We start from the raw sequence: 225,440 nt of genomic DNA on the forward strand, positions 1-225,440 counted from the left end.
GGCGGTCGCGATGAGAATCGGCGCGTGCACGAGGTAAAGGCTGAACGAGATGCGTCCGAGCCAGTGGATCGGCGGCAGTGACAACACGCGCACGGCCGGTGTCCAGCGTGCTGCCACGGTGACGATGCCCGCGGCCCCGATGACGATGAGGGCGGATGACGCGAACGCGACATGTGTGTTCTGCCCGATGCCCGGCTGCAGCAACCAGTGCAGGATGAGCAGGAACAGCGAGGCGACGGCCACCACAAGCCACACGATGTGCCCCCACCACGGCGCGGAACGCTGGGCGAGCTCGGCGGCGTCGGCACTGTCGTCGCGGAGGCTGAACAGCTTGGCGAGCGCTATACCCACGATGAACGCGGGCAGGTAGACCAGCGGCAGTACGGTGTACTCGTAGCCCAGCAGCACGAGGAGAGGGGCGAGGGCGATCGCCGCCCACGCGAGCTTGCGACCGCGCGACGCGATGAGCACGAATACGGGCAACAGCAGCGAGAACAGCACCTCCCAGCGAAGCGACCAGAGCGGGCTGTTGAAGTCGGGGGTGCCGTTGAAGACGTCGGCGGCCTGGATGGCGAACTTCCAGTCGAAGTCCGGATACGTGTAGAACTGCACCCACGCGCTGTCGCTCGCCTCGCGGTCGCGGTGCAGTAACAGCGTCACGATCACGGCGAACACGATCGACGCGAACATCGGCAGATAAAGCCGCACGAGCCGGCGCGGAAAATAGTTTCCCCAGTTGAAGTCGCGCTCGCGCCTCACCTGCAGGGTGAGCACGAGTCCGCTGAGCACGAAGAAGACGATCACGGCCTCGTTGCCGGCGATGAAGATGCGCAGGGGGGAGTGCAGCAGCAGGTCCCAGAACGAACCCGGCTCGGCCGCCTTGTTGTTCACCACTATCTCCGACAGGGTCGGGCTGATCAGCAACGAGTGGTAGGCGACGACCACGATTGCGGCGACGCCGCGGAGGCCGTCGAGCGAGCGAAGACGCTGCAACGGCTGGGTGCGCGGGGGAGAAGGCTGTTGTGACAAGCTTCGAGTGTATCCATTCGTGCGCTGTCTAGGCTGAGGCGATGACCGATCTTTCCGACAAGAACATTCTCGTCATCGGGGCGACCGGGGCCCTCGGCTCGCGCCTCGCTGCCCGTCTGGCTGACCATGGGGCGAACGTCGTGCTCACCGGATCCGACCGAGCCCGCCTCGCCGCGCTCCCTGTGCCCGGCCGCAGGTTCGTCGTTGATCTCGCCACGCAGGCCGACACCGCGGTCGGGTTGGCGGCTGACGCTACGGGCGGGCTGGACGGGGTGGTCGTCGCGGCCGGGGTGGTGGCCTTCGGACCCGCCGCCGACCTCGACGCCGCAACCCTCGCCACGCTGTTCGCCGTGAATGCGACCGGACCGATCGCGCTGATCTCCTCCGCGCTCCCGCTACTCGCCGACTCGGCCGCGGAGGGCCGCGAGCCCTTCGTGCTCACCATCAGCGGGGTCGTCGCGGAATCCCCGACGGCCGGGTTGGCGGCCTACTCCGCGTCGAAGTCTGCGCTCGCGGCCTTCATGGCCGCCACATCGCGAGAGGCCCGTCGCAGCGGCGTCCGACTCATCGATGCCCGACCGGGCCACACCGAGACCGGGCTGGTCACGCGCGCGATCGCCGGGTCGGCGCCGGCCTTTCCCGCGGGGTTCGACCCCGACGTGGTGGTCGACCGGATGATCGCGGCCATCGTCGGCGACGAGAAGGATCTGCCGAGCACCGCCTTCTGACCCGCCGCGGACCTCGAGGCCGGCGTCCGATCGCGACGGCCCGCCGCTAACGCAGTGTGCGCGGCACGTGCGGGGCGTACCGCGGCACGTAGCGCAGCAGAATTCCGGCGCCGACGAGCCCGAGCACGCCCACGGTGCCCGCGGCGACCGCGATCGACGCCACACCGGTGATGAACGCCACGAGCAGCGGGCCACCCGCGTTGCCGAGGTCGCCCGTGAACCGCCACGCGCCGAGGAACGGCGCCGGGTTGCTCTTGTCGGCGAGGTCGGCGCCGAGCGTCATCAGGATGCCGCTGCCCACCCCGTTCGCGAGCGACATGAACATCGCCGCCGAAATGAACCACACCACCGAGTCGGGAAGGTCGTGGGTGAACGCGAGCGCCAGGTGCCCCAGTCCGAGCCCGACCATCGAAGGGACGGCGCTCCACAGCCGCCCGAAGCGGTCCATGATCTGGCCGCTCGCGTAGAACAGGGCGAAGTCGATTCCCGACGCGATGCCGATGATGAGAGCGGTATTGGTCTCGGTGATGCCGATGCTCACCGCCCACAGCGGCAGGATGATGGCCCGGCTCGCTCGCAACGCCCCGATCAGCGCGGCACCGGTACCGAGTTTGGCGAGCACGCCGCGGTTCTCGTAGATGGTGCGGAAGAGCCCGTGCGCCTCCTGCTCGACGAGCGCCTCGCCCTCGTGCAGGGCGGCGCCGGTGCTGCCGCGCACCGTCTTCGCGGCGCCGAACGACGCGCCGGGATCGCGCAGCAGGATGAGCGTGAGCGCCGCCGCGAGGCAGGCGATGATGTGGATCCAGAACGCGGATGCCGCGGTGCCGGTGAGGTGGATGACCGCCGCCGTGATGAACGGTCCGATGAATGCGCCGGCGCGGAAGGTGCCGCCGAGGGTGGACAGGGCCCGTGCCCGGTAGGCGATCGGCACGAAACTGGTCATAAAGGCGTGCCGCGCGAGCGAGAAGACCGCCGTCGCCAGACCGACGAGGAAGATTCCGAATCCGAGCGCGACCGGGTTGGGGGCGAGCACGCAGATGACGAGGCCGATGATCGACAGCAGGGAGGCACCGATCATGGCCGGGCGTTCCCCTACCCGGGCCACGAGCCATCCGCTCGGAATGTCGCCCACGAGCTCGCCGAGCATCAACAAAGCGGCCACGAGACCGGCGATGGCGAGGGTGGCGCCGAGGTTGCCGGCGACGACCGGGATCATCGGGATGATCGCGCCCTCGCCGATGGAGAAGAGCAGCGTCGGCAGCAGGGCCGGGAGTGCGATGGAGCGCCAGCGGAACGGTTGCTCGGCGGTGCTCATTCCTTTCACCCTACGCCTGTCCGGTCGCGGAGCCTGTCGAAGAGCGCTTCGACAGGCTCAGCGACCGATAGGCAGGCGGGTAGACTCGCACCGACATGGACGACCTTGATTTTTCTGTAGAGATTGCTGCCCTTCGATCGACCTTCGACGACATCCGCTCGGTGGTTGGCGTCGACCGGCTCGAGGCCGAGATCGCGGATCTGAGCGAGCAGGCGGGCGTTCCCGACCTCTGGGACGACACCGACAAGGCGCAGAAAGTCACCAGCGACCTCAGCCACCGTCAGGCCGAGCTCGCCAAGATCGTGAGCATCGCCTCGCGCCTGGACGACCTGGAGATTATGGTCGAGTTGGCGAACGACGAATCGGATGTCGCCGCAGCCGACGAGGCGAAGGCCGAACTCAAGGCGATCGAGAAGGTGCTCGGCGACCTCGAAGTGCAGACGCTGCTCGATGGTGAATACGACGCGCGCCCCGCCGTCATCACCATCCGCGCCGGCGCCGGGGGAGTAGACGCGGCCGACTTCGCCGACATGCTCTTCCGGATGTACCTGCGCTGGGCCGAGAAACACGGCTACTCGGCGACCGTCATGGACACGAGCTACGCCGAAGAGGCCGGCATCAAGTCGGCGACCTTCGAGATCGACGCCCCCTACGCTTTCGGAACGCTCGGCGTCGAGGCCGGAACGCACCGCCTCGTGCGCATGTCGCCGTTCGGTGCGGCGGGCAAGCGCCAGACCAGTTTCGCCGCCGTCGAGGTCATCCCGCTGCTCGAAGAGGCCGCGGTCATCGACATCCCCGAGGGTGATATCCGCGTCGACGTCTTCCGCTCCTCCGGCCCCGGCGGCCAGTCGGTCAACACCACCGACTCCGCGGTGCGCCTCACCCACATCCCCACCGGCACCGTCGTGTCGATGCAGAACGAGAAGAGCCAGATCCAGAACCGCGCGGCCGCCATGCGCGTGCTGCAGTCGCGCCTGCTCATCATCCAGAAGGAGCAGGAGGCGGCCACCAAGAAGGAGTTCGCCGGGGTCATCACCGCGAGCTGGGGCGACCAGATGCGCAGCTACGTGCTCGCGCCCTACCAGATGGTGAAAGACCTGCGCACCGAGTACGAAGAGGGCAACCCCTCCAAGGTGTTCGACGGCGACCTCGACGGTTTCATCAACGCCGGCATCAAGTGGCGTAAGCGCGACAAGGACTGAACTGATGCTGGGAACGTGACGTCCGTGGGGTGTCGCGAGAGGCATCCGTCTCTCTCGTGCCTAGGCTCGTCACGAAATGATTCGCTTTGATTCGGTATCCAAGTTGTATTCCGGGAACACCCGGCCGGCCCTTAACAATGTCAGCCTGGAGATTCTCAAGGGGGAATTCGTCTTTCTCGTCGGCGCTTCCGGCTCCGGTAAGTCGAGCTTCCTGCGCCTCGTGCTGAAAGAGGAGAAGCCCTCGCAGGGGCAGATCCACGTGCTCGGGCAACAGCTCGGCACGCTGTCGAGCCGCAAAGTCCCCTACTTCCGCCGCAATCTCGGCGTGGTGTTCCAAGACTTCCGCCTGTTGCCCCAGAAGACCGTGTTCGACAACGTCGCGTTCTCGCTGCAGGTGATCGGCAAGAGCCGCGGCTTCATCCAGGAGGCCGTCCCCGACGTGCTCAAGATGGTGGGCCTGGCCGGCAAGACCAGCCGCTTCCCCCACGAACTCTCGGGCGGTGAGCAGCAGCGCGTCGCCATCGCTCGCGCCATCGTCAACAAGCCGGCGATCCTGCTGGCCGACGAGCCGACCGGAAACCTCGACCCCGTGACGAGCGCCGGCATCATGAACCTGCTGCAGCGCATCAACGTGGGCGGCACCACCGTGATCATGGCGACCCATGACGCCGGCATCGTCGACCAGATGAAGCGCCGCGTCATCGAACTCACCAGCGGTCAGATCGTGCGCGACGAACGTGAGGGCGGGTACCAGACCCAGGCCATCCCGATCCAGGGGTTCGGCCTTTCGAACGGAGCGATCCAGTGAGGCTCGGACTCGTTCTGGGCGAGGCCGCCACCGGTCTCCGCCGCAACGTCTCGATGGTCATCTCCGTCGTTCTCGTGACATTCATCTCGCTCACCTTCGTGGGCGCGGCCATCCTGCTCCAGATGCAGATCGGCGAGATGAAGGGCTACTGGTACGACCGCGCGCAGGTCGCCGTCTACATGTGCACGGCCACCGACTCCACCGGCAACTGTGCGCAACAGGAAGCCACGCAAGACCAGAAGGACCTCGTCGAGGCCCAGCTCGAGTCGACGACCCTCGCCCCGTTCATCAAGAAGTTCGAGTTCGAAACCCACGACCAGGCCCTGGCCAACTTCAAGGACCAGTTCGCCGACAGCCAGCTCACCGCTTTCGTCACAAAAGACATGCTGAACGAGAGCTTCCGGGTGAACCTCAACGACCCGACGCAGGCCGACATCCTCATCGAGAGCCTGTCGTCGAGCGCCGGGGTGCAGGCCGTCGAAGACCAGCGGAGCTACCTCGACCAGATCTTCGCCGTTCTGAACGCCGCCAGTTTCACCGCCATCGGTCTCGCGACACTCATGCTGATCGCGGCCGTGCTGCTGATCGCCACCACGATCAGGCTCAGCGCCTTCTCGAGGAGGCGGGAGCTGGGCATCATGCGCCTCGTCGGAGCGTCCAACCGGTTCATCCAAACCCCCTTCATCCTCGAGGGTGTCTTCGCCGCTCTTATCGGCTCGCTGCTCGCCGGCGGTGCCGTGATAGCGATCGTGCAGTTCTTCGTGAAGGGCTATCTAGCCGAGACGCTCGCGACCACCACGACACTGGTCGGGCTCGACGAGGCGATCATCGTCGTGCCGATCCTCATCGTGGTCGGCGGTATTCTCGCGGCCGGGTCGGCCGGGTTTGCGATCAGTCGCTACCTGAAGGTCTAGCGGCGGGTAAGCTGAAAGGCTGCTTTCATGAGAGAGCCGGCTTACACAGAGAGAACTGACGGATGCCACGCGAAAAGGGCCAGAAGGTCGTTGCCAGTAACAAAAAGGCGCGCCACGACTACCTGATCGAAACCACCTACGAGGCCGGGCTGGTTTTGACCGGTACCGAGGTGAAGTCGCTGCGCGCCGGTCGCGCGACCCTCGTCGACGGCTATGGCTTCATCGAGGGCGGCGAGGCGTGGCTCGACGCCGTGCACATCCCCGAGTTCAACCACGGCTCGTGGAACAACCACCCCGTGCGGCGCAAGCGCAAGATGCTGCTGCACAAGGAGCAGATCCTCAAGATCCACAACAAGATCAAAGACGGCGGCTACACGCTCATCCCGCTGTCGATCTACTTCAGCAACGGAAACGCCAAGGTCGAGATCGCGATCGCCAAGGGTAAAAAAGAGTACGACAAGCGGCAGACCCTGCGCGAGCGCCAGGACAAGCGCGAGTCGGACCGTGCCATGTCGGCACGCCGCAACCTGGGCGACTAGCGCCCCGCTGGCCGAGTAGGCCGCCCGCCCTCCTGCCGGTTAGGTAACCCGCACGCGCTCTTGCCGGTTGAGTAGGCCGCCCGCGGCCGTATCGAAACCCCCGCCGGGATTTCGATACGCGCCGCGAACGGCCCTACCCGACCGACAACGTCACTCGAGCAGCTTGCCCGCCACCGACACCTCGTCGCGCATCAGGTCGCTGATCTCCTGCGGCACCGGCGGGATGCTCTCGCGGGTGACCGTCGCCTGACCCGTCGCCCGGTCGAGCGACCAGACCAGGTTCACCTGCAGCGCCGGATCGATCTCGGGGTAGTCGCTGCGGTTGTGCGCCCCACGGGTCTCGCGTCGCTCGAGGGCCGCCTGCAGTGTCGCCCGGGCGGCGAGCGCGGCGGACTTGAGGTCGAACGCGTGCGCGAGGTCCTGGAAACCGGCGACATCGGGGTGGATGCCCAGCCCATCGAAGCGTGCTTCGATCGCGTCGAGTTCGGCGAGCCCGGCCTTGAGCCCCGCCTCGTCGCGTACCACTCCGACGTGCTCCGTCATGGTGTTGCGGATGGCCCGCTGCAGCGCGCGCACGTTCTCTTCACCGTCGGCCGCGAGCAGCGCTGAGATCTCGGCCCGCGCCTCGTCTACCGCCTCGGCCGAGCGTTCGTGCGAGAGCAGCCCGGCGCTGTATTCGGCCGCGGCCTCGCCCACGATGCGGCCGAACACGAGCAGCTCGATGAGCGAGTTGCCGCCGAGCCGGTTGGCGCCGTGCAGTCCGCTCGAGGCCTCGCCGATCGCGTACAACCCGTTCACATCGGTCGAGTGGTCGTCGGGACGAACCCAGACACCGCCCATCGAGTAGTGCGCGGTCGGCGCGATCTCCATGGGGGTGGTGGTCACGTCGAGCATCTGCAGCTCGAGCATCGTCTGGTAGACGCGGGGGAGCTTCGTCATGATCGTCTCGCGCGGGAGGTGCGACACGTCGAGCAGCACGGCGCCCTTCTCGGTGCCGCGGCCCTCCTTGATCTCGGTATAGGCGGCGAGGGCGACGCGGTCGCGCGTGGACAGCTCCATGCGCTCGGGGTCGTACTTCTCCATGAACCGTTCGCCGAGCGCGTTGTAGAGGTGACCGCCCTCGCCGCGGGCCGCCTCGCTGATCAGGGTGCCGGCCGCGTTCTCCGGCTCGATGATGCCGCTCGGGTGGAACTGGACGAGATCGGGGTCGCGGATGCGGCCTCCCGCGAGCACGGCGAGGCGGAACGAGTCGCCCGTGTTCTCGTCGCGACGGCTGGACGTGCGGCGCCAGATGCGGTTGTGGCCGCCCGCCGCGAGAATCACCGCGTCGGCGTGGATGAGCACGCGGGATCCGTCGTTCAGATCGAATCCGTAGGCCCCGAACACGACGTTGTCTTTCACCAGGATGCGGGTGATGTAGACGGAGTCGAGGATAGGGATCTCGAGCTGCGCGGCCCGATTGACGAGGGTGCGCTGGATTTCGAGGCCGGTGTAGTCGCCGGCGAACGCGGTGCGGCGGTACTTGTGCGCGCCGAAAAAGCGCATGCTGATGCGCCCGTCGTCTTCGCGGGCGAACGGCATGCCGTAGCGCTCGAGGTCTTCGATGCCGCGGCGCGCGCCCTTGGTGACGATCTCGACCGTGTGCGGGTTGGCGAGCAGATAGCTCTCTTTGATGGTGTCGGCGGCGTGCTGCTGCCAGGAGTCTTCTTCGTCCATGGTGCCGAGCGCCGCGTTGATGCCGCCCGCGGCGAGCGACGTGTGAGCGTCGTTCTTCGGACGTTTGCCCACCGCGAGCACGTCGACGCCGCGTTCGGCGAGTTCGATCGATGCCCGGAGGCCGGAGCCGCCAGTTCCGATCACGAGCACCGAGGTGGAGATGCGGCGCTCGGGGATTGTCTGGTTGCTGGATGTCTGCGCTGACACGGCGATTCTCTTCTTTCGGCTGAGGGCGAGGCCCGCGTGGGGTTGAGGCCCGAGGGGGAAGGTCTGGGTGGCCTAAATCCCGACGCTACGCTCGCCTCGCTTCGCCGAGAAGGGACTTAAGTCCCGGGTGGCTGGCAGTTGCCCGTGTGCTGTCGGCGCCGACCTAGGTCAGCCGCCGCCCCAGCGCGAGATTGACCCCGATTCGCGACCGGCCGAGCAGGATGGGAGTTCTGTCGGCGTCGATGAACACCGGCGGGATCAGGTAGGGGCGCCCGCCGACCATCTTCATCTCGTAGTCGGAGTGGTGCAGCATGCGATGGTGGTGCGGACACAGCAGCACCCCGTTGTCGATGTTGGTCGGGCCGTGGTCGCGTTCGTACTCGCGCACGTGGTGACCGTCGGCCCAGGCGGAGGGGGAGTGGCAGCCCGGCCAGACGCACCCTCCGTCGCGCACCGCGAGCGCTTGCATCTGTTGCTCGGTGAAGTAGCGCCGGCCGCGGTAGAGGTAGAGTGGCTCGCCCTTCTCGCCCATGACCACGAGGGACTTGCCGTTGGAGCACACGAGCTGCTCGATGGTCTGGACCGACACCGGCTCGTCGACGCCGTCGAACCAACCCACGCCTGTGCCACGCTCGAGATCGTCGAGCCCGACGACCGCGGTGACCTGGGCGGTCGACCGCACTTCGACCTTGGCGTTGCCGGAGGCCCGGATGCCTACGTTGAGCAATCCGGCGAACACGTCGTACCGGCGCTGATCGCGTGTGCGGTCGTCGACGATCTCGGTCTTCTCTTCGCCGTCGTCGATGATCGTGCGCACGCCGCGTGCCTCGTCGTCTTCGGCCAAGAAGCGCGGCGTATTGCCCGGCTTCTCGGCCTCGTCGATGGCGGATTGCAGTAACGCCGCGTCGACCGGCAGCAGCGTGCCGCGGATGGTGCGCACCCCGTTGCTCTCACGGCCGAACACGAGCGACCGCCTGCGATAGATCTCTTCGTCGCGCGGTTCGGCACCGTCGGGGTCGAGCGCCTCGCGCCACGCCCTCGCCTGCACGGCCACCTCGTCGGCGGTGGCGCTCTCGGCCATCTCGACGAGCGCCTGCTCGGCCACGGCCCGGTTCTCCTCGGCCTCGAGCGACATGCCCGCGTGCTGGGCCGCCTGATCGAGGCAGCGCACGATGATCTCGGCAGCGTCGACGCCGATCGCGCCCGACGACACAGCGGCTGCTACCGCGGCATGGTCCGCGGGAAAAAGAGTGCCGTCGAGCGCCCGCGCCGAACGGATGGACGAACCGAGTCGGATGCGGCGGCCCGCCTCGCGCGGAGACACCCGCGTGAGGGCTTCGACGAGCAGCGCGGCCTTGCCCTGCCCGAGCCGGAAGGCCAGTGAATCGTTGCCCAGCCCGTAGCGCGACCGGTCGGCGAGCTCGGCGGCCGCGCTGACCCGGGCGGCATCGAGCAGGCGGCCGAGACGCTCGACCTCTATCGTCTGCGCGCACAGTTGCTCGTCGGTCAGCCCGTCGAGGGGCGTGCCGGCCAGCAGGGCGAGGAACTCGCCCACGGCCGTCGAAGTCGCCGTCGTTTCATCCATGGCGACATGGTCACCCTAGCCACCGACATTCGCTTTAGACCTGATCAGGAGGCTTATTTGCTGTGGATAAGGTTGGGTTGCAACGCCCTGTGGAGGACAGGACGCGCCGGCTACCGAGCGACGAACCGCGCATCGACGACCGCAGACACCTCGATGTCCTCGGGCTTGAGCGACAGGCTGGGCTCGCTGCCGTCCGCGCCGCCGACTCCGCCCAGCGACTTCGCGCGCATAAACGCGGCCTCGGGGGTCCCGCCGCCGTGCACCTGGTCGCCGAGCATTCCGGGATCGGCGATCGCGACGGCGGTGACGGTGCCGAGCCCGATGCTCTGGGCGTAGACGCTCGCCTTCGACACCGCGTCCTTCACCGCGCGCGACCGCACCTCGGCCGTGACCGCGGTGGTGCGCGCCTCGGTGAGTGCCCAGTCGATCGAGCCGACGCTGACGCTGTCGACGGATGACACGGACTCGATCCACCGCGCGAGTGCGGTGAAATCGCTGAACTTGGCCGTGAAGCCGACGCGCGCGTGGAAGACGGGCGGCAGCTGCTTGCCCTCGTTGTTCCAGGGCTTCTCGTTCCACACCTGCACGTTCTCGCTCGACCACCACGTGATCGGTCCGGCCGTCGAGTCGTGCAGGGCCACGATGTTGTCGCGCACGACGTCGGCCGCCGCGACCGTGGCGTCGAATGCCGGCTGCCGCTTGGAGGCTTCGTGGTGTACCGATACCTCGACCGTCGCGCGTTCCGCGGGATAGAAGGCGGAGAACCTGCCCTGCACGGTGATGGTGGTGTCGGTCATTTTTCCTCCGGCCTGCGCGAACCCCCGCGTTCGTTCTACAATAGAGGGCTGCATCCGATGGATGTGGTGTGATAATTCAACAGCGTGCGATAGTGCCACTCTTCTTCGCAGAAGTGACCATGGGGATGATCGGTTTCGACATTGCCTGCAAAACTGTGAGAAGCGGGTCGAGGATGCAGGCTTATCTCGTAAACGATGTCTGCAAACTATAAGTGCCGATTCCAAGCGCACTGACTTCGCCCTCGCTGCCTAAGCGAGCGCACTAAAGAAGTCCGTCAGTCCGAGGATGCTCTCTACTCGGGTCCTGGCGTAATTTAGAGAGATTGCTGCGTGGTTACGCCTTAGGGCTACGCGGGACTTGAACTATGGCTGGGCTCGTTGACCTAGATGCTCGCAGCAAAGGTCAGAGCCAAGTAGAACGTCTTTGCGAGCTACACCCGTAGAAGGCACAGAATTACAGCAGTGGACCGGGGTTCAATTCCCCGCATCTCCACCATGGGCACTGTCGCGCGCTGTCGAACCGAGGGCCATCCTGATTACAGGGTGGCCCTCGGTGCTTTCGTGCGGTCACTGCCGAAGAGGCTGAGGATCTCAGCGGGCGCGCCGTCGGACGAGCCGAACCAGTGATGCTGGCGGGTATCGAACTCCGCGACCTCGCCCGCGCCCAGCGTCAGGTCGTGGTGGCCGAGAATGAGCCGCAGCCTTCCGGAGAGTACGTACAACCACTCATAGCCCTCGTGCGAGCGGGGTCGGGGAGTCGTTTCGACGGCCGAGATGACGATCTTCCACGCGCGCACACCGCCGGGGTGCGGTGTCAACGGGATGACCGTACGGCCGTTCACCCGCCGCGGCTTGAGCCGCGCTCGGAGATCGCCCACTTCCGGGGCCCCGACGAGGTCGTCGAGCGGCACGCGGTAGGCGAGGGCCAAAGGGAGTAACAGGTCGAGACTCGCCTTACGCTGCCCGGTTTCCAATCTCGAGAGTGTGCTCTTCGAGATGCCGGTCATGGCGGACAACTCGGTCAACGTGACGCCGCGCCGCGAGCGAAGACGGCGCAGACGGGCGCTGACGCCCTCGAGTGCGGCCGCGATGGCCGAAGAATCGTTCATGCTGCCCATTCGACCTCCCCGCTCCCGAATACGGCAACAAAAATTGCTCTCTCGGCAACAGCGCGGGAGCGTGGGTGAACCGCCCCGATCGACGGGCGCCTATTCGACGAGGAGCACCACGCAATGACCATTCAGCCCACGAACCAGACCGCCCCTCCGAGCAAGCACGAGCTTGCCCTCATGATCTGGATCGCGGTGTTTCCGACGCTCACCGTTCTGAACCTCCTGTTGGGCGGTCTGTTGGAAAACCTGCCCATGGTGCTGCGAACGCTCGTCCTCGCGACCATCGCGGTGCCGATCGTCATCTACGGGATAATGCCCCACCTGCACCGCGCGCGGCGCGCGATACTCGCCCGCCGGTGAGATGATCAACACCTGTCTGACCGGGGAATTCTTCGTCCAATGGGTGACACGGTGGCCCTGACATCCGCTGTCACCCGGAGTACCGAAAAAAATGTACCCCCTAATCGGGGTACAACGCGGGTTATGCTTTCAGCCACTCCTCCTCTCTGCAGAGTCTCTCTTCAGGGCGGTGGTTCCCGCATCGACGCGGCCCTCTTCATTTGCCCCTCGATTGCAAAGGAACCGCCATGACCGACGTCATCAGCTCCTCCGCGCCCCGTGCCCACGCGCTCACCAAAGACGAGAACGGCCTGCCCGTATTCGTCAAGCCGGAGAAGACGGCCCGCGCCGCCTCCACCCTGCGCCCCGAGATCCAGGCGTTGCGCGCCGTCGCCGTTCTCGTCGTCGTGGTCTACCACCTGTGGCCGAAGACGCTCACCGGCGGGTTCGTCGGAGTCGACGTGTTCTTCGTCATCTCGGGGTTCCTCATCACGGCGCACCTCATGCGCGAGGCCGACCGCACCGGCCGCATCTCGCTGCCGAAGTTCTGGGCCAAGCGCATCAGGCGCCTGCTGCCGGCGTCGCTCACCGTGCTCGTCGCCTCGGCGATCGGGGTGTACCTGCTCGTGCCGCAGATGTACTGGATGCAGTTCTTCAAGGAGATCGCCGCGAGCGCGCTCTACGTGCAGAACTGGGCGCTCGCATCGAGCAGCATCGACTACCTCGCGGCCGAGAACGTGGCGTCGCCCGTGCAGCACTTCTGGTCGCTCTCGGTGGAAGAGCAGTTCTACCTCGTCTGGCCGATCCTGATCGGACTCGTCGTGCTGTTCGCGCAGCGGCTGAGCGTGGGCGCCCGTAGGTCGCTCGTGTTCGTCGCGCTGGGACTCGTCGCGGCGGCCTCGTTCTACTTCTCGGTGACCTACACGGCGACCAACCCCGGCGAGGCCTACTTCGCGACGACCACGCGGGCGTGGGAGTTCGCGGCCGGTGGCCTGCTCGCCGTGGTCGGCACGGCCGTCAAGGCCTCGCACGGGGTGCGCACCCTCGTCGCCTACGCGGGCTGGGCCGGTATCGCCTACGCGGTGGTCACCTATTCCGGGCAGACCGCCTTCCCCGGTTCGGCCGCCCTGCTGCCCGTTCTCGCGACCGTGGCCGTGATCTGGGCCGGTGACCCCGACTCGGCGGTCTCGCCGAACAAGCTCATGGGCACGCGTCCGGTGCAGTTCATCGGCGGCATCTCGTACTCCGTCTACCTGTGGCACTGGCCGCTCATCGTCTTCGCGACCATCGTCTTCACCGACGTGCAGATCGCCACCAAGATCGCCATCATCATCGCGTCGATCGGGTTGGCGTGGCTGACCACCGTGCTGATCGAGAACCCCGCGCGCGACTGGAAGACACTCGTGCGCCGCCGCCCGCGCTGGACGTTGCTCGCCATGCTCGTGGCCGTCGTGCTGGTCGCCGTGCCGACCGGCGCCGCGTCATGGGCGATGACGCAGCAGGCCACGGCCGAAACCGCCCGCGCCGCCACCGCTGTCGCCTCCGCCGAGGAGTGCTTCGGCGCCTCCGAATTCGCCGTGCCCGAGGGCGCGTGCGACGCGGTCGAGCACGAGACGCTCACCCCGCAGCCGTCCTTCGCGCTGGAAGACGAGGCCGAGGTGTACGACAACGGCTGCTATGCCGACCTCGTCACGCCCGACCTCAACACGTGTATCGTCGGCGATACCGCGTCCGACGTCAACGTCGCCCTCATCGGCGACTCGCACGCGGCCTCCTGGTACCCGGCCATGAAGGCCATCGCCGAGGACAACGGCTGGGCTCTCTCGCCCTACATGAAGTCGTCGTGCCCGATGTCGGCCGCGACCAAGCAGGACGACGAGGCAGACATCGAACGGTCCTGCGCCGCCTGGAACGACACCCTGTCGGAGACGCTGTCGAACCGGCAGCAGCCGCTCGACCTAGTCGTGCTCGCGCACAGCGCCGCCGGCGACAAGTACGGCTCCGACCGCGAGACGGTCGACGGGTTCCGGGAGGCGTGGGCCCCGCTGGTCGAGCAGGGCACGCAGGTCGTCGTCATCCGTGACATCCCGCAGATGACGGCCGGAACCAATCTCTGCATCGCCGAGACCTCGGGCGAAGACCAGGCCTGCGACCGGCCCGAGAACGAGGCGCTCGTCGACGACCTGATGGTCGAGGCCGCGAAGGACCAGCCGGGCGTCACCGTGATCGACATGAACGACTTCTTCTGCCGCGACGGTTCGTGCAGCCCCGTGATCGGCGGCGTAGTCGGCTACCGCGACAGCCACCACATCACGGCGACCTACTCGGCGACCCTCGCGCCCTACCTCGACGAGCGCATCGAGGCGGCCGTTCCCGCCGTGGCCGACGCGGCCTCGACGAAGTAGCGGTCAGCCGACGAGACCCTCTTCGCGTGCGAGGATCGCGGCCTGAAGACGCGAGTCGCAGCCGAGTTTGCCGAGCATGCGCGACACGTGGGTCTTGGCCGTCGCCACCGAGATGGTGAGCCGGTCTGCGATCTGGCGGTTCGAGAGTCCCTCGGCGACCAGAGTCAGGATGTCACGCTCACGCGCCGTCAATACCGCGAGGCGCGCACTCGCCGTCGACGGCTGCGCCCGGTCGCGGTCGAGCAGCACGTACTGGTCGAGGATCCGCCGCGTGACCTCCGGTGCGAGAACGGACTCGCCCGCGGCTAGCCGCCGGACCGCGTCGACGAGCGCCGCGGGCTCGACGGTCTTGAGCAGGAAGCCGCCCGCGCCCGCCCGCAAGGCGCCGAACAGGTAGTCGTCGATGTCAAACGTGGTGAGCACGAGCACCGCGCCGTGGCCCGCCGCCACGATCTGCCGCGTCGCCGCGATTCCGTCGACCCCGGGCATCCGAATGTCCATCAGGACCACGTCGGGTGCGAGCGCCGCGGCCTGCCGCACCGCCGTCGCGCCGTCGCCCGCCTCGCCGACGACCTCGATGCCGCCCGCCGCCTCGAGAATGAGCCGCAGCCCCACCCGGATCGCTCCGTGATCGTCGGCGATGAGCACGCGGACCGCGGTCACGACGCCACCGCCGGCAGCCGCGCCTCGACGACCCATTCGTTGTCGGTCGACTCGACCGTCAGCTCGCCGCCGACGGCCCGCGCGCGTTCCGCCATGGTCAGCAGGCCGACGCCACCGGATGACACGGGCTCCGTCGCGCGTCGCGTGCGTGTCGACCGCACGCGCAGGTGAAGCCCGCCGTCGTCACCCGCGGCCAGGCGAACCTCCACCTCGCCGCCCGGCGCGTGCTGCACGGCGTTCATCACCGCCTCCTGGGCGATGCGGAACGCGGCGTGTTCGATGGCGGGTGGCACCGCTGTCCCGGTGGCGCGATCGTCGCGGAGCCGCACCGCGACCCCCATGGCGTCCGCGCGACGCAGCAGTGCGGGCAGGTCGGCGAGGGTCGCGGAGCCGGGCGCCGGGTCGGGCACCGGCGACCCCGGGGGCGACGACGGCGCCGAGTCGCGCAGCAGGGTGATCATCGACCGCATGTCGGCGTGGGCGGCGAGGGCCGATTCGCGGATCGCCTCGAGCGCGGCCCTGTCGCGCGCGGAGTCGGGCGGGGTGGCGAGTGCGGCGCCCGAGCGGAGGGCGATCGCCGACATGTGCGACGCGACGACGTCGTGCAGGTCGCGCGCCATGGCGGTGCGTTCCTCACCGACGGCCCGCTCGCGGGAGAGGTCGTGGATGCGTCCGAGGTCGGCGGTGCGCTGCGCCGCGAGGTCGAGCAGCTCGTCGCGCCTGCGCACGTCGGACGCCCACCAGAGCGGCGTGGCGAGCAGGGCGAACAGCTGCACCCCGACGAACAGGGCGATGCGCAGGTCGGCCCCGGCCGCCAGCACGGCGACCGCGGGACCTCCGACGGCGACTGCCGCGGCGAGAACGAGAACGCGGCGCAGGCGGGGCGAGGCCGTCAGGGCCACCGCGTACAGCACGTCGTAGAACGCGAGGAGCGTACCCAGGCTGCTGCCGAGGTAGAGATCGGCGAGCAGGGCCGCCGTGGCGATGCCGAGCGCCAGGCGCGGGGTGCGGCGCTTGATGAGCATGGCGACGCAGGCGACGGCGAGCGGCAGCAGGAACCACCAGTCGGAATCGGGCGATCCCGCTCCCACGAAGCCGCCGCTCCACAGGCGGGTGAAGCCGATCGCGACGAGGGCGATGCCGACCGCGAAGGTGACCGCGGCGACCGCGGGGGCCGGCCAACGGACGGTGGAGCGTCCGGCGGGCGTGCCGGAGGGCGGGGCGGCGGCGGGCGTGGAGGTCACGCCCCTATCCCAGCACAGTCGCCGCGCGGCCGGCGTACGCCGAAGGGTGTACGTGGCGGCACCGGTTAGCCCGGGTGGCCGATGGGCCGCGCGGCCGGCTGTTCCTACCGTTGGTGGTATGACCCTCGCACTGGCCGGCATCCTCGTCGTTCTCGCCCTGATCGACTCCACGAGTTTCGGCACCCTCGTTATACCCCTCTGGCTGTTGGCAACGCCGGGACGGCTGCGGGCCGACCGGGTGCTGCTCTTCCTCGCGACGGTCGTGGCGTTCTACTTCGCCGTCGGGGTGGCGATCCTGTGGGGCGCCGGCTGGGCGTTCGAGTCGATCATCGCGGCAGCCGAGTCGCCGCTCGGTTCGGTCGTCGCGCTCGCGGCCGGCGCCGCGCTCATCGTCTGGAGCTTGGCGCTCGAGCGGCAGGCGAAAAAGCAGAAGGCCGAGGGCGTCGTCGTCTCCGGCCGGGTGCGGCGCTGGCGGGAGCGCGCGGTCGGCGGCCGCGGGGGAGCGGGCGCGCTGTTCGCCCTCGCCCTCACCGCGACCACGCTCGAGCTGGGCAGCATGCTGCCCTACCTGGGTGCCATCGGGTCGATCACCGCGAGCGGCATCGACTGGCCGCTGTCGGCCGCCGTGCTCGCCGGCTACTGCGTCGTGATGGTGCTGCCCGCGCTCGTCCTGCTCGTCGCCCGCGTCGCGGCGGCCGGCCGCATCGAACCGGTGCTCGCGCGACTCGAGTCGTGGCTCACCCGCAACGCGAGCGCGACGCTGTCGTGGGTGGTCGGCATCCTGGGTGTGCTGCTCGCGCTGCGGGCCTTCGACGGCGGGGCGGCCGGTCTGCTTTCCTGACGCGCGACGTCGGCCGCGGCATCCGTTCTGCCCCGCTGGTCAGAAAAAGGTTTGACTATCTGCGTTTCGTTGGTATTCTTTTTGTGTTGTAGTGAATTACCACATAAACACAGACAACCCCAACCATCAGCGGAGATGACATGTACGCAACGGAGCGCCAGGAGAGCATCGCCCTCGCCCTCGAGGCCGCCGGCCGGGTGTCGGTCTCCCAACTCGCCGCCGACCTCGACGTCACCGCCGAGACCGTGCGCCGCGACCTCGACGCCCTCGAATACGCCGGACTCCTGCGCCGCGTGCACGGCGGTGCGGTCTCCGCCTCGCGCGGCAGTGTGACCGAGGTGGCCATCGGTGAGCGTCGGTCGGAGAGGCACGCGGCGAAGAGCGCGATCGTCGATGCGGCGATGCGGATGCTGCCGCCGACGTTCCGCGGATCGATACTGCTCGACGCCGGAACCACCACCGCGCTGCTCGCCGAGCGCATCGCCGCGTGGTCGCCGTCGAACGGCCAGCAGCTCACCGTGATCACGAACTCGATGCAGAACCTCGTCGCCCTCGACAAGAACCCGCACCTCGACCTGCACCTGGTCGGCGGCCGGTTGCGCGGGCTCACCGGCGCGCTGGTCGGCACGTCGACGGTCGCGCAGCTGGAGGCGCTGCGTCCCGACATCGCGTTCCTCGGCACGAACGGCATCAGCGCCGGCTTCGGCCTCAGCACCCCCGACGAGCTCGAGGGCGCGGTGAAGGGCGCGATGGTCAAGAGCGCACGCCGCGCGGTGGTGCTCGCGGACGCCGCCAAGCTCGATCAGGAGGCGTTGGTGCGCTTCGCTGCCCTCGACGAGATCGACACCCTCGTCACCGACGAGGTACCCGGACCCGAACTGCTCGAGGCGCTCACGCTCGCCGATGTGGAGGTGCTCTACGCATGATCGTCACTCTCACCGTCAATCCGTCGCTCGACCGCACCGTCGAACTGGCCTCGGCGCTCGAACGCGGCGAGGTGCAGCGCGCCGCGGCCGCGCACCAGGAGCCGGGCGGCAAGGGGATCAACGTGACCCGCGCGCTCGTGGCGTCGGGTCTCGCCACGGTCGCGGTGTTCCCCGGTGCCGAGACCGACCCCATGGTCACGGCGATGCGCGAGTCCCGGCTGCCGTTCGTGAACGTGCCGATCGGGGGCGCCGTGCGCTCGAACGTGACGCTCACTGAGCCCGACGGCACCACGACCAAGGTCAACGAGCCCGGGCCGGCGCTGACCGAGCGGGAACTCGCCGAGCTCACCGAGCGCGTGGTGCTGGCCGCGGAGGGAGCCGCCTGGCTCGTCATCTCCGGGTCGCTGCCGCCGAGCATCGACCAGGGCTACTACGTGCGCCTCGTCGACCACGTGGCCCAGCGCCTCGGCGAGGCGGCGCCGCTGATCGCGGTCGACGGTTCCGGCGAACCGTTGCGCCTGCTGCTCGAGAGCGGCCTGCGCGTCGACCTGATCAAACCCAACGCCGAGGAGCTCGCCGAGCTCACCGGCACCGGAAGCGGGGACCTTTTCGAGGCGCAGCCCGAGCGGGCGGCCGCCGCGGCCGAGCTTTTGCTCGACCGCGGAGTCGGCGCCGCCCTCGTGACCCTGGGCAGTCGCGGCGCCGCGCTCGTCACGCGCGACGCCACCTGGTTTGCCGACGCCCCCGCGATCGAGGCGCGCAGCACCGTCGGCGCGGGCGACTCGTCGCTGGCCGGCTACCTGCTCGCCGACGCCGCGGGCCGCGAACCACACGACTGTCTGGCGCAGGCCGTCGCACACGGCGCCGCCGCGGCATCCCTCCCCGGATCCACCGTCCCCACCCGCCGACAGGCGGACCAGTTCAGCATCACCGTCACGCGAGACGCGAGCAGAGACGCCCGTCACGCACTTTCGAAGGAGAAATAGCATGGCCGACATCATCACGCGGGCGCTCGTCTCGCTCGACACCCCCATCGGAGCCTCCAAAGAAGAGGTCATCCGCTCGCTCGCCGAACGCGTCGTCGCGCAGGGCAGAGCGACGGATGCCACGGACCTGGCGAGGAACGCGCTCGAGCGCGAGGCACAGGCGGCCACGGGAATGCCGGGCGGCATCGCCATCCCGCATTGCCGCTCGAAGGCGGTGACCGAGGCGACCCTCGCGATGGCGCGCCTCAAGCCGACGGTCGACTTCGGCGCGACCGACGGCGGGGCGGACCTGGTCTTCTTCATCGCGGTTCCGGATGGCGCGGACCAGGCGCACCTCGTATTGCTGGCGAAACTCGCCCGCTCCCTGATCAAAGACGAGTTCGTGGCGGCCCTGCGCGCCGCGGAGACGCCCGACGACATCGTGCGTCTCGTCGACGAGGCCGTCGCCGACGAGCCCGCCGCGGCACCGGCGGCGCCCGCGGCTCCCGCGGGCAAGCCCTCGATCGTCGCCGTGACCGCGTGCCCCACCGGCATCGCGCACACCTACATGGCAGCCGACGCCCTCGTGGCGGCGGGCAAGCGCGCCGGGGTCGACGTGCACGTCGAGACCCAGGGGTCGTCGAGCGTCACCCCGCTCGACCCCGCGCTCATCGCCTCGGCCGGTGCCGTGATCTTCGCCGTCGACGTCGACGTGCGCGACAAGGGGCGCTTCGGCGGAAAGCCGCTCGTGCAGGGTCCCGTGAAGCGCGGAGTCGACGAACCCGATGCGATGATCGCCGATGCGATCGCGGCGTCGACCGACCCGAATCCGCGCCGGGTGCCCACCGGCGGGGAGACGGGAGCCGAATCATCCGGAATCGGGGAGAGCATGGGCGCGAAGGTCAAGCGCGTGCTGCTGACCGGCGTCAGTTACATGATCCCGTTCGTCGCGGGCGGAGGGCTGCTGATCGCGCTCGGCTTCCTGTTCGGCGGCTACCGCATCACCGACGACGCGGCGACGATCATCGTGGAGAACAACTTCGGCAACCTGCCGGAGGGCGGCCTGCTCGCCTACCTCGGCGCCGTGTTCTTTATGATCGGGTCCACGTCGATGGGCTTCCTGGTTCCCGCGCTCGCCGGGTACATCGCCTACGCGATCGCCGACCGCCCGGGCATCGCCCCCGGCTTCGTCGCCGGTGCGGTCGCCGGACTGATGGGCGCCGGGTTCATCGGCGGCCTCGTCGGCGGTGTGCTGGCCGGTCTCGCCGCCTACTGGCTCGGTACCCTGAGCGTGCCACGGTGGCTGCGCGGGCTGATGCCGGTCGTGATCATCCCGTTGCTCGGCTCCATCTTCGCGTCGGGACTGCTCATCATGGTGCTCGGCGGACCGATCGCCGCGCTCTCCACCGGTCTGAACGACTGGCTGAACAGCCTTACCGGCGCCTCGGCGATCCTGCTCGGGGTGATCCTCGGCGCGATGATGTCGTTCGACCTCGGCGGCCCGGTGAACAAGGTGGCCTACTCCTTCGCCGTGGCCGGCCTGGGTGCCGGTTCGCTCGAGAACCAGACGCCGTGGATGATCATGGGCGCCGTGATGGCGGCGGGAATGGTGGCCCCGCTGGGCCTCGCGCTCGCTTCCACGGTTCTCGCCCGCGGGCTGTTCACCCCGGTCGAGCGTGAGAACGGCAAGGCCGCGTGGCTGCTCGGCGCCTCGTTCATCAGCGAGGGTGCCATCCCGTTCGCCGCGGTCGACCCGCTGCGGGTCATCCCCTCGGCCATCGTCGGCGGATCGGTGACCGGCGCGCTCTGCATGGCGTTCGGCGTCTACTCGCAGGCGCCCCACGGTGGCGTGTTCGTGTTCTTCGCCATCGGCAACTTCCCCCTGTTCGTACTGTCGATCGTGATCGGTGCCGTCGTGATGGCGCTCACGGTCATCGCGCTCAAGCGCTGGGTGCGCAAGGCGCCGGCGACCGCCGAGACGCCCGAGTCGGCCAAGGTGGCCGTCGCGGTCTAGGTCGCAACGAGAGAGCGCGACGCCGATGGGCGTCGCGCTCTTCCGCGTTTCTACTGCCTGAGCTTTGCCAGCACCGTGTCGTGCAGAACGCCGTTCGTGGCCAGAGCGCTGCCGTGCCACGGTCCCGGTTCGCCGTCCACCGAGGTGAACACGCCGCCGGCCTCCTGCACGATCGGGATGAGGGCGGCCATGTCATACGGCTTGAGGTCGAATTCGCCGACGATGTCGATCGCTCCCTCGGCGAGCAGCATGTACGGCCACATGTCGCCGATGGCACGGGCGCGCCAGACGCTGCGCGAGAGGGCGAGCACCGAGTCGAGCCGGCCGGCGTCGTCCCAGCCGGTGATCGAGTTGTAGCTGAGGGCGGCGTGGTCGAGGGTGTCGATGCCGCTCACCCTGATCTGTGCGGCGTCTTCGCCGTGCGCCTGCGCCCAGGCACCGTGGCCGGTGGCCGCCCACCAGCGCTTGCCGAGCGCGGGGGAGCTGACGACGCCCACGACGGGGACGCCGTCGATGGCGAGAGCGATGAGCGTGCCCCAGATGGGAACGCCGCGCATGAAGTTGGTGGTGCCGTCGATCGGGTCGATGATCCACTGGCGCGAGCCGCTGCCCTCGGTGCCGAATTCTTCGCCGAGGATCGAGTCGTCCGGGCGCGCGGCCAGGATGCCGTTGCGGATGACCCGCTCGACGGCCTGGTCGGCGTCGGTCACCGGCGTGCGGTCGGGCTTCGTCGTGACGACCAGGTCGAGCGCCCTGAAGCGGTCGAGCGAGACGAGATCGGCTTCGCCGGCGAGGGCGAGAGCGAGATTGAGGTCGTCGCTGGGCGTGTAGGTCGTCATGCAGTGCCTCCTAGGCGGCGAGGGTGGTGAGCAGTCGTTGCAGGCTGTCGAGCCGGAGCTTGCCGATCTCGCCGAGCTCGCCGGATTCCGCCCGCTCGACGATGGCGCAGTCGGGCGAGTCGGTGAGGTGGGTGCAGCCCCGAGGGCACTGCAGCGAGATCTCGGCGAGGTCCGTGAACGATTTGAGGATGTTGGCGGGGTCGACGTGACCCAGGCCGAACGACCTGACACCGGGGGTGTCGACGATCCAGCCGCTGCCGATGCGCAGGGAGACGGTGGAGGAGGAGGTGTGCCGTCCGCGACCGGTGACGTCGTTGACGCGGCCGATCGCCCGGTTCGCGTCGGGGACGAGCGCGTTGACGAGCGTCGACTTGCCGACCCCCGAGTGGCCGACGGCGACGGTGGTGTGTCCCTGCAGCGCCTCGGTGATCTCCTCGATGGGGAAGGCGTCGTCGCGGCTCTCGAAGACGCGGAACTCGAGGCCGGCGAAGTTCGCGAGGAAGTCTGCCGGGTCGGCGAGGTCGGTCTTGGTGATGCAGAGGATGGGGGTGATGCCGGCGTCGAACGCGGCCACGAGATACCTGTCCACGAGACGGGTGCGCGGTTCGGGATTGGCCGCGGCCACGACGATGAGCATCTGGTCGGCGTTCGCCACGATGATGCGCTCGACTGCGTCCGTGTCATCCGCGCTTCTGCGCAGCAGGGTCGAGCGTTCCTGGATCCGCACGATGCGCGAGAGGCTGCCCTCGTCGCCCGTCGTGTCTCCGACGAGGTCGACCCAGTCGCCTGTGACGACCGACTTCTTGCCGAGTTCGCGGGCGCGGGTGGCGACCAGCTGGCGTTCCTCCGGCGTGTTCTCGGCGACCCAGACGCCGTAGCGTCCGCGGTCGACGCTGAACACCCGCCCGCTCACCGCGTTCTTGTGCTCGGGGCGGATCTTGCTGCGCGGCTTGTTCGCCTTCGGGTTCGGGCGCACGCGGATCGACGACTCGTCGTATTCCGCGTAGTCGCCGTCGTCTTCGTCGGGGTCGGACATCCAGCTCATGCGGTCACAGCACGATGGTGTCGGTGGTGATGGTCATGATGACCTCGTCGGGATCGCGCACGAGGTCGGCCCAGAGCTGCGGGAACTGGGGGAGGGTCTTCGCGGTCGTCGCGATGTCGTCGACGACGACGCCCTCGACGGCGAGGCCCACGATCGCGCCGGCGGTCGCCATCCGGTGGTCCTCGTAGGCCTTCCACTCTCCGCCGTGCAGGGGGCGCGGGGTGATCGCGAGGCCGTCGTCCAGCTCGGTCACGTCGCCGCCCAGCCCGTTGATCTCGGCAGCGAGGGCCGCGAGGCGGTCGGTCTCGTGGCCACGCAGATGGCCGATGCCGGTGATGCGGCTGGGCCCCGACGCGAGGGCCGCGAGCGCGACGATCGCGGGGGCGAGTTCGCCGCCGATCGAGAGGTCGATGTCGGCGCCCGGCAGTTGGGCGCCGCCGCGGATGCCCTCCCCGCCGTCGACCACGAGGGTGTCGCCGTGCCGGGAGGTGGTCGCGCCGAACAACGGCAGCAGGGTCTCCAGGTGCGCGCCGACCTGCGTCGTCGACCACGGCCAGCCGCCGATCGACACGGTACCGCCGGCGACGAGGGCCGCGACGAGGAAGGGTGCGGCGTTGGAGAGGTCGGGCTCGATGTCGACCTCGATGCCGCGGATCTCGGCGGGCGGAACCACCCAGACGCCCGGCTCGGGGCTCTCGACGACGACGCCGCGGGCGGCGAGCGTGGCGATGGTCATCTCGATGTGCGGCATGCTCGGCAGCGTGTCGCCGGTGTGGCGCAGGGTGAGGCCGCGGGTGAAGCGCGGGGCCGCGAGCAGCAGTCCCGAGACGAACTGGCTCGAGGCAGAGGCGTCGATCGAGAGGTCTCCGCCCTCGACGGTTCCTGTGCCGTACAGGCTGAACGGCAGCACCCCGCGACCGTCGTCGTTCACGTCGACGCCGAGGTCACGCAGTGCCTCGATGGTCGTGCGCATGGGGCGGCGGCGGGCGCTCTCGTCGCCGTCGAACGCGACGGGACCGAGGGCGAGGGCGGCGAGCGGCGGCAGGAAGCGCATGACGGTGCCGGCGAGGCCGCACTCGATCGACGTGCCGCCCAGCAGTTCCTCGGCCGGGGTGATGCGCAGGTCGGAACCGTAGCCGCCCTCGCCCGGCACGTCCTCGATCTCGGTGCCGAGCGAGCGCAGCGCCTCGATCATCAGAGCGGTGTCGCGCGAGTGCAGGGGTGCGCGCAGCAGCGACGGGCCCGTGGCGAGGGCCGAGAGCACGAGCTCACGGTTGGTCAGGCTCTTCGATCCGGGCAGGCGAACGGATGCCGCGAGCTCACGCTCAGCGACGGGGGCCGGCCACGGGCCCGGGTCGCCGCCCGTGACGAGGGTCCCGTCGTCGTAGGGGCTGAACTCTGGCTCGGAATACTTGGATACCAACATCGGTTACCACAGTATCGGCTGTTGAGGCCGAGCGATTGGAGTCACTGGTATGACAGTGCTGTTGGAGAACCCGGAGGCAACGGCCATCGGCGATCTAGAATTGTCCCTGATGACTATCGAGACCCCCGAAGAGCCGACCCCCGTCGAGCCCGCGGCAACCGCGAAGCCGGCTCAGACCGACGACGTGCGCGCCCTGTTCGAAGAGCAGGCGCTGCAGTACATGGACCAGCTCTACGCCGCCGCCATGCGCATGACCAAGAACCCTTCTGACGCGGCCGACCTGGTGCAGGAGACCTTCGTCAAGGCCTACACCGCGTTCGGGCAGTTCCAGCAGGGCACGAACCTGAAGGCCTGGCTGTACCGCATCCAGACCAACACGTTCATCAACAACTACCGCAAGAATCAACGCAACCCGTACCAGGGAACGATCGACGACCTCGAAGACTGGCAGCTCGGCGGCGCCGAGTCGGTCACGCAGCACTCGACGACCCGTTCGGCCGAGGCCGAGGCCATCGACCACCTCCCCGACAGTGCCGTCAAGGACGCGCTCCAGTCGATCCCCGAAGACTTCCGCCTCGCGGTGTACTTCGCAGACGTCGAAGGCTTCTCCTACCAGGAGATCGCCGACATTATGAAAACCCCCGTCGGAACCGTCATGAGCCGCCTCCACCGCGGCCGACGCCTTCTGCGGGGCCTACTTGCTGAATACGCGAGCGACCGAGGAATTGCCGCCGCGCCTGCCACTGGGAGTAAGAAATGACCGATTGCGGTTGCGATAAAGCCAAAGCCGAGCTCGAGGAGTACATCCACAACGAGCTCACCCGCGGCGAGGCCGAAGACATCGCCGAGCACATGGCGAACTGCGAGTCCTGCACGGGCGAACACCTCGTGGGCCTCACCCTCACGAACAAGGTGAAGAGCGCCTGCAACGAGAAGGCGCCGGTCGACCTGCGGGCCGAGGTGCTGGCGAAACTGCGCGAGATCCAGCCGACGGCTTAGCCGTCCACGCGGATCGAGCCTGTCGAAGTCCCTTCCACGTGTCGCACGCGGGGGATGTCGACAGGCTCGATCGGCGAGTCGTTACAGCGTCAGCGCCTTGGCGATCAGCTCGACCTGTTCGCGGCCGGAACGCTTGTTCGACCCCGTCGCCGGCGACGCGGATGCCGGACGCGACGAGACCCGGATGGTGCGCCCCTCGAGGTGCTTCGCCAGTTCGAGCGAGATGAACGGCCACGCGCCCTGATTCTCGGGCTCGTCCTGCGTCCAGACCAGGTCGGCGTTCGGGTACTGGGCGAGGATGCCGTTGATCTCGGAGATCGGCAGCGGGTAGAACTGCTCCATGCGCACGACCGCGATCGACTTCTCTTCGCGCTTGTCGAGCTCGGCGATGATGTCGTAGTAGATCTTGCCCGAAGTCAGCACGACGCGCTTGACGCTCGCCTTGTCGGCCACCCGCGCGTCGTCGATCACCGGCAGGAACTTGCCGCTCGTGAAGTCGGCGATCTCGCTGGTCGCGCCGCGCAGTCGCAGCATGGCCTTCGGCGTGAAGACGATGAGCGGGCGGCGTGGTCGGGCGTAGGCCTGGCGGCGCAGGAGGTGGAAGTACGACGCCGGCGTCGACGGGCGCGCGATCGTCATGTTGTTCTCGGCGCACATCTGCAGGAAGCGCTCCATGCGCGCGGAGGAGTGGTCGGGACCCTGTCCCTCGTAGCCGTGGGGGAGCAGCATTACGACGCTCGAGCGCTGTCCCCACTTCTGCTCGGCCGAGGAGACGAACTCGTCGATGACCGTCTGGGCGCCGTTGGCGAAGTCGCCGAACTGGGCCTCCCAGAGAACGAGGGCGTCGGCGCGTTCGACCGAGTAGCCGTACTCGAAACCGAGTGCGGCGTACTCGCTGAGCAGGGAGTCGTAGATCCAGAAGCGGCCCTGGCCGTCCTTGAGGTTGCCGAGGGGCAGCCACTCCTGGCCGTTCAACCGGTCGTGCAGGATGGCGTGCCGCTGAACGAAGGTTCCGCGGCGCGTGTCCTGGCCGGCCATACGGACCGGGGTTCCCTCGACGAGCAGGGACCCGAGGGCGAGCAGTTCGCCGAAGCCCCAGTCGACCGAGCCGGAGCGACTCATGTCGACGCGCTTCTTGAGCATCGCCTGCAGCTTGGGGTGCACGCTGAACCCGGCGGGCGGGTTGTTGTGGGCGTCACCGATCAGCTGGATGACTTCTTCGCGCACACCGGTGGTCTCCGGCTCGCCCACGAGGTCGTCCTGCTGCGACTCGGGGCGTTCCAGGTCTGCGACGGCGTTGGAATCGCCCGTGACGACCGGAATCGAGCCGGTCTGCGCCGCATGCGTCTCGGCGAACGCCCGCTCGAGGCGGTCCTGGAAGTCCTGGTGGCTCGCCTCGTACTCTTCGGTCGTGATGTCGCCGCGACCGACGAGTCCCTCGACGTAGAGGGTGCGCACACTGCGCTTTGCCTCGATCAGGTTGTACATCAGCGGCTGGGTCATCGAGGGGTCGTCGCCCTCGTTGTGACCCCGTCGCCGGTAGGAGACGAGGTCGATCACTACGTCGCGGTGGAACCGCTGGCGGTACGCGAGCGCGAGCTGGGCCATGCGCACGACGGCCTCGGGGTCGTCGCCGTTCACGTGGAAGATCGGCGCCTGGATGGTCTTGGCGACATCGGTCGAGTAGATCGACGTGCGGCCCTCGCCGGGAGGGGTGGTGAAGCCGACCTGGTTGTTGACCACGATGTGGATGGTGCCACCCGTGCGGTACCCGCGGAGCTGCGACATCTGCAGGATCTCGACCACGATGCCCTGGCCGGCCATCGCGGCGTCCCCGTGCACCATGACCGGGAGCACCGAGTACGAGCCGATCGGGCGGCGGTCCTGCTTGGCGCGCACGATGCCCTCGAGTACTCCGTCGACGGCCTCGAGGTGCGAGGGGTTGGCGGCGAGGTAGACGGGGATGGTGGTGCCGTCGGCCGCGGTGAAGGTTCCCTCGGTGCCGAGGTGGTACTTCACGTCTCCCGAGCCCTGCACGGTGCGCGGGTCTTGTGTGCCCTCGAACTCGCGGAAGATCTGGCCGTAGGTCTTACCCGCGATGTTGGTGAGCACATTGAGGCGGCCGCGGTGGGCCATGCCGATCGCGACCTCTTCGAGACCGTCTTCGGCGGAGCCCTGGAGGATCGCGTCGAGCACGGCGATCGTGGACTCGCTCCCCTCGAGGCTGAAGCGCTTCTGGCCCACGTACTTCGTCTGCAGGAAGGTTTCGAAGGCCTCGGCCTCGTTGAGCTTGCCGAGGATGCGCATCTGCTCGTCGTGACCCGGCTTGGTGTACGGGGTCTCGACGTGGTCCTGCATCCACTTGCGCTGTGCCGGATCCTGGATGTGCATGTACTCGATGCCGACGGTGCGGCAGTAGGAGTCGCGTAGCAGTCCGAGGATGTCGCGCAGCAGGGCCGAACGCTTTCCGCCGAAGCCGCCGGTGACGAACTCGCGGTCGAGGTCCCAGAAGGTGAGGCCGTGGCTCTCGATCTCGAGGTCGGGGTGCGAGCGCTGCACGTACTCGAGCGGGTCGACGTCGGCCATCAGGTGGCCACGCACGCGGTACGAGTTGATCAGCTCCTGCACCCGGGCGGTCTTGTCGACCATCGACGCGAGGTCGACGCTGATGTCGGTGGCCCAGTGGATGGGCGAGTAGGGGATGCGTAGCGCGGCGAAGATCTTCTCGTAGAAGTCGTGTTCGCCGATGAGGCGCTCGTGAATCTTCTTGAGGAACTCGCCCGAGCCGGCGCCCTGGATGACGCGGTGGTCGTAGGTGCTCGTGAGGGTGATCGTCTTGCCGATACCCAGGTTCGAGAGCACCTGTGTCGAAGAGCCCTGGAACTGCGCGGGGTACTCGAGAGCGCCCGCACCGACGATGGTGCCCGCGCCGCGCATGAGGCGGGGAACCGAGTGCTCGGTGCCGATGCCGCCGGGGTTGGTGAGCGAGATGGTGTTGCCCGCGTAGTCGGCCGCGGTGAGCTTGTTGTTGCGTCCGCGGAAGACGACGTCTTCGTAGGCGGCCAGGAACTCGCCGAATTCCATGGTGTCGGCCCGCTTGATGCCGGGGACCACGAGGGAACGCGTGCCGTCGGGCTTCGGGATGTCGATCGCGATGCCGAGGTTGATGTGGGCGGGGGTGACCACGGCCGGCTTGCCGTCGACCTCGTCGTAGAAGACGTTCTGGCTCGGGAATTCTTTCAGGGTCTCGACGATCGCCCATGCGATGAGGTGGGTGAACGACACCTTGCCGCCGCGCGCACGCTTCAGGTGGTTGTTGATCACAATGCGGTTGTCGATCATGAGCTTCGCGGGGATCGTGCGCACGCTCGTGGCCGTGGGAACCGTGAGGCTCGCGTCCATGTTGGAGGCGAGGGCCTTGGATGCGCCCTTGAGGACCGCGGTGACGTTCGCGTCGGCGTCCGCGGCGGTCGCGACCGGGTTGGCTCCCGTGGCGGGAGCCTGGGCGGGGATCGGTTGCGGCTTGGCCTCGATCGACGTGGTGCGGGCGACGGGCTGGTTCGAAGTCGGGGCCGCGGCGGGGGCCGGGGCCGGGGCCGCGTCGGAGATCTCGTCGGGAATCTGCGCCTCGCCTCCGGTCTGCGACTCGGCCGCGGGTGCCGCCGGAGCCTCCGCCGGGGCGCTCGGCGCTTCGGCGGTCGGCGCCTGATCGGCGATCACGGGGATCGTGGTCGTCGGTGTCGGGTCGGTGGGAGCGGAATCGCTGTGCGTTTCGGTGGGCCGGTAGCTTTCCAAGATCGGCCACCACGACTGATCGACCGAATTGCGGTCAACCAGATACCGTTCGTACATTTCGTCTACGAGCCATTCGTTGGCCCCGAACTCGCCAGAAGATCCGTCTTCTGCTGCAAGTCCGGTCACTTGGCTTGACACAGCCGACCGCCCACTCTCAGTTCACTCAGGTTTCGATTCACGGTACGGGCCCAGTAACTGGCGACCAGCACTGCCCGCATTAGTTCTAAGGGTAATCACATTCTTAACCGCGTGCGGGCACACTCGAGGGTCTAACGTGAAATTTATGGAGTTCTACGAGACTGCGCCGAAGCACGACCTCACGTATTCCGACGTTTTCCTGATTCCGAGCGGATCGAACGTCACCAGCAGGCTTGACGTGTCGCTCGCGCCAGGGGACGGCACGGCCGCAACGATCCCGATCGTCTCCGCGAACATGAACTCGGTCACGGGGCCTCGGCTCGCGGCGAGCCTCGCCAGACGCGGCGGCATCGGCATCCTGCCGCAGGACATGCACCTGCAAGACCTGGACGCGGCGATCCGCTGGGTGAAGTCGCAGCCCGTGCGCTGGGACACCCCGCTCGAACTCGCCCCCGACGCCACGGCCGCCACCGCGCTGACCCTCCTGCCGCCCGTCGCGGGACACGGCATCGTCGTGCGCGATGGCGCGGGCCACGACAACGCAGGGGCCGTGCTCGGCGTCATCCCCGCGCTGCGCCTCGCGACGGCGCTGCCCGACGCCCGCCTCGGCGACCTGCTGCACGGCAACCTCGCCTCGCTCGACGCCGACGATCTCGACAGCCCGCGCGCGGCCTTCGACGTCATGGTGGCCGCCGAGCTCGACTTCGCCCCTGTGCTGCACCACGGCAACCTCGTGGGGACACTGAGCCGCACGAGCGCCCTGCGCTCCACCATCTACGACGCCGCGGTCGACGCGAGCGGGCGGCTCCTCGTCGGCGCGGCCATCGGCATCAACGGCGACGTCGCCGCGAAGGCCAAGGCGCTCGTCTCGGCCGGCGTCGACGTGCTCGTCATCGATACCGCGCACGGCCACCAGCGCGGAATGGTCGCGGCGCTCGCCGCGGTGTCGGCGCTGCAGCTCGGCGTGCCGATCGTCGCGGGCAACGTCGTGACGCGCGAGGGGGTGCGCGACCTGGTCAAGGCCGGCGCCGACATCGTCAAGGTGGGTGTCGGTCCCGGCGCGATGTGCACGACGCGGATGATGACCGCGGTCGGCCGCCCGCAGTTCTCCGCGGTGCTCGAGACGGCGCAGGCCGCACGCGAGTTGGGCGCGCACGTGTGGGCGGACGGCGGCGTGCGGTACCCGAGAGACGTCGCCCTCGCCCTGGCCGCTGGCGCAGCATCCGTCATGATCGGTTCCTGGTTCGCCGGCACGATCGAGGCACCCGGATCGCTGGCGACGGATGAAACGGGGCGGCTGTACAAGGAGAGCTGGGGCATGGCCTCGACCAAGGCCGTGCAGCAGAGGTTCGACCGGCTCGACGCCTACGAGCTCGCCCGCAAGACCCTCTTCGCGGAGGGCATCTCGAGCTCGCGCATCTACCTCGACCCGCTTCGCCCCTCGGTCGAGGACCTGCTCGACATGATCACGTCGGGGGTGCGCAGCTCGATGACCTACGCCGGCGCGACCTCGCCGGCCGAGTTCCACCGTCGCGCACTCGTCGGCATCCAATCTGCCGCCGGCTATGAAGAGGGCAAGGCCCTGCCTGTCAGCTGGTAACGCCTATACTCGATGAGATAATGGACGACCCCCCTTCACACTTGCCCGAACCCACCGTGATCATCTCCACCGGCGTGAGCGTCCATGTCTGAGTGGGTGCTCCTCGGCATCGGACTCCTGCTCACCGTGGGAACCGGCCTCTTCGTCGCATCCGAATTCTCCCTCGTCAACCTCGACCGCTCCGACCTCGAAGTCCGGCAGTCGAAGGGTGAAAAGGGACTCGGCATGTCGATCAGCGCGCTCAAGCGCACCTCGACTCATCTCTCCAGCGCCCAGCTGGGCATCACGCTCACGACGCTGCTCACCGGGTACACGATGGAGCCGGCGTTCAGCGTGTTCCTGACCCCGCTGTTCGAGGCCATCGGGCTGCCCGAGGTCGCCATCCCGACCGCGGCCACGATCGTCGCCGTGTTCATCGCCACGCTGCTGTCGATGATCATCGGCGAACTGGTACCGAAGAACTTCGCGCTCGCCCTGCCCCTGCAGACGGCCAAACTCGTCATCCCCTTCCAGATCGGGTTCACCGCGGTGTTCCGTCCGGCGGTCGCCCTGCTGAACAACACGGCGAACGCGATCATCCGTTCGTTCGGCATCGAGCCGAAGGAGGAGCTCTCGGGTGCCCGCACCGCCGAGGAGCTCTCGTCGCTCGTGCGTCGCTCCGCCCGCGAGGGCAGCCTCGAGAACGACACGGCGACGCTGCTCGCCCGCACGCTCGCCTTCTCCGACCTCATCGCCCAGGACGTGATGACCCCGCGCCCGCGCCTGAAGAGCGTCGACCGCACCGATACCGCGTTCGACGTGATCGAGCTGGCGCGCACGACCGGGCTCTCCCGTTTCCCCGTGATCGACGACAGCGTCGACGACGTGGTCGGCATCGTGCACGTCAAGCAGGCGGTCGCGGTTCCGCGCTCCAAGCGAACGGATGTACCGGTGTCTGCCCTGCAGTCGGATGCGTTGCGCGTTCCGGAGACGATGAAGCTGGATTCGCTGCTCGCCGAGCTGCGCGGCCGCGGTTACCAGATGGCCGTCGTCCTCGACGAGTACGGCGGAACCGCCGGTGTCGCGACGCTCGAGGACCTCGTGGAGGAGCTCGTCGGCGAGGTGTCGGACGAGCACGACCGTTCGAAGCCCGACGTCGTGCGCTCGCGCGACTGGTTCACCTTCCCCGGCATCCTGCGGCCCGACGAACTGCTCGAGCGCACCGGAGTCTCGGTGCCCGAGGAGGGCCCGTTCGAGACCGTCGCCGGCTGGCTGATGAGCGAACTCGGCCGGCTTCCCGCCGTGGGCGACGTCGTCGAGGCGGTGGGCGGAACCTTCCGCATCGAACGGCTCGACGGCCGCCGCATCGACCGGGTGCGCTATACGCCGACGGCCCCCGCGACCACCGATCCGGCGAACGACGAGAGCGAGGTGAGTGACCGATGAGCGAGTCGATTCCCGGCATCCTCTGGTTGGTAGTGCTGCTGCTCGTCAACGCCTTCTTCGTCGGAGCCGAGTTCGCCGTGATCTCGGCACGTCGGTCGCAGATCGAACCCAAGGCCGAGGGCGGATCCCGGGCGGCGAAAACGACGCTCTGGGCGATGGAGCACGCGACGCTGATGCTGGCCACGAGCCAGCTCGGCATCACGATCTGCTCGCTCCTGATCCTCAACGTGTCCGAACCCGCCATCCACCACCTGCTCGAGGTGCCGCTGCACTGGACCGGCCTGCCGGAGGAGCTCAGCGGCGTGATCGCGTTCGTGCTCACCCTGCTGTTCGTCTCGTTCCTGCACGTCGTCATCGGCGAGATGGTTCCGAAGAACCTGGCGTTCTCGATGCCCGACCAGGCCGCGCTGCTGCTCGCTCCGCCGCTCGTCTTCGTCGGAAACGTGTTCAAGCCGGTGATCGTAGCCCTCAACGCGACCGCCAACGGCGTCGTGCGGCTGTTCGGTGTCACGCCGAAGTCGGAGGCGACGAGTGTCTTCACTCTCGGCGAGGTCGCGAACATCGTGGCGCAGTCGACGAAGGAGGGTGTGCTCACCGACGCGACGGGTGCGCTCACCGCGGCGTTCGAATTCACCGAGAAGAAGGTGCAGGACATCGCGATCGGCATCGACGACCTCGTCACCCTTCCCGAGGACGCGTCGCCCGCCGACGTGGAGCGCGCGGTCGCCCAGCGCGGCTTCTCGCGGTACATCCTGATCAACGACGAGGGCGAACCGACCGGGTACCTGCACCTGAAGGACGTCATCGACCTCGACGGTGACGAGTTCACCGAGCCGGTGCCGCCGAAGCGCATCCGCCAGCTGATCTCGATCTTCCGCAGCACCGACCTGGAAGACGCCCTCGCGACCATGCGCCGCTCGGGAGTGCACGTGGCGCGTGCGTTCGACGAGAACGGCGCGACCCGCGGTGTGCTCTTCCTCGAGGACATCATCGAGGAGCTCGTCGGCGAAGTGCAGGACGCGACGCGGCGCAACTAATCGACGGTCCCTGAGCCTGTCGAAGGGCCTCCTCGCAGAGGCGCTTCGACAGGCTCAGCGACCGTAACTCCCTAGCGCCAGCGCGCCCTGACATAGGCCTCGGGCCAGTAGTCGACCTCGACGCCCAGCTCGTGGGCCGCGCGCAGCGGGAAGTGCGGGTCGCGCATCATCTCGCGTCCGAGCATGACGGCGTCGGCCTGCCCGGTCGCGACAATCTCTTCGGCCTGCGCGGCGGTGGTGATGAGTCCGACCGCGTTGACGGGCACGCCGGCGGTGGTTCCCACGAAGTCGGCGAAGGGCACCTGGTAGCCGGGGCGCAGCGGGATGGTCACACCCGAGACATTGCCGCCCGTCGAGATGTCGAAGAAGTCGGCGCCTGCCTCCCGCGCCCAGCCGGAGACCGTGGCGGTGTCCTCCTGGTTCCAGCCGCCCTCCGCGTAGTCGGTGGCCGAGAAGCGCACGAACACGGGCATCGCGTCGCCGACGGCCTCGCGCACGGCGCGCACGATCTCGAGCACAAGACGGGCGCGGTTCTCGAGGCTTCCGCCGTACTCGTCGGTGCGCAGGTTCGACAGCGGCGACAGGAACTGGTGGATCAGGTAGCCGTGTGCGGCGTGCACCTCGACGAGGTCGAAGCCGGCGGTGATGGCACGCTTCGCCGCGGCGGCGAACTCGGCGACCACCGCATGGATCTCCTCCACGCTCAGCGTGCGCGGTTCGGCGTAGGCGCCGAACGCGACCGCGGAGGGGCCGACGGTCTGCCAGCCGCCGTCCTCCGCCGAGACGGTGCCGGTCTTCTCGGGCGCCCAGCCGCGGTGGGTCGACGCCTTGCGGCCGGCGTGCGCGAGCTGGATCCCGGCGACGGCGCCGCGCTCGTGCAGGAAGGCGGTGATGCGCGACCAGGCCTCGACCTGGGTCTCGCTCCAGATGCCGGTGTCGTGGGGCGAGATGCGTCCGATCGGCGCGACGGCGGTCGCCTCGCTCATGATGAGCCCGGCGCCGCCCATGGCGAATGCGCCGAGGTGCACGAGGTGCCAGTCAGTGGGGACGCCGTCGCGCTTCTCGACCGAGTACTGGCAGAGTGCCGGCACCCAGAGACGGTTGCGGAAGGTGGTGGAGCGGATGCTGAGCGGGGTGAAGATGCTCGGCGTGGTGGTCGTGGTCACGGATCTCCCGGTGAGGTCGCCGCGCTCAGTTCGCGAGCGCGGTGAGGAACTGGCGAAGACCGGCGACGTGCACGTAGTGGTGCACCGTCGCACCGAGTTCGGCCGCGGCATCCGTATTGATCTTCTTGTTGTCGATAAAGACCATCTGCGCGGGCGTTATTCCCAGCCCGTCGGCAACCTCCAGGTAGATCGCGGGGTCGGGCTTGATGTTGTCCATCTCGGCGCTCACGAACATGCGCTCGAAGAACTCGGCCATGGGGGAGAAGCGGAACGGCCCGGCGAAGTCGAAACCGGCGTTGGAGAGCAGGGCCACGCGGGTGCCTCCGGCGTGCAGTTCGGCGATGAGGTCGATCGTGCCCGGCTCCACGCTGATCCAGCTGGTGAAGTCGCGGGCCCAGAGCCGTTGCACGGTCGAGGCCGACCATTCGGCGCCGACGTCGGCGGCGATCAGCCGCCAGTACTGGGGGACGCTGACGGTCCCGCGGTCGAGTCCGTCGCGGTGACGCCAGTAGCTCGGCCAGAACGCCGCGCCGTCGACCCCGGCGATCGCGACAAGCGCGTCGCGGTCGGCCGCACTCGGTTCGAGCGATATCACCTCGCCGTAGTCGAAGACAACAACCCGGTCGGCGATACGCAGCGTCATGGTTCCAAACTAGCCTGAGCAGCATGGGCGACTTCACAACCTGGAAACCGGATGACGCGGCTCGACTGATCGCGGTGCCGGGCGAGCGCGACGACAAGTACTCCCGCGGTGTGCTCGGCGTGATCACGGGAAGCGACAGGTACCCGGGCGCGGCCGTGCTCGGTGTCGAGGCCGCGCTGCGCACCGGGGTCGGCATGGTGCGCTACCTCGGCGGGGAACGCGTGTCGACGCTGGTGCTGCAGCGCCGCCCCGAGGCGGTGACGGCGGAGGGTCGCGTGCAGGCGTGGCTCGTCGGTTCCGGCATGGATCACGACGGCCGCGACGACCAGACGGTCGCGCTCAGCACCGCGGCGATGACGCAGGCGCTGCCGACCGTGCTCGACGGGGGAGCGCTCGACCTGCACGAGGGTGCGACCGGCCCCGTCGTGATCACACCGCACTACGGCGAGCTCGCGCGGGTGCTCGACGTGGCGAAAGAGCGCATCGTGGCCGATCCGGCCACGTGGGCGCGCACCGCCGCCGACGAGCTCGGCGTCACCGTGCTGCTCAAAGGCCACGCCACCTACGTCGTGGGCGGCGGCCTGGCGCTCGTCGCCTCGAGCGCGCCGACCTGGCTCGCCACGGCGGGGGCGGGCGACGCGCTCGCGGGAATCCTCGGCGCGCTCGTCGCGACGCACACCGACGAGATCGCGGCCGACCCGGCCGTGCTCGCGAAGCTGGCCGCTACCGCGTCGGTCGTGCACGGTCTCGCGGCGATGCGGGCGAGCCGCGGCGGGCCGCTCACGGTGCTCGACCTCGCCCACGAGGTGTCGGGCACGATCGCCGGGCTGCTCGCCTCGTCGTAGTCGCCCGGTACTGTTGGTGGCATGACGGACGCCGCTGATTCGCCGCGGCGCATCACGTCGCCGCTGCGCTCGTTCGCGACGAGCAGGGCCGCCCTGTGGGCCGGGTTCGTGCTGGCGCATTTCTGGCTCGGCCTGCTCAACCTCTACGGACCGGGTTTCCCGCTGGGCGACGTCACGATCACCTACAGGCTGTGGACCGACCAGATCGTCACGGGCGATTACTGGATGGGCATCGACAGCGTGTGGGTGTATCCGATCCTGGCCATCGTGCCGATGCTCGCCGCGTTCGCCCTCGGTCCCGCGCTCTACGCCAGCACCTGGCTCAGCCTGGTCATGCTGCTGAACGCTGTCGCGTTCGCCGCGATCACCGGCTGGGCGCGGTCGCGCGACCGGGCGGCCGTCGGCTGGTGGTGGATCGGCTTCCTGGTGCTGCTCGGCCCGATCGCGGTCGCGCGCATCGACTCGGTCTCGGTGCCGCTCGCCATGGTCGGGGTGCTGCTGCTCGCCACCCGGCCGACCGCCGCCGTCATCGTGCTCACGGTGGCCACCTGGACCAAGGTGTGGCCCGCCGCACTGCTCGCGGCGATCCTGATCGCGTGCCGGGGCCGCGTCCGGCTCGTGGTGACCGCGGTCTCCGTGAGCGCGGCGATCGTCGTCGTCGCCCTGCTCCTCGGCAGCGGCGGCAACGTGTTCAGCTTCATCACGCAGCAGACCGGCCGGGGCATGCAGGCCGAGGCGCCCGTGAGCACCGTGTGGGCCTGGCAGGCCTTCGCCGGTGTGCCGGACACCTACATCTACTACGACCAGGACATCCTGAGTTTCCAGATCGTCGGCCAGGGCGTTGCCACGGCCGCAGCCGTGATGACGCCGATCCTCGCCCTGGTGGCGCTCGCGGTCGCGGCCACCGGCGTGTGGGCGGCGCACCGGGGTGCCGAGCCGACCCGGCTGCTCGCCCCGCTCGCCCTCGCGCTCGTCACGACCCTCATCGTGGTCAACAAGGTGGGCTCGCCCCAGTTCATCTCCTGGCTCGCGGTCCCGCTGGTGCTCGGCCTCGCGGCCAACGCCGCGGGGCACGGACCGTCGTTCCGATTCCCCTCGGTGCTCGCGCTCGTGGTCGCGGTCATGACGCAGGCGCTTTATCCTTATTTCTACGACGAACTGATCTCGCTCAACCCGATCATGCTCACCGTCCTCACCGCGCGGAACGTGCTGCTGTGCGTGTTGTTGGTCTGGGCGGTTCGCGCCGTAGTGCTCGTCGGCCGGCACGCGAAGGCCCCACCGCGCGGCCCCCACCTACCCTAAGGAACTCACATGCTCGTGGCATTCTCCGTCTCGCCGGTCGGAAGCGGTGGCGACGACGGTTCCGTGCACGAGGCGGTCGCGGCCGCCGTGCGCGTCGTGCGCGCTTCCGGTCTCCCCAATCAGACCGACGCCATGTTCACCACGATCGAGGGTGACTGGGACGAGGTCTTCGCCGTCGTCAAGGCCGCGACCGAGGCCGTCGCCGCGTTCGGCCCGCGCGTCTCCCTCGTGCTCAAAGCGGACATCCGCCCCGGCCACACCGGCGAGCTGACCGGCAAGGTCGAGCGCGTCGAGCGCGCCCTCGCCGCCGGTGCCCCCGCCACCGCGTCTGACTCCGAGTGAGCGGCCTCTCGCCCGCACGCGTCCGCCTGGCACTGCTCGCCCTGGCCCTCGGCGGCTTCGGAATCGGCACGACCGAGTTCGTGGTCATGGGGTTGCTCGACAACGTCGCACGCGACCTGCTTCCCGCTCTCTACGCCTCGAGCCACGAGGACGCCGTCGCGCAGACCGGCTGGCTGATCACCGCCTACGCGCTGGGCGTCGTCGTCGGTGCCCCCACCATCGCCGCGCTGTCGGCCCGCTTCCCGCGCAAGCAGCTGCTGTTGTGGCTTCTCGTCGCGTTCACGCTGGCGACCGTGCTCTCTGCGGTGCTGCCCACGTTCGAACTGGTCCTCGTCGCGCGATTCGTCGCCGGGCTGCCGCACGGCGCCTACTTCGGCATCGCCACCCTGGTCGCCGCCTCGCTCATGGGCGAGGGCAAGCGCGGCCGCGGTGTCGCGATCGTGTTGTCGGGCCTCACCATCGCCAACGTCGTCGGCGTGCCGATCATCACCCTCCTCGGCCAGCAGGCCGGATGGCGCGTCGCCTACCTCGCGGTCGCGTCGATCTTCGCGCTCACCTTCGTCGCGGTCGCGCTGGCGGTGCCGCTGCAGCCCGGCGACCCGAAAGCCACGCTCAAGCGCGAGCTGCGCGCGTTCGGCCGCTCGCAGGTGTGGCTGGCGCTGCTCACGGGCGCCATCGGCTTCGGCGGCTTCTTCGCCGTCTACAGCTACGTCAGCCCCGTCGTGACCCAGGTCACCGGGCAGAGCGAGTCGTTCGTGCCGATCGCGCTCGTGGTCATCGGCCTCGGCATGACACTGGGCAACCTCGTCGGTGGCCGCGCCGCCGACCACAACGTGATGGGCACCATCTTCGTCTGCTTCGGACTCTTCGTCGTCGCGCTCGCCTCGTTCGCGCTCACCGCGCACACGACCGCCGGCCTGCTGATCTCGCTGTTCGTCGTCGGCGGCGCAGCATCCGCACTGTCGCCCGCGGTGCAGTCGAGGCTTATGGATGTCGCGGGGGACAGTCAGACCCTCGCGGCGGCCGCGAACCACGCCGCGCTGAACCTCGGCAACAGCCTCGGCGCGTACCTGGGCGGGGTGACGATCGCCGCGGGTCTCGGCTACCTGTCGCCCGCGATCGTGGGACTGCTGCTGTGCGTTCCGGGCATCGGGCTCGCGCTGTTCAGCGTGGTGCTGCAGCGCAGGCGCCCGATTCGCCTCTAGCCGGGGTGAGCCTGTGCGAGTGGTTAGAGCGCTCGCGGCTGGTCGGCCTCGATGAGGATGCCGTCTTCGATGGCGCGCTTGCGCAGGGCGACCTTGGTGCCCACGTCGAAGCCGGCGACGCGGTACTTCTCACGGATGCGCTTGAGGTACGACTTGGCCGTCTCCTCGCTGATGCTGAGCTGGAAGGCCACGGCCTTGACGGGCTCGCCTCCGCCGTAGAGGGCCATCACGCGGCGCTCCTGGGCGCTGAGCTTGGGTGAGCCGCCGACCTCGCCAGCGTTGAGGGCGAGGTCGAGTTCGGCCGAGACGAAGGACTCGCCGATGGCGGCCGCACGGAGCGCCTCGATGATCATGCTGGCGTCCTCGCTCTTGACGAGGTAGCCGAGGGCCCCGGCGGCGAGGGCCTCGCGCACGACGTTCGGCTCGGAGTAGGTGCTCATCAGCACGACCTTGACGGCCATGGTCTTGAGCGTCGAGATCTTCAGCGAGATCGGGATGTTGTCTTTGAGGTCGAGGTCGAGCAACACGACGTCGACCGGGAACGCCGGGTTGGTGAGCAACTCGGGCCAGCTCGCCACGGCGGCGACCATGTCGATGTCCTGAGCGCTGCGGATCCACTCGGTGAGTGCCCCAAGGAGCATCCGGTGATCGTCAACGATGGCGACGCGGATGCGCTTGTCTGGGTCAGTCACGGTAAGTCCCTATCTGTAAAGCGGTTCATGAGCGGCAACGCGCTCGATTCACAAGTCGGCCGGGTTGTCGACGAAACACTCGATTTCCACCCGGAGACTCGCGTTCTGACTTGAGTCACTGTAGCGTCCCACCCGCCGGATGGCGTCCCATGTCGACGGGTCGACACGATTTCGCTGCACGCCCGTCGTGGTGATCACCACGGGCACCTTCAGTTTATGACTCGGCGCCACGGGCGACGTGGCGACGATCGGGCCGATGCTCACCTGCACGGTCCGCACCGCGGTCTTCTTGGCGTGGTCGTTGACCAACAGCCAGACCGCGGCGAGAAGGCCGTCCCGCTGGTTGGCGTCGAGCAGGCCGGCGAGGCTGCCCTTGTCGGTGAGCGTGACCGAGCGGCCGAGCAGCTCGGACTCGGTGATCGCGTGGTAGAGCCACGTCTCGCGGCGGCCCTCGATGAGGTGGAGGCGCAGCTCGGTCGCGAGCGAGGCGGCGACCGACGCGGTCTTCGGGCGGAGGGGGAGGGCGATGCGCCCGGTGGCGACGGAGTCGAGCAGCTCCTCGGCCGCGAGGTCGAGCCGTGCGAGCTCTTCGGACGCGAGCATGCCGACCGCGAACCGCGGCGCCGACACGGTGCTCTGCACGAGCACCCGGTCGAGTTCGACCTGCACCATGCTGCGGAAGCCGCGCACGATCATCACGCCGATCACGACGGGCAGCACCGCGAACGCCAGCGAGGTGAGCTGGGCTGCCGCGTTGTCGGGGGAGAGCTCGGTGTTCACGATCATCACCACGAGCAGCGAGGCACCGATCACGCCGGTCGCGATGAAGATGTCCGAGGGCCGCCGCAGCGTGATCACGAGCAGGAGGGCCGTCGCCGCCGTGAGCGAGGCCGTCGCGTACCGCCCCACGTCGTGCAGGTCCCAGATCGCGAGGATGTCGAGCACGATGACCACGCCGAGCAGCGCGAGGAAGACCGCGAACATCCAGTCGGGCAGTCGGTCGCCGACGACGCTCGCGGTGATGAACGCCAGCACGAGCACCACGACGAGCAGCACCCACGCGCCGATGGCCGCCACCGGGTTCGGGTAGTCAGGCCAGTACGCGACGAACCAACTGAACCCGTAGATCGCGCTGATGGCGCAGACCAGCGCCGCACCGATGCCGATGAAGGCGGTGCCCAGGCTCGCCCGGTGCGGGTTGTCCGGCCGCACGAGACGCCGCGCGCCGCCGACGATGCTGCGGCTGGCCCGCACCTCGGCGAGCAGTCCGAGCGTGTTCTCGCTCGCGGGGGGATAGCTCACCGGGGGACCTCCAGAACTACCGTGGTACCCGATCCGGGCTCCGAGAACAGCCGGGCGTGTCCGCCGACTTCCTTCAGTCGCGCGACGACCGATTCTTTGAAGCCGAGTCGCGCCGAGTCGACGTCGTCGAGGATGAACCCGACCCCGGCATCCGTGATCATGGCGCGCACCGTGGTGGCGTCGTCGACGATGGTGACGTGCGCCTCGCGCACACCCGAGTGCCTGCGCACATTCTCGAGGCACTCTGCGAGGGCGAGCAGGAAGGCGTCGAGCACGTCGCTCGGCAGGAGCACCTGCCCCGTGCCGTGCCAGCTGACCTCGAGGCCCATGCGGCCGAAGCGCTGTTTCACCGACTCCAGGGTGGTACCCAGAACCGTCTCTTCGACCGGCTCGAGGTTGTAGCCGCCCGAGGAGAGCGGGGCGGGGGTGGCGCCGAGCCGCAGTTGGCGCAGCAGCTTGGCGTCGTCGGCGGACTGCTGCTGCAGCGCCGCCGGTGCCACGCCGACGCCGGAGTGGGCGAGCAGGGTGAGCGTCGCCAGCACGGTGTCGTGCAGCAGGCGGGCCGACTGGCGGCGCTGCGCCTCGATCTCGCTGGCCTGGCGCTCGGCACGGTGTGCGCGCCCGATGCTCGCGATGCGCCTCGCCGCCTGGGGCACGCCGGCGCTGATCCAGATTCCGGCGACGGCTGCGATGGCCCAGCCGAGCGTGAGGGTGCCGACGGACTCGAGGGGGGACCGGGAGCCGGCGGTGAGCCACGTGGTCACGACGGTGACCACGACGAAGACGACCGCGAGCACGGCCAGACGCAGCCGGTCGCTGGCGAGCACGAGGGCGACGGACGGGAGGGACGCCGCGGCGAACTGGGACACCGACGACATGGCGGCCGGAGTGAGGCCGTCGGGGTTGAGCGCCGTGATGCTGGCGACGATGCCGAGCACGGCGACCACCTGCGCGAGCACCCACAGGTAGGAGCGGCTGAATCCGATGACGTACTGGGCCGCGGCGAGAAGGAGCACGAGCGGCACGATGGGCAGGTAGGTGGCGGGAACGACGGCGCCGGGAACGACGAGACACAGCGACGCGACGACCGTGAAGCTGAGGCCGTAGATGCGCGCGGTGCGCTGCAAGAGGCGGTCGCGTTCCTTCAGAATCGGATCCACCGAGCTCCCGTCCCCCGCCTTGCGCTGTCCATCGGATTGCTAGTCACCGCACCGCTCCTTCCCGAGCGGATGTGGTATCCACACAGTCTGCCACCACTACTGGGGGTGCAGCGTCTCTCGGCGCTGCGCGGGGCCCGGGGTAACCTCTGACGTAGAGGGACAACAACGGGGGAAGCCGGGGCCGCAGGGAAACCTGCGGCCCCTGCGCGTTAAGGCTCGGCGCGGGAAACCGACCACCGCGCGTGCCCCGTCACGCGGCGAGGAGCCGTGCGAGGTGCGCGCCGACGGCCGCGTCTTCGATGAGGAAGCCGTCGTGGCCGAAGTCGGAGCTGATGACGGTGGCCCGGGTGCCGTCGATGTTTCCCGGCACGTGCTTCGCGATGAGCAACTGTCCGTCGACGGGGAACAGCCGGTCGCTGTCGATGCCGAGCACGAGCGTCTTCGCGGTGATGCGCTGCAGTGCGGCCGTGATTCCGCCGCGGTCGCGGCCGATGTCGTGCGAATTCATGGCCTCGACGAGGGTGATATAGCTGTTCGCGTCGAAGCGGCGCGAGAACTTGTTGCCGTGGAAGTCGAGGTAGCTCTCCACCGCGTACCGGCCGCCGCCGCCGAGCGGACTGAGGCCACTCTGCCAGCTGCGTTCGAAGCGGTCGTTGAGCTCGTGGGGGGAGCGGTAGTTGAGCAGCGCCATACGTCGGGCGAGCGCGAGGCCGCGGTGCGGGCCCTCGCCGTCGGCGGCGTCGTAGTAGTCGCCGTCGGCGAACGTCGGGTCCATACGCACGGCCTCGATCTGCACGAAATTCAGTGCGATCTGGTCGGCCTGGCTCGTCGGCGGTGCGGCGAGGACCGCGACCCGGTCGAGCAGCTCGGGATAGCCGACCGCCCACTCGAGGGCCTGCATTCCCCCCATCGACCCGCCGATCACGACCGCCCAGCGTTCGACGCCGATTGCGGCCGAGAACGCGACCTGCGCCGCCACCTGGTCTCGGATCGTGATGAACGGGAAGTCGGCCGCCCACTCGCGTCCCAGAAGGGAATGCGATGCCGGACCGGTGGAACCCTGACATCCCCCGAGCATGTTCGGCGCGACCACGAACCACTCGTCGGTGTCGATCGCTTTTCCCGGACCGATGTTTCCCGACCACCAGCCGGCGGTGGGGTGCCCGGGGCCGGGGAGCCCGACGACGTGGCTGTCGCCCGTGAGGGCGTGCAGCACGAGCACCGCGTTCGAGCGGTCGGCGTTCAGCGTGCCCCACGATTCGTAGGCGATGCGCACGGAGGGGAGCTGGCCGCCGCGCTCGAGCTGCAGCGCGCCCACGTTCACGAATCGGCGGTCGCCCACCGGGTCGCCCTCCCGCCAGGCACCCGTCGCCGAGGGCTTGCCGATCATAAAACGCCGGTCGGCTTCGGTGATGATCGTCGAGGGCACTGTGTCTTCGGGTGTCTGCCAGTCCATGTTCTAGCCAGTATCGCCAAGATCGGCGACCGCGGACGCTTTGTTACGCGAGGGCGTTCGACGCGGCCGCGGCGGCACGCGCCGCGTCGAAGCCGGCCTGCAGGTCGGCGAGGATGTCGTCGATGTTCTCGATGCCCACCGAGAGCCGAACGAGGCCCGGCGTCACGCCGGCCGTGAGCTGCTGCTCGGGTGTGAGCTGCGAGTGGGTCGTCGAGGCGGGGTGGATGATGAGGCTGCGCACGTCGCCGATGTTCGCGACGTGGCTGAACAAGGTGACGCTGTCCACGAGGGTCCGGCCCGCGTCGACACCGCCCTTGAGTTCGAAGGAGAGCACGCCGCCCACGCCCTTGGGGGCGTACTTGCCGGCGGCTTCGAACCACGGGCTGGTCGGGAGACCCGAGTAGTTCACCGAGGCGACGTCGTCGTGGCGGTCGAGCCACTCCGCGACCGCCTGGGCATTGGCGACGTGACGCTCGACGCGCAGGCTCAGCGTCTCGATGCCCTGGATGAGGCTGAAGGCGCTGTCGGGCGAGATCGAGGAGCCGAAGTCGCGCAGCAGCTGCACCCGCGCCTTGATGATGTATGCGAGCGGGTCGCCGACCGCCGCGGTGAAGCTGGCGCCGTGGTAGCTCGGGTCGGGCTCGGTGAGGCCCGGGAACTTCTCGACGTTCTTGCTCCACTCGAAGGTGCCGCCGTCGACGATGACGCCGCCGATCACCGTGCCGTGGCCGCCGAGGTACTTGGTCGCGGAGTGCACCACGATGTCGGCACCGAACTCGAACGGGCGGATGAGGTACGGCGTGGCGATCGTGTTGTCCACGATGAGCGGCACGCCGTGCTCGTGGGCGACGCTCGCTACGAGGGAGATGTCGAGGATGTTGATCTTCGGGTTGCCGACCGTCTCGGCGTAGAAGAGCTTGGTGTTGGGGCGGACGGCGTCGGCCCACGCCTGCGCGTCGTCCTGGTCCTCGACGAAGGTGGTCTCGATGCCCAGCTTCGCGAGCGTGTACTTGAACAGGTTGTAGGTACCGCCGTAGATCGACGACGACGAGACGATGTGGTCGCCCGCCTGCGCGATGTTCAGCACCGCGAAGGCCTCGGCGGCCTGGCCCGAGGCGACGAGCAGCGCGGCCGTGCCGCCTTCGAGGGCGGCGATGCGCTCTTCGACCACGGCCTGCGTGGGGTTCTGGATGCGCGTGTAGATGTTTCCGAATTCGGCGAGCGCGAAGAGGTTCTTCGCGTGCTCGGAATTGTTGAAGACGTAGGACGTGGTCTTGTAGATCGGTGTCGCGCGGGCGTTGGTGACGGGGTCGGGGGCCGCGCCCGAGTGGATCTGCTTGGTTTCGAACTTCCAGTCGCTCATGGCAGAGAGCCTATGAACGTGCCCGCGGCCGGGCAACGGTGCGAGACACACGGCGTAACCGAAGGGCGATGCCTGAGCCTGTCGAAGGCTTGCAACACGCGACTACTCATGCGAGAGTAGTGCCATGTCCTCCGTGCGCCTCTACATCCTCGGTGCGCTCGCGGTGGAGGGACCCATGCACGGCCACCAGTTGCGTCTCCTGGCCGAGAAGGAGCACGTGCACTACTGGACCGACATCTCCGTCGGCTCCCTGTACGGCGTGATCAAACGGCTCGCCGCCGAGGGTCTCATCACCGAACTGAGGGTCGAGCGCGAGGGCAACTACCCCGAGCGCCAGGTCTACGAGATCTCGGCCGCCGGCCGGGAGGCGCTCGCCGTGCTGCGTCTCGACGGCCTGAGCACGGTCGTGTTCCGGCCCGACCCCTTCGACCTGGCGATGTCCCGCCTCGACCCGGAGAGCATCGACACCGTGGAAGCGACCCTGCGCGGCCGGGTGGAGACACTCGGGGCCATGCTCGCCGAGAGCGAGGCCCAGCGCGCCAGGGCCGACCAGTACCTCACAGCCAACGAGCGCTTCGTGCTGTCCCACAAGTCGGTCAGGCTCCGCGCCGAAATCGACTGGCACAACGCGCTCATCTCCGAACTTCCCCGAATCATCGCCGACGAATCGGCTCGAACGAAAGCCTCCTCATGACCACACTTCCCGCCCAGGCAACGGCCCCGACCATTCCCAAGCGCGCCTGGCAGGCACTCATCGTGCTGCTCGCCGGCATGTTCATCGCGCTGCTCGACACCACCATCGTGAACGTCGCACTCCCGAGCATCCGCACCTCTCTCGACGCTTCCGAGGCGACGCTGTCCTGGATCATCTCCGGCTACGCGCTCTCGTTCGGCCTCGTCCTCATCCCCGCCGGCCGCCTCGGCGACCGCATCGGCCACAAGTGGGTGTTCTTCACCGGCCTCGCCCTCTTCACCGCGGCCAGCGTCGCCTGCGGCCTGGCCCAGAACGACGTGCAGCTCATCGTCGCGCGCGTCGTGCAGGGCTTCGCCGGCGGCATCTTCCTGCCGGCCGTGACCGCGTTCATCCAGCTGCTCTTCCCCGCCCAGTCCCGCGGCAAGGCCTTCGCGATCATGGGCGCCGTCATCGGTGTCTCGACCGCCCTCGGCCCGATCATCGGCGGCCTCATCATCGAGGCGTTCGGCGAGGAGAACGGCTGGCGCCTCGTCTTCGGCGTCAACCTGCCGATCGGCATCGTCGCCCTCATCGCCGCCGCGATCCTGCTTCCGAACGGGGCCGACCTCAAGGCGGCCAAGGGGGCCAAGTCGGGCATCGACGTCATCGGGCTCGTGCTGCTGTCGGCGGCGCTGATCGCGCTGCTCGTGCCGCTGATCGAGGGCGAAGACCAGGGCTGGCCGCTCTGGACGTACCTCACGCTCGTCGCCGGTGTACTGCTCGTCGTCGCCTTCGCCTTCTGGGAGATCTCGTACACGAAGCGCGGCCTCAGCCCGCTCGTGCCGCCGCGGCTGTTCAGCCACCCGGCGTTCACCGGGGGCACGATTCTCGCCCTCGTCTACTTCGCAGCCTTCACCAGCATCTTCTTCGTGATCTCGCTGCTCTGGCAGTCGGGTCTCGGCCACACCGCGCTGGAGTCGGGACTCGTCTCGATCCCGTTCGCGATCGGCTCGATCATCGGGTCGTCGCAGAGCAACCGGCTCACCGCGCGACTCGGTCGCACCGTGCTCGTCATCGGTGTGACGCTCCTCTCCGTCGGACTCATCACGGTCTTCGTGCTCTTGCTCACCGTGCCTGGCGTCGACCTGACCAACTGGATGCTGCTGCTTCCCCTCCTCGTCGCGGGCCTCGGAAACGGGCTGTTCATCGCCCCGAACGCGCAGTTCATCGTGGCCACCGTCGACCGCTCCGAGGCGGGAGGCGCGAGCGGCGTCATCGGCGTGATGCAGCGCATCGGTAGCGCCGTGGGCATCGCGGTGGTCGGCAGCGTGCTGTTCGCCGGTATCGCGAACGCCAACATCACGGGACCCGACGACGTCGCGCAGGCGTTCACCGACGCCGCGGCCTGGGCGATCGGACTGAGCGCCGCCCTCAGTGTCGTGGCGCTCGTACTGGTCTTCGCGCTGCCGAAGTCCGTGTCATCCGGCCACGGCCCGGCGGCGCCACCCGCCGACTAGGGCTCTCGACGAGCGGTGGGGCCGGTGCGCGTCTCGCGCGGCGGCCCCTCGGGCGGTGTGCGGAACGCCGTCTGGTCGGCGAACAACCAGCGCGGCTTCGGCTCGATGATCGGGCGGAAGACCCGCCGCACGATCGGCGCCGACAGCGCGATCGAGATCGCCACGCAGGCGAAGACCACGCTGAGCAGCCAGACCGCCGAGGTGTGCTCGTCCTTGAGGATCCCGGTCTCCCGAAGCGGGTAGAGGATGAAGCTGTGCAGCAGGTAGACGTACATCGTCGAGGTGCCGAAGGCGGTGATCCAGGTCTCGCGCCGCGGGATCAGCGCGAAGACCGCCCCCGTGAGCAGGACCGCCAGCGCGATCAGCGCCAGCCGCACGGCACCGGCCCACCACTCGCCCTCGCCGAGTCCGCTGTACGAGTCGTCGTAGAAGAACCAGAAGCGCAGGTCGATAGCGCGCCACAGGTTGATGTTGCCGCCGACGACAGCGAGCCACGCGCCGAGTACGGCGACGGCGAGCACGCGCATCCACCAGCCGTTCGCTACGCGGCGCCAGCGGTCGACGACGCCCCACTCGTTGAGCTTCCAGCCGAGCACGAAGAAGGGCAGGATGCCGATGGCGCGCGACAGCGAGAAGGTGCTGTCGACGTTGCCGAGGTAGCCGACGCCGACCGACAGGATCACGGCGATGAGCAGCGGGTATTTCAGCAGCGCGAGGTAGGGCAGCACGAGCCGGAAGATGCCGAGCGCGAGCAGAAACCACAGCGTCCAGCTCGGCTGTGTGGGGTTGAACTCGCGCTTGCCCTCGACGAGAAACTGCACGAGGGTCCAGATCGACTCCATGATCACGTAGGGGACGATGATGTCGGTGATGACCCTCGTCATTTGGCGGGCGTTCGGCGAACCGGGACGCGAGAAGTAGCCGCTGATGATAGCGAACGCGGGCATGTGGAACGCGTAGATGAACAGGTAGACGATCAGCGCGTTGTCCGAGTCGGCGGTGAGCCGCTGGATACCGTGACCGACCACCACGAGGGTGACGCAGAGAAAGCGGGCGTTGTCCCAGAACGGCACCCGCTCTTTCGCTGCGCCCGATCGGCCGACGGCGGGCGTGGCAGTCGGCGGCATCGTGGCTGTCATTCGTGCCAGTGTAGCGACGGTACTTTTGGATCATGAATCCTCGACGCGTTGTAGTGACCGGTGCCAGCTCGGGAATCGGAGCCGCCACCGTGCGCCTCTTCCGCGAACACGGTTGGGAGGTCGTGGGGGTCGCCCGTCGTGCCGACCGGCTCGAGGCGCTCGCCGCCGAGACCGGCGCGCGGGTGTTCGTCGCCGACCTCACCGTGCAGGCGGAGGTCGACGCGCTGCGTGACTTCGTCGCCGGCCTCGGGCCGGTGCACGCCCTCGTCAACAACGCCGGCGGCGCCTTCGGCCTGGCCTCGGTCGAGGAGGGCAGCGCTGAGGACTGGATCCGCATGTTCGACGTCAACGTCGTCGCGGTCAAGCGCGTCACGTCGGCCTTCCTGCCGCTGTTGCGCCTTGCGGCCGCGGATGTCGACGGTGTCGACATCGTCACCGTCACGTCGATTGCCGGCCACGTCGCCTACGAGGGCGGAGGCGGGTACAACGCGGCGAAATTCGCCGCCCACGCACTGATGGCGGTGCTGCGCCTCGAGCTCGCGGGCGAGCCGATCCGCGTGATCGAGGTGGCGCCCGGCATGGTGAAGACCGAGGAGTTCTCTCTCGTGCGCTTCGGCGGCGACCAGGCGAAAGCCGACGCGGTCTACGACAACGTGGCCGACCCGCTCGTCGCGGAAGACATCGCCGAGTCGATCGTGCACGCCGTCGAGCTGCCGTCCCACGTGAACCTCGACCTCGTCACGGTCAAACCCGTCGCCCAGGCCGCGCCGCACAAGGTGATCCGGGGCGGGTTGAAGCCGCGGGCCTAGCCGCCGATCGGAGTCACGGGCAGCGCTTCTTCCGCCTCGACGTCGTCGTCGCCGAACGCGAACCTCGGCACGAGGAACAGCAGCACTGCGGCGAGCAGCGCGCCCGCGCCGCAGACGGCGAACACGGTGAGGTAGCCGGCCAGGCTCGAGGCGCTGCTGCCGACCGCCTGCACGGCGCCCGCGGCGAGCAGCACGGCGAAGACGGATGACGCGAAGGAGCCGCCGATCGTCTTGGTGGTGTTGGTGAGCGCGGTCGCGATGCCGGTCTGCCCGCGCGGCGCCGCGGCCGCCGCGGCGGAGGGTAGCGCCGCGACGAGAGCACCCGACCCGATACCCGCGACGACCATGTTCGTGAACACCTGCGCCGCCGTGTCGTGGAACGGCAGGAAGAGGAAATACCCCGCCGCGACCAGGAACGCCGCGACGATGAGCGTGATGCGCGGCGTCGACAGCCGGGCGCCGACCGGAAAGAGCACGGCACCCACGATGAGCGACACGAGGTAGGCGCCGATCAGGTACGAGATGTTCGACGCGTCGAGCGAGAGGCCGAAACCGTTCTCGGCGCGGTCGGTGCCGGCGAAGGTGGAGAGCGGCGCCTGCGCGCCGAGCAGGCTGATGCCGATGAGGCCGGCGGTGAGCTGCACGGGCCACATGCGCGGCTGCGCCATCACCCGCAGGTCGATCGCGGGGTCGCTCTGCCGCAGTTCGAACCGCCCCCACGGCACGAACACGGCGACGCCGGCGACCATCAGCGCGTAGACCCACCACGTCCCGGGCCCGTTGATGCGCAGGAAGGTGAGCCCGGAGGTGATGAGCAGCAGGCCGATGCTGAGCACGCTGAACCCCACCACGTCGAGGGTGCGGCCGGGGAGCGGCTCCGACTCGGGCACGCCGAACAGGATGGCGAAGAACACCAGGGTCACCGCGACCGCCGGGATGATCAACGTCAGCGTCACGTTGCCGCCGAGCGCGGTGAATACCCGGCCACCCGCCAGAGCGCCGACGATCGCGCCGGCCTGCAGGGCCACGACGAGGAATCCGGCGGCCCTGCGCGTGGCCGATGCCGCCGTCGCGGTGCGGCGCCCCCTGTCGAAGATCAACGCGATCTCGAGCGGCAGCCACACCGTGTAGAAGGCCTGCAGCGACCAGGCCACGAGGAAGCTGGTGAAGTCGCCCGTGAACGCGAGCCACCAGGTCGCCCCGGCGGTGAGCACCGTGGAGACCAGCAGGATGCGCTTGTGCCCGAACATGTCGCCGAGCTTCGCGAGAACCGGCACCGACAGGGCCGCCACGAGCAGTTGTGCGGCCTCGAACCAGTTGAAGTCGGCGTCGCGGATGCCGAGGTGTTCGACGAGGTCGGGGATCAGCGGCACGTAGAACCCCTGGAGGATGCCGCTGACCAGTTCGACGAAGAACAGGTAGCCGATGAGACCGAACGTGACCGCACCCGCTCTGCCGCTGAGGATCGTCATGAACGGATGCTAGTGGGTGCGGGGCGGTGCACACCGACCGGGCGGGATAACGTGTTCTCTATGACTTCCCTCGCCTCCGATGTGCCGCCAGCCGCCGAACTCACGCCCGACCGGGAGGTACTCACCTGGGACCAGTTCGGTGTCGCCTCACGCGAGCTGGCGCGCGAGGTTCTGAAGAGCGGATTTGTGCCGGATGTCGTGGTCGCGATCGCCCGCGGAGGCCTGCTTCTCGCCGGGTCGATCGCCTACGCGCTCGGGGCGAAGAGCTGCGGGGCCATGAACATCGAGTTCTACACCGGAGTGGGCGAGCGGCTGCCCGAACCGATCATGCTGCCGCCCATGTTCGACGACTCGACGCTGGACGGGAAGAACGTGTTGCTCGTCGACGACGTCTCCGACTCGGGCCGCACGCTCGCGATGGTCGACCAGCTGCTCAAGGCCAGCGGCGCCACGGTGCGCACCGTCGTGCTGTACACGAAGCCGGGCACGGTACACGTGCCGCACTACACGTGGAAGAACACCGACCGCTGGATCAACTTCCCCTGGTCGGTTCTCCCGGTCGTCGAGGTCGAGGGCCACGTACACACCAGGGGAGCCGACGCGTGAGCATCCATCTGGTGGGCGGGGGCTGGGCCGACGACTACGACGGCGAGGTCTACCGCGAGTTCCTGCTCGAAGCGTCGCAGCGTGCCATCGCGAGCGGCCGCGACGTCGCCCGCATCGGCGTGCTGCTCGTCTGCGAAGACGCCGGAACGGCGGACAAACGCACTGCGCAGTACCGCGAGCAGCTGTTGCGGGTCGCGCTCTGCGAACCGTTCGTCACCGCGATCGTCGAGGGCGAGCTCTTCACCTCGAGCGTGCTCTCGGGCATCGACGCGCTGCTGATCGGCGGGGGACTGCCCCCCGCCTACCTCGACGCGGTGGCGCCGATCGTCGAAGAGATCCGGATGCTCGTCGGTGACTCGCTCCCGTACCTGGGCTATTCGGCGGGCGCCGCCATCGCGGCCGACACCGCCCTCGTCGGCGGCTGGAAGATCGGCGACGTGCAGGTGTGCGCCGAGAGTGCCGGCGAAAACCTCGAAGACGTCACCGTCGCCGAGGGACTCGGCCTCGTCGACCTCGCGATCGAGGTGCACGCCGTCCAGTGGGGCACACTCTCCCGGCTCGTGGCAGCGACCGAGGCGGGTCTCGTCGACGGCGGCATCGCGATCGACGAATTCACCGCGCTGATCGTGGGCGACGACCTGTTGCGGGTGGTCGGCAGCGGGAGCATCTGGCAGGTCGACCGCGGCGACGACGGCGTACTTGTGAGTACCTTGGGGGCATGAGCCGGCACAGCATCGGCGAACTGCTCGACCCCGGCTGGGCCGAGGCGCTCGCCCCCGTCGCGCCAGACATCGCGGCCCTCGGCGACTTCCTGCGCGCCGAGGTGGCCGAGGGCCGCGGCTACCTGCCGGCGGGCCGCGACGTGCTGCGCGCCTTCACGCGCCCGCTCGCCGACGTGCGCGTGCTGATCGTCGGCCAGGACCCGTATCCGACGCCCGGGCACCCCATCGGACTGTCGTTCGCCGTCGACGGCCATGTGCGTCCGCTGCCCCGCAGCCTGAACAACATCTACCGCGAGCTCCGCGACGACCTCGGCGTCGAGCCGCCCGAGCACGGCGACCTGAGCGCGTGGGCCGACCACGGGGTGATGCTGCTCAACCGCGTGCTCACGGTGCGCCCCGGCGCCGCCGCATCGCATCGGGGCAAGGGCTGGGAGCAGGTGACGGATGCCGCGATCCGGGCGCTCGTCGCGCGTGACCATCCCCTCGTCGCCATTCTCTGGGGCCGCGACGCGCAGGCCCTGAAGCCGCTGCTCGGAGCCACCCCCACGATCGAGTCCGCGCATCCGAGCCCGCTGTCGGCGTCGCGCGGCTTCTTCGGATCGCGACCGTTCAGCCGCGCCAATGCCGAGCTGGTGGCGCAGGGGGCGCATCCGATCGACTGGTCGCTCTGAAAGTCTTGTTGAGCACTTCTCCGCCGGAGTAGTTTCGAGCCATGCCTGCCACCGCGACGACGATCGACGTCTCCCACCTGTCCAAGTCGTTTGGACCCGTCGACGCGGTCTCCGACCTGAGCTTCGTCGTCGAGCCGGGCAGCGTCACGGGATTCCTCGGACCGAACGGCGCCGGCAAGACCACGACGCTGCGCATGCTGCTCGGGCTGGTGAACCCGAGCTCGGGTTTGGCGACGTTCGGGGGAGTGGGCTATCGGGACCTGCCGAGCCCGCTCGAGACGGTGGGCACGGCGCTCGAGGCGTCGAGCTTCCACCCGGGCCGCACCGCCCGCAACCACCTGAAGGTCTACACGACCGCCACCGGGATCGACCCCGGCCGTATCGACCGGGTGCTGAAGCAGGTGGGGATCGACGCCTACGCCGACCGTCGCGTCGGGGGCTATTCGCTCGGCATGCGGCAGCGTCTGGGGCTCGCGTTCGCCCTGCTCGGCGACCCGCGGGTGCTCGTGCTCGACGAACCGATCAACGGGCTCGACCCCGAGGGCATCCGCTGGATCCGCGGCTTCCTGCGCGAACTGGCCGCGGAGGGGCGCACTGTACTGGTCTCGTCGCACCTGTTGAGCGAGGTGCAGCAGAGTGTCGACCGGGCGATCATCATCACGCGTGGCCGACTCGTCTACGACGGAACGCTGAGCGGGCTCGAGTTCACGGCCCGCGTCGTGGTCGACGCGCCCGACCGCGCCGCTTTGCACTCGGCCCTGCTCGCCGCGGGCGCCAGGGTGGACGTCTCGGAGGGCGGGCTCGTCGTGAAGGAACTCGACGGCGCCGCGATCGGCGCCATCGCCCACCGCGCCGGCGTACCGCTCAGCCTGCTGGCCGAACAGCAGGAGGGCCTCGAGAGCGCGTTCCTCGAGCTCACCGGAACCGAGCCGGAACCGGCACCCGGCGTCCACAGACACGGCGCGCACGCGGCGCCCGCCGAGGGGGACGCATCATGAGCATCGTCAGGGCCACCAGGGCGGAGCTCGCGAAGGTCTTCACCGTGCGGCTCTGGTGGATTCTCGCCCTCGTTATGGCCGTCTACGTCGGCAGTCTCGCCGGCATCCTCGCGGGCGTGTTCGGCGGGCTCGACCTGTCGGCCGATCCGACCGCTCCCACGGTCGACGTGTCGCAGCTGCACCTCGTCATCTACAGCACGGCCTCGGCGATCGGCTACGTCTTCCCCGTGCTGCTCGGCGCGCTCTCGGCCACCTCCGAGTCGCGCCATCAGACCCTCACCCCGACGTTTCTCGCCAACCCGCGACGCGCCCAGGTGCTGGTCGCCAAGAGCATCGCGATGGCGCTCATCGGCGCGTTCTTCGGGGTCGTGGCGCTCGTCGGGTCCATCGGGACCGGAGCGGTCGTGCTCGCCGCGGTAGGCAAAGACACCGGGCTCGACGATCCCGACACCTGGGTTCTCGTGGGGCGGGTCGTTCTCGCGATGGCGCTCTGGGCGGTGATCGGGGTCGCCCTCGGAAGCCTCGTGCCCAACCAGGTGGCGGCGCTCGTGATCGTGCTCGCCTTCACCCAGTTCGTGGAGCCCATCCTGCGGTCGGTGTCGGCGATCTGGGAGTGGACCGCGCGCGTCGGTCAGTTCCTTCCCGGGGCGGCGAGCGACGCTCTGGTCGGTTGGAGTGTCTTCACGTCGCTCGGGGCGATGACGACCGAGGTCGTCGAACTCGAGTGGTGGCAGGGCGGCCTCGTGCTGTTCGGCATCGCGGCGATCGTGGGCGTCGCCGGCTACTTCGCGGTGTGGAAGCGCGACGTCACCTGAGCGGCGGGTCCGACGCCACGTGACACCCGGCGGCATCTGGTTGACTTGTCGTGAATGGAGGGCTCACGATGCTCGAAGAGGAATACCAGCCGAGACGCGTGCTTCCGCCGCACCTCAAGAAGGCGCCGGAACCGCAGCCGGTCTTCGAGTATTCGATCCGCCCGGCCGTCGCCGAGGACCTCCCGCACATCCGCGAGATCTACAACCACTACGTCATGAACTCCACAGTGACCTTCGACGAGACGCCGATGACGATCGCGGCCCTGCGCAAGAAGTTCGCGGCGGTCGGCAAGCTGGGCTTCCCCTTCATCGTGGCGGTGAGCCCCAACGGCCAGATCCTCGGGTACGCCTACGTCTACCCGTGGAAGGACAAGGCCGCCTACCGCTTCACCGTCGAGAACTCGATCTACCTCGGGCCCGGCGCCACGGGGAAGGGGCTCGGCAAGGTACTCCTCGGCGAGCTCATCACCCGTTCGAAGGCGGCGGGAATCAAAGAGATCATCGCCGTCATCGCCGACAAGGGCGCGGAGTCGTCGATCAAGATCCACAAGGACTTCGGGTTCAAGGACATCGGCCACATGGGCAAGGTCGGCTTCAAGTTCGACCGCTGGCTCGGTACCTACATGATGCAGAAGAGCCTGAAGTAGTCGGCCGCGGTGCTGGCTCGGCCGGTGCCGCCTCAGTCAGCGCTGTGTCAGTTGGCGCTGTAGACGTGCTCGTAGACCTCGCCGGAGATCTCGACAGCGCGCGTGTAGGAGTCGAGGCCGCCGATCGTCGCGATAACCGAGATCCAGCTTTCCCCGCGCAGCACGTTCATGATCGCTGGATCGAGCGTGCGGTCGCCCTGCACGCCGTAGGCGACGGCGTCGTCGGTCGTCTCCTCGTTGAGGCCCTGCTCGGCAAAGCTCGCGACGACGGCGGGGCGGGTGGCGCCGCTGAGCGGCGCGACGGAGATCGTGAAGCTGCTGACCTCGGTGTCGGAGAAGCCCCAGATGCAGCTGATGCCGCCGGCCTGCTCCTCGGGGGTGGCGTCGACGAGGTAGTCGTTGCCGTACCGGCCGCCGGGGCCGCCGAGCAGCACGATGCCCTCGGCCGCGAACTCGTCGACGCGTGACTCGGGGAGAATCGACGCGCAGTCGGTCGGCATCGTGAAGGTGAAGTTGCTGGGGGCCGCGGTGGGCTCGGCGGTCGGAGTCTCGGTGGTCTCGGCCGTCGGAGCGGCCTGTGGTGCCTCGTCCGCGGTGCACCCGGCGAGCACCGCCACGAGGGCGATGGCGAGTGGCAGAACCGCCAGTGCTTTCGATGAGCTCATTGGTGCTCCTTCCCGTTTGACGAACCTAGCAGTAGGCGCGGGGACGCCCGACCACCCCGCGGGCGATCGGGCGTCCGTCGCGTGGACGACAGGATACTCAGTTGCGCGGGGTCGCCTTCTTCAGCACGAAGTAACCCGTCACCGCGGAGATCGCGGTGGGCACGAGCGTCCAGAGGATGACGCCGTTGACCCCCGTCTCGACGAACCACCCGCCGACGGCCGGCCACGAGTCGGTGAAGGTGACCAGGGCGATGAGCGCCACGATCACGAGGGTGATCGCCGCCCACAACGCGATCATTCCGTTCGCGCGCCACCGCACATAGACCGCCGCGAACGCCGCGCCGAGGAAGAAGAAGAACGCGAAGATCGTGAAGAAGAGACCGAAGCGCACGTACCACTCGCCCACCCCGAAGTAGACCGAGGTGAACATGTGGCCGCCCAGGCCCCAGCCGTCCGTAGCGTCTTCGATGAGCGAGAGCACGGTGAGACCGGCCGCGTACATCGCCGCCAGCAGCAGGAACGCGATCGAGGTGCCGAGGTAGAAGTCTTTCCTCGTGACGCTGTAGCCCTGCGCGAACGGGAAGGTGAGGTTGATCGCCTGGATCGCCACGATCGTCATATAGACGAAGATGTAGAACGAGGCGCCGCTCCAGTTGAGACCCTCCTGGGCGTTGGTGCGGGATTCCTCGTCTGCCACGGAGGCGAAGATGATCGCCCAGATGGCGAGGTTCACCAAAAAGATGAACCCCAAGATCATCCAGGGGATCACGATGGTGGTGGCCGGGTTCACGAAGTGCAGGCGCACGATCGCCAGGATGCGGTTGGGCGGTGCCGGGCGTGCGTGTGTGGTGGGCTCGGCGAGGGTTGCGGTGGTCATGATTCCTGGCTCCGATCTGCGTTCGCGGTGGTGACGCGCACCACGAGCTGCTGCAACGACACCGGGGAGAGCTCGAGGCCGGCGGCGGTCGCCGCGGCGCGTTCTGCGGGGGAGAGGCGCCCGACCGTCACGGACGACAGTCCGCCGAGCCGTTCGCTGTGCAGGATGTCCCGGCCGGACGTGAAGGCGTCGACCGCGGCGCGCTTCCCTGCGACGATCGTGGCCGACCCGCGCAGTTCTTCCGCCGGGGCATCCATGATGATCTTTCCGTCGTCGATCACGATCACGTGCTCCAGCAGGTTGCTCACCTCGTCGATGAGGTGGGTGGAGAGCACGACGGTGCGCGGGTGTTCGGCGTAGTCCTCGAGCAGGCGGTCGTAGAAGGTCTGCCTGGCGACCGCGTCGAGTCCGAGGTACGGCTCGTCGAAGAAGGTGAGGGGCGCGCGCGAGGCGAGGCCGACGATCACGCCGATCGCCGAGAGCTGGCCGCGCGACAGCTTCTTGATGCGCCGGTTCAGCGGCAGCCGGAAATCGGCCACGAGCCGCTCGGCGAACCCGGCGTCCCAGTTGGGGAAGAACCACGGCGCGCTCTTCAGCACGTGCTTCGGCTTGAAGTCGTCGGGATACTTCTGGCTCTCCTTGACGAAGCAGACGCGGGAGAGGGCGCGGGAGTTCTCGACCGGGTTCTCGCCGAAGACGCGGATGCTGCCCTCCGACGCGAAGTCCTGGCCGGTGATGAGCTGCATCATGGTGGTCTTGCCCGCGCCGTTGCGGCCGAGCAGGCCGTAGACGCGGTTCTCCTCGATCGAGAACGTCGCGTTGTCGACCGCGGCGAGCTGACCGAACTTCTTTCCGAGGCCCGTGACCTCCACTACGGCACTCACGATGCGCCTTCCTTCCTGATCATGTCGGTCAGCTGCGACGACGAGATGCCGAGTTTGGCGGCTTCCGCGACGAGCGGCCTGACGAACTCCGATTGAAATGTCTCGCGACGAGCCTCCGTCAGACGGTTTCTCGCGCCCTCGGCGACGAACATGCCGATACCCCTTTTCTTGTAGAGGATTCCCGCGTCGACGAGCAGGTTGACGCCCTTGCCGGCGGTGGCGGGGTTGATGCGGTAATAGGTGGCGAACTCGTTGGTCGACGGCACCTGCGTCTCTTCAGCGAGCACACCGGCGAGGATGTCGTTCTCGATCCCCTCCGCGATCTGCACGAAGATCGGCCGGGTCTCATCCACGACGCGCCTTCTTCGTTGGTTCATTACTCATGTAACTAACCAACCAGCCTCGACCGGTCGTGTCAAGACCTAGGCTCGGAGAATGTTCGAACTCCATCACCTCACCGCCCAGGAGCAGGCCGACTGGCTGCGTCGCGGCGACGTTTCGCCCTCGGAACTCGCGACGCACTACCTGGAGCGCATCGCACGCCTCGACGGCGCACTCGGCGCGTTCACCACGGTGACGCCCGAAGCCGCGCTCGCCAGGGCGGCGTACGTCGAGTCGACGGTCTCGCGCGCGGTCGCCCTCTGGGGCCTGCCGCTCGGCGACAAGGACCTCAGCGCCCGCGCGGGCGTGCGCACGACCTACGGCTCGCGGCTGTTCGAGCACTTCGTGCCCGACGAATCGGACGAGATCGTGACCGCGCTCGACGACGCGGGCGCCGTGAGCCTCGGCAAGACGAACGCTCCCGAGTTCGGCATGCCCAGCTACACCGAGTCGCTCGTGGCGCCGCCGGCGCGCAACCCCTACGACACGACGCTCGGTGCGGGCGGCAGCAGCGGGGGAGCGGCCGTCGCGGTCGCCGCCGGCCTGCTGCCGGTCGCGCCCGGCTCGGACGGGGGCGGGTCGATCCGCATCCCCGCGGCGGCGACCGGTCTCGTCGGTGTGAAGCCGTCGCGCGGGCGGGTGCCGGCCAACGCCGGTTTCGGTTCGCTCGGCGGTCTCGTCACGCCCGGCCCGATCGCGCGTACGGTCGCCGACGCCGCGATGCTGCTCGACGCGATGGTCGAGGGCGGCCCCTACCAGTACGCGACGCGGGCGCCGTCGTGGGACGAAGGCGCGCTGCTCAATGCCGCCGTGCGCGGCGAGGGCCGCTTCGAGATCGGCGTGATGACCTCGTCGCCGTGGGACAGCCTGTACGAGATCACCGTCTCGGCCGAGGCCGAATCGGCGCTCGCCACGGCCGCCTACGAGCTGTCGCTGCTCGGCCACGGGCTGCAGGACTACGAACTCGAGCCGGACGACAGCTATGGTCCGGCGTTCCGCACCCTGTGGCAGGCCGGGGCCGCGAACATCCCGGCGGAGGGCGAAGACCTCGAGCTGCTCGAACCGCTCACCCAATGGCTCGTGGCTCGCGGTCGGGAGTTGAGCGCACGCGACCTGGCGACTGCGTTGTCGACACTGACGAGGTTCGAGCGCAGTGTCATCCGTCAGTTCTCCCGCTTCGATGCGGTGATGACGCCGGCCCTCGCGCTCACCCCGCGCCCGGTCGGCTGGTACGACGCGGTCGACGCCGAACGCAACTTCGAGCAGCAGGTGCAGTACACGCCGTTCACGTCGTTCGCGAACGTGAGCGGGCTGCCCGCGATCACACTTCCGGTCGCGGTGACGGATGCGGGCCTACCCATGGGCGTGCAGGTGATCAGTCGCCCGGGCGGCGAGCACACCCTCCTGGCCATCGGAGCCCAGCTCGAGCGCAGGTTCGCGTGGCAGCGCAGGCACCCGCCGCAGTGGTGAGTGCCCGCGCTGTCGATCAGTGCGCCAGTACCGGCTCGGCGTCTGCCGCCGGCTCGGTGTGCAGCGCGAGGCCCTGCCCGCGGCGGCGGAACAGCAGCGCGGCGATGACGGCGCCGGTCGCGAAGATGCCGGCTCCCCACCAGTAGGCGGTGTTGTAGCTCTCGATCGCGGCCCGTGCGGCCACGGCGGCCGTCGCCGGCTGGTTCGCGGCGAGGTAGTCGGTGGCCGCCGTCGCCGCGAGCGTGTTGAGCAGCGCGACTCCGATCGACCCGCCGACCTGCTGGCTCGTGTTCACCATCGCCGAGGCGACACCGGCGAACTCGCGGTCGACGCCGAGCGTCGCGGTCTGCATCGCGGCGGGCATCGTCGAACCCATGCCGAAGCCGAGGATCATCAGCGGTATCAGGATGTCGGGCACGTACTCGCTGCCGAGGTCGAGGCGTGTGAGCAGCACCATTCCCACGGCCGCGATCGTCATGCCGAACGGCACCATGACCTTCGGGCCGAAGCGGGGGAGCAGCAGGTTGGTACCCAACTGCGCGGCCACGACGAGCATGCCGATCATGGGCAGGAACGACAGTCCGGTCTGGATCGGCGTGTAGCCGAGCGACGCCTGCAGGTAGTAGGTCACGAAGAGGAAGATGCCGAACATTCCGGCACCGGCCAGCAGGACCGCGGTGTAGGCGGCCGCGCGGTTGCGGTCGAGCACGATCGACAGGGGGAGCAGCGGGTGCGCCGCGCGTCGCTGCCAGAGCACGAACGCGGTGATCAACACCACGAAGCCGGCGAGCATGCCCCAGGTGAGCGGCGAATCCCAGCCGTCGGTCTCGGCGTTGGAGAGACCGAACACGAGGCCGAAGAGGGCGCCGGACACGAAGATGGTGCCGGGGATGTCGAGCTTCGGCCGCGGCCCGGTGCGCTCGGCGTTGGTCACGAACACGATCGCACCGATCACGGCGATGATCGCGATGACGACGTTGATGTACAGGTTCCAGCGCCAGTCGAGCTTCTCGGTGAGGAAGCCGCCGAGCAGCAGGCCGACGGCACCGCCCGCTCCGGCGATCGCGCCGAAGACGCCGAACGCGCGGGCGCGTTCCTTGGGGATGGTGAAGGTGGTCGTGAGCACCGCGAGGGCGGTGGGGGCGAGCAGCGCCCCGAACACTCCCTGCAGCGCGCGGGCGGCGACGAGGAGGCCGAAGCTGTCGGCCGCGCCGCCGAGCGCGGAGGCTGCTGCGAAACCGATGAGGCCGATGATGAACGTGCGCTTGCGGCCGATGAGATCGGACAGGCGTCCGCCGAGCAGCAGCAGGCTGCCGAAGGCGAGGGAGTAGGCGGTGATGATCCACTGGCGTTCGCCATTGGAGAAACCGAGGTCGGCCTGGGCGGCGGGGAGCGCGATGTTGACCACCGTGGAGTCGAGCACGACCATCAGCTGGGCGAGGCCGACGGTGATCAGCGTCCACCAGCGACGGGACGGGGCCGCGACGGGGGCGGCGACGGGAAGGGTCTGAGTCATGAGCACGACTATATACGGAACTTGACAGTTTCGGAACCAAACAGTTTCGGAATTGCCGAGTTTCGAGAACACAGAGTTCCGGAACCCTTCGTGGCCTACAATAGACGCACCGACAGTTAGGAGTAAAGCCGCAATGACGCAGCTTCACGATCCCGAAACCAAGGCCAAGCTCGGCCGGAAGCGCGACCACACCCGCGATCCCGAGATTCTGGATGCCGCGCTGGAAGTGCTCGCGGAGACCGGGTACGACGGCATGACCATCGACATGGTGGCGGCCCGGGCGAAGGCGGGCAAGGCCACGCTCTACCGTCGCTGGGCCTCGAAGGGCGAGCTCGTCATCGACGCCGTGGCGTGCATGAAGCAGATCGACCCCGACGCGATTCCCGACACGGGGACGCTGCGCGGCGACCTCGTCGCGATGATCAAGCCGCACGCACTGCACGACGCAGACAAGAAGCTGCGCATCATGGGCGCCCTGACCTCGATGCTGGCCCGCGATCCGCAACTCGCCGACGCAGCGTATGCGGCGATCGTCGAGCCGCGCGCATCCGTCAACCGCATGCTGCTGCAGCGCGCGATCGACCGGGGCGAGATCGCGGCGGACACCGACATCGAAATGATCTCGCTCGTCAGCCAGTCGATGGCGACCTACCGAACGATCATGCTGCGCAAGCCGGTCGACCGCGAGTTCCTCATCTCGGTGATCGACGGCGTGCTCATGCCGGCGCTCGGGTTGGCCAAGCCGAAGGATTGAGCCGGTCGCCCTGCGACGACGGGTCGGAGGCGGGCACAAAGCGCGACATCAGCCGACGTCGACGCGCAGGCGCACACGGTCGGCTGTGGCCAGGTCGCTGCCGAAGAACCAGTGGCCGGCCACGAACAGGTAGTTCTCCTCGCCGCTCTCCGTTTCGAGCCGGTAGAGATCGGCGCCGTTGTGATCGCTGCGGACGAACCCTGCCGCCTCGAGCCTCTGCTGCTGATCGAGACATTATCAACTCGCCGTCCGACCGGGGGTTTCGAGTTGGTAACGGCGCTTCGACGGGCTCAGCGGCCGTGGTGGGCTCATCGGCCGTGGTGGGCTCAGCGGCCGTGGTCGGTTCAGCGATCCGCGGCGAGAGCCTCGCGCACGCGTGGCGCCACCTCGGTCGCGAACAGCCGGATCGACTCGAGCACCAGCTCCTGCGGCACGCCCGACCAGTCCATCTGCAGGCCGACCCTGTCCATGCCCAGGTGGCCGTGCACGTAGACGATCTTCGCGGCGACCTCGTCGGGACTTCCGGCGAAGATGGCGCCGCGGCTGTCGACCATGTCCTCGTAGGTCTCCCGGGTCGGCGTGGGGAATCCGCGTTCGGCCGAGATGCGCGCCATCGATTCGATCCAGTACGGGTAGAACGCGTCTTTGGCGGTGCGCGAGTCGGCGCCGACGAATCCGGGCGCTGCGATGGCGGTGCGGAGCGTGGCCGGGTCGTGCCCGTGCTGCGCGGCCGACCGGCGGTACAGGTCGAACAGGGGAGCGAAGCGTTCGGGGTGGCCGCCGATGATCGCATAGCTCACCGGGACGCCGAGAGCGCCGGCCCGGGCGGATGATTCGGGGTTGCCGCCCGTGGCAACCCAGATGTCGAGCTTGCCCGGGTACTCCCCGTGCCTGCTGGGCCGCGGAAGGATCTGCTGGGCCGCGAGGGGCGGGCGGAATCGGCCGCTCCAGGTGATGAACTCGTCATCGTTGAGCGCGAGCAGCAGGTCGAGCTTCTCGGCGTAGAGGGCGTCGTAGTCGTCGAGGCTCGCCCCGAAGATCGGGAACGACTCGATGAACGAGCCGCGGCCGGCGACGATTTCGGCCCGGCCGTGGCTGAGCAGGTCGATCGTGGCGAACTGCTGGAAGACGCGCACCGGGTCCTCCGTGCTGAGCACCGTCACCGCGCTGCCCAGCTTGATGCGGGAGGTGACGGTGGATGCCGCGGCGAGCACGGTGGCGGGTGCCGAGATGGAATAGTCGGGGCGGTGGTGCTCTCCGAGTCCGAAGTAGTCGAGCCCCGTGTCATCCGCGAGTTTAATTCTCTCGATCGTGTCGGCGAGGGCCTCTTCCACGCGGTCCTTATCCTGGACGTCGCCGAAGCTGTAGATTCCGAATTCCATACACTGAGAGTATTCCTACAGGGGGAGCCGACCTGTTGGCATTAGGTAAGGCATGCCTATACTGAGAGCATGACCTTCCTCGACGAGAACGCCGCGTCGGTCGGCTGGAACCCGGCCGCCAGCGACCGCATCCTTCTCGCCGGCGACGAAACGTCGCTTCCCGTCATGCAGACCATCCTCGCCACGCTTCCCGCGAAGGCGCGCGGACAGGTCTTCGTCGAGGTGCAGAGCGAGACCGACATCGTCGTGATCGTCGCTCCCGGCCGCTTCGGCGTGAGCTGGCTCGTGCGCGACCGCGGTCAGGTCCTCCGCCGCTCGGTCGACGCCTGGTTGAGCGAGATGCTGCCGGTCTCTGCGTTCGACGACCACCAGGTCTACGCCTGGATCGCGCACGACGGCGCCGCCCGCACGCTCACCTCGAACTGACGGCCCGTCGACAGGCTCAGGCGCCGGGAACGCGGTCGTACGTCACCCACTTGGTGGCGGTCGCCATCGTGTCGTAGAGACGCCGCGCGGTGGCGTTGTTCTCGTTCGTGATCCAGCGCACCACGCTGAGCTTCTCGGCGTCGGCGATGCGGGCCACCGCGTCGATGAGCGCACGACCCACCCCCGCACCGCGCAGGTCGGGCCGGGTGAACAGGTCGTCGAGCCAGAGGCCGGTCGTGCCCGACGAGGGCCGGGCGAACCGGCGGTAGTGGGCGAGTCCGGCGAGGGTGCCGTGCTCGTCGACGGCCACGAGCGCGTTCGTCTCGTGACCGGCGTCGCCGATCCAGGCCCACACGCGGTCGACCACGTCGGCGTCGGGTTCGAGCGCGTAGAACTCGCGGTACGCGCTGTAGAGGTCGCGCCACTGGTCGGCGTCCGCCGGTGCGACGGCCCGCACGGTGACGCTCACGCCGTCACGCCCACGAGCTGGGCGCTCTTGATCCACAGGCCCGCGGCCAGGTCCTGGTCATCGGCCTGGGCCCTCGTCCGACCGTAGGGCGCGAGCTGGTCGAAGTAGGTGCCGCTCGGGGCAGGAGCGGCCGTGCCAGAGGCGAGCAGCACGAGCGGTTCGGCGCCCTGCTCGACCGAGATGCCGAGGCCGCCGGGGCGCAGCCGGTAGGACAGCTTGATGAAGGTGCTGTCGGCTCCGAACCCCGTAGCGACGTAGCCGGGGTGGAACGAGTACGCGTCGAGGCCGGTGCGGGCGGTGAGTTCGCGGATGAACATGATCGTCTCGAGCTTGCTCGTGCCGTAGGCCTGCCAGCCGCCGAGCCAGGCGCGCTTCTCCCAGTCGAGGTCCTCGAGCCGCACGCGACCCGCGAGGTTCATCAGGCTCGACGTGGACACGACGCGTGCGCCGCTCTCGAGCAACCGCGGCTGGAGCAGCCGGGTGAGCAGGTAGGGCGCGAGGTGGTTGTGCTGGAAGTTGCGTTCGTGCCCGTCGGCCGTGCGACCGCGCTCGCTCGTGAGGCCGCCCGCGTTGTTCACGAGCACGTCGATGCGGTCGTACCGCTCGAGCAGCGCCGCGGCGAGGGCGCGCACGTCGTCGAGGCGGTCGTAGTCGGCGACGAAGGCGGTGCCGCCGACGGATGCCGCGACCGAAGCAGTGCGCTCGGGGTTGCGTCCCACGACGGCGACGTCCCAGCCCTCGACGGCCAGCCGCCGTGCCGCGACGGCTCCGATGCCGCCGCTCGCGCCGGTAATAACGATCGTCTTCGTCATGCGTAGCCACCCTTGTGGAGTCCGGCCTCGATTTCGAAGCGATTGGTTCGCGCGTCGGAACCGGCGGCGATGTACAGCGGGATGAAAGCCAGCCCGTACTTCTTCCACTGTGCACGGTGAACGGCCTCGTGCTCGAGCACGGCGCGCGAGACGGCGTTGTTTGTCAGGTAGACGGCGCCGATCGTGGTTCCGCCGCGCCCGAAGCTCCACCGCGGGCAGCGGCGGGCGACGATGACGCCGCCGGCGCCGCGGATCCGGCCGAGACTCATCGCCGTGCCCCAGACCAGACCGGCTCCGGTGGCGATCCAGAAGCCGGGTCGCGCGACGACCGGGTGCAGGATGACACGCCTGATGGCGGGTACCCGAGCCGCGGCATCCGACACCCGCCTTGTCGCACGCACGACCCAGGGCGCCCGCGCGACCCACGGAGGGTCAACCGGTCGTGCCTCAGACATACTTCGCACAATACAGTGGGCGTATGGCTGGCGACGTGCAACGGGTGGCGATGGTGTCGATGCACACCTCGCCCGCCGCGAACCCCGGAACCGCCGACGCGGGCGGGATGAACGTCGCGATCCTCGGACTCGCGCGCCAGCTCGCCGCGTTCGGCATCGAGGTCGACCTGCTCACCCGGTCGAACGGCCCGGCCGCGGTGACCGAGATCGTGCCGGGAGTGACCCTGCACGAACTCGAGGCGGGCGAGCTCGGCGTCGTGTCGAAAGACCAGCTGTCGACCGTCGCCGACGAATTCGGCGAGGCGGTGGCGCGGCTCGCCGGCAGGCAGTCACGCCCCTACGACATCGTGCACGCGCACTACTGGCTCAGCGGCATCGCGGCGCTGCCCGTGGCCATCGAGCTCGGCATCCCGTTCGTGCAGAGTTTCCATACGCTCGGCCAGATGAAACACCGGGCGATGCCGACGGGCCTGGTGCTGACCGAACCCGAGCGGCGGGTGCGGAGCGAATCGTTCCTCGCGATGCAGGCCGACGCGGTGATCGCGAGTTCGACCGCGGAGGTCGACAACCTCATCGAGCACGTCGGGGCGCAGGTCGACAAGGTCTGGATCATGCCGCCCGGCGTCGACAGCGGGCTGTTCCGTCCGGAGACCGACGCGGGTGACGCGGTGCGGCTCGCCCTCGGGGTGGAGAGCGGCAGGCCGCTGCTGGCCGTCGTCGGCCGGGTACAGGAACTGAAGGGCCAGCGCCTCGCGGTGCGCGCGCTCGCCGAACTGCCCCAACCCCGCCCGCTGCTCGTGATCGCCGGCGAACCGACCCCCGGTTCGGAGCACTACATGGTGGCGCTGCACAAACTCGCGGTCGAACTGGGGGTGGAGGGCGACGTGCGCTTCGTCGGCGCGCTGTCGAGGGAGGCCGTCGCCGAGCTGCTCGCCGCCGCCACCATCACGCTCGTGCCCTCGCACTCCGAGACGTTCGGGCTGGTCGCGCTCGAATCGGCGGCGAGCGGCACGCCGGTCGTCGCGCAGCGGGTCTCCGGCCTCGTCGAGTCGGTGGCGGACGGCGAGTCGGGCGTGCTCGTCGACTCCCGCGACCCCGCCGAGTGGGCGCGGGTGATCTCGGTGCTGCTCGATGACCCGCTACTCTACGAGGAGCTGTCGCTCTCTGCCCGCCAGTTCGCGGAGGGGTTCAGCTGGGCGGCGTCGACGTCGATTCTGCTGGACGTGTACGAGGGCCTCGCCCAGGGTAAGGCCCGCGGCCGAGCCTAGGGCCGGCCGTAGGTCTCGAGCAGGCGCAGCCAGATCTCGTTCATCGTCGGATACGCCGGCACGGCGTGCCAGAGCCGGTCGACGGTCACCTCGCCCACGATCGCGATCGTCGCGGCGTGGATGAGTTCGCTCACGTCCTGCCCGACGAAGGTGACTCCGAGCACGACGCGGCGCTTCTCGTCGACGACCATGCGGGCGCGTCCGACGTAGCCGTCGGCCTGCAGGCTCGCTCCCGCGACGTTACCGAGCTCGTAGTCGACGACGCGGATCTCGTAGCCGGCGTCTGCGGCGGCCGTGCTTGTCAGCCCGACCGAGGCGACCTCGGGGTCGCTGAACGTGACCTGCGGCACCGACCGGTGGTCGGCAGTCGCGGCGTGGGTGCCCCACTCGCCGTCGTGCACCGCCCGGCCGAGGGCCCTCGCCACGATGACATCGCCGGCGGCGCGCGCCTGGTACTTGCCCTGGTGGGTGAGCAACGCCCGGTGGTTCACGTCGCCGGTGGCGTAGAGCCAGCCGTGGTGGTGGTTGGTCTCGCCGCGCACCAGCAGGGTGTCGTCGACGTCGAGCCAGTCACCGGGCTCGAGCCCGACCGTGTCGAGGCCGATGTCGCCCGTGCGCGGCGCGCGGCCGGTGGCCACGAGAACCTCGGCCGCGGTGACGGTGCCGCCATCCGACAGGGTGAGGGTGACCCCGTCGGCGCCGCGCTGCGCCTTCGTGGGGGAGACGCCGAGGCGCAGGGTCGCGCCGAGCTTCTCGAGCGATTCGCCCACGAGCTCGGCCGCGAAGTCTTCTTCTTTACCCAGGAGGCCGCCGCGCGCGATCACGGTCACGGCGCATCCGAAGCTCGCGTAGGCCGTCGCCATCTCGACCGCGACGACTCCGCCGCCGATGATGGCGAGGCTGTCGGGGATGACCTTGGCGCTCGTCGCGTCGCGCGGAGTCCAGGGTTCGGCGTCGGCGAGGCCGTCGACGTCGGGCAGCAGCGGATCGGAGCCGGTGCTCACCACGACGGCGTGCCGGGCGGTGAGGTTCGTGACGGTGCCGTCGGCCGCCTCGACCGACACGGTCTTGACGCCGGTGAGGCGGCCGTGACCGCGCACGAGCGAGATGCCGGCACCCTCGACCCAGTCGACCTGACCCTGGTCGTCCCAGTTGCTGGTGAACGAGTCGCGGCGGCGCAGGGTCGCGGCGACGTCGAGCCCGCCGGTCACCGCCTCCTTCGCGCCCCCGACGTTCTGGGCGGCGCGCAGGGCGATGCCGCTGCGCAGGAGCGCCTTCGAGGGCATACACGCCCAGTACGAGCACTCGCCGCCCACCAGCTCGCTTTCGATGAGGACGGCGGTCAGACCGCCCTGCACGGCGCGGTCGGCGACGTTCTCGGCGACGGCGCCGCCGCCGATAACGATGAGGTCAAACTCGGTTTCGGTCATTGTCCGAGGCTACCGGGAGCGGCCGACCGGGGGCGAGCATCGGATGTCACGGCTGGCGCCGCCCGCCGCGTGCCGCATCTCAGCGCCCGACGAACTCCGCCGGCTGCCGCGACACGAATGCGCGCATACCGATCGCGGCGTCTTCGCTGGCCGCCAGCCGCACGAGCTCGGGCTGCAGCGCCGCTTCGGCCGCGGCATCCGACTCGCGCACCGCGAGCCGCGCGTTGGCGAGCGCCGCCTGCACGGCGAGGGGGGCCTGGGCGGCTATGCGCCGCGCCAGCTCGAGACCGCGGTCGTACTGCTCGCCGTCCGCAACGACCTCCTGCACGAGCCCGATGCGCAGGGCCTCGGCTGCGTCGAACAGGTCGCCGGTCAGCATCCAGCGCATCGCGTTGCCCCAGCCGACGGCGCGCGGGAAACGGATGGTGGCGCCGCCGAACGGCAAGATGCCGCGGGCCACCTCGATCTGGCCGAAACGCGTGGATTCGGCGGCGACCGCGATGTCGGCGGCGAGGATCAGTTCGATGCCGAGCGTGAGGCACGTCCCCTGCACGGCCACGACGACCGGCTTGCTGAGCGCCACGCCCGAGACCCGCCAGGGGTTGATGCCCCCGTCCGCGGTGATGTCGAGCCCGTCCGCCCCGATGCGTGGGCCGACGTCGGCGAGGTCGAGACCGCCCGTGAAGTGGTCGCCGTGGGCGTAGACGAGGCCGACGCGCAGTTCGGGGTCGTTCTCGAGTTCGGCGTAGGCCAGTGAGAGCTCTTGCAGCAGGCGGAAGTCCGCGGCGTTGCGCTTGTCCGCGCGGTTGAACCCGATGAGCAGCACGTGCCCATCGCGGTCGACGGTGATCCTGCGGTCGCTGGCCGGTGCCTCGCTGCTCTGCGTCATGGCCCCAGCCTATTCACGCCGCCGGGCGCGGCCAGTCGTTCGACAGGATGCGACGAATCATCCGCCCCGAATCGTCCTGTCGACCGGGTGAACCTACAAAACCGTCCTGTCGGGCGACCCTACGGCGAGGTGAGCGCCCCGATGATGCGCAGGATCGTCGGCAGGTCGTCGGCCGCGGCGTCGATGCTCGCGGGGGAGAAGCCGGCGATGCTGGCCCCTGCGATCGGGTGACGCGCCTTGACCGCGCGGATCGCCTGCACGAGGGCGGCGGCGCTGAGCCCGAAGGGGACCGGGTCACTGACCCCGTCGAGCTCCGCCGGGTCGAGTACGTCGAGGTCGATGTGCAGGTAGACGGATGCGGCACCGGTGGCCCCGACCGCGGCCACCAGCCCGTCGGCCGAAGCGAGCTCGTCGACGCCGAGGCGCGCGATGCCCGAGCCGGTGAGGTACCCGTCTTCGCCGTCGTCGACCGAACGCACGCCGGCGAGCACGAGCCGGTCGGCGGCGAGCGGCGCGGCCGGAACCAGTCCGTCGACGCCCTCGCCGAGCAGCGTGCGCAGCACCATGCCGGAGAACGCGCCGGAGGGCGAACTCGCGAGGGTGTTCAGGTCGGGGTGCGCGTCGAACCAGACCACCGCGAGGTCGCCGGCCGTGCGGTCGAGCGCGTGTTCGATCGGGGCGAGCGCGATGCCGCAGTCGCCGCCGATCGCGAGCGCCCAGTCGGGAACGTCGGCGAGCATGGCCCGACTGCGTTCGCGCACGAGTTGGAGCGAACCGAGCCGGGCGAGTCCGGAGCCGAGCGCGTCGCCCGCCTCCAGCGGGACCTCGACGACGCGTGTCGAGGAGGCGGGCAGGTCGCCCCGGATCGCTTCGGCGCCGTCTCCGAGTCGGAGAGCGCGCGACGAGCCGGAGCCCTGCCACTGGGGGATGACGACGAAGGTGGCTGGCACCTACTCAGTATCTACGTTCCGCTCGGCTTCTGCGAGAAGGCGGGTCATCGTGGCCGCGTCGCCCGCCGCACCGTAGGCCGGGGTGTCCCGGTCGGTGCGCCAGCTCTCGCTGAGTGGACCGGCGTTCACGGTGTCGAACCCGAACTCGTTGTACAGGCGGGTGATGAGCGCCGCGGCGTCGTCGAAGTCGCTCGCGGTCACGAGCGCGCGACGGCCTGGTGTGCCCGCCGGTGCTCCGGCCGTGGTGATGTCGCCGAAGGTGATCGAGTTGAAGCCCTTCGCGACGCGGCTCTCGGCCAGGTGCGCCTGCAGCAGGCCGGTCACCGTGGCGGTGCCGTCGTCGAGCTCGGCGATGTGGCCGTCGCGCTCGAAGTAGTAGTTGTTCGTGTCGATCACGATCTTGCCCGCCAGCTCGGCGACGGGGACCTCCGTGTAGTTCTTCAGCGGCACCGTGACGACGGCGAAGTCGCCGGCCGCCGCGGCCTCGGCCGAGGTGGCGGCCCGAGCCCGCGGACCGAGCTCCGCGACGAGTCCCGTGAGCGTCTCTGGTCCGCGCGAGTTGCTGATCACGACGTCGTATCCCGCCGTGATGGCCGCGCGTGCTACCTGGCCGCCGATGTGTCCCGCTCCGATGATTCCGATAATAGTCATGTGTTGCGCAACGAAGGGCCGGCGGGAATGATTCCCGCCGGCCCTCGCGTCGTTTCTACTGTCCGAGCTGCCCTTGCGCCCCGGAACCGCCCGCGCCGAGCTTGAGCGCGGCGAGGCGCGCCTCGATCTCGGTCTGCTTGTCGAGGTCTTCGAGGCTTTCGAACTGGGCGTCGAGGCTGGATGCCGCGAGCTCCTGCTGTCCGAGCACCTTGGCCTCTTCGCGGCGGATCTTGTCCTCGAACCGGCTGATCTCGCTCGTGGGGTCGAGCATGTCGATCGAGCCGATCGCGTCCTGCACCTGGCGCTGGGCGTCGACGGTCTTGGACCGCGCGATGAGCTCGTCACGCTTCGAGGTGAGTTCGCCCAGCTTGCCGCGCATCGAATCGAGGCCGCTCTTGAGCTTGTCGACCACGAGGGTCTGCGAGGTGATGGTCGGCTGCGCGTCTTTCGCCTCCTTCTCGGCCTGGAACTGCTTGCCGAGTGCCACCTTGGCGAGGTTGTCGAACTTGTCGGCGTCGACGGCGTTGCCGCCGTTGCGCAGCTCGTCGGCCTTGGAGCTGGCGGCGAGAGCCTTGCGGCCCCAGTCGTTCGCGGCGGCCACGTCTTCCTCGTAGTCCTGCTCGACGAGACGCAGGTTGCCGATCGTCTGGGCGACCGCGCTCTCGGCCTCGGCGATGCTGTTGGTGTAGTCGCGCACCATCTGGTCGAGCATCAGGGCGGGGTCTTCCGCCTGGTCGAGAAGGGCGTTGATGTTGGCCTTGGCCAGTTGCGAGATACGACCGAGGATGGACTGCTTAGCCATGGGGGCTGCCTTTCGTTGGATGGGTAGGGACTGTTCGCACGTTCTAGAATCGGCCTCCGCCGCCGCGGCGCCCGCCGCGCGAGCCGCCGCCGCCGGAGCGACGGGAGCTGCCGCCGAAGCCGCCGCCTCCGCCGCGCGAGCCGCCGGAACGGCCGCCGCCCGACCAGCCGCCGGAGCCGCCGCCCGACCAACCGCCGCCGCCGCCGCCCGAGAGCAGCCCGCCGAGAATGCCGCCGATGAGTGCGCCGCTGTCGATGCCGCCGATGCTGCCGCCACCGCCGTAGCCGCCGGCCGTCGACTGGGAGAAGTAGTCGACGTCGCCCTGCGCGAGCTCGGTGCCCTGCTGGGCGAGGCTCGCCGCGCGGTGCGCCGACGACAGCGCGGCGACCGGATCGGAGCCCGCGAGTGCCCCCGCCTCGTCGAGCGCCTGTCGCGCTGCCGCGAGCCGGGTGCGCGCGTCGGTGCCGATGCCGCCGCGGCGGGTGGACAGGTACTGCTCGCCCGCGGCGATCTGGGTGCGCGCTCCCGCCATGACCCGCTCGAGCGACGAGCGGGCGCTCACCTCGGCCTGCTGGCGGTCGCGCACGGCGGCCAGGGCCTGGGAGAGCGCTTCGTCGAGGCGTTCGACGCGTTGCAGGGAGTCGACCGGGTTGCGGTCGCTGTCGGGCAGGATGGCCGCGAGCCCCGCGGTGGCCGACTGGACGGGGGCGGACAGGTCGGTCGTCGTGATCGCGCGGGCCTCGGCGATGTCGCGGTTCAGCTCGTCGATCGCGGCCTGCAGGGCGGTCTGCGCCTCGGCGAGTTCGCGGGCGAGCTCGTCGACGGCGTCGAGCAGCTGGGTCGCCTGCGCGACGCTCGACTGCGCGGCGCGCACGGCGACCGCCGCGGGGCCCTTGCTGGCGGAGGCGAGGCCCGCGCGGGCGTTCTGCGAGGTCGTCGCGGCCAGGGCGAGAAGCGTGCGCGCCTGCGCGGCGTTCTCGACGATCGTGGCGATCGTGGCGGGTGCGTACCGGGCGGCGAGCTGTTGCGTCGTGGCCTCGGTCGCCGCGAGCCGCGTCGCGAGGGCGGCGGCCGAGGCGTCCACCTCGTCGAGGATCCGCGGCGCGTTCTGTTCGAGTTCCCTCAGGGAATCGAAGGCGTCGGCCTGTGCGTCGAGGTCCGCGTCGGCCTTCTCGGCGAGCTCGATGAGCTGGAGGGTGAGCGCGCGCTTCTCGTCCGTCGACTCGGGGAACGCGTCGTCGAGCTTCTGCCGGATGGCGAACGCCTGCCCGACCGAGGTCTTGGCCGAGGCGAGCGTCGTCTGGAAGTCGCGCGTCGCATCCTCACCGAACTGGGCGACGGCGAAGCCGAGTTCCTGCTCGCTGGTGCGCAGCGAATCGTCCACCTCGACGAGGAGGGTGCCGGCGCGCTGGTCGAGCTGCTGCTGCGTAGGCTGCCCCGACGGCAGGTTCTTCTCCCCGCTCTTCCTGCGCCGCGCCGCCCGCACCAGGAGGTAGACGATCAGTCCACCGACCGCGACGACGACGAGCAGCACGATCGGCCAGACCGGAAGGCTGCCCGAATCGTTGCCCTCGCCGCGCAGCCCGCCGGCGAAGTCGATCGCGGCGTCGGCCCAGTTGTCGTCACGCAACTGCGGGATCAGGGTGTTGTCGACGATCTCGTCCAGGTCGGCGTCGCTGAGGGCGAAGTCCTCGGTGACCGAGAGCTGGTACTGGCGGTCGGCGGTCGCGACGGCGAGCAGCGCGTCGTCCGACCCGAGCCCGCTGAGTTCGGCCGTCGTGTCCGCCCAGTCGGCGGCCGAATCGGCTCCGGTGAAGCTGTCGACGTAGACCACGAACAGCTGGATGCCGGTCTCGTCGTACAGCTGGTCGAGCGACGACTCGATGCGTTCTTCCTCGCCGGTGACGACACCCGACTGGTCGAGCACGTAGGCGCCCGCCAGATCGACGGGGTCTTGGGCCTGCGCGGCCGCCGGGGCGATGCCCACCAGCGCGATGGCGAGCGCGGCGCCCCATACGATTCGCGACTTCATCGACTCTTCTCCTCGGCTGTCGCCAGTCAGGCTGCCGCCAGTCACGCTACTGACAGTCAATGAGGCGATTCTAGCGAGTCGAGCGCGCCAGGAACCTGAGTGTTCCTATCGGCGCGCTAGCCGATACGCACGGTCGTTCCCGGCCCCGTGACGAGCTCGGCGACCCCGTCGACCGAGACGTCGGCGGCGGCGGTGACCATGTAGTCGCCGGCCGCGACGGGCGGCAGGTCGCTTCGGAACGCCTCGGCCGTGTCGTCCTCCGTCGAGCAGACGACGGGGGCGAAGGATGCCGCGAACTCGAGCGATTCACCGGGCGCGAGGGTGACGTCCTGGATCGACAGGATCGTCGGACCGTTGCTGTGCCAGAGCACGGTGCCGGCCTGCGAGAGGGTGATGGCGGGAGTGGGGGAGGTGTAGCCGACGACGGTCTCGGTTCCCGTGTTGGTGAGGGTCGCGGTGCCGGCGACGGGCGCCGTGCCGACGGGGGAGCCGGGGAAGTCGACCGTGAGCACGAGACCGGTCGCGCTCGGCGCCACCTCGGCGAGCGCGCCGCCGCAGAGGTTGAGCCGATCGGCGGGCGCACGTTTGATGCCCGTCGCGTCCCCCTCCGTGGCCGCCTTGGCTCCGCCGTCAGAGCCGGCCGGTGCCTGTTCCAGGGTGGAGACCGCGGAGTCGCTCGCCGACTGAGCACCGCCGAGCCCCTGTAGACCGGCCACGCCGAGACCCCCCACGGCCAGGACGAACGCGCCACCGATCACCACCTGCGCGGGCAGTCTCCGCGTTTTGCTGCGCCTGATCACGGACGCCGTGTCGATCCGACGCATCGCCGGGGTGTCTCGGTCGAAGAGGTCGCGGAGGTTCGGGTCAGTTGCCATTGCGTGCTCCCAGTGCGGTCGTGCCCAGTGCGGTCGAGCGAGGTGCGGTCGTGCCGTCGTCGGCGCTGTCCGGCTCGGCGAGTGAGATTGCCATCTTGGCGAGGCCGTCGCTCAGGTAGCGCTTGACGGCTCCGGAGCTCAACTCGAGCGTCTCGGCGATGTCGTCGACCTTGAGGTCGTCGTAGTAGCGCAGCACGAGGCAGGCCCGTTCGCGCGGCGTGAGCTTGCGCAGTTCCTCGTGCAGGTCGATACGCGACTCGCTCTGCGCAGCGCGCGAGTCCGTGACATCCGGAACCGCGGTGAGGTGCGCGATCTTGCGCCACCGGGTCGTGTGCCTGCCACGGTCGATATAGCTGTTCAGGATGGCACGGCGAACGTAACCCTCGGCGCTCGCCACCGAGAAACCGTTGCGCAGGCGCCCGAAGGTCTTCACCAGGGCGTCCTGCACGAGGTCGGCCGCGTCGTCGCGGCTTCCGCAGACGAAGTAGGCGTACCGGGTGAGGGCGTCGCCGCGTTCGGCGACGAGCCTGGTCACCACCTGTTGCCACTGCGGCCCATCGGCCGCCACTGCTTCTGCCACGAAAACGCCTCCCGGATTGTGCCTCTATCATCCAAGACGCGCGACGGCGGCAGAACGTTGGGTCAGACGAGCCGGGTGCGCAGGGCCTCCAGTTGGGCGGTCAACTGCGAAGGTACGCGCTCGCCGAATCCGGCGAAGAACTCGGCGACACCGTCGACCTCGCGGCGGTGGGCGGTCGGGTCGACCTCGAAGAGCTTGTCCCAGTCGCCGGGGTCGAGGTCGAGGCCGGACGTGTCGATCGCTCCCGGCGCGGGCAGCACGCCGATCGGGCTGTCGAGGCCGTCGGCCGTGCCCTCCACCCGGTCGAGGATCCAGGCGAGCACGCGCGAGTTCTCGCCGAACCCGGGCCAGAGGAAGCGCCCGTCGGCGTCCTTGCGGAACCAGTTCACCTGGAACACCGCCGGGGCCTTTTCGAGCGTCGCCCCCACCTCGAGCCAGTGTGCCCAGTGATCGGCCATGTTGTAGCCGCAGAACGGCGCCATCGCGAACGGGTCGCGGCGCAGCTCGCCGACGGTGCCTTCGGCGGCCGCGGTGCGCTCGCTCGAGATCGTGGCGCCGAGGTAGACGCCGTGCTCCCAATCCCGCGCCTCCACCACTAGCGGCACGGTGCTCGCGCGGCGGCCGCCGAAGATTATCGCGTCGATGACGACGCCTTCCGGGTCGTCCCAGTCGTTCGCGATGGTCGGGCACTGGCGTGCGGCGACGGTGAACCGCGAGTTCGGATGCGCCGCGGGGGTCGCCAGGGACGGGGTCCAGTCCTCGCCGCGCCAGTCGACGAGGTGCTCGGGCGCGTGCTCGGTCATGCCCTCCCACCAGACGTCGCCGTCGTCGCGCATCGCGACGTTGGTGAAGATCGTGTTGCCCCACACCGTGTCGATGGCGACCGGGTTGGTGGAGACGCCGGTGCCGGGGGCGACACCGAAGAACCCGGCCTCCGGGTTGATCGCGCGCAGGCGGCCCTCGGCGTCGGGACGCAGCCACGCGATGTCATCGCCGATGGTCTCCACGCGCCAGCCGGGCACCGTTGGCTGCAGCATCGCGAGGTTGGTCTTGCCGCACGCGCTCGGGAAGGCCGCGGCCACGTGGAAGACGCGGCCGGCCGGGTTGGTGACCTTGATGATGAGCATGTGCTCGGCGAGCCAGCCCTCGTCGCGCGCCATCACCGAGGCGATCCGCAGCGCGAACGCCTTCTTGGCGAGCAGGGCGTTGCCGCCGTAGGCCGAGCCGAACGACCAGATCTCCCTGGTCTCGGGGAAGTGCGAGATGTACTTCGTCCCGTTGCACGGCCACGCAACGTCGCGCTGGCCGGACTCGAGCGGTGCGCCGACGGAGTGGACAGCGGGAACCCATTCGGTGTCGTCGTCGATGAGGGCGAGGGCCCCGGCGCCCATGCGCGTCATGAGGCCGGTCGACACGACGACGTAGGGGGAGTCGGTGACCTGCACGCCGAGCTTGGCGAGGGGTGAACCGAGCGGACCCATCGAGAACGGCACGACGTACATGGTGCGGCCGCGCATGCTGCCCGAGAAGAGGGGCTCGAGTGTGGCGCGCATCTCGGCCGGGTCGCGCCAGTTGTTGGTCGGGCCGGCGTCGCTCTCGAGCGCGGAGCAGATGAACGTGCGGTCCTCGACCCGTGCGACGTCGCTCTCGTCGCCGCGGGCCAGGAAGCTGTTGGGGCGCAACTCGGGGTTCAGCCGGGTGAGGGTTCCGGTCTCGAGCATGAGCTTGGTGAGCAGGTCGTTCTCGCGCAACGACCCGTCGCACCAGACGATCTCGTCGGGCGTGGTGAGCGAGGCGATAGAGGCGACCCAGGCGACGACGGATGCCGCGGCGCCCGCCGGGGCGCCGGGGGCGAGTCGCTCGGCCGGTCGCCGTTCGGGCGTCACGATCTGGGTGGGCGCGGTGCGGGCTAGAAGGCTCATCCGGTGCTCCAATCGGTCCATAAATACGTTCGTAGTTACATGGTGGGGCGAAAACAACCCCGCTTCCGCTCAGTGGGACTAGAAAGAATCCCTCTTCTTTCGCTATCGTCGCCAAATGAAGGATCTTGCGACACTCGGCCACCGCATCCGTCACTACCGCTCCGATGCCGGCCTCACCCTCGACCAACTGGGCCAGCGGGTCGGCGTTGCCGGCAGCCAGCTGTCGCTCATCGAGAACGGTCGGCGGGAGCCGCGGCTGAGCCTCATCGGGTCCATCGCGGCGGCGCTCGGCGTGGCTGTCTCCGAACTGCTCGACGATGCCCCGCCGAGCGAACGAGCCGGCCTCGAGATCGAGCTGGAACGGCTGCAGCGGGGGAGCGTCTACGCGTCGCTCGGGCTGCCGGCCGTGCGGCCGGGCAAGAACGTGGCCGACGAGACGCTCACGGCGCTCGTCGGGCTGCATCGCGAACTCGCGCGGCGCTCGCGGGAGGCGATCGCCACCCCGGAAGAGGCGAGGCGCGCCAACACCGAGCTGCGCCAGAAGCAGCGGTCGCTCGACAACCACATGGCGTCGATCGAGGACATCGCCGAGCGCGAGGTCGCGGCCGTGGGGCACGTCGGCGGAGCGCTCACCCACCGCTCGGTCACGCGCATGGCCGAGCGTCTCGGATTCGAACTCGTGCACGTCGACGACCTGCCGCACTCCGCCCGCTCGGTCACCGACCTGGAGAACGGCCGCATCTACCTGCCGCCCGCCTCCATCCCCGGCGGGCACGGACTCCGTTCCATGGCATTGCAGGCGATGGCGCACCGGGTGCTCGGGCACACGGAGCCGGAAAGCTACGCCGACTTCCTGCAGCAGCGGCTCGAAATCAACTACTTCGCCGCGGCCTGCCTGATGCCGCTGCGCCAGTCCGTCGATTTCCTCCGCGAGGCGAAGGGCAAGCACGACATCGCGGTCGAGGACTTCCGTGACGCCTTCGGCACCACCCACGAGAGCGCGGCACTGCGGTTCACCAACCTGGCGACGGCGCACCTCGACATGGAGGTGCACTTCTTGCGGGTCGGCGACGACGGCGCCGTCTACAAGGCCTACGAGAACGACGGGTTGCGCCTCCCCGTCGACGTCACCGGATCGACCGAGGGCCAGCTGGTGTGCCGACACTGGAGCTCGCGCGTGGCGTTCGCCCGCACCAACCGCACCACGGAGTTCTACCAGTACACCGACACCCCCGAGGGCACGTTCTTCGACTCGACGCAGACCGGCTCCACGAGCGCCGGGGAGTTCTCGATCACCGTCGGGGTGCCGTTCGTGCACTCGAAGTGGTTCCGCGGGCGCGAGACGACCAACCGGCTGACCTCGACCTGCCCCGACGAGTCGTGCTGCCGCAGGCCCGACACGCGGTTGTCGCAGCGGTGGAGCGGCAAGGCCTGGTCGAGTGCCAAGCTGCACGCCCACATCCTGTCGCCGCTGCCCTCCGGAACCTTCCCGGGGGTCGACGACCAGGAGCTCTACGAATTCCTGGAGCGCCACGCGACCCAAGCGGGGTGACGCGGGGTTTCGGTATGGCCGTGGACCGGGCGCCCTCCCACAGGCTCAGGGAGCGATAGGGCCGAAATGCCGCGCCGCCGCGGCTCCCGCGTCGCGCAGCCAGTGGGACGGCTCGGCGATGGCCGACTCGACCGAGCCGGCGAGCTCGGCGAGCGAGACGGTCCACACGGTCTGTCCGCGCACCGTCGCGGTCGCGGCGATCTGTCCCGCGATGACACCCGCCCGCACGGCGCGCTCCTCGGCCCGCTGCAGCAGCTGGCCGACGACCTTTCCGCCGAGGGACTGGCTGTCGAACCTTCCCTCGCCGAGGACGAGCACGTCGGCGCCGTCGATGGCCGCCCCGAGCCCGCTGAGCACGGCGAGGTAGTCCGCGCCCGACTCGACGGTGGCGCCCCAGACGGAGGCGAAGCCGAAACCGGCCCCGCCCGCCGCGCCGGCTCCGGCCTGGGCGGCATCGCCGCCCAGCACGCGGGCCAGATTGGCGAGCGCGCCGTCGAGCAGGTCGACGTCGGCGGCCGTCGCGCCCTTCTGCGGGCCGAAGACCGCGGCCGCGCCCGCCGGACCGAGAAGGGGCGCGGTGACGTCGGTGAGCAGCACGACGCCCCCGGCCGGCGCGGCACGGAGGCCCGTGCGGTCCACGCTCTGCAGCCTGGCGAGCGCGGCGCCACCGTCGGGAAGCGGCGAGCCCGTGTCATCCGCGAGTCGCAGTCCCAGAGCGGCGAGCGCCCCCGTGCCGCCGTCGGTCGATGCGGAGCCGCCGAGACCGATCACAAGCGACGTCGCGCCGGCGTCGAGCGCGGCGCCGATGACCTCGCCGAGACCGCGGGTCGTGGAGCCGAGGGCGTCCGGTGCCTGCATGAGCGGCAGGCCGCTCGACTGGGCGAGTTCGACGACCGCCGCTCCGCTGGGAAGTTCGAGCCATTCGCCGGGGGTGGGGCGGCCGTCGGGACCGGTCACGAGCCCGGCCGAGCGTCGCACGGATCCCGCGACGGCGGCCTCGATCGCGTCGATGGTGCCCTCGCCGCCGTCGGCCTGCGGGATGAGGGTGAGTTCGTCGCCGGGGCTCACGCTCCGCCAGCCGGAGGCGATCGCGTCGGCGACCTCGCGGGCGGAGAGCGACCCCTTGAACGAATCGGGGGCAATGACAATCGACGGCGACATGGCGCCAGCGTATCCGAGGCTCGGCGCCGGTTTCGGCTTTTCGCCGCGCGGGTGGGCTGGACTGCCCCCGAGGGTTGACTAGAATCACAGCATGAACGTCATCGCCTTCGTCGTGTCCCTGGGTCTTTTCGTCGGAGGGATCCTGATCATGGGCTACTCCTTCGACTTCGAGGGTTTCCAGTTGCCGAGCTTCTTCGCCGGCCTGCTCATCACGAGCGCCGGCGTCGCGCTCCCCATTCACGTGCTGAAGCGAATTGACGGCTAACGCCACAACCGATCGAGGGAGTCACCATGGCTGACAAATCACCCAAGAAGTCCACACCGAAGACCGCTGCCGGAAAGTCGCTGAAAGAAAAGCGCGCCGACAAGAAGGCCAAGGCCAGCGACAAGAACCGCTAGCCGAGCCCCGGATGCCCGTCACCGAAAGGTGGCGGGCATTCGTGCGTCAACGAGGCCGGCGCTACGGCCCGACCGACATCGGGCGCACGTTCTGGTTGAGGTGGAAGAGATTCTCGGGGTCCCACTCCGCCTTGATCGCCGCGAGCCTCGCGTAGTTCTTGCCGAAGGAGGAGCGCATCAGGATGTCGCCTTCCTCTTGGAAACCGGCGAAGTTGAGATACCGCGATCCATCGGAGTACGGGGCGAGGGCGGTGACGAGGCCGCGCGCCCAGGCGATGTTCTTCGCGTCGTTGTGGGCGTCGAGCCAGTTGGCCTCCGGGTTGACGAGGAACTTCGCGCGGGACGTGGCGAATGCACCGTCGACCGGTTGCGCCGCGGCACCGGCGACGTGCCAGACGTCGACGGTGCTGAGCCGGGAGGCCGGCGAGGCCGCGGAGGCGGTGATCAGGTCGATCGCCGGGTCGCCCAGATCGAGCTGGTTGGTCGACTTCCAGTAGTAGCGGCCGCCGTCGGGATAGTCGTCGTCGAACGCGGCCTGCGCTTCGACGTAGGGCATGGTGCCCGAGGCGTCGAGCAGCGGCGTCCCGAACTTGCGCAGCTGCCGGAGGGCGTGCTCGCCCTCGTCCGGGTCGCCGATGTAGACGCCGGCGAAGGCCACGAACGGCGTGCCGACCGCCTCGGGCGCGAACCCCTGCGCCGCCTCGTCCACGACGCCGAGCAGTGCCACGAGACTCACGTTGAACGGCGCCGTGCTGCAGAAGTTGCGGAAGGCCTTGAGTCCGCGCGTGCCGCCGCCGTTGCGGGCGTCGTGGAAGACCATCAAAAAGTAGACCTCCGGGCCCACGGCGTGCAGGCGGAAGGTGAACCGGGTGACGACGCCCACGTTTCCGCCGCCTCCGCGAATCGCCCACAGCAGGTCGGGGTGCGAGCGATCGGCGACGGTCACCACCTCGGAGTTCGCGGTGACCAGTTCTGCGCCGACGATGCTCGCGCAGCTGAGCCCGTAGGCGTTGCGCAGCCAGCCGTACCCGCCGCCCAGCGCCAGCCCGGCCACGCCGGTGCGAGAGAACACCCCGCCGGGAACCGCCCGCTCGAAACGCTGCGTCTGGGCGTCGACCTCGCCCCACGTGCATCCCGCGCCGACCTCGACCGTGCGCCGCTCGCGGTCGACCTCCACTTGGTCGAGCGCGCGCAGGTCGAGCACCAGCCCGTCGTCGACCGTGCCGTGGCCCGCGACGTTGTGTCCGCCGCCGCGCACCGCCACCGGTACGCGGTTGGTGCGCGCGAAGGTGACCCCGGCGACCACGTCGTCGGTGGAGGCGCAGCGCAGGATGGCGAGCGGTCGGCGGTCGACGACCGCGTTCCAGACACGGCGAGCGTGATCGTAGGCCGGGTCTCCCGGCACGATCAACTCGCCCGTCACCACCGCCCGGAGCTCGTCGATTTCGCGATCCAGCATGGTCGACCCCTGGTTCTCCAGCCGCGCCGCGCTGCACCGCCCGGCGTCGCCTCACGATAGGCACGGGCGACGGACGGCCGCAACGGGGTGTTGGATGGATGCATGGCAGCGGCGGTTTCCTTCAGACAGAGCGGCGATGCGGATGCGGCGTGGATCGCCGACCTCCGGGCCGAGGTGATGCGTCCCGACCTCGAGCGGTTGGACATCTTCGACCCGCTGTGGGTGCGCGAGCGGTTCCTGCGCGGCTTCGTGCCGCACAACACCCGGCTCATCGTCGTCGACGGCGAGGCCGTCGGCTCCGTCGCCGTCCGCTCGGAACCGGGCGAGCACTGGATCGAGCACTTCTACATCGCGACCGCGCACCAGGGCCGCGGCATCGGCGGCGGGGTGCTGCGACGCGTGCTGGGGGAGCGGGCCGACTCGCGTCCGTTCCGGCTCAACGTGCTGCGGGGCAGCGCCGCCCGCACACTCTACGAGCGTCACGGCTTCCGCTTCGAGCACGCCGACGAGATCGACGTGTTTATGGTGGCTCCATGACCTTCACCATCCGCAGCACCCGCGCCGACGACTGGCGCGAGGTGAAGGCCCTGCGCATCGAGATGCTCGCCGACACCCCGAATGCCTTCGGCGAGACGCTCGCGCAGGCGCTCGGCAATTCCGAGAGCGAATGGCGCACCCGGGCCGCCCGCGGCGAGAACCCGGCGGGTGCGCAGCTGGTGGCGATCGCCGACGACGGACGCTGGATCGGCACAATGGGCGCGTACGTCACCGCCCGATCCGAGGCGTTGCTCGTCGGCGTGTACGTGACGCCCGCCTACCGGGGGATCGAGAGCGGGGTGACGGATGCCCTGCTGTCCGCCGTCGAAGAATGGTGCCGACCGCGCTTCGTCACCCTGACCCTGCACGTGCACGAGCAGAATCCGCGTGCGCGCGCGGCCTACGAGCGGCGTGGCTTCGAGTACACCGGACAGCGCATGCCCTACGTGTTGGACTCCGCGGAGTTCGAACTGGCGATGGTCAAGCGCCTCTAGTCGTGTCGCGACGGCCGAGCGTGCAGACCACCGCCGTCCCGTCGAGCTCGTCAGAGCGTCTGACCCGCGCGCTCAACCCGGCCGCTCGTGCGACCCTGACGGTCGAGGCCGCCTGCCGCTCGCTCGACTCGATAATCAGCCGTCCGCCGGGCGCGAGCCACTCCGCGGCCTCAGCGGTGATGCGGCGGTGCAGGTCGAGGCCGTCGATACCGCCGTCGAGCGCGACGAGCGCCTCGAACAGTCGTGCCTCGCGCGGCATCATCGCGATGGCGTCGGTCGGGACGTAGGGCGCGTTGGCGACGACGAGGTCGACCCGGCCGCGCAGCCGGCCGGGCAACGGTGCGAAGAGGTCGCCCTCGAACACCGACTCGGGCGGGAGGTTGCGCCGCGCGTTGCGCACGGCGGCCGGGTCGATGTCGGTCGCGAACACGGCGACGGTCGGCTCGGCGGCGAGCAGCGCGGCGCCCACCGCGCCCGTGCCGCAGCACAGGTCGACCACGGTGCGGCCGGCCAGGCCGAGCTCCGTGGCGCAGCGCACGAGCAGCTCGGTGCGGCGGCGCGGCACGAACACCCCGGGATCCACCGCGAGCCTCAGGCCAGCGAACTCGACCCAGCCGAGAACCCGTTCAAGCGGGAGCCCCTCGACGCGGGAGGCGACCATGCGCTCGAGCTCCACCTCCGAGTCGGCGGCGTCCACGAGCATCCGGGCTTCGTCCTCGGCGAATACGCAACCCGCCGCACGCAAGCGCGCCACAAGCTCTGCGGGGTCGGACATCGCCTCAGCGTACCGAGGCGACATCGGCGCCGATAGGAGCAATCGGGCCGGCTATGCCGCTACGCTCGGCACATGAGCGATCTTCCCCGAGTCCCCGAGCCCGCCCAGTATTCGACTCCCGTCACGCCGCCGCCCTACGGCGCGTACCCGACCGCACCCGGCACCAACGTTTTGGCGATCATCTCGCTCGTCGCGGCGTTCCTGATGCCTATCGCCGGGGTGATCACCGGCCACATCGCGCTCGGGCAGATCCGCCGCACAGGTGAGCAGGGCGAGGGTCTGGCGAAGGCCGGTCTCATCCTGAGCTACGTGTTCATCGGCCTGGGCATCCTCGCCGCTATCGCCTACGTGATCTTCTTCGTCGTGCTGTTCTCGGCGAGCGAGTACTCGAACACCGGCTTCTAGGCGCGCAGTCCGACCGAGGCCAGCACGCGGTCGACGTCGATGCGGATCACGACCCGCTTCGGATTGGGCTGCGGCTGGCGGTAGCGGGCGGCGTACAGGTTCTCGGCGAGGGTGATGTCGGCGCGGTCGCGTTCGATGACGGCGCTGCCGACGAAGCTGATCCAGCGGCGTCCGTCGACCTGCCCGACCGTGGCGCGCCCGTCGCGCTCGATGTTGCGCACCTTCTGTGTGCCGTCGCTCGTGATGATGCGCACGACCCCGTCGTGCAGCGTGAAGCCGACGGCGATCTGATGGATGGCGCCGTCGCGCGCCATGGTCGAGAGCATGGCGAGGTGGCGGTCGGAGACGAATTCGAGCCCGGCGTCGGAAAGTTCGGTGGTCACCCGTCCAATCTAACCTCGTGCCGTGGGTCCGGATCACGCGCGGCCGCGCCGCTGGCTATCCCGGTCCGGATCTGACACCGTGGTCGCGGGGTTCGTCCATCCCCGAGAAAGCGAACCGATGAATCTCAGCGCCCGCGCAGACTCGCGCGTACTCATCCGGCAGGCACCCGACCCACGGCTGTGGACCGGCGTGGCCGGCATCGTCGTCGCGATACTCACCCTCGTCGAGTCATCCGTCGCTACCTTCCTCGTCGGTCAGCGGCCCCGTCTCGACGACCGTGAGGCTCTTGCCGAGTTCATGGCCTCGGCCAGCACGCCGACGCTGATCGTGATCCTGCTCGACACCTTCCTGATGGCGTTTCTCATCGTGTTCCTCGCCGGCTTCCGCCAGCTGATCACGAAGACGCGCCCCGACATCGAGTGGATCGCCGACCTGGCCTTCGGCGCCGGCCTCGTCTTCGTCGGGGTCACCCTCGTCGGCGACGCGATGGAGGCGGGCGCCGCCCTCGATTCGATCGGTGCCGTCTCCGATCCCACGGTGGTGCGCGCGCTCACCGAGGGACACGCGCAGATGTTCGGCTCGATGGGCTGCGTGCTCACCGCCCTCGTGGCGGCGGCCGCGGCGCACGTGATCTTCCTGTCGGGTGCGCTGCCGCGGTGGACCGGCTGGCTCGCCTACGTCGTCGCGGCGCTCAACGCGGCGGCGGTGCCCACGATGTTCGCCGGAACCAACGAGCCGACGTTCTTCTCCGCCGGCGGTCCGGCTATCGCGTTGTTCGCGACGTTCCCGTGGCTCGTCTGGGTCGGTTCGGTGGGAGTGACCGCCCTGCGCGACCGGCGGCTCGCGGATCGGGAGTCGGACGCCGCTACGAGACGGTGAGCAGCTGCGCGATCTCGGCTTCGGTGGTGGGGCGGCTGAACAGGAAACCCTGGGCGCGGTCGCACCCGAGTTCGATGCAGCGTTCGAAGTGTTCCTCGGTCTCGACGCCCTCGGCGACGACCCGGAGTCCGAAGTCGTGGGCGGTCCTGACCGCGTCGCGCAGGACGGCGGGGGCGGTGTGCAGCCCGCGGATCAGCGACTGGTCGATCTTCAGCTCGGTCGCCGGCAGCACGAGCAGTCGGTCGAGCGACGAATGTCCGGTTCCGAAGTCGTCGACGGAGATACCCAGCCCGAGAGCGCGCAGCTCGATGAGCCGCTCGTTCACCTCGGGCACGTCGGCGATCGGCAGCGATTCGGTGACCTCGACGATGATGCACTCGGGTGAGAGCGAGTGGCGCTGCAGGTTGGCCTGAACGCGGTCGAGGAACTCCAGATCGAGCAACTGGGCCGCGGAGACGTTGACCGCGACGTCGATGCTGCGGCCCAGAGCCTGCCATTCCGCCGCCAGGCGGCAACCCTCGTCGATCATGAAGTCGCCGATCTCGTTGATGAGGTCGTGTTCCTCGGCGATCGGGATGAAGATGTCGGGCGGTACCGAACCGAGTTCGGGGTGGTTCCAGCGGGCGAGAGCTTCGACGGCGACGATCTGACGGGTGTGCACGTCGATCTGCGGCTGGAAGAGGGCTACGATTTCACCGCGGGTCACCGCGCCGTGAAGGTCGGACACTAGATTCACTTCGCACTCCGGATCTCTTCGACGGCCTTGCAATCACACAAGCCTCGTTGTCCGTCAACCCTTTTGCAATGGCAATTTTGTGTCGACGATTACCCGTACACTACTCCGCCGCTTATGCGAGCGTCGGCGCGCCCGGCGCGGGCGCCACGGCGGGAGTGCGCGAGAACTCGAATTCCCGCTCGGCGAGAGCCGCGACATCCGCGAGATTCTGCTCGTCGTACGCCGAGGCCATGTGCTGTCGCTCGTCGAGAACCCAGAGCGTTCCGAGCTGACGTCCGTCCTCGCCCGAGAGCACCGCGCCCGTGACCCGTCGGATGTAGGAGCTGCCGGAGAGCAGGGGGCTCGGACTGTCGCGCGGGTCGACCAGCAGGGCGGTCGGGTCGATCAGGTGCGCGTCGATGCCCACGTGGGAGACGATGTTCGGCTCGCCGTTCTCGTTGGCGACGATGATGATGATCGCGGCGTTGAGGAGTCGGGAGGCGATGCGCGAGATGCGCGAGAAGGCTTCGGATGACACTTCGGCCACCGCCGGAGCGGCCGGTTGCACACCCGCGGGCACCGTCGGAGCCGCCTCCGCCTTGCGTTCCAGCCCGATGAGCTCACCGAGCGCCTGCACGACCTCGGTGCTCGACGGGCGGTCCGCGGGCTCGCGCGCCGTCATGGCCGACAGCAGGTCGGCCCACGGCGCCGAGAGCGTCGCGGGGATGACCGGGTCGCGCACGAGACGGCCGGTGGCGCTCTCGAGCTGGGTGCCGGGGAATTCGTTCTTACGGGTGAAGCACTCGAGCAGGCTGAGCCCGAGCGAGTAGACGTCGGAGGCGGGCTGGATCGTGTCGCGCATCGCCTGCTCCGGGCTCAGGTACGCGGCCGTTCCGAGTGTCTCGCCCGAGTCTGAGACGTGCGTCTCCATCAGGACGGCGATGCCGAAGTCGGCGAGTTTGGCGCGTCGACGCTCGGCGTTGCCGCCGTAACGCACCATCAGCATGTTCGCCGGCTTCACGTCGCGGTGGATGACCCCGTTGCCATGGATGTACTGCAGACCCTCGGCGATGTCGAACCCGATCTGGGCGATCTCGAGACCGGTGAGGGGCTCGGTCTCGATGAGGGTCTTGAGCGTGGAACCGGTGACGAGTTCCATCACGAGGTACATGCGGGACCTGGCGCGGTTCTTGTTGGCGACGATTCCCGCGTCGATGAGGGTCACCAGTCCATGGTGGTTGAGCCGCGCGAGAACCTGGAGTTCGTGCTCCTGGCTCGACACTTCGGCGATCTCGCCGAGCGGGGCGTTGAACAGCTTGACCGCCACCTCGCGGTCGAGAAACTCGTCGTGGGCGCGGTACACCGACGCCATGCCGCCGCTGCCGATGAGCGAGAGGATCTGGTATCGGTCGTTGAGCCGCGAGTACGGCTGGGTGTCGGGCACGATCAGTCTTCTTCGGGGACCGCCGGCTTCTCCGCCGGCTCCTCGCCGACCTGCATGCCGAGGGGTGTGGCCGCAGTGAGCATCAACTGGTCGAGCCAGGTGCGGTTCACGCTGGCGGCACGCGAACCAGAGTAGAAGAAGTGCAGGGGCACGCCGTTGTCGATCCAGATCGAGTGACGACCGCTGCCCTGTTTGTGGTGGATTTCCCAGGTGAGGAAGAAGTGCTCGGCGCGCCGGAGCTTCGCACTGATCGCGATCTGCAGGTGAGTCGCAGTTCGGTCGTCGAACTCGAACTCTTCGCTGTTGTATTTCAGGTAACCCACGTGCGGTCTCGTCTCAAGTCAGTGAACTCCGGCGCGGAAAGGGTGCGCGATCGGCGCGAAGGCGGTGAACTGCCTTCGGTCAAGGGTAACGTGTGAGGTCGAGTGGTAATTGCGCCCTCGGAATTAGGAGTATGGGGTTTCAGTGATCATCAACAGGCTGACGGTCGACGGCAAAGACTATTTCCTTCCGGAACCGATCACCGAGCTGCGCGAGCAGATTCTGAAGGCGATCCAGAACGGCGGCGGATACGTGAACATCCCGCCGTTGAACAGCGGTCCCGGCGTTGACATCCTGTTCTCCCCGGGCATGCCGGTGGTCTGGGCTCAGCTCGCGATGGGAGCCGACCCCGCGGACGGCGAGCCGTCGGCGACGCCTCTCGAGCACCACGACGCCACTTTGGACTCGCTGTAGGGTCACCCGAATGGCGTGACCCGGCGCCTCTCGCGTGGGGATAGTGTCGCCCCTGCGTGAGAGGGGGCGTCGGTGGCTCGAAGAGTTGCCCGGCCACGGGGAGTGGCCTTCGTCGCGACGCTGTGCGCCGTCTTCGGGTCGATCGAGCTTGCGACGGGCGTGCTCTCGTTGGTATTTCTGCCCGTGGTCGTCGAGGAGACGGCTTCGGATGCCACGAGCGCGACGTGGTCGTCGGTGCTGGCCATCCTGCTCGGGTCGGGCTTGCTGCTGGCGAGCGCCGGCATCTATCGCGGCAGCGTCCGAGCGCGGACCGTGGTCTTGGCCGTCATCATCGCGCACGCCGCCGGTGGCGCGTGGCTCGCGATCTCGGGCCAACCGGTGCAGGGACTCATCGCGATCGGCGTCGCCCTCGTCGTCGGAGTCCTGCTGTGGACGGGCAGGGGCGCGAAGTACTTTCGTGGCGACGCGACGCCGAAGCGCCGATAGCCCTCGACCGACCCTGGTCGCAGACAGACCGAAGGCCCCGGCGCATTCCGCCGGGGCCTTCGGTCTGTCTGGTCGGAGTCTTACTTGAAGACGTCCTTGATGTTCTCGCCGGCCTGCTTGGCGCTCGCCTTGGTCTGGTCGTTGCGACCCTCCTGGGCGGTGTCGTGGTCGTTCGTCGCGTTGCCGAGGGCTTCCTTGGCCTTGCCGGCTGCCTTCTCGGCGGCGTTCTGAATCTTGTCTCCAGCACTCATGGTGCACCCGCTTTCTTTCGTTGAGGTGCGTGCCACGGTACGCCGCAGGACGCTGGAAAAACCCCTCATTGCGCGGGCGGCGACGGCGCGCTAGGTACTTCAGTGATGGTGCTCGTGCGGTGCGCGCTCTCCGGTGAGAGCGGAGAGCGGCTCGGCGCACCCCTCGCCCCTCCACGCCTCGCGACCCTCGCGGAGCGCGAAGACCGCGATGACGAGCGCAGCCGCGGAGTCGGCCCACGCCCAGCCGAGCAGCGCGTTGAGCAAGAGGCCGACGAGCAGGGCGGCGGAGAGATACGCACAGATCAGGGTCTGTTTCGAGTCGGCGATCGCGGAGGCCGACCCGAGCTCCGTTCCCGTGCGACGTTCGAACCAGCTGAGCAGGGGCATGACGGCCAGACTCACGGCGGCGAGCACGATGCCGACGGGGCTGTGGTCGGCCTCGCGCACGCCGAAAAGCGACAGGCCCGCATCGAAAACGACATAGGCGGCGAGACCGAAGAACGACACGGCGATCACCCGTAGCGCGACCTTTTCCCGTTTTTCGGGATCGGGCGCGGCAAACTGCCAGGCGACGGCCGCGGCCGAGAGCACTTCGACGATCGAGTCGAGCCCGAACCCGATCAGGGCGGCCGACGAGGCCATCGTGCCGGCGGTGAGCGCCACGACGGCTTCGACGACGTTGTACGTGATCGTGATGCCGACGATGATGCGGATGCGGCGTCGGAGGACGCTGGTGCGCGCGGTGCCGGGCCGGCTGGGAGAGCCCGGGTCGCGCGCGACCGGGGCGGTCACGACGAGAGCAGCGCTCGCGCGCTCGAGTCGAGTGCTTCCGGCACGACACGGTAGTAGGCCCATTTACCGCGCCGCTCGCGAGTGGCGAGGCCGGCGGCGACGAGCTTGCTCATGTGATGGGACACCGTGGGCTGGGACAGCCCGACGGGCTCGGTGAGATCGCAGATGCAGGCCTCGCCGTCGACGCTCGCGGCGATGAGCGAGAGCAGTCGCACGCGTGTGGGATCGCCGAGGGCCTTGAAGACGTGGGCCATGCGTTCGGCCTGGTCGACGTCGAGCGCTCCTCCGGTGACGGTGGCACAGCACGTTGTGCCGTCGGTCGCGGGGCGGGGGAGCATCGTGGTCATGTATCGATCATGCCAGTCATATTGACAAATGTCGATGTATCGACGAGTCTCGATGCATCGGAGTGCCAGACGTGAGGAGTGAGCGATGAACGAACTGCCCGTCGTCGTTATCGGGGCCGGACCGCAGGGGCTCGCCGCGGCTGCCCACCTGGTCGAGCGCGGGCTGACGCCCGTGGTGCTCGAGGCCGGTACCCGCCCGGCTGCCGCCGTGGCGGAGTGGTCCCACGTGCGCCTGTTCTCCGACTGGAGCGAGCTCGTCGACGCGGCCGCGGTCCGCCTGCTCGAGCCGACCGGCTGGGTGGCTCCGGAGAAGGGGTACCCGACCGGCGGCCAGTGGATCTCGCACTACCTCGCGCCACTCGCGGCCGCCCTGGGCGACCGGGTGGTCTACGGCTCGCGGGTGACCGGGGTGGGGCGGGCCGGGCGTGACCGCCTCGTCGACGCGGGCCGCGGGGAGCAGCCGTTCACCGTGCACGTGACCGACGCGGCGGGCGTCGAATCGCGCGTCGCCGCGAGCGCCGTCATCGACGCGTCGGGCACCTGGGCGCAACCCGGCCCGGCAGGTGCCGACGGGCTACCCGCCCTGGGTGAGCGCGCGGCATCCGAATTCGTCTCCTACCGCATCCCCGACCTTTCGTCCCCTGCTCCGTTCGCGGGCACGCACTCCGTCGTCGTCGGCAGCGGACACTCCGCCGCCACGGCGGTCAACGAACTCGCCCGCATCGCGAAGGACCACCCGGGTACGCGCATCACCTGGGTGCTGCGGCGCGGGACCGTCGGCAACACCTTCGGCGGAGGCGACGCCGACGAGCTCCCCGCCCGTGGCGCGCTCGGCGTCCGCGCCAGGGCGGCCGTCGAGGCCGGAACGGTCGACCTCGTCACCGGCTTCCGGGTCGAGTCCATCACCGCGACGTCAGACGGTGCCATGCTCGCCTCCGAAGACGGGCGCGAGCTTGCCGTCGCCGGCCGGGTGCTCGTGCTCACCGGCTTCCGCCCCGACCTCTCGTTCCTGTCGGAACTGCGCCTCGAGCTCGATTCGACGCTGCAGGCGCCGGTTCGCATCGCGGCCAACGTCGATCCGAACCTTCACAGTTGCGGCTCGGTGCGGGCCACCGGCGCGAGCGACCTGGCCCAGCCGGAGAAGAACTTCTACCTTGTGGGCGCCAAATCCTACGGGCGGGCGCCGACCTTCCTCGCCCTCACCGGGTACGAGCAGGTGCGCAGCGTCGTCGCGGCGCTCGCCGGAGACCACGACGCTGCGGCGCGCTCCGACCTCGTGCTGCCGGACACGGGAGTGTGCGGCGGATCCGGCGCCTTCGATGAGGGCGGCGACGGCGGTGCCTGCTGCGCTCCGGTGCTGCACCAGATCGGGCGAGCCCCGACGTCGGTATAGCGCCGAAAGCATCACGCCCGAGGTGTTGTCAGCCGACGAAGGCCTCGCGCAGCGCCCGCTCGTCGTCCGCGCTCAGGTTCGTCTCGATCAGTTCCATCTCGGTGCCGGCGAACGCCTTGCGCACCTCATCGGTAACCGCGTCACTGGAGAGCACGAAGAGCGCCGATGTGCCCGGGGTCACCGATTCCCTCACCCGGTCGATGAAGGCGTCGTCGATCCCGACGTCCCGAAGAGACGCGGTGAGGGCCCCCGTCGCCAGACCGATCGCGGTTCCGAGCAGGGGAACGAAGAAGATCAGGCCGAGCAGAAACCCCCAGAACGCCCCGCCGAGAGCGCCGATCGACTCGTCGAGGCTGCGCGTCTTGGGTTTCTTGTCGTCGGCGGCCCACGACACGACTGCCGCGTCGTGAACCGTGATGAGTGCGCGGTCGTGGAGCGCCTGAAGCGTCCGACCCGCGTCGTCGGCGCCCGTCGCCGTGTCGAACTTCCAGACAGAAAGGGTGGCCATCGTCGTTCCTCCTCGGTCGGCTGCAGCTCCGGTCCGCGCGTCGCTGTTCACATGGTTCCGCTCCGCAGTCGAATCCACAACCGTGCCGCGCATCACTGGCTCGGGCGTTCCCAGCCCGCCACGACCCGCGCCACCGCGATGACCAGAAAGAGCTGTCCGGTTATCGCTTCGGCTATTGCGACGGTCTGGCCGACCGCGCCCACCGGTATGAGATTTCCGTAGCCGGTTGTCGTCAGGGTGGTGAACGAGAAGAAGAGCTGACTCGTCAACGAATCATCCGCACTCTCACCGAACATCGGTACACCCGTCGCGAGCGACACAACGTTGTAGAGGAATGCGAAGAACATGCCCACCAGCACGTAGGCCACGACCGCGGCGAGCAGGCTTTGCCCGTCGACGCGCCGACGCCGCACCTGATGCGCGATGACCGCCGCCGGGGCGATCAAATAGGCGAATGCGGATGCCGCGGAGAGGACTATGTCGAGCACGCGGCCCTGCGCGCCGGTTGCCCACACGAGGATGGCGGCCGCCCCGGCGACGGCCAGCACCACCCATCCCACCCGGCGCGCCCGCTCGTTGACCCGTGCCACCCGCAAGATCACCGCGACCGTCGCGAGCTGCACCAGGAAGGCGACCGAACTCGTATTCGACGTCACCTGCGCCGCGCACAGGGCATACGACACCGCGACGAGAAGCAGCACAACAACGTAGCCACCCAACGACGTGCCCCTCGCCGGTGCCGGCGTCGGTAGCTCGGTCATCGTTTCCACCCTCTGATGCAGCGGTGCTGTCGGTCGCTCGACGGTACTCGCGCGCCTCGTCAGTCACGTCACACGCGAAGGATGATGCGCGGTGGCCGAGCCGGAGATAGCGTCGTCGGCGCACACGAAGACGGCGTCGCGGAACGGAAGGCGAATAGTGGATGGAGTGCTGGCGACGAATCTCGTGTGGATCATCGCCGTGCTCGTCGATTTTGCGATCCGGGTCGCCGCCATCATCGTCATCCCGCGCGATCGGAAACCCAGTTCGGCCATGGCGTGGCTCCTCGCGATTTTCTTCATCCCGTTCATCGGGATCTTCCTGTTCCTGCTCATCGGTAGCCCGAAGCTCCCGCGGAAGAGACGCGAGAGACAGAAAGAAATCGACGGGCTCATCGATGAGCGCAGCAACGAGATGGCGCCCGTGGTTCGACCAGACGACTGGCCGGAGTGGTTCGGACCCGTCGTCACCATGAATCGTGCGCTCGGCCGAGTACCGATTGTCGGCGGCAATACGGCCGTGGTCATCGAAGACTATGAGCGGTCGATCGCAGAGATGGCGGGGGCCATACGCGAAGCGACCACCTTCGTGCACATCGAGTTCTACATCGTGTCGTTCGACGCGACGACAGCCGGGTTCTTCTCGGCGATGGAGGCGGCCGTTCGCCGCGGTGTCTCCGTGCGAGTGTTGCTCGACCACGTGGCATCCGTCAGGGCGGTCGGCAACACGCAGACGATCGCCGAACTCGACCGCATCGGCGTGAGGTGGAGCTACATGCTGCCAGTGCAGCCGTTGAAAGGCAAATACCAGCGGCCCGACCTGCGCAATCATCGCAAGCTCGTCGTCGTGGACGGCGACGTCGCGTTTATGGGCTCGCAGAACCTGATCGACCGCAGCTATAACGCCCCAAAGAACCTCAAGCGCGGCCTCATGTGGCAGGAACTCATGACCAGGGTCACCGGCCCGGTCGTGAGCGGGATCAACGCGATCTTCCTCTCCGACTGGTACAGCGAGACCGACGAGTTGATCATGCACGAGCACGTGCGGGTCGCGGACGTCGTCGCCGACACGTCTGATGCTGCCGTCGACTGCCAGGTCGTGCCGAGCGGCCCGGGCTACGACAGCGAGAACAATCTCCGACTGTTTCTCGCGCTGGTCCATTCCGCACGGGAGCGCGCGATCGTCACGAGCCCCTACTTCGTGCCGGACGAGGCGATGATGTACGCGCTCACCTCGGCCTGCCAGCGGGGCCTCGAGGTGCAGCTGTTCGTGTCAGAAATCGGCGATCAGGGACCGGTCTTCCACGCTCAGCGGTCGTACTACCGAGAGCTGCTCGCTGCGGGAGTGCGCATCTTCATGTACCCGGCGCCCTACATCCTGCACGCGAAACACCTCTCTATCGACGACTCGGTCGCCGTGATCGGATCGAGCAACATGGACATCCGCTCGTTCGCTCTCGACCTCGAGATCTCACTCGTCGTACACGGCGAGTCGTTCGTGCGACAGATGCGCAGGGTCGAGGCGGACTACCGTGCCGTGAGCCGCGAACTCACACTCGACGAATGGGCCAAGGAGCCGCGCGGTTCGATGGTGCTCGACGGCGTCGCCCGACTGACCTCCGCCCTGCAGTGAGCGTCACACCCACGGGGTGAGGTCTGTCTGTCCGCCGCATGGCTACGGTGACTCGACGGCACACCCGCTGCCGCGACATCTGGAAAGGCTGCCGACCATGGACTTTTGGGAATTCATCGGGTACTTCTTCTGGGCATACATCGTCATCTCGTTCATCGCCGTGCTCATCGGCCTGATCTTCGACGTATTCCGCGACCAGTCGCTGGGCGGCTTTGCCAAGGCCGCATGGGTCGTTTTCCTCGTCGTATTGCCGATCCTCGCCTCGGTCGTCTACCTGATCGCTCGGGGCGGCAAGATGAGCGAGAGGCAGCTGGAATACGCGAAGAGTGCGCGCGCCCAGACGGATGACTACATCCGCACGGTGGCCTCGACGTCGTCGGCGGACGAGATCGCGAAGGCTCGCGCGCTCCTCGACGGCGGCTCGATCACCGCCGCCGAATTCGAGGCGCTGAAAGCGCGGGCTCTCGCGGGCACCCCCACTCCGGCGCACGCCGCCTGAGTTGTCCTAGAGGCGCCGGAGGGGAACGCTCACGTCGGCGCCGCCCTCGCGAGTGAGCCGCTCGCCGATCTTCACCATCGTGGGCGCCGGAACGAACCCTCCCGCGAAAAGCGCCTCGCCCTGGGTAAACCGCGCCGCCCTCGCGAGCATGGCCTGCGGCACGAACCCGAAGATCGTGCCCAGTTCGTCGAGGTCCACCGGCGACGTCATCTTCATCAGTGCGAGGTTGTCGCACTGCGACATGATGCTGGGGTGAATCCGCGACGGCCGCTGCGTCGACAACAACAGCCACAGTCCGAACTTGCGTCCCTCCGCCGCGATCTGGATGATCCGTTCCCTCACCGCCACGTGTAACGGCGAATTCTGCTCGGGCGAGCACAGGTTGTGGGCCTCGTCGATGACGATCAGGATCGGACGCCGCTGCTCCCGTTTCGCCCACAGGTCGTCAAGTAGGGCCAGGGCGACCACGAGTGATTCGTCGGGGTAGGCGAATCCGCCTAGATCGAGCACGGTCGCGTCGGGCCGGGTATCGACGATGTCGGTCACCGTTTCGAGACCCGCGGCCCACACGCTCCAGTCGGTCACCCGAAGGTTCTCTATGCGGGCCGCGAGTTCCATCGCCGCGGGCGTTCCCCGTTGTACCAACCCGGCGACGACCTTGTGGGGCGGCAGCACCCCGACGGTCTCCTCGAAGTGCATCAGCTCGTTGTGCTCGGCCCTGTCGTCGAGCGGATGCAGCCGCAGAACGGCCGCTTTGGCCGGCATGGCCAGGTCGGTGAAACGCACCCGCAGGGGAGTGCCTGACGAAGGTCGAAGAATGCGGATGTCGCGTTCCGCGAGGGTGCCGTGCGACACCGCATCGGCGGGCGCCGCCGCCGGTTCACGGAGGCGCACGAAGTCGGCATTCGGATCGAAGATCACCATCGGCAGGCTCGTGTGGAGAAGGAGTTGTTCGAGCACGACGCCCAGCGCGTAGGTCTTGCCGGAGCCGCTCTGCCCGCACCAGAACGTGTGCCGGTTGAATCGATTCGGCATCAGACGGGCCGCCACATGGTGGGCGGCCAGGAAGGTTCCGATGGGCAACGTCACATCCGTGCCGGTGTACATCGCCTCGATCGTCGCCGCGTCTGCCGCCCGCACGGAGGCGGCGGCGAAGGGGGACGTTCGCCGATGATCGACGCGTGTGCCTCCGTCGGCGAGCGTTCCGATGACCCGGCCGTCTCCGTGCGGGGCGCCATCCACCGAAAAGCTGACGGACTCGACCTGCCCGAGCTGGCGGGCATCGCTCGTACCCCCGAACACCACCAGACTTCCCGGTTCGAACACCGCATTGGCCGTGCCGACGAACCTGAACTGCCTGCCGTCGATCGACACGGCGGCAGCGCCGTCCACGGGTGCAGGATCCTCCTGGGTCATTGGGTTTCTCCTTCGTGTGACTTTTCGTGCACGATCATTTCCGGCCCACGGGAGACCAGAAGCCAAGCGGGCAGGATCGCGATACACAGCACGGGCAGGATCGCGGTTCCGCCTGCGACGGCGACGGCGATGAACAGCGAGATCCAGCCGTCACGGGCCACCAGAGTGCGAACGGTCGATGCCGACGGGCGGTCGCCGACCCGGGGATAGTCCATCGTCGCCTTCCGTTCGAGACCGGTGTGCGAAATGGTAGCGATGCGGATGACCCGGGGACAGGGATATCACGGATGTCGACCCGGTTTCACGCCTAAGGGGTGATCTTCTGCGCGGAGGGGCGCGCCAGCATTGCTCTTGCCACACCGTTGAGGACACGAGCGAGGAACCCATGGCAAACCTGTCCAACGCCGACCTGCTGAGGCGGGTCGAAGAACTCGAGGCCGAGAACCGGGAGCTTCGCGAGCTCGAGCTCGAGCTCGTGCATCCGGTGTCGAGTGTTCCCGCCGACGTCGAACCGGTGAGGAAGGGGCGCGGCTGGGGGTGGACGCTTTTCGCTGTCGTACTCATCACCCTCGGGTCGCTGTTGGCCCCGGTGGCCGTGGTCGCTTCGTGGGCACGGGTGGCGCTCACCGACACGGACCGCTTCGTATCGGCGTACGCCCCTTTGGCCGACGACCCGGAGATACAGGCCTACATCACCGACACCACGATCGACGTGATCAACGACCAGATCGACATCGCCCAGATCACCGACGACGTCATCGAAGGAATCACCGAGCTGGGCACCGGACCGGCCGCCACCCAGGCGCTCGAACTGCTCAAGGGCCCGGCGGCGTCGGGGGTCGAGTCGCTGATCCGAAGCGGGGTGACGACGTTCGTCGCCTCGGACGCGTTCGCCGACGTGTGGGAGTCTGCTCTGCGGTTGAGCCACGCCCAGCTCGTCGCCCTGATGGAGAACGATCCCGACGCAGCGATCGCGATCGGCTCGAGCGGCGAGATCGGGATACAGCTCGGCCCGATCGTCGACGCGGTGAAGACCGCGCTCGTCGATCAGGGGATCGATCTGGCGAACCAGATTCCCGACGTCGACCGCACTATCGTCGTCGCGCAGTCTGACGCGCTTCCTTCCGCGCAGCTCGCTTACGGGCTCGCCCTGGCCGCCGGCACCTGGCTCCCGTGGATCGCCATACTGCTGCTCGCGGCGGGGGTTCTCGTCGCGAGACGTCGCTCGGTGGCGCTCATCTGGGCCGCCGTGGGCCTCGCTGCCGCCATGCTGCTGACCCTCGTCGCACTGGCGGTCGGCAATCTCGCGCTCGTGGCCTCGATCAGCCCGTCGTTGGTTCCCTCCGGAGTGGCCGGGCTGCTCTACGAGACGGTCGCCGCGGACATGCGGGCCACCGCGATAGCGGTGCTGGTGCTCGCGGTTGCCGTCGCCGTGGTGGGCTGGCTCGCCGGATCGTTCGACGTTCCGCGACGACTGCGGGGTTTCGCGCGAGAGGGAGCAGCGCGGACACGTTCCGCGGCCGAGCGTCGGGGCATCACGACCGGTCGCACGGGCGAGTGGATCTACCTGCGGCGCGGCGTTCTGCGCGCCGCCATAGCGGTGGTGGGCGCAGCGATCGTGCTGTTCGTGCGGCCCGTCACCGTGGGGCTCACGCTGTGGACGCTGGTTCTCGCTGCCCTCGCCCTGGCGATTCTCGAGCTGGTTCAGCGCCCGGTCGCCACCATCCCCGCGCACGCCGAAGACGACGTGCCCGTCACGATCGCGGAATGACCGGACACTCGACGAAAGGACTGAATCATGAGCAACGCGACAGGGTATCGGAGTGGGTCGGGCTGGACCGACTGGGTGCGTTTCGCCGGTGTCATCCTCATCGTCGGCGGCATCTTCAACCTCATCCAAGGTCTCGCGGCGCTCCTCGGACCAGATGCCTATTTCGGCGTGGTCAACGGCGAGCTCCTCGTCTTCAACGTGGAGGGCTGGGGTTGGTGGAACGTGCTGATCGGCGCTCTCACGATTCCGACCGGTATCGCGCTTTTCGGCGGGGCGACCTGGGCGCGCATCGTGGCCGTCGTTCTCGCCGTGGCGAGCGCCATCGTGCAGATGATCCTCGTACCCGTTCAGCCGTGGTGGTCGTTCATCGTCATCGGAATCGACGTGCTCATCATCTACGCGATCGTCGCGCACGGCAAAGATCTCCGCGACCAGAACTGACATGCTGATCAACGAACCGCAGCTTTCGACGAAGCGCCCAATTCCGATGAGACGGTTGCTGCGTCATCCTGTCGCCAACTCCGAATCGCTCGAATCCGCCGCACTCATGGTGGGCGCGGCCGTGTTCGTCGTGGTCGCCGCTGTCTCGGTCTTCGTGTTCTGGGGCTATGACGTGCCGATCGCCGGGCCGGGCTCGATCGGCCAGTACGTCGCGTTCACGGCCGCGCTCGCCACGATCGTGGTGTTCGTCGCCGCCCGCATCCTCGTCAGCGGCGGCTCGACACCCGGCGCACGGTCGAACGACAGGCTCAGGGCTCCGGGGGTGCGACTGCGCTGGTACGACATCGCGGCGACCGCCCTCGCTCACGGCGGGATCGCACTGCTGGGATGGCTCGGCCTGGCGAGCCTGTTGGAACGGAGCTTCCAGGGTGCCGTCGTGTTCCCGATCTCGGCGGCCGTGCTAGCAGCAGCGGCGGTCGCGGTGACCGCGTACGCCGTATTCCTCTCCGCCGTGCACCTCACGCCGATGCTGCTCTCGCTCGTGCTCGTCGTTTTCCTGGTGGTCGGATGCTTCGCCAGCATGCTGAGCGCCACCGACCCCCTCTGGTGGCAGAAGAACCTCAGCACCCTGGGCATCCCCGACGACGTGTCGGCGCTCGCGTTCAACATCACGCTCATCGTGGCCGGGGTGATCGTGACCGTCATCGCCCACTTCGCGACAGCTTCGCTTCCGGTGACGAACCCGAAGGAGGAACGAGGCCGCGGTATCGTGCGCGGCGGGCTCGTTCTTATGGGCGTTCTGCTCGCGTGTGTCGGCCTCTTCCCGCTCGACCGGTCGATCACGCTGCACAACATCTCCGCCACCGGTATGGCGATCACGTTCGTGGTGCTCGGCGTCGGGCTCGGGCGATTCGTGCCCTCGATGCCGCGCATTTTCGTGCTTCTCGGCTACGTGTTCGTCGCGGCGATAGTCGTGCTGGCGATTCTCTTCGCGACCGGCTACTTCAACCTGACCGCGGTCGAACTCATTGCTTTTCTACTGATCTTCAGCTGGTTGATCGTCTTCCTGCGCAATGCGGGCGAGCCAGTCGGCGATCAGGGCTGAGCACAGGTCAGCCTGCTCGAACAGGATGTTGTGACCGGCCGCGTCGAGTGCGGCGAACGACGCACGCGGATAGTGGTCGATGCGGCTCCAGGCGTCGCGGAAGCCGACGACATCGTCCTGTCTGCCGGTGATGTGCAGGCTCGGTTGCACGAAAGGCTCGGGGTGCGCGATCTCGGGTTCGGCGTCGAGCGAATAACTCCGCGAAATGCGATCTAAGGCGTGCGTGTCCGCGCCTTCCAGACTGGGCAGAACGAATCGCATAAAAGCCCGTGCGTCGTCGGTCGACTCGACAACGGCATCTTCGCGGTACTGCTCGACCGCACCTCCGAGAATCGGCTCGATGCGGGCTTCTCGCCTCAGCACGATACGTGGCGGCACTTCTCGCTGATCGTGAGGGGCGACGAATACCCCGGCCACGGTGGCGAGTCCGCGAACCTGCGTGCGCAGCTCATGGGCGACATAGCGGGCGATCATCCCGCCGAACGAATTTCCCAGAATGGCGAACGGCTCGTCGCCGACACGCGTCAGGATCTCGCCAACGACCGCGTCCGCGACCTCCTGAGTGCTTCGAACAGCACCCACCGGCGAGCCGCCCGCACCCGGAAGATCGAGGTAGATCCGTCGCCATCGACCCGAGCGCTCGAGTGTCGGCTCCAGCGGGAGCAGGCTTCGATGATCCAGACCGAATCCGTGCAGCAGCACCACCGGGGTGCCGGAGCCTATTTCGTATGCGAACACTTTGCGAGACTATCGGTGTCGCGGAGGCATGCGACCCAGTGGCTGCGCCGGCCCTTCGACAAGCTCAGGGACCGAGCGCGTGGCCGGCTGGTTCTGCGGTGCCCCCAGGCAGATTCGAACTGCCGCCCCTGCCTCCGGAGGGCAGTGCTCTATCCCCTGAGCTATGGGGGCCCAGGTGCTTGACTAGGGTAGCAGCGTCTGGACACACCCAAAGGCGCAGCCGGTATGAGCGCGTCCTAGGTAGGCTTGAATGATGACCGATTCATCGTGGCGCGACACCCTCAGAGCTCTTCCCGTTTTCGCAGGGGAACTTCCCGGATTCAATACGGATGCTGCTCCGGATTCCCCGATCCCGCTCGTCGAGGAGTGGCTGAGCTACGCCATCGACTCCGAGATCTCGCAGCCGCACGCCATGACGCTCGCCACGGCGGGGGCCGACGGAGTCCCGTCGGCGCGCACCCTCATCCTCAAGGACGTCACCGACGAGGGTCTGTGGTTCTCCACCCTCGACAACAGCCCGAAGGGTCGCGAGCTCGCCGCCAACCCGAACGCCGCGCTCACCCTCTACTGGCGCGAGCACGGCCGCCAGATCCGCGTGACGGGCAGCATCGAGAAGGGCCCGCGCGAGGTCAGCGAGAAAGACTTCCTAGCCCGAAAGCCCTCCGCCCGCGCCGCCGCGATCGCCGGACCGGAGAGCGAAATCCTCTCGAGCCAGGAAAAGTTCCTCGAGCGTGTCGAAGAGGCCAAGGCCATCCTCGACTTCCGTCCCGACTTCGTGCCGGACGAGTGGAACGCCTACGTCGTGAAGCCGCAGACCGTGGAGTTCTGGCAGGCCTCGCGCGACCGCGACCAGATCCGCCTGCGCTACTCGCGCGAGGCATCCGGCTGGGCCAAGAACCTGCTCTGGCCGTAGGCCCGATCCGGGCCTGAAGCAAGGCGGCAAAGAGAAACCTCGTCGCAACAATCGCGTGGCAGGATCGACGCATGCAGCGATCCGTCTCCGCCCACCTCGAACTCGACATCTCGGGCCGAACCGACATGGTGTTCAGTCTCGCGGTGAGCGCGAACAGCGAGTTCAACCGCGAGAACCTGTCGATCACCCTCGACGGTGAGCCGCAGTTCGCCAGCGAGCTCGTCGACCGGCACGGCACGCGCCTGCACCGCCTGGTCGGCGAAGCCGGGCGCATGATCGTCGACTACAGCGCCGAGGTCGAGGGTCGCGCGCAGCCGATGCCGGTCGACGAGATCGACCTCGTGACCTACCTGCGCCCGAGCCGCTACTGCGAGAGCGACAGCCTGTTTCCCACGGCGCGCAGCGAGTTCGCCGGCCTGAGCGGACACGCGCTGCTCACCGCGGTCACGCTCTGGGTCTGGGAGAAGCTGAGCTACGTGCCCGGCTCTTCTCTGGTGACGGATGGCGCGTCCCGCACGCTCATGGCCCGCCGCGGTGTCTGCAGGGACTACGCGCACCTCGTGATCGCGCTGCTGCGCGCGCTCGACGTTCCCGCCCGCATGGCCGCCGTCTACGCCCCTGGCCTCAGCCCGATGGATTTCCACGCCGTAGCCGAGGCGCACATCGACGGGCAGTGGTGGGTCGTCGACGCCACCCGCCTCGCACCACGGCAGAGCCTGCTGCGCATCTCGACCGGACGGGACGCGGCCGACATCGCGTTCCTCACCAACCACTGGGCCGGCCTCACCCTGACGCGGCTCGACGTGCTCGCGGTCGCCGACGTTCTGCCCGTCGACGACGGCCAGCAGCTGCTGCAGCTGGGTTAGGAGAGGGTTCAGCCGCCGAGGCCGGCGAGCGCGGCCGCGATGATCGGCTGCGCGTCGCCCGGCTCGAAGAAGGCGGGGGAGACGGCGGACACCCAGTAGGGGCCCGAGAACGCTTCGGCCGATCCGCGCGTGCCGTCGTACTCGAAGTAGCCTTCGACGTCGTAGGTCGGCACCGAGTTGCTGGTCGTCACGAAGTTGTTCTTGAGGTCGGTGAGCTTGTCGGTGGGAAGGTTCGCGACAGCGACCGTGAGCGCTTCGCCACTGGTCTGGTTGACCCAGCCGCAGGCCAGCCCCTTGGCTTCGACGATCGTCGCCGCTTCGCTGCCCGGCTCGGGGGTGAAGCTCTCGCTCAATCCGAAGTTCGGGTTGAAGGCGTAGATCGCCTCGGGGGAGAGGAGCTGGTTGCAGCCGATCGTGACCGGGCTGCCCACGCTGATCGGCGCCTGCGTGGCGGTGGGCTCGGGAGTGGACGTCTTCGTCGACGTCGGGGTCGGCGCGGTGTTCGTCACGGAAGGGGTCGCGTCCGTCTCGCTCGCGCAGGCGGAGAGTGCGGTCGTCAGCGCTGCGACGAGGGCGAAACTGACGAGAGCGCGGGAGGCGAAGGAAGGCATGCAGATATTCTGACCCACTCGGGCGAGGGGCGAGCGCGCGCACGGCCGTGACGCGCCGTGCTCGACGATAAGCTTGGCCATCGTGAATCCTGCTGACCTCTCCGCCTCCCTGCTCACCGTCGTCAACACTGTGGTGGCCGGCCGCGATGGCACGCCCGTCACGATCGGCGACGTGGCACTCGAGCGCCCGCGCAACCGTGACCACGGCGACTGGGCCTCGAACATCGCGATGAAGATCGCGAAGGCGCTCCGCGCCAACCCGCGAGAACTCGCCACGCAGATCGCCGAGGCGCTCACGAGCGTGGAGGGCGTCGCTTCCGTCGACGTCGCCGGCCCCGGATTCATCAACATCACCCTCGACGCTGCGGCCGCGGGAGCCCTGGCGAAGACCATCGTCGAGGCCGACACCGCCTACGGAACCGGCGACCTCTACACCGGCGTCACCGTGAACATCGAATTCGTCTCCGCCAACCCGACAGGCCCCATCCACATCGGCGGCACCCGCTGGGCGGCGGTGGGCGACAGCCTTGCGCGGATCTTCACCGCCGAGGGAGCCGTCGTCACGCGCGAGTACTACTTCAACGACCACGGCGCCCAGATCGACCGGTTCGCTCGGAGCCTGCTCGCGAGCTACCTCGGCGAGCCCGCCCCCGAGGACGGCTACGGCGGGGAGTACATCTCCGACATCGCCGCCCGCGTGATCGCCGACTACCCCGGCGAGCTGTCGACGATCCCGACGAGGGAAGAGGTACAGGAGGTATTCCGCTCCACCGGGGTCGAGCTGATGTTCGGCGACATCCGCGCCAGCCTGCACGAGTTCGGCGTCGACTTCGATGTCTACTTCCACGAGAACGAACTGCACGAGTCGGGCGCGGTCGAGCGCGCCGTCGCGCGCCTGCGCGACCTCGGCCACATCTACGAGGCCGACGGAGCCACCTGGTTGCGCACCACCGACTTCGGCGACGACAAGGACCGCGTCGTCATCAAGAGCGACGGGGAGGCCGCGTACATTTCGGGCGACCTCGCGTACTACCTGAACAAGCGCGAGCGCGGGTTCGAACGCAACATCATCCTGCTCGGCGCCGACCACCACGGGTATGTTCAGCGCCTCATGGCCATGACCGCCGCGTTCGGCGACGAGCCGTACTACAACCTCGAGATCCTCATCGGCCAACTGGTCAACCTCGTGCGCGACGGCGAGCCGCTGCGGATGAGCAAGCGCGCCGGCACGGTCGTGACCATGGAGGACCTCGTCGAGGCCGTCGGGGTCGACGCCGCGCGGTACTCGCTCGTCCGTTCGTCGATAGACACCGAGGTCGACATCGACCTCGACCTGCTCACCAGGCGCACCAACGACAACCCCGTGTTCTACGTGCAGTACGCCCACGCGCGCACGGGCGCCGTGGCGCGCAACGCCGCCGACTCCGGAGTGGGCCGCGAGGTCTTCGACGCGGGCCTGCTCACCCACGAGACCGAGAGCATCCTGCTCGGCACGCTCGCCGAGTTCCCGCGCATCGTGCGGCAGGCGGCAGAGCTGCGCGAACCGCACCGCGTCGCCCGCTATGCCGAGGAACTCGCCGGCACCTACCACCGCTGGTACGACAACTGCCGCGTCACCCCGCTCGGCGACGAAGAGGTGAGCGACGTGCACCGCACGCGGCTCTGGCTCAACGACGCCACCGGAATCGTGCTGCGCAACGCGTTGGCCCTGCTCGGCGTGAGCGCCCCGGAGCGCATGTAGCCATGACCGCCGCCCCCGTCCTCCCCGCCGCACCGAAGGTCCGCCGTCGCTGGATCGGCTGGGCGATCGCGGGCGGCGTGCTCCTTGTTCTGATCGTCGTCGGCCTGTTCGTGGGCGAGGCCGCCGCGCGCGCCTACGCCACCGAACGCATCCACGACGAACTGGTCACGGCGTTCGAGCTCGACGCCGATCACCCCACCGACATCGATCTCGGCGGCGGATCGCTCTTGCTGCAGGCGGCTTCGGGAACGGTGGACGGGGTGGATGTCGCGATCGACGACGTACCCCTCGGCGACCTGACCGGCGACATCACCCTCGCCGCGACGGGCGTGCCGATCGACACGACGCAGCCGGCCGAGACGATAGCCGCGACCGCGACCCTCGACGAGGACGACGTGGCCTCCCTGCGCGACTATCTCAGTGGCATCCAGCTCGATTCGATCACCCTCGGCGACGGCGTCATCGACGTGTCGGCGACCGTCCGCGCGCTGTTCCTCACGGTGCCCGTCTCGGCCGCGATCGAACCGACGGCGCAAGACGGCCAGCTCGTGTTCTCCCCGGAGTCGGTCACCGTGAACGGCTCGGTCGTGTCGGTCGACCAACTGTTGGCCGGCCCGCTCGCGAACGTCGCCTCCGGCTTCCTCGGCGCACAGACCTTCTGCGTCGCCCAGTACCTGCCCGCGGCGATCACCCTCGACGGGGTGAGCGTCAGCACCGACGAGCTCGAGCTCTCGTTCTCGGGCGAAAACGTGGCGCTGGGCGGGGCCGACCTGTCTACCAAGGGGACCTGCGGTTAGGCTCACACCATGACGGGTGACTCGGGGATCCAGTGGACATCGATCGACGCTCCCAAGAGCATCCCACCCCGGTGGCGCTGGATCGGGTTTCTCGTCGCCCTCGCCGTTGTCGGCGGCCTCGTGGCGTTCGCCCTCATCGAGGGTGACAAGATCGTGCGCGGTATCGCCTCCGACGTGGTGCGCTCGGGAGTGACGAGTGCGCTCCAGCTTCCCGAGGGCCAGGAGGTCGACGTCGAGCTGGGTGATGGGCTGTTGATCTTCCAGGCGATCACCGGGTCGATCGACTCGGTCGACGTGCGCATTCCCGGTATGCCCTTCGGAGCAGCGACCGGCACCCTCCTGCTCACCGTCGAGGGGGTCGCGCTCGACCCGGGCGCACCCGTCGACATCCTCACCGCCCGCGTCGAACTCGACTCCGACAACCTCTCGCGGTATGCCGGCAACCTCAGCTCCGTGCCGCTGAACGGCGTGACCATCGCGGGCGAAGTCGTCGGCATCGGGGCGATCCTCGCCGACCAGCAGGTCAACGTGGCGCTCGTCCCATCCGTCTCGGCCGGTACCGTCGCGTTCACGCCCGTCGCGGTGTCCGCGGCCGGGGTCGCCACCACCGTGGAGGCGGTCATGGCCAGCCCGCTCGCGTCGCTCGCGGGACCCATGCTCACCTCGAGCGGGTTCTGCGCCGCGGAGCTGTTGCCCGCCGCGCTCACGCTCACCGACGCCGCTGTGGTGGGCGAGCAGTTGGTCATCACCGCGTCGGGCAACGACGTGAGTCTCTCCGGCCTCGGCTCGAAGGGCACGTGCGAAGCGCCCGCCGCCTAGCGCTATAGGATAAAAACGGCTTCAGGGACCAATCCGGGTTCGCTCGCCTCACTCAACAGCAAATTCCGTGAGGTACATCCGTGATGAGAAATCCGCTCGCCCCGTCGTGGCTCGAGCTCCCCTCAGACGCTAACGCGCTCGACGCCTCGGTGTGGTCGCAGAACGCCGAACGCTCGGCCGACGGTGAACTGGTGATCGCCGGGGTCGCCGCGACCGAACTCGCCGACCGCTTCGGCACACCCGTCTACGTGGTCGACGAGGCCGACGTACGAACGCGGGCCCGTGGCATCCGCGAATCTTTCGATCGCGAATTCGGGCGCATCGGTTCCCGCGTGAAGGTCTACTACGCCGGCAAGGCGTTCCTCTCGACCCAGGTGGTCGCCTGGATGATCGCCGACGGCCTCAACATCGACGCCAGCAGCGGCGGCGAGCTGGCCGTCGCCCTCGCGGCGGGCGCCGACCCGGCACGGCTGGGCCTGCACGGGAACAACAAGAGCCTCGCCGAGATCGACCGCGCGGTGGGAGTCGGCATCGGCACCATCGTCATCGACAGCCTGATCGAAATAGAGAGGGTCGCGGATGCCGCGTCCCGCCACGGTCGCGTGCAGCCGGTCCGCCTGCGCGTCAACAGCGGAGTGCACGCCCACACGCACGAGTACCTCGCCACCGCCCGCGAGGACCAGAAGTTCGGCATCCCGCTCGCCGACGTCGCCGCGACGGTCGCCGTCATCCGCTCGCACGACTCGCTCGAGTTCCTCGGGCTGCACTCGCACATCGGCTCGCAGATCTTCGAGAGCGACGGGTTCGCCGAGGCGGCCCGCCGGCTCTTCGCCGTGCACGTCGAACTGCTCGCGGGCGGTCCCGTGCCCGAGCTCAACCTGGGCGGCGGCTTCGGCATCGCATACAACGGCTCGGATGTCGCGTTGCCGATCGATACCCTCGCGGCGAACCTCGCCGACAGTGTCGCGCAGCTGGCCGCCGAGTTCGGCGTGGCCGTTCCCGTGATCGCGATCGAGCCGGGGCGGTCGATCATCGGCCCGTCGACCACCACGCTGTACACCGTCGGCACGATCAAAGACGTGCTGGTCGAGGGCACGGACACCCGCAAGTACGTCTCCGTCGACGGGGGCATGAGCGACAACATCCGTCCAGCCCTCTACGGGGCCGACTACTCGGTGCGCATCGCCAACCGCACGTCCGAGAGCGAGCCGGCTCTCGTGCGCCTGGCCGGCAAGCACTGCGAGAGCGGCGACATCGTCGTACACGCCGACTACCTGCCCGGCGACGTGCGGCCCGGCGACCTCGTCGGCGTCCCCGCCACGGGCGCGTACGGCTGGGCGATGGCGAGCAACTACAACTACCTCGCCAGGCCGCCGGTCGTCGCCGTGCGCGACGGCGAGGCGCGCATCATCGTCCGCGGCGAGACCGAAGACGATCTCCTCAGCCGCGACGCCGGACTAGAACCCGTGTCTATTAAGGACCAGAACAAATGATCGAGTACCGCAACCTCCGAGTCGCCCTGCTGGGCGGCGGCAGCGTGGGTGCCCAGGTGGCCGCCCTCCTCCTCGAGCACGGCGAAGAACTGGCCAACCGTTCGGGTGCGGGCCTCGAGCTCGTCGGTGTCGCCGTGCGCGACCTCGACGCCGAGCGCACCCCGGCCATCCCCGCGCACCTGCTGACGACCGACGCCGAGAGCCTGATCCTCGGCGCCGACATCGTGGTCGAGTTGATGGGCGGACTCGAGCCGGCGCGCTCCTACATCCTGCAGGCCATCAACTCGGGCGCCGACGTCATCACCGCCAACAAGGCGCTGCTCGCCACGCACGGCCCCGAGCTGTTCGAGGCGGCCGAGCAGGTCGGCGCCCAGCTCTACTACGAGGCGGCCGTCGGCGGCGCGATCCCCATCATCCGGCCGCTGCGCGACAGCCTCGCCGGCGACCGGGTCACGCGCATCCTCGGCATCGTCAACGGAACGACCAACTTCATCCTCGACCGCATGGACGTCAACGGCGACACCCTCGAGAACGCTCTCGCCGTCGCCACCGAGCTGGGCTACGCCGAGGCCGACCCGACCGCCGACATCGGCGGCTACGACGCGGCCCAGAAGGCGGCGATCCTCGCGAGCCTCGCCTTCCACACCACCGTCCCGCTCGAGTCGGTGCACCGCGAGGGCATCACCGAGGTCACCGCCGGGCAGGTCGACGCGGCCCGCAAGGCCGGTTTTGTCGTGAAGCTGCTCGCCATCTGCGAGCGCATCGCTATCGTCGACGCCGACGGCGCCGAGACGGGGGAGTACGGAGTGTCCGCGCGTGTGCACCCGGCCCTGATACCCGCGGCGCATCCGCTCGCCGCCGTCCACGGCGCGAACAACGCCGTCTTCGTGCAGGCCGAGGCCGCGGGCAGCCTCATGTTCTACGGCGCGGGAGCCGGCGGCCTCGAGACCGCCTCGGCCGTGCTCGGCGACCTCGTCTCCGCGGCGCGGCGCCACGTCATCGGCGGACCGGGCATCGCCGAGTCGACGCACGCGACCATCGAGGTGCTGCCGATGTCGAGCGTGCGCACCCGCTATCAGATCACCCTCACCGTGGTCGACCAGCCGGGCGTGCTGGCCACGATCGCGAGCCTGTTCAGCGAGCACGGCGTGTCCGTCGAAGCGGTGTCACAATCGGTAAGCGACGGTACGACCGGGTCGCTGCCCACCGCTACCCTTGTAATCGTCACCCACGAAGCCACCGAGTCGTCGCTCGCATCAACAGTCGCGGCGCTCGGCAGCAACGACGCCGTGAGTGCCGTGGATTCCGTTCTGAGAGTTGAGGGCCTGTAAGTGTCAAACATCGTGAGCCGGCAGTGGCGCGGAGTTCTTAACGAATACCGCGACCGACTCGACATTTCCGACGCGACTCCCGTCGTCACCCTCGGCGAGGGCGGCACCCCGCTCATCGCGGCACCCGCCCTGTCCGCCCGCACCGGCGCGAACGTCTGGGTCAAGTACGAGGGCATGAACCCCACCGGGTCGTTCAAAGACCGCGGCATGACCATGGCCATCTCGAAGGCGGTCGAGCACGGCGCCAAAGCCGTCATCTGCGCCTCGACCGGCAACACCTCGGCCTCTGCCGCCGCCTACGCGACGCACGCGGGCATCAAGGCCGTCGTGCTCGTGCCCGAGGGCAAGATCGCGATGGGCAAGCTCAGCCAGGCCATCGCCCACCACGCCGAACTGCTGCAGGTCCAGGGCAACTTCGACGACTGCCTCGACATCGCGCGCGACCTCTCGGCGAACTACCCCGTGCACCTCGTGAACTCGGTGAACCCCGACCGCATCAACGGCCAGAAGACCGCGGCGTACGAGGTCGTCGAGGTTCTCGGCGACGCGCCCGACATCCACATCCTCCCCGTCGGCAACGCCGGCAACTACACCGCCTACTCGCGCGGCTACACCGAAGAGCTCGAGCGCGGCGCCACCACCAAGCTTCCGCGCATGTTCGGCTTCCAGGCCGCGGGCTCCGCACCCATCGTGCTCGGCCACGTCGTGAAGCACCCCGAGACCATCGCGAGCGCCATCCGCATCGGAAACCCCGCCTCGTGGGAGCTCGCCATCGCGGCGCGCGAAGCGACCGACGGCTACTTCGGCGCGATCGACGACGAGAAGATCCTCGAGGCCTACCGCATCCTCGCGGGCGAGGTCGGCATCTTCGTCGAACCCGCTTCGGCGATCAGCGTCGCCGGCCTGCTCGAGCGATCCGACGCCGGCCAGATCCCGAAGGGTTCCACCGTGGTGCTGACGGTCACCGGCCACGGGCTCAAAGACCCGCAGTGGGCGCTGAAGACCGCGACCGGCGACGAGATCACGCCCACGGTCGTGCCCGTCGACACGTCGGCCATCGCCGAGGTGCTCGGACTGAGCAAGGCATGAGCCTCCAGCCCGCGCCCGACCTGGCCGGTCGCTCGGTCACGGTGAAGGTGCCCGCGACGACGGCGAACCTCGGCCCAGGCTTCGACACGCTCGGACTCGCACTCTCGCTCTACGACGAGCTGCACGTCAGCGTGCGCGACGAGCCGGGCGTCTACGTCGACGTGCACGGTGTCGGCGCGGGCGACGTGCCGACCGACGAGTCCAACCTCGTCGTCACCGCGATCGCGCACACCTTCACCTCGTACGGGTTCGAATTGCCGAACCTGCACCTCGAGGCGCACAACGTCATCCCGCACGGGCGTGGGCTCGGATCATCCGGTGCCGCGATCGTCTCGGGCATCATGGCGGCGAAGGGTCTCCTCGAGGGCATCGTCGACATCGACTCGGTCGGCCTGCTGCGCCTCGCCACCGAGATGGAGGGGCACCCCGACAACGTCGCCCCCGCCCTCTTCGGCGGTCTCACCATCGCCTGGGTCACGCCCGAGGGCCCGCAGCACAAGAAGCTCATCGTGCACCGCGGCGTCTCGCCGCTGGTCTGCGTTCCCGAGTCCACCATGTCGACCGCCCTGGCCCGCAGCCTGCAGCCGTCGTCGGTGCCGCACGAAGACGCCATCTTCAACGTGTCGCGCTCCGCCCTGCTCATCGCGGCGCTCATCCAGAGCCCCGAGCTGCTGCTCGCCGCCACCGAAGACAAGCTGCACCAGAGCTATCGGGCGAGCGCCATGCCCGAGACCGACAGCCTCATCCAGGTGCTACGAAAGAACGGCCTCGCTGCCGTCGTCTCCGGCGCCGGTCCGTCGTTGCTCGTGCTCTGCAGCGACCCCGCGCAGCGGCTTCTCGCCGCGCAATTGGTGACCGAAAACGCCGCAACGCCGTGGCAGTCGCTCATGCTGGCCGTGGACTTCAAAGGTGCTACAGTGATTTCGCACCCGGTAAAAGCAGTGGCCTAGCCACAGCTACTCCGCACCATTCGGAACAACAGGACTGCTCGACAGTCCTGGCACCGCCCGGTGTGCACTCTCACCCGCATCGCCCAAGTAGATTCCTGTGCAGCCGCACAGACACGGGGCGACAAGATCACCTCTCCGCCGCGTATCTGAATTCTCGGCCGGGGAAAGGAACCCCCCTAGTGACTGATGTCAACGTCCGCCCATCGAGCGCGGACTCCAACCCGAACCTGAGCACCCTCCGACTCCCCGAACTGCAGGCACTCGCTGCCGAGCTGGGTCTGAGCGGCGCCTCCAAGCTGCGTAAGGGAGAACTCGTGAACGCCATCAACGAGATCCAGAACAAGTCGGATGCGGCCCCCGCCGCCCCCGCCACCGATGCGCCCGCCGCCGTCGAGCCCGCTGAAGCGCCCGTCGCCGCCGCGCCCGTCGAAGCGCCCGTCGCCGCCACGCCCGTCGCCAAGAAGCGCGTCTCGCGTCGCGCCACCACGGCCGACGCGGAGGCCATCGCCGCCGCGGCAGCCGCCGCCGCGATCGCCGTGACCGAGTCGGCCACCGCAGCCGCCGAGAGCATCGTCGAGGCGACCCCCGTCGCCGAGATCACCGACGAGGGCCCCCGTTCGGCTCGCGCCCACGTGAACCAGGCCGAGTCCGGTCTGGACCTCGGCCTCGACGCCGACCGTCCGCCCCTCCAGCGTGCACAGCGTGCCGTGCGCGAACCGCAGACCCGCGAGCCGCGCCAGCGCCGCCAGGGCGGCCGCGCGGGAGCCGACGCCCAGTCGAGCAAGCCCACCGACGCCGAGAAGGCCGAGGCGCTCAACTCCATCGAGCTGCCCGTCGCCGAGTCGCCGGCCCAGAACTCGAACGGCCAGAACAACAACGGCCAGAGCAACAACGCCCAGAACAACGCCCAGACCGAGGGTGCCGACGCCCAGGAGAACGGCGAGCAGAACCAGAACGAGCCGCGCGAAGGCGGCTCCAGCCGCGGACGCAACCGCAACCGTCGCGACCGCCAGCAGGCGAGCCGCGAGCAGGGTGACCGCCAGCAGGGTGGACGCGAGCAGGGCGACCAGGGCGGCCGCGACCAGGCCGACGCGCAGCAGGGCGAACCCCGCCAGGGCCGCGAACCGCGTCAGCAGGGCGAGGCCCGCCAGCAGAACGATCGCCAGCAGAACGAGCCGCGTCAGCAGAACGACCGCCAGCAGAACGAGCGCCAGAACGACGGCGGCCAGCAGCGCAACAACGGCCGCGGTGCGGCGGGCGACGACCGCCTGCCCCTCGACGACGAGTCGGAGCGCGGCGGACGCAACCGTTACCGCGACCGCAAGCGCGGACGCGGCCCGGTCGGCGACGACTTCGAGCCCGAGATCACCGAAGACGACGTGCTCATCCCCGTCGCCGGCATCCTCGACGTTCTCGACAACTACGCATTCGTGCGCACGTCCGGCTACCTGCCGGGCAACAACGATGTCTACGTCTCGCTCGGCCAGGTCAAGAAGTACAACCTGCGCAAGGGTGACGCCGTCGTCGGCTCGATCCGCCAGCCCCGCGAGGGCGACCAGGGCCAGGGCCGCCAGAAGTACAACGCGATCGTGAAGATCGACTCGATCAACGGCCTGTCGATCGAGGAAGCCGCGAACCGCGTCGAATTCGGAAAGCTCACGCCGCTGTACCCGCAGGAGCGTCTGCGCCTCGAGACCGAGTCGGCCAAACTGTCGACCCGCATCATCGACCTCGTCGCCCCGATCGGCAAGGGCCAGCGCGGACTCATCGTCTCGCCGCCCAAGGCCGGCAAGACCCTCGTGCTCCAGGCGATCGCCAACGCCATCGCGAAGAACAACCCCGAGGTCCACCTCATGGTCGTTCTGGTCGACGAGCGTCCCGAAGAAGTCACAGACATGCAGCGCACGGTCAAGGGCGAGGTCATTGCCTCGACGTTCGACCGTCCCGCCGAAGACCACACCACGGTCGCCGAGCTGGCCATCGAGCGCGCCAAGCGTCTCGTCGAGCTCGGCCACGACGTCGTTGTGCTGCTCGACTCGATCACCCGGCTCGGACGCGCCTACAACCTCACCGCCCCGGCATCCGGTCGCATCCTCTCCGGCGGTGTCGACTCGGCCGCCCTGTACCCGCCGAAGCGCTTCTTCGGAGCCGCCCGCAACATCGAAGAGGGTGGCTCGCTCACCATCATCGCGACGGCTCTCGTCGAGACCGGCAGCAAGATGGACGAGGTCATCTTCGAGGAGTTCAAGGGCACCGGCAACATGGAGCTGCGTCTCTCGCGCCAGCTTGCCGACAAGCGCATCTTCCCGGCCGTCGACATCAACGCCTCCGGCACCCGCCGCGAGGAGATGCTGCTCGGCTCCGACGAGGTCAAGGTCACCTGGAAGCTGCGTCGCGCCCTCGCCGGCCTCGACCAGCAGCAGGCGCTCGAGATCGTTCTCGGCAAGCTTCGCGAAACGCAGTCGAACGTCGAGTTCCTCATGCAGATCCAGAAGTCGCTGCCGAGCGCGTCGAGCTCCAAGGAAGACTAATCGTGTTCGAGTCAGTACAGAGTCTGCTGGCCGAGCACGAGTCGCTTCAGGAACAGCTGGCTGATCCGGAACTGCACTCGAATCCGGCACGCAGCAAGAAGGTCAACCGTCGCTACGCGGAGCTCAGCCGTATCGTCGCCGCGTACCACGAGTGGCGTCAGCTGACCGACGACCTCGAGGCCGCGACCGAGATGGCCGCGGAGGACGAGTCGTTCGCCGCTGAGATCCCCGGGATGACCGAGACGCTGGCGACCGCGGAGGAGACGCTGCGGCGCCTGCTCATCCCGCGCGACCCCAACGACGGCCGCGACATCATCATGGAGATCAAGATGGGGGAGGGCGGTGCCGAATCGGCGCTGTTCGCTGCCGACCTGCTGCGCATGTACCTGCACTACGCCGAGTCGAAGAAGTGGAAGACGGAGATCATCACGTCGACCCAGAGCGATCTGGGCGGTTACAAAGACGTGCAGCTCGCCATCAAGGGTTCCTCCACCGACCCCGCCGAGGGTGTCTGGGCGCACCTCAAGTACGAGGGCGGCGTGCATCGCGTTCAGCGGGTGCCGGCGACCGAGTCCCAGGGACGCATCCACACCTCGGCGGCGGGCGTGCTCGTCTTCCCCGAAGTGGACGAGCCCGAAGAGGTCGAGATCAACCAGAACGACCTCAAGATCGACGTCTACCGTTCGAGCGGCCCCGGCGGCCAGTCGGTCAACACGACGGACTCCGCCGTACGCATCACCCACCTTCCCACCGGAATCGTGGTGGCGATGCAGAACGAGAAGTCGCAGCTGCAGAACCGTGAGGCCGGCATGCGCGTTCTGCGCGCACGCATCCTCGCGCGCTACCAGGAGGAGGCGGACGCCGAGGCGTCGGTCTTCCGCAAGAGCCAGATCCGCACCATGGACCGCTCCGAGCGCATCCGCACCTACAACTTCCCCGAGAACCGCATCGCCGACCACCGCACCGGCTACAAGGCCTACAACCTGGACGCCGTGATGAACGGCGCCCTCGAGCCGGTCATCCAGTCGTGCATCGCGTCGGACGAGGAATCGCAGCTCGCCGACATCGGCACCGACGCAGATTGAGCAGGTCGCTCGGCGACCGTATCGACATCCGAATGACATCGACTTCAACCGTGCGGACGGCGCTCGAGGGCGCCGTCTCGCAGTTGACCCGGGCGGGCGTGCCGAACCCCCGCGTCGACGCGGAGTTGCTCGTCGGGCACGTGCTCGACCTCAACCGCGGGCAGGTGCAGTCGAAGGCGATTACGGATGCCGTGCTCGCCGAGGCGGACGCCTCGCGCATCGCAGAACTCGTCGAGCGACGCGCGGCTCGCGAACCCCTGCAGCACATCACCGGACGCGCCCCCTTCCGGCAGCTCAACCTCGCGGTCGGACCGGGGGTCTTCGTGCCGCGGCCGGAGACCGAGCAGGTCGTACAGTTCGCGATCGATGCCCTGCGCGCCGCTTCGGTCCCTGAGCCTGTCGAAGGGCCGGTCGAGGGGCCCATCGGCGTCGACCTCGGCACCGGGAGCGGCGCCATCGCGCTCGCCATGGCCACCGAGGTCCCGCACGCGCGCGTCTACGGGGTCGAGGTCTCGCCGCTCGCCTTCGTCTGGACGAAGCAGAACTTCCGCGAGAGCGGCGCCACCAATGCCACCCCGATTTTCACCGACCTCGCCGTCGCCCTGCCCGAGCTGAACGGCACCGTCTCCGTCGTCATCTCGAATCCGCCGTACATCCCGCGCGCGGCGATCCCGCGCGACCCCGAGGTGCGCCTGTTCGACCCCGAGATCGCGCTCTACGGCGGCGACGACGGACTCGACGTCGTACGCCAGGTCTCCGCGACCGGCCTGCGCCTGCTGCACAGCGGGGGAACGCTCGTTATGGAGCACGGCGAACTGCAGGCCGCCGAGATCGCAGCTCTGCTGCGGGCCGACGGCTGGCTCGCCGTCGCCAGCCACCCCGACCTGCTCGGCCGCGACCGCGCGACGACGGCGCTTCGCCCGTAACCCCGCGCTATCGCGCTGCGGCGAACTCCTCGATCGCGACCCGCATCGCGGCGGCGGTCGAATACAGGTGCGCCGTGATGCCGACGCTCGCGGCACCCGCCACGTTTTCCGGCATGTCGTCGGCGAAGAACGCGCTCTCCGGCGCCGCCCCGTATGCCGCGAGCACCCGTGTGAGCACCAGCGGGTCGGGTTTGCGGGCACCGTAGTCGCTCGACGTCAGCAGGTGCTCGCCGAATACCTCCACGAGTTCCGGCGCGAGCGTCGGCAGATGCCGGGCCGTGAGCGAGCCGTTGTTGGTGAGCAGCGTGACGGTGCCGAGCTCGGCGGCCCGGCGCACCGCGTCGATGGCCTCCGGACGCGCCGTCATCGCCGCGCCGCGCACGCGCACCCATTCCGCCTCGTCGACGGGGGCCTCGAGCGCGAACTCGAGGGCCGCGAGGTAGTCCGACCCCGTCGCATACCCGCCCGCTTCGGCGGCCCATTCGCCCTCGGCCGTCCACCAGCGTCGTCGCAACTCGTCGAGCGAGTGCCCCGTCATGCGGGTCATGCCCGCCATGCGGGCGCGCCAGTCGTAGTCGTAGAGCACGTCGTCCATGTCGAAGATGAAGAGCAGGGTCACGCCGGTCTGCCAGCCGAGAGAACGCGGTTCGAGAACGCGGTGATCGCGTCATCCAACAGGTCTGGAGTCGTGAAGTGGTGGGTGTAGATGCCCAGCTCGGCCGCGGCATCGACGTTCTCGGCCGAGTCGTCGGTGAAGAACGTGTTTTCCGGGCGTGCGCCGTAGCGCTGCATGGCGAGGTAGTAGATGTCGTCGTGAGGCTTGCGAACGCCGAGTTCCGCGCTCACGAGCAGATTGTCGCCGAGAACGGATGCCACGTCGGGAGCCATCAGCGGAAGGGCGGCCTGAAACACCGACGGGTTGTTCGACAGCAGCGAGGCCGTACCGAGCGAAGCCGCGCGACGGAGGGCCGCGACGCTGCCGTCAATGCGGGTCATCGCGAGGCTGCGCGCATCCGCCCACTGTTCGAGCGTCAGCTCGGCACCCGTCACGCGGGCGAACTCGGCCAGGTATTCCTCGGCAGTCGGCCACTCGCCCGACTCGGCGCGGCGCTCGTTGCCGGCCGCCCACCAGGTGCTGGCGAGGTGGTACTGGCTCACTCCGCCGAGGCGAGCGAGCTCGGGCAGGCGCTTTCGGAAGTCATAGGCGTACAGGGTCTTGTCGAAGTCAAAGAGGTAGAGGTCCACGTTGCCTCCACGGTACTCCGGATGTCAGGAATCACCGACCGGCTGCCGGTATCATGAACGTGACATGGCCTCCCTCTACGATTGCTCGGTTGAAACAGAGCTGCTCACCGGCATGCGGCTCGCTCGATCGGCCATCGGCAAGGGCGAGCTCGTGGTGCTGCCCACCGACACCGTCTACGGGGTCGCGGCCGACGCGTTCAACCCCAAGGCCGTCACCCGGCTGCTCGAGGCCAAGGGCCGCGGTCGCCAGTCGCCGCCTCCCGTGCTCATCCCGGGGATACCCACCCTCGATGCCCTTGCCGAGACCGTTCCCGACGAGGTGCGCGCCCTGGTCGCCGCCTTCTGGCCCGGGGGACTCACCGTCATTCTGCCCGCACGATCGTCGCTCAACTGGGACCTCGGCGACACCAACGGCACGGTAGCCCTGCGCATGCCGTCGAACCGGGTCGTGCTCGAGATCCTCTCCGAGACGGGGCCGCTCGCCGTCTCGAGCGCCAACCTCACCGGGGAGCCGGCCGCGATGACGGCGCACGAGGCGCAGCGGATGCTCGGAGACAGCGTCTCGGTCTATCTCGATGACGGTGAGGCCGGCAGCGACTATCCCGACGCGTCGGCGGCCACGGGGTCGACCATCGTCGACGCGACCGGACTGCTGCTGCCCGACGGCAAGCTGCGCATCGTGCGCAACGGCGTGATCTCGGACGAGGCGATCCGCGACATCGTCGGGGAGCGCTGCGCATGATCTCCTACGTGCTGGTCACGGCGATCTCTGCCCTCATTACCTTTGTGCTCGCCTTTCTCATTCTCAAGCTGAGCCACCGCTACCGGCTGTACCCGAAGGTGCGCGAGCGCGACGTGCACACCAGGCCGACTCCGCGACTCGGCGGCATCGCCATGTTCTTCGGCATGGTCGTGGCGTTGGTGATCGCCTCCCAGCTGCCCAGCATGACCCTCATCTTCTCGGAACCGCTGAAGGTGTGGGGGCTGTTTTTCGCCGCGCTCATCATCGTGCTGATCGGTGTCGCCGATGACGTCTGGGATCTCGACTGGATGACGAAGCTCGCTGGACAGATCATCGCCGGCGGTGTGCTCGCGTGGTCGGGCATCCAGATCTACACGCTGCCGATCTTCGGGGGAGTCACCGTGCTCTCGCCCACGATGTCGCTGGTGCTGACCGTCCTCGCGGTCGTCCTCGTGATGAACGCCATCAACTTCATCGACGGCCTCGACGGCCTGGTCGCCGGCGTCGCGCTCATCGCCAACGGTGTGTTCTTCATCTACAGCTACATCCTCGCGGTCAACACGAGCCAGTCCGAGTACTTCAACCTGGCGTCGCTCATCACCGCGGCGCTCATCGGCGCGTGCATCGGGTTCCTGCCGCTGAACTTCCACCCGGCCAAACTGTTCATGGGCGACGCCGGCGCGCTGCTCGTCGGCCTGTTGATGGCGGCCTCGGCGATTTCGGTCACCGGCAATGTCGACCCCGGGAGTCTGGGCGGACGCCAGTTGCTTCCGGCCTTCATCCCGATCCTGCTGCCCGCCGCCGTTCTCACCCTGCCGCTGCTCGACTTCGCGCTCGCGATCGTCCGTCGCCTGCTCGCCGGAAAGTCGCCCTTCACCGCCGACCGCAAGCACTTGCACCACCGCCTCATGGACATAGGCCACTCGCACCTGCAGTCGGTACTGCTGTTCTACAGCTGGACCGCGGTCGTGGCCGTCGGCTGCCTGTCGTTCATGTTCGTGCCCTGGTACGGATCGACGATCTTCATCGGTGTGGGCTTCGTGGTCTGCACATTCCTCACTCTCGGTCCGCTACGCAGGCGCACACCGTTCCGACGCGAAGCAGAAGCCGCCTCAGAGACGAAAGGGCTCCCGCTGTGAATAGCGCAATGCCGATTCTGAAAAACACGATCCTGTTCGGTGGCCTGCTGGCCATCGCGATCGCGGTGATCGGCTCGATCATCGGCTTCCTCGTCGACGGAAGCGTCGGCCTCGTGAGCGCGCTCATCGGCGCGGCGATGGCGTTCGTCTTCCTCGGGGTCACGGCAGGCAGCATCCTGCTCGCCAACCGCATCGCGAATTCCGACTTCCTGAACCCGCTCTTCTTCATCACGGTGCTCGGCGGCTGGCTTCTCAAGTTCGCTGTCTTCCTCGTTCTGCTCTTCGTGCTCAAGGACCAGCTGTGGATCAACAACGTCGTGCTGCTCCTCACGGTGATCGTGGGTGTCGTCGGCAGTCTGGTGGTCGACGTGGTGGTCATCGCCCGCTCAAGGCAGCCCTACGTCGACGTAGAACTGCCCGGCGCCGGACCCTCGTCCGAGGGTGAGAACGCGTAATTCGCCCCTAGTAATAGAGAACGCCCTCGGATTCGTTTCGACCGCGTTCTATTGATAGGGTTTCCTAAGTACAAAACCCCCACCTTCCATCGCCGTGTTTTGCACGTCCCCGATTCTGGAGTTAGCGCTGTTGCATCTCGCTTTGACCCCGCTACTTCCCTTCGCCGCTGACGACGAGCACGGTGAAGGGGCATTCCACGCCCCATCGATCAACGAGTTCTTCCCCGACGCGATCTTCTTCGCCGACACCCCGTTCGAGATGAACCGCATCGTGCTGATCCGGTTCCTCGCGGTCATCGCGATCGTGCTGATCTTCTGGCTCGGCACCCGCCGCATGAAGCTCATCCCGGGTCGCTTCCAGGGTGCGGTCGAGATGGGTCTCGACCTCGTGCGCGTCAACATCGCAGAAGACCTGCTGGGCAAAAAAGACGGCGCCCGCTTCCTGCCGATCCTGACGACCATCTTCTTTATGGTGATCGTGATGAACTTCACGGGCATCATCCCGCTGCTGAATATCGCCGGCACCTCGGTGATCGGTGTGCCTCTCGTGCTCGCGCTCGTGGCCTACGTCACGTTCATCTACGCCGGCGTCAAGAAGCACCCGGGCAACTTCTTCAAGAACTCGCTCTTCCCGCCCGGAGTCCCGAAGGGGCTCTACCTCATCGTCACGCCGATCGAGTTCTTCTCGACGTTCATCCTCCGCCCGATCACGCTCACGCTGCGACTGCTGATGAACATGATCGTCGGCCACCTGCTGCTCGTCCTGTTCTTCGCCGCCACGCACTTCTTCTTCTTCGGCGACGGAAACACCGGCTTCTTCGGACTGTTCGGAATCGGCACCCTCGCCTTCGGCATCGTCTTCACGTTCTTCGAGATCCTCGTCGCCGTGCTGCAGGCATACGTCTTCACCCTGCTCACCGCCGTCTACCTCCAGCTCGCGCTGGCAGACGAGCACTAAGCGTTTTTTACCCCCCCCCCCCCTCAGACCAACGCACTAACGGTTCGGGCACAAGCCCGGGTCGACATCACGGAAGGAACCACAACGTGGACGCAACATCCATCGTCGCTGAGCTCAACGGAAACATCGCAACCGTCGGTTACGGCCTCGCAGCCATCGGCCCGGCAATCGGTGTAGGCATCGTCGTCGGAAAGACGATCGAGTCGGTCGCCCGCCAGCCCGAACTCCAGGGTCGCCTCACGGTGCTCATGTACATCGGTATCGCCTTCACCGAGGCGCTCGCCTTCATCGGTATCGCCACGTACTTCATCTTCCAGTAACCGATCCTGCTAGGGACCCAAATGCTTAACGCATTCATAACTGCGGCGACCGAGGAGGTCGAGCAGAAAAACCCGTTGATCCCCGAGATCTACGACATCGTCTGGTCGATCGTTCCTTTCGTGATCATCCTCTTCCTGTTCTGGAAGATCGTTCTCCCCGCAATGCGGAAGACGTTGGATGCCCGCGCCGAGCTCATCGAGGGCGGCATCAAGAAGGCCGAAAACGCGCAGGCTGAAGCCGACGCGGCTCTCGAGGAATACAAGAAGCAGCTGGCCGAGGCTCGCGCCGAAGCCGCTCGTATCCGCGAACAGGCCCGTCTCGACGGCACCGCGATCATCAACGAGCTCAAAGAGCAGGCGACCGTCGAGGCAGCTCGCGTCACCGCCAGCGCCAAGGCCCAGATCGAGGCGGAGCGCCAGGGCGCCATCATCTCGCTGCGTGCCGAGGTCGGCTCGCTCGCTATCGACCTCGCCTCCGGCGTTATCGGTGAGAGCCTGAGCGACGACAAGAAGGCCTCGGCCGTCGTCGACCGGTTCCTCGCCGAGCTGGAAGCCTCCGAGAAGGCCAAGGCAGACAAGTAATGGGTTCGGCAACGAGAGAAGCACTCTCCACCTCGCGTTCGGCTCTCGCCGAACTCGGTGGCAAGGCGACACTGGCGACGGGCGAACAACTGCTCGCCGCCGGTCGTGTGCTCGGCACCTCCTTCCAGCTGCGTGCGGCTCTCGCTGACCCGTCTGGTGACAACGCCGCCAAGCTGTCGATCGTGAACGCGGTCTTCGCATCGATCGACCCGACCGCTCGCGAGCTGCTCGCCGTGATCGTGTCGAACGCGTGGTCGACAGAAGACGACCTGCTCGCGGGCGTCGAAGAGATCGGCATTCGCGTTCTCGCGAAGTCCGACCCGTCGGCGAACATCGGAGAAGAACTGTTCTCCTTCGGGGAGGCCGTCGGCTCGGACTCCGAGCTGGAACTCGCCGTCGGCAGCAAGCTCGGTTCCGACGAGGCGAAGGCGGCGCTCATCGAGCGTCTTCTCGGCTCGAAGGCGAGCAAGCAGACCGTCGCGATTGTCTCGCAGCTCGTGCAGCAGCCTCGCGGCCGCCGCATCGCCGAGCTGCTCAAGTTCGCCGCGACGGTCGTCGCCGACGAGGCCGACCTCGCGGTCGCCACCGTCACGACGGCAGCGGCGATCACGCCTGAGCAGCTCACGCGACTCACGGCCGCCCTCTCGGCAAGCTACGGACGCGGACTGCGCATCAACCACGTGATCGACCCGACGCTCGTCGGCGGGGTTCGCGTGCAGCTGGGTGACGAGATCATCGACGGCAGCGTCGCATCCAGGCTCAACGAACTCAGGCTCCAGCTCGCCTAGCGGCGGCTGCACAGACTTTCCACCAGAAGAGGAAAAAGAAGATGGCAGAACTAACAATCAGCCCGGATGAGATCCGCGACGCGCTGAAAGACTTCGTCAAGGCCTACGAGCCCGGCGCCTCGGCGACCACCGAGGTCGGCTACGTCATCGACGCGGCCGACGGCATCGCCCACGTCGAGGGACTCCCCGGCGTTATGGCGAACGAGCTCATCAAGTTCTCGAACGGCGTTCTGGGCCTCGCCCAGAACCTCGACGAGAACGAGATCGGCGTCGTTGTGCTCGGCGAGTTCATCGACATCGTCGAAGGCATGGAGGTCACCCGCACCGGTGAGGTCCTCTCCGTCCCCGTGGGCGACGCCTACCTCGGTCGCGTCGTGGACACCCTCGGCGCCCCCATCGACGGCCTCGGCGAGATCGCTTCCGAGGGCCGTCGTGCTCTCGAACTCCAGGCCCCCGGCGTAATGCACCGCAAGAGCGTGCACGAGCCGATGCAGACCGGCATCAAGGCGATCGACGCCATGATCCCGATCGGCCGTGGCCAGCGCCAGCTCATCATCGGCGACCGCCAGACCGGCAAGTCGGCCATCGCGATCGACACGATCATCAACCAGAAGGCCAACTGGGAGTCGGGCGACGTCAACAAGCAGGTTCGCTGCATCTACGTCGCCATCGGCCAGAAGGGCTCCACGATCGCCGCCATCAAGGGCGCGCTCGAGGACGCCGGAGCCATGGAGTACACGACCATCGTCGCCGCTCCCGCCTCCGACCCCGCCGGCTTCAAGTACCTCGCCCCGTACACCGGTTCGGCCATCGGCCAGCACTGGATGTACGCCGGCAAGCACGTGCTCATCGTGTTCGACGACCTGTCGAAGCAGGCCGAGGCCTACCGCGCCGTGTCGCTGCTGCTGCGCCGTCCGCCGGGACGCGAGGCCTACCCGGGTGACGTGTTCTACCTGCACTCGCGCCTGCTGGAGCGTTGCGCCAAGCTGTCCGACGAGCTCGGCGCCGGCTCGATGACGGGTCTCCCGCTCATCGAGACCAAGGCCAACGACGTCTCGGCGTACATCCCGACCAACGTGATCTCGATCACCGACGGCCAGATCTTCCTGCAGTCCGACCTCTTCAACGCCAACCAGCGTCCCGCGGTCGACGTCGGAATCTCGGTGTCGCGAGTCGGTGGCGACGCCCAGGTCAAGTCGATCAAGAAGGTCTCGGGAACGCTCAAGCTCGAGCTGGCCCAGTACCGTTCGCTCGAGGCATTCGCGATGTTCGCATCCGACCTCGACCCCGCGAGCCGTCGCCAGCTGGCCCGCGGTGCCCGCCTCACCGAGCTGCTGCGCCAGCCGCAGTACTCGCCGTACCCCGTCGAAGACCAGGTCGTATCGATCTGGGCCGGAACGAACGGCAAGCTCGACGAGGTCCCGATCGAAGACGTCCTGCGCTTCGAGCGCGAACTGCTCGACTACCTCGGTCGCAACACCGAGGTGCTCAGCAAGCTGCGCGACACCAACGTCCTGAGCGACGACATCGTCACCGCCCTCAACGAGGGAGTCGACAAGTTCAAGCTCGAGTTCCAGACCGGAGAAGGCAAGCCCCTGCTATCGGTCGGCTCAGAGAAGTTCGACGAGCTCGCCAAGGAAGACGTCAACCAGGAAAAGATCGTCAAGCAGAAGCGCTAAGCGCTTCTACTTCGATCGACGACTGAAACCAAAGGAATAAAGACATGGGAGCGCAACTTCGGGTCTACCGGCAGAAGATCAAGTCTGCCCAGACGACCAAGAAGATCACTCGGGCCATGGAGCTCATCTCCGCTTCGCGCATCCAAAAGGCGCAGCAGCGGGTTGCAGCATCCGGGCCGTATTCACGCGCTGTGACGCGCGCCGTGTCGGCTGTCGCCACGTTCTCCAACGTCGACCACATCCTCACCACGGAACCGGAGAAAATCGAGCGCGCCGCGATCGTCATCTTCTCCTCCGACCGCGGTCTCGCTGGAGCCTTCAGCTCCAGCGTGCTGAAGGAAGCCGGCGAGCTCGCTGCCCTGCTGCAGAGCCAGGGCCGCGAGGTCGTCTACTACCTGGTCGGCCGCAAGGCGATCGCGAACTTCGCGTTCCGCAAGCGCGCGTCCGAGCAGCAGTGGACCGGGTCGACCGAGCGCCCGGAGTTCGAAACGGCGCAGTCGATCGGCGAGGCCCTCGTGGCCAAGTTCGTTCAGCCCGCGAGCGAGGGCGGCGTGGACGAGATCCACATCGTCTTCAACCGTTTCGTGAGCGTGGTGACCCAGGTTCCCGAGGTCGTCCGTCTTCTACCTCTCGAGGTCGTCGAAGGCGTCGAGAGCCCCGAGCCGAGCGACGTCCTGCCGCTCTACGAGTTCGAGCCGGAGGTCAGCGATGTGCTCGACGCTCTTCTTCCCGTCTACATCGAGAGCCGCATCTTCAACGCAATGTTGCAGTCGGCTGCGTCTGAGCACGCTGCCCGTCAGCGCGCGATGAAGTCGGCAAGCGACAACGCCGACAAGCTCATCAAGGACTACACCCGACTGTCGAACAACGCTCGCCAGTCCGAGATCACCCAACAGATTTCCGAGATCGTTGGCGGCGCAGACGCCCTCAGCTCGGCGAAATAGAACCTCAGGAGAATAGGGAAGCCATGACTACCTCAGCCCCCGCCGCCACGCCGGATGTGGCCACGCCCACCGGCGTCGGCCGCATCGCCCGCGTAACCGGCCCCGTCGTCGACATCGAGTTCCCGCACGACTCGATTCCCGGCATCTACAACGCCCTCAAGACGACGATCACCGTCGGAGACGAGTCGAACGAGATCACGCTCGAGGTCGCACAGCACCTCGGTGACGACCTCGTCCGCGCCATCGCGCTCAACCCGACCGACGGACTCGTCCGCGGCCAGGAAGTTCGCGACTCCGGATCGCCGATCACCGTTCCCGTTGGTGACATCACCAAGGGCAAGGTCTTCAACGTCATCGGCGACATCCTCAACAACGAGGGTGGCGAGCCGATCGAGATCACCGAGCGCTGGCCCATCCACCGCAAGCCCCCGGCATTCGACCAGCTCGAGTCGAAGACCGAACTGTTCGAGACCGGCATCAAGGTCATCGACCTTCTCACGCCGTACGTTCTCGGCGGAAAGATCGGCCTCTTCGGTGGAGCCGGTGTCGGCAAGACGGTTCTGATCCAGGAGATGATCCAGCGCGTTGCGCAGGACCACGGTGGAGTGTCCGTGTTCGCCGGTGTCGGTGAGCGCACCCGTGAGGGCAACGACCTCATCGCAGAGATGGAAGAGGCCGGCGTCTTCGACAAGACCGCGTTGGTCTTCGGCCAGATGGATGAGCCGCCGGGAACGCGTCTCCGCGTGGCCCTGTCGGCGCTCACGATGGCGGAGTACTTCCGCGACGTGAAGAACCAGGACGTGCTGCTCTTCATCGACAACATCTTCCGCTTCACGCAGGCAGGTTCCGAGGTTTCGACGCTTCTCGGCCGCATGCCGTCCGCCGTGGGTTACCAGCCGAACCTCGCCGACGAGATGGGTGTGCTCCAGGAGCGCATCACCTCGACGCGTGGCCGCTCGATCACCTCGCTGCAGGCCATCTACGTGCCCGCCGACGACTACACCGACCCCGCGCCGGCTACGACGTTCGCCCACCTCGACGCGACGACCGAGCTCAGCCGTGAGATCGCGTCGAAGGGCCTCTACCCGGCCGTCGACCCGCTGACCTCGACCAGCCGCATCCTCGACCCCCGCTACCTGGGTGCCGACCACTACCGCGTCGCGACCGCCGTGAAGGCGATCCTCCAGAAGAACAAGGAACTCCAGGAGATCATCGCGATCCTCGGTGTCGACGAGCTCTCTGAAGAAGACAAGATCACAGTGTCGCGCGCACGCCGTATCCAGCAGTTCCTGTCGCAGAACACCTACATGGCGAAGAAGTTCACCGGTGTAGAGGGTTCGACGGTTCCGCTCAAGGACACGATCGAGTCGTTCGACGCGATCACCAAGGGCGAGTTCGACCACGTGGCCGAGCAGGCCTTCTTCAACGTCGGTGGCATCAACGACGTCGAAGAGCAGTGGGCGAAGATCCAGAAGGAGAACGGCTAGTCATGGCCGAACTCAAGGTCAGCGTCGTCTCGGCGGACAACGAGGTGTGGTCCGGAGCGGCGAAGCAGATCGTGGCGCGGACCACCGAGGGCGAGATCGGCATCCTGCCCGGTCACGAACCGCTCTTGGCGATCCTCGCCGCCGGTGAGGTGCGCGTCACGACTCTCGAGGGAGACGTGGTGACGGCGAGTGCCGCCGACGGTTTCCTCTCCGTCGAGCACAACACCGTGACGATCGTCGCGCGCAACGCCGAGCTGGTCTAACGCCGGTGCTCATCGCGATGGCCGGGCTTCCGGGAACCGGAAAAACGGCCATCGCCGAAGCGATCGGTGCGCGGCTGCTCAAGCCGGTAGTGTCGGTCGATCCCATCGAGTCCGCGATTCTGCGGGCCGGGATCGACGCAGACCAGCCGACTGGGTTGGCCGCGTACCTCGTCGCTGAAACGCTCACCGAGACGGTGATGCGTGCCGGGCACGGTGCCATCATCGACGCGGTCAACGCCGTGGATCCCGCCCGCGAGCAGTGGGTCAATCTCGCTGCCCGCTCCGGCGAGACGCTGCGGTTCATCGAAGTCGTCTGCTCCGACCTCGCGCTGCACCGCAAGCGGCTCGAAGAGCGGGAGCGTCACCTGCCGCACGTCGTGTCCCCGTCGTGGTTCGCCGTCGAGCAGAGTCTCGACGAATACGCCGAATGGTCGGGGTCGAGCGGTGCCGTCGAACGGCTCACCGTCGATTCGGTCGAACCCCTCGACGCGCTCGTAGAACGCGCCCTCGAGTTTCTCGGGCGCCCCTCCACTTCTTAGGACCGAATGCTCGTACTGCTCCCGCCGTCGGAGACCAAGCGCGACGGCGGCGAAGCCGGCCGTTCCCTCGATCTCACCGCGCTGCGGCACCCGCAACTCACCGCCCAGCGGAGTGCGGCCGTCTCCGCGCTGACGGCCCTGTCCCGCGACGTCGTCGCCTCGACCGCCGCCCTCGGTCTCGGGCCGACCCAAGGGTTCGAGATCGAACGCAATAACGCTCTCGAGTCGTCGCCGGTGATGCCGGCTATCGACCGCTACACCGGCGTGCTCTACGACGGCATCGACACCGTGAGCCTGACCGCGGAACAGCGCGCGTGGGTGGTGCGGCACGTCGTGGTGAACTCGGCTCTGTTCGGCCTGCTTGGCGCAGGCGACGAGATCCCCGCCTACCGCCTGTCGCACGACTCCAGGCTGCCCGGCCTGCCGCTCAAGAAACTCTGGCGGGCGGCGAACGCGGAGGTGCTCGCGGCCACGCCCGGTGTCATCCTCGACCTGCGGTCGGAGTCGTACGCCGCTCTCGGCCCGCTGCCGGGGCACGACGACGCACACTACCTACGCGTCGTGACGCAGACGGCCACCGGCCAGAAGAAGGCGCTGACGCACTTCAACAAGAAGGGCAAGGGCGTTTTCGTGCGGCAGCTCGCCCAGGCGGGTCGCGATCACGAGAGCGTCGAATCCCTGCTGGAGTGGGCGGCGACGAGTGGCGTCCGCCTCGATCGCGGCAAACCGGGTGAACTCGAACTGACCGTCTGAGTCGTCCGTACAGCTGGCGATAGAGTGAGCGGGCGCACAGGCACGCACGACCCCGGGGGAATCAGGATGGATCCGTACGACAGCTACACGAGCGACGAGCAGGCTTTCGCGTCGCTCTTGCTGGTCTGGGGGATCGCGCTCGCCCTCGTGGCGGCAATCCTGGTCGTGAACTACCTACTGGTCGCGATCCCGCTTTCGGCGGTGTTCCGCAAGACCGGAATCGCACCGTGGAAGGCCTGGGTGCCGTTCTATTCCACCTACACGTGGCTGCGTCTCGGCGGCCAGAGCGGACACTGGGTGTGGGCGTCGCTGGTGCCGTACGGCGGGGTGGTGACCTCGGTCTTCCTCTACCTCGGCATGCACCGCACGGGCAGGGCGTTCGGCAAGGAGTCGGGCTTCGTCGCGTTGGGCATCCTGCTGCCGTGGGTGTGGCTGAGCATCCTGGGCTTCGGGCGCGCCGAGTACCGCCCCGAACTGATCGCGGCGGCGGGCTTGGGCGCACCCCTCGAGGGACACGGCGCGCACGTCTACGCGACTCCGGGCGTTATGCCCGCCGGGTCGCCCACCGCTTGGCCGATGTCTGCCCCACAGGAACCACCCGCGCCGCCCACTCGGGACTAGCCCGCGCCACCGGTCCGGCCACCGGCCCGCGCCACCTGTCCTGTCGCCGCGAACGCCCTACGCCGTCGCCCGGAAACACCCCGCGACGTGATCGTCGACCATGCCGCTCGACTGCATCAGCGCGTAGAGCGTGGTCGGGCCCACAAAGCGGAACCCCAGCGCCCGCAGCGCCTTGCTCGCCGCCGTCGACTCGGGCGTGATCGCCGGGATCTCGGCGAACGACGCCGGTGCGTGCGGACGCGCCGGGGGAGCGAAGCCCCACAGCAGTTCGTCGAGTGCGCCCGGTGAATCACGGGTCAGTTCGAGCGTGAGCCCGGCGTTCGCGATCGTCGCCTCGATCTTCGCGCGATTGCGGATGATCGCGGCGTTCTGCATCAGAGCATCGACATCGTCTGGCGTCATCGCCGCGACACGGGAGGGATCGAAGCCGTGGAAGGCGGCCCGGAAGTTCTCGCGCCGGCGCAGGATCGTGATCCACGACAGGCCGGCCTGGAATCCCTCGAGGCTGAGCTTCTCGAAGAGCGGACGGTCGCCGTGCAACGGGAAGCCCCACTCGGTGTCGTGGTAGCGCTGATACTCGGCGTCTGAGCCGGCCCAGGAACACCGCCGCACCCCGTCTTCGCCGACGACGAGGCTCGGGCGTGGCCGCACCGTCGCCGTCTCGCTCACGCGGGAACGCCGAGCTGCTTTGCCGCGGGGGTCGCCGTCGTGAGCACCGTGCGGTGAACTATGCCCTCGTGGTCGAGCAGCCACGCCTTGGTGGGGATGCCGTTGCCGCCGCTGTAGCCGGTGATCTTTCCGTTGCCGGCGAGGATGCGGTGGCAGGGCACGATGATCGGGATCGGGTTGGCGCCCACGGCACCCCCGACGGCCCGCCCCGCGGTCGCCCTGCCGGTGGCCGCGCCGATGCTGCCGTAGGAGGCGACCTCGCCCCAGCCGAGCGTCGCCAGCTCGTTCCACACGGCCTTCTGGAACTCGGTGCCCGCGAGCGACACCGGCACATCGAAGTCGTGACGGGTGCCGGCGAAGTATTCGGTGAGCTGCGTCTTAGCGGTCTCGAGAACGGCGGTGCTGTTCTCGGGGAACTCTTCGAGCGGCAGGGAGCCCGCCCGCTCGATGCTGAGAGACGTTACCGCTTGGCCGTCGCTGGTGAGCTCGAGCCGGCCGATCGGGCTGTCGACGCGCACGAGAAACGGCGGGGCGGTGAAGGTGACGGATCGAATGGTCATGGGTCGACTGTAACGCCAGCCGACAAGACCGATCCGGCACTTTTCGGACATGGCGAAACCTCCGCGACCTCACCGGCCTGGGGAGGACAGGACGCCCCGGTCTAGCATGATCGCATGGCTACCATCGAGTATCGCAACCTCGGCGCGAGCGGACTCCGCGTCTCGACCATCGGTTTGGGCTGCAACAACTTCGGCCGGGCCGATACGCCCACCGAGACGCAGGCCGGCACCGACGCCGTCATCCACGCCGCGATCGACGCGGGCGTCACCCTGTTCGACACCGCGGACATCTACGGCGCCGAGCGCGGCCTGAGCGAGACGCTGATGGGCAACTCCCTCGGCGCCCGCCGGAACCACATCGTGCTCGCGACGAAGTTCGGAATGGACATGGCGGGGGCGAACGGGCCCGACTGGGGTGCGCGCGGCTCGCGCCGGTACATCCGTCTCGCCGTCGAGGCCTCGCTACGCAGGCTGCAGACCGACTGGATCGACCTCTATCAGCTGCACACGCCCGACCCGCTCACTCCCATCGGCGAGACGCTGAGCGCACTCGACGACCTCATCACCGAGGGCAAGGTGCGCTATATCGGCCACTCGAACCTCGCGGGTTGGCAGATCGCCGACGCCGAGTACACGGCGGCCCTCGGTTCGCATCCGAAGTTCGTGTCGGCGCAGAACGAGTACAGCCTGCTCGTGCGCGACGCCGAGGCGGAGGTGCTGCCCGCCGTCAACGCGTACGGGCTCGGGTTCCTGCCGTTCTTCCCGCTCTACAACGGGCTGTTCACGGGCAAGTTCTCGCGCGAGGGCGGCCCGGCAGACAGTCGCATCATGCGCATCCGTTCGCATCTGCTGACCGACGCACCGTGGGACACCATCGAGCGCTACGAGGCGTTCTGCGCGGCCCGCGGCGTCAGCATGCTCGAGGCCACCTTCGCCTGGCTGCTCGCCCAGCCGGGCCTGACCAGCGTGATCGCGGGGGCGACGAGACCCGATCAGATCGAACAGAATGCGGATGCCGCCGTCGCGTGGGCCCCGAGTCCCGAAGAGGTCGCCGAGATCTCGGAGATCTTCGACCCGGCGTCGCTCGCGTAGCTACGGCACTGTGAGCACGATCTTGCCCGGTCCGCTGCGTTCTTCGAAGCGCCGGTAGGCGTCGGCGACCCGCGCGAGCGGGAAGGTGGCGAGGATCGGGAACACCAGTTCCCCGGTGACGGTCTGGCGCGCGAGCTCCACGAGCTCGGCGCGGCTCTTGCGGCCGCCGCCGACGTTGCCGATGCCGGGAGTGTCGAAGTCGACGATCGAGTTGATGCGGGAGGGCGCGATGCCCAATTCGAGGCCGATGCGCACCGACGCGGGGCCCGAGTTGTCGAGCATCGCCGTGTATCCGTGCGGTGCGGCGGCGCGCAGCCGCTCCAGCTCACCGTCGCCGTAGGCGACCGGGATGGCGCCGAGCGAGCGCAGGAGGTCATGGTTGGGTTCGCTCGCTGTGCCGATGACCGTGGCGCCCGTCGCGCGGGCGAATTGCGTGGCGAGCAGCCCGACCCCGCCGGCGGCCGCCGTGACGATGACGGTGTCGTCGGCGGTGAGCGCGAGCGAGTCGGTCGAGCGGCGCGCCGCGTTTCCCACGAGACCGATGCCGGCAGCGACCGCCCAGTCGAGCCCGGCGGGTTTGGGCGCGACGTTGGCGGCGCGGACCACCACGTACTCGGCTTGCGCCGCGAAGGACGTGTAGCCGAGCACCTCGTCCCCGGAGGAGACGTCGTCCACGCCGTCGCCGACTTCGTCGACCACGCCGGCGAATTCCGCTCCTTGGCCGCTCGGCAGGGCGTGCTCGGCCACGTATCCGCCTCGACGCACCTTGTAGTCGTAGGCGTTGAGTCCCGCGGCGCGGACGGCCACCCGCACCTGCCCCTCGCCGGCGTGCGGCTCGTCGACGTCGACGACGCGCAGGACGTCGGGGGATCCGAATTGCGAGTACCTGACCGCGAGTGACATGCGAGCCAGCTTATGCACAGCCTCGGGTTCTGCACAGATCGCCTCGCGCCCGGCACCCCGGCCCGCCCGACGCCGAGACTGGCGGCATGCCTACAGTTACCGCCGCCAACGCCGCGGACTTCCTCGCCGTCGTGCCCCATCTGGTCGGGTTCGAGCCCCGAAACAGCATCGTCTTCGTCGCTTTCCGCGGGAGGCGCACCTGCGGCGCCTTGCGGTTCGACCTTCCGCGGTTCGACCTTCCTGGGTTCGACCTTCCGGGGCCCGCCGGGTCGGATGACGCGGGGCGGCGCCTCCACAAACGGGTGGCCACAACGCTCGTCGGCACCCTGAGCAAACTGCAGGGCGTCGACGCCGTCGTACCGGTCGTGTTCACAGACGAGGGCTTCGGCGGCTCCGGTCCACCCCGTGAGCACTTCGTCGCGGCCGTCGCGGCCCGCCTCGAGTTCTCCGGTTTTACGGTCCGCGACGCGCTGTGCGTCGCGTCGGACGGCTGGGGCTCGTACCTCGACGACCGGTGTCCCGCCGAGGGCCGGCCGCTCGCCGCTATCGAGCGGTCGGGCGTTCTCGACGGGCTCTCCGCCGACGCCCTCCGTCCGCTCGGCGACGTCGCGGGCTGGGCGGCGTTGCCCGACGTCGGCGCGATCGACTGCGAGCGGGTGGCGAAGCTCGTACTCCGGTTCGCCGCGCTGGTCGACGGTACTCCCGGGTGCCCGATCGACCCGCGCGTCGCGCGAGCCATCGGCCTGCCTCGCGCCCAAGGCCCGGGCGACGTTCCGTCGACCCTCGAAGCGATCCTGCGCATCGACCCCGGCCGCATCGAGCCGGCGGCCGCCGCGTTCGTCATCGCCGTCGTGCGTTCGCCCGCCCTCCGCGACGTCGTTATGCTGCAGTGGGCCTTCGACCTCGAGACGGGAGAGCGTGTGCTCGCCGACGCGCACCGGTTCGCGCTGGGCGCTCCCGCCGACGCGCTCCCCACTGCCGGGCTGATGCTCGGCCGGGGTCCGCGACCGGATCCCGCCCGCGTCGAGACGGCGATCTCCCTGATCAAGACCATCGCCGCGCTGGCGCCGCGCCGCGCCCGTCCGCCCCTGCTGTGCATGCTCGCCTGGCTCAATTGGGCTCTCGGGCGCAGCAGCGTTGCGAACGAATTCGTGTGTGCGTCCGAAGCCATCGATGCCGACTACAGCCTCGCGGAGGTGCTGCGCATGGTGTTGGAGAGGGGGATTCTTCCCGAATGGGCGTTCGCCGGCGGCTAACTGCGCTACCGGCTACCGGCTACCGGCTACCGGCTACCGGCTAGCTGTTCAGCGCCGCCAGTGCCCAGTTGAGCGTCGTAGCGAACAGCACCCACGCCCAGTAGGGCACGAGCAACCACGCGGCCACCCTGCTGACGCGCCAGAACGACAGCATGGTGAGCAGCACCGCCACGTCGAGGGCGAGGATGATCACGAGGGCGATCCACAGCGCCGGTGCACCGAGCGACGGGTAGAGGCCGAAGAAGACGGGCGTCCACAGGGCATTCAGCACGAGCTGCACGATGTAGAGGGTCAGCGCCGGGCGCACCGAGACGCGGTCGCGCTGCCGCCAGACGAGCCAGGCGGCGACGCTCATCAGCGTGTAGAGCAGCGTCCAGGCCGGTCCGAACACCCAGCTCGGCGGGTTCCACGGTGCCTTCTCCGCGTCGGCATACCACCCTTCGACGTTTCCGGCGGTAGCCGTCGAGCCGAGCGCGGCCACCGCGAACGAGATCGCGAGGAACAGCACGAGCGCGAGCACCGACCTCCCCGTCGAGGTGGCGGGAGTTTTCGACGCGGCGGTCGACGATGCGGCGTGTGCGGATGACTCTGACATGCCCTTCACCCTACGTTCGCCGTGGTGCCGGGTCGAGTCCGACCGGGCGACTCTACAGACCGTCGCCGCTGCGGGGCGCGATGTTGATGCTGCTGTTGAGGTCGTCGACGTCGGCGTTCAAACCGTCGAGTTCGGCGAGTTTGGTCTGGTAGCTCGCGTCGCGCGCGGAGATCGAGGCGTACAGCGCGTCGAGATCCTGCTGGCGCTGCAGCAGTGCGTTGCGCTCGCGGGTGAACTGCGCCTGGGACGAAAAATCGCCGCTGTCGGCACGCACGTTGAAGGTCGCGACGTCGGAGTCGAGCCGGTCGAACCCCGCCGTGTACGAGGCGTAGTCGGCCTCGATCCCCGCGGCGAGGGCTTCGAGTTCGGCGACGAGGGCTTCGGCACGGTTCTCGAGGTCGACGAAGACCTGATTCGACACGGTGAATAGACCCACGAGCAGCTGGCGGTCGTGGAACAGGTCGGCATAGTGCTTCTCGAGCCTCGGGTCGAGTTGGGCGACCTCGGTGCCGAGGATGGAGTGCAGCTCGTTCAGGCGTTCGCCTGGCTCGCTGCGCGCGTAGAACTCCATGCGCTCGACGAAGGCGGGGTCGCCCTCCATCGCGACGGCCTGGGCCTCGAGCAGGGGGGAGATGGCCGCGAGTTCGGCGTCGCCCATGCGGGCCCACGCGGCGTGCAACATCTCGTGGGCCGCGATGACCTCCTCCATGCCGTCGAGACGTTCGTCGGTGATGTCGTAGAGGTGGATCGCGCTCGACGCCGGAAGGTAGCAGCCGAGCGTGCCGACGCCCTCTTCGTCGCTCGAGCAGATCGAGTCGAACTCCTCCTGGTCGTTCACCTCGGGATGGGTCGCGTAGAAGAGGAACTCGCCCTGCTCGGTCATCGACGACCGTTGCACGTACCCCGCGATTTCCTCGCTGGGCTCGAAGTTCCACACGGCGAGCTGGTCGGTGATGCGCTGTCCGTGCTGCGTCGCCCACGCGACGGGGACGAGCACGGCGAACTGGAGCGCGACGACCACGACGATGGCGAACACACCGACGAGCGGAAAACGCGCGCGTGCTGTGCGGCCGGCGGGCGGGGTCGTGTCGTTCAGAAGCTCGTCTCCGATGCGAGGGGCCGGTACCCGGCGGTGTGCAGAAACCTTAGCAGCGGCGCACCCGGCAGAATGGGACCATGCCGACCCCCGAGTCAGACACCGCCAGCGACCAGCGCGTCATCGTCATCGTCGCCGCGGTCATCGTCGACGACGCGGGCCGCCTGCTGCTCGTGCGCAAACGCGGCACCGAGCGTTTTATGCAGGCGGGCGGCAAGATCGACCAGGGGGAGACTCCGGCGGTCGCCCTCGTGCGCGAACTCCACGAGGAGCTGCTGCTCGTCGTGCAGCCGGGCGACCTCGACTACCTCGGCCGCTTCCACGCGCCGGCCGCCAACGAGGCGGGCTACGTCGTCGACGCCGAAGTGTTCTTCGTCACGGTTCACGGCGAGGCCGTGGCATCCGCCGAAATCGACGAACTCGTCTGGGTCTCGCCCCTCGAGGCGCTCGACATCCCGCTCGCGCCGCTCACGAGCGAGATCCTGCTCCCGTTGCTGGCGAAGCGCGCGGGCTAGCCCTCAGCGAAGCTCCGCTCAGCCCTTCTTGTGAGGGTGCTTGTTGTGCTTGTGCTGCTGTTTGGGCGGGTCGGCGGCCAGAAACTCCACGGCCTCGTCGATCGACGTCACCTCCGCGGGAACGCCGTCGTCGAGCTGGGACGGTTTCCAAGCCAGAATCACGTCCTGGCCCTTTTCGATGTACCCGACGGTGTTGCCGTCGGCCAGCACCTGCCAGTCGAGCGGGACGTCGGGAATGCCCATGCCTAGCGTCCGCGTCTTCGCGGTCGGCATGATCGTGACGGTGTGACCGACAGCTTCGAAGTCGATTCCTTCTGGTCGCAGCGTTGCGAGTTCGTCAAGAGTAACCATGGGGCCACCCTAGGCTGCGGGGCGGCGTGCGGCTAGGGCGGTGCTACAGCTTGGTCCAGGCCTCGGTGAGAACCGAGCGCAAAATCTGCTCGATCTCGTCGAACTCGGCGGGCCCCACGGTAAGAGGAGGCGCCAGCTGGATCACGGGGTCGCCGCGGTCGTCGGCCCGGCAGTACAGCCCCGCCTCGAACAGCGCCTTGGAGAGGAAGCCGCGCAGCAGGCGTTCCGACTCGTCCGCGTCGAAGGTCTCCTTGCTCGCCTTGTCCTTCACCAGCTCGATGCCGAAGAAGTAGCCGTCGCCTCGCACGTTGCCGACGATGGGCAGGTCGAGCAGTTTCTCGAGCGTTGCGCGGAACACCGGCGAGTTCTCGCGCACGTTCTCGTTGAGTTTTTCCTCCTCGAAGATGTCGAGGTTGGCGAGAGCGACCGCGGATGACACGGGGTGCCCGCCGAACGTGTAGCCGTGATAGAACGACACGTCGCCGTGCGCGAACGGCTCGTAGATCTTCTCGCTCACGATCGTGGCGCCGATCGGCGAGTAGCCGCTCGTCATCCCCTTGGCGCAGGTGATCATGTCGGGTTCGAAGCCGTAGGTGGTCGAGGCGAACATGTTGCCGATGCGTCCGAACCCGGTGATGACCTCGTCGGCCACCAGCAGCACGTCGTACCTGTCGCAGATCTCGCGCACGCGCGCGAAGTAGCCGGGAGGGGGAGGGAACGCTCCGCCCGAGTTCTGCACCGGCTCGAGGAAGACGGCCGCCACGGTCTCCGCGCCCTCGAACAGGATCATCTCCTCGATGCGGTTGGCGGCCCACTGGCCGAACGCGACCTCGTCGTCGGCCGGCGCGCCCATCTCGGCGGCGCGGTAGAAGTTGGTGTTCGGCACGCGGAACCCGCCGGGCGTGACCGGCTCGAACATCGCCTTCATGCCGGGGATGCCGGTGATCGCGAGTGCGCCCTGCGTGGTGCCGTGATACGCGACCGAGCGCGAAATGACCTTGTGCTTGGTGGGGCGGCCCTGCAGCTTCCAGTAGTACTTCGCGAGTTTGAACGCCGTCTCGACGGCCTCGCCCCCGCCCGAGGAGAAGAACACCCGGTTCAGCTCGCCCGGCGCGTACGAGGCCAGGCGGTCGGCGAGTTCGATCGCCGCGGGGTGCGCGTACGACCAGAGCGGGAAGAAGGCGAGCTCTTCGGCCTGCTTCGCGGCCACCTCGGCCAGGCGTTTGCGGCCGTGACCCGCGTTGACCACGAAGAGGCCCGAGAGCCCGTCGAAGTAGCGCTTTCCGCGGGTGTCCCAGATGTGGTGGCCGCTGCCCTTCACGATGATGGGCACGCCGCCGCCCTCCTCCATCACGGACTGCCGGTTGAAGTGCATCCAGAGGTGCTCTTTGGCTTTCTGCTGCAGGACGCTGTCGTCGACGGCGTGTGAGGGAGAAGGACCTTCGGATGGCACGGGCTGCACGGTCGTGGTCATGGCTGTTATCTCGTTCCCCAGTTGTAGAGCTGCTTGAAGAGTTTCAGGTAGACGAACGTCTCGGTCGACTGCACTCCGTCGATCGCCCGGATCTGCTTGTTGAGCAGGTCGATGAGGTCGTCGTCGTTCTCGCAGACGACCTCGGCCAGGATGTCGAAGCTGCCGGCGGTGAGCACGACGTAGTCGACGGCGGCGAGCGCACCGAGCGCTTCGGCGACGAGGGTGGTGTCGCCGGATACCCGCACGCCGATCATGGCCTGGCGGAAGAACCCGAGCTGCATGGGGTCGGTGACGGCGACGACCTGCATCACGCCCGACTCGGTGAGCTTCTGCACGCGCTGCCTGACGGCGGCCTCGCTGAGCCCGACGGCCTTGCCGATCTCGGCGTACGAGCGACGACCGTCGGTCTGCAGCTGCTCGATGATGGCTTTCGAGACGGCGTCGAGGTGGAGCGACTTGGCCGCCGGCTTGGTCTTGCCTGTCGTGGTCATGAGTTGATTGTGACAGCCGGTCAGGGTGGAGACAAGCGATTCCGCAACCAATACGGCAATTCACCGACGAAATCCGTCGAATGGAGTCGTAGAGGATGCCGGCGGATGTGAGTATGTTGGAGCCATGAGCGCTACCGAACTCCGCAACTTCATCAACGGCGAGTACGTTGCCGCCCGCAGCGAGACCTCGTTCGACGTGATCGACCCGTCGACCGAGGAGGCGTATGCGTCGTCACCGGTGTCGGGCGCGGCCGACGTCGATGCCGCCTTCTCCGCGGCATCCGACGCCTTCGAGACGTGGGGCGAGACCACGCCGGCCGAACGCCAGCTCGCGCTGTTCCGTATCGCGGACGCCATGGAGGCGCGCGCCGAAGAGTTCGCCGACGTCGAGTCGAAAGACACCGGCAAACCGCGGGCCAGCCTCGTCGCCGACGAGATCATGCTGTCGGTCGACCAGATCCGGTTCTTCGCCGGCGAGGCGCGCCACCTCGGCGGCATGGCCAGCGCCGAGTACATGAAAGACCACACCTCGTCCATCCGGCGGGAGCCGATCGGCGTGATCGGGCAGGTGACCCCGTGGAACTACCCGCTCAACATGGCGGTGTGGAAGTTTGCCCCTGCCATCGCCGCCGGCAACACGACGGTGCTGAAGCCCTCGGACACGACCCCGTCGTCCACGCTGCTGCTCGCCGAGGTCGCCGCCGAGTTCCTGCCGCCGGGCGTGCTCAACGTGATCACCGGCGACCGCACGACGGGCGCCGCGATGATCGACCACCGCACGCCCCAGATGGTCTCGATCACCGGCTCGGTGCGCGCGGGGATGGCCGTCGCGTCCGCGGCATCCAAAGACCTCAAGCGCGTCCATCTCGAACTCGGCGGCAAGGCCCCCGTGATCGTCTTCGACGACGCCGACATCGAATCGGCCGTCGAGGGCATCGCGACCGCCGGCTTCTTCAACGCCGGCCAGGACTGCACGGCCGCCACTCGCGTGCTCGTGCAGCAGGGCATCCACGACGAGTTCGTCCAGGCGCTCGCCGCATACTCCCGCGACAACGCGATCACCGGGGCTCCCGCCGACGACGGAGTGCTGTTCGGGCCGGTGAACAACGCCAACCAGCTCGCCCAGGTGGAGGGCTTCATCGACCGCCTGCCGGACAACGCCGTCATCGAGCTCGGTGGCCGCCGCCAAGGCTCCGTCGGCTACTTCCACGAGGCGACGATCGTGTCGGGACTCGAGCAGACGGATGACGCGGTGCAGAACGAGATCTTCGGACCGGTCATCACGGTGCAGAGCTTCACCGACGAACGCCAGGCGCTCACCTGGGCGAACGACGTGCAGTACGGACTCTCGTCGAGCGTCTGGACGACGAACCACGGTCGCGCCATGCGCATGGCCAAGCGCCTCGACTTCGGCTGTGTCTGGATCAACACCCACATCCCGCTCGTGGCGGAGATGCCGCACGGGGGATTCAAGCACTCCGGTTACGGCAAAGACCTCTCGAGCTACGGCTTCGAGGACTACACCCGGGTCAAGCACGTGATGTCGTTCATCGGCGAGTAGCCACTCGGCGGAGAGCTCTGCGGGGGATACGGGCGCGTCAGGGGATACTGGGGGAGTGCAACCCGACCTCGACGACACGGTGCGGCGAGCCCCGCGCCCGCTCCAGCCGGCCGAACCCGATTTCGACGACACGATCGTCGGTTGGCCCGGCGTAGTCGCGGACTCGCAGCGCGACACGGCGCCCCTGCCCGAGCGGGTCGTCGCGCAGCCGCAGGCCGCCTGCTACGGGTTCCGCATCGGGGCCAACGGTCGCACGGTGCTGCTTGATACCGCGGCCTACGTCGGTCGGTCGCCGAGTTCTCCGCGCATCCAGAGCGGCGTTATGCCGAAGCTCGTCAAGGTGCCGTCGCCCCAGGGTGAGGTGTCGGGGACGCACCTCGAGATACGCCAGCTCGCGACATCCATCATCGTCACCGACCTCCGATCGACGAACGGATCGACCGTCTCCGTGCCGGGCAGCGCGCCACGCTCGCTGCGTCAGGGCGAGGCGATGGTCGTAACCCCGGGTACGCTCGTGGACATCGGAGACGGCAACGTCATCGAGATTCTGCCACTACAACGTCAGCTCGGGGGACTCGGCCATGCTCACTAACGCCACCATCGACGGGGCCGCGGCGTGACCGAGATCGGCGCGAGCACCCCGGAGCTCGCCATCCCGATCCCCGGTGAGGCGAGCGGGGAGATCCGCATCGCCTGGGCCGCCGTGACCGACGTCGGGCGTCGCCGGGCCGCCAACGAGGACAGCTTCATCGCCGCTCCGCCGGTCTTCGCGATCGCCGACGGCATGGGCGGGCATCTCGCCGGCGACCTGGCCAGCGCAGCCGTCGTCACCCGGCTCGCCGAGGCGCGCACCTCCGACTTCATCGCCCCGGAGACGATCGAGCCCGCGCTGGAACGAGCCAGCGCCGACATCGACGTCATCTCCGACGGCAGCGAGATCGGGGTCGGCACCACCGTGACCGGCGCGGTGCTCACGCTCGTCGACGGCGACCCCTACTTCGCGGTGTTCAACATCGGCGACAGCCGCGTCTACCGTTTCGAGCGCAACGAGCTCGCCCAGATCACCGTCGACCACTCGCTCGTGCAGCAGCTCGTCGACAGCGGGGCGATCTCGCAGGCGCAGGCGCACAACCATCCCGACGGCAACGTGATCACGCGCGCGGTCGGCTTCCAATCGCAGCCCACGCCCGACTTCTGGCTGCTGCCGCTGCGGGCGGGGCTGCGGCTACTGGTCTGCTCCGACGGCCTGACCGGCGAGGTCGAGGACGAGCGCATCCGCCTGCATCTCGCGGCGGGACTCTCCGCCGACGAGACGGCGGGCGCGCTCGTCGACGCCGCCCTGGCGGAGGGCGGGCGCGACAACATCACCGTCTTGATCGTCGATGTCGTCGCCGCACCGGAACCGTCCGAGCCGGGAACCACCGCGCCGCGCGCTACCCATAGAGCGCTCTGACACAACCTGCCTACAATAAGAAAAGTCTGTCCGCGGTCTGAGGGGGTTCTACGTGGCGCGTCGGCTCCCTTCGCAACCCCCGATCCTTCCGGGCTTTTCGTACATCCATGTACTCGGCTCGGGCGGGTTCGCCGACGTGTTCCTCTACGAGCAGAACATGCCGCGACGGCAGGTCGCCGTAAAGGTGATGCTGGCCGAGGTCGTGAACGACCAGGTGCGACAGATGTTCCAGGCCGAGGCGAACCTCATGGCGCAGTTGAGCGCGCACCCGTCCATCCTCACGGTCTACCAGGCCAGCGTCTCGTCTGACGGACGCCCGTACCTCGTGATGGAGCTGTGCTCGTCGTCGCTGAGCCAGCGTTACCGCGCCGAGCGGCTCCCCGTCGCCGAGGTGCTGCGCATCGCGATCAAGATCGGCAGCGCGATCGAGACGGCGCACATGGCCGGCGTCCTGCACCGCGACATCAAGCCGTCCAACATCCTGCTCACCGCCTACGGTCACCCCGTCCTGTCCGACTTCGGCATCGCCGCCACGCTGAGCGAGTCGGATTCGCAGCAGGCGGTCGGCATGTCGATCCCGTGGTCGGCCCCCGAAGTGCTGATGGATGAGACGGCCGGAACCATCGAGTCGGAGGTGTGGGCCTTCGCCGCCACCGTCTATTCGCTCATCGCCGGGCGTTCTCCGTTCGAGGTGCCGGGGGAGTCGAACACGTCGGTTGACCTCATCTCGCGCATCAACCGCGCGAAGGCACAGCCGATCGGCCGCACCGACGTGCCGTCCAGCCTCGAGCGGGCGCTGGCCAGGGGCATGTCGAAGGCGCCGAAGAACCGCCCGGCGAGCGTCATCGAACTCGTGCGCGAACTGCAGTCGATCGAGACCGAACTGGGTGTCGCCCAGACGCCGGTGGAGGTCGCCGTCGACGATTGGGCCCTCGCGACCGTCGCCGACCTCGAAGACCGCACCCGCGTCCGCGGCGTCGCGAACGCCGCGAGTTCGGTGTCGCCGAACCGCAGGCGCCGCCGTGCGCCGCAGTCGTCGGCCAACTACGAGGCGGTCGGCACGCTGATGAAGAACAGCGACCACCGCGCCACCGACGGGCAGCGCAGCGTCGGCAACCGCAGCGCGGGGCCAGGCCACCGCAGTTTCGGCGCGACCAAGGCGCCCGACGGCAAACGGATGCAGACGCTCGCCTGGATTCTCGTGGCCTGCGCCGCGCTCGTCATCGCCCTCGGTGCCACCGCGACCTTCGTGCTGATCAAGTCGACCTCGAACGACATCCCCGTCGTCTCGGACATCGCCGCGAACGTCGACGGCGACAACGTCAGGTTCTCCTGGCAGAACCCGGGGCTCGAAGAGTCCGACGCCTACCAGATCGCCCTCGACGGCGGCGAGGTGAGCGTGCAGTCGACCCCCGAGTTCCTCACCGACGGCGACCCGGGCGACCACGTCTGCATCTCGGTGCGGGTGAGCCGCGACGGCACACTCGGTGATTCGAGCAACCCGAAATGCGTGGATATCGCCGGGTGAAACGCGTGACACCGAACAGGCCTCCCGAATGATCAGGGGCTGGATCCGATCCCACACATCGCTCGTCGCCACCGCGACGAGCGGTTTCGTTGTCGCGGCCCTCGTCGCGACGGTCGCGATCGTCTCGACCGGGTACACCGCGCAGCGGCTCGACCTCGGCGACGCCTCGGTCTGGGTGTCGAACGGCGAGGAGAGCTTCATCGGGCGGGCGAACACCGAGGTGCTCGAGCTCAACAGCGTGGTCGCGGGCGCCGGGTCGGACCTCGACGTGGTGCAGCGCGGCTCCACCGTCGTGATGTTCGACCGGGCAGACGCCACCCTCGAGATCGTTGACGCCGCGACATCCGAAGTCTCGGACAGCGTGCCGCTTCCCCCCGACCAGCCGGGGGTCTTCCTCGCCGGCGACAACACCGTCGTCTACTCGGAGGGCAGCGGCGAGATCTGGATCATGCCGACCGCCGACCTCGGCGACTTCGACGCGGGGCAGGAGCCCACCCTGAGCCTCGGAGCGGGCTCGGTAGTCAGCGTCGACGAGGACGGCCTGCTGTTCGCGTTCTCGCCGGAGGCCCGCGAGGTGTACCGCGTCGACGCGGCGGCCTCGATGTCGGTGACGGCGAGCGACGACACCGAGCTGGGCGGAGAGACCGGAACCTTCGCGATCACCTCGGTGGCCGGGCGCTGGGCGGTGCTCGACCTCGATTCCAACGAGCTCGAGCTGTCGGGCCGCGTCGTCGACCTCGACGACACGGTCGACGACGCCGTCGTGCTGCAGGCCGCGAGCGCGACCGGCGACGCGGTGCTCGTGGCGCACTCGGGCGGTCTTGCAGAGGTCTCGTTCTCGGGCGGCGAGATCTCGGTTCTGGCGGAGGGCGGCGCGGGCACGGCGGCCGCGCCCGTCGTGCTGGGAGGGTGCACGTTCGCGGCCTGGTCGAACGGACAGTCGTGGCGGCTCTGCGACGATTCGGATGAACCGACCACGCTGCAACTCGACATGCCGGGCAATGCCGCGCTCGGGTTCAAGGTCAACGGCACCCGGCTGCTGCTCAACGACGCGCTCGGCGGCGCGTCGTGGGCGGTTCAGGAGGGCGGCGAACTGATCGACAACTGGGACGACCTCATCGACGTCGACGAGGACCAGCAGCAGGTCGAGCAGAACGACGAGAACACCCCGCCCGAGATCGAGAAGGACCAGCTTCCGCCGGTCGCGGTCGACGACGACTTCGGGGCTCGGCCGGGCCGGTCGAGCGTGCTGCCCGTGCTGCTCAACGATTACGACCCCAACGCCGACGTCATCGTCGTCAGCTCGGTCAACGCCATCGACGAGGCCGTCGGGCGCATCGACCTGATCGAGAACGGCCAGGAGCTGCAACTGACCCTCGCCCCGGACGCGCAGGGCACCGTGAGTTTCGGTTACACGATCGACGACGGTCGCGGCGGTGCGGCCAGCGCGACCGTCGAGGTCGCGGTTCGGCAACCCGGCGAGAACTCCCCGCCGCAGCAGGTGCGCAACAGCCAGGCGACCGTCGCGAGCTCGGCGCAGGTCACCGTGCCCGTGCTGGACGACTGGATCGACCCCGACGGCGACCCGTTCTACCTCGCGTCGGCGAGCGTCGCGAGTCCGATGGCGGTCAGCTACAAGCCGGAGGGTACCGTGATCGTCACCGACGGCGGCACCAGCCTCGGCTCCTCGACGGTGGCACTCGTGGTCTCCGACGGCTCGGCCACGGCGAGCGGCTCGCTCACCGTCACGACGCGCGCGCCCGGTGACGTGCCGATCATCGCCGACCCGTTCGTGGTGCCGGCCTACTCGGGCGAGGAGATCACCATCTCGCCCCTCGAGCACGTGCGCGGAGGAAGCGGCGCCGTCCGGCTGAACGCGGTACCGGCCAAGACCGGTGTCACGATCACCCCGAGTTTCGAAACGGGCACCTTCCGGTTCTCCACCGACGAGATCCGGTCGCACTACGTGGAATACGTCGTCACCGACAACGACCAGACGGTCACCGGCCTCGTCCGGGTGGACGTGACCGCGCCGCCGGACGCCAACACCGCACCCATCACCATCCCCAAGACCGTGTTCATCCCGACGCTGCACAGCCGCACCGTCGACGTGGCCGGTACCGACATCGACCCGGCCGGGGGAGTGCTGCTCGTCACGGGCATCGTGGGTGTGCCCGAGGCATCCGGAATCCGCGCCGAGGTGCTCGAACAACGTTCGGTGCGCGTCACCCTCATCGGCCCGCTCGCCGGGCCCGTCTCGTTCGGCTACCGCATCACGAACGGACTCGCAGAATCGCAGGGCACCATCACGGTCGTCGAGGTCGCGCCCCCGGAACGTCTGCAACCCCCGATCGCCCGCGACGACTCCTCCACGGTGCGCGTGGGCGACGCCATCACGATCGACGTCATGAGCAACGACGAGCAGCCCGACGGCGAGCCGATGACGCTCAACCCGGTGCTGGTCGACGGGCTCAGCGGCGACTCCGGACTGCTCTTCGTCTCCGGCGACACGCTGCGCTACCTCGCCCCGAAGACGACGGGTAACTTCACCGCCGTCTACGAGCTCATCGGTCCCCTCGGGCAGACGGCGCAGGCCCAGGTGAACATCGAGGTGCGCGAGCCGAACGCCGAGACGAACCATCCGCCGGTTCCCGTCACCGTCACCGCCAGGGTCATCGCCGGCGACAGCGTCACGATCGACATCCCGCTCGACGGTATCGACCCCGACGGCGACTCCGTGCAACTGCTCGGCCAGGAGACCAGCCCCGAGAAGGGCGGCGTCATCGCGGTGGGCACGTCGACCATCGAGTACGAGGCCGGCGTGTATTCGGCGGGCACCGACACCTTCGCCTACACGGTCAGCGACAGCCTGGGTGCGCGCGCCACTGGTACCGTGCGTATCGGCATCAGCCCGCCGCTCGCCGACGCACGCAACCCGGTGGCCATCGAGGACGAGGTGGACGTGCGTCCGGGCGCCACCGTCTCGGTGCAGGTGCTCGCGAACGACTCCGACCCCGACGGCAGCGCGCTGCGGGTCGTGTCGGTGCAGCCCAACGACGAGACCCTGACCGCCACGATCGACGACAACGAGACCATCGTCGACATCGCGGCCCCGGAGACGCCCGGCAGCTACGGCCTCGTCTACACGATCGCCAACGAGGTGGGTGGATCGAGCTCGAACTTCGTCACGGTGATCGTCAGTGAGGACGCGCCTCGTGCCTATCCGGTGGCCCGCGACACGGTGCTCTCGCTCACCGATGTCCTCGACCGCACGACGATCAACGTCGACGTGCTCGCGAACGTGTTCTTCGCCGACGGCCCCGTGAACGGCCTCGACCTGTCGATCGTCTCCGGCTACGACACGACGGCGCGGGTGACCGGCAACAAGCAGATCGCGGTGACTATCGCGGAAGAGCGCCAGATCATCCCCTTCGCGGTGACCAACCCCGACGACAGCTCGGCGCGTTCCTACGCCTTCATCTGGGTGCCGGGCTTCAAGGACGCTCTGCCGCAGCTCAACCGCGACGCGCCGAGGCTGCAGGTCGTGAGCGAGGAGACGCTCACCATCGAGCTCAACGACTACGTGCTCGCGGTCGACGGCCGACGCGTGCGCATCACCGACTCGAGCACGGTGCGGGCGACCCATTCCGACGGCTCCTCGCTCGTCGTCGACTCGAACACCCTCTCGTTCACCTCGGCCGACCTGTACTTCGGACCCGCGTCCATCTCGTTCGAGGTGACCGACGGCACCTCGGCGAACGACCCGGCCGGGCGTACGGCCAATCTCGTGCTGCCCATCACGGTCAACCCGCGCGAAAACCAGCCGCCGGTGTTCACCGGCGCCACGATCGAGTTCGAGCCGGGCGAGCAAAAGGTGGTCGACCTCACGCAGGTGACCAACTACCCGTACACCAACGACGTCGACGAGCTCGCGTACTCGGTGCTGGCGCCGTTCCCGGAGGGCTTCGACTACGAGCTCGACGGTCAGAGCCTCCGCATCACGGCGCGCGACACCGCCGCCAAGAACACCGTGACGGCCATCACCCTCGGCGTGCGCGACGCGCTGGCCCAGGGACAGTCGGGCCGGATCCAGCTGCGCGTGGTGCCGTCCACCAGGCCGCTCGCCGTGCCGGCGGGGGACACGGCCGTCGCCCGCCGCGGGCAGTCGACCGTCGTCGACGTGCTCGCCAACGACCAGGCGACCAACCCGTTCCCCGGACAGCCGCTGCGCGTCGTCGCGGTGCGCGGCATCGACGGCGCGTCCCTGCCCGCCGGGGTCACCGTCACCGCCTCCAGCGACAATTCCCGGCTCACAGTGAACGTGGGGGCGAACGCCGCACCCGTCGACACACTGGTGCAGTACCAGGTCTCGGACGCGAGCCGCGACCCCGACCGCAACGTGTGGGGTTCGGTGCGCATTTCGGTTCAGGATGTTCCGGATGCCCCGGCGAAACCGGTGCGTCAGGCGAACAGTTTCGGCGGCGACACGTTGACCCTGCGCATGGTCGCGCCCCAGCCGAACAACTCGCCGATCACGAACTACCGGGTCGTGAGCGCCAGCGGAAACTACAGCCATGATTGCGGCACCGCGCTGATCTGCGCCCTGCCCGGTCTCACGGTCGGCGAGCCGTACAGCCTGCAGGTCATCGCCGTGAACGGCGTGGGCGAGTCGGCGCGGAGCGCCGCGAGCGACCAGTACACCGTGGACTACCTGCCCGCACCGCCCGACGTCACGGCCGTGCCCGCCGCGGCCGACCTGGCTCCTATGGGCGGCGCCGTGACCGTGTCGTGGCAGACGGTCCCCGACCCGCGACCGGGAACACCGATCACCGGCTACAGCGTCGAATTCAACGGCGAGACCCGTGACCTGGGGCGCACGGCGACAAGCACGACCTTCAGCGGTCTTCCCACCGCCACCGAGTTCTCGGTGCGCGTGTATGCCCGCAACAGCGCTCAGGTGTCGACGTCGGCCGACTGGGTGCGCTCGGCTCCGAGGTCGGTCACCACCGTCGGCCTTCCTACCGCGCCCGCCCAGGCGCCCGCCGCTGCGAGCGGTACCGACGGCAGCATCACCGTCACCTGGGGGACCTTCGGGGCGAACGGCGGCGGCACACCGACCTACAGCGTGCGCCGGGTCGAGTCGGGCAACGCGGCGCCCACCGCCTGCGTTTCGCCTGACGTGTCAGGGCTGACGTCGTTGAGTTGGACAGACACGAAGGTACAAGACGGCAAGATCTACACGTACTACGTCTTCGCCGACAACGGCCGCTACTGCTCGATCGTCTCGACGGGGCCAGCGGAGAGCAAGAAGCCGCCAGGCCCTCCGACGAACACGGCGAGCCTTGAGGCCCGCGAGGGCAACGCCCAACTCGATATCCGGCTCGGAACTCCCTTCGCACAGGGATTCGTCGGTCGATACCAGTACAAGATCGGAACCGCCGACTGGACCGACGCCACTCCCAACCAGTGGGTCACTTCGACGGGAAACACCGCCGTCTATGGGACATCCCTGACGGTAGCGTTCCGAGCATGTAGGGATGCTACGGAGGCGTACTGCGGGCTGCCGTCAGGCGTGACGACGTTTGTGCCACTCAACGCCCGAGCGACCATCCTGAGCTGCGCACCGGAAATCCTCGACGATCCGGGTCGTGTCGTACTTCGTGATCCGATGAATGGTGGCGGCCAGACCGTTGCCTATGAGGCGTCCTTCAACCTGGCTCAAGCAGGCGAGCCGGGTGGCCCGTTGATCGACAATTGGAGCGATTACGCCGCATACACTAATGGCGGGCCGGTCCCTCCGGCCGCCACAGCTGTCCGGATAACGACCACGGTGACGGCGGGCGGGCAATCGCTCGAGGACTCTGTGGTTCTCGAGAGTGCCTGCGTCGACCCCAACCCTGCCCCGGAACAGCCGGGTTCGTCCCCGACCTCGGGAAACTAGAGAGAGACCAGAGATCACTGCATGACGATGACACCCGAGCAGGCCAGCTGGTTCTCCGACAACTTCACACGGCTCGTCACCAACGTAGAAACCGTGCTGCTCGGCAAGACCTTCGTCATCCGGCTCGGGTTCACCGCGCTGCTCAGCGAGGGCCACCTGCTGCTCGAGGACTTTCCCGGAACCGGCAAGACGAGCCTCGCCAGGGCGATCGCGCAGAGCGTCGACGGCGTCAGCAACCGCGTGCAGTTCACCCCTGACCTGCTGCCGGGCGACATCACCGGCGTGAGCATCTTCGACCAGCGCTCGGGGGACTTCGAGTTCCACCGCGGGCCCATCTTCGCCAACATCGTGCTCGCCGACGAGATCAACCGGGCCAGCCCGAAGACCCAGTCGGCACTGCTCGAGGTCATGGAAGAGGGCACCGTCACGGTCGACGGCGTCACACACCCCGTGACTCTGCCGTTCATGGTGATCGCCACCCAGAATCCGATCGAGCAGGCCGGAACCTACCGGCTTCCCGAGGCCCAGCTCGACCGTTTTATCATGAAGGCCTCGATCGGCTACCCCGACCACGCGTCGACGCTCCGCATCCTCGAGGGCGCGGGAACCCGAGCCCACGACACCACGGTGCCGGCCATCGCGAGCGCCGAGGTCATCATCGAGATGGCGCGTCTCGCCCGCACCGTGCACGTCGACCCGACGATCAACGACTACGTGTCGCGCTTGGTCGAGTCGACCCGCACGGCCACCGAGGTGCGGCTCGGGGCGAGCGTGCGCGGCGCCCTCGCCCTCGTGCGCACCGCGAAGACCCTCGCCGCGTCGAACGGCCGCCACTACGTGACCCCCGACGACGTGAAGGCGCTGGCCGAACCCGTGCTGGCGCACCGCCTCGTGCTCGACCCCGAGGCCGAGTTCGACGGCGTGACGGGCACGAGCATCATCGCCCAGCTGCTGATCGAGACGCCCCCGCCGAGCGATCGGCAAGCCGTGTGACCCTGCGGTCCGACTCGAACTTCCCCACGGCCACCGAGGGGCTCACCAACGCGCGCACGAGGATCGTCGGCAACCGCACCGGATTCTTCGCAGACACGGTGATCACCACCGTGCGCATCGCACGCGCCGTACGCACGATCGTCGGACATTTCGTGGCGCGGGCGGCCGCCGTCGTCACCCCGCTCGGCTGGGTCGTCCTCGCGGCCATCCCCGTCTCGCTGCTCGCGGGCTACGGCCTCGGCTGGGTCGAGCTCGTCGTCGCCGGCTTCGCCGGCATCGTGTTGGTCGCGGTCGCGATCCTCTACCTCGTCGGCCGCAACGCCGTCGCGATCACGCTCGATGTCGCCCACTCGCGGGTCGTCGTCGGTCAGGAGGCGGAAGGCACCGTCGTGGTGCGCAACGCCGGTATCGGCCGCACCCTCGGCGTCACCGTCGAGATCCCCGTCGCGCACGGGCTCGCCGAGATCGCCGTGCCGAGTCTCGCCAGGGGGGCGGAGTCGGTGCAGCGATTCGCCATCCCCACCCGTCGTCGCGGTGTCGTCGCCGTCGGACCGGCCCGCACCGTGCGCGCCGACCCGATCGGACTGGTGCGCCGTGAGCTCGTGTGGACCGGGACATCCGAACTCTTCATCCACCCCCGCACCATCGGCATCCCGAGCATGAGCGCCGGGTTGGTGCGCGACCTCGAGGGCACCCCGACCCGCGACCTGTCCAATTCCGACATCGCCTTCCACGCCCTGCGCGACTACCAGCCGGGTGACGAGCGCCGAAACATCCACTGGAAGTCCACCGCGAAGACGGGCACCTACATGGTGCGGCAGTTCGAGCAGACCCGTCGGAGCCACATCGTCATCGCGCTCAGTCTCGCCAGCTCCGACTACGCGACCGAGGACGAGTTCGAGATGGCCGTGAGTGTCGCCGGCTCGCTCGGTTCGCGCGCCATCCGCGAGATCCGCGACGTCTCGGTGGTCGTGAGCGAGAAGACCCCCGAGTTCGCGGCGCGCAAGATCTTCGCCGTGCGTTCGCTGTCGACGCGCAGCCGCGAGCGCCTGCTCGACGAACTGGCCGTCGTCGACGCGGCCGAGACGGCCATCGCGATCACCGACATCGCGCGGGTGGCCGGAAACGAGGTGGCGGGGGTGTCCGTCGCCTTCCTGATCTGCGGCTCCGCGGCGACCCCGACCGAGCTGCGCGCGGCCAGCACGAAGTTCCCCGCCGGAGTCGAGGTGATCGCCGTCGTGTGCGATCCGGATGCCGCTCCGAAACTGCGCACCGCCCCCGGCCTGAGCGTACTCACGATCGGCTACCTCGAAGACCTGCCCAAGTCGCTCGCGAGGGTGGTCGCGGTATGAGGCGCCGCCGGGTGTCTGCGGCGTACGTCGTCTGGAACACCCTCTTCCTCTGGGCGGGCATCGCCGTCGCGTCCGTCGCGTTCTGGCCCATCTACCAGAGCCCGTCGATCGTGCTGCTGGTGGCCGTGACGACCCTTGCCGGTTCGGCGATCGCGATCCTCGGCGCGGCGTTCCGCTGGTCGTCGGCGATCGTGCTCGCGGCGACCGTGGTGGCCTTCCTCCTGCTCGGTGTGCCGCTCGCCGTACCGCTGCAGGCGCTGTACGGGGTGCTGCCCACGCTCGACGGCCTCTGGCAACTCGTGTCGGGAGTCGCGCTCGGCTGGAAGCAGCTGCTCACGATCACCCTGCCGGTCGGCAACTACCAGGCACTGCTGGTTCCCGCGTTCGTGCTCGTGCTCGGGGTGAGCGTGGTCGCGCTCAGCACCGCGCTGCGGGCGAAGCGGGGCGGGATCGCGGCGGCCGGTCCCATCGCGCTGTACCTCGCGGCGCTCGCCCTCGGACCGGACTACGCCACCGCGCCGCTCGTGCTCTCCATCGCCCTCATCGTCGTCACGCTGGTGTGGCTGATGTGGCGGCGCTGGCACGCCAGGCGGGAGGCGATCCACCGGCTCGCCGCCGATGCGCGCAGCACCGACGGCACGGGTGCCCCCGTGCCATCCGACCATCGTCTCTTCGGGATCCGCACCATCGTCGCGACGACCGTCATCCTCGCGATTGCGAGTGCCGCGGGGGTCGCCGGCGCCGTCTTCGCTCCGCCGTCGAAACCGCGCGAGGTCGCCCGGTCGGCCGTCGTGCAGCCCTTCGACCCGCGCGACTACGTGAGCCCGCTCGCCGGGTTCCGCCGCTACCTGCAGTCGGAGACGGCGAACGAGGTGCTGTTCAGCGTGAGCGGGTTGCCGTCCGACGGCCGCATCCGCATCGCCACCCTCGACACCTACGACGGCATCGTCTACTCGGTCGGCAGCGCCACCGTGACGAGCGAGTCGGGGTCGTTCACGCGGGTGCCGTACCGGTTCGACCAGTCGGCGGTCGCGGGGGAGACTGTGGTTCTGGATGTCACGGTGGAGGGCTACAGCGGCGTGTGGGTTCCCACCGCGGGGCAGCTCGAGGCCATCGACTTCGCAGGGGACCGCGCCACGTCGTTGCGCAACGCCTTCTACTACAACGACACCGCGGGTACCGCGGCGGTCATCGGCGGTCTGCGACCCGGCGACGAGTACTCGCTCGAGGCCGTCATCCCGCGCCAGCCCGGCACCGACGCGGTCGGCGCGCTGCGTCCGGGCTCGGCCGTCGTGCCGGGCATCACCGTGCTGCCGGAGGAGACCGAGATCGTGCTCGACCGGTACGTGGACGGTGTCGAGGGCGAGGGCAACCGGCTCGCGGCCATGCTCGAGGGGCTCAAGGCCGAGGGCTACATCAGCCACGGCATCTCCGACGACGAGCCGGCGAGCCGGTCGGGCCACTCGGCCGACCGCATCACCCAGCTGCTCACCGACCAGCGCATGATCGGCGACGCCGAGCAGTACTCGGTCACCGCGGCTCTGATGGCGCGCCAGCTCGGGTTCCCGGCGCGGGTGGTGTTCGGCTTCGCGCCCGAGGTGGACGACACGGGCGCGACCGAGGTGACCGGCGACGCGGTCACCGCCTGGATCGAGGTGGACACTCAGCAGTACGGCTGGGTCAGCATCGACCCGAACCCGCCCGTGCGCGAGATCCCCGAGGAACAGCCCGAAGAGCCGACGACGGTGTCCCGCCCGCAGTCGGTCATTCCGCCGCCCCCTCTGCAGCCCGACCGGCAGGACGATCAGACGCCGCAGGAGTCCACTCCCGACGAGCCGGCACCCGACGACGCCTGGCTCGCCATCGCCCTCCTCGTCGCCCGGATCGTCGGCTGGGTCGCCCTCGGGCTCGCCGTCCTTGTGTCGCCGTTCCTCATGATCGTCGCCGCCAAGGTGCGTCGTCGTCGGCTGCGTCGCCGCGCGGCGACCCCGCTCGCGCGCATCAGCGGCGGCTGGCAGGAGTACCGCGATGCGATCGTCGACCACGGCGTCGACCTGTCCCCGAGCTCCACGCGCCGGGAGGTCGCGCTGACCGTGGGAGGAAGCCAACCCGCTATCCTCGCCGCGATCAGCGACCGCGCGGTGTTCTCGCCGCGCGAACCGAGCAAGGAAGAGGCCGACAAGGTCTGGAAGGCGGTGACCGAACTCAGCGCCGGACTCGATGCCGGCACGACGCGCTGGCAGCGGCTCAAAGCGCTCGTCTCGCTGCGGTCTCTTGGTACTGTGGCACGAGGTGCTCGCGACTCGCGACGCACCGGTCGACCGGCCGAGGGGAAAAAAGCGGCCGCTCGACGAGGTTCGGATCGTCAGGGGGCGACCCCGTGAATTGCAGAAGCTGCGGCGCAGTGTTGCCGGCCGGTGCCATGTTCTGCGGCGAGTGCGGAGCCGCCGTCGCGGTGCCCCGACTGGTCGAACCGCAGACCCGCGTGCGCCCGGGCGACACCGCCATCATCCAGCCGCTCGACCTGAACGCCTCGGTACCCGCGTTTCTCGAGCCGGACTTCAGCGCCGCCGCCGCGCCCGTGCGCGAACCAAAGCCCGCTGCGCCGCCTGCTGCGCCGCCTGCTGCGCCGCCCGCTGCGCCGCCCGCTTCCGTCACACCCGCGGAGACCACGCCGCCGCGCACGATCGTCCCGCCTTCGGTGCCCGTGTCCGAGCCGACGCCCGCACCGACGCCCGCACCGACGCCGCCCGCGCGCCTCTCGGTGCCGGCCGTGCCGGTGGCCCAGCCCGTTGTGCCGGTGGCCCCGCCCGTCACGCCGGTGGCTCAGCCCGTCACGCCGGTAGCTCAGCCCGTCACGCCGGTGGCCCAGCCCAGCACGCCGCCGACGCAGCCAACCGCCCAGCCGATCGGACCGGCCTTAACGAGCGCGGGCGCAGCCTCCACCCTCGACCGCCAGCACGACGACGTGGAAGCCACCCGCATCGTGCGCAACCGTCAGGGCGACCGGTTCGTACTGCAGTTCAGCACGGGGGAGAACTCCACGGTCTTCGGTACCGGTCTCGTCGGACGCAACCCCGTCGTTCAGCCGGGCGAGTTCGTCGACCATCTCGTGGCGATCGTCGACCCGGGCAAGTCGGTGTCGAAGACCCACCTCGAGTTCGGGCAATCGGCCGGCGCCTTCTGGATCGTCGACCGCTTCTCGGCGAACGGCACCGTCGTGCGGCAGCCCGACGCACGGCCCCAGCGGCTCGACCCGGGCAAGCGCCAGGTCGTCGCGCGCGGCACGCGCGTCGACATCGGCGAGCAGTTCTTCGTCGTGAGCTGAGCGCGGCCTCTCCTCCCCACGCCGCCCCGGGCCCGGACAGTGCACAGAAGCGATTCCGGGCGGCGGCGTGCGTCGCCCGAGTGATGGGCTGGCTCCGTGGCATCCGAACATCACCGCATCGCGGCGCCCGCGCTTCCCGCGCCGCCGCAGCCCTACAGTTTCCCGGTCATGGCGACCATCGCGCCCGTCGTTGTGAGCGTGGCCATCTGGCTCATCACGCAGTCGGTCTTCGCCCTCGTCTTCGCGGCCCTCGGCCCGGCCGTCGCCGTGGCAAGCCTGGCGGATGCGCGCCTCCAATCCCGTCGTCGGCGACGGCGCGAGAACGAGAGGTTCGGGGCCGAACTCGAAGCCGCCAGCGCCGAGGTCGCGGCGGCGCACGAGCGCGAGCGCCAGGAGCTCGCCGAGTCGCTGCCGTCTGCCCGGCGGCTCGTGTGGTCGACCTGGCCGCAATCGGAGCGCTGGCTGGCGGGCCTCGACCAGCCCGTGCCCGTCGGCATCGGCGCGGGAGAGCGGGCGAGCTCGGTGCAGTTCGAGGGGGCGGCCGCGGCGCGCGGGCGAGACGACGCGCACGTGGCTCTCCGCGCCCTGGTCGACGGCGCGGCGAGGCTCATCGACGCGCCCCTCGTTCTCGACGCGCGGCTCGGCATCGGCGTCGTCGGGCCGCGGGTCGTCGCGAACGCGACCACGCGCGGGCTGGTGCTGCAGGTGCTCGCCTCGTTGTCGCCCGTCGGGCACTCCGTTGCCGTTACCACCGACGACCGGGCGGAGTGGGCCTGGCTGGGCCTCGCGCCGCACGAGGTCACGATCGTCGACGACGGCGAGCCCCGCACTGTCGTGCGCGTCGGCAATTCCGCCGGTGAGATCGTGGTCGGAGTCGCGGAGCGCAGCGATCGGCTGCCCGCGGCAACCCGCATCGTGGTCACGGCGAGCGGGCTGCGGTCGCGCATCGAGCAACACCCCGACCGATCGCAGCTCGCACCCGTGCGGCTCGAACAGGTGTCGAGGGAAGAGGCGGTAGTGGTCGCGCGCGGGCTGGCCGCGGACGCCGCGCGCGCGGGGTTCGGCGACGACCCACTGCCCGACCGTCTCGACTTCGACGCCCTCGGGCCACGCGAACCCCGGTCGGCCGGCCGGCCCTCGCTCGCCGCTGTCGTCGCCGTCACCGCGCGCGGCCCGCTCCGGCTGGACCTCGTGACCCAGGGCCCGCACGCGATCGTCGGCGGCACCACCGGGAGCGGCAAGAGCGAGCTGCTCACCGCGTGGATCCTCGCGATCGCCCACGATCACGGCCCGGGCGACGCCAGCGTGCTGCTCGTCGATTTCAAGGGCGGGTCGGCGTTCGCGGCCCTCGGACGGTTGCCGCACTGTGTCGGCGTGATCACCGACCTCGACGAGGACGGAGCCCAGCGCGCCCTCGAAAGCCTCGCTGCCGAACTGCGCCGACGCGAACGCCTGCTCGCGGCGGCGGGCGCGAAATCGATCGACACCCTTCCCGACGGCACGCGCCTGCCACGACTGGTGATCGTCGTCGACGAGTTCGCCGCCATGGTGTCCGGATTCCCCGAGTTGCACGCCGTGTTCGCCGACATCGCCTCGCGGGGGCGGTCCCTCGGCGTGCACCTCGTGCTGTGCACCCAGCGACCGGCGGGAGTCATCCGCGATTCCGTGCTCGCCAACAGCGCCCTGCGCCTCTCGCTGCGGGTGAACAACCGCGCCGACAGCGCGGCCGTCATCGGTTCGGATGCCGCGGCGAGCCTCCCGGTCGAACCGCGGGGCCGCGCGATCGTCGCGGCCGACGGCGGCGAGCCGGTTCTCGCGCAGTTCCCCCTCGTCGCGCAGGGCGACATCGACCGGGTGGCCGCGCTGTGGGCCGCAGAACAGCACAGGCCGCACCGCCCGTGGCTCGACCCGCTCCCGACGGTGGTCGGTCTCGACACCCTGCCGGCGGGAGACCGGGGCGGCATCCCGTTCGGCCGGCTCGACGATCCGGCGAACCAGAGCCAGCCCGTCGCCGTCTATCGTCCCGTCGAGCACGGCAACCTGCTCGTCGTCGGTGCAGGGGGCTCGGGCAAGTCCACCCTGCTCGCGACGCTCGCCGCCTCGGGCGAGGTGCAGCGTGTTCCCGCCGACATCGAGGGCGCGTGGGACGCCCTCGTGGCGCTGCTCGCCGAGCTGCGCGATCCCCGCGACTCGGATCACCAGCCCCGGCTCGTGTTGCTCGACGACGTCGACGCGCTGCTCGGCCGGTTTCCCGAGGAGTACGAGTCGGCCGTGCTCGAGCTGGTCACCCAGTGCCTGCGCGAGGGTCCCGCCCGCGGGATCCACTGGGCGATCACGGCCCAGCGGCTCACCCCCGGGCTGCACCCCGTGGTCGGTCTCTGCGGAAGCCGCCTGCTGCTGCGGCTGCCCAACCGTCAGGAGCACGTGCTGGCCGGCGGCGACGGGGGAGACTTCGTCGGCAGGCTTCCGCCGGGCGCGGGGCGGTGGAACGGGCTGCGACTCCAGGTGGCGGTCGACCACGAGCGCCCGGTGGCGAGCCGCCGACCCGGCCGGCACTGCGACGCGGCGCACCCGCCCGACGCTCCCGCAGTGATCGACGCCGCGACCCCGCTCGCGGTCGTGTCGAACCGACCCGTGGACTTCACCGCCCGCCTACGCCGGGCATTGCCGGATTTCGCCGAGCCGGGGGCGATCGTCGAGGTCGGTGCCGCCCCGCTTTCGGCCGCGCCGCCCGCCGCCGACCCGCCCGCCACCGACCAGCCCGGTCTCACCGTCACCCGCCCCCGACGCGCCCACGCCATCGTCGGCGACCTCGACGCCTGGCAGTCGCAATGGGGCGCCCTCGCGGCCGCCCGGTCGACGCACGCCGTGATCGTCGACGCCTGCAGCGCGAGCGAGTTCCGCGCGGTGACACGGGTGCGCGCCCTGCCCCCGGTTCTCGACACCGCCCGCTCCACAGCCTTCTGGCTGCTCGACCCCGCAGGAACGGTGACCCGCGCCACGCTTCCGGCCGGCGTCCCCATCCCGTAGCCGCCACCCGGCAGCGCCGCGTTAGCCCGACCAACGATTCCGCAGCAAAGAACACCTCGTTCTGCTGATTTCGTGAAATCCATGTTACGAAGTGAATGTTTCCGTCGCGGATTGCTGGTCGCGACGCGCTCGCTATGCCAGTATCGACTCACACATTCGAGAGGTCGGGGCGAACCGTGTCACGGACGCCAACTGAACGCACCGCGCGCACTAGAGGAGCACACGTGAGCAGAGCCACCCTGAACGCAGCCCTTCCCGAAGACCCGATGATCAGAAAGCTCGTTCAGCAGGCTCGCGCCTCGCAGGTCTCCCGCCGAGCCCTGCTCGCCTCGGGCGGCAGCGTCGCGGCGGCGCTCGCCCTCGCGGCCTGCAGCACCGGCGGGAGCACCAAGCCGACCGCCGCGGCTGACACCTCCGACAGCGACAAGACGCTCACCTGGGCCAACTGGGCCGCCTACATCGACGAGGCCGACGATGGCAGCTACCCCACTCTCGACCGGTTCACCGAGCAGACGGGCATCGACGTTACCTACCTCGTCGACGTCGACGACAACAACTCCTACTACGGCAAGGTCAAAGACCAGCTCGCCCTCGGCCAGGACATCGGTGCCGACACGGTCTGCCTCACCGACTGGATGGTCGCGCGGCTGATCAACTTCGGCTACACGCAGGAACTCGACCACGCCAACATCCCGAACATCGGCAACCTCATCGCCAGCCTGCAGAACCCGGACTTCGACGAGGGCCGCACGATGTCGCTGCCCTGGCAGGGCGGGTTCGCGGGCATCTGCTGGAACAAGGAGAAGCTGCCGAACGGGTTGAAGAGCGTGAACGACCTCTGGAACCCCGAGCTCAAGGGCCGGGTCGGCGTGCTCTCCGAGATGCGCGACACCATCGGGCTGATCATGCTGCAGGAGGGCGTCGACATTTCGGGAGACTTCAGCGATGACGACTTCAGCACGGGCATCGACATCTTCCGCGAACAGGTCGAGTCGGGTCAGATCCGCAACGTCAAGGGCAACTCCTACCTCGAAGACCTCACGAACGAGGACACCCTCGCCGCGATCGTCTGGTCGGGCGACATCACCGTGATCAACGCAGAGGCCGGCGACAAGTGGGAATTTGCGATCCCCGAGGCCGGAGGAACCATCTGGAACGACAACTTCGTCGTGCCGATCGGTTCGACGCGCAAGGCCAACGCCGAGGCGCTGATGAACTACTACTACGAGCCGGAGGTCGCGGCAGAGGTCGCCGCGTGGGTGAACTACATCACCCCCGTCGAGGGTGCGAAGGAGGCGATGCAGGCCATCGACCCCGAACTGGCCGAGAACCAGCTGATCTTCCCCGACGAGGAGACGCTCGCCACTGTCAAGTCGTTCCGCACGCTCACGTCCGAGCAGCAGCAGAAGTACGGCGCCGAGTTCCAGAGCGTCCTGCTCGGCGTCTAGCCCACACAAGCACAGGGAGCAGCACCATGGCAGGATCATTCGCCGAATCAGGCGCCGACCTCGAACTCGTGGGGATCACCAAGCGTTTCCCGGGCTTCACCGCCATCGACGACCTGACCCTGACCATCCCCGCGGGCTCGTTCTTCGCCCTGCTCGGTCCGAGCGGCTGCGGCAAGACCACGACCCTGCGCCTCGTCGCCGGCCTCGAGGACGCGACGGCCGGCCGCATCCTGATCGGCGGCACCGACGTCACCACCACCAAGCCCTTCCAGCGCCCCGTCAACACCGTGTTCCAGAGCTATGCACTCTTCCCGCACATGAGCGTGCTCGAGAACGTCGCCTTCGGTCTGAAGAGACGCAAAATCGCGGATGCCACGGCTCGCGCCCACGAGGCGCTGCGTCTCGTCGAGCTCGACCACCTCGCCCAGCGCAAACCGCAGCAGCTCTCCGGAGGCCAGCAGCAGCGCGTCGCGCTCGCCCGGGCCGTCGTCAACCGTCCGGCCCTGCTCCTCCTCGACGAGCCGCTCGGCGCCCTCGACCTCAAGCTGCGCCGCCAGATGCAGATCGAGCTGAAGGCCATCCAGCAGGACGTCGGACTGACCTTCTTACACGTGACCCACGACCAGGAGGAGGCCATGACCATGGCCGACACCGTCGCCGTGATGAACAAGGGACAGATCGAGCAGATGGGCGCCCCCGAGGAGTTGTACGAGCTGCCGAAGACCGCGTTCGTCGCGAACTTCCTCGGGCAGTCGAACCTCTTCACCGGACCGGTGGTCTCCTCCGGTGAGGCATCGATCGTCGTCGACGTCGCCGGGCGCAAGATCGAGATCCCCCGGCAGCGCGCCCAGCGCCACGCCGGCCAGGTCACGATCGGCGTGAGGCCCGAGAAGCTCAGGCTGCACACGGCGGCCCCCGAACCGCAGCCCGACGTCAACGTCGTCGGCCCTGGCCGCGTCACCGACGTCTCCTTCAGCGGGGTGAGCACGCAGTACCAGGTCGCCGTCCCCGGTCTCGGCACTCTCGTGGTCTTCGCGCAGAACATGGTGTTCGGCCCGGTGGTCTCGCTCGCCGCCGAGGTCTGGCTCACCTGGGACACCGACCACGGGTTCGGTCTCGCCGACGACCCGGCCGACGCACCCCGGTTCGCCTCCGACACCGACACACACTCCCTCGCCCTGCAACGGCGGGAGAAACTCGAGGCGGAGCTGGAAGGGGCCTAGGAATGGCCTTCGGAGCGTTCGGGGCGACGACCACGGCGACCGCGCCGGCGGAGCCCGCCATCCGCAAGCGCAGCAAGGTCGCGCTCCTGCTGCTGCTGCCCGGCGTGCTCTACCTGGCGCTGTTCTTTCTGGCGCCGCTGCTGTCGCTCGTGATCACGTCGTTTCAGGCGCCCGTCGAGTTCGGCGACATCGGCCAGTACCAGACCGCCTTCCGCTGGGAGAACTACACGACGGTGCTCGACACCTACACGCCGCACATCGTCCGCTCGTTCGCTTTCGCGGCCACCGCGACGGTCGCCGCCCTGCTGTTCAGCTTCCCGCTCGCCTATTTCATCGGGGTGAAGCTGCGGCGGTTCCCCCTGCTGCAGGCGCTCGCGCTCACGCTCGTGATCGCCCCGTTCTTCATCAGCTTCCTGCTGCGCACGCTGGCGTGGAAGCAGCTGCTGTCCGACGAGAGCTGGTTCGTCTCGGCCCTGCACGGCCTGCAGATCCTGCCCCCCGGCGAGCACGTCACCGGAACCGCCTTCTCGGTGATCTTCGGTCTCACCTACAACTTCATCCCGTTTATGACCCTGCCGATCTACACCTCGCTGGAGAGGCTCGACCTGCGTTACGTCGAGGCCGGGGGAGACCTGTACGCGAGCCCCGCCTCGACGTTCTTCCGCGTGACCGTGCCGCTCGCGGCACCCGGCATCATCTCCGGCGCACTGCTGACCTTCATCCCGGCGGCGGGCGACTACATCAACGCCAGCCGCGACTTCCTCGGCAGCACCGACACGGCCATGATCGGCAACGTGATCGAGGCCAACTTCCTCGTGCTGCAGAACTATCCGGCGGCGGCCGCGCTGTCGCTCATCCTCATGGTGGCGATCCTGATCCCGGTCAGTGTCTACGTCATGCGCAGCGGAACGGACGACCTGCTCTGATGTCTTCCCTCTCTCGCTGGTTCGGGCGGTACGCGCTGTGGATCTACTCGGGTCTCGCCTTCGTGTTCCTGCTCATCCCGATCGCCTACACGATCGCGTTCTCGTTCAACGACTCGCGCCGCTCCAACATCGTCTGGCGGGGGTTCACCCTCGACAACTGGGCGCGGGTCTGCGAGGCGCAGGGTGTCTGCGCCGCCTTCGGCAACAGCCTCGTGGTCGGTGTCGCCGCCACACTGCTCGCCACAACCCTCGGCACGATGATCGCGATCGCCCTCGTGCGCTTCAGGTTCCCGTTCCGCAACTCGACGACGCTGCTGCTCTTCCTGCCGATGGCCACGCCGGAGGTCGTGCTCGGCGCGGGGCTCGCCGCCGAGTTCCTCACCGCGGGGGTGCAGAAGGGCGCGCTCACGGTGATCCTGGCGCACACCATGTTCTGCATCAGCTTCGTGGTCGTCACCGTGCGGGCGCGGGTCGCGAGCCTCGACCCGGCGCTCGAGGAGGCGGGTCGCGACCTCTACGCGTCGCCGACGCAGGTGTTCATGCGCATCACGTTCCCGTTGCTGCTGCCCGGCATCATCGCCGCCGCGCTGCTCAGCTTCGCGCTCAGCTTCGACGACTTCATCATCACGAACTTCAACTCGGGCTCGTTCGTGACGTTCCCGAAGTACGTCTACACGGCCGCGGCCCGCGGCATCCCGGCCGAGGCCAACGTCATCGCGTCGGCGGTGTTCGTGATCGCGATCGTCTTCGTGGTCGCGGCGCAGCTCTCCGCGGCGGCGAGGCGCAAGCGCCTGGCCCGAGGCGGTCCCTGAGCTCGTCGAAGGGGCGCTTCGACAAGCTCAGCGACCGAGGGGTCAGAGCGCGGCGAACCCGTCGGCCAGCACGCCGAGGGCCTCCAGCAGCAGCTCGTCGCTGATGGCCAGGCTCGGCAGGAAACGCAGCACGTTGCCGTAGGTTCCCGCGGTCAGGAGCAGAACGCCGTTCTTTGCGGCGTAGTCAGCGAGGAAGGTGACCGAGGCGGCGTCGGGCTCGGTGGTGCCGGGCCGCACGAGTTCGATCGCGACCATCGCCCCGATGCCGCGCACGTCGCCGATGACCGGGTAGCGCTTCTGCAGGTCGAGCAGCGCGGTGGTGAGGGTCTTGCCGATGCGCTCGCCCTCGGCCAGCAGGCCGTTCGCCTCGATCTGCTCGAAGACGGCCACGGCGGCTGCAGCGGAGACGGGGTTGCCGCCGAAGGTGCCGCCGAGACCACCGGGCTGGGCGGAGTCCATGATCTCGGCACGGCCGGTGACCCCCGCCAGCGGCAGGCCGCCCGCGATGCCCTTGGCCGACAGGATCATGTCGGGAACGACGTCGAGGTGCTCGCTGGCCCAGTACTTTCCGGTGCGGGCCATGCCGCTCTGGATCTCGTCGGCGATGAAGACGATGCCGTTCTCGGTGCACCACTGCTGCAAGGCCGGCAGGTAACCGGCGGCCGGGACCATAAATCCGCCCTCGCCCTGGATCGGCTCGACGATGAGGCAGGCCAGATCGGAGGCGCCGACCGTCTTCTCCAGGTGGGCGATCGTCTTCTTGGCGGCATCCGCACCGCTCAGTCCGTCGTGGAACGGATACGAGCTCGGCGCGCGGTAGATGTCGCCCGCGAACGGGCCGAAGCCGGTGCTGTAGGGCGACGCCTTGAAGTTCATCGCCATGGTGAGGTTCGTGCGACCGTGGTACGCGTGCTCGAGCACCGCGACACCGTTGCGTCCGGTGTGCTTGCGGGCGATCTTGACACCGTTCTCCACCGCCTCCGCACCGGAGTTCACCAGCACCGTGCGCTTCGCGTGGTCGCCGGGGGTGTGCTCGGCGAGCAGTTCGGCCACGCGCACGTAGCTCTCGTACGGCGTGATGGTGAACAGCGTGTGGGTGACGTTGCGCAGCTGCTCGGTGGCCGCGGCAACCACGGCGTCGTTGGTGTGGCCGATCGTGGTCACGCCGATGCCGGCACCGAGGTCGATGAACTGGTTGCCGTCGACGTCGACGACGATCGCGCCGTGCGCCTTTTCGATGTAGACGGGGAGCATGGATGACACGCCGGGAGGAACCACCGCGAGGCGGCGCTCGTGCAGCTCCAGCGACTTCGGACCGGGGATCGCCGTGACGACGCGGCGCTCCTCGACGACGGTGGAGACGAACGGGGCCGTGGTGGATGCGAGCAAGTCAGTCATGATGGAGTCAAGATTACTCGGGAGAAGACCAGATGAACCTCGAACACCACTACGCGACCAACATCAAGTGGGCCGGCAACCGCGGCACCGGCACGAGCGGCTACAAGGCCTACGGCCGGGAGACCGTGATCACCGCCGCGGGCAAGCAGCCGATCGACGGGTCGAGCGACCGTGTCTTCCACGGAAACGCCGAGCGCTGGAACCCCGAGGAACTGCTGCTCGCGGCGCTCGCCGAATGCCACCTGCTGAGCTACCTGCACGTTGCGGCGAGCCACGGCGTGGTCGTGACCGACTACTCGGACGCCGCGACCGGCACGATGGTGCAGACCGCCGACGGCGGCGGCCACTTCACCTCGGTCACCCTGCGCCCGCGGGTCACGATCGCGAGCGGCGACGCCGCGCTCGCGCTCACGCTCCACCACGAGGCGAGCACGAAGTGCTTCATCGCGGCGTCGGTGAACTTCCCGGTTCTGCACGAACCGGAGATCGTGGTCGTGCCCGCGTAGCTGAGGGATTCTGGGGAAACCCCGACCCGGGGTATGACACGATGGGAAAATGAGGCGTTTCTGGGCAGTGGCGGTCGCGAGCGTTCTGCTGACCCTCACCGCCGCCGCTCCCGCCCACGCCTGCGGGTGTGGCGCCGTCGTGTCCGCACCCGGTGCCGTCGTCGACGTCACGTCGGAATCGGCGATCCTCAGCCTGAAAGACGGCGTGGAGACGATCGTGCTCTCGCTCGGCGTGGATTCCGTGATCGCCAACGGCGGGCTCATCGTGCCGACGCCCACGCCGGCGACGATCGCTCCGGGGGACCCGGCACTGTTCGACGCCCTCCACGCCCAGACCCTTCCGCGCGAGCGGGTCGTCGACGACTGGTGGGGCAACCTGGTCGCCCCCGGCGCACCCGAGACCGCCCCGCAGGTCATCTCCCGCGTCGCGGTCGGCCCGCTCGAGGCGACGACCCTCGAAGCCACCGACACCGCCGGGCTGTCCCGCTGGCTGACCGACAACGGTTTCGAGCTCACGGGCGAGGTGTCGAGCCAGCTCCAGCAGTACATCGACAAGCGGTGGCAGTTCGTCGCCGTCAGACTCTCCGCCTCGGAGGGCGCCGACGGCACGCTGCTCGACGGGATGCTCGACCCGATCCAGATCTCCTTCCCCAGTCAGTCCCTGCAGTACCCGCTCGGCATGGCGAAGGCCGAGACGAGCGAGCAGTCGCTGCGGTTGAACGTCTTCTCCGACACCCGCGTCGACCTCGTCCGCGCCGGCACCACCGACGTGCCGCTCGACGCGGGAGTGCGCACGGCATGGGCGGGCGAGGTCACCGAGCCCGCACTCAGCGGTCTCGGCGCCTTCCTCACGGTGGTCGACGTCAGGCTCGACACGCCCGCCACCCAGATCAGCAGCGAGATCGGCATCGTCGCGGCCGCCGACAGCGCGACCGTCGATCCGGCCGTGGTCGTCGTCCGGCCCATCGAACTGCTCGGCTTCCCCCTCGGCACGCTGCTGGCGGTGTGGGCGGGACTGGGCCTCCTCGGCCTGCTCGGTGTGACGATCGCGCGCAGTCGGCTGCGCTGATTCAGGCCGTTCCGTTACAAGCTATTCAGCCGCGACTCACGTCGCCCTCAGTTTGATGGGCCACAATGGGGGCTGCTCCCCGCAAACGGGGATCACCCGCAGCACGGTTATAGAAGGGTGCGGAATTGCGCACAGCATTGTCTCTAGTGGTCGTTCTCGGCCTCGTCGGATCTCTCGCGGCCTGTAGCGCCGCCACTCCCGAAGCGAGCGCCGATTGCACGCCCGCCAAGTCGGGCAAGGCGTCGGAGAGCGTCGACGTTTCCGGCAAGTTCGGGGCGGCGCCGACCGTCAAGATCGACGACCCGCTCACCACGAAGACCACGCAGCGCTCCGTGGTCATCGACGGTGACGGCGCAGTGGCCGAGGCCGGTTTCGACATCACCGCCGAATTCTCGGTCTACAACGGTACGACCGGCGAGAGCATCGACGCCACGGACTACGCTGACGCACCCGTCGAGTGGACCCTCGACGAGAGCCTGATCGCGGGCTTCACGAAGACCCTGCAGTGCTCCACCGCCGGCAGCCGTGTCGTCGGAGTCATCGCTCCCGAAGACGGCATCGCCGCCGAGAGCCTCGAGGGCCTCGGACTCAAGGCCGACGACTCGCTCGTCGTCGTCGCCGACCTGCTGACCGCCGAGAAGCCGGCCGAGGTCGCCCCGACCCTCCCCAAGGCCGACGGCGAAGACCAGCCTCTTCCCGATGGCTTCCCCGACATCAAGGTGAGCATCGCCGACGACGAGTCCGGAACCCCCACCCTCACCCTCCCGGGCGGAGACGCACCCACCGAGCTGCAGCTCGCCGTCCTGAAGAAGGGCGACGGCGAGGAGGTCGGCGCGGGCGCCGACGTCATCGTCAACTACACGGGCATGAACTGGGCGACCAGCGAGGTCTTCGACAGCAGCTGGGAGCGCGGCGAGCCGGCCCCGTTCAACACTGCCGAGGTCATCCCCGGCTTCACCCAGGCGCTCGAGGGCCAGACGGTCGGATCGCAGATACTCGTGGTGATCCCGCCGGCTCTCGCCTACGGTACCGCCGCCGAGGGTTCGACGAGCGAGCTCGCCGACCAGACCCTCGTGTTCATCATCGACATCGTCGGTCTGGGCTAGTGGGCCCGGGCTAGTCGGTCTGGGCTGATAGCCGTCCAGAAGAGGGGCCGGGCCGTCAGGCCCGGTCCCTTTTCGCTTTAAGCTAGCCCCGTGCGCAAAGTCATAGTCCTCGGGTCCACGGGATCCATCGGTGTGCAGGCCCTCGAGGTCATCGCCGAGAATCCCGAACGTTTCGAACTCGTCGGCCTCGCCGCGGGTACCAATGCGCAGAAACTCGCCGAACAGGCAGCAGCCTTCGGCGTCGAGCACACTGCGCTCGGCGCCGAGGGGGCGAGCGACCTCGTGCGCGGCGTCACCGCCGACGTCGTGCTCAACGGCATTACCGGATCGGTCGGCCTCGGCCCGACGCTGGCAACGCTCGAAACGGATGCGACGCTCGCGTTGGCGAACAAGGAGTCGCTGATCGTGGGCGGAGACCTGGTCAAGGCCCTCGCCAGCCCCGGCCAGATCGTGCCCGTCGACTCGGAGCACTCGGCCATCGCCCAGGCTCTCCTCGCCGGAACCGCGGCCGAGGTGCGCCGGCTCATCGTGACGGCGTCGGGCGGTCCGTTCCGCGGACGCTCCCGCGACTCGCTCGCCAACGTCACCCCGCGCGAGGCGCTCGCGCATCCGACCTGGGACATGGGTCTGGTCATCACGACCAACTCGGCCACCCTCGTGAACAAGGGACTCGAGGTCATCGAGGCGCACCTGCTCTTCGACGTGCCCTACGACCGCATCGACGTCACGGTGCACCCGCAGTCGATCGTGCACTCCATGGTGGAGTTCGTCGACGGTTCGACGATCGCCCAGGCCAGTCCGCCGAACATGAAGCTGCCCATCTCGCTCGGTCTCGACTGGCCGAACAGGGTCGAAGAGGTCGGGACGCCGCTCGACTGGACCGTCGCGAGCACCTGGACGTTCGAGCCGCTCGACGACGACGTCTTCCCCGCCGTTCAGCTCGCCAAGACCGTGGGCCGGCTCGGCGGCACGTTCCCCGCCGTGTTCAACGCCGCGAACGAGCAGGCGGTGCTCGCCTTCCACGCCGGCCGCATCGGCTTCCTCGATATCCTCGACACCATCGAGCGCGTCGTCGAGAAGCACGAGGCGGGGGAGCGTTCCCTCGAGGGCGTCTACGAGGCCGAGCGCTGGGCCCGCAAGACGGCAGACGCACTGCTCGACGCGCACTAGCGCCGTGCAGCCGCCGCACAGCGGATCCATGGTTTCCCGGCGCTACTCTTAGCCAGTGGAATCCGTCCTTCTCTATGTGCTCGGCATACTCGTCGTCGTCGTCGGCCTAGCGCTGTCGATCGGCCTGCACGAGGTTGGCCACCTCCTGCCCGCAAAACTCTTCGGGGTGAGGGTGGGCCAGTACATGATCGGCTTCGGTCCGACGCTCTGGTCGCGCCGGTTCGGCGAGACCGAGTACGGCCTCAAGGCAATCCCGATGGGCGGCTACATCTCGATGGCGGGCATGTACCCGCCGGCGAAAGACGGCACCGTTTCGGCGCGCACCGCGAGCACCGGCTTCTTCCAGACGCTGGTTCAGGATGCGAGAACGGCGAGTGCGGAGACCGTAGTGGTCGGGCAGGAGGAGCGCGTCTTCTACCGGCTCGCCGTGTGGAAGCGCATCGTCATCATGCTCGGCGGGCCCGTGATGAACCTGCTGATCGGCATCGTGCTCTACGCCGTGCTGCTCATGGGCTTCGGCGCCCAGCAGGTCTCCACGACGATCGGCAGCGTCTCCGAGTGCGTCGTGAGCCAGACGAGTGAGAGCACCGACGGCGGCACGGAGTGTTCGGCCGGCGACACCGAGGCCCCAGGGGCGGCGGCCGGCATCCTGCCCGGCGACAAGCTCGTGAGCCTCGACGGCACCACGATCACCGAGTGGGACCAGGCCACGGCGATCATCCGCGACTCCGCGGGAGACGACCTCACCATCGTCGTAGAGCGCGACGGCGAGACCGTGACGCTCACCTCGGTCCCGCTGCTCACCGAGCGCTACGTCTACGACGCCGACGGTGCGATCGTCGAAGACTCCGACGGCAACTCGGTCACCGAAGAGGTCGGCTTCCTCGGCATCGGCCCAGCCTACGAGACCGTCAAACAGCCGATCACCGCCGTGCTGCCCGCCGTCGGCGACAACATCGGTCGCGTCGGCCACATGATCCTGAACCTGCCCGAGCGCCTCGTCGACGTCGTGAACGCCGCCTTCGGGACCGAGGAACGCGACCCCAACGGCCCGATCAGTGTCGTCGGCGTCGGACGCCTGGCCGGCGAGATCTCGAGCCTCGACACCATCCCGATCGTCGACAAGGCGTCCGGGCTCATCGGTCTGCTCGCGTCGCTGAACATCGCGCTGTTCGTGTTCAACCTGGTTCCGCTCATGCCCCTCGACGGCGGCCACGTCGCCGGCGCGCTGTGGGAGGGCATCCGTCGCTTCTTCGCGAAGCTGTTCGGCCGCAAAGACCCGGGCCCCGTCGACATCGCCAAGCTCGTACCACTCACCCTCGTGGTCGTCGTGCTGCTCGGCAGCATGAGCGCGCTGCTCATCTACGCCGACCTGGTTAAGCCGATCAGCATCCTCTAGTGCCAGCGCACACCGACCTCCCGAAAGTAGAATCGACAACGTGCCTGCCATAAACCTCGGACTCCCCAAAGCCCCCAACGTCCTCACCCCCCGCCGAAAGACCCGCCAGATCAAGGTCGGCAAGGTCGGAGTGGGCAGCGAGTCCCAAGTCAGCGTGCAGTCGATGACCACCACGCAGACGACCAACATCAACGCCACCCTGCAGCAGATCGCCGAACTGACGGCGACCGGCTGCGACATCGTGCGCGTGGCCGTTCCGCATCAGGACGACGCGGACGTGCTGCACATCATCGCGTCGAAGAGCCAGCTGCCGATCATCGCCGACATCCACTTCCAGCCCCGCTACGTCTACTCGGCGATCGATGCGGGTGTCGGCGCCGTGCGCGTCAACCCGGGCAACATCCGCAAGTTCGACGATCAGGTCGGCAAGATCGCCGCGGCAGCGAAGGCCGCGGGCGTCTCGATCCGCATCGGCGTCAACGCCGGTTCGCTCGAACCGAGCCTGCTGCAGAAGTACGGCAAGGCCACCCCCGAGGCCCTCGTCGAGAGCGCCGTCTGGGAGGCGAGCCTGTTCGAGGAGCACGACTTCCACGACTTCAAGATCTCGGTCAAGCACAACGACCCCGTCACGATGGTTAAGGCCTACCGCCTGCTCGCCGAGCGCGGCGACTGGCCGCTGCACCTCGGTGTCACCGAGGCCGGCCCCGAGTTCCAGGGCACCATCAAGAGCGCCACCGCCTTCGGCCTGCTTCTCGGCGAGGGCATCGGCGACACCATCCGTGTCTCGCTGTCCGCCCCTCCCGCGCAGGAGGTCAAGGTGGGCCTGCAGATCCTGCAGTCCCTCGGGCTGCGCGAGCGCAAGCTCGAGATCGTGTCCTGCCCGAGCTGCGGACGCGCCCAGGTCGACGTCTACAAGCTCGCCAACGACGTGACCGAGGGGCTCGAGAAGATGACCGTGCCGCTGCGCGTCGCCGTCATGGGCTGCGTCGTGAACGGACCGGGCGAGGCCCGGGAGGCAGACCTCGGCGTCGCGAGCGGAAACGGTCGCGGCCAGATCTTCGTCAAGGGCGAGGTCATCAAGACCGTGCCGGAGGCCGACATCGTCGCCACACTGATCGAGGAGGCCAACCGCCTCGCCGCCGAGATGCCGGTGGGTGCCACGGGTTCGCCGGTAGTCGTCACGCCGTAGGCCGAGTCTCTGCGCTCCGAGATTGCTCAACTAGAATCGCCGGGTGTCTACTCGTCTCTCGCAGCTCTTCGTCCGCACCCTCCGTGAAGATCCCGTCGATGCGGAGGTGGCCAGCCACCGCCTGCTCGTGCGTGCGGGCTACATCCGCCGCCAGGCGCCCGGAATCTACGCCTGGCTGCCGCTCGGCCTCAAGGTAAAGCGCAAGATCGAGGCCATCATCCGCGAGGAGATGGAGGCCGCCGGCGCCCAGGAAGTGCACTTCCCCGGTCTGCTGCCGCGCGAACCCTACGAGACCACGGGCCGCTGGACCGAGTACGGCGACAACCTCTTCCGCCTCACCGACCGCAAGGGCGCCGACTACCTGCTCGCGCCGACGCACGAGGAAGTCTTCACGCTGCTCGTGAAAGACCTCTACTCGTCGTACAAAGACCTGCCGCTCTCGATCTACCAGATCCAGGACAAGTACCGCGACGAGGCACGCTCCCGCGGCGGACTGCTGCGCGGCCGCGAGTTCACGATGAAGGACGCCTACAGCTTCGACTACACCGACGCGGGGCTCGATCTCAGCTACCAGGCCCAGCGCGACGCCTACGAGCGCATCTTCGCGCGCCTCGGGCTCGAGTACGTCATCGTCAAGGCCGACGCCGGGGCGATGGGCGGAAGCCGCTCCGAAGAATTCCTGCACCCCACGCCGGTGGGAGAAGACACTTTCGTGCGAACGGATGGCGGCTACGCCGCGAACGTGGAAGCGTTCACGACGGTCGTGCCCGACGCCCTCCCCGTCGACGGCCTGCCCGAGGCCCGCGTGTTCGACTCGCCCAACACGCCGACCATCCAGACGCTCGTCGACCTGGCCAACGCCGAGCAGCCCCGCGCCGACCGGCCGTGGACCGCGGCCGACACGCTCAAGAACGTCGTGCTCGCGCTCGTGAATCTCGACGGCACGCGCGAACTCGTCGTCGTCGGCCTGCCCGGCGACCGCGAGGTCGACCTCAAGCGCGTCGAGGTGGCGTTCGCTCCCGCCGAAGTGGAAGCAGCAGGCGAGAGCGACTTCGCGAAGTACCCGCTGCTGGTCAAGGGCTACATCGGACCGTGGTCGAGTGTCGGGCCCGTGCTGGGCACCGAGTCATCCAGTGGCATCCGCTACCTGCTCGACCCCCGTGTCGTCGACGGGACCCAGTGGATCACCGGCGCGAACGTCGACCAGAAGCACGTGCTCGGACTCGTCGCCGGCCGCGACTTCGTCGGCGACGGCGTCGTCGAGGCCTCGGACGTACGGGTCGGCGACCCGGCGCCCGACGGTTCCGGCTCGGTCGAGCTCGCCCGCGGTATGGAGATCGGCCACGTCTTCCAGCTCGGCCGCAAGTACGCCGAGGCGCTCGGCCTCAAGGTGCTCGACGAGAACGGCAAGCAGGTCACGGTGACCATGGGCTCGTACGGCATCGGCGTGACGCGCGTGCTCGCGGTGATCGCCGAGAGCACCAACGACGGAAAGGGCCTGCTGTGGCCCGCCGAGGTGAGCCCCTTCGACGTGCATGTCGTGGCCGCTGGCAAGGAGCCGGTGGTCTGGGAGACGGCCGAGGCCCTCGTGACGGCGCTCGAGGGGAAGGGCAAGGACGTGCTGTTCGACGACCGCCCCAAGGTCTCGCCGGGCGTCAAGTTCGGCGATGCCGAACTGCTGGGCGTTCCGCTCATCGTGATCGTCGGTCGCGGTGCCGTCGACGGCAACGTCGAGCTGTGGGACCGCCGCACGAACGAACGCACGCCGTACACGGTCGCCGAGCTCGTCGAGGTCCTGTCGAAGTGACCCGCATCTCGCCGGACGAGCTCGCGCGGGCGAAGTCCATCCTCGACACCATCACGGCGTCCTACGGGCACACCGTCGTCGGCCAGGACGGCTTGCGCTCGAGCCTGATGATCGCGCTCATGACCGGCGGACACATCCTGCTCGAGAGCGTGCCAGGCCTCGCGAAGACCACCGCGGCCAAGGCACTCGCCGACGCCGTGAGCGCGAGCTTCAAGCGCATCCAGTGCACCCCCGACCTGCTGCCCTCCGACATCATCGGCAGCCAGGTCTTCGACTACGCCACGTCGAGCTTCTCAACCCAGCTCGGACCGGTGCACGCCAACTTCGTGCTGCTCGACGAGATCAACCGCTCGAGCGCCAAGACGCAGTCGGCGATGCTCGAGGCGATGCAGGAGCGCCAGACCACGATCGGCGGCGAGGTGTTCCCGCTGCCGCACCCGTTCCTCGTGCTCGCCACGCAGAACCCGATCGAGCAGGAGGGCACGTACCACCTGCCCGAGGCCCAGCTCGACCGCTTCCTACTCAAGGAGGTGCTCGACTACCCCGAGTTCGCCGAGGAGATCGAGATCCTCGCCCGCCTCGAGGCCGGTGTCTACGACGACGACGAGTCGACCGACGTGCACCCCGCCACGGTCACCATCGACGACGTGCTCTTCCTGCAGTCCGTCACGAAGCGCGTCTTCCTCGACGACTCGATCACGAACTACATCGTCTCGGCCGTGTACGTCACCCGTCACGCCGACCAGTACATCGGTGCCGAGCTCGCGGGCAGCATCGAGTACGGCGCGAGCCCGCGCGCGAGCATCGCGTTCAGCAAGGCCGCGCGGGCGCTCGCCCTGCTAAACGGTCGGGACCACGTGATTCCGGAGGACGTGAAGACCCTGCGCCACGTCGTACTGCGGCACCGGATCATCCTGAACTTCGAGGCGATCGCCGACAACATCGTTCCCGAGACCATCATCGACGCCGTCTTCGACGCCGTGCAGGCGCCATAGGCCCCGTGTGACATCCCTGCTGCGTCGCGTCAAAACGACACTCTCGATCCGCGCGCACCGCAGGGTGCGCGGGCTGCTCGAGGGGGAGTACACGTCGGTCTTCCACGGGCGCAGTATGGAGTTCGACGACCTCCGGCCCTACGTCGCGGGCGACGAGGTGCGGGATATCGACTGGAAGGCTACGGCCAGGCTGCGCACGCCGATGACGAAGAGGTTCATCGCCTCGCGCAAGCACACGGTGCTCGTGATCGCCGATACCGGCCGCAATATGGCCGCCCTCGCCGAGCACGGCGAGACGAAGCGCGACCTCGCGGTGCTCGCGGCGGGAACCGTCGGCTATCTCGCCATCCGGCACGGCGACCGGGTCGCCATGGTCGCGGGCGACGCCGACCACACCCTCTTCGTCGAACCGGCGTCGACCGAGGCGCACCTCGAGCGGATGCTGCAGAAGATCGACACGAACACTCGCGTCGATTCCGGCGCGAGCGACCTGACCAGGCAGCTCGAGTACGCGGCGAAGGTGTTCCGCCGCCGCATGATCGTGTTCGTCATCGCCGACGACCGCGAGCTCGGCGCCGAAGAGCAGCGACTCGTGCGCCGGCTGTGTGTGCAGCACGAGGTGCTCTGGCTGCGTATCGGCGACGCCGACCTGATGAAGCCCGAGTGGGGGAGCAGCGGAATGCACGACGTACACGACGAAGCGTCGATCCCGGCGTTCCTGCGCGGGGACGCGTCGCTGCGGGCGGAGTTCAGAGCCGCGGTCGCCGAGAGTTCGGCCAGGGCGGAAGACGTCTTCGAGAGCTTCGCCGTGAGCAGCCAGCGCGTGAGCAGCGAGGCGCAGGTCGTTCCGGGGCTGTTCCGGCTACTGGAGGTGCACCGTCATGCGCGTCGTTGACACTCTGGTCGGTGCCGCGACGCTCACGGACGGCAGCTTCTACCCGCCCGTGCAGTACTCGCCGGTGTGGCTCGTGATCGGGGTCGTACTCGTCGCCCTCGTGATCGGCTGGCTCGTGTTCGTGCTGCTGCTCACGCGTCGCCGCGCCGAACCGTACGAATACGTCGGCTCTATTCCGCAGCTCACCGAGACCGTGCGCGATGCCTACCTCGCCCGCATCGACGATGTCGGACGCCGTTACGACGCCGGTGCCGTGACGTTCAGCGACGCCCACCACGAGCTCAGCGCCCTCGTGCGCTCGTTCGCCTCCGACGCGCAGGGTGTGCGCGCCCGGTTTATGACCCTCGACGACCTGCGCAGAACGCCGCACCGCGCCCTCGCCGAGACGGTGGAGCGCCTCTACCCCGGCGCGTTCAGCGGCAACACCGGCGGCCGCATCGACGACGCCATCGCCAGGGCCAGCGAGCTGGTGCGTACATGGAACTGATCTTCTGGTGGATGCTCCCGCTCTGGCTGGTCGGGCTCGCCGCGGCCGTGGCGGTCGCCGCTGTGCTCGCGCGTCGCAGCCGGCGCCGCACGGCTCTGTCGCTGCCCATCGCCCACCGCGACCGCCTCACGGGCCTGCCGGGCTACGCGCGCGCGCTGCGCCGCTACCGCCGGCTGCTCGTCGGCCTCATCGCCAGCCTCCTCGTGCTGCTCGTGGGCGTGGCGCTCATCACGGCGCGGCCCGCCTCCGTGTCATCCGTTCAACCTAAACTCAGCAACCGCGACATCGTGCTCTGCCTCGACGTCTCGGGGTCGATGGTCGACTACGACAGAGAGGTGCTCGACGTGTTCGGCGAGCTGGCCGAACAGTTCACGGGGGAGCGCATCTCGCTCGTCGTGTTCAACGCCTCCGCGGTCACCCGGTTCCCGCTGACGAGCGACTACGAGTACATCGCCGACCAGTTCGCCGCGCTGCGCGACGACTTCGACTCCGAGACCAGCGACTACTACCGCGGAACACTGTTCGGCAACGGCTCCTCGCTCGTCGGCGACGGACTCGCGTCGTGCGTCGTGCGCTTCGACACACCCGACGCCGAACGCAGCCGCTCGGTGATTCTGGTGACCGACAACCTCATCGCCGGCGAGCCGATCTTCACCCTGCCGGAGGCGGGAGCGCTCGCGCAGCAGCGGGGCGTCACCGTCTACGGCATCAACCCGGGCGACACCGACGCGAAGGCCTACCTTGACGACCTGGCGGTCGAGTTCCGCACGGTGGTGGAGGGCACACAGGGCTCGTACTTCGCGCTCGACGACCCGAAGGCCATCCCGTCTATCGTCGACGAGATCACCTCCCAGCAGGCCGCCGAGATGGTGGGGGAACCGCAGATCGTGCTCACCGACCGGCCCGAGGTGCCCGTGCTCATCGCCTTCCTCGGGCTCGCGGGGCTGTTCGTCTTCGCTTGGAGGTTGCGCCGATGACCTTCGACTCGCTCGTACCGCTGTGGTTGCTCGTTCTCCTGGCCGCCGTCTTCGCCGCGTTCGCCGTCTGGCGCATCCTGCGGGCACCGTCCGTGCGGGTCGGCGTCGCGTGGGTGGCGCGCATCGCCGCCGTGGTTTTGCTGGCCGCGGTGGCGGCGCAGCCCATCATCCCTGCACCGCCCGCGCAGCGCTCCGTGGCCGAGGGCGGACTCGAGGTCTACATCGCGGTCGACACCACCAGCAGTATGGCCGCGGAAGACTGGGCCGGCGGCGCCCCGCGGCTCGACGGCGTCAAGGCCGACATCCGAGCGATCGCCCAGCAGCTCGACGGGGCGAGCTTCTCGCTCGTCACCTTCGACGGTGCCGTGGTGCAGCGGGTGCCGTTGACGACGGATGCCACGGCTCTCGTCTCCGCGGGTGACGTGCTCACGCAGGAGGTCACCGCGTACTCGCTCGGCAGCAGCGTCGACGAGCCCGTCGCCGTGCTCGGCGAGATCCTCGGTGAGGCCGCCGCCGAGAACCCGCGCCAGAGACGGGTGCTGTTCTACCTCGGCGACGGCGAACAGACCTCCGGAGCCGTGCCGGGCAGCTTCGAGTCGCTCGCCCCCCTGCTCAGCGGGGGAGCCGTGCTGGGCTACGGCACGGCCGAGGGCGGCCCCATGCGCCAGTTCGACGGCGGCTACGTCGACCCGGCGGCACCGGCGCCCTACATCCAGGACTACAGCGCGGGGGAACCGGTCGACGCGATCTCGCGCATCGACGAGGAGCAGCTCGCCGAGATCGCCGCCCAGCTCGGTGTCGGCTACACGCAGCGCACCGCCGCCTCGAGCATCGAGCCGGTCTTGGCCGAGTTCGACGTGGGCGATGCGGACATCACCGAGGGCGCCCGCGGGGTGCGCACCGAGCTCTACTGGATTCCGGCGATCCCGCTCGGTCTCCTCGCCCTCGTCGAGATCGTGCTGCTGGGCGGCGCCCTCGCCGAGTTGAAGCCCAAGGGAAGACGGGAGGTGACCACGTGAGCTCGCACGCGCACCAGGACGACACGCGCGCCCGGCGTCGGCGCCGCGCCAAGTACCTGCTCTGGTCGCTGCCCGTTCTCGTCGCACTGCTCTACCTGGCCGTGCGGCTGATCGGGCTCTCCGTGGTGAACCAGACCGCCATCGACCTGTACGACTCCGGCCTGTACGAGGCGAGCGAGGACCGTTCGACGAGCCTGCTCGATCAGCAGATCGTCGAGCCCTACCTGCCATGGTTCAACCGTGGCGATGCCAAGGCGGCGCAGGAGGAGTACACCGACGCGGTCGACGACTTCGAACGCGCCCTTGAGCTCGCCCCCGCCGAGCGCCAGTGCGATGTCCGCGTCAATCTCGCCCTCAGCTGGGAGCGGCTCGGCGACATCTACTCCGCCGCCGGTTTCCCCGACGGCGCGAAGCAGCTCTACGAGGCGTCGCTCGCCGTCATCGCCGAGGGGGAGGACTGCGTGCCGCCCGAGCCGTCCGGAGTCGACCTGACCGAGGCCGGCCCGCGTGTGCAGGGCAAGATCGACCAGGCCGAGCAGCAGAGCCAGGCCGCCGATCCCGGCGGGGACACCGACTCCGGCGGCCTCGACCAGCAGCTCGACGAGCTCGGGCAGAAGGGGCAGGCGGGGGAGCAGGACCTGCAGAACGGCGAGTCGCTCGACCGGGGCGAAGACAGCGGAAACCAGGGCTTCCCGCTCAAACCGTGGTGACCGGAGCGGGCGCGCGGTAGGCGATGCGGGTGCGGCTCGGGTAACTTAGTCTTCAGGTATTCGCGACCCAGAGGCCGCGGACCAACAAAAACCTGAATAGTGGAGGCCCTCAGTGGACATCGATCTGAGCGTGCTGCGTCTCATGGAACGAGAGCGCGAGATTCCGTTCGAGGAACTCGTCGCGATTATCGAGCAGGCCATTCTCACGGCCTATCTCAAGCACACCGAAGAGAACGAGCAGAAGCCGGGTGAGGGTGCGCCTACGAAGGCGCGCGTCCACCTGGACCGCAAGACCGGACACGTGAGCGTGTTCGTTGCCGAGGTCGACGACGACGGAACCGTCATCGGCGAGGCGGAAGACAGCCCGAGCGACTTCGGCCGCATCGCCGCCTTCGCGGCGAAGCAGGTCATCAACCAGCGCCTGCGCGACATCGCCGACGAGCACATCCTCGGCGAATTCCGGGGCCGCGAGGGCGACATCGTCGCCGGCATCATCCAGCAGGGACCCAACCCGCGCATGATCCACGTCGACCTCGGCACGATCGAGGCGATCCTGCCGCCCGAAGAGCAGGTGCCGAGCGAAACGTACGCGCACGGTAGCCGGCTGCGCGTCTACGTGACGAGCGTCGCCAAGGGCGCCAAGGGTCCGCAGATCACCGTGAGCCGCACGCATCCGGCTCTCGTCCGCAAGCTCTTCGCACTCGAGGTCCCCGAGATCGCGAGCGGTCTCGTCGAGATCACCTCGCTCGCCCGCGAGGCGGGACACCGCACCAAGATGGCCGTCCGCGCCACCGAGGCGGGCATCAACGCCAAGGGCTCGTGCATCGGCGAGCTCGGACAGCGCGTCCGCGCCGTGTCGGCCGAGCTGAACGACGAGAAGATCGACATCGTCGACTACTCCGAAGACCTTGCGACCTTCGTGGGCAACGCCCTGTCGCCGGCGCGCGTCACGAGCTCGTTCGTGATCGACCAGGCGACCAAGGCCGTCCGTGCCCTGGTTCCCGACTACCAGCTGTCGCTCGCGATCGGCAAAGAGGGCCAGAACGCCCGCCTCGCCGCGAAGCTCACCGGCGCCCGCATCGACATCCAGCCGGATTCGATTCTCGAAGACAAGTAGCTTTCCGGTCCCTGAGCTCGTCGGAGCGCCCCTTCGACAAGCTCAGGGACCGGACAGGCCCCGGCACTCATGAGGGGGTAGTATGGAACCCGTTAGAACTTGCCTCGGCTGCCGAGTGCGCGCCGACCGTTCCTCCTTGTTGAGGGTGGTTGCTCGTGACGGTGTCGTCGTCGCCGATCCGTCGGCAACGCTTCCCGGCCGAGGTGCGTGGGTACATCCCACGGTTCAGTGCGTAGAAACCTCAGTGAAACGCAAGGCCTTCGGTCGAGCGTTTCGTTCGAGTGTCACGGTCGATACCGTGCGGCTTCTCGCAATTGGCGGAGTCTCCCAGAGACTCCATGAAGAACAGGCTGATTGACCTATGGACAACTAATGAGCGGCTCGAAATGAGTTCCGTCCACTAATGGTCTGCCCCTGTCCGGGTGCAGACCCAGACAGGAGAATTGTGGCTGCCAAACCACGCGTACACGAAATCGCCGCCGAACTCGGCGTCGACAGCAAGATCGCCCTCGACAAGCTCAAAGAAATGGGCGAATACGTCAAGGGCCCCTCGTCGAGCATTGAGCCCCCCGTAGCGCGTCGCCTCAAGGCGGCGCTCGAAGCAGCCGGCGTCAAGCCGGCCGCAGCGGCCCCCAGTGCCCCCAAGCCCCCCGTCAAGGCCGCGGCTCCGCGTCCGGCGGCGCCCAAGCCCGCAGCGGCCGAGGCACCCGTCGTCGTCGAAGAGCCCGTCGCCGAGCCGGTCGTCACCGCCCCGGCCCCCCTCACGGTGGCCGAGCGCCAGGCCCAGGCCGAGGCGGCAGCAGCCGCCGCAGCCGCGGCCCCCGCCGCACCCGCCGAGGGTGCTGCTCCCGCGGCAGCCGGCGCCAAGCCGGGCGCTTCGAGCATCCCCCGCCCCGGACAGCCCCGCCCGGGTAACAACCCGTTCGGCAGCAACCAGGGCATGCAGCGTCCAGGCGCCGCTCGTCCCGGCAACAACCCCTTCGCCTCAAACCAGGGCATGCAGCGCCCCGGCGCTCCGGTTCCCGGAGCGGCTCCGTCGGGCACGCCCGGCATCCCGCGTCCGGGCGCCCCGCGTCCCGGCGCTCCCCGTCCGGGTGGACCCGGCCAGGGTGCACGCCCGCCGGCATTCGGTGCTCGTCCGGCCGGTGCCGGTCGTCCCGGCGGCGCCGGTGGCGCTCGTCCGGCCGGCGGCGGTTTCCGTCCCGGCGGCGCTCCCGGTGGAGCCCCCGGAACCCCCGGTTCCAACTTCGGTCCCAACCGCCCCGCAGGCGGCGGCGGTCGCGGTCGCGGCCCGGGCGGTGGTACCGCTGGTGCCTTCGGTCGCGGTGGCGGCAAGAGCAAGGCCCGCAAGTCGAAGCGCACGAAGCGCGCCGAGTTCGAGCTTCGCGAAGCCCCGTCGCTCGGTGGCGTCAGTGTCCCCCGCGGCGACGGCTCGACGGTCATCCGTCTTCGTCGTGGCGCGTCGATCACCGACTTCGCCGACAAGATCGACACCAGCCCCGGAAACCTCGTCACCGTGCTGTTCCACCTCGGACAGATGGCTACGGCGACCGAGTCCCTCGACGAGGCGACCTTCGGGATCCTCGGTGACGAACTCGGGTTCAAGATCGACATGGTCTCGCCGGAAGACGAAGACCGCGAGCTGCTGAGCGGCTTCGACATCGACCTCGACCAGGAGCTCGAAGACGAAGACGACGAAGACCTGGAGATCAGGCCCCCCGTCGTCACCGTCATGGGTCACGTCGACCACGGTAAGACCCGCCTCCTCGACGCCATTCGTAATGCGAACGTCGTCGCGAGCGAGGCCGGCGGAATCACGCAGCACATCGGTGCGTACCAGGTCGCCGCCGAGCACGAGGGCATCGAACGCAAGATCACCTTCATCGACACGCCGGGCCACGAGGCGTTCACCGCCATGCGCGCCCGTGGTGCCCAGGTCACCGACATCGCGATCCTCGTGGTCGCGGCTGACGACGGCATCATGCCCCAGACGGTGGAAGCCCTCAACCACGCTCAGGCGGCCGGCGTGCCGATCGTCGTCGCGGTGAACAAGGTCGACAAGGTGGGTGCGAACCCGGCCAAGGTGCGCCAGCAGCTCACCGAGTTCGGTCTCGTCGCGGAAGAGTACGGCGGAGACACGATGTTCGTCGACGTCTCGGCGTTGAACAACATCGGCATCGACAAGCTGCTCGACGCCGTGCTGCTCACCGCAGACGCCGGTCTCGACATGCGTGCCAACCCGAACAAGGATGCCCGTGGTGTCTCGATCGAGGCGAAGCTCGACAAGGGACGTGGTGCGGTCGCGACCGTGCTCATCCAGTCGGGAACGCTCGAGGTCGGAGACCCCATCGTCTCCGGAACGGCCTACGGCCGCGTGCGCGCCATGTTCGACGAGAACGGCAACTCGGTCGAGTTCGCGACGCCGGCCCGCCCCGTGCAGGTGCTCGGACTCACCTCCGTTCCCCGCGCCGGCGACACGTTCCTCGTGACCGACGACGACCGCACGGCCCGCCAGATCGCCGAAAAGCGCGAAGCCGCAGAGCGCAACGCCCTGCTCGCCCGCAGCCGCAAGCGCATCAGCCTCGAGGACTTCACCAAGGCCCTCGAAGACGGCAAGGTCGAATCGCTCAACCTCATCATCAAGGGTGACGTCTCCGGTGCTGTCGAAGCACTCGAAGAGTCGCTGCTCAAGATCGAGGTCGACGAGTCGGTTCAGCTGCGGATCATCCACCGCGGTGTCGGTGCTGTCACCGAGAGCGACGTCAACCTCGCTACCGTCGACAACGCCATCATCATCGGCTTCAACGTGCGCCCCGACCCGAAGGCGCGCGACCGCGCGTCTCGCGAGGGTGTCGACGTGCGCTTCTACTCGGTCATCTACGCGGCTCTCGAAGACGTGGAGAACGCCCTCAAGGGAATGCTCAAGCCGGAGTTCGAAGAGGTTCAGTCGGGTGTCGCGGAAATCCGCGAGATCTTCCGTTCCTCCAAGTTCGGCAACGTCGCGGGTGTCATCGTGCGCTCCGGTACGATCACCCGAAACGCCAAGGCCCGCGTCATCCGCGAGGGAGTCGTCGTCGGCGACAACCTCGCGATCGAGAGCCTGCGTCGTTTCAAGGACGACGTCACCGAGGTTCGTACGGACTTCGAGGCCGGTATCGGTCTCGGCAAGTTCAACGACATCCAGATCGGCGACGAGATCGAGACGATCGAAATGAAGGAAAAGCCGCGGGTCTAGTCCCCACGGTGTCATCGCTTGATTGGGCAGGTCGCTTGCGGCCTGCCCAATCGGCGCCTTAATCAGCAGTATCGCTGAGCAGCAGTATCGCTAGACAACAGGGAGCACGACATGGCCGATCAGGCTCGCGCCGCCAAGATGGCGGACCGCATCAAGGTAATCATCGCCAAGACCCTCGAGCGCGGCGTCAAAGACCCACGCCTCGGCTTCGTGACCATCACCGACGTGCGTGTCACCGGTGACCTCCAGCACGCCTCGGTGTTCTACACGGTCTACGGCTCCGACGAGGAGCGCGCGGACACCGCAGCGGCCCTCAAGTCGGCCACCGGCATGATCCGCAGCGAAGTCGGGAAGAACATCACCGCCCGCCTCACGCCGAGCATCGAGTTCATCGCCGACGGCATCCCCGAGAACGCCGCGCTCATCGAGAGCCTGTTGAACGAGGCCCGCTCGCGCGACGCCGAGTCCGAGACGCTCGCGAAGACCGCGCAGTACGCCGGTGACGAAGACCCGTACGTCAAGCCGCGCCCGTTCGTCGGCGACGACGAAGACCTGGCCGGCGACGACGAGGACGACGACGCGGCCTTCGAGTCGGGCCCGCGCCCGTAACCTCAACGAATGAGCCGATTCCGGCGAGATGACGGCGTAACGGACGCCTCATCTCGCCGTTTTCGGCTCATTTGCGGCGAGTCGCGCCGGCGTACCTAGCTCGGCAGCTCGAACGCGCCGCCGACGTCGACCACGAGGCCGTCGACGAGCAGCCCGGCCAGGGCGCGCTCGCGCTGCTCCTCGATCGCCCACACCAGTTCGATCTCGCCGGCGGTGACGGGGACTTCGCTGGCGCGCAGCTCGGCGAGAATGAGTCCGCGCACCTGCCGGTCGCTGCCGGGGAACTTCTTCTGCACGGGAGCCCGCCGTCCCTCGAACGCCGGGTAGCCGGCCAGGCGCCACGCGCAGGCATCGGCGATCGGACACACCTCGCAACGAGGCGACCTCGCCGTGCAGACGACGGCCCCGAGTTCCATGACGGCCGCGTTCGCGGTACGGGCATCCGCAATCGACTCGGGCAGTATCGCCTCCATCTCGGCCAGGTCCCGTTTCGACGCGGGTCCGGGCTCGCCGACGCCGCGCACCGCCCGGGCGAGCACGCGCCGGATGTTCACGTCGACGACCGGATGCCGGTGGCCGTACGCGAAGACCGCCACGGCACGCGCGGTGTAGTCCCCGATGCCGGGCAACGCCAGGAGCGAGGGGACGTCTTCGGGCACTATGCCCCCGTGGCGCTCGGTGATGGCGACGGCGGCGGCGTGCAGGTTCAGGGCACGGCGCGGGTAGCCGAGGCTCGCCCACGCGCGCACCGCGTCGCCAGGGGAGGCCGCGGCGAGGTCGGCCGGTGTCGGCCAGCGTTCGAGCCACTCCTCGAGCCGCGGGACGACGCGCACGACGGGCGTCTGCTGCAGCATGAACTCGCTCACGAGAGTGCCCCACGCGGTGAAGCCGGGGCGGCGCCAGGGCAGGTCGCGACCGTTGGCTACGAACCAGTCGCTGACGGCCGGTGCGATGCTCACACCCCCAGCCTAAGCGCGGCGTAGGCTGGCCGGATGACGCCTTGGCAGCCCGAGAAGAAAGACGTGCTCGCGGCTCTCGCCGACGACATCCTCCACAACTACGGCAAGGGGCGCACCGTCGTCGCCGTCGACGGTATCGACGCCGCCGGCACAAGCCGGTTCGCCGACGATCTCGCCGGCGCGATGCGGCTCAAGGGCCACGCGGTGTTCCGTGCGTCGATCGAGGGCTTCCACCGCCCGCGCGCCGAGCGCTTTGCCCGCGGGCGCGACTCGGCGGAGGGCGCCTATCGCGACTCCTACGACTACCTGACGTTCCAGCGCACGCTGATCCAGCCGTTCCGCATGGGCGGCAGCACCGGCTTCGTCGCGGCGGCCTTCGACGTCGAGCGTGACGCCCAGGTGGAACCGGTCTGGCTCACCGGCCCGGCGGACGCGCTGCTCATCGTCGACGGCAGCTTCCTCAACCGTCCCGAGCTGCGCGGCCTGTGGAACTACTCCATCTGGCTCGAGGCGGCGGAGGAGCAGAGCGGCGCGCAGGCGCTCTACGCCGCCGAGTCGAAGCCGCGCACCGCGGCGACCGCGATCGTCGACAACGTCGACGCCGAGCACCCGCGTCGCCGTTTCGCCGACAGCTGCTAGCGCGCGGGCGCGGCGCTGCGGCTAGACCTCGGTGTCGGTCTCGGTGGCTGTTGCGACCCTGGCGATGACGACCTCGGGCACCACGAAGGTCTTGCTCGACTCCACCTCGTGCACGAGCCGCACGATGAGCGCGTTGATCGGTGTGGGCACGCCCAGGCGTTCGCCCGCGGTGACGACGGCGCCGTTGAGGTAGTCGATCTCGGTCGGCTGGTCGCGGCGGATGCTCTGCAGCGTCGAGCCGGGGTTCGGTGTCGGACCCAGCCGGCGGCGCAACACGCGCGGCAGCGCTTCAGCAGCCCATAGGGGCGCCCGCGAGAAGGCGCCGAGCACGGACTCGCTCAGCCCGCCCAAGGGCACGAAGCGCGCGCCGTCGGCCCGGGCCACGCCCACCGCCTCGCGCATACTGCGGGTGAGGACCCGGCGCAGGCCGCGGTGCGCGATGACGTCTTGCACACTCAGTCCGGTCACGGCCGGCAGCGCGTTCAGCTGGTTGTACACGAGCTTGGTCCACTGCGCCGAGGCGAAGTCGTCGACGCGTCTGACGGGTATCACCGCGCCGAGCACGCGCACGACGAGCGCCGTGGCATCGCGGTCGTCGCCGCCGACGAAAGTCTGGCTGGCGGTGGTTATGGTCACCCGGCCGGGGGAGTGGTAACTGGCGGCGAACATCGCGAGCGCTCCGACGACGGGGTTGCCAGGGACCCCGGCACGCGCGGTCTCGACCCCGCCGAGACCGTTCTGCACGGCGACGACGGGGGCGTCGCCGATGGCCTCACGGTTGTCGGCGAGGGCCGCCGCGGCATCCTGAGCCTTGGTCGTGACGAACACGAGTTCGGCTCCGGGCGACAGCCGCTCGGCCGCGGTCACGCGCACGTCGTGGTCGCCCCACTCGCCGCGCAGTTTGATGCCGTCGCGCCGGATCGCCTCGAGATTCGCCCCGCGCGTCGTGACCGACACGTCGTGCCCGCCCGCCGCGAGCAGGGCCGCGATGGCGCCACCCACGGCGCCAGCCCCGATCACCGCGATTCGCATGGGGAAAGACTATGCGCTCCCGGATGTGCGTCCGCTCGGCTACCCCAGTTAGCCATTGATAGACTGGCACCATGAGCGGCGGCACAGACGGGATCGACCGATGAAGCCGCCCACCAATCCGGCCAGCGGCATCCTGCTCGTCGACAAGCCGCAGGGCATCACGAGCCACGACGTCGTCGCCCGCACCCGCAAGCTCGCCGGCACCCGCAAGATCGGCCACGCCGGCACACTCGATCCGATGGCCACCGGCCTCCTCGTGCTCGGCATGAACAGCTCGACGCGGCTGCTCACCTTCATGGTGGGCCTCGGCAAGGAATACTCCGCCACGATCCGCCTCGGCCAGTCGAGCGATACGGATGACGCGGAGGGCACCCTCGGCGAAGCGGTCGACGCCTCGGCGATCGGAGACGACCAGATCGCCGCCGGTATCGCGCGGCTGACGGGCGAGATCTCCCAGGTGCCGAGCAGCTTCAGCGCGATCAAGGTGGACGGCAAGCGCGCCTACGCGCTGGCCCGCGCCGGCGAGGATGTCGAGCTGAAGTCGCGCACCGTCACCATTTCGGCCTTCGAGGTACTCGCCACCCGCAGATCCGCGCCGTTCATCGACCTCGACGTGCGCGTCGAGTGCTCTAGCGGCACCTACATCCGCGCCCTCGCCCGCGACCTGGGTGACGCGCTCGGTGTCGGCGGCCACCTCACCGCCCTGCGTCGCAGCCGGGTGGGCCCGTTCGACGTCGCCGACGCGGCGACCCTCGAGACCCTCGTGGTGAACGACCGCCTGCTGAGCCCCGCGTCGGTCGCCACCGCGCTCTTCCCCTCGCACACCCTCGACGGGCAGGACGTCATCGACCTCGTGCACGGCAAACGGCTCACCGTCGAGGGCCTCGAGAGCACCGCGGGTCCGATCGCGGGTCTCGGCCCCGACGGCCGTCTGGTCGGACTGCTCGAGGTGAGGGGTTCCACCGTGCGGGCCATCGTGAACTTCCCCACCGACGAGGTGCTCGAATGACGGTCGCCCGAGTGCAGGCCGCCCGAGTGACGGGAGCCGAGCGATGATCGAGTGGTTCGCCTACGCGCAGATCGTCGTGGCCCTGGTCGCCGGCCTGCTGGCCCTCGTGCTCGGCCTCGCCGGCAAGCGCCCGGCCGACATCACCATGGGCGCAACCGCCCTGGTCGAGGTACTGCTCCTGGCGCAGATCGTCGTCGCGGCGCTCGCCCCGGCGTTCGGCAACACCGCGAGCGGCAGCACGCTCGAGTTCTGGGTCTACCTGGTCACCGCCGCGCTCATCCCCCCGCTGGCCATCGTCTGGGGGCTCGTCGACCGCACGCGCTGGAGCACAGCGGTGCTCGGCGTCGCCTCTCTCGCCGTCGCGGTGATGCTCTACCGCATGTATCAAATCTGGTTCGTTCAGGTCGCGTAATCTAAGAACAATGACCACCACGACTCCCTCACGTTCGGCCGGCATCGGGCGCGTGCTCATCGCCGTCTACGCGCTGCTCGCACTCGCGGCCACCGGTCGATCCGTCTTCCAGCTGCTCGACGACTTCGACAAGGCCCCCGTCGCCTACTCGCTCTCCGCACTGGCCGCCGTCGTCTACATCGTCGCGACGATCGCGCTCATCGCGCCCGGCCCCGCCTGGTACCGCGTCGCCTGGATCACCATCTCGTTCGAACTGCTCGGAGTGCTCGTCGTGGGACTGCTCAGCATCTTCGACCCCGTGCTCTTCCCGGCGAAGACCGTCTGGTCGGGCTTCGGCGCCGGCTACGGTTACGTGCCGCTCGTGCTGCCCCTGCTCGGAATGCTCTGGCTCTACCGTCGCCGCCCGCGCGCCGTCGTCGCCGACGATGCCGCCCTCGCGAGAAGCACCGGGGTCTAGGCGTGCGGTTCTTCCAGTCGCTCGGCGAGGTTCCCGCCGGGTTCGGTCCGAGTGCCGTCGCGATCGGCAAGTTCGACGGCGTGCACGCCGGCCACCGCCGGGTCATCTCCGAGCTGCGCGACGTGGCCGCGCGCGACTCGCTGCAGGCGACCATCGTGACGTTCGACAGGCATCCGCTCGCCCTCTTGAATCCGGGATCCTGCCCGCCTCCCCTCGTCAGCAACGCACAGAAGGTCGAGTTGCTCGCGCGAGCGGGGGTGGATGCCACGGTGATGCTGGCCTTCGACCGGGCGTTCAGCGAGCAGTCGCCGCTCGAATTCGTGGAGCGCATCCTCGTCGACGCACTGCACGCCAAGGTCGTTATGGTGGGGGCCGACTTCCGCTTCGGCAACCGGGGCAGCGGCACCGTCGACACCCTGCGCGAGTTCGGCCAGCGCTTCGGCTTCGCCGTGCACGTGATCGACGACGTCGTCGAGCCCGAGTCCGACTCGCACAATTCGCGCCGCGCGTCGTCCACCTGGATCCGGGAGCTGCTCGCCGCCGGCCGGGTCGCCGAGGCGGCACTCGTACTCGGACACGAGCCGACGGTGCGCGGGGAGGTGGTCATGGGCGCCCAGCGCGGTCGCGCCCTCGGCTTTCCGACGGCGAACCTGTCGCCGCGCAGCGAGGGCTTCATCCCCGGCGACGGCGTCTACGCGGCCTGGTTCACGGCCGACGGCGTGCGTTACGGCGCGGCCGTCTCGATCGGCAACAACCCCACCTTCGACGGCGTGCCAGAGAAGCAGGTCGAGGCGCACGTGCTCGACGAGACGATCGACCTCTACGGCAAGATCGTCGAGGTGGCGTTCGTCGAGTACATCCGCGGGCAGGTGAAGTACTCGACCATCGAGGCCCTCATCGAGCAGATCGCCGACGACGAAACCAAGGTGCGGGCGATCCTCGGCTATCCGGAGAAGGCTTCGACAGCCTAGGTCTTTATCAGCCGCGCGAGCGGCACCCGCACGCCGTGCTGGATCTTCTCGACCACGTCGGCCGGAATCGTGCCCACGATGGGCAGCTGGAGCTCCTTCGCCCACGAGCCGATCTTCTCGGCGATCTCGTCGGCAGGGAGGTCGCGAAGGAACGGCTGGATCTGCGCCCACATCGGCTCCAGCGCCTTGATGTCGAAGTGCTTGCCGCCGAATAGGTTGCCGACGACGCCCTCGAGTCCGCCGATGTCGAATCCGCCTGTTTTCTCAGCCATGATTTTCCTCCTGCTCCCCATCGTAGGCCGGCGGCAGGCCCGTGCGTCCGTAGAGGAACAGCACGATGCTCGCGCCCAGCGAGCGTGATTCCGGACCCCGCCCCACGAACCAGTCGCCGTCGATCGCCACGAGCGTGACGTCGCGGAGAACCGCCCGGATCGGCAGCGGTGCGTTCAACGCCCTGGCGACCGCGACGGCGCCGAGCGTGACCGGGTCGATGTCGATGGGGGAGCCGGTGGCTTCAGCGACGTCGAGCGCCGTGATGACGGCGGCGGCCAGGTCGCCGAGCGGCCGACGCCTCGCGGAGTCGGTCGTCACCGCGCGAAGCAGGGCGGGCAGGTCGTCGGAGAGTGCGCGGGGCGACCGGCGGCTGAGGGCGGCGGTCGCCCGCTCCCGCCGCGTCGCGCGCAGGCGCCAGACGAGGCGCGCGAGGTCGTCGTGCACCCCGGCCCGCGCCTCGGGGGCGAGGCCGTCGACGAGCGCCGCCAGGCTGGTCAGCACGGCGGCGAGGCGCTCGCTCCAGTCGCCCGTGACGCCGCTCTCGTCGCGGCGGGGACGCTGGCTCAGCGGCAGGTACCTCGATACATCGCTCATCGGCACCCACTGTACTGCGGCCACCGCCGGGCGGTACGCGCCGTAAACTGGTCCGATGCCCTCTCCCACCCGCCTCCCACTCTGGGCGGGTCGGACCCTCGCTCTCGTCGGTATCCTCCTCGTCGCCCTCAGCCTGCGCTCCGCCGTCGCGGCGATCTCGCCGATCATCGACGAGATCGACGTCGACATCCCGCTCTCGAGCGTGGCCATCGGGCTCATCGGCATGCTGCCGCCGATCTTCTTCGCGGTATCCGGCTTCATCGGTCCGTTCGTCTCGCGTCGCCTCGGCCTCGAGGGCGCGATCGTGGTCGCGATCGGGCTCATGGTCGTCGGCCACATTCTGCGAGCCGCATCCGGTTCTTTCGCCGTCCTCCTGATCGGCAGTGCCGTCGCCCTGCTCGGCATCGGCGTCTGCAATGTGCTGCTGCCGCCCGTGGTCAAGCGTTACTTCCCCGACCGCATCGGCTTCATCACGTCGACCTACGCGACCCTGATGGCGGTCAGCACCGCCCTGCCGTCGGTGCTCGCCGTCCCGGTGAGCGAGGCGCTCGGTTGGCGCTTCTCGCTCGGGATCTGGGCGGCGGTGGCCGGCACCGCGATCGTGCCCTGGATCATGCTGCTCGTGCGTCATCGTCGCGACCGCGCGGCGGCCCTGCTCGACGAGACGACGGAACCCGAGATTCCGGATGCGGCCCTCGAGGGCCGGCTCTGGCGTTCGCCCGTCGCGGTGGCCATCGCGATCACGTTCTCCGTCTCGACGATCAGCGCCTACTCGGCCTTCGCCTGGCTGCCGCAGATCCTCGTCGACCTCGTGGGTGTCAGCCCGGCCGCGAGCGGCAACCTGCTCGCGCTCTACGCCATCGCGGGGCTGCCGGCCTCGATCGTCGCGCCCATCCTGGTCAGCCGCCTGCGCAGCCCGGCGTGGCTCATCGTGCTCGGCGTGTTCTTCTTCGTCGCCGGCTACCTCGGCCTGCTGCTGGTGCCGGAGACCCTCACCGCGCTGTGGGTGGTGCTCGCCGGCGCGGGCCCCATCCTGTTCCCGATCTGCCTCGTGCTGATCAACAAGCGCACCCGCACGCACACGGGTGCGGTCGCGCTCAGCGGTTTCGCCCAGGGCATCGGCTACACGATCGGCGCCTTCGGCCCGCTGCTCGTCGGGGTGCTGCACGACGCGACCGGGGGCTGGACCGTGCCGCTGACGTTCCTTCTCGTGCTGTCGCTCGTCGGCATCTACGGCGCCGTCGTGCTGTCGCGGCCCGGCATGGTCGAGGACCAGCTGAAGCGCTGAGTGCGTCGCGTTACGCGATCATCTCCGCGCGGTGGATGAGCGCGGCCGATCCGATGAGGGGGCCGGCGTCGGAGAGTGCGGACGGAACGACCTTCACCTTGGTGACGAAGCCGAAGGCCACACGCTTCGCGATGGCTGCGCGGATGAACCGGAAGAGGTCGGGCGTCACGCGCGAGAACCCGCCGCCGATCGCCACGATGTCGAGGTCGTCGAGGGCGGCCGCCGAGGCGATGGCCTGCCCGATGGCGCGGCCGGAGCGTTCGACGGCGGAGATGGCGATCGGGTCGCCGGCGGCGTAGGCGGCCGCGAGGTCTTCGCCCCTCGCGCCCGTCCAGCCCTGCCGGTTGGCCCAGGCCACCGTCTTCGGACCGGAGGCGATCGCCTCGACGCACCCGATGCCGCCGCAGAGGCACGGGTCGTCGAAACCGCCGACCTCGACGTGCCCGATGTGGCCCGCGTTGCCGGTGGGGCCGGCGATCGCGGAGCCCTCGAGGATGAGGCCGCCGCCGATGCCGGTGGAGACGATCATGCCCATCACGTTGTCGTAGCCGACGGCCGCGCCGACCCAGTGTTCGGCGAGGGTGATGCATTCGCCGTCCATGCGCATGGTGACCGGCACGTCTGGCACGGAGTCGACCACGAGCTGGCGCAGCGGGAAGTCGCGCCATACGGCGAGGTTCAGGGGTGAGACGAGTCCTCGGGCCACGGTGATCGGGCCGGCCGAGCCGACGCCGACGCCGAGAAGGTCGGTGCCGGCGGCGCGGGTCGCGAGGGCGTCGGTGAGCACGGAGCGCACGGCCGCGGCCAGTTCGTCGGAGGTGGAGCCCGCTCCGGTGGGGCGGCGGAAGCGGCTGCCGGGCACCACCTGGCCGTTCGAATCGACGAGGGCGGCCTCGGCCTTCGTTCCGCCGATGTCGATCGCGAGGGCGAGGTTTTTGGTGGTGGTTTCGCCGGTCGCGGTCGTCGTCGTCATGATGCACATTCTATCGACGGGCGCGAGGGCGAAATTCTCAGGGAGAGCGCGCGTAGCGTGGCCGGATGGCTAAGCGAGTGTTGGTGACCGGTGCAAGCGGCTACGTCGGCGGACGGCTGGTGCCGCGCCTGCTCGACGCGGGCTACGACGTGCGCGTGGCGGTGCGTAACCCGCAGAGGCTTCGCGATTATCCGTGGGCCGACCGGGTCGAGATCGTGAAGGCCGACCTCACCGTGGCAGGCGAGGTGACGGCGGCCGTCGAGGGCGTCGACGTGCTCTACTACCTCGTGCACGCCATGGGGGCCGGCGGCGACTTCGAGAAGAGCGAGTCGCTCGCGGCGACCACCGTCGCGACCGCGGCGAAGAACGCCGGAGTGTCGCGGATCGTCTACCTCGGCGGCCTGCACCCCGACGGGCCGCTCAGCCCGCACCTGCGCTCCCGCGCGGAGGTGGGCCGCATCCTCCTCGACTCCGGCGTGCCCACCGCGGCGCTGCAGGCCGGCACGGTGATCGGCTCCGGTTCCGCGTCGTTCGAGATGATCCGCCACCTCACCGAGGTGCTGCCCTACATGCCCGCCCCGAAGTGGGTGCGCAACTTCATCCAGCCGATCGCCGTGCGCGACGTGCTGCACTATCTCGTGGCCGCCGCCGAGCTGCCGCCCGAGGTCAACCGCACCTTCGACATCGGCGGTCCCGACGTTCTGCGCTACGGCCAGATGATGAACGGCTACGCCCTCGAGGCCGGCCTCAAGCAGCGCCCGATCGCGTCTCTGCCCGTCTTCACACCGTGGCTCGCCTCGCAGTGGGTCAATCTCGTCACCCCGATCCCGCGCGCCCTGGCCGTGCCGATCATCGCGTCGCTGCAGTACGACTGTGTCGTGCGTGAGAACGACATCGACGACTTCGTCCCGCTGCCGGAAGGCGGCCTCACCGGCTACCGCCGTTCGGTCAGCCTCGCGCTCGGCAAGGAGCGCGCGGGCGAGGTCGAGACGAGCTGGCAGGACTCGTCGGTGTACGGCGCCCCGAGCGACCCGCTGCCGAGCGACCCGCAGTGGTCGGGGCACACCGTGTTCACCGACCTGCGCGAGAAGCACACGCAGGCCAGCCCGGCCGAGCTGTGGCGCGTCGTCGAGGGAATCGGCGGCGAGAACGGCTGGTACTCGTTCCCGCTGGCCTGGGCGGCCCGCGGCTGGGCAGACAAGGTCGTCGGGGGAGTCGGCCTGCGGCGCGGCCGCCGCAACGCCACCCGGCTCGGAATCGGCGAGGCGCTCGACTGGTGGCGCGTGGAAGAGCTCGACCGGGGCCGCTTCCTGCGCCTGCGCGCCGAGATGCGCGTGCCGGGACCGGCGTGGCTCGAGCTCACCGTGACCCCCGACCATGAGGCAGCGGATCCGGATGCCCCGGGTGCCGTCTACCGGCAGCGGGCGGTCTTCTTCCCCCGCGGTCTCGGTGGCCGCCTCTACTGGATGGCGATACTGCCGTTCCACGGCGTGATCTTCGCGGGCATGGCCAGACGCATCACCCTCACCGCCGAGAAGAACACCGCCGCCCGTGCGGCCGCGCCGACCGACGGTCAGAGCGCACCGAGCAACCGCTCGTAGAAGCGCACGCCGCGCAGCCAGGTGTCGACGTCGATGCGCTCGTTCACGGCGTGCAGCGTGCCGCGCTGTTCCGCCGTCATCTCGAACGGGCTGAACCGGTAGACGTGACGGCTGATGCGCGTGAAGTGCCTGCTGTCGCTCGCGCCGAGCTGGATGTATGGGGTCACCACCACGCCCTCGAAACTCTGCTCGATCGTGCGCGCCAGCAGGTTCCAGGCCGGTCCCGTCGTCGGCGAGACCGGCGACGGTTCGCTCGGATGCTCGACCTCGATCTGCACCGCGTCGTCGCCGATCGCCGAGCGCACGTGCGCGACAGCGTCGGCCACCGACGAGCCGACGGCGACACGGACGTTGACGGTCGCCGTCGCGCGCTCGGCGAGCGCGTTGGCGGCCTGGCTGCCGCCCAGTTGCGTGACCGCCTGCGTGGTGCGCACCATCGCGTTCGTCTCGTCGCCGAGCCGCGCGAACAGACGCAGCAGCAGCGGCCGGGTGAGCCAGAGGTTGCCGAACACCCACTTCAGCGGTCCGGTCGCGTGCGCGCCGAGCGTCGAGATCATCTCGAGGTTGGTGGGGGAGAACCGCGCGGGAAACGGCTTCGCATCCAGCCGCACGATCGCGCGGGCCAGCCGCCCGGTCGCGGTGAGCCGCGGGGGAGTCGAGGCGTGGCCGCCCTGCTGCCGCACGGTCAGGGTGAGCGAGGTGATGCCCTTCTCGCTCACTCCGACCACCGCGCTCGGTTTTGCGACCCCGGGGAAGATGCCCTCGACCACGGCGCCGCCCTCGTCGAGCACGAGCGCGGGCCGGATGCCGCGTCGTTCGAGCTCGTCGACGATCGCGGCGGCCCCGGCGCCCGTCGTCTCCTCATTGTGGCCGAAGCTCAGGTACACGTCGTGCCGGGGGCGGAAACCCTCGAGCACGCGCGCCTCCACCGCCTCGAGGATGCTGACGAGGGCACCCTTGTCGTCGAGGGTTCCCCTGCCCCAGAGGAGGTCGCCGCCGTGCGCGCCCCCGCCCGTCACGATCTCCGCCGCGAACGGCGGCAGTGTCCACCCCTCCTCGGCGGCGGGCACCACGTCGTAGTGGGCCATCAGCACGGTCGGGTCGCCGTCGGGTTCGCTCCCGGCCCAGCGGTACAGCATCGAGTGGCCGTCGACGAATTCGCGTTCGAGCGCGCCGTGCAGTGCCGGATACAGCTCGGGGAGCGTGTTCACGAAGAGGTCGAACTGGGCCAGGTCGGTCTGCGAACCGTCGAGCCTCGACACCGTAGGGATGCGCACGAGGGCGCGGAATCTCGCTAGGGAACGCTCGTCCGCGGCGCTTCGCGTGGTCATCCTCCGACTCTAGGGCTCACCCCCGCCGCCACCCCACTCCGGATCGCCAGCGTGCTCGACTACAGTTGTCCAGTGAGCAAAAACCTTGAGGCCGCCAAGAGCGGCCGCGCAGACGTCACGGCGGTTCCTTCGTCGTGGCCTCGCACGCTGTCGCGCGGCGACGTCGTTCTGCACAAGGGCCAGCTCTCGCTGATCAACGACCAGCTCACGCCGCACGAGTCGATGATCGCCGACCTGCTGTTCGTCAAGCGTGTTCTGGATGACGCGGGGCTCGAGTACCTGCTCGTGCGCGGCAACGACGAGCGCCCGGTGATCGCCGTCGACTGGAAACAGCGTTCCGTCCTGCAGGACGCGCTCGCCGTCGCCATGGCGACCGAACCCTTCTACGCCAAGACCGTCGACCCGAACGCCGGCCCCGCCCTCTTCATCGCCGACGGACGGCTGTCCACCGACGACAAGGCGCGGGTGTTCCGCCTGTTCCGCCCGAGGGTCGAGCCGCTCGGCCGGCTGCGCTACGGCGCCTCCACGGGCATCCAGCTCGAACTCTGGTCGTTCACCGAAACCGAGATCATCGCGCCGGTCGAGAACTCGCTCACCCGCACCGTGATCCCGCGCTCCGAACTCGTCGAGTCGACGGTGGAGCGCTACGGTACCGTCTGGCGCACCGCCGAGCCGATGTTCAACCGGCTCGCCTCCGACATCACCTTCGACATCGACATCGTCTTCTCCTGGGTCGACGGCACCGACCTCGAGTTCCAGCGTGCCAGGGCCAGGCGCATGCAGAGTTACGTCGTTGGCGAGGGCGACGACCACGAGGCCCGTTTCCGCCAGATCGACGAGCTGCGCTACGCACTGCGCTCCGTCTACGTCTTCGCGCCGTGGATCCGCCGCATCTTCATCGCCACCGACTCGCCGACCCCGCACTGGCTCGCCGACCATCCCAAGGTCACCGTCGTGCGCAGCGAGGAGTTCTTCTCCGACCCCTCGGTGCTGCCGACCCACAACTCGCAGGCCGTCGAGAGCCAGCTGCACCACATTCCCGGGCTGGCCGAGCACTTCCTCTACTCCAACGACGACATGTTCTTCGGCCGTCCGGTAACCCCCGACATGTTCTTCTCCCCTGGCGGCATCACCCGTTTCATCGAGGCGGAGACCCGCATCGGCCTCGGAACGAGCGCGCCCGAGCGAAGCGGCTTCGAGAACGCCGCGCGCGTCAACCGCAACGTGCTGTTCGAGCGGTTCGGTGTCACGATCACGCGCCACCTCGAGCACTCCGCCGCACCGCTGCGCAAGAGCGTGCTCGCCGAACTCGAGCGCGAGTTCCCCGAGGAGTTCAAGCGCACCGCGGCCAACGCGTTCCGCAACCGCGCCGACATCTCGGTGACGAACTCGCTCTACCACTACTACGCGCTCGTCACCGGTCGGGCGGTCGCGCAGACCGACGCCAGGGTCAGGTACGTCGACACCACGACGCGCGCCGGGCTGAAGATGATGGAGAGCCTCATCAAGAAGCGCTCGTTCGACATGTTCTGCCTCAACGACGGAAGCTTCCCCGAGGTCGACGGCGAAGTGCGCAGCGACGCCGTCAAGGCGTTCCTCAACCGCTACTTCCCGATCGTGGCCCCGTGGGAGAAGAAGGCGTCCGAGATCGACAGCCAGGCGGGCTGACCCTCTAGGCGGGCTGACCCGCTAGTCGGGCTGACCCGCTACTTGATCAGCGCGGCCTTTTCGAGCCGCACGGCGCTGATGATGTCGGCCGGCACGGTGAGAACGGTCTCCTCGTCCACACCGCTCGAGGCGGCGGGCGCGATGCGCACGCCCTCGCGGCGCAGGATCGCGGCCGTCTCCTCCGCGGTCACGTAGCTCACGGGCGCGTACGACCCGATCGGTACGACCGAGTGCAGCACGGTGTCCTGGAACACGTGGATCAGGTTGAACGCCTGCGCTCCGTTGCGGGCGCGCGTGCCGCCGACGGGCACGTTCAGGTCCTGCGTGTAGCAGGTGGCCGAGGCGACCGAGACGGGGATCCCGGCGAACGAGGCCGTCGACGAGTAGTGCAGGTGGCCGGCGATGATGCTGCGCACGTCCGAGCCGCGCAGCACCTCGGCGAGCCCGGGCTGGTCGCGCAGTTCCACGAGAACGGCGAGGTCGAGCACGCTCGGGATCGGCGGGTGGTGCAGGGCGAGGATCGTGCCGTCGCGGGAGGGTACGCTGAGTTCCTCGGCGAGCCAGTCGAGCTGGGCGCCGGTGATCTCGCCGTAGTGATGGCCGGGCACGGTGGAGTCGAGCGAGATGATGCGCAGGCCGTTTACGTCGTAGACGCGGTCGACCGGTGCCGACTTCTGCTCGATCCCGAGGTGGCCCTGGTCGAGCAGCCCGTCGCGGAAGGCCCCGCGGTCGTCGTGGTTGCCCATCACCCACACCACCTGGGCGCCGAGCCGTCCGGCCGCCGGTTCGACGATCGCGCGCAGCTGCTCGTACGCGGCCGGTTCGCCCTTGTCGGCGAGGTCGCCCGTGATGACGATGGCTTCGGGTCGACCCCCTGACGCCTCTACCTCGTCGAAGAGCTGCGCCAGATTGCGCTCACTCTCGACGGATCCGTAGAGCTGCCCTTCGCCCACGAAGTGCGTGTCGCTGAGGTGGAGAATGAAGTGGTCCGGCCGAGGATACTCTGCCGTTCGGAGGCTCATGCGTTCCATTCCACCAGACAAATGCTGGACAGCAGGTGAACTGCGGCTTGCGAGTCGCGTAATTACGGCCGAGATCGCGGCGGCTAAGCTTGAGCGAAATGAGCGCCTCGTACCCCACTCCCCAGTTCCGTCGCACGGCGCTCGCACCCGGCATCCTCGGCGCCCTCGTGCTGCTGGCCGGCATCGCGCTCATCGGCTCCGACGCGTTCACCATCATTCGTTTCGCGGTCTGCGCCCTGGCCCTGATCGTGAGCGTCTTCGCCTGGCAGGCCAGGATGTGGTGGTGGATCATCGGGCTCGGGCCGATCGCGCTGCTCTGGAACCCGGTCTTCCCGGTCGAACTCGACGACAACACCTGGCTCACCGTGGAATACGTCGCCGCCCTCGTCTTCATCGCCGCGGGCATCCTGATCAAGATCCGCAACCCCGAAGACCGCAATCGGCGCTGATTACCGGCACTCCCGCGCGGATCGTCTAGAATAGCTGCAACGCACCTCGAACCCACCGGTCGCATCGCGACCGGGTCTGGATCACTCGAACGGGCGCCGTCACCCGTCGGTCATCCGGGGTGACTGCCTTTGCACCACGTCCAGAGCAGCGACCTTTCCCAGCACTACCGGCGGTAGCCCGTGGTGCCTGGAGAAACAGCACGAGGAGAACAATGGCCGAACAGGGCCAGCGCCAACGGCGCCAAAGCAGCACCGGCGGATCATCCGGCTCGTCGTCCGCGAGGCGTTCCACCCAGCAGCGCCGGGCGCGCGGCGGCGACGACGCCGGCGTGATCCCCGTGCTCGCGCGCGCCGCTCGCGAGGTCGAGACCGCCGTGCAGAAGGGGCCGCTCAAGCCGGCCAACCGCGCGAGGTTCCAGGTCGCGGCACTGCTGCTGCGCGAGGAACGAGCCCGCGTCAAGAAAGACCCGGCCCTCACCGAGGCCGAACGCTCGAACGAGCAGAAGCGTCTCGACGGTCTGGCCGGCATCCTGGCCAAGACCGCCGCGCGCGACACCAGCCTCATCGCCATGCTCGCCGAGGACGCCCCGGTCACCGCCGCCGCGAAGGCGCTGCGTCGCGACCTGCTGCTCGCCGCGGGTGTCGAGCTCAGCCCCGACGAACTCATTATCACCACCGAGCCGAAGCCGGTCGACAAGACCGTCGAGAAGCAGGTGGTCCCGCAGTCCGTGCGCCAGATGCAGATGTCGAACCCGTTCCTCGCGCCCGACTTCAGCGCTCTGCAGCCCAAGCCCGTGCAGGTGAACCGCCTCGCTAACTGGGAGCTCATCGAGCCGCTCTTCCGCGCCTTCGAATACGGCGCGGGCGGGGGAGCGGCCAGCATGCAGCTTCCCGAGGCCCAGGGTCTCACAACCCCCGGCGGCATCGAGTTGATGCGCCACCAGGCCCGTTTCGTCGAAGAGGTCAAGCACGGCCATCGCACCTTCCTGCTCGCCGACGAGCCCGGTCTCGGAAAGACGGCACAGGCCCTGCTGGCCGCATCCGTCTCAGGCTCCTACCCCCTCCTCGTCGTCGTCCCGAACGTCGTCAAGACCAACTGGGCCCGCGAGGTCGAACTCTGGACCCCGTCGCGCACCGCCACGGTCGTGCACGGCGACGGCAAAGACGTCGACGCCTTCAGCGACGTCGTCATCGTGAACTACGAGGTGCTCGACCGCCACGTCGGCTGGCTCAGCCGCTTCGGCTTCAAGGGCATGGTCGTCGACGAGGCGCACTTCATCAAGAACCTCAAGAGCGAGCGCAGCAAGAACGTGCTCGCGCTCAGCCGCAGCATCCGGGCCGCGCAGCCCCGCGCGCTCATGATGGCGCTCACCGGTACGCCGCTCATCAACGACATCGACGACTTCCGCGCCATCTGGCAGTTCCTCGGCTGGATCGACGACAAGAAGCCGCTCTCGCCGCTCATGGACAAGCTCGAAGACACCGGGCTCACCCCGGCCGACTTCGGCTTCTTCCCCGAGGCACGGCAGGCCGTCATCGACATGGGAATCGTGCGTCGCAAGAAGGTGGATGTCGCGGCCGACATCCCCGCGCGTCGCGTCGCCGACATCCCGGTCGAACTCGACGACGACCTCGGACGCACCATCCGTGCCGCCGAGGCCGCGCTCACCGCGCGCCTCCTGACCACCTACCGCCGCGTGCGCGCCCTCAAACCCGATGCCGAGGTCGACGACCTCGTCCGCGTCGTCGCGCACGCCGAACTCGAGGAGTCGAAGGGCGCGAAGACCGGCGACAACGTGTTCACCATGGTGCGCAAGATCGGCCAGGCCAAGGCGGGTCTCGCCGCCGACTACACGGCACAGCTGGCCCGCAACGTGGGCAAGGTGGTGTTCTTCGCGAAACACATCGATGTGATGGATGCCGCGGAGGCACACTTTGCGAAGGTGGGTCTCACGAGCGTCTCCATCCGCGGAGACCAGTCGCCCAAGGCGCGCCAGGCCGCGATCGACGCGTTCTCGAACGACCCCGACGTCTCCGTCGTCGTCGCCTCGCTCACCGCGGCCGGCGTCGGACTCAACCTGCAGGCGGCGTCGAACGTCGTGCTCGCCGAGCTCAGCTGGACGAGCGCCGAGCAGACCCAGGCCATCGACCGCGTGCACCGCATCGGTCAGGCCCTGCCCGTGACCGCCTGGCGCATCATCGCCGCGCACACGATCGACGCGCGCATCGCCGAGCTGATCGACTCGAAGGCCGGACTGGCAGCGCGTGCGCTCGACGGTTCCGACGAGGAGATCACGGCCGAGTCGAACATCCAGCTGCAGGCGCTGATGAGCCTGCTGCACGACGCGCTCGACGACTAGAAGCCGGCGGTCCGTCGGTCACACGACGACGAAGGTTCCGACCGGAAGCCCCGAGAAGGCGACGAGCGCGGTCGCGGCCGCGGTGAGCAGCACGAAGACCAGTGCGGGTGCTCAGCCGCGTCGCGCCGTCGATCCGGTCGTAGCTCCTGTGGATCTCTCTACTTTTCCATGTCCCAGACGCCCCAGTCGAGCACCTGCCATTCGATCCAGCCGTTGGCGCGCTCGAGGCGCACCGCGACCTCGGAACTGTTACCGCTTGAGCTGATCGCGGTGCACACGGTCTGCTCGCCGAAGATCACGGGGGGAGTCGCCGGGCAGGAGACGCTCATGGAGGCTCCGCTGATGAGAAGGGCGTCGCCCTCCACGGAGGCCTCGAGTTGCGAGGTGAACATGGCGGGGAGAATCGCGATGAGCAGGCCGGGGATGGCGATGACGGAGGCGAGGTGTAGCGCCCCGAGACCGAACCAGACGAGGACCGGGCCTGTGCCGTGCCCCGACTCGCGGATCACGGAGCGGGCGCGGGCCAGCAGGTAGACCGGCGCGGTGAGGAACGACCAGGTCCAGTGCGCCGGGCGTTCGACGCCCTGCTTCTTCAGCATGCGGAAGTCCGCGTAGGCGAGCGCGATGACGATCAGGTAGGGCACCGTGAGGATGCCGATGAAGAGGGTGGCGTTGCTCCCCATGCCGAGTGCCGTCAGCAGCAGCAGGCTGAGCACCAGCTGGAACAGCGGGATCATCGCGATGATCCAGGCGGGAGCGGTGCTGACGAGGGGGGTGTTGCCGGATGCCGCGGCGCCCGTCCGCGCGTTGCCGGGGTAGCCCGCCCGCGCCGTCGACCGGCGCGTCTCGTACTGCGGTTCGCCACCGCTGCGAATTCCGAAGGGGTCGTCGAGCGGGTCCGACGTCGAGGTTCCCGTGGCGAAGGGGCGGGTTGTCGACGCGCCGTCGAACAGCGAGTCGAACGACGGGAGGGGGGACTCGCTCTGAACGCCGGTGCCGCCGTAGGGGTCGACCGGGGGCGTGGGGAAGTCGTCGACCTTGGTGAACGCGCGGGGAGGTGCGAGTTCGCGGAGGGTGGCGGCGGTCGGTTCGGCCGGGGTGTTCCGGCGGCGTTCTTCGCGCAGGCGTTCGCGCTCGCGTTCTTCGCGGCGGGTGGGGAGCTCGTCGTCGGCCCAGGCGAACTTCGTGTCCTGCATAACGATGGGCTGGCGGGCGGCGGACGTCTGCTCGGTCCACGCATGGTTGTTCCACCAACGCAGTTGCGGAAGACCCAGCGGGTCTGGATACCAGCCAGCAGGCGCGCCGAACGGATCGTCTTGAGCCACGTTGTTGTTCCCCTTTTCGGAAGCTACTCTTCCGACTTGTTGATGAGTATAGGGAGGCGCCAACCGCAAGCGCATCATTTCTCACGTTGTGTACCCACCCCCAAAGCCGGGGGGTGTAAACCGCACAAAGACGGGGATCGCGGTTAAGGCGGGGCACGAACCCGTCCGTTCACGTGTGGGTCACCCGCCGTTCCCACCGGTAGCTAGGCTGCTATGACAGTCGAAGGAGATTGATCGTGACCACCCAAAATTCCCCCACCCGTACGGAAACCGATTCCCTAGGCTCGCTGGAGATCCCCGCGCAGGCCTACTGGGGCATCCACACAGCGAGGGCGCTCGAGAACTTCCCGATCACCAGGCGCGCGATCGCGAACTATCCCGACCTCATCCGCGCCCTTGCCCGGGTGAAGCAGGCGGCGGCGCGCGCCAACGCGCAGATCGGCGTTCTGTCGAAGGAGAAAGCCGACGTGATCGACCGGGTCTGCGAGGAGATCGTCGGGGGAGCGCTGCACCGTGAGTTCTGCGTTGGAGTCATCCAGGGCGGCGCGGGAACCAGCACCAACATGAATACCAACGAGGTGATCGCCAACCGCGGCCTCGAGATCATGGGCTACGAGCGTGGCGACTACGCCCGCCTGCACCCGATCGACGACGTGAACCGCAGCCAGAGCACGAACGACGTCTACCCGACGGCGATCAAGCTCGCGATGGTCTTCGGTATCCAGCGCCTGCTCGCCGAGCACCGCCTGCTCACCGCGTCGTTCACCCGTAAGGGTGCGGAGTTCAACGAGATCCTCAAGGTGGGACGCACGCAGCTGCAGGACGCGGTGCCGATGACGCTGGGCCAGGAGTTCCGCGGCTTCGCCCACACCCTGGCCGAGGACTACGACCGGCTCGGCGAGACCATCAAGTGGCTCAACGAGATCAACATGGGTGCCACGGCGATCGGCACCGGTATCACCGCCGACTCCCGCTACGCCGACGCCGTGCGCGAGCAGCTCATCGGAGTCACGGGAATCCCGATGGAGACCGCCCCCGACCTCATCGAGGCCACGAGCGACGCGGGCATCTTTATGACGGTGAGCGGAACCCTCAAGCGCGCCGCCGTGAAGCTCTCCAAAATCTGCAACGACCTGCGCCTGCTCAGCTCCGGCCCGCAGGCCGGCATCGGCGAGATCAACCTGCCGCCGCGTCAGGCGGGGTCGTCGATCATGCCGGGCAAGGTGAACCCGGTGATCCCCGAGGTCGTCAACCAGGTCGCCTTCAGCGTGATCGGTGCGGATGCCACGGTGACGGCCGCTGCCGAGGCGGGGCAACTGCAGCTCAACGCCTTCGAACCGGTGATCGCCCACTCGATCCTGCAGTCGCTCGCCTGGATGACGAAGGCCTGCTACACGCTGCGAGTGAACTGCATCGACGGCATCACGCCGAACATCGGCAAGCTCGCGCAGCAGGTGGAGTCGTCGGTGGGCGTCGTCACGGCGCTCACGCCGTTCATCGGGTACGCGGCATCCGCGAACCTGGCCCACACCGCGCTGACGACCAATGCCTCGATCGCCGACCTCGTCGTCGCGGCGGGGCTGATGACGAAGTCGGACGTGCAGCGTGTGCTGTCGCCCGAGCGACTCAGCGGAATGGTGCCGACGACCTCGGCGATAACCACGATCGACGTCGCCTCGCTCGAGGCGCAGGCGGCGCGGACCCACGAGCCCCGCGCCACCGAGACGGTCGCCCCGACTGAGCCCTAGTTCACCGAGCCCTAGACCTTGGGGGCCGAGCCCTGATTCGCAGAAGCCGGGCCCTCGAGCTCGTCGTCGTCTTCGTCGTCGTCGAGTTCGAGGGCGCGGTCGCGGGCTTCGCCCACCGAGAGGGTCGCGCGCTCGACGGCCTCTTCGCCGCGGTCTTTGAGGTCGGCGGCCGTCTTCGCGACCTGGTCCTTCACGTCGTCGGCGGCGCCGCTGACGCGGTCTGCCACGTCTTTCGCGGTGGCGGAGGTCTTGTTCGCGACGTCCTTCGCGGTAGCGGAGGTCTTGTTCGCGACGTCTTTCGCGGTGGTGGAGGTCTTGTTCGCGACGTCTTTCGCGGTGGCGGAGGTCTTGTTCGCGACGTCTTTCGCGGTGGCGGAGGTCTTGTCGGCGATGTCCTTCGCCGTCGCGGCGGTCTTCGTCGCGACGTCTTTGGCCACGGTTTCGGCGCGGTCGCGGATGATGGGCGCCTGGGTGCGCGCGTAGATCTCGACGTCGTCGCGCACCTTGGCGACGCGCGGGTCTTGCCAGTAGTGCGCGGCGGTGGCCTTGATCCTGTCGTACTTCTCACGGCCGGCGCGCGCGCCGAGGACGTAGCCGATGCCGAGGCCGGTCAGGAGGAGGAGTTTGCGCTTCATGCCTCCACCCTAACCAGCAACACCGTCATCGGCCATCGCGACCGTGATCAACCCTCCACTTTCACGTCGGCGACCTCTTTGTCGGGGCGCCAGCCGCGCCAGCTCGGCTGCCGCAGCCGTCTGGTGGGGGTCCACTCGGCGAATTCCACCTCGCCGACGAGCTTCGGGCTCACCCACACGGCGTCGCGAGCGTCGGCGGTGGGCACGTCGACCACGGCGCTCGTCTTGCGCGCGAGTTTCTTGAGCCGCGGCATCATCTCGTCGAGCGCGCGGTCGTCGAAGCCGGTGCCGACGCGCCCCACGTAGCGGATGCCGTCACCCTCCGGCACGCCCATGAGCAGCGATCCCACGCGCCGGGCCCGCGACCCGTGGCCGGGACGCCAGCCGACGATCACGACCTCCTGCGCCCGGTGGTGCTTGAGCTTCAACCAGGTGCGGGAACGCACGCCGGGCGAGTAGCGGCCGTCGAGCTTCTTCGCCATCACACCCTCGAGCCCGAGCGAGCCGCTGCTCTCCATCGCGGCGGCGAGATCGCCGTCGAACACCGGCGGCACCTGGATCACAGCGTCGGGGTGCACCGTCTCCTCGAGCACCGCCCGCCTGTCCACGTATTCGCGGCGCATCAGTCCGGTGCCGTCGCGCTCGAGGATGTCGAAGACCATGAACGTGGCCGGGATGCTCTTGGCCGCCTTGTCGACGTCGGCCTGCTTGCGCAGGTGCATGCGGCCCTGCAGCAGTGAGAAGTCGGGGCGTCCGCGTTTGTCGAGTGCCACGATCTCGCCGTCGAGCACCGCATCACCGTCGACCGCCTCCACGAGCGCGCCCAGCTCGGGATAGCTCACCGAGATGTCGACGCCGTTGCGGCTGAACAGCCTCAGCTCGCCGGCACGCACCTCGGCGATCGCGCGCACCCCGTCCCACTTCATCTCGAACGCCCAGTCGCTCTCGTCGTCGAAGGCCGCCTCTGTGGTGCTGCCCAGGGTGGCGAGCATCGGCGAGGGCGGCTTCGATCCCGACCGCGCGGGTGCCGCGCGGTCGGCCTTCCCGCGCGCGGCGGGCGCCGTGTCATCCGGGGCCGCGTCCTTCGGCGGGTCTGCGGGCTGTTCCTTCATCAGGTGGATCAGCCAGTTGTTCTCGGCGCGGCCCTCCCCGCCGGAGTGGATCAGGGCGTAGCGGTGCGTGCCGTGCTTCTCGCCGTGCAGCACCGCGATCACCTCTTCGCCGTCGCGCCATTTCTCGAGCTCGTAGGTTCCGGCGTCCCAGATGGTGACCTCGCCCGCGCCGTACTCGCCCGTGGGGATGCGGCCCTCGAAGCTGCCGTACTCGAGCGGGTGGTCCTCGGTCTGCACCGCGAGGTGGTTCGTCTTCGAGTCGGTCGGCACGCCCTTCGGCAGCGCCCAGCTGACGAGCACACCGTCGTGTTCGAGGCGGAAGTCGTAGTGCAGCCGCCTGGCGTGGTGCTCCTGGATGACGAACGAGAAGCCGTCGGAGGGCTCGGCCGCCTCGGCGGGCACGGGCTCGGGCGTCTTCGACCCGTCGCGCATGCTGCGGTACTTCTCGAGCCGGTCTGTGCCCGTCGACGCTGCCCCGGCCGCCACGAATCCCGCCATGCGCTCCGGGGTCGGCTCGAGGGACGCCAGGTGACCGGCCGTCAGTCCCTCGAGCGGGTCGCCGTTCTTCGCCACCCGCGCGAGCACCTCGGTGTACTCGAGCTGCGCGAAGTTCTTGCCCGCGAGTTCCCGCCAGGTGCGCGGCGCCGCCACGGTCGGCCGTTCGCGGCCACGCAGCGAATAGGGCACGATCGTGGTCTTGTTGCCGTTGTTCTGGCTCCAGTCGACGAGCACGCGGCCGTCGCGCAACGACTTTTTCATGTCGCTGACGACGAGATCCGGATGGTCGGCTTCCAGCACCCTGGCGAGTTCGTGGGCGACCGTTGCGACCTCGTCGCTCGTCTGCTTGCCGTCGAGCGCCGCGTAGAGATGGATGCCCTTGCTGCCGCTCGTCACGGGCAACGGGTCGAGGCCCATGCCGGCGAGGATCTCGCGGGCGAAGCGGGCGACCTCGGCGCACTCGGCGAGGCCGACGCCGGGACCGGGGTCGAGGTCGAGCACGAGGCGGTCGGGGTTCTTCTGTGTCCCGGTGCGGCCGAACTGCCACTGCGGGACGTGGATCTCGAGGGCCGCGATCTGCGCGAGCCAGGTGAGAGTCGCGAGGTCGTTGACCAACGGGTACTCGTTGGTGTGCTCCTTGTGGGCGATAGCGCGGCGCTTCACCCAGCTGGGGGTGGAGTCGTCGAGGTTCTTCTGGAAGAACACCTGCCCCGGATCATCCGCGGTCCCCACCCCGTGCACCCAGCGTTTGCGCGTCGCGGGACGGTTGGCCGCGTGGGGGATGAGGAACTCGGCAATGCGGGCGTAGTAGTCGATGACGTCGCGCTTGGTCGTTCCGGTCGAGGGGTAGAGCACTTTGTCGAGATTGGTGAGTTTGACGCGGTGGCCGTCGACGGAGACGACCTGGTCTTCTGCGGTGCTGGCTGCCATACCACCATCGTGGCGGGGGCCCGCCCGACGCGGAAGGCATTGCCCCGGCGCGCGGGGGTGTGTTCACTTGCCTTATGAGAGCCATCTGGAAGGGCGCGATCACGTTCGGGCTCGTCAACGTGCCCGTGAAGGTCTACAGCGCCACGGAAGACCACGACATCTCGCTGCACCAGGTGCACGACAAGGACGGCGGGCGCATCCGCTACCAGCGACGGTGCGAGATCTGCGGCAAGGTCATCGACTTCGACCACATCGACAAGGCCTACGACGACGGCGAGCGTACTGTGGTGCTCACCGACGACGACCTGCACTCGCTGCCGCAGGAGCGTAGCCGGGAGATCGACGTGGTCGAATTCGTGCCCAACGAGCAGATCGACCCGATCATGTTCGACCGCAGCTACTTCCTCGAGCCCGACTCGAAGTCGAACAAGGCCTATGCGCTGCTGCGCCGTACGCTCGAGGAGACCGAGCGCACCGCGATCGTGCACTTCGCGCTGCGGCAGAAGACCAGGCTGGGCGCGCTGCGGGTACGCGGCGACGTGCTGATGCTGCAGTCGCTGCTCTGGGACGACGAGGTGCGCGAAGCCAAGTTCCCCGCGCTAGACGAGCGGGTGCGGCTGTCGGCCAAGGAGTTGGAGATGTCGCACGCCCTGGTCGAGTCGTTCGAGTCGGACTTCACCCCCGGCAAGTTCAGCGACGACTACCAGATCGAACTGCGTCAGCTGATCGACGCGAAGCTCGAGAAGGGCGACACGGTGAGCACCGAGGAGACCTTCGGCGAGCGCCCCGAGGACGACGGCGGCGAGGTGCTCGACCTGATGGAGGCCCTGCGGCGCAGCGTCGAATCCAGCCGAGGAGCCGCCAAGAAGAAGGCGCCGGCGGCGAAGAAGGCACCGGCGAAGAAGGCGGCCAGCTAGTCGGTCGCTCGTTCCCCCGTCGCACCGTTCAGCACGGCCGCATCGCGGATCGCCTTGCCGTCGCGCACGTCGTCCGCCCGTTGCCGGGCGAGCACGAGGTTGCGTGTGGTGTCGCGCAGGGGAAGCTGAACGGTCTCCTCGGCGGCCACGCCCGCGCCGAGTTGGCGCAGCCGCACGACCTCGGCGTCGAACTCGGCGCCGAGCACGAGCACGAGGTTGGTGAGGTAGAGCCAGAGCAGCAGCACGATGCCGCCGCCGATCCAGCCGTAGACGCGGTCGTACTGGCCGACGGTCGCGACGTAGACCGCGAAGCCCGCGGTGGCGAGCGCCCAGGTGACGATAGCGAACACCGCGCCCCACGACACCCAGCGAACGCGTAGGTGCCGCACGTTCGGCGTGTAGTAGTAGAGGACTGCGGCGACGGTGACGGCGAGCCCGGCGAGCACCGGCCACTTGCCGATGTTCCACGCCGTGACCCACGGTTCGGCCAGGCCGACGGTCTCGGCGATCGAGGCGGCGACCCGCGGGGTCGTGACCAGGATGAGCAGGATCGCGCCGAACGCCAGCATCAGCACGAGCGTCACGAGCATCATGAGGCCGCGGAACTTCCAGAGCCGGCGGCCCTCGAGCACCTCGTAGGTGGTGTTGATCGTGCGGCCGAACGCCGTCGCGTAGGCCGACAGGGTCCAGAGCAGCAGCCAGATGCCGATGGCGAGTGCGATGCCGGGGTTGTCGATCGTGAGGAACGACCGCAGCGGATCCTCGAGCGCCTCCACCGTCGACTTCTGCACGAATTCGCCGACGACGGCGAGGATGCTCTCGACCGCGTGGTCGCGGTCGCGCACGATGGCGAAGCTCGAGACCACGACGAGCGCGCCCGGGAAGAGGGCGAGGGCGGCGAAGAAGGTCAGGGCCGCGGCCGAGTCGATACCCCGGTGCCGCACGAATCCGTGCCGGGCGCGGCGCACCGCGTACCGCCACGATGCGCGGGGGATGCCGCGGCTGGTCTGCGCCGTGTTCACGGACGCCGGTCGGGGTGCACGAGCACGGGGAGCAGGATCCAGATGCCGAGGATAACCACGAGCGTCGCGCCGCCGGCGATGAAGCCGGCCGTGTTGCCGACGACGACGTCGAAGATGAGCATGATCGTGCCGGTGAGCACGAGCGCGACGCCGACGAGCGTCGCCTTGAGGATGACGTTGGTGATGCGCACGATCTGCGCCTTCGCCCCCTCGCGGAAGAGGTAGCGGTGGAGGCTCACGGGAGCGAGCCCCAGCGCGGTCGTGAGCGCCGCGAGCACGACGAGCACGAGATAGACGTCGACCTGGAACTGGTCGAGGTCGGCGAATCTCGGCTGGAAGGCGAGGGTGAGCAAAAAGCCCGTCAGGATCTGAGTGCCGGTCTGGGTGACGCGCAGCTCCTGCAGGAGTTCCGCCCAGTTGCGCTCGAGGCGGTCGGTCTCGGTCTCGTCGCCGGGCGGCGTGCTGCCGATCTCTGCTGCGGGATGGTGCTCGTTCATCCCACGATCGTACGGGCCCGCGCGTCGCGCGCCGTAACCCGCGCCCGCCACAGGTGCAGGGTCGCATAGCTGCGCCACGGCGCCCAGCGCTCGCCGTGGTTCGCGAGCGCCTTCCGGGTGCTCGCGAGGCCCAGGCTGCCCGCCGTCTGCAGCACGACGAGGTCGCTCGCCAGCAGCACGTCGGGGTTGCCGAGCACGCGCATCGCGAGGTAGCCGGCCGTCCACGGTCCGACCCCGGGGAGCGCGACCAGCCGCTCGGTGAACTCGCCGACGGGCGTGCCCAGGTCGAGAGCGAGTCCGCCGTTTGCCGCAGCCTCGGCGACGCCCATGATGGTGCGCACCCGTGCGGCGGGACCGCGGATGACGCCCTCGCTTCCGGCCATCTGCGCGGCGGTGGGGAAGAGGCCGTCTGTGCCGAGTTCGGTGGTGAGCCTGGCGAGCACGGTGCGGGCCGCGGCGACCGAGATCTGCTGGCCGACGAGCGTGCGGAAAAGGGTCTCCTCCGCGTCGAGGCTGCCGGGCAGGCGCAGCCCGGGAAGCGCGGCGACGAGCGGAGCGAGCGTGTCGTCCGTCGACAACGCCGCGTCTATCGCCACCGAGTCGGCGTCGAGGTCGAAGAGGCGGCGCACCCGGGTGACGAGGGTCGAGACATCCGCGAGACTGTCGAGTTTCGCCTCGCACCGCACCGCGGCCGGTCCGTCGAGCGAGAGTCGCACCGTCGCGAGGCCGTGCGGCAGGCGCACGCGACGCTCGAACGTGCCGCCGTCGACGGTCTCGAGCCCGGCGACGGCGTGATCGCCGAGGAACCCGAGGAGCCCCTCGCCGTCGAACGGGGCGCGCGCGGGCAGTCGCAGGCTGATCGAGGCGCCGTCCGTCGCGGCGGCGGGCAGGCGCTTGGCCCGCCTCAGCGCGGACGGCGTGCTCTCGTAGACGGCCGCGATGGTGTCGTTGAACTGCCGGATGCTGGAGAACCCCGCCGCGAATGCGACATCGGCAATGGAGAGCTCCGTCGACAGCAGCAGCGTGCGCGCGTTCTGCGCGCGATTGGCGCGGGCGAGCGCGAGCGGGCCGGCCCCGAGCTCCGCGACGAGCACGCGGGTGAGGTGACGCGTGGTGTAGCCGAGGCGGGCGGCGAGTCCGGTCACGCCGTCACGCTCGACGACGCCGTCGGCGATGAGGCGCATGGCGCGGGAGGCGAGATCGTCGTTGGTGTTCCAGTCGGGGGAGCCGGGCACGGCGTCGGGCAGGCAGCGTTTGCAGGCGCGGAGTCCCGCCTCGTGCGCGGCCGCCGCCGTGCGGTAGAACGACACATTCTTCGCGTGCGGCGTCATCGCGGGACAGCTCGGGCGGCAGTAGATGCCGGTGGAATGGACACCGGTGATGAACTGGCCGTCGAAACGGGAGTCCCGCGACGACATCGCACGGTACCGCTCGGCGAAGCGGGGGTCGTGTGTCGCGGTGTGCACGGTCGAGGTGTGCACGGTCGGGGTGTTCATGTTCCTAGGGTCGCACCCTTCACCCCCGACCACTAGCGGGTTTCGGACACGGCTCGCGCGCGGCAGCCGCGGCTTAGGCTGGACCTGTGAACCACATCGTCGCCCTCCTCCAGGCCGAACTCGGCAGCGCCGTCTCCGTGGACCCCGTCGAACTCGACGCCTGCCGGCTCGACAAGTCGGGCCACCGCTCCGAGTCCGCGCCGCTCGCCATCGTGAACGCCGAGAGCATCGAGCAGGTGCAGGCCACCATGCGGATCGCGACCGCCACCGGCACACCCGTCGTAGTACGGGGTGCGGGCACGGGCCTGGCCGGGGCGGCCATCGCGAGCCAGGGCGAGATCGTGTTGTCCACGCTGCGGATGACCCGGATCCTCGAGATCTCCGAGGACGACGAACTCGCGGTGGTGGAGCCCGGCATCATCAACGCGCAGCTCAACGCGGCACTCGAGCCGAAGGGACTCTGGTTCGCGCCCGATCCCGCGAGCCGCGCTATCTCGACGGTGGGCGGCAACATCGCCACGAACGCGGGCGGACTGCTCTGCGCGAAGTACGGGGTGACGCGCGAGGCGGTGCTCGGACTCAAGATCGTGCTGGCCGACGGCCGGCTCATGTCGCTCGGGCACCGCACCGTGAAGGGGGTGACGGGACTCGACCTCGTCGGCCTGCTGATCGGATCGGAGGGCACCCTCGGTGTCATCGTCGAGGCGACGGTGAAGCTGCGGCGACTGCCCACCGGTGTGCCGACCACGATCGGCGCCTACTTCGCCACCGTAGAGGAGGCGGCGCGGGCGGCCTCGGTCATCACGGCATCGGGACTGCGCCCGGCGATCATGGAACTGCTCGACCCGCGCGCGATGCGGTGGATCGCCGAATACCTTGGGGTCGACGCGCGCGCCGAGTCTTTCCTGCTCGTGCAGACCGACGGCGAGGGGGCCGCGACAGAAGCCAAGGGCGCCCTCGACGTCATCCGTTCCCTCGGGGGAGACGCGACCATCACCACCGACACCGCCGAGGCGAACCGTCTCCTCGCGCTGCGCCGGTCGTTCCATCCCGCCATGGAGTCCCGGGGCACCGTGCTGATCGAGGACGTGTGTGTGCCGCGCAGCGCCCTGCCCGCCATGTTCCACGCGATCGACGAGATCGCCGACCGCTTCGGTGTGACCATCGCCACGGTCGCCCACGCCGGCGACGGCAACCTGCACCCGAACTTCGTGTTCGACGACTCCGCGGGCGACGGTGTGCCCGAGGTGATCTGGGAGGCCGCGCACGAGATGTTCCTCACGGCCCTCCGGCTCGGTGGCACGCTGACCGGCGAACACGGCGTCGGACTCTTGAAGAAGAGATGGCTTCGTGGCGAGCTCGGCGACGACCAGGTGGAGCTGCAGCGCGACATCAAGCGCGTCTTCGACCCGAGCGGTATTCTGAATCCGGGCAAGCTGTTCTCCGTGGAGGAAGAACACAGCGTTCTCACGGAATAACGAGGGTGCACCCGGTGTTTTGTCGATATGACCCTAGTCGGTAATACCCCTGCAGACACCCGTTCCACAGACACCCGTTCCACCGCGGCCGCGTTCTCCACGCCCGCGAAGACACCCCGCGTTTCCACCGCCCGTCCCCGCACGCGTGACGGTCTCGCCCGCCCGAAGACCGGCGAGGTGCGGGTGCGCATCGGCGCACTGGGCCTCAGCTCTCTCGGCATCCAGGCCGCGGGTCTCGTCTCCGCGGTCGGGCCCGACGCCGGAGGTTTCGCCGCGGGCGACCGCGTCTCGTACCGCACGGCCATGCCCGTCGGCGAGTCCAGCCCGTACGCGACCGGCGGACTCAGCACCGTCGTGCCCGAGCGCGAGCTCATCGGCTTCCCCAAAGACGTCGCCCTCGAGGCGGCCGCGGCCTACCTGCCCCTCGGGCTCGTCGCGCGCACGGTCGTGAAGCAGCTCCACTCGGTGGGTCGCGGCAACCGTGTCGTGATCGACGACGACACCACGGGAGCCTCGGCGTTCGTCGCCGCGTGGGTTCTCGACCTGGGCGCCGAAGTCGTCGGGGCCGGCGACAGGGCCGACGTCGTGATCACGGCCGACGACTTCGCCGCCGCCCGCCGCTGGCGCTACGCCAACGGTCTCGCGCAGATCGCGGCCGCCGACGTCTTCAACGAGGTGCGGCGCGGGATCTTCGACCACATCCCCGTCACCACCTACCCGATCGCCGACGCCGAGCGCGCTCGCACCGAGCTCGTGCAGCGCGTCGCGGCGAGCCCGATCGTGCTTCTCCCCGCGGCGGCGTAGCTCCGACACGGAGCGATCCCGCCCGGGCATTGCGCTCGCCGGCAATCGCCCGCCCGGTAAGGTCGCTGCATGACCGTGAGTGATCCTGCGCCCGTGACAGACGCGAGCCCGCCCGCCCAGGCCCCCGTCGAGGTGCGGCAGGCCGCGTCGGTCGTGTCGGGGCTCGCGCCCGACCAGCCGGTCAAGCGCAGCCGCGGTCTCACCGCGATCGGCGTCGTCGGCATCGCCATCGTCGCGCTGATCGGGCTCGCGGTGATCGCCTACCTCTTCGCCGGACTCGGGCCGGTCGCGTTCGCGATCGGCGGTTTCCTCGCCCTCGTCCCGCTGGCGATCGTGCTGTTGGGCGTGCACTGGATCGACCGCTGGGAACCCGAGCCCCGTGGCATCCTCGTCTTCGCGTTCCTCTGGGGCGCAGCCGCCTCGGTAGCCGTCGCACTCATCGTCGGTGCCCAGCTCGACGCCATCCTCGCGGCCATCGGCGGAAGCGCGGGCGGTCGGGAATTCCTCGCCTCGGTCGTCGAGGCCCCGCTCGTCGAGGAGGGCGCCAAGGGGCTCGGCCTGCTGCTGATCTTCTGGTTCGCGCGCAAACACTTCGACGGTCCCATCGACGGCCTCGTATACGCCGCCTGGGTCGCGGGAGGGTTCGCCTTCACCGAGAACATCCTCTACTTCGGCGTGCAGCTGCTCACGGCGGGCAACGTCGACGGTGGGCTCGTCGAGATCTTCATCGCGCGCGGCATCATGTCGCCGTTCGCGCACGTGATGTTCACCGCCTGCACCGGTATCGCCCTCGGTTTCGCCGCCCGCCGCACCAGCGCGATCGGAGCGGTCGGGGTCTTCCTCGTCGGCCTCGTCCCCGCGGTCCTGCTGCACGCGTTCTGGAACGGCTCGCTCTACTTCGTCAGCGACTTCTACGGCTACTACGCGATCGTGCAGTTCCCGCTCTTCGCACTCGGGGTGCTTATCGTGCTGTTCCTGCGCCGCCAGGAGGCGAGCCTCACCCACGACCGGCTCAGCGAGTACGCCGCCGTCGGCTGGTTCAACCGCGACGAGATCAACGCGCTTGCGACCGGTGCCGGCCGCCGCCGCGCGCAGGCCTGGGCCAACCGGTACGGCGTCGGGCGGATCATGCGCACCTACACCAGGGACGCCACCCGGCTCGCTTTCACGAGGCAGCGGATCGTGACCGGTCGCGCGAGCATCGGAGCAGAGGCGGATGAAGCGGCTCTCCTCACCTCCATCGTCGCCACGCGTGCCGCGCTCAACGCGGCCGTCGCCGGTCGCGCGCCCGTCGGTTCCCGCACCGTGCGGTGAATAGACCGTGCGCTGAAACGACCCTGCGCTGAAAGAAGGAACTCGTCGCCCAGTGGCGCGGCGTTGCCTGCGGCTCAAACTGGGCGACGAGTTGATCTGCCCACAATGGTGCTCCTGCGCCCGCCGGAATGCAATAGCGGACCCGGATCGCCCGGTGCCCCGCCCGGACAGCGGAGTGCACATCCCGGCCACCCGGACAACGTAGGCTGGATACCCTGATTTCGAGGGGTGTGTTGTGGCTTCAGCCGATCTGACCAGCGAGCGCGAGTACGTGGCGGCTCTCTATGCGAGGCTCGACGAACTGCGCGACGACGCCAGGGAACAGCTCGAGGCGGTGCGCAGGACGAACCAGGGCGGCACCCACCAGAACCGCTCGGAGCGCGACGCGTTCGCGCGCATCTACGAGGACCGCGTGAGCCAGCTCACCGAGATCGACGAGCGTCTCGCCTTCGGCCGGCTCGAGCTCGAGCCCGTCGGCGACGACCCCACGCTGCGCTACATCGGCCGCATCGGGCTGCGCGACGAGAACCTGCAGCCGATCCTGCTCGACTGGCGTGTGCCCCAGGCCCGCGCCTTCTACCAAGCCACCGCCGCCACGCCGCTCGGCGCCCGCGCCCGCCGGCACATCACCAGCAAGGGCCGCGAGGTCGTCCGCGTCGACGACGAGATCTTCGATGCCGCGATGCTCGAGGGCGACACCAGCAACCTGCAGGGCGAGGCCGCTCTGCTCGCCACCCTGACGGCGCAGCGAACCGGTCGGATGGGCGACATCGTCGCGACCATCCAGGCCGAGCAGGACCGCATCATCCGCTCCGACCTGCGCGGCGTGCTCGTGGTGCAGGGCGGTCCGGGAACCGGCAAGACCGCCGTCGCCCTACACCGTGCCGCGTACCTGTTGTATTCGTATCGCGACCGGCTCGCGACATCCGGCGTTCTCATCGTCGGACCCAGCCGCTCCTTCCTGCAGTACATCGAGGCCGTGCTGCCTTCGCTCGGCGAGACCGGTGTTGTGCTCTCGAGTGTCGGCCAGCTCTATCCGGGACTCGATACGGCGACGGACGATGATCAGGATGTCGCGGTGCTGAAGGGTTCGCTCGAGATGGCCGCGCTGCTCGCGCGTGCCGTGAAGTCGCGCCAGGTCGTTCCCCGCGAACCGCAGACGGTCGAAATCAACGGCGAATACCTGGTGGTCGAGCCGCAGCTCATCCAGAACGCCATGCACCGCGCGTGGGAGACCCGCAAGCCGCACAACGTGGCCCGTGCCACGTTCAACAAGGCCGCCATCAACGCGCTCAGCAAGCAGCTCGCCGCCCAGCTGCGCGACCACGGCAACACGATCGAGGACAGCGACCAGGCCTGGCTGCGCGAAGACATCCGCACCGCCGACGACGTCAAGGTCGCACTCAACACCGCGTGGATTCCGCTCACGCCGCAAAAACTGCTGCAGGACCTCTACGCGCGACCGCAGTGGCTCGCCTCGCTCACGCCCGACTGGACCCCCGAGAAGCGTGCCCTGCTGCGCCGCGACCGCGACGCCGCGTTCACGGTGAGCGACGTGCCGCTGCTCGACGAGGCGGCCGAACTGCTGGGATCGGCCGGTGGCGGCGGAGACGCCGAGAAGCGCGAGCGCAAGCAGCAGCGCAAGCGTGATATCGAGAACGCCGAGCAGTCGATCCGCAACATGGGCGTCGAGGGTCTCGTCGACGCCGAGTCGCTCGCAGACGGCTTCGAGGCCGCGGTCGAGCGCGGGTCGACCGCCGATCTCGCCGCCGCCGACCGCACCTGGGCCTACGGGCACATCGTGGTCGACGAGGCGCAAGAACTGTCGCCGATGCAGTGGCGGATCCTGATCCGTCGCAACCCGCAGAAGTCGTTCACGATCGTCGGCGACGTGGCACAGGCCAGCGCCGCCGCCGCATCGTCGAGCTGGGCCGATGCCCTGCAGCCCCTCTTCGCCGACAGCTGGCGGCTCGAAGAGCTCACCGTCAACTACCGCACGCCCGCGCAGATCGCGGAGACCGCCGAGTCGATGGCGATCGCGCACGGCCTGTCGATCACCCGGTCGCGGTCGGTGCGGTCGAGCGAGTGGCCGGTCGCCGTCGTCGAGTCGACCGACGTGCTCGCCGCCACCGCCGACGCCGTCGAGAGCGACCGCGCCATCGACGCGCTCGGCACGATCGCGGTCATCGCCAGCGAATCGCTCGTCGAATCCATCACCGCCCGTCTGACCGAGACGTTCGGTTCCGACGTCGGGCGGGGAGCGGCCGGCCTCAACCGCGCCGTGGCGGTGCTCACCCCGCAGGAGTCGAAGGGTCTCGAGTTCGACGCGGCCATCGTGGTCGAGCCGCAGCTCATCGTCGACGAGATCGGGCGCGGTGCCGCGGCGCTCTACGTTGCGATGACCCGACCGACGCAGCGCCTGCACCTGGTGACGACGGGCCCGCTTCCCGTCGGCATCTAACTCTGACGCTCCCGCCCGACAAATCCGGAACCCGGCGTTCGCCCGTACGTCGCAAACACGTCACCTCATATTTGGGGGTATCTCAGCACCACCAAGTAGGCGAGAGTAGTACGGGTCGAGCGACGGGACGGGGATCCGCGTCGCTCCAGACACGGCGCGCGGGCGAGGGAACACCATGACGGACGGCGAGGGGTCTCCGCGCGATCCCGCTCAGCTCGACAATCTGCCCGGACAGTCGGCGATCATCGAGCTGCTGCGCGTGCAGTCCCAGGTGCCGGGGCGCTCGCGACTCGCCAGCCTGTTCGGCATCAGCCCGCTCAGCGTCGAGTCCCGCCCCTGGTACGACGCCGCGGTGAGCGAGATCGAGGTCGGCGACGCCCTCGCGCGTCTCGGAGACGGCTGGGTCGTGCTGCACGCCCTGCCCGTCGGCTCCGGTACGACCGACATCGACCACGTCGTCATCGGGCCGGGCGGCGTGTTCATCATCAACACGAAGAGCCACCCGGGGCAGGCGGTGTGGGCGTCCCAGCGGGCGTTCCTCGTGTCGGGCGTCCGGCACCCCTACATCCGCAACATGGAATACGAGATGGGTCGGGTCGAGCGGCTGCTCGGTTCCGCCTCGGGCATCCCGGTCGAGGTCGGGGGCATACTCGCGGTCGTCGCCGCCAAGAGCATCACGGTTCCCGAGAAGCACCGCGACGTGACGGTCCTCTCCACGGCGTCGCTCGTGCAGTGGCTGCTCGAGCGCACCGTCGTGCTCGGGCCGACGCAGGTGACCGCGATCGGCGCAGCCGCACAGCTGGCGACGACCTGGCAGCCCGACGCCGAGCCCGTCGGTGACAAGGACGCCCTGCGCGAACGGTTCGCCGCGCTGCGGGCGCAGGTGCGTCGCGCGTGGCGGCTGCAGGTGGCGTGGGCGACCGTCTTGACGGTCGTCGGTGCGGGCGGCTTCGTGCTCGTGACCTACTCGATACTGTTGAACGCACTGGGCGCCCTCGGCACCCGTTAGCCCGTCCACACAGGAAGGCCGCAATGCCGCAGCCCGCAGCCCAGTCGCCAGCCCAGCCCGAAGCCACGCCAGCCGTCATCGGACTCATCGGAGCGGGCTGGCGGGCGGAGTACTTCCTGCGCATCGCCCGCGACCTCCCCGACCGCTTCGTGGTCGCGCGGGTGCTCGTGCGCACCGAGGAGTCCGCGTCATCCGTCGCTCACAAATGGGGCGTCGCTACGGGGACGAGCCTCGCCGACTTCGTGAAGAACGACTTCGACTACGTCGTCGTGTCCGCCCCGTGGGACGCCGTGCCCGAACTCATCGTGGCCCTCGTCGCCGCCGGCATCCCGGTGCTGAGCGAGACGCCTCCGGCTCCGGATGTCGCGGCTCTCCGCCGACTGTGGGGGAGTGTGGGCGGTGCCCCCGTCCAGGTCGCGGAGCAGTACCACCTGCAGCCCCACCACGCCGCCCGTCTCGCCGTCGTGCGGTCGGGACTGATCGGCGAGGTCTCGAGCGCGCGGGTCTCGGTCGCGCACGGCTACCACGGCGTCAGCCTCGCGCGGCTCTACCTCGGCGTCGGGTTCGACCCGGTCACCGTCCGCGCCGACGCGCTGACCGACCCGCTGCTGTCGTCGAACGGCCGCGCTGGCTGGCACGACGAACTCGAGGCGGTTGCGGGCAAGCGCACCGTGGCCCTGCTCCGGTTCGGCGAGAAGTCCGCGGCGTTCGACTTCACCGACGAGCAGTACTTCTCGCCGGTGCGGTCGCGCCACCTGTCGGTGCGCGGCACCCGCGGGGAGATCTGGGACAACACGGTGAACCACCTGGTCGGTGTCGGAAACCCGGCGACCGGCGAACTGCTGCGCGACGTCACGGGCGTCGAGAGCGAGCTTTCGGGCAATCACCTGCGCCGTGTCACGCTGCACGCCCAGACCTACTTCGAGAACCGGTTCGCGCCGGCCCGGCTCAACGACGACGAGATCGCCGTGGCGGAGACGATGCACCGCATGGCGGTGTTCGTCACCACGGGGGAACCGTTCTACTCCCTCGCCGAGGCGAGCCACGACCACCACCTGGGGCTGCTCATCGACGAGGCTGCCGCGACCGGCGAGACCGTGCGGTCGGAGCCCATGCCCTGGCAGGCGTAGGCTCAGGCCCCTCCGCCTGCCCAGACCTCGTTACATGCTCGCGACGCTGTGCCTGCGGGGCAGGGTGAGCAGGGTCGAGACGCTGACCACGATGAGCAGGATGGCGCCGAAGATGAGGAACGCCGACACGGCCAGGTTCGGGAGCGTGAAGGTGACGATCCCCGCGATGATCGAGATCACGCCGCTCACCAGGGCGAGCCAGCGCGGGGAGACCACGCCCTGGATTCCCGCCATGATGTCGATGACGCCCTCGGCGATCCAACCGAAGCCGATCACGAACGCCAGCACGATCAGCGAGCGTTCGGGGCTGGCGAGGCAGTAGACCCCGGCGGCGACCACGAGCAGGCCGAGGATGCCGGTGAGCCAGCGCATACCGGTCGTGGAGTCGTGTGCGAGGAACGCGACGGTAATGCGGAAGATGCCCGACACGACGAGGTAGATGCCGAACACAATGGCGATCGTGACGAGGGTCGCGTTCGGCCAGACCAGGGCGATGATGCCGAGCACGATGCCGACGACCGCGACCGCGACGAGCTCGCCGCGGTGCACGCTGATGAAGCTCGACGGGAGACCCGGGAGTGCGTTCTGCTCGTATGTCATAGCGCCCATGCTGGCACTGCCGGCGGGCCGGGGGAAGATCGTGACGAAATTTTAGGGCGAGTCCGGCCTGCGGATTGCCGCGACGAGGCCGGTGATCCTCGGCGTCGGTTCGAGGCCGAGCAGGCTCTGCAGCGTCGAGCGGTAGCGCTCGAAGACGCGCAGCGCCTCGGACTGGTTGCCCTCGGCGAGGTGCACGCGGATGAGGGTGGCGTGTGCGCTCTCGCGCAACGGTTCGACCTTGATGGCCGCTCGCGCCGCGCCGGCAGCGTCGGCGAGGCGTCCGGCATCGACCAGGTAGGCGGCCTGCGCCTCGAGCGCGCTCATGCGCAGTTGGCGCCAGTCCTCGGCCTCGGCGATCACCCAGTCGTCGTACCAGTCGGGAAGCAGTTCGAGCGAGAGCAGCCGTACCGCGGCGGCGGAGAGGTCGGCCTCGCGCGGCGGGTGCTCGGTCTGCAGCAGGCGCCGGGCCAGCGCCTGGCCGTCACGCAGGTCGACGACGACCGCCTCGGCGAGGCTGAGTCCGGGGCTGGCCGAGAGGATGGCGTCGCGGGTGGCCGCATCCAATCGGGACAGCGCGGATCGCAGGCTGATGCCGGCGCGCTCGTCCGATACCTCCGGCCACATGGCGCCCGCCATGGCGATGCGCGCCACGGCCCGGTCGTGCAGCGCGAGGAAGGCGAGCAACCGTTGCGAGCCGACCGAGAGGGCCGCGACGGCTGTACCGCTCACGCGCAGTTCGAAGCTGCCCAGCAGGGAGATCTCGATCAGCAGGGGAGCCGTGGTCGCGACCGCGGTCGGACGGAAGCGGAGGGCTTCGGCCGCGGGGGAGATCGCCCGTTCCGTCACGGGCGAGACCGCCCAGCTGTCGGCCCAGGTGCTCAGCGCCACGATCACCGGTTCGAGATTGCGGCCGTTCTGGGTGAGGACGTAGCTGTCGTCACCCTGGTGGCGGGTGTGGGTGGCGGTCATCAGTCCGGCGCCCACGAACCCGTCGAGCCGGGCGGCCAGGATGTCCGGCTCGACGGCGACGCGGCGTTCGAACTCGGAGAAGCGCGTCACATCGTGGAAGATCGCCTCGCGGATGATCAGCAGACTCCACCGTTCGCCCACCGCTTCGAGCGCCCGCGACGGGGTGAAGTTGGTGGTGCGAGACGCATGACCCGTGGTCTGCGCACGGCTCGGTTCGTTGCGCTCGTATGACGGTTCTTCGGCCGCGGCGCGGACTAGTTTCATGAGTGTGGCTCCGCTCCTTGCGTCCTGCAAGATTAGCGGAAGACCGCGGAAGACCGACATTTCACGAGGCCTGTGGCGGGCGAGTCGCGCGCTACACGGTGTGCTGACGACGACGACGGATCGCGACCAGCGAGAGCGTCGCACCCGTGGCAAGCGCGAGCAGGGCGATCATCGCCGGCAGCTGCGGGTCGACGCCCGTCGCGGCGAGTTCCTCCGCGGCCGCGGCGCGGACCAACGGCGTGCCCGGGGCGACGACGGGCGCGGCGACAGGGGCGACGACGGGAGCGGCGCCGGTCGGCGGTACGGGAGCGGCGGGCACCACGTCGGGGGCGGGGACTATCCCGCCGACGCCGGGCACCTGGATCGGTACGGGGGTGCCGAGCGGAGGTCCGACATACGTCACGTTTGCGCCGCGGTTGATCAGCTGCACGGAGCAGAACATGAGCGCGCCGCCGCCATTGGCCGAGCCGTTGCACTGGTTGACGCTGATGGGAATAAGTGCGGTCTCTGTCGACGGTCCGACCGCGCAGTTGACGCGGGTGGGTGCGCCGCCGCCGTTGACGGAGCCGTTGCACTGGGTGATGGTGGCGCCGGTCGTGGTGTCGTAGCGGTCGCAGTTCAGCGTGGAGTCTCCGCCGCCGGTTCCCGATCCGGCGCACTGGTTGACGGTGGCGGGCGTGATCGTCGCCGCGCCGGTGATCTCGTTGATGAGCTGTACGGCGCAGATGACGACGCCGCCTCCCGCGTTGCCCGAGCCGTTGCACTGGTCGACCGTCGTGGTGATCTCGTTGTAGGAGGTGACCACGACGGGGCCGCAGACGGTCGCGGCCGGAGCGCCGATGCACTCGCCGACGGTGACCGTGGACGAGCCGACCCCCGTCGTCACGTCGACCGTGTTGACGATCGTGACCTGGCACTCGACCTGTGCGGCTGCCGCGTTGTAGACACTGTTGCACTGGTTGATGGTGACGGCGGCTGACGCCGAGCCGACGACGCCGATCGGGGCTATGGCGAGCACGCTCGCGACGAGCGCGATGGCGAGCAAAATCAGTGTGGCGCGAATCCTGGTGGCGCGGATCCCGGTCGTGTCGGGCCGGCCTTCGCTCATCGGGCCGTCTTGGAGCGCGGTGCCCCGGCGCGCCCCCATCGTGTGCTTGTTCATGTGAATCCCCTCGGTTGTAGCTGCAGTGTGGAGCAGCATCCGTTACGGGACCGTCACGGGGACGTGACATCCGCAACTTTTTCGGGACGAATTTTGGGCAGCGAGGTGGGGCGGCCTATCCGCGCACGCACGCTCCCGACGCGACCGTCTCGGTGAGGCTGGGGGCCTGGGCAGCGACGGGGGCGAGCTCGTTGGCGGTGAGGGCGTAGCCGACGTTGGCGAGATCGGCGCTCTTGGCGAAGACCACACCGACGACCGCGCCGTCGGTGGAGAGGAGCGGTCCGCCCGAGTTTCCCTCGCGCACGTCGGCGGCGAGCGTGTAGATCTCCCGGCTGCTCGCCGAGTCGCCGTAGATGTCGTCGACGGAGGTCGTCGCTATCGACAGCACCTTCGCGGGTCTGGTGCTGAAGGGCCCGCCGTAGGGGTAGCCGTCGACGACGCCGACGGCTCCGCGCTCGAGATTCGGCGCGACGGGTAGTGGCCTCGCCGTCATGCCGCTCACGGCGATCACCGCCACGTCTGTCGCGGGGTCGAAGTAGACGACCCGGCCGGCGAGCGCGCCGCCGCCCGGCACCTCGACGACGGGTTCGGTGACGCCGGCGACCACATGCGCGTTGGTGACGACGCGGTCGGCCGCGACGACGAAGCCGCTGCCGGTCTGGTTCTGGCCGCACTCGTAGGCGTTGCCGGTAATGCGCACCACGGACGCCGCGGCGGTGATCAGCGCGTCGGTGGACGTTTCGCCGCGTGGCAGGTCGGGCGACGTGGTGATGCCGCCGAGCGCCTCGGTGATGAGCGGGAGTCCGTCGTCGACGACCGTCGCCCGCAGCTGGGCGAGGAAGCCTTCGACGGGATCCGGTGTGAGGTCGCTGATGCCGCGCAGCACGGTGGACGCGCCGATGGCCTGCGAGAGCGCCGGGACGCCCAGCGCCGTCACGCTCAGCGCGAGCAGGGCGGCCATGAGCGCGGCCGCGACGCCGTTGACGATCGCGCCGAGCACGCGGTCGACGAAGCGCAGCGGCGACCGCTTGAGTCCGGATCGGATCGAGCGCCCGATCGAGGCGCCGAAGGAGTGCCCGAAGATCACGAGCGCGATGGCGGCGAAGACGGTCGCGACGATGCGCCACATCGGTTCCGGCACCCAGGATCCGACGAGCGGGATCGCGAAGTAGGCCACGACCGCACCCGCCGCCACCCCGAGGAGCGCGAAGGCGCTGTGTAGCAGGCCGCGGCGGTACCCGGCGACGACGTAGGAGGCGAGAAGAACGAGCAACAGCAGGTCGAGGATCCACGCTTCGCCCATGTCGTCCTCCGTGTCATCCGTATCGCCCCTGGCTTCCATCCGGGGCGGTGCAGCTATGAGCGTACGGTGCGCAACCGATAGCGGATGTCGTGGCCAACGTTCGTGCACGGGCAACTCATAGTCGGGGTGCTGTCGGGTGTCGGCTGAGTCATACGGCTCTCATAGGAAACGGGAGTGTCCTGTTCTCACTAGCCCACCCACACAGGAGCCCCCATGGAAGAGAACACCGCACCCGTCGTCCCCGCGTACGCCGTCACGTCGACGGAGACCGCGCCTCCGCTCGCCCCGGACGCCGCGCCGGGACGCGCTCGCCGCCGGCGCACCACTCTCTTCCTCGTGGGCGGGGTGACCGCGCTCGCCCTGTGCATCGGTGGCGGGGGAGTCGCCCTCGGGGTGGGTATCGCGGCCGCCGACAATGTCGCCGCCATCTCCGCGCTCGAGCAGAGGGCGTCCGACACCTACGGTTCGGCGCAGAGCGGGACCTTCCAGCCGACGTCGCCGTTCGGCGGCAGTTCGGGAACCGGCACCGGTACCGGTACCGCCACGAGCACCAGTACCACCGCCACGGCCGCGACCGACGCGCAGAAGCTCGGTGTGGTCACCATTCTCTCCGACCTCTACTACAGCGAGACCTCGCAGGCCGCCGGTACCGGCATCGTGCTCACCTCGAGCGGGCAGATCCTCACCAACAACCACGTGGTCGAGGGTGCGACGAGCATCGAGGTCACGGTCGAGTCGACGGGCGAGACGTACCGGGCCGAGGTGGTCGGTACGGATGCCACGGACGATATCGCCGTGCTGCAGCTGGAGACGTCGTCGGGTAAAGCGGTGTCGGGGCTGACCGCGGCGTCGCTCGACGACGACACCCTCGCGTTCGGCGACGCGATCACGTCGGTCGGCAACGCGGAAGGGATGGGCGACCTCGTGGCTGCCGCGGGCACGGTGACAGCGCTGGACGAGAACATCACCGTCGGCAACGAGGGCACCGGGACATCCGAAAGCCTGACCGGTCTGATCCAGATCGACGCCGACGTCGTCTCCGGCGATTCGGGCGGGCCGCTCGTCGACGCCGAGGGCGAGGTGGCCGGTGTCGTCACGGCCGCGTCGTCGGGGACCGCGGACATCACCGGGTTCGCTATCCCGATCGCGACCGCGATGACTATCGCCGAGCAGATCCTGGCCGGCGACGAGTCGGGCAACGTGTCGATCGGTGCGCCGGCCTTCCTCGGCGTGCAGCTCGCCACCACCCAAGGCACCGCGGGGGTCACGCTCGGCGGGGCAATCGCCGGCACGCCTGCGGCGAGCGCCGGCCTGGTCGCGGGCGACGTGATCACGGACATGGACGGCGTCACGATCACGGCCACCGACACGCTCAGTGCATCGGACGTGCTCAGCGCCGCCATCGCCGCGCACGAGGTGGGCGACTCGGTCACCCTCGGCTATACGACCGCCGCGGGAGTCGCGAGCACCGTGGTGGTGACGCTGATGGCAGGACCCGCCGCGTAACTCCACCGAGCGCCACGGGCTGGACGCTCCGCGCTCGGACCACCGCGGTCCCGTCGATCCCCCCCGGTCGGCGGGGCCGTGCTGTGTCTCGCGCCGCCCGCACGTTCGCCCGCCCGTTCCCGTTCGCCGGGAAGATGCTGGTCGCGCCCCGTTCTGGGTCTGTGCGTGGGGGAGCGGCGCCCGTAGCCTCGGTGGAGGAAGTGGGGGACACATGACCGACATCAGGCAGAACGGCGCACCGTCCGCACCGCCCTCGCCGCCCGAGTTCGCCGAGCCGTCGCTGTCCAAAGTCCGCCCGAGCGCGCAACAGCTCGCCGTGCAGGCGATCGCGTCGGAGGCTCTTGTGGCACCCGCGTCGGTGACTGCGGTCGCGTCGGCGCCCTTGTCTGTCCCGGCTCTCCCGCCCAGCTCCGCACTCGCGCACGATCTCGCGCTCGCCGCAGCCGGATCCCTGCGCTCGCGCGTCCCCGCCTTCGCCCTGATGAAGGAGTGTCTCCGCGTCCAGTCGAGCGCTCCGGAACGCTCCGCACTGGCGCGCGTGCTCGGACGCGAGCCGCTGCATCCGGATGCCCTCAGCTGGTATCGCGGCGCCGTCGGCGAACTGCAGGTCGCACGCGTCTTGGGCAAGCTCGACCCGCGATGGACGGTGCTCCAAGCGGTGCCCGTCGGCTCGGCCGGTGCCGACATCGACCACGTGCTGATCGGCCTCGGCGGGACATTCACGATCAACACCAAGAACCACGGGGGCAAGAAGGTGTGGGCGGCCGGCACGACGTTTATGGTCAACGGGCAGAAGCTCGCCCATATCCACCACTCAACGTTCGAGGCGCAGCGCGCGGCCCGGCTGCTCACCGACGCGACGGGCACGTCGGTGTCGGTCACGCCGCTCATCGTCCTCGTGAATCCGGCTTCGCTCGCGCGCAAGATGCCTGACGTGACGGTTCTGGATGCGACGGAACTCCTCCGCTGGATCAGACGCCAGCCGCAAATGCAGACGGATGCCACGGTCGCCCGCATCACCTGGGCCGCCGCACGACGCGACACCTGGACGACGCTGGTGGATGACGGTGCCGTGCCGGCCAAGAGTCCCGGGCACGTCGAAGACGACTACGAGCAGCAATTCGCCGCCCGCCGCGCCGAGGTCGACGCGGCGCAGTCGCGGCGGCGAGCCTGGTCGCTGCTCGTAGCCCTCGCCTTCCTCTCCGGCGTGGTCGGAGCGACCCTACTGCTTGCGCCGTTCATCCCCGAGATCCTCTCGAAGCTGGTCGGCGGCCTGTAGCGCACCGCCGGCGCGGCCAGATACCGGCGCCCGCTACCCGCCGTTCATGCGGCCTCCGGTAGCTGCGTGGCCGGATGCGTCAGGTAGGTGCGCCCGCTCGGCAACTCCCACTCGATGTCGCCGTTGGGCAGGTTGCGCATCTTCACGCGGGTGTGGGTTCTCACCTTGTGGTGATCGGCGCAGAGGCAGGCGAGATTGCCGAGCTTGGTCGTGCCGCCCCCGGCCCACTCGCGCGTGTGGTCGAGTTCGGCGTGGGTAGCCGGTTGCTCGCATCCGATCGCCCGGCAGACCCCGTCGCGCACGCGCACCACATTCTTGAGATCGGCGGGCACGGCATACGTCGTGCGGTCGAAGTCGAGGATCGCGCTCGATACCGGATGCACGAGTAGTCGGGTGAAGCTCGGCGCCGTCGCGGCGATCTGCCGGGCGGTCTCGGGATCGATCGGCCCGTACCCCTCGAGATCGCCCGGCTCGTCAGTACGGCCAAGCAGCGTCATAACCGGAACGGTCACCAACACCTTGGGCCGAATGCCGTGCCCGACGTTGGGCCGCGGCCCGCCCGTGCCCTCTAATGTGGCCTCGCAGGTGTCGCCGGTGAGCAGCAGGTCGGTGAAGGCGTCCGCCCGTTTCTGCGCCATCGTGCGTTCGTCGCCCTCGATCGTGGGTGCGCCCGCGATCGTTGTGAGCCGGTCGCGAATGGCCTGCACGACCTCCGCGCTCAGGGTCGCGCCGATCACGGCCATGCCGTCGTCGCCCGGCTCGAACCACACCGTGCGCTTCTCGACCGCCTCGATGTGGCGCTCGACGCTCGACGAGGGCTGCAGCCTCTCGCGCAACCGGATCGCCGCCTTCTTCAGCTTCGGCACCGTGACCTCTTTGGCGGGCGGCAGCAGCGTCTGCTCGAACTCTTCGATGCTTCCGTCGGGCACCGACGAACCCTGGTCGATCATCACGCGAGCGTGGGGGTAGCTGATCGAGCCCTCCCTCAGTGCCGTGAGGGTCTCGGGCAGCCGGTTCACCAGCAGCTTGCTCTGCCAGATCAGGTTGCGCGCCGTGTTGTCGCTCACGCGCAGCACGCCGACGAGCTCCATCACGACGATCTTCTCGGCGCACACCCGCTCACTCCAGCCGTGGTCGCCCGGCGAATCGCTCGCCGCAAACGACATCTGTTCGCTGCAGACCCGCAGCCGGTCGATCGCCGCCGCCCGCGCCGCATGGGCCGAGGCGATGGCGCGCTCGGCCTCCTCGACGTCGTCAAGCGCGGCCCGGTACTGGGCAAGACAGGGATCGGGAGGAATAACATCGGGTGGCGGGTCGCACAAACCCCTGCCACCGTCGGCCGACACGGGGTACGTGTCGGCGGCCGGATCGTTCTCTGCTTCGTTCATGCCGACATAGAAAGCGACCCCACCGACACCGCCCGCATCTCTCCACAGTCCTGTGAACACACGATGCCATGTGAAGGTCAAGCGGAGCTCGGATGATCAGCCCCTCCGTGAGCAGGCCCCTTCCATAGGCGATACGTCTGCGACGACGTCACAGTTCTCATCTCGTCCCGAAAGGGCGCGTAGACCGTGTTCGGCGACCAACCCGTCGGCAGTTGCGCCCTCTAGTAGGTCACAGCAAACGCAGATGTTGCCGACTTCGTCGCCCTCGCTGTCCCAACCGATGTGATCGACGCGGACAACTTGAAGGTGGATGTCGCCACTAATGTGAATCACGATTGCATCCGCCAAATAGCGAACGCTAGCCGCCTCGATCGGCAGTGCAACGTAACTGCTCGTCAATTCCGATAGCGCCGAGGACAGGGATGTCACGTCATACCACAAGCAGGAGCATGGGCCGACGTGCATCCCAAAGATCGATGTCGGAAGGATGAAATTCCTGGACTCTCGCCAATTGGTTCGATTCGGATAGTCCCGTTTAGGGGGCTATGTCGAATGAGTCATTCTCGATTACTGTGGTGCGGAAAGCAAACAGTTTCCAGATGAATGCAGTGGAGCAAAATGACAGGTCGACGGGTCCAGTTTTGGCGAATCAATGATGGGCCGGGTGCCGCGTTGTCGTTCAAGTTCCCCGCCAAGAAGGTGGTTACCGCGCTGAAAAGAGCTGAATTAGTAAGCGGCGCGCGATATTTTCAATGCGTGGATGGAGTGAACCTCCTCGCCGAGGCCCGGTTGATCCCCGGAAAGAGACCGGGGCTCGCACTCTACAACCGACGCAGCGTGAATCTCCCACGTCAGGAGCAAGACGGAGTTATATCGGACCTCAACTTGCCCCGCCGAGGTACCCTCGCAGAAGCCACGTTCGTCACCTTCTTCCCGCGAAACATTGTCGGCGTGCTTTACAACTATCAGGGGCCCGCGGCCTCGCGGCTGCCGGAATACTTGAACGCAAAGCTGGGTGTCGATATCTCAATTTCGCCAGTATTTCGTAGCGATGCTTTCGACGTTTTGTCGCGAATGGATTTGAGCAAGCTATCCATCTCCATCGAGGCTGATCAAGCACACTTACTCAGCGGCAGCAGCAGCGGCAGCGGCAGCGGGGAGGCAACTTCTACTGGACTCGCGCGGATCGTGGACGATGCTGCAAACTACAGCCAAGGGGGCGTCATAGAGATCACCATGTCCGTTGGGCGCAGAGGTCTTATTGAAGAGCGGCATGCAATCCGAGAGCGGATCCACGCCACCGCTATGTCGCTCGCTCGCGGAACTGGACTCGAATACTTCAACAAAGCGAAGGCGGAAGGCCGTGACCCGAGCAGCGGCGATTCCGTAAGCGTCGACCTAATCCGAGATCGGCTTGTCCACTCTGTAACGGTCGACGAAGAGACGCGAGGGTCAGTCGAAGTCCTGACGGAAGCTGCCTTCGCGTCGATCAACTCAGCATGGTCCGAGTCACGATCATTCCTGGAGTCTGAGTTCGATGAAGTTGATTCGCAAGCTGAACCTGGCTATGTCGGAGGGTGGGTCTCTACTCGACGTCAGGACGAAGATTTGGAGTAGCGATGATACACAGATGGGTCGACCGCCCCGCATTCGATTGGCTAGTTGCCGGTTTGATGGGGGTGTTTACCTTCTTCTTTGTTGACTTGGTGTCCGAGTCGGTAAACGGAAGCCGCGCTATTTTAGTGTCGCTTTTTCAGGGACTTGCGGCTATCGCGATTACACTCGCCGGTTTTGTTCTCACCACCATCACGCTTTTGGTGGGGCAGTTGAAATCAAAG

The 225,440-nt window shown here is 68.7% G+C and carries 213 protein-coding genes, 1 tRNA gene and 1 other RNA gene (2 of these 215 only partly in view); 130 read left to right on the plus strand and 85 right to left on the minus strand.

What is annotated here, in order from left to right; translation table 11 throughout:
• Positions 1-1,029, minus strand: partial view of an acyltransferase family protein gene (locus IEV96_RS01165; RefSeq protein WP_188508882.1) — the 5' portion only. Its footprint begins 174 nt before the window's first position; only the first 1,029 of its 1,203 coding nucleotides appear in the window; its start codon is at positions 1,027-1,029; its stop codon lies off the left edge, out of view.
• A gap of 41 nt (positions 1,030-1,070) precedes the next feature.
• Between IEV96_RS01165 and IEV96_RS01170 the strand changes: the two genes are divergently transcribed.
• The gene (locus IEV96_RS01170) at positions 1,071-1,757 is read left to right on the plus strand and encodes an SDR family NAD(P)-dependent oxidoreductase (protein WP_188508883.1); all 687 of its coding nucleotides are present in this window, start codon (positions 1,071-1,073) and stop codon (positions 1,755-1,757) included.
• Between the two features lie 46 nt (positions 1,758-1,803).
• Here IEV96_RS01170 and IEV96_RS01175 read toward each other — a convergent pair whose 3' ends face one another.
• On the minus strand, positions 1,804-3,072 hold the full coding sequence (locus IEV96_RS01175) for an MFS transporter (RefSeq protein WP_188508884.1): 1,269 nt from the start codon (positions 3,070-3,072) through the stop codon (positions 1,804-1,806).
• Positions 3,073-3,167: 95 nt separating this feature from the next.
• On the opposite strand from IEV96_RS01175, the gene prfB reads away from it, so the two are divergent.
• The 4 genes from prfB (at position 3,168) to smpB (ending at position 6,535) form a co-directional block, all read left to right on the plus strand.
• Positions 3,168-4,274 carry a peptide chain release factor 2 gene (prfB, locus tag IEV96_RS01180; protein WP_188508885.1) on the plus strand — a complete coding sequence of 369 codons (1,107 nt, stop codon included), beginning with the start codon at positions 3,168-3,170 and terminating at the stop codon, positions 4,272-4,274.
• A 76-nt stretch (positions 4,275-4,350) separates the two neighbouring features.
• Entirely contained in the window at positions 4,351-5,082 is a 732-nt protein-coding gene (ftsE, locus tag IEV96_RS01185) for a cell division ATP-binding protein FtsE (protein WP_188508886.1), read from the plus strand.
• The gene (gene ftsX / locus IEV96_RS01190; protein WP_188508887.1) at positions 5,079-5,996 is read left to right on the plus strand and encodes a permease-like cell division protein FtsX; all 918 of its coding nucleotides are present in this window, start codon (positions 5,079-5,081) and stop codon (positions 5,994-5,996) included. Before ftsE ends, ftsX begins: the two co-directional genes overlap by 4 nt.
• 62 nt (positions 5,997-6,058) lie before the next feature.
• Positions 6,059-6,535, plus strand: coding sequence for an SsrA-binding protein SmpB (gene smpB / locus IEV96_RS01195; protein ID WP_188508888.1), 477 nt, complete (start codon positions 6,059-6,061; stop codon positions 6,533-6,535).
• A gap of 150 nt (positions 6,536-6,685) precedes the next feature.
• Here the strand turns inward: smpB and IEV96_RS01200 are convergent, their stop codons facing one another.
• The 3 genes from IEV96_RS01200 to IEV96_RS01210 all read right to left on the minus strand — a co-directional run bounded on the left by IEV96_RS01200 (position 6,686) and on the right by IEV96_RS01210 (position 10,840).
• Positions 6,686-8,458 (minus strand): FAD-binding protein, encoded by a 1,773-nt coding sequence (locus tag IEV96_RS01200; protein WP_229732927.1) that lies wholly within the window; start codon positions 8,456-8,458, stop codon positions 6,686-6,688.
• Positions 8,459-8,621: 163 nt separating this feature from the next.
• Positions 8,622-10,043, minus strand: coding sequence for an HNH endonuclease signature motif containing protein (locus IEV96_RS01205; protein ID WP_188508889.1), 1,422 nt, complete (start codon positions 10,041-10,043; stop codon positions 8,622-8,624).
• 110 nt (positions 10,044-10,153) lie between these two features.
• Entirely contained in the window at positions 10,154-10,840 is a 687-nt protein-coding gene (locus IEV96_RS01210) for an SIMPL domain-containing protein (protein WP_188508890.1), read from the minus strand.
• 121 nt (positions 10,841-10,961) lie between these two features.
• On the opposite strand from IEV96_RS01210, the gene ssrA reads away from it, so the two are divergent.
• Positions 10,962-11,336, plus strand: a transfer-messenger RNA (tmRNA) gene (gene ssrA, locus IEV96_RS01215).
• Positions 11,337-11,376: 40 nt separating this feature from the next.
• Here ssrA and IEV96_RS01220 read toward each other — a convergent pair.
• Positions 11,377-11,949, minus strand: a complete 573-nt coding sequence (locus IEV96_RS01220; protein ID WP_188508891.1) for a helix-turn-helix domain-containing protein — start codon at positions 11,947-11,949, stop codon at positions 11,377-11,379.
• 123 nt (positions 11,950-12,072) lie between these two features.
• On the opposite strand from IEV96_RS01220, the gene IEV96_RS01225 reads away from it, so the two are divergent.
• A complete protein-coding gene (locus tag IEV96_RS01225; protein ID WP_188508892.1) occupies positions 12,073-12,312 on the plus strand; it encodes a putative antibiotic biosynthesis monooxygenase in 240 nt (79 codons plus the stop codon).
• A gap of 227 nt (positions 12,313-12,539) precedes the next feature.
• Positions 12,540-14,696 carry an acyltransferase family protein gene (locus IEV96_RS01230; RefSeq protein WP_188508893.1) on the plus strand — a complete coding sequence of 719 codons (2,157 nt, stop codon included), beginning with the start codon at positions 12,540-12,542 and terminating at the stop codon, positions 14,694-14,696.
• Positions 14,697-14,699: 3 nt separating this feature from the next.
• Here IEV96_RS01230 and IEV96_RS01235 read toward each other — a convergent pair whose 3' ends face one another.
• Together IEV96_RS01235 and IEV96_RS01240 are read right to left on the minus strand one after the other, a co-directional pair.
• A complete protein-coding gene (locus tag IEV96_RS01235; RefSeq protein WP_188508894.1) occupies positions 14,700-15,395 on the minus strand; it encodes a response regulator in 696 nt (231 codons plus the stop codon).
• Complete coding sequence (locus IEV96_RS01240; RefSeq protein ID WP_188508895.1) at positions 15,356-16,603, minus strand: sensor histidine kinase; 1,248 nt, start codon at positions 16,601-16,603, stop codon at positions 15,356-15,358. Before IEV96_RS01240 ends, IEV96_RS01235 begins: the two co-directional genes overlap by 40 nt.
• A gap of 118 nt (positions 16,604-16,721) precedes the next feature.
• Here IEV96_RS01240 and IEV96_RS01245 point away from each other — a divergent pair, with 118 nt between their 5' ends.
• From IEV96_RS01245 to IEV96_RS01260, 4 genes are all read left to right on the plus strand, one after another.
• A complete protein-coding gene (locus IEV96_RS01245; protein WP_188508896.1) occupies positions 16,722-17,444 on the plus strand; it encodes a GAP family protein in 723 nt (240 codons plus the stop codon).
• 140 nt (positions 17,445-17,584) lie between these two features.
• Complete coding sequence (locus tag IEV96_RS01250; protein WP_188508897.1) at positions 17,585-18,370, plus strand: DeoR/GlpR family DNA-binding transcription regulator; 786 nt, start codon at positions 17,585-17,587, stop codon at positions 18,368-18,370.
• On the plus strand, positions 18,367-19,356 hold the full coding sequence (locus tag IEV96_RS01255) for a 1-phosphofructokinase family hexose kinase (protein WP_188508898.1): 990 nt from the start codon (positions 18,367-18,369) through the stop codon (positions 19,354-19,356). Before IEV96_RS01250 ends, IEV96_RS01255 begins: the two co-directional genes overlap by 4 nt.
• A gap of 1 nt (position 19,357) precedes the next feature.
• Positions 19,358-21,349, plus strand: coding sequence for a PTS fructose transporter subunit IIABC (locus IEV96_RS01260; RefSeq protein WP_188508899.1), 1,992 nt, complete (start codon positions 19,358-19,360; stop codon positions 21,347-21,349).
• Between the two features lie 50 nt (positions 21,350-21,399).
• On the opposite strand, the gene IEV96_RS01265 is transcribed toward IEV96_RS01260, so the two are convergent.
• The 3 genes from IEV96_RS01265 to aroA are packed head-to-tail and all read right to left on the minus strand — an operon-like array spanning position 21,400 to position 24,659.
• Positions 21,400-22,188, minus strand: a complete 789-nt coding sequence (locus tag IEV96_RS01265) for an inositol monophosphatase family protein (RefSeq protein ID WP_188508900.1) — start codon at positions 22,186-22,188, stop codon at positions 21,400-21,402.
• A gap of 10 nt (positions 22,189-22,198) precedes the next feature.
• A complete protein-coding gene (gene rsgA / locus IEV96_RS01270) occupies positions 22,199-23,233 on the minus strand; it encodes a ribosome small subunit-dependent GTPase A (protein ID WP_188508901.1) in 1,035 nt (344 codons plus the stop codon).
• Between the two features lie 4 nt (positions 23,234-23,237).
• Entirely contained in the window at positions 23,238-24,659 is a 1,422-nt protein-coding gene (gene aroA, locus IEV96_RS01275; RefSeq protein WP_188508902.1) for a 3-phosphoshikimate 1-carboxyvinyltransferase, read from the minus strand.
• 109 nt (positions 24,660-24,768) lie between these two features.
• Here aroA and IEV96_RS01280 point away from each other — a divergent pair, with 109 nt between their 5' ends.
• Positions 24,769-25,419 carry a sigma-70 family RNA polymerase sigma factor gene (locus tag IEV96_RS01280; protein WP_188508903.1) on the plus strand — a complete coding sequence of 217 codons (651 nt, stop codon included), beginning with the start codon at positions 24,769-24,771 and terminating at the stop codon, positions 25,417-25,419.
• On the plus strand, positions 25,416-25,658 hold the full coding sequence (locus IEV96_RS01285) for a zf-HC2 domain-containing protein (protein ID WP_188508904.1): 243 nt from the start codon (positions 25,416-25,418) through the stop codon (positions 25,656-25,658). Before IEV96_RS01280 ends, IEV96_RS01285 begins: the two co-directional genes overlap by 4 nt.
• Before the next feature lie 81 nt (positions 25,659-25,739).
• Here the strand turns inward: IEV96_RS01285 and IEV96_RS01290 are convergent, their stop codons facing one another.
• The gene (locus tag IEV96_RS01290; protein WP_188508905.1) at positions 25,740-29,591 is read right to left on the minus strand and encodes a multifunctional oxoglutarate decarboxylase/oxoglutarate dehydrogenase thiamine pyrophosphate-binding subunit/dihydrolipoyllysine-residue succinyltransferase subunit; all 3,852 of its coding nucleotides are present in this window, start codon (positions 29,589-29,591) and stop codon (positions 25,740-25,742) included.
• A gap of 145 nt (positions 29,592-29,736) precedes the next feature.
• Between IEV96_RS01290 and guaB1 the strand changes: the two genes are divergently transcribed.
• From guaB1 to IEV96_RS01305, 3 genes are all read left to right on the plus strand, one after another.
• The gene (guaB1, locus tag IEV96_RS01295) at positions 29,737-31,191 is read left to right on the plus strand and encodes a GMP reductase (RefSeq protein ID WP_188508906.1); all 1,455 of its coding nucleotides are present in this window, start codon (positions 29,737-29,739) and stop codon (positions 31,189-31,191) included.
• Positions 31,192-31,275: 84 nt separating this feature from the next.
• Positions 31,276-32,616 carry a hemolysin family protein gene (locus tag IEV96_RS01300; protein ID WP_188508907.1) on the plus strand — a complete coding sequence of 447 codons (1,341 nt, stop codon included), beginning with the start codon at positions 31,276-31,278 and terminating at the stop codon, positions 32,614-32,616.
• Positions 32,613-33,653 (plus strand): hemolysin family protein, encoded by a 1,041-nt coding sequence (locus IEV96_RS01305; protein ID WP_188508908.1) that lies wholly within the window; start codon positions 32,613-32,615, stop codon positions 33,651-33,653. Before IEV96_RS01300 ends, IEV96_RS01305 begins: the two co-directional genes overlap by 4 nt.
• Before the next feature lie 71 nt (positions 33,654-33,724).
• On the opposite strand, the gene IEV96_RS01310 is transcribed toward IEV96_RS01305, so the two are convergent.
• Together IEV96_RS01310 and IEV96_RS01315 are read right to left on the minus strand one after the other, a co-directional pair.
• Entirely contained in the window at positions 33,725-34,819 is a 1,095-nt protein-coding gene (locus tag IEV96_RS01310; protein WP_229732931.1) for an NADH:flavin oxidoreductase/NADH oxidase, read from the minus strand.
• A gap of 25 nt (positions 34,820-34,844) precedes the next feature.
• Positions 34,845-35,462: an HAD-IA family hydrolase gene (locus tag IEV96_RS01315; protein WP_188508910.1), complete on the minus strand. Its 618-nt coding sequence runs from the start codon at positions 35,460-35,462 to the stop codon at positions 34,845-34,847.
• A 23-nt stretch (positions 35,463-35,485) separates the two neighbouring features.
• Here IEV96_RS01315 and IEV96_RS01320 point away from each other — a divergent pair, with 23 nt between their 5' ends.
• Genes IEV96_RS01320 through IEV96_RS01335 form a run of 4 tightly spaced genes read left to right on the plus strand, consistent with a single transcriptional unit; the run spans position 35,486 to position 39,156 of the window.
• The gene (locus IEV96_RS01320) at positions 35,486-36,307 is read left to right on the plus strand and encodes an ADP-dependent NAD(P)H-hydrate dehydratase (RefSeq protein WP_188508911.1); all 822 of its coding nucleotides are present in this window, start codon (positions 35,486-35,488) and stop codon (positions 36,305-36,307) included.
• Positions 36,308-36,328: 21 nt separating this feature from the next.
• Entirely contained in the window at positions 36,329-37,609 is a 1,281-nt protein-coding gene (locus IEV96_RS01325) for a glycosyltransferase 87 family protein (RefSeq protein WP_188508912.1), read from the plus strand.
• 9 nt (positions 37,610-37,618) lie between these two features.
• Positions 37,619-37,951, plus strand: a complete 333-nt coding sequence (locus IEV96_RS01330; RefSeq protein ID WP_188508913.1) for a thiamine-binding protein — start codon at positions 37,619-37,621, stop codon at positions 37,949-37,951.
• On the plus strand, positions 37,948-39,156 hold the full coding sequence (locus tag IEV96_RS01335) for an MFS transporter (RefSeq protein WP_229732932.1): 1,209 nt from the start codon (positions 37,948-37,950) through the stop codon (positions 39,154-39,156). Before IEV96_RS01330 ends, IEV96_RS01335 begins: the two co-directional genes overlap by 4 nt.
• A gap of 23 nt (positions 39,157-39,179) precedes the next feature.
• Here IEV96_RS01335 and IEV96_RS01340 read toward each other — a convergent pair whose 3' ends face one another.
• The 5 genes from IEV96_RS01340 to IEV96_RS01360 all read right to left on the minus strand — a co-directional run bounded on the left by IEV96_RS01340 (position 39,180) and on the right by IEV96_RS01360 (position 45,129).
• On the minus strand, positions 39,180-39,848 hold the full coding sequence (locus IEV96_RS01340; protein ID WP_188508914.1) for a response regulator transcription factor: 669 nt from the start codon (positions 39,846-39,848) through the stop codon (positions 39,180-39,182).
• Between the two features lie 48 nt (positions 39,849-39,896).
• Positions 39,897-41,150: a hypothetical protein gene (locus IEV96_RS01345; RefSeq protein WP_188508915.1), complete on the minus strand. Its 1,254-nt coding sequence runs from the start codon at positions 41,148-41,150 to the stop codon at positions 39,897-39,899.
• Positions 41,147-42,310, minus strand: a complete 1,164-nt coding sequence (locus tag IEV96_RS01350; RefSeq protein ID WP_188508916.1) for a sensor histidine kinase — start codon at positions 42,308-42,310, stop codon at positions 41,147-41,149. The genes IEV96_RS01345 and IEV96_RS01350 overlap by 4 nt, the downstream gene beginning before the upstream one ends.
• A 250-nt stretch (positions 42,311-42,560) precedes the next feature.
• Positions 42,561-43,766, minus strand: a complete 1,206-nt coding sequence (gene metX / locus IEV96_RS01355; protein ID WP_188508917.1) for a homoserine O-acetyltransferase MetX — start codon at positions 43,764-43,766, stop codon at positions 42,561-42,563.
• 43 nt (positions 43,767-43,809) lie between these two features.
• Positions 43,810-45,129, minus strand: a complete 1,320-nt coding sequence (locus tag IEV96_RS01360; protein ID WP_188508918.1) for a bifunctional o-acetylhomoserine/o-acetylserine sulfhydrylase — start codon at positions 45,127-45,129, stop codon at positions 43,810-43,812.
• Positions 45,130-45,253: 124 nt separating this feature from the next.
• Here IEV96_RS01360 and IEV96_RS01365 point away from each other — a divergent pair, with 124 nt between their 5' ends.
• Together IEV96_RS01365 and IEV96_RS01370 are read left to right on the plus strand one after the other, a co-directional pair.
• Positions 45,254-45,823 carry a PadR family transcriptional regulator gene (locus IEV96_RS01365; RefSeq protein WP_188508919.1) on the plus strand — a complete coding sequence of 190 codons (570 nt, stop codon included), beginning with the start codon at positions 45,254-45,256 and terminating at the stop codon, positions 45,821-45,823.
• Complete coding sequence (locus IEV96_RS01370) at positions 45,820-47,319, plus strand: MFS transporter (protein WP_188508920.1); 1,500 nt, start codon at positions 45,820-45,822, stop codon at positions 47,317-47,319. The genes IEV96_RS01365 and IEV96_RS01370 overlap by 4 nt, the downstream gene beginning before the upstream one ends.
• Here IEV96_RS01370 and IEV96_RS01375 read toward each other — a convergent pair.
• Complete coding sequence (locus IEV96_RS01375; RefSeq protein ID WP_229732934.1) at positions 47,316-48,458, minus strand: acyltransferase family protein; 1,143 nt, start codon at positions 48,456-48,458, stop codon at positions 47,316-47,318. The genes IEV96_RS01370 and IEV96_RS01375 overlap by 4 nt on opposite strands.
• Positions 48,459-48,490: 32 nt before the next feature.
• Between IEV96_RS01375 and IEV96_RS01380 the strand changes: the two genes are divergently transcribed.
• Complete coding sequence (locus IEV96_RS01380; protein ID WP_188508921.1) at positions 48,491-49,267, plus strand: SDR family NAD(P)-dependent oxidoreductase; 777 nt, start codon at positions 48,491-48,493, stop codon at positions 49,265-49,267.
• On the opposite strand, the gene IEV96_RS01385 is transcribed toward IEV96_RS01380, so the two are convergent.
• Positions 49,264-50,739 (minus strand): MFS transporter, encoded by a 1,476-nt coding sequence (locus IEV96_RS01385; RefSeq protein ID WP_188508922.1) that lies wholly within the window; start codon positions 50,737-50,739, stop codon positions 49,264-49,266. The genes IEV96_RS01380 and IEV96_RS01385 overlap by 4 nt on opposite strands.
• A 60-nt stretch (positions 50,740-50,799) precedes the next feature.
• Here IEV96_RS01385 and IEV96_RS01390 point away from each other — a divergent pair, with 60 nt between their 5' ends.
• From IEV96_RS01390 to IEV96_RS01415, 6 genes are all read left to right on the plus strand, one after another.
• Entirely contained in the window at positions 50,800-51,345 is a 546-nt protein-coding gene (locus tag IEV96_RS01390; protein ID WP_188508923.1) for a phosphoribosyltransferase, read from the plus strand.
• On the plus strand, positions 51,342-52,067 hold the full coding sequence (locus IEV96_RS01395) for a type 1 glutamine amidotransferase family protein (protein WP_188508924.1): 726 nt from the start codon (positions 51,342-51,344) through the stop codon (positions 52,065-52,067). Before IEV96_RS01390 ends, IEV96_RS01395 begins: the two co-directional genes overlap by 4 nt.
• Entirely contained in the window at positions 52,064-52,738 is a 675-nt protein-coding gene (locus tag IEV96_RS01400; protein WP_188508925.1) for a uracil-DNA glycosylase, read from the plus strand. The genes IEV96_RS01395 and IEV96_RS01400 overlap by 4 nt, the downstream gene beginning before the upstream one ends.
• Before the next feature lie 41 nt (positions 52,739-52,779).
• Positions 52,780-53,736 carry an ATP-binding cassette domain-containing protein gene (locus tag IEV96_RS01405; protein ID WP_188508926.1) on the plus strand — a complete coding sequence of 319 codons (957 nt, stop codon included), beginning with the start codon at positions 52,780-52,782 and terminating at the stop codon, positions 53,734-53,736.
• Complete coding sequence (locus IEV96_RS01410) at positions 53,733-54,551, plus strand: ABC transporter permease (RefSeq protein ID WP_188508927.1); 819 nt, start codon at positions 53,733-53,735, stop codon at positions 54,549-54,551. The genes IEV96_RS01405 and IEV96_RS01410 overlap by 4 nt, the downstream gene beginning before the upstream one ends.
• 68 nt (positions 54,552-54,619) lie before the next feature.
• A complete protein-coding gene (locus IEV96_RS01415) occupies positions 54,620-55,198 on the plus strand; it encodes a GNAT family N-acetyltransferase (protein WP_188508928.1) in 579 nt (192 codons plus the stop codon).
• 47 nt (positions 55,199-55,245) lie between these two features.
• On the opposite strand, the gene IEV96_RS01420 is transcribed toward IEV96_RS01415, so the two are convergent.
• The 4 genes from IEV96_RS01420 to IEV96_RS01435 form a co-directional block, all read right to left on the minus strand.
• Complete coding sequence (locus IEV96_RS01420; RefSeq protein ID WP_188508929.1) at positions 55,246-55,863, minus strand: hypothetical protein; 618 nt, start codon at positions 55,861-55,863, stop codon at positions 55,246-55,248.
• A gap of 97 nt (positions 55,864-55,960) precedes the next feature.
• The gene (locus IEV96_RS01425; RefSeq protein WP_188508930.1) at positions 55,961-56,740 is read right to left on the minus strand and encodes an ABC transporter permease; all 780 of its coding nucleotides are present in this window, start codon (positions 56,738-56,740) and stop codon (positions 55,961-55,963) included.
• A complete protein-coding gene (locus tag IEV96_RS01430; RefSeq protein ID WP_188508931.1) occupies positions 56,737-57,624 on the minus strand; it encodes an ABC transporter ATP-binding protein in 888 nt (295 codons plus the stop codon). The genes IEV96_RS01425 and IEV96_RS01430 overlap by 4 nt, the downstream gene beginning before the upstream one ends.
• Positions 57,621-58,001, minus strand: a complete 381-nt coding sequence (locus IEV96_RS01435) for a GntR family transcriptional regulator (protein ID WP_188508932.1) — start codon at positions 57,999-58,001, stop codon at positions 57,621-57,623. Before IEV96_RS01435 ends, IEV96_RS01430 begins: the two co-directional genes overlap by 4 nt.
• A 58-nt stretch (positions 58,002-58,059) precedes the next feature.
• On the opposite strand from IEV96_RS01435, the gene IEV96_RS01440 reads away from it, so the two are divergent.
• Positions 58,060-59,475, plus strand: a complete 1,416-nt coding sequence (locus IEV96_RS01440; RefSeq protein ID WP_188508933.1) for an amidase — start codon at positions 58,060-58,062, stop codon at positions 59,473-59,475.
• 16 nt (positions 59,476-59,491) lie between these two features.
• Here the strand turns inward: IEV96_RS01440 and IEV96_RS01445 are convergent, their stop codons facing one another.
• The gene (locus IEV96_RS01445; RefSeq protein ID WP_188508934.1) at positions 59,492-60,991 is read right to left on the minus strand and encodes an MFS transporter; all 1,500 of its coding nucleotides are present in this window, start codon (positions 60,989-60,991) and stop codon (positions 59,492-59,494) included.
• Between the two features lie 133 nt (positions 60,992-61,124).
• Here IEV96_RS01445 and IEV96_RS01450 point away from each other — a divergent pair, with 133 nt between their 5' ends.
• On the plus strand, positions 61,125-61,745 hold the full coding sequence (locus tag IEV96_RS01450; RefSeq protein WP_188508935.1) for a TetR/AcrR family transcriptional regulator: 621 nt from the start codon (positions 61,125-61,127) through the stop codon (positions 61,743-61,745).
• A 344-nt stretch (positions 61,746-62,089) separates the two neighbouring features.
• On the opposite strand, the gene IEV96_RS01455 is transcribed toward IEV96_RS01450, so the two are convergent.
• On the minus strand, positions 62,090-63,127 hold the full coding sequence (locus IEV96_RS01455; protein ID WP_188508936.1) for an LLM class flavin-dependent oxidoreductase: 1,038 nt from the start codon (positions 63,125-63,127) through the stop codon (positions 62,090-62,092).
• A 69-nt stretch (positions 63,128-63,196) separates the two neighbouring features.
• Here IEV96_RS01455 and IEV96_RS01460 point away from each other — a divergent pair, with 69 nt between their 5' ends.
• Positions 63,197-63,553 (plus strand): siderophore-interacting protein, encoded by a 357-nt coding sequence (locus IEV96_RS01460; protein ID WP_188508937.1) that lies wholly within the window; start codon positions 63,197-63,199, stop codon positions 63,551-63,553.
• 16 nt (positions 63,554-63,569) lie between these two features.
• Here the strand turns inward: IEV96_RS01460 and IEV96_RS01465 are convergent, their stop codons facing one another.
• The 3 genes from IEV96_RS01465 to IEV96_RS01475 are packed head-to-tail and all read right to left on the minus strand — an operon-like array spanning position 63,570 to position 65,289.
• Positions 63,570-64,022, minus strand: coding sequence for a GNAT family N-acetyltransferase (locus IEV96_RS01465; protein ID WP_188508938.1), 453 nt, complete (start codon positions 64,020-64,022; stop codon positions 63,570-63,572).
• Positions 64,019-64,834, minus strand: coding sequence for an SDR family NAD(P)-dependent oxidoreductase (locus IEV96_RS01470; protein ID WP_188508939.1), 816 nt, complete (start codon positions 64,832-64,834; stop codon positions 64,019-64,021). Before IEV96_RS01470 ends, IEV96_RS01465 begins: the two co-directional genes overlap by 4 nt.
• Positions 64,831-65,289: a hypothetical protein gene (locus IEV96_RS01475; RefSeq protein ID WP_229732936.1), complete on the minus strand. Its 459-nt coding sequence runs from the start codon at positions 65,287-65,289 to the stop codon at positions 64,831-64,833. Before IEV96_RS01475 ends, IEV96_RS01470 begins: the two co-directional genes overlap by 4 nt.
• A 23-nt stretch (positions 65,290-65,312) precedes the next feature.
• Here IEV96_RS01475 and IEV96_RS01480 point away from each other — a divergent pair, with 23 nt between their 5' ends.
• Positions 65,313-66,557: a glycosyltransferase gene (locus IEV96_RS01480; RefSeq protein WP_188508940.1), complete on the plus strand. Its 1,245-nt coding sequence runs from the start codon at positions 65,313-65,315 to the stop codon at positions 66,555-66,557.
• On the opposite strand, the gene IEV96_RS01485 is transcribed toward IEV96_RS01480, so the two are convergent.
• The 9 genes from IEV96_RS01485 to IEV96_RS01525 form a co-directional block, all read right to left on the minus strand.
• Positions 66,554-67,987 carry a dihydrolipoyl dehydrogenase family protein gene (locus IEV96_RS01485; RefSeq protein ID WP_188508941.1) on the minus strand — a complete coding sequence of 478 codons (1,434 nt, stop codon included), beginning with the start codon at positions 67,985-67,987 and terminating at the stop codon, positions 66,554-66,556. The genes IEV96_RS01480 and IEV96_RS01485 overlap by 4 nt on opposite strands.
• 79 nt (positions 67,988-68,066) lie before the next feature.
• Positions 68,067-68,876, minus strand: coding sequence for a crotonase/enoyl-CoA hydratase family protein (locus IEV96_RS01490; RefSeq protein ID WP_188508942.1), 810 nt, complete (start codon positions 68,874-68,876; stop codon positions 68,067-68,069).
• A gap of 119 nt (positions 68,877-68,995) precedes the next feature.
• Positions 68,996-69,826, minus strand: coding sequence for an arginase family protein (locus IEV96_RS01495; RefSeq protein WP_188508943.1), 831 nt, complete (start codon positions 69,824-69,826; stop codon positions 68,996-68,998).
• Entirely contained in the window at positions 69,827-70,477 is a 651-nt protein-coding gene (locus tag IEV96_RS01500) for an NADPH-dependent F420 reductase (RefSeq protein ID WP_188508944.1), read from the minus strand.
• A 55-nt stretch (positions 70,478-70,532) separates the two neighbouring features.
• Entirely contained in the window at positions 70,533-71,279 is a 747-nt protein-coding gene (locus tag IEV96_RS01505; RefSeq protein WP_188508945.1) for a PspA/IM30 family protein, read from the minus strand.
• 43 nt (positions 71,280-71,322) lie between these two features.
• On the minus strand, positions 71,323-73,311 hold the full coding sequence (locus IEV96_RS01510) for a TPM domain-containing protein (RefSeq protein ID WP_188508946.1): 1,989 nt from the start codon (positions 73,309-73,311) through the stop codon (positions 71,323-71,325).
• 116 nt (positions 73,312-73,427) lie between these two features.
• The gene (locus IEV96_RS01515) at positions 73,428-74,186 is read right to left on the minus strand and encodes a hypothetical protein (protein WP_188508947.1); all 759 of its coding nucleotides are present in this window, start codon (positions 74,184-74,186) and stop codon (positions 73,428-73,430) included.
• Positions 74,176-74,766, minus strand: a complete 591-nt coding sequence (locus tag IEV96_RS01520; RefSeq protein WP_229732938.1) for a sigma-70 family RNA polymerase sigma factor — start codon at positions 74,764-74,766, stop codon at positions 74,176-74,178. The genes IEV96_RS01515 and IEV96_RS01520 overlap by 11 nt, the downstream gene beginning before the upstream one ends.
• 62 nt (positions 74,767-74,828) lie before the next feature.
• Complete coding sequence (locus IEV96_RS01525; RefSeq protein ID WP_188508948.1) at positions 74,829-76,688, minus strand: phosphoenolpyruvate carboxykinase (GTP); 1,860 nt, start codon at positions 76,686-76,688, stop codon at positions 74,829-74,831.
• A 115-nt stretch (positions 76,689-76,803) separates the two neighbouring features.
• Here IEV96_RS01525 and IEV96_RS01530 point away from each other — a divergent pair, with 115 nt between their 5' ends.
• Positions 76,804-78,240, plus strand: a complete 1,437-nt coding sequence (locus IEV96_RS01530) for a helix-turn-helix domain-containing protein (RefSeq protein ID WP_188508949.1) — start codon at positions 76,804-76,806, stop codon at positions 78,238-78,240.
• Positions 78,241-78,285: 45 nt separating this feature from the next.
• On the opposite strand, the gene IEV96_RS01535 is transcribed toward IEV96_RS01530, so the two are convergent.
• The gene (locus tag IEV96_RS01535; protein WP_188508950.1) at positions 78,286-79,401 is read right to left on the minus strand and encodes a glycerate kinase; all 1,116 of its coding nucleotides are present in this window, start codon (positions 79,399-79,401) and stop codon (positions 78,286-78,288) included.
• 91 nt (positions 79,402-79,492) lie between these two features.
• Between IEV96_RS01535 and IEV96_RS01540 the strand changes: the two genes are divergently transcribed.
• A complete protein-coding gene (locus IEV96_RS01540) occupies positions 79,493-79,666 on the plus strand; it encodes a hypothetical protein (protein WP_188508951.1) in 174 nt (57 codons plus the stop codon).
• A 195-nt stretch (positions 79,667-79,861) separates the two neighbouring features.
• Here IEV96_RS01540 and IEV96_RS01545 read toward each other — a convergent pair whose 3' ends face one another.
• Positions 79,862-81,259 carry an FAD-binding oxidoreductase gene (locus tag IEV96_RS01545; RefSeq protein ID WP_188508952.1) on the minus strand — a complete coding sequence of 466 codons (1,398 nt, stop codon included), beginning with the start codon at positions 81,257-81,259 and terminating at the stop codon, positions 79,862-79,864.
• A gap of 102 nt (positions 81,260-81,361) precedes the next feature.
• Here IEV96_RS01545 and IEV96_RS01550 point away from each other — a divergent pair, with 102 nt between their 5' ends.
• Positions 81,362-81,796 carry a GNAT family N-acetyltransferase gene (locus IEV96_RS01550; protein WP_188508953.1) on the plus strand — a complete coding sequence of 145 codons (435 nt, stop codon included), beginning with the start codon at positions 81,362-81,364 and terminating at the stop codon, positions 81,794-81,796.
• Positions 81,793-82,290 carry a GNAT family N-acetyltransferase gene (locus tag IEV96_RS01555; RefSeq protein WP_188508954.1) on the plus strand — a complete coding sequence of 166 codons (498 nt, stop codon included), beginning with the start codon at positions 81,793-81,795 and terminating at the stop codon, positions 82,288-82,290. The genes IEV96_RS01550 and IEV96_RS01555 overlap by 4 nt, the downstream gene beginning before the upstream one ends.
• Here IEV96_RS01555 and IEV96_RS01560 read toward each other — a convergent pair.
• On the minus strand, positions 82,277-83,065 hold the full coding sequence (locus IEV96_RS01560; protein WP_188508955.1) for a putative protein N(5)-glutamine methyltransferase: 789 nt from the start codon (positions 83,063-83,065) through the stop codon (positions 82,277-82,279). The genes IEV96_RS01555 and IEV96_RS01560 overlap by 14 nt on opposite strands.
• Positions 83,066-83,137: 72 nt before the next feature.
• Between IEV96_RS01560 and IEV96_RS01565 the strand changes: the two genes are divergently transcribed.
• A complete protein-coding gene (locus IEV96_RS01565) occupies positions 83,138-83,470 on the plus strand; it encodes a DUF4190 domain-containing protein (protein WP_188508956.1) in 333 nt (110 codons plus the stop codon).
• On the opposite strand, the gene IEV96_RS01570 is transcribed toward IEV96_RS01565, so the two are convergent.
• Entirely contained in the window at positions 83,467-83,853 is a 387-nt protein-coding gene (locus IEV96_RS01570; RefSeq protein ID WP_229732940.1) for a pyridoxamine 5'-phosphate oxidase family protein, read from the minus strand. The genes IEV96_RS01565 and IEV96_RS01570 overlap by 4 nt on opposite strands.
• A gap of 118 nt (positions 83,854-83,971) precedes the next feature.
• Here IEV96_RS01570 and IEV96_RS01575 point away from each other — a divergent pair, with 118 nt between their 5' ends.
• Positions 83,972-84,733, plus strand: coding sequence for a hypothetical protein (locus tag IEV96_RS01575; RefSeq protein WP_188508957.1), 762 nt, complete (start codon positions 83,972-83,974; stop codon positions 84,731-84,733).
• On the opposite strand, the gene IEV96_RS01580 is transcribed toward IEV96_RS01575, so the two are convergent.
• The 3 genes from IEV96_RS01580 to IEV96_RS01590 all read right to left on the minus strand — a co-directional run bounded on the left by IEV96_RS01580 (position 84,720) and on the right by IEV96_RS01590 (position 87,215).
• Positions 84,720-85,460, minus strand: coding sequence for an EAL domain-containing protein (locus IEV96_RS01580; protein WP_188508958.1), 741 nt, complete (start codon positions 85,458-85,460; stop codon positions 84,720-84,722). The genes IEV96_RS01575 and IEV96_RS01580 overlap by 14 nt on opposite strands.
• Before the next feature lie 121 nt (positions 85,461-85,581).
• A complete protein-coding gene (locus IEV96_RS01585) occupies positions 85,582-86,892 on the minus strand; it encodes a serine/threonine-protein kinase (protein ID WP_188508959.1) in 1,311 nt (436 codons plus the stop codon).
• 2 nt (positions 86,893-86,894) lie between these two features.
• Positions 86,895-87,215, minus strand: a complete 321-nt coding sequence (locus IEV96_RS01590) for a DUF7882 family protein (protein ID WP_188508960.1) — start codon at positions 87,213-87,215, stop codon at positions 86,895-86,897.
• A gap of 142 nt (positions 87,216-87,357) precedes the next feature.
• Here IEV96_RS01590 and IEV96_RS01595 point away from each other — a divergent pair, with 142 nt between their 5' ends.
• Positions 87,358-87,627 (plus strand): hypothetical protein, encoded by a 270-nt coding sequence (locus IEV96_RS01595; protein ID WP_229732942.1) that lies wholly within the window; start codon positions 87,358-87,360, stop codon positions 87,625-87,627.
• Between the two features lie 72 nt (positions 87,628-87,699).
• Entirely contained in the window at positions 87,700-88,113 is a 414-nt protein-coding gene (locus IEV96_RS01600; RefSeq protein ID WP_188508961.1) for a hypothetical protein, read from the plus strand.
• Positions 88,114-88,193: 80 nt separating this feature from the next.
• Here the strand turns inward: IEV96_RS01600 and IEV96_RS01605 are convergent, their stop codons facing one another.
• The 3 genes from IEV96_RS01605 to IEV96_RS01615 all read right to left on the minus strand — a co-directional run bounded on the left by IEV96_RS01605 (position 88,194) and on the right by IEV96_RS01615 (position 89,503).
• A complete protein-coding gene (locus IEV96_RS01605) occupies positions 88,194-88,364 on the minus strand; it encodes a CsbD family protein (protein ID WP_188508962.1) in 171 nt (56 codons plus the stop codon).
• Between the two features lie 99 nt (positions 88,365-88,463).
• Positions 88,464-89,156, minus strand: coding sequence for a cation efflux transmembrane domain-containing protein (locus IEV96_RS01610; RefSeq protein WP_229732944.1), 693 nt, complete (start codon positions 89,154-89,156; stop codon positions 88,464-88,466).
• Positions 89,153-89,503, minus strand: a complete 351-nt coding sequence (locus IEV96_RS01615; RefSeq protein WP_188508964.1) for an ArsR/SmtB family transcription factor — start codon at positions 89,501-89,503, stop codon at positions 89,153-89,155. Before IEV96_RS01615 ends, IEV96_RS01610 begins: the two co-directional genes overlap by 4 nt.
• An 85-nt stretch (positions 89,504-89,588) precedes the next feature.
• Here IEV96_RS01615 and IEV96_RS01620 point away from each other — a divergent pair, with 85 nt between their 5' ends.
• Positions 89,589-90,896 (plus strand): NAD(P)-binding domain-containing protein, encoded by a 1,308-nt coding sequence (locus IEV96_RS01620; RefSeq protein WP_188508965.1) that lies wholly within the window; start codon positions 89,589-89,591, stop codon positions 90,894-90,896.
• Positions 90,897-90,924: 28 nt separating this feature from the next.
• On the opposite strand, the gene IEV96_RS01625 is transcribed toward IEV96_RS01620, so the two are convergent.
• Both IEV96_RS01625 and IEV96_RS01630 read right to left on the minus strand, forming a co-directional pair.
• Positions 90,925-91,404 carry a DUF1269 domain-containing protein gene (locus tag IEV96_RS01625; RefSeq protein WP_188508966.1) on the minus strand — a complete coding sequence of 160 codons (480 nt, stop codon included), beginning with the start codon at positions 91,402-91,404 and terminating at the stop codon, positions 90,925-90,927.
• A 92-nt stretch (positions 91,405-91,496) separates the two neighbouring features.
• Positions 91,497-92,165: an ion channel gene (locus tag IEV96_RS01630; RefSeq protein WP_188508967.1), complete on the minus strand. Its 669-nt coding sequence runs from the start codon at positions 92,163-92,165 to the stop codon at positions 91,497-91,499.
• Positions 92,166-92,322: 157 nt separating this feature from the next.
• On the opposite strand from IEV96_RS01630, the gene cls reads away from it, so the two are divergent.
• Together cls and IEV96_RS01640 are read left to right on the plus strand one after the other, a co-directional pair.
• Positions 92,323-93,795, plus strand: a complete 1,473-nt coding sequence (gene cls / locus IEV96_RS01635) for a cardiolipin synthase (protein WP_188508968.1) — start codon at positions 92,323-92,325, stop codon at positions 93,793-93,795.
• A gap of 97 nt (positions 93,796-93,892) precedes the next feature.
• A complete protein-coding gene (locus tag IEV96_RS01640; RefSeq protein ID WP_188508969.1) occupies positions 93,893-94,294 on the plus strand; it encodes an SHOCT domain-containing protein in 402 nt (133 codons plus the stop codon).
• Positions 94,295-94,300: 6 nt separating this feature from the next.
• On the opposite strand, the gene IEV96_RS01645 is transcribed toward IEV96_RS01640, so the two are convergent.
• Both IEV96_RS01645 and IEV96_RS01650 read right to left on the minus strand, forming a co-directional pair.
• Entirely contained in the window at positions 94,301-95,710 is a 1,410-nt protein-coding gene (locus tag IEV96_RS01645) for an ATP-binding protein (RefSeq protein WP_188508970.1), read from the minus strand.
• Positions 95,707-95,925 (minus strand): hypothetical protein, encoded by a 219-nt coding sequence (locus IEV96_RS01650; protein WP_188508971.1) that lies wholly within the window; start codon positions 95,923-95,925, stop codon positions 95,707-95,709. The genes IEV96_RS01645 and IEV96_RS01650 overlap by 4 nt, the downstream gene beginning before the upstream one ends.
• Before the next feature lie 170 nt (positions 95,926-96,095).
• Here IEV96_RS01650 and IEV96_RS01655 point away from each other — a divergent pair, with 170 nt between their 5' ends.
• Genes IEV96_RS01655 through IEV96_RS01665 form a run of 3 tightly spaced genes read left to right on the plus strand, consistent with a single transcriptional unit; the run spans position 96,096 to position 99,027 of the window.
• Positions 96,096-97,481: a hypothetical protein gene (locus IEV96_RS01655; RefSeq protein WP_188508972.1), complete on the plus strand. Its 1,386-nt coding sequence runs from the start codon at positions 96,096-96,098 to the stop codon at positions 97,479-97,481.
• A gap of 27 nt (positions 97,482-97,508) precedes the next feature.
• Positions 97,509-97,922 (plus strand): DUF7144 family membrane protein, encoded by a 414-nt coding sequence (locus IEV96_RS01660; protein ID WP_188508973.1) that lies wholly within the window; start codon positions 97,509-97,511, stop codon positions 97,920-97,922.
• A 1-nt stretch (position 97,923) separates the two neighbouring features.
• Positions 97,924-99,027, plus strand: a complete 1,104-nt coding sequence (locus IEV96_RS01665; protein WP_188508974.1) for a DUF998 domain-containing protein — start codon at positions 97,924-97,926, stop codon at positions 99,025-99,027.
• On the opposite strand, the gene IEV96_RS01670 is transcribed toward IEV96_RS01665, so the two are convergent.
• Together IEV96_RS01670 and IEV96_RS01675 are read right to left on the minus strand one after the other, a co-directional pair.
• Positions 98,959-99,765: an alpha/beta fold hydrolase gene (locus IEV96_RS01670; RefSeq protein ID WP_188508975.1), complete on the minus strand. Its 807-nt coding sequence runs from the start codon at positions 99,763-99,765 to the stop codon at positions 98,959-98,961. The two genes, IEV96_RS01665 and IEV96_RS01670, sit on opposite strands and share 69 nt — an antisense overlap.
• Before the next feature lie 99 nt (positions 99,766-99,864).
• Positions 99,865-99,936 (minus strand) — tRNA-Arg (locus IEV96_RS01675).
• 82 nt (positions 99,937-100,018) lie between these two features.
• On the opposite strand from IEV96_RS01675, the gene IEV96_RS01680 reads away from it, so the two are divergent.
• Complete coding sequence (locus IEV96_RS01680; protein ID WP_188508976.1) at positions 100,019-100,678, plus strand: pyridoxine/pyridoxamine 5'-phosphate oxidase; 660 nt, start codon at positions 100,019-100,021, stop codon at positions 100,676-100,678.
• A 71-nt stretch (positions 100,679-100,749) separates the two neighbouring features.
• Entirely contained in the window at positions 100,750-101,544 is a 795-nt protein-coding gene (locus IEV96_RS01685; RefSeq protein WP_188508977.1) for a transglutaminase-like domain-containing protein, read from the plus strand.
• 8 nt (positions 101,545-101,552) lie between these two features.
• Here the strand turns inward: IEV96_RS01685 and IEV96_RS01690 are convergent, their stop codons facing one another.
• Positions 101,553-102,155: an iron ABC transporter ATP-binding protein gene (locus IEV96_RS01690; protein ID WP_188508978.1), complete on the minus strand. Its 603-nt coding sequence runs from the start codon at positions 102,153-102,155 to the stop codon at positions 101,553-101,555.
• Between the two features lie 82 nt (positions 102,156-102,237).
• Here IEV96_RS01690 and argS point away from each other — a divergent pair, with 82 nt between their 5' ends.
• The 10 genes from argS to prmC all read left to right on the plus strand — a co-directional run bounded on the left by argS (position 102,238) and on the right by prmC (position 114,917).
• Positions 102,238-103,896 (plus strand): arginine--tRNA ligase, encoded by a 1,659-nt coding sequence (argS, locus tag IEV96_RS01695; protein ID WP_188508979.1) that lies wholly within the window; start codon positions 102,238-102,240, stop codon positions 103,894-103,896.
• A 2-nt stretch (positions 103,897-103,898) separates the two neighbouring features.
• Positions 103,899-104,693: an LmeA family phospholipid-binding protein gene (locus IEV96_RS01700; RefSeq protein WP_188508980.1), complete on the plus strand. Its 795-nt coding sequence runs from the start codon at positions 103,899-103,901 to the stop codon at positions 104,691-104,693.
• 9 nt (positions 104,694-104,702) lie between these two features.
• Positions 104,703-105,512, plus strand: coding sequence for an LmeA family phospholipid-binding protein (locus IEV96_RS01705; RefSeq protein WP_188508981.1), 810 nt, complete (start codon positions 104,703-104,705; stop codon positions 105,510-105,512).
• An 80-nt stretch (positions 105,513-105,592) separates the two neighbouring features.
• Positions 105,593-107,005 (plus strand): diaminopimelate decarboxylase, encoded by a 1,413-nt coding sequence (gene lysA / locus IEV96_RS01710; RefSeq protein WP_188508982.1) that lies wholly within the window; start codon positions 105,593-105,595, stop codon positions 107,003-107,005.
• Positions 107,002-108,336 carry a homoserine dehydrogenase gene (locus tag IEV96_RS01715; RefSeq protein ID WP_188508983.1) on the plus strand — a complete coding sequence of 445 codons (1,335 nt, stop codon included), beginning with the start codon at positions 107,002-107,004 and terminating at the stop codon, positions 108,334-108,336. The genes lysA and IEV96_RS01715 overlap by 4 nt, the downstream gene beginning before the upstream one ends.
• A gap of 12 nt (positions 108,337-108,348) precedes the next feature.
• Positions 108,349-109,425 (plus strand): threonine synthase, encoded by a 1,077-nt coding sequence (gene thrC / locus IEV96_RS01720; protein ID WP_188511079.1) that lies wholly within the window; start codon positions 108,349-108,351, stop codon positions 109,423-109,425.
• Positions 109,422-110,375: a homoserine kinase gene (gene thrB / locus IEV96_RS01725; protein ID WP_188508984.1), complete on the plus strand. Its 954-nt coding sequence runs from the start codon at positions 109,422-109,424 to the stop codon at positions 110,373-110,375. The genes thrC and thrB overlap by 4 nt, the downstream gene beginning before the upstream one ends.
• A 179-nt stretch (positions 110,376-110,554) precedes the next feature.
• A complete protein-coding gene (rho, locus tag IEV96_RS01730; protein ID WP_188508985.1) occupies positions 110,555-112,906 on the plus strand; it encodes a transcription termination factor Rho in 2,352 nt (783 codons plus the stop codon).
• Between the two features lie 2 nt (positions 112,907-112,908).
• Positions 112,909-113,991: a peptide chain release factor 1 gene (gene prfA, locus IEV96_RS01735; protein ID WP_188508986.1), complete on the plus strand. Its 1,083-nt coding sequence runs from the start codon at positions 112,909-112,911 to the stop codon at positions 113,989-113,991.
• 32 nt (positions 113,992-114,023) lie between these two features.
• On the plus strand, positions 114,024-114,917 hold the full coding sequence (gene prmC, locus IEV96_RS01740; protein ID WP_188508987.1) for a peptide chain release factor N(5)-glutamine methyltransferase: 894 nt from the start codon (positions 114,024-114,026) through the stop codon (positions 114,915-114,917).
• Between the two features lie 7 nt (positions 114,918-114,924).
• On the opposite strand, the gene IEV96_RS01745 is transcribed toward prmC, so the two are convergent.
• Positions 114,925-115,536, minus strand: a complete 612-nt coding sequence (locus IEV96_RS01745) for an HAD family hydrolase (protein ID WP_188508988.1) — start codon at positions 115,534-115,536, stop codon at positions 114,925-114,927.
• Complete coding sequence (locus IEV96_RS01750) at positions 115,533-116,162, minus strand: HAD family hydrolase (protein ID WP_188508989.1); 630 nt, start codon at positions 116,160-116,162, stop codon at positions 115,533-115,535. The genes IEV96_RS01745 and IEV96_RS01750 overlap by 4 nt, the downstream gene beginning before the upstream one ends.
• Before the next feature lie 64 nt (positions 116,163-116,226).
• Between IEV96_RS01750 and IEV96_RS01755 the strand changes: the two genes are divergently transcribed.
• The 14 genes from IEV96_RS01755 to IEV96_RS01820 all read left to right on the plus strand — a co-directional run bounded on the left by IEV96_RS01755 (position 116,227) and on the right by IEV96_RS01820 (position 127,432).
• Positions 116,227-116,904: an L-threonylcarbamoyladenylate synthase gene (locus IEV96_RS01755; RefSeq protein WP_188508990.1), complete on the plus strand. Its 678-nt coding sequence runs from the start codon at positions 116,227-116,229 to the stop codon at positions 116,902-116,904.
• Positions 116,901-118,043, plus strand: a complete 1,143-nt coding sequence (locus IEV96_RS01760) for an MraY family glycosyltransferase (protein WP_188508991.1) — start codon at positions 116,901-116,903, stop codon at positions 118,041-118,043. The genes IEV96_RS01755 and IEV96_RS01760 overlap by 4 nt, the downstream gene beginning before the upstream one ends.
• 8 nt (positions 118,044-118,051) lie before the next feature.
• Positions 118,052-118,498 (plus strand): Cg1360 family ATP-synthase-associated protein, encoded by a 447-nt coding sequence (locus IEV96_RS01765; protein WP_188508992.1) that lies wholly within the window; start codon positions 118,052-118,054, stop codon positions 118,496-118,498.
• Positions 118,499-118,640: 142 nt separating this feature from the next.
• The gene (gene atpB, locus IEV96_RS01770) at positions 118,641-119,456 is read left to right on the plus strand and encodes a F0F1 ATP synthase subunit A (protein ID WP_229732946.1); all 816 of its coding nucleotides are present in this window, start codon (positions 118,641-118,643) and stop codon (positions 119,454-119,456) included.
• Positions 119,457-119,542: 86 nt separating this feature from the next.
• The gene (gene atpE / locus IEV96_RS01775; RefSeq protein WP_188508994.1) at positions 119,543-119,776 is read left to right on the plus strand and encodes an ATP synthase F0 subunit C; all 234 of its coding nucleotides are present in this window, start codon (positions 119,543-119,545) and stop codon (positions 119,774-119,776) included.
• Between the two features lie 21 nt (positions 119,777-119,797).
• Positions 119,798-120,358 carry a F0F1 ATP synthase subunit B gene (locus IEV96_RS01780; RefSeq protein WP_188508995.1) on the plus strand — a complete coding sequence of 187 codons (561 nt, stop codon included), beginning with the start codon at positions 119,798-119,800 and terminating at the stop codon, positions 120,356-120,358.
• A complete protein-coding gene (locus tag IEV96_RS01785; protein WP_188508996.1) occupies positions 120,358-121,146 on the plus strand; it encodes a F0F1 ATP synthase subunit delta in 789 nt (262 codons plus the stop codon). The genes IEV96_RS01780 and IEV96_RS01785 overlap by 1 nt, the downstream gene beginning before the upstream one ends.
• A 41-nt stretch (positions 121,147-121,187) precedes the next feature.
• Entirely contained in the window at positions 121,188-122,825 is a 1,638-nt protein-coding gene (gene atpA, locus IEV96_RS01790) for a F0F1 ATP synthase subunit alpha (protein ID WP_188508997.1), read from the plus strand.
• 44 nt (positions 122,826-122,869) lie between these two features.
• Positions 122,870-123,769, plus strand: a complete 900-nt coding sequence (locus IEV96_RS01795; protein WP_188508998.1) for a F0F1 ATP synthase subunit gamma — start codon at positions 122,870-122,872, stop codon at positions 123,767-123,769.
• 23 nt (positions 123,770-123,792) lie between these two features.
• Positions 123,793-125,256, plus strand: a complete 1,464-nt coding sequence (atpD, locus tag IEV96_RS01800) for a F0F1 ATP synthase subunit beta (RefSeq protein WP_188508999.1) — start codon at positions 123,793-123,795, stop codon at positions 125,254-125,256.
• A 2-nt stretch (positions 125,257-125,258) separates the two neighbouring features.
• Entirely contained in the window at positions 125,259-125,519 is a 261-nt protein-coding gene (locus IEV96_RS01805; protein WP_188509000.1) for a F0F1 ATP synthase subunit epsilon, read from the plus strand.
• 5 nt (positions 125,520-125,524) lie between these two features.
• A complete protein-coding gene (locus IEV96_RS01810) occupies positions 125,525-126,058 on the plus strand; it encodes a P-loop nucleotide/nucleoside kinase family protein (protein WP_188509001.1) in 534 nt (177 codons plus the stop codon).
• A 6-nt stretch (positions 126,059-126,064) separates the two neighbouring features.
• Complete coding sequence (locus IEV96_RS01815) at positions 126,065-126,811, plus strand: YaaA family protein (protein ID WP_188509002.1); 747 nt, start codon at positions 126,065-126,067, stop codon at positions 126,809-126,811.
• Positions 126,812-126,877: 66 nt separating this feature from the next.
• Positions 126,878-127,432, plus strand: coding sequence for a DUF5684 domain-containing protein (locus IEV96_RS01820; protein ID WP_188509003.1), 555 nt, complete (start codon positions 126,878-126,880; stop codon positions 127,430-127,432).
• 57 nt (positions 127,433-127,489) lie between these two features.
• Here IEV96_RS01820 and IEV96_RS01825 read toward each other — a convergent pair whose 3' ends face one another.
• Together IEV96_RS01825 and IEV96_RS01830 are read right to left on the minus strand one after the other, a co-directional pair.
• Positions 127,490-128,101 carry a DNA-3-methyladenine glycosylase I gene (locus IEV96_RS01825; RefSeq protein ID WP_188509004.1) on the minus strand — a complete coding sequence of 204 codons (612 nt, stop codon included), beginning with the start codon at positions 128,099-128,101 and terminating at the stop codon, positions 127,490-127,492.
• Positions 128,098-128,661: a methylated-DNA--[protein]-cysteine S-methyltransferase gene (locus tag IEV96_RS01830; protein ID WP_188509005.1), complete on the minus strand. Its 564-nt coding sequence runs from the start codon at positions 128,659-128,661 to the stop codon at positions 128,098-128,100. The genes IEV96_RS01825 and IEV96_RS01830 overlap by 4 nt, the downstream gene beginning before the upstream one ends.
• A gap of 114 nt (positions 128,662-128,775) precedes the next feature.
• Between IEV96_RS01830 and IEV96_RS01835 the strand changes: the two genes are divergently transcribed.
• Positions 128,776-129,753 (plus strand): aldo/keto reductase, encoded by a 978-nt coding sequence (locus IEV96_RS01835; RefSeq protein WP_188509006.1) that lies wholly within the window; start codon positions 128,776-128,778, stop codon positions 129,751-129,753.
• On the opposite strand, the gene IEV96_RS01840 is transcribed toward IEV96_RS01835, so the two are convergent.
• Positions 129,754-130,656, minus strand: coding sequence for an NADP-dependent oxidoreductase (locus tag IEV96_RS01840; protein WP_188509007.1), 903 nt, complete (start codon positions 130,654-130,656; stop codon positions 129,754-129,756).
• An 86-nt stretch (positions 130,657-130,742) separates the two neighbouring features.
• Here IEV96_RS01840 and IEV96_RS01845 point away from each other — a divergent pair, with 86 nt between their 5' ends.
• Positions 130,743-131,912 carry a DUF4192 family protein gene (locus tag IEV96_RS01845; RefSeq protein ID WP_188509008.1) on the plus strand — a complete coding sequence of 390 codons (1,170 nt, stop codon included), beginning with the start codon at positions 130,743-130,745 and terminating at the stop codon, positions 131,910-131,912.
• 40 nt (positions 131,913-131,952) lie between these two features.
• Here the strand turns inward: IEV96_RS01845 and IEV96_RS01850 are convergent, their stop codons facing one another.
• Positions 131,953-132,507, minus strand: a complete 555-nt coding sequence (locus IEV96_RS01850; protein ID WP_188509009.1) for a TspO/MBR family protein — start codon at positions 132,505-132,507, stop codon at positions 131,953-131,955.
• A gap of 52 nt (positions 132,508-132,559) precedes the next feature.
• A complete protein-coding gene (locus IEV96_RS01855) occupies positions 132,560-133,543 on the minus strand; it encodes a hypothetical protein (RefSeq protein ID WP_188509010.1) in 984 nt (327 codons plus the stop codon).
• Positions 133,544-133,683: 140 nt separating this feature from the next.
• Between IEV96_RS01855 and IEV96_RS01860 the strand changes: the two genes are divergently transcribed.
• Positions 133,684-134,118 carry an NUDIX hydrolase gene (locus IEV96_RS01860; protein WP_188509011.1) on the plus strand — a complete coding sequence of 145 codons (435 nt, stop codon included), beginning with the start codon at positions 133,684-133,686 and terminating at the stop codon, positions 134,116-134,118.
• An 18-nt stretch (positions 134,119-134,136) separates the two neighbouring features.
• Here the strand turns inward: IEV96_RS01860 and IEV96_RS01865 are convergent, their stop codons facing one another.
• Genes IEV96_RS01865 through IEV96_RS01875 form a run of 3 tightly spaced genes read right to left on the minus strand, consistent with a single transcriptional unit; the run spans position 134,137 to position 136,434 of the window.
• Positions 134,137-134,469, minus strand: a complete 333-nt coding sequence (locus IEV96_RS01865; RefSeq protein WP_188509012.1) for a hypothetical protein — start codon at positions 134,467-134,469, stop codon at positions 134,137-134,139.
• A 43-nt stretch (positions 134,470-134,512) separates the two neighbouring features.
• Positions 134,513-135,943: an aspartate aminotransferase family protein gene (locus IEV96_RS01870; protein ID WP_188509013.1), complete on the minus strand. Its 1,431-nt coding sequence runs from the start codon at positions 135,941-135,943 to the stop codon at positions 134,513-134,515.
• A 5-nt stretch (positions 135,944-135,948) separates the two neighbouring features.
• Positions 135,949-136,434, minus strand: coding sequence for an Lrp/AsnC family transcriptional regulator (locus tag IEV96_RS01875; RefSeq protein ID WP_188509014.1), 486 nt, complete (start codon positions 136,432-136,434; stop codon positions 135,949-135,951).
• Between the two features lie 124 nt (positions 136,435-136,558).
• On the opposite strand from IEV96_RS01875, the gene IEV96_RS01880 reads away from it, so the two are divergent.
• The 14 genes from IEV96_RS01880 to IEV96_RS01945 all read left to right on the plus strand — a co-directional run bounded on the left by IEV96_RS01880 (position 136,559) and on the right by IEV96_RS01945 (position 160,029).
• Positions 136,559-137,995: a gamma-aminobutyraldehyde dehydrogenase gene (locus tag IEV96_RS01880; protein ID WP_188509015.1), complete on the plus strand. Its 1,437-nt coding sequence runs from the start codon at positions 136,559-136,561 to the stop codon at positions 137,993-137,995.
• 55 nt (positions 137,996-138,050) lie between these two features.
• A complete protein-coding gene (locus IEV96_RS01885) occupies positions 138,051-138,587 on the plus strand; it encodes an FHA domain-containing protein (RefSeq protein ID WP_188509016.1) in 537 nt (178 codons plus the stop codon).
• A gap of 24 nt (positions 138,588-138,611) precedes the next feature.
• Complete coding sequence (locus IEV96_RS01890; protein ID WP_188509017.1) at positions 138,612-139,448, plus strand: PP2C family protein-serine/threonine phosphatase; 837 nt, start codon at positions 138,612-138,614, stop codon at positions 139,446-139,448.
• A gap of 52 nt (positions 139,449-139,500) precedes the next feature.
• Positions 139,501-140,976, plus strand: a complete 1,476-nt coding sequence (locus IEV96_RS01895; protein WP_188509018.1) for a serine/threonine-protein kinase — start codon at positions 139,501-139,503, stop codon at positions 140,974-140,976.
• Between the two features lie 28 nt (positions 140,977-141,004).
• Positions 141,005-146,917, plus strand: a complete 5,913-nt coding sequence (locus IEV96_RS01900) for an Ig-like domain-containing protein (protein ID WP_188509019.1) — start codon at positions 141,005-141,007, stop codon at positions 146,915-146,917.
• A gap of 21 nt (positions 146,918-146,938) precedes the next feature.
• Positions 146,939-147,910, plus strand: coding sequence for an AAA family ATPase (locus IEV96_RS01905; protein WP_188509020.1), 972 nt, complete (start codon positions 146,939-146,941; stop codon positions 147,908-147,910).
• The gene (locus IEV96_RS01910; protein WP_229732950.1) at positions 147,907-149,262 is read left to right on the plus strand and encodes a DUF58 domain-containing protein; all 1,356 of its coding nucleotides are present in this window, start codon (positions 147,907-147,909) and stop codon (positions 149,260-149,262) included. Before IEV96_RS01905 ends, IEV96_RS01910 begins: the two co-directional genes overlap by 4 nt.
• 11 nt (positions 149,263-149,273) lie before the next feature.
• Complete coding sequence (locus IEV96_RS01915) at positions 149,274-151,646, plus strand: transglutaminase-like domain-containing protein (RefSeq protein ID WP_229732952.1); 2,373 nt, start codon at positions 149,274-149,276, stop codon at positions 151,644-151,646.
• A 20-nt stretch (positions 151,647-151,666) separates the two neighbouring features.
• The gene (locus IEV96_RS01920; RefSeq protein ID WP_188509022.1) at positions 151,667-152,590 is read left to right on the plus strand and encodes an FHA domain-containing protein; all 924 of its coding nucleotides are present in this window, start codon (positions 151,667-151,669) and stop codon (positions 152,588-152,590) included.
• Between the two features lie 96 nt (positions 152,591-152,686).
• Positions 152,687-155,620, plus strand: coding sequence for an FtsK/SpoIIIE domain-containing protein (locus tag IEV96_RS01925; RefSeq protein WP_188509023.1), 2,934 nt, complete (start codon positions 152,687-152,689; stop codon positions 155,618-155,620).
• Between the two features lie 266 nt (positions 155,621-155,886).
• Entirely contained in the window at positions 155,887-157,068 is a 1,182-nt protein-coding gene (locus tag IEV96_RS01930) for an ABC transporter substrate-binding protein (RefSeq protein WP_188511081.1), read from the plus strand.
• A 26-nt stretch (positions 157,069-157,094) separates the two neighbouring features.
• The gene (locus IEV96_RS01935; protein WP_188509024.1) at positions 157,095-158,291 is read left to right on the plus strand and encodes an ABC transporter ATP-binding protein; all 1,197 of its coding nucleotides are present in this window, start codon (positions 157,095-157,097) and stop codon (positions 158,289-158,291) included.
• 2 nt (positions 158,292-158,293) lie between these two features.
• Positions 158,294-159,217, plus strand: coding sequence for an ABC transporter permease (locus tag IEV96_RS01940; protein WP_188509025.1), 924 nt, complete (start codon positions 158,294-158,296; stop codon positions 159,215-159,217).
• A complete protein-coding gene (locus IEV96_RS01945) occupies positions 159,217-160,029 on the plus strand; it encodes an ABC transporter permease (RefSeq protein WP_188509026.1) in 813 nt (270 codons plus the stop codon). The genes IEV96_RS01940 and IEV96_RS01945 overlap by 1 nt, the downstream gene beginning before the upstream one ends.
• 42 nt (positions 160,030-160,071) lie before the next feature.
• Here IEV96_RS01945 and gabT read toward each other — a convergent pair whose 3' ends face one another.
• The gene (gene gabT, locus IEV96_RS01950) at positions 160,072-161,427 is read right to left on the minus strand and encodes a 4-aminobutyrate--2-oxoglutarate transaminase (RefSeq protein WP_188509027.1); all 1,356 of its coding nucleotides are present in this window, start codon (positions 161,425-161,427) and stop codon (positions 160,072-160,074) included.
• Between the two features lie 32 nt (positions 161,428-161,459).
• Here gabT and IEV96_RS01955 point away from each other — a divergent pair, with 32 nt between their 5' ends.
• The 17 genes from IEV96_RS01955 (at position 161,460) to rbfA (ending at position 179,717) form a co-directional block, all read left to right on the plus strand.
• Complete coding sequence (locus IEV96_RS01955) at positions 161,460-161,933, plus strand: OsmC family protein (RefSeq protein WP_188509028.1); 474 nt, start codon at positions 161,460-161,462, stop codon at positions 161,931-161,933.
• A 49-nt stretch (positions 161,934-161,982) separates the two neighbouring features.
• A complete protein-coding gene (locus IEV96_RS01960; protein ID WP_188509029.1) occupies positions 161,983-163,002 on the plus strand; it encodes a DUF2330 domain-containing protein in 1,020 nt (339 codons plus the stop codon).
• Positions 163,003-163,127: 125 nt separating this feature from the next.
• Positions 163,128-164,108: an FKBP-type peptidyl-prolyl cis-trans isomerase gene (locus tag IEV96_RS01965; RefSeq protein WP_188509030.1), complete on the plus strand. Its 981-nt coding sequence runs from the start codon at positions 163,128-163,130 to the stop codon at positions 164,106-164,108.
• A 90-nt stretch (positions 164,109-164,198) separates the two neighbouring features.
• Positions 164,199-165,278: a 1-deoxy-D-xylulose-5-phosphate reductoisomerase gene (dxr, locus tag IEV96_RS01970; protein ID WP_188509031.1), complete on the plus strand. Its 1,080-nt coding sequence runs from the start codon at positions 164,199-164,201 to the stop codon at positions 165,276-165,278.
• 55 nt (positions 165,279-165,333) lie between these two features.
• Positions 165,334-166,677 (plus strand): M50 family metallopeptidase, encoded by a 1,344-nt coding sequence (locus IEV96_RS01975; protein WP_188509032.1) that lies wholly within the window; start codon positions 165,334-165,336, stop codon positions 166,675-166,677.
• A 40-nt stretch (positions 166,678-166,717) separates the two neighbouring features.
• Positions 166,718-167,866 carry a flavodoxin-dependent (E)-4-hydroxy-3-methylbut-2-enyl-diphosphate synthase gene (ispG, locus tag IEV96_RS01980; protein WP_188509033.1) on the plus strand — a complete coding sequence of 383 codons (1,149 nt, stop codon included), beginning with the start codon at positions 166,718-166,720 and terminating at the stop codon, positions 167,864-167,866.
• 43 nt (positions 167,867-167,909) lie between these two features.
• On the plus strand, positions 167,910-169,673 hold the full coding sequence (locus IEV96_RS01985) for a proline--tRNA ligase (RefSeq protein WP_188509034.1): 1,764 nt from the start codon (positions 167,910-167,912) through the stop codon (positions 169,671-169,673).
• Positions 169,670-170,668 (plus strand): AAA family ATPase, encoded by a 999-nt coding sequence (locus tag IEV96_RS01990; protein WP_188509035.1) that lies wholly within the window; start codon positions 169,670-169,672, stop codon positions 170,666-170,668. Before IEV96_RS01985 ends, IEV96_RS01990 begins: the two co-directional genes overlap by 4 nt.
• A 7-nt stretch (positions 170,669-170,675) precedes the next feature.
• Positions 170,676-171,563 (plus strand): DUF58 domain-containing protein, encoded by an 888-nt coding sequence (locus IEV96_RS01995; RefSeq protein ID WP_188509036.1) that lies wholly within the window; start codon positions 170,676-170,678, stop codon positions 171,561-171,563.
• Positions 171,550-172,050 carry a hypothetical protein gene (locus tag IEV96_RS02000; RefSeq protein WP_188509037.1) on the plus strand — a complete coding sequence of 167 codons (501 nt, stop codon included), beginning with the start codon at positions 171,550-171,552 and terminating at the stop codon, positions 172,048-172,050. Before IEV96_RS01995 ends, IEV96_RS02000 begins: the two co-directional genes overlap by 14 nt.
• Positions 172,041-173,027, plus strand: coding sequence for a vWA domain-containing protein (locus tag IEV96_RS02005; protein WP_188509038.1), 987 nt, complete (start codon positions 172,041-172,043; stop codon positions 173,025-173,027). Before IEV96_RS02000 ends, IEV96_RS02005 begins: the two co-directional genes overlap by 10 nt.
• Complete coding sequence (locus IEV96_RS02010) at positions 173,024-174,046, plus strand: vWA domain-containing protein (protein ID WP_188509039.1); 1,023 nt, start codon at positions 173,024-173,026, stop codon at positions 174,044-174,046. The genes IEV96_RS02005 and IEV96_RS02010 overlap by 4 nt, the downstream gene beginning before the upstream one ends.
• Entirely contained in the window at positions 174,043-174,756 is a 714-nt protein-coding gene (locus tag IEV96_RS02015) for a tetratricopeptide repeat protein (protein WP_188509040.1), read from the plus strand. Before IEV96_RS02010 ends, IEV96_RS02015 begins: the two co-directional genes overlap by 4 nt.
• Before the next feature lie 112 nt (positions 174,757-174,868).
• Positions 174,869-175,873 (plus strand): transcription termination factor NusA, encoded by a 1,005-nt coding sequence (gene nusA, locus IEV96_RS02020; protein ID WP_188509041.1) that lies wholly within the window; start codon positions 174,869-174,871, stop codon positions 175,871-175,873.
• Between the two features lie 82 nt (positions 175,874-175,955).
• Positions 175,956-176,231, plus strand: a complete 276-nt coding sequence (locus IEV96_RS02025; protein WP_188509042.1) for a YlxR family protein — start codon at positions 175,956-175,958, stop codon at positions 176,229-176,231.
• 45 nt (positions 176,232-176,276) lie between these two features.
• Positions 176,277-179,108: a translation initiation factor IF-2 gene (gene infB, locus IEV96_RS02030; protein WP_188509043.1), complete on the plus strand. Its 2,832-nt coding sequence runs from the start codon at positions 176,277-176,279 to the stop codon at positions 179,106-179,108.
• Positions 179,109-179,219: 111 nt separating this feature from the next.
• On the plus strand, positions 179,220-179,717 hold the full coding sequence (gene rbfA / locus IEV96_RS02035) for a 30S ribosome-binding factor RbfA (protein WP_188509044.1): 498 nt from the start codon (positions 179,220-179,222) through the stop codon (positions 179,715-179,717).
• A gap of 95 nt (positions 179,718-179,812) precedes the next feature.
• Here rbfA and IEV96_RS02040 read toward each other — a convergent pair whose 3' ends face one another.
• Complete coding sequence (locus IEV96_RS02040) at positions 179,813-180,676, minus strand: iron-sulfur binding domain-containing protein (RefSeq protein WP_188509045.1); 864 nt, start codon at positions 180,674-180,676, stop codon at positions 179,813-179,815.
• A gap of 33 nt (positions 180,677-180,709) precedes the next feature.
• On the opposite strand from IEV96_RS02040, the gene IEV96_RS02045 reads away from it, so the two are divergent.
• The gene (locus IEV96_RS02045; RefSeq protein ID WP_188509046.1) at positions 180,710-181,315 is read left to right on the plus strand and encodes a nucleoside/nucleotide kinase family protein; all 606 of its coding nucleotides are present in this window, start codon (positions 180,710-180,712) and stop codon (positions 181,313-181,315) included.
• 21 nt (positions 181,316-181,336) lie between these two features.
• On the opposite strand, the gene IEV96_RS02050 is transcribed toward IEV96_RS02045, so the two are convergent.
• Positions 181,337-182,347: a ketopantoate reductase family protein gene (locus tag IEV96_RS02050; protein WP_188509047.1), complete on the minus strand. Its 1,011-nt coding sequence runs from the start codon at positions 182,345-182,347 to the stop codon at positions 181,337-181,339.
• 100 nt (positions 182,348-182,447) lie between these two features.
• Here IEV96_RS02050 and truB point away from each other — a divergent pair, with 100 nt between their 5' ends.
• The 4 genes from truB to IEV96_RS02070 are packed head-to-tail and all read left to right on the plus strand — an operon-like array spanning position 182,448 to position 185,196.
• The gene (gene truB / locus IEV96_RS02055) at positions 182,448-183,356 is read left to right on the plus strand and encodes a tRNA pseudouridine(55) synthase TruB (RefSeq protein WP_188509048.1); all 909 of its coding nucleotides are present in this window, start codon (positions 182,448-182,450) and stop codon (positions 183,354-183,356) included.
• 43 nt (positions 183,357-183,399) lie between these two features.
• Positions 183,400-183,768 carry a hypothetical protein gene (locus tag IEV96_RS02060; RefSeq protein WP_188509049.1) on the plus strand — a complete coding sequence of 123 codons (369 nt, stop codon included), beginning with the start codon at positions 183,400-183,402 and terminating at the stop codon, positions 183,766-183,768.
• 10 nt (positions 183,769-183,778) lie between these two features.
• Positions 183,779-184,225 (plus strand): hypothetical protein, encoded by a 447-nt coding sequence (locus IEV96_RS02065; RefSeq protein WP_188509050.1) that lies wholly within the window; start codon positions 183,779-183,781, stop codon positions 184,223-184,225.
• 2 nt (positions 184,226-184,227) lie between these two features.
• Positions 184,228-185,196: a bifunctional riboflavin kinase/FAD synthetase gene (locus IEV96_RS02070; protein WP_188509051.1), complete on the plus strand. Its 969-nt coding sequence runs from the start codon at positions 184,228-184,230 to the stop codon at positions 185,194-185,196.
• Here the strand turns inward: IEV96_RS02070 and IEV96_RS02075 are convergent.
• A complete protein-coding gene (locus IEV96_RS02075) occupies positions 185,193-185,468 on the minus strand; it encodes a hypothetical protein (protein ID WP_188509052.1) in 276 nt (91 codons plus the stop codon). The genes IEV96_RS02070 and IEV96_RS02075 overlap by 4 nt on opposite strands.
• Positions 185,461-186,063, minus strand: a complete 603-nt coding sequence (locus tag IEV96_RS02080; RefSeq protein WP_188509053.1) for a hypothetical protein — start codon at positions 186,061-186,063, stop codon at positions 185,461-185,463. Before IEV96_RS02080 ends, IEV96_RS02075 begins: the two co-directional genes overlap by 8 nt.
• 55 nt (positions 186,064-186,118) lie before the next feature.
• Between IEV96_RS02080 and IEV96_RS02085 the strand changes: the two genes are divergently transcribed.
• Entirely contained in the window at positions 186,119-187,351 is a 1,233-nt protein-coding gene (locus tag IEV96_RS02085) for an MFS transporter (protein WP_188509054.1), read from the plus strand.
• A 10-nt stretch (positions 187,352-187,361) separates the two neighbouring features.
• Here IEV96_RS02085 and IEV96_RS02090 read toward each other — a convergent pair whose 3' ends face one another.
• Positions 187,362-188,324 carry an ROK family protein gene (locus tag IEV96_RS02090; protein WP_188509055.1) on the minus strand — a complete coding sequence of 321 codons (963 nt, stop codon included), beginning with the start codon at positions 188,322-188,324 and terminating at the stop codon, positions 187,362-187,364.
• A gap of 65 nt (positions 188,325-188,389) precedes the next feature.
• Between IEV96_RS02090 and IEV96_RS02095 the strand changes: the two genes are divergently transcribed.
• Positions 188,390-189,925, plus strand: coding sequence for an SDR family oxidoreductase (locus IEV96_RS02095; protein ID WP_188509056.1), 1,536 nt, complete (start codon positions 188,390-188,392; stop codon positions 189,923-189,925).
• Here IEV96_RS02095 and IEV96_RS02100 read toward each other — a convergent pair.
• Complete coding sequence (locus tag IEV96_RS02100) at positions 189,898-191,256, minus strand: M20/M25/M40 family metallo-hydrolase (protein WP_188509057.1); 1,359 nt, start codon at positions 191,254-191,256, stop codon at positions 189,898-189,900. The genes IEV96_RS02095 and IEV96_RS02100 overlap by 28 nt on opposite strands.
• Positions 191,257-191,328: 72 nt before the next feature.
• On the opposite strand from IEV96_RS02100, the gene IEV96_RS02105 reads away from it, so the two are divergent.
• Complete coding sequence (locus IEV96_RS02105; RefSeq protein WP_229732954.1) at positions 191,329-192,924, plus strand: stealth family protein; 1,596 nt, start codon at positions 191,329-191,331, stop codon at positions 192,922-192,924.
• A 38-nt stretch (positions 192,925-192,962) separates the two neighbouring features.
• Here IEV96_RS02105 and IEV96_RS02110 read toward each other — a convergent pair whose 3' ends face one another.
• A complete protein-coding gene (locus IEV96_RS02110; RefSeq protein ID WP_308419457.1) occupies positions 192,963-193,946 on the minus strand; it encodes a phosphodiesterase in 984 nt (327 codons plus the stop codon).
• 98 nt (positions 193,947-194,044) lie between these two features.
• Between IEV96_RS02110 and IEV96_RS02115 the strand changes: the two genes are divergently transcribed.
• Together IEV96_RS02115 and IEV96_RS02120 are read left to right on the plus strand one after the other, a co-directional pair.
• Entirely contained in the window at positions 194,045-194,395 is a 351-nt protein-coding gene (locus IEV96_RS02115) for a DUF6804 family protein (protein WP_188509059.1), read from the plus strand.
• 212 nt (positions 194,396-194,607) lie between these two features.
• Positions 194,608-196,755 (plus strand): DEAD/DEAH box helicase, encoded by a 2,148-nt coding sequence (locus IEV96_RS02120; RefSeq protein WP_188509060.1) that lies wholly within the window; start codon positions 194,608-194,610, stop codon positions 196,753-196,755.
• A 158-nt stretch (positions 196,756-196,913) separates the two neighbouring features.
• On the opposite strand, the gene IEV96_RS02125 is transcribed toward IEV96_RS02120, so the two are convergent.
• Positions 196,914-198,080 (minus strand): DUF2510 domain-containing protein, encoded by a 1,167-nt coding sequence (locus IEV96_RS02125; protein ID WP_229732956.1) that lies wholly within the window; start codon positions 198,078-198,080, stop codon positions 196,914-196,916.
• 233 nt (positions 198,081-198,313) lie between these two features.
• On the opposite strand from IEV96_RS02125, the gene IEV96_RS02130 reads away from it, so the two are divergent.
• Entirely contained in the window at positions 198,314-199,828 is a 1,515-nt protein-coding gene (locus IEV96_RS02130) for an aspartate ammonia-lyase (RefSeq protein WP_188511084.1), read from the plus strand.
• A gap of 11 nt (positions 199,829-199,839) precedes the next feature.
• On the opposite strand, the gene IEV96_RS02135 is transcribed toward IEV96_RS02130, so the two are convergent.
• A complete protein-coding gene (locus IEV96_RS02135; RefSeq protein WP_188509061.1) occupies positions 199,840-200,463 on the minus strand; it encodes a protoporphyrinogen oxidase in 624 nt (207 codons plus the stop codon).
• A 47-nt stretch (positions 200,464-200,510) separates the two neighbouring features.
• A complete protein-coding gene (locus tag IEV96_RS02140) occupies positions 200,511-203,003 on the minus strand; it encodes an ATP-dependent DNA ligase (protein ID WP_188509062.1) in 2,493 nt (830 codons plus the stop codon).
• Between the two features lie 74 nt (positions 203,004-203,077).
• Between IEV96_RS02140 and ku the strand changes: the two genes are divergently transcribed.
• On the plus strand, positions 203,078-203,920 hold the full coding sequence (gene ku / locus IEV96_RS02145) for a non-homologous end joining protein Ku (protein WP_188509063.1): 843 nt from the start codon (positions 203,078-203,080) through the stop codon (positions 203,918-203,920).
• Here ku and IEV96_RS02150 read toward each other — a convergent pair.
• From IEV96_RS02150 to IEV96_RS02160, 3 genes are read right to left on the minus strand one after another with little or no spacing between them, the layout of a single operon-like run.
• Positions 203,917-204,942, minus strand: coding sequence for a YihY/virulence factor BrkB family protein (locus tag IEV96_RS02150; protein WP_188509064.1), 1,026 nt, complete (start codon positions 204,940-204,942; stop codon positions 203,917-203,919). The genes ku and IEV96_RS02150 overlap by 4 nt on opposite strands.
• Positions 204,939-205,439 carry a DUF6328 family protein gene (locus tag IEV96_RS02155; protein ID WP_188509065.1) on the minus strand — a complete coding sequence of 167 codons (501 nt, stop codon included), beginning with the start codon at positions 205,437-205,439 and terminating at the stop codon, positions 204,939-204,941. The genes IEV96_RS02150 and IEV96_RS02155 overlap by 4 nt, the downstream gene beginning before the upstream one ends.
• A complete protein-coding gene (locus IEV96_RS02160; protein WP_188509066.1) occupies positions 205,436-206,935 on the minus strand; it encodes a DNA-3-methyladenine glycosylase 2 family protein in 1,500 nt (499 codons plus the stop codon). The genes IEV96_RS02155 and IEV96_RS02160 overlap by 4 nt, the downstream gene beginning before the upstream one ends.
• Before the next feature lie 86 nt (positions 206,936-207,021).
• On the opposite strand from IEV96_RS02160, the gene IEV96_RS02165 reads away from it, so the two are divergent.
• From IEV96_RS02165 to IEV96_RS02190, 6 genes are all read left to right on the plus strand, one after another.
• Positions 207,022-208,413 carry an FAD-binding oxidoreductase gene (locus IEV96_RS02165; protein ID WP_188509067.1) on the plus strand — a complete coding sequence of 464 codons (1,392 nt, stop codon included), beginning with the start codon at positions 207,022-207,024 and terminating at the stop codon, positions 208,411-208,413.
• Positions 208,414-208,440: 27 nt separating this feature from the next.
• On the plus strand, positions 208,441-209,217 hold the full coding sequence (locus tag IEV96_RS02170) for an MDR/zinc-dependent alcohol dehydrogenase-like family protein (RefSeq protein ID WP_188509068.1): 777 nt from the start codon (positions 208,441-208,443) through the stop codon (positions 209,215-209,217).
• A 69-nt stretch (positions 209,218-209,286) separates the two neighbouring features.
• On the plus strand, positions 209,287-210,531 hold the full coding sequence (locus IEV96_RS02175) for a PrsW family intramembrane metalloprotease (protein WP_188509069.1): 1,245 nt from the start codon (positions 209,287-209,289) through the stop codon (positions 210,529-210,531).
• Between the two features lie 235 nt (positions 210,532-210,766).
• On the plus strand, positions 210,767-212,992 hold the full coding sequence (locus tag IEV96_RS02180) for a HelD family protein (protein WP_188509070.1): 2,226 nt from the start codon (positions 210,767-210,769) through the stop codon (positions 212,990-212,992).
• A gap of 175 nt (positions 212,993-213,167) precedes the next feature.
• Entirely contained in the window at positions 213,168-214,001 is an 834-nt protein-coding gene (locus IEV96_RS02185; RefSeq protein ID WP_188509071.1) for a nuclease-related domain-containing protein, read from the plus strand.
• A gap of 23 nt (positions 214,002-214,024) precedes the next feature.
• Entirely contained in the window at positions 214,025-215,131 is a 1,107-nt protein-coding gene (locus IEV96_RS02190) for a Gfo/Idh/MocA family protein (protein WP_188509072.1), read from the plus strand.
• A 30-nt stretch (positions 215,132-215,161) separates the two neighbouring features.
• On the opposite strand, the gene IEV96_RS02195 is transcribed toward IEV96_RS02190, so the two are convergent.
• From IEV96_RS02195 to IEV96_RS02210, 4 genes are all read right to left on the minus strand, one after another.
• The gene (locus IEV96_RS02195) at positions 215,162-215,740 is read right to left on the minus strand and encodes an HdeD family acid-resistance protein (protein ID WP_188509073.1); all 579 of its coding nucleotides are present in this window, start codon (positions 215,738-215,740) and stop codon (positions 215,162-215,164) included.
• A gap of 42 nt (positions 215,741-215,782) precedes the next feature.
• The gene (locus IEV96_RS02200) at positions 215,783-216,964 is read right to left on the minus strand and encodes a BTAD domain-containing putative transcriptional regulator (protein WP_188509074.1); all 1,182 of its coding nucleotides are present in this window, start codon (positions 216,962-216,964) and stop codon (positions 215,783-215,785) included.
• A gap of 91 nt (positions 216,965-217,055) precedes the next feature.
• Positions 217,056-218,126, minus strand: coding sequence for a hypothetical protein (locus IEV96_RS02205; protein ID WP_188509075.1), 1,071 nt, complete (start codon positions 218,124-218,126; stop codon positions 217,056-217,058).
• A 115-nt stretch (positions 218,127-218,241) separates the two neighbouring features.
• Positions 218,242-219,429 carry a MarP family serine protease gene (locus tag IEV96_RS02210; RefSeq protein WP_188509076.1) on the minus strand — a complete coding sequence of 396 codons (1,188 nt, stop codon included), beginning with the start codon at positions 219,427-219,429 and terminating at the stop codon, positions 218,242-218,244.
• 213 nt (positions 219,430-219,642) lie between these two features.
• Between IEV96_RS02210 and IEV96_RS02215 the strand changes: the two genes are divergently transcribed.
• Positions 219,643-220,935, plus strand: coding sequence for a S1C family serine protease (locus IEV96_RS02215; RefSeq protein WP_188509077.1), 1,293 nt, complete (start codon positions 219,643-219,645; stop codon positions 220,933-220,935).
• Positions 220,936-221,146: 211 nt separating this feature from the next.
• Positions 221,147-222,214 (plus strand): nuclease-related domain-containing protein, encoded by a 1,068-nt coding sequence (locus IEV96_RS02220; RefSeq protein WP_188509078.1) that lies wholly within the window; start codon positions 221,147-221,149, stop codon positions 222,212-222,214.
• 44 nt (positions 222,215-222,258) lie between these two features.
• Here the strand turns inward: IEV96_RS02220 and IEV96_RS02225 are convergent, their stop codons facing one another.
• Positions 222,259-223,602 (minus strand): HNH endonuclease signature motif containing protein, encoded by a 1,344-nt coding sequence (locus tag IEV96_RS02225; protein WP_188509079.1) that lies wholly within the window; start codon positions 223,600-223,602, stop codon positions 222,259-222,261.
• A 603-nt stretch (positions 223,603-224,205) separates the two neighbouring features.
• Here IEV96_RS02225 and IEV96_RS02230 point away from each other — a divergent pair.
• Both IEV96_RS02230 and IEV96_RS02235 read left to right on the plus strand, forming a co-directional pair.
• Positions 224,206-225,219, plus strand: coding sequence for a hypothetical protein (locus IEV96_RS02230; protein WP_229732960.1), 1,014 nt, complete (start codon positions 224,206-224,208; stop codon positions 225,217-225,219).
• A gap of 2 nt (positions 225,220-225,221) precedes the next feature.
• Positions 225,222-225,440: the 5' portion of a hypothetical protein gene (locus IEV96_RS02235; protein ID WP_188509081.1), read on the plus strand. Its footprint extends 240 nt past the window's final position; only the first 219 of its 459 coding nucleotides appear in the window; the start codon lies at positions 225,222-225,224; its stop codon lies off the right edge, out of view.

The organism is Conyzicola nivalis (genome assembly GCF_014639655.1).
Classification (GTDB): Bacteria; Actinomycetota; Actinomycetes; order Actinomycetales; family Microbacteriaceae; genus Conyzicola; species Conyzicola nivalis.

What these genes read in the sequence shown, in the direction of transcription:
- infB (WP_188509043.1), top strand. Translation starts at nt 176,277, where the DNA reads ATGGTCTGCCCCTGTCCGGGTGCAGACCCAGACAGGAGAATTGTGGCT.
- IEV96_RS01690 (WP_188508978.1), bottom strand. Translation starts at nt 102,155, where the DNA reads ATGCCTTCCTTCGCCTCCCGCGCTCTCGTCAGTTTCGCCCTCGTCGCA.
- IEV96_RS01860 (WP_188509011.1), top strand. Translation starts at nt 133,684, where the DNA reads ATGCCGACCCCCGAGTCAGACACCGCCAGCGACCAGCGCGTCATCGTC.
- IEV96_RS01865 (WP_188509012.1), bottom strand. Translation starts at nt 134,469, where the DNA reads ATGGTTACTCTTGACGAACTCGCAACGCTGCGACCAGAAGGAATCGAC.
- IEV96_RS01795 (WP_188508998.1), top strand. Translation starts at nt 122,870, where the DNA reads ATGGGAGCGCAACTTCGGGTCTACCGGCAGAAGATCAAGTCTGCCCAG.
- IEV96_RS02185 (WP_188509071.1), top strand. Translation starts at nt 213,168, where the DNA reads ATGACGGACGGCGAGGGGTCTCCGCGCGATCCCGCTCAGCTCGACAAT.
- IEV96_RS01935 (WP_188509024.1), top strand. Translation starts at nt 157,095, where the DNA reads ATGGCAGGATCATTCGCCGAATCAGGCGCCGACCTCGAACTCGTGGGG.
- IEV96_RS01905 (WP_188509020.1), top strand. Translation starts at nt 146,939, where the DNA reads ATGACGATGACACCCGAGCAGGCCAGCTGGTTCTCCGACAACTTCACA.
- IEV96_RS01255 (WP_188508898.1), top strand. Translation starts at nt 18,367, where the DNA reads ATGATCGTCACTCTCACCGTCAATCCGTCGCTCGACCGCACCGTCGAA.
- IEV96_RS02085 (WP_188509054.1), top strand. Translation starts at nt 186,119, where the DNA reads ATGCCCTCTCCCACCCGCCTCCCACTCTGGGCGGGTCGGACCCTCGCT.
- IEV96_RS02170 (WP_188509068.1), top strand. Translation starts at nt 208,441, where the DNA reads ATGACCCTAGTCGGTAATACCCCTGCAGACACCCGTTCCACAGACACC.
- IEV96_RS01170 (WP_188508883.1), top strand. Translation starts at nt 1,071, where the DNA reads ATGACCGATCTTTCCGACAAGAACATTCTCGTCATCGGGGCGACCGGG.
- IEV96_RS01550 (WP_188508953.1), top strand. Translation starts at nt 81,362, where the DNA reads ATGGCAGCGGCGGTTTCCTTCAGACAGAGCGGCGATGCGGATGCGGCG.
- IEV96_RS01655 (WP_188508972.1), top strand. Translation starts at nt 96,096, where the DNA reads ATGGCAAACCTGTCCAACGCCGACCTGCTGAGGCGGGTCGAAGAACTC.
- IEV96_RS01315 (WP_188508910.1), bottom strand. Translation starts at nt 35,462, where the DNA reads ATGACGCTGCGTATCGCCGACCGGGTTGTTGTCTTCGACTACGGCGAG.
- IEV96_RS02230 (WP_229732960.1), top strand. Translation starts at nt 224,206, where the DNA reads ATGCAGTGGAGCAAAATGACAGGTCGACGGGTCCAGTTTTGGCGAATC.
- guaB1 (WP_188508906.1), top strand. Translation starts at nt 29,737, where the DNA reads ATGGAGTTCTACGAGACTGCGCCGAAGCACGACCTCACGTATTCCGAC.
- IEV96_RS01305 (WP_188508908.1), top strand. Translation starts at nt 32,613, where the DNA reads ATGAGCGAGTCGATTCCCGGCATCCTCTGGTTGGTAGTGCTGCTGCTC.
- aroA (WP_188508902.1), bottom strand. Translation starts at nt 24,659, where the DNA reads ATGTTGGTATCCAAGTATTCCGAGCCAGAGTTCAGCCCCTACGACGAC.
- IEV96_RS01835 (WP_188509006.1), top strand. Translation starts at nt 128,776, where the DNA reads ATGGCTACCATCGAGTATCGCAACCTCGGCGCGAGCGGACTCCGCGTC.
- IEV96_RS01220 (WP_188508891.1), bottom strand. Translation starts at nt 11,949, where the DNA reads ATGAACGATTCTTCGGCCATCGCGGCCGCACTCGAGGGCGTCAGCGCC.
- IEV96_RS01475 (WP_229732936.1), bottom strand. Translation starts at nt 65,289, where the DNA reads ATGTCTGAGGCACGACCGGTTGACCCTCCGTGGGTCGCGCGGGCGCCC.
- IEV96_RS02195 (WP_188509073.1), bottom strand. Translation starts at nt 215,740, where the DNA reads ATGGGCGCTATGACATACGAGCAGAACGCACTCCCGGGTCTCCCGTCG.
- IEV96_RS01785 (WP_188508996.1), top strand. Translation starts at nt 120,358, where the DNA reads ATGGGTTCGGCAACGAGAGAAGCACTCTCCACCTCGCGTTCGGCTCTC.
- IEV96_RS02060 (WP_188509049.1), top strand. Translation starts at nt 183,400, where the DNA reads ATGATCGAGTGGTTCGCCTACGCGCAGATCGTCGTGGCCCTGGTCGCC.
- prmC (WP_188508987.1), top strand. Translation starts at nt 114,024, where the DNA reads ATGACATCGACTTCAACCGTGCGGACGGCGCTCGAGGGCGCCGTCTCG.
- IEV96_RS01175 (WP_188508884.1), bottom strand. Translation starts at nt 3,072, where the DNA reads ATGAGCACCGCCGAGCAACCGTTCCGCTGGCGCTCCATCGCACTCCCG.
- IEV96_RS01870 (WP_188509013.1), bottom strand. Translation starts at nt 135,943, where the DNA reads ATGACCACGACCGTGCAGCCCGTGCCATCCGAAGGTCCTTCTCCCTCA.
- IEV96_RS02010 (WP_188509039.1), top strand. Translation starts at nt 173,024, where the DNA reads ATGACCTTCGACTCGCTCGTACCGCTGTGGTTGCTCGTTCTCCTGGCC.
- IEV96_RS01210 (WP_188508890.1), bottom strand. Translation starts at nt 10,840, where the DNA reads ATGACCGACACCACCATCACCGTGCAGGGCAGGTTCTCCGCCTTCTAT.
- IEV96_RS01930 (WP_188511081.1), top strand. Translation starts at nt 155,887, where the DNA reads ATGATCAGAAAGCTCGTTCAGCAGGCTCGCGCCTCGCAGGTCTCCCGC.
- IEV96_RS01945 (WP_188509026.1), top strand. Translation starts at nt 159,217, where the DNA reads ATGTCTTCCCTCTCTCGCTGGTTCGGGCGGTACGCGCTGTGGATCTAC.
- IEV96_RS01755 (WP_188508990.1), top strand. Translation starts at nt 116,227, where the DNA reads ATGGCCTCCCTCTACGATTGCTCGGTTGAAACAGAGCTGCTCACCGGC.
- IEV96_RS01265 (WP_188508900.1), bottom strand. Translation starts at nt 22,188, where the DNA reads ATGACGACCTACACGCCCAGCGACGACCTCAATCTCGCTCTCGCCCTC.
- IEV96_RS02025 (WP_188509042.1), top strand. Translation starts at nt 175,956, where the DNA reads ATGGAACCCGTTAGAACTTGCCTCGGCTGCCGAGTGCGCGCCGACCGT.
- IEV96_RS01445 (WP_188508934.1), bottom strand. Translation starts at nt 60,991, where the DNA reads ATGACTCAGACCCTTCCCGTCGCCGCCCCCGTCGCGGCCCCGTCCCGT.
- IEV96_RS01820 (WP_188509003.1), top strand. Translation starts at nt 126,878, where the DNA reads ATGGATCCGTACGACAGCTACACGAGCGACGAGCAGGCTTTCGCGTCG.
- IEV96_RS02110 (WP_308419457.1), bottom strand. Translation starts at nt 193,946, where the DNA reads ATGAGCCTCCGAACGGCAGAGTATCCTCGGCCGGACCACTTCATTCTC.
- IEV96_RS01960 (WP_188509029.1), top strand. Translation starts at nt 161,983, where the DNA reads ATGAGGCGTTTCTGGGCAGTGGCGGTCGCGAGCGTTCTGCTGACCCTC.
- IEV96_RS01320 (WP_188508911.1), top strand. Translation starts at nt 35,486, where the DNA reads ATGGGCGACTTCACAACCTGGAAACCGGATGACGCGGCTCGACTGATC.
- IEV96_RS01380 (WP_188508921.1), top strand. Translation starts at nt 48,491, where the DNA reads ATGAATCCTCGACGCGTTGTAGTGACCGGTGCCAGCTCGGGAATCGGA.
- IEV96_RS02000 (WP_188509037.1), top strand. Translation starts at nt 171,550, where the DNA reads ATGCGCGTCGTTGACACTCTGGTCGGTGCCGCGACGCTCACGGACGGC.
- IEV96_RS02210 (WP_188509076.1), bottom strand. Translation starts at nt 219,429, where the DNA reads ATGGGCGAAGCGTGGATCCTCGACCTGCTGTTGCTCGTTCTTCTCGCC.
- metX (WP_188508917.1), bottom strand. Translation starts at nt 43,766, where the DNA reads ATGGACTGGCAGACACCCGAAGACACAGTGCCCTCGACGATCATCACC.
- IEV96_RS01620 (WP_188508965.1), top strand. Translation starts at nt 89,589, where the DNA reads ATGAACGAACTGCCCGTCGTCGTTATCGGGGCCGGACCGCAGGGGCTC.
- IEV96_RS01235 (WP_188508894.1), bottom strand. Translation starts at nt 15,395, where the DNA reads ATGGGTCGTCGAGGCGCGGCTGCCGGCGGTGGCGTCGTGACCGCGGTC.
- thrB (WP_188508984.1), top strand. Translation starts at nt 109,422, where the DNA reads ATGAGCCTCCAGCCCGCGCCCGACCTGGCCGGTCGCTCGGTCACGGTG.
- IEV96_RS02135 (WP_188509061.1), bottom strand. Translation starts at nt 200,463, where the DNA reads ATGAAGCGCAAACTCCTCCTCCTGACCGGCCTCGGCATCGGCTACGTC.
- IEV96_RS01390 (WP_188508923.1), top strand. Translation starts at nt 50,800, where the DNA reads ATGACTTCCCTCGCCTCCGATGTGCCGCCAGCCGCCGAACTCACGCCC.
- IEV96_RS02190 (WP_188509072.1), top strand. Translation starts at nt 214,025, where the DNA reads ATGCCGCAGCCCGCAGCCCAGTCGCCAGCCCAGCCCGAAGCCACGCCA.
- IEV96_RS01385 (WP_188508922.1), bottom strand. Translation starts at nt 50,739, where the DNA reads ATGACGATCCTCAGCGGCAGAGCGGGTGCGGTCACGTTCGGTCTCATC.
- IEV96_RS01515 (WP_188508947.1), bottom strand. Translation starts at nt 74,186, where the DNA reads ATGGCAACTGACCCGAACCTCCGCGACCTCTTCGACCGAGACACCCCG.
- gabT (WP_188509027.1), bottom strand. Translation starts at nt 161,427, where the DNA reads ATGACTGACTTGCTCGCATCCACCACGGCCCCGTTCGTCTCCACCGTC.
- IEV96_RS01510 (WP_188508946.1), bottom strand. Translation starts at nt 73,311, where the DNA reads ATGAAGTCGCGAATCGTATGGGGCGCCGCGCTCGCCATCGCGCTGGTG.
- IEV96_RS01425 (WP_188508930.1), bottom strand. Translation starts at nt 56,740, where the DNA reads ATGACCACCGCAACCCTCGCCGAGCCCACCACACACGCACGCCCGGCA.
- IEV96_RS01715 (WP_188508983.1), top strand. Translation starts at nt 107,002, where the DNA reads ATGATCGAGTACCGCAACCTCCGAGTCGCCCTGCTGGGCGGCGGCAGC.
- IEV96_RS02100 (WP_188509057.1), bottom strand. Translation starts at nt 191,256, where the DNA reads ATGACCACGCGAAGCGCCGCGGACGAGCGTTCCCTAGCGAGATTCCGC.
- IEV96_RS02045 (WP_188509046.1), top strand. Translation starts at nt 180,710, where the DNA reads ATGACGCCTTGGCAGCCCGAGAAGAAAGACGTGCTCGCGGCTCTCGCC.
- IEV96_RS01455 (WP_188508936.1), bottom strand. Translation starts at nt 63,127, where the DNA reads ATGGAATTCGGAATCTACAGCTTCGGCGACGTCCAGGATAAGGACCGC.
- IEV96_RS01360 (WP_188508918.1), bottom strand. Translation starts at nt 45,129, where the DNA reads ATGAGCGACTGGAAGTTCGAAACCAAGCAGATCCACTCGGGCGCGGCC.
- IEV96_RS01415 (WP_188508928.1), top strand. Translation starts at nt 54,620, where the DNA reads ATGCTCGAAGAGGAATACCAGCCGAGACGCGTGCTTCCGCCGCACCTC.
- IEV96_RS01605 (WP_188508962.1), bottom strand. Translation starts at nt 88,364, where the DNA reads ATGAGTGCTGGAGACAAGATTCAGAACGCCGCCGAGAAGGCAGCCGGC.
- IEV96_RS02080 (WP_188509053.1), bottom strand. Translation starts at nt 186,063, where the DNA reads ATGAGCGATGTATCGAGGTACCTGCCGCTGAGCCAGCGTCCCCGCCGC.
- IEV96_RS01225 (WP_188508892.1), top strand. Translation starts at nt 12,073, where the DNA reads ATGACCATTCAGCCCACGAACCAGACCGCCCCTCCGAGCAAGCACGAG.
- IEV96_RS01880 (WP_188509015.1), top strand. Translation starts at nt 136,559, where the DNA reads ATGAGCGCTACCGAACTCCGCAACTTCATCAACGGCGAGTACGTTGCC.
- IEV96_RS01480 (WP_188508940.1), top strand. Translation starts at nt 65,313, where the DNA reads ATGGCTGGCGACGTGCAACGGGTGGCGATGGTGTCGATGCACACCTCG.
- IEV96_RS01370 (WP_188508920.1), top strand. Translation starts at nt 45,820, where the DNA reads ATGACCACACTTCCCGCCCAGGCAACGGCCCCGACCATTCCCAAGCGC.
- IEV96_RS01875 (WP_188509014.1), bottom strand. Translation starts at nt 136,434, where the DNA reads ATGACCACGACAGGCAAGACCAAGCCGGCGGCCAAGTCGCTCCACCTC.
- IEV96_RS01485 (WP_188508941.1), bottom strand. Translation starts at nt 67,987, where the DNA reads ATGACCGAAACCGAGTTTGACCTCATCGTTATCGGCGGCGGCGCCGTC.
- IEV96_RS02220 (WP_188509078.1), top strand. Translation starts at nt 221,147, where the DNA reads ATGACCGACATCAGGCAGAACGGCGCACCGTCCGCACCGCCCTCGCCG.
- IEV96_RS02215 (WP_188509077.1), top strand. Translation starts at nt 219,643, where the DNA reads ATGGAAGAGAACACCGCACCCGTCGTCCCCGCGTACGCCGTCACGTCG.
- IEV96_RS01500 (WP_188508944.1), bottom strand. Translation starts at nt 70,477, where the DNA reads ATGACTATTATCGGAATCATCGGAGCGGGACACATCGGCGGCCAGGTA.
- IEV96_RS02090 (WP_188509055.1), bottom strand. Translation starts at nt 188,324, where the DNA reads ATGACGACGACGACCGCGACCGGCGAAACCACCACCAAAAACCTCGCC.
- IEV96_RS02205 (WP_188509075.1), bottom strand. Translation starts at nt 218,126, where the DNA reads ATGAACAAGCACACGATGGGGGCGCGCCGGGGCACCGCGCTCCAAGAC.
- IEV96_RS01400 (WP_188508925.1), top strand. Translation starts at nt 52,064, where the DNA reads ATGAGCCGGCACAGCATCGGCGAACTGCTCGACCCCGGCTGGGCCGAG.
- IEV96_RS01680 (WP_188508976.1), top strand. Translation starts at nt 100,019, where the DNA reads ATGACCGATTCATCGTGGCGCGACACCCTCAGAGCTCTTCCCGTTTTC.
- IEV96_RS01490 (WP_188508942.1), bottom strand. Translation starts at nt 68,876, where the DNA reads ATGACGCAGAGCAGCGAGGCACCGGCCAGCGACCGCAGGATCACCGTC.
- IEV96_RS01850 (WP_188509009.1), bottom strand. Translation starts at nt 132,507, where the DNA reads ATGTCAGAGTCATCCGCACACGCCGCATCGTCGACCGCCGCGTCGAAA.
- IEV96_RS02050 (WP_188509047.1), bottom strand. Translation starts at nt 182,347, where the DNA reads ATGCGAATCGCGGTGATCGGGGCTGGCGCCGTGGGTGGCGCCATCGCG.
- IEV96_RS02005 (WP_188509038.1), top strand. Translation starts at nt 172,041, where the DNA reads ATGGAACTGATCTTCTGGTGGATGCTCCCGCTCTGGCTGGTCGGGCTC.
- IEV96_RS01245 (WP_188508896.1), top strand. Translation starts at nt 16,722, where the DNA reads ATGACCCTCGCACTGGCCGGCATCCTCGTCGTTCTCGCCCTGATCGAC.
- IEV96_RS01805 (WP_188509000.1), top strand. Translation starts at nt 125,259, where the DNA reads ATGGCCGAACTCAAGGTCAGCGTCGTCTCGGCGGACAACGAGGTGTGG.
- IEV96_RS01325 (WP_188508912.1), top strand. Translation starts at nt 36,329, where the DNA reads ATGACGGACGCCGCTGATTCGCCGCGGCGCATCACGTCGCCGCTGCGC.
- prfB (WP_188508885.1), top strand. Translation starts at nt 3,168, where the DNA reads ATGGACGACCTTGATTTTTCTGTAGAGATTGCTGCCCTTCGATCGACC.
- IEV96_RS01285 (WP_188508904.1), top strand. Translation starts at nt 25,416, where the DNA reads ATGACCGATTGCGGTTGCGATAAAGCCAAAGCCGAGCTCGAGGAGTAC.
- IEV96_RS01645 (WP_188508970.1), bottom strand. Translation starts at nt 95,710, where the DNA reads ATGACCCAGGAGGATCCTGCACCCGTGGACGGCGCTGCCGCCGTGTCG.
- IEV96_RS01760 (WP_188508991.1), top strand. Translation starts at nt 116,901, where the DNA reads ATGATCTCCTACGTGCTGGTCACGGCGATCTCTGCCCTCATTACCTTT.
- IEV96_RS01650 (WP_188508971.1), bottom strand. Translation starts at nt 95,925, where the DNA reads ATGGACTATCCCCGGGTCGGCGACCGCCCGTCGGCATCGACCGTTCGC.
- IEV96_RS01705 (WP_188508981.1), top strand. Translation starts at nt 104,703, where the DNA reads ATGACGGGTGACTCGGGGATCCAGTGGACATCGATCGACGCTCCCAAG.
- atpA (WP_188508997.1), top strand. Translation starts at nt 121,188, where the DNA reads ATGGCAGAACTAACAATCAGCCCGGATGAGATCCGCGACGCGCTGAAA.
- IEV96_RS01955 (WP_188509028.1), top strand. Translation starts at nt 161,460, where the DNA reads ATGAACCTCGAACACCACTACGCGACCAACATCAAGTGGGCCGGCAAC.
- ku (WP_188509063.1), top strand. Translation starts at nt 203,078, where the DNA reads ATGAGAGCCATCTGGAAGGGCGCGATCACGTTCGGGCTCGTCAACGTG.
- rbfA (WP_188509044.1), top strand. Translation starts at nt 179,220, where the DNA reads ATGGCCGATCAGGCTCGCGCCGCCAAGATGGCGGACCGCATCAAGGTA.
- IEV96_RS01205 (WP_188508889.1), bottom strand. Translation starts at nt 10,043, where the DNA reads ATGGATGAAACGACGGCGACTTCGACGGCCGTGGGCGAGTTCCTCGCC.
- IEV96_RS01660 (WP_188508973.1), top strand. Translation starts at nt 97,509, where the DNA reads ATGAGCAACGCGACAGGGTATCGGAGTGGGTCGGGCTGGACCGACTGG.
- IEV96_RS01830 (WP_188509005.1), bottom strand. Translation starts at nt 128,661, where the DNA reads ATGACCATTCGATCCGTCACCTTCACCGCCCCGCCGTTTCTCGTGCGC.
- IEV96_RS02065 (WP_188509050.1), top strand. Translation starts at nt 183,779, where the DNA reads ATGACCACCACGACTCCCTCACGTTCGGCCGGCATCGGGCGCGTGCTC.
- IEV96_RS01940 (WP_188509025.1), top strand. Translation starts at nt 158,294, where the DNA reads ATGGCCTTCGGAGCGTTCGGGGCGACGACCACGGCGACCGCGCCGGCG.
- IEV96_RS01535 (WP_188508950.1), bottom strand. Translation starts at nt 79,401, where the DNA reads ATGTCGCCGTCGATTGTCATTGCCCCCGATTCGTTCAAGGGGTCGCTC.
- IEV96_RS01365 (WP_188508919.1), top strand. Translation starts at nt 45,254, where the DNA reads ATGTCCTCCGTGCGCCTCTACATCCTCGGTGCGCTCGCGGTGGAGGGA.
- IEV96_RS01815 (WP_188509002.1), top strand. Translation starts at nt 126,065, where the DNA reads ATGCTCGTACTGCTCCCGCCGTCGGAGACCAAGCGCGACGGCGGCGAA.
- IEV96_RS01900 (WP_188509019.1), top strand. Translation starts at nt 141,005, where the DNA reads ATGATCAGGGGCTGGATCCGATCCCACACATCGCTCGTCGCCACCGCG.
- IEV96_RS01405 (WP_188508926.1), top strand. Translation starts at nt 52,780, where the DNA reads ATGCCTGCCACCGCGACGACGATCGACGTCTCCCACCTGTCCAAGTCG.
- IEV96_RS02140 (WP_188509062.1), bottom strand. Translation starts at nt 203,003, where the DNA reads ATGGCAGCCAGCACCGCAGAAGACCAGGTCGTCTCCGTCGACGGCCAC.
- IEV96_RS01250 (WP_188508897.1), top strand. Translation starts at nt 17,585, where the DNA reads ATGTACGCAACGGAGCGCCAGGAGAGCATCGCCCTCGCCCTCGAGGCC.
- IEV96_RS01625 (WP_188508966.1), bottom strand. Translation starts at nt 91,404, where the DNA reads ATGGCCACCCTTTCTGTCTGGAAGTTCGACACGGCGACGGGCGCCGAC.
- IEV96_RS02120 (WP_188509060.1), top strand. Translation starts at nt 194,608, where the DNA reads ATGGCCGAACAGGGCCAGCGCCAACGGCGCCAAAGCAGCACCGGCGGA.
- IEV96_RS01530 (WP_188508949.1), top strand. Translation starts at nt 76,804, where the DNA reads ATGAAGGATCTTGCGACACTCGGCCACCGCATCCGTCACTACCGCTCC.
- IEV96_RS01840 (WP_188509007.1), bottom strand. Translation starts at nt 130,656, where the DNA reads ATGTCACTCGCGGTCAGGTACTCGCAATTCGGATCCCCCGACGTCCTG.
- IEV96_RS01460 (WP_188508937.1), top strand. Translation starts at nt 63,197, where the DNA reads ATGACCTTCCTCGACGAGAACGCCGCGTCGGTCGGCTGGAACCCGGCC.
- IEV96_RS01700 (WP_188508980.1), top strand. Translation starts at nt 103,899, where the DNA reads ATGACCGCCGCCCCCGTCCTCCCCGCCGCACCGAAGGTCCGCCGTCGC.
- IEV96_RS01845 (WP_188509008.1), top strand. Translation starts at nt 130,743, where the DNA reads ATGCCTACAGTTACCGCCGCCAACGCCGCGGACTTCCTCGCCGTCGTG.
- IEV96_RS02095 (WP_188509056.1), top strand. Translation starts at nt 188,390, where the DNA reads ATGGCTAAGCGAGTGTTGGTGACCGGTGCAAGCGGCTACGTCGGCGGA.
- IEV96_RS01615 (WP_188508964.1), bottom strand. Translation starts at nt 89,503, where the DNA reads ATGACCACGATGCTCCCCCGCCCCGCGACCGACGGCACAACGTGCTGT.
- IEV96_RS01280 (WP_188508903.1), top strand. Translation starts at nt 24,769, where the DNA reads ATGACTATCGAGACCCCCGAAGAGCCGACCCCCGTCGAGCCCGCGGCA.
- IEV96_RS02175 (WP_188509069.1), top strand. Translation starts at nt 209,287, where the DNA reads ATGACCGTGAGTGATCCTGCGCCCGTGACAGACGCGAGCCCGCCCGCC.
- IEV96_RS01300 (WP_188508907.1), top strand. Translation starts at nt 31,276, where the DNA reads ATGTCTGAGTGGGTGCTCCTCGGCATCGGACTCCTGCTCACCGTGGGA.
- IEV96_RS01575 (WP_188508957.1), top strand. Translation starts at nt 83,972, where the DNA reads ATGAATCTCAGCGCCCGCGCAGACTCGCGCGTACTCATCCGGCAGGCA.
- IEV96_RS01765 (WP_188508992.1), top strand. Translation starts at nt 118,052, where the DNA reads ATGCCGATTCTGAAAAACACGATCCTGTTCGGTGGCCTGCTGGCCATC.
- IEV96_RS01435 (WP_188508932.1), bottom strand. Translation starts at nt 58,001, where the DNA reads ATGAACCAACGAAGAAGGCGCGTCGTGGATGAGACCCGGCCGATCTTC.
- IEV96_RS01505 (WP_188508945.1), bottom strand. Translation starts at nt 71,279, where the DNA reads ATGGCTAAGCAGTCCATCCTCGGTCGTATCTCGCAACTGGCCAAGGCC.
- IEV96_RS01555 (WP_188508954.1), top strand. Translation starts at nt 81,793, where the DNA reads ATGACCTTCACCATCCGCAGCACCCGCGCCGACGACTGGCGCGAGGTG.
- IEV96_RS01470 (WP_188508939.1), bottom strand. Translation starts at nt 64,834, where the DNA reads ATGACGAAGACGATCGTTATTACCGGCGCGAGCGGCGGCATCGGAGCC.
- IEV96_RS01450 (WP_188508935.1), top strand. Translation starts at nt 61,125, where the DNA reads ATGACGCAGCTTCACGATCCCGAAACCAAGGCCAAGCTCGGCCGGAAG.
- IEV96_RS01640 (WP_188508969.1), top strand. Translation starts at nt 93,893, where the DNA reads ATGGACTTTTGGGAATTCATCGGGTACTTCTTCTGGGCATACATCGTC.
- IEV96_RS01565 (WP_188508956.1), top strand. Translation starts at nt 83,138, where the DNA reads ATGAGCGATCTTCCCCGAGTCCCCGAGCCCGCCCAGTATTCGACTCCC.
- IEV96_RS01420 (WP_188508929.1), bottom strand. Translation starts at nt 55,863, where the DNA reads ATGAGCTCATCGAAAGCACTGGCGGTTCTGCCACTCGCCATCGCCCTC.
- IEV96_RS01375 (WP_229732934.1), bottom strand. Translation starts at nt 48,458, where the DNA reads ATGACAGCCACGATGCCGCCGACTGCCACGCCCGCCGTCGGCCGATCG.
- truB (WP_188509048.1), top strand. Translation starts at nt 182,448, where the DNA reads ATGAAGCCGCCCACCAATCCGGCCAGCGGCATCCTGCTCGTCGACAAG.
- ftsE (WP_188508886.1), top strand. Translation starts at nt 4,351, where the DNA reads ATGATTCGCTTTGATTCGGTATCCAAGTTGTATTCCGGGAACACCCGG.
- IEV96_RS02160 (WP_188509066.1), bottom strand. Translation starts at nt 206,935, where the DNA reads ATGAACACCCCGACCGTGCACACCTCGACCGTGCACACCGCGACACAC.
- IEV96_RS01685 (WP_188508977.1), top strand. Translation starts at nt 100,750, where the DNA reads ATGCAGCGATCCGTCTCCGCCCACCTCGAACTCGACATCTCGGGCCGA.
- rsgA (WP_188508901.1), bottom strand. Translation starts at nt 23,233, where the DNA reads ATGAGCTGGATGTCCGACCCCGACGAAGACGACGGCGACTACGCGGAA.
- IEV96_RS01540 (WP_188508951.1), top strand. Translation starts at nt 79,493, where the DNA reads ATGAACGTCATCGCCTTCGTCGTGTCCCTGGGTCTTTTCGTCGGAGGG.
- IEV96_RS02075 (WP_188509052.1), bottom strand. Translation starts at nt 185,468, where the DNA reads ATGGCTGAGAAAACAGGCGGATTCGACATCGGCGGACTCGAGGGCGTC.
- IEV96_RS01665 (WP_188508974.1), top strand. Translation starts at nt 97,924, where the DNA reads ATGCTGATCAACGAACCGCAGCTTTCGACGAAGCGCCCAATTCCGATG.
- IEV96_RS01780 (WP_188508995.1), top strand. Translation starts at nt 119,798, where the DNA reads ATGCTTAACGCATTCATAACTGCGGCGACCGAGGAGGTCGAGCAGAAA.
- IEV96_RS01330 (WP_188508913.1), top strand. Translation starts at nt 37,619, where the DNA reads ATGCTCGTGGCATTCTCCGTCTCGCCGGTCGGAAGCGGTGGCGACGAC.
- IEV96_RS01630 (WP_188508967.1), bottom strand. Translation starts at nt 92,165, where the DNA reads ATGACCGAGCTACCGACGCCGGCACCGGCGAGGGGCACGTCGTTGGGT.
- IEV96_RS02225 (WP_188509079.1), bottom strand. Translation starts at nt 223,602, where the DNA reads ATGAACGAAGCAGAGAACGATCCGGCCGCCGACACGTACCCCGTGTCG.
- IEV96_RS01545 (WP_188508952.1), bottom strand. Translation starts at nt 81,259, where the DNA reads ATGCTGGATCGCGAAATCGACGAGCTCCGGGCGGTGGTGACGGGCGAG.
- IEV96_RS02200 (WP_188509074.1), bottom strand. Translation starts at nt 216,964, where the DNA reads ATGAAACTAGTCCGCGCCGCGGCCGAAGAACCGTCATACGAGCGCAAC.
- IEV96_RS01440 (WP_188508933.1), top strand. Translation starts at nt 58,060, where the DNA reads ATGTTCGAACTCCATCACCTCACCGCCCAGGAGCAGGCCGACTGGCTG.
- IEV96_RS02155 (WP_188509065.1), bottom strand. Translation starts at nt 205,439, where the DNA reads ATGAACGAGCACCATCCCGCAGCAGAGATCGGCAGCACGCCGCCCGGC.
- IEV96_RS01560 (WP_188508955.1), bottom strand. Translation starts at nt 83,065, where the DNA reads ATGTCCGACCCCGCAGAGCTTGTGGCGCGCTTGCGTGCGGCGGGTTGC.
- IEV96_RS01525 (WP_188508948.1), bottom strand. Translation starts at nt 76,688, where the DNA reads ATGAGCCTTCTAGCCCGCACCGCGCCCACCCAGATCGTGACGCCCGAA.
- IEV96_RS01260 (WP_188508899.1), top strand. Translation starts at nt 19,358, where the DNA reads ATGGCCGACATCATCACGCGGGCGCTCGTCTCGCTCGACACCCCCATC.
- IEV96_RS01410 (WP_188508927.1), top strand. Translation starts at nt 53,733, where the DNA reads ATGAGCATCGTCAGGGCCACCAGGGCGGAGCTCGCGAAGGTCTTCACC.
- IEV96_RS01230 (WP_188508893.1), top strand. Translation starts at nt 12,540, where the DNA reads ATGACCGACGTCATCAGCTCCTCCGCGCCCCGTGCCCACGCGCTCACC.
- smpB (WP_188508888.1), top strand. Translation starts at nt 6,059, where the DNA reads ATGCCACGCGAAAAGGGCCAGAAGGTCGTTGCCAGTAACAAAAAGGCG.
- IEV96_RS02115 (WP_188509059.1), top strand. Translation starts at nt 194,045, where the DNA reads ATGAGCGCCTCGTACCCCACTCCCCAGTTCCGTCGCACGGCGCTCGCA.
- atpD (WP_188508999.1), top strand. Translation starts at nt 123,793, where the DNA reads ATGACTACCTCAGCCCCCGCCGCCACGCCGGATGTGGCCACGCCCACC.